Origin of the sequence: Pseudomonas sp. efr-133-TYG-5, assembly GCF_030209175.1 — a bacterium.
Classification (GTDB): domain Bacteria; phylum Pseudomonadota; class Gammaproteobacteria; order Pseudomonadales; family Pseudomonadaceae; genus Aquipseudomonas.
In genome coordinates this window covers 1,770,217-1,998,047 of the sequence record NZ_JARVSM010000001.1, presented here as the reverse complement: position 1 = coordinate 1,998,047, position 227,831 = coordinate 1,770,217, and the positions used below count along the sequence as shown (strand labels likewise).

202 protein-coding genes, 2 tRNA genes, 1 pseudogene and 1 riboswitch (2 of these 206 only partly in view) are annotated in these 227,831 nt (G+C 60.1%); of the genes and pseudogenes, 97 read left to right on the top strand and 108 right to left on the bottom strand.

Annotated features, from left to right (window positions below; translation table 11 throughout):
- The 6 genes from QRN70_RS09040 to QRN70_RS09015 form a co-directional block, all read left to right on the top strand.
- Window positions 1-458, top strand: partial view of a PA3715 family protein gene (locus tag QRN70_RS09040; protein ID WP_285417135.1) — the 3' portion only. Its footprint begins 259 nt before the window's first position; only the last 458 of its 717 coding nucleotides appear in the window; its start codon lies beyond the left edge, outside the window; it ends in the stop codon at window positions 456-458.
- 3 nt (window positions 459-461) lie between these two features.
- Entirely contained in the window at window positions 462-878 is a 417-nt protein-coding gene (fos, locus tag QRN70_RS09035; protein WP_285417133.1) for a fosfomycin resistance glutathione transferase, read from the top strand.
- 60 nt (window positions 879-938) lie between these two features.
- Window positions 939-1,577 (top strand): LysE family translocator, encoded by a 639-nt coding sequence (locus QRN70_RS09030; protein WP_285417131.1) that lies wholly within the window; start codon window positions 939-941, stop codon window positions 1,575-1,577.
- Window positions 1,578-1,656: 79 nt separating this feature from the next.
- Window positions 1,657-3,006 (top strand): sensor domain-containing diguanylate cyclase, encoded by a 1,350-nt coding sequence (locus QRN70_RS09025; protein WP_285417129.1) that lies wholly within the window; start codon window positions 1,657-1,659, stop codon window positions 3,004-3,006.
- Between the two features lie 117 nt (window positions 3,007-3,123).
- Entirely contained in the window at window positions 3,124-3,282 is a 159-nt protein-coding gene (locus QRN70_RS09020) for a KGG domain-containing protein (RefSeq protein ID WP_003222499.1), read from the top strand.
- Between the two features lie 74 nt (window positions 3,283-3,356).
- Window positions 3,357-3,860, top strand: coding sequence for a DUF4142 domain-containing protein (locus QRN70_RS09015; RefSeq protein WP_285417127.1), 504 nt, complete (start codon window positions 3,357-3,359; stop codon window positions 3,858-3,860).
- A 49-nt stretch (window positions 3,861-3,909) separates the two neighbouring features.
- Here the strand turns inward: QRN70_RS09015 and QRN70_RS09010 are convergent, their stop codons facing one another.
- The gene (locus tag QRN70_RS09010; protein WP_285417126.1) at window positions 3,910-4,320 is read right to left on the bottom strand and encodes a low affinity iron permease family protein; all 411 of its coding nucleotides are present in this window, start codon (window positions 4,318-4,320) and stop codon (window positions 3,910-3,912) included.
- 214 nt (window positions 4,321-4,534) lie between these two features.
- Here QRN70_RS09010 and tam point away from each other — a divergent pair, with 214 nt between their 5' ends.
- The gene (gene tam / locus QRN70_RS09005; protein WP_285417124.1) at window positions 4,535-5,305 is read left to right on the top strand and encodes a trans-aconitate 2-methyltransferase; all 771 of its coding nucleotides are present in this window, start codon (window positions 4,535-4,537) and stop codon (window positions 5,303-5,305) included.
- A 63-nt stretch (window positions 5,306-5,368) separates the two neighbouring features.
- Here tam and QRN70_RS09000 read toward each other — a convergent pair whose 3' ends face one another.
- Window positions 5,369-6,097, bottom strand: coding sequence for a class I SAM-dependent methyltransferase (locus QRN70_RS09000; protein ID WP_285417123.1), 729 nt, complete (start codon window positions 6,095-6,097; stop codon window positions 5,369-5,371).
- A gap of 190 nt (window positions 6,098-6,287) precedes the next feature.
- Here QRN70_RS09000 and QRN70_RS08995 point away from each other — a divergent pair.
- Window positions 6,288-6,506 (top strand): annotated as a pseudogene (locus QRN70_RS08995) (DUF6124 family protein); the annotation flags it as partial.
- Between the two features lie 58 nt (window positions 6,507-6,564).
- Here QRN70_RS08995 and QRN70_RS08990 read toward each other — a convergent pair.
- The 5 genes from QRN70_RS08990 to QRN70_RS08970 form a co-directional block, all read right to left on the bottom strand.
- Window positions 6,565-6,972: a type II toxin-antitoxin system HicB family antitoxin gene (locus QRN70_RS08990; protein ID WP_285417121.1), complete on the bottom strand. Its 408-nt coding sequence runs from the start codon at window positions 6,970-6,972 to the stop codon at window positions 6,565-6,567.
- A gap of 31 nt (window positions 6,973-7,003) precedes the next feature.
- Complete coding sequence (locus tag QRN70_RS08985; protein ID WP_285417120.1) at window positions 7,004-7,183, bottom strand: type II toxin-antitoxin system HicA family toxin; 180 nt, start codon at window positions 7,181-7,183, stop codon at window positions 7,004-7,006.
- 155 nt (window positions 7,184-7,338) lie between these two features.
- Window positions 7,339-7,752 (bottom strand): PaaI family thioesterase, encoded by a 414-nt coding sequence (locus tag QRN70_RS08980; protein WP_285417119.1) that lies wholly within the window; start codon window positions 7,750-7,752, stop codon window positions 7,339-7,341.
- 337 nt (window positions 7,753-8,089) lie between these two features.
- Window positions 8,090-8,248: a hypothetical protein gene (locus QRN70_RS08975; protein WP_285417117.1), complete on the bottom strand. Its 159-nt coding sequence runs from the start codon at window positions 8,246-8,248 to the stop codon at window positions 8,090-8,092.
- Window positions 8,245-8,970 (bottom strand): zeta toxin family protein, encoded by a 726-nt coding sequence (locus QRN70_RS08970; RefSeq protein ID WP_285418061.1) that lies wholly within the window; start codon window positions 8,968-8,970, stop codon window positions 8,245-8,247. Before QRN70_RS08970 ends, QRN70_RS08975 begins: the two co-directional genes overlap by 4 nt.
- Before the next feature lie 782 nt (window positions 8,971-9,752).
- On the opposite strand from QRN70_RS08970, the gene QRN70_RS08965 reads away from it, so the two are divergent.
- Window positions 9,753-11,237 (top strand): SIR2 family protein, encoded by a 1,485-nt coding sequence (locus tag QRN70_RS08965; protein ID WP_285417115.1) that lies wholly within the window; start codon window positions 9,753-9,755, stop codon window positions 11,235-11,237.
- Window positions 11,238-11,386: 149 nt separating this feature from the next.
- Here QRN70_RS08965 and QRN70_RS08960 read toward each other — a convergent pair whose 3' ends face one another.
- A complete protein-coding gene (locus tag QRN70_RS08960) occupies window positions 11,387-12,889 on the bottom strand; it encodes an HNH endonuclease (protein ID WP_285417114.1) in 1,503 nt (500 codons plus the stop codon).
- Between the two features lie 723 nt (window positions 12,890-13,612).
- On the opposite strand from QRN70_RS08960, the gene QRN70_RS08955 reads away from it, so the two are divergent.
- Complete coding sequence (locus tag QRN70_RS08955) at window positions 13,613-14,590, top strand: phospholipase D-like domain-containing protein (protein WP_285417113.1); 978 nt, start codon at window positions 13,613-13,615, stop codon at window positions 14,588-14,590.
- Between the two features lie 726 nt (window positions 14,591-15,316).
- Entirely contained in the window at window positions 15,317-17,452 is a 2,136-nt protein-coding gene (locus QRN70_RS08950) for a KAP family P-loop NTPase fold protein (protein WP_285417111.1), read from the top strand.
- Between the two features lie 195 nt (window positions 17,453-17,647).
- Here the strand turns inward: QRN70_RS08950 and QRN70_RS08945 are convergent, their stop codons facing one another.
- A complete protein-coding gene (locus QRN70_RS08945) occupies window positions 17,648-21,613 on the bottom strand; it encodes a DUF4365 domain-containing protein (RefSeq protein ID WP_285417109.1) in 3,966 nt (1,321 codons plus the stop codon).
- 277 nt (window positions 21,614-21,890) lie between these two features.
- Here QRN70_RS08945 and QRN70_RS08940 point away from each other — a divergent pair, with 277 nt between their 5' ends.
- Window positions 21,891-24,743 (top strand): AAA family ATPase, encoded by a 2,853-nt coding sequence (locus QRN70_RS08940; protein WP_285417108.1) that lies wholly within the window; start codon window positions 21,891-21,893, stop codon window positions 24,741-24,743.
- 743 nt (window positions 24,744-25,486) lie between these two features.
- Here the strand turns inward: QRN70_RS08940 and QRN70_RS08935 are convergent.
- The 5 genes from QRN70_RS08935 to QRN70_RS08915 form a co-directional block, all read right to left on the bottom strand.
- Window positions 25,487-27,457, bottom strand: a complete 1,971-nt coding sequence (locus QRN70_RS08935) for a hypothetical protein (RefSeq protein ID WP_285417107.1) — start codon at window positions 27,455-27,457, stop codon at window positions 25,487-25,489.
- 92 nt (window positions 27,458-27,549) lie between these two features.
- Window positions 27,550-27,921, bottom strand: a complete 372-nt coding sequence (locus tag QRN70_RS08930) for a hypothetical protein (RefSeq protein ID WP_285417105.1) — start codon at window positions 27,919-27,921, stop codon at window positions 27,550-27,552.
- 148 nt (window positions 27,922-28,069) lie between these two features.
- On the bottom strand, window positions 28,070-28,687 hold the full coding sequence (locus QRN70_RS08925; RefSeq protein ID WP_285417104.1) for a hypothetical protein: 618 nt from the start codon (window positions 28,685-28,687) through the stop codon (window positions 28,070-28,072).
- Window positions 28,688-28,689: 2 nt separating this feature from the next.
- Window positions 28,690-32,139 carry a site-specific integrase gene (locus tag QRN70_RS08920; protein ID WP_285417102.1) on the bottom strand — a complete coding sequence of 1,150 codons (3,450 nt, stop codon included), beginning with the start codon at window positions 32,137-32,139 and terminating at the stop codon, window positions 28,690-28,692.
- Window positions 32,136-33,590: a tyrosine-type recombinase/integrase gene (locus QRN70_RS08915; RefSeq protein ID WP_285417101.1), complete on the bottom strand. Its 1,455-nt coding sequence runs from the start codon at window positions 33,588-33,590 to the stop codon at window positions 32,136-32,138. Before QRN70_RS08915 ends, QRN70_RS08920 begins: the two co-directional genes overlap by 4 nt.
- A gap of 352 nt (window positions 33,591-33,942) precedes the next feature.
- Between QRN70_RS08915 and QRN70_RS08910 the strand changes: the two genes are divergently transcribed.
- The 5 genes from QRN70_RS08910 to QRN70_RS08890 all read left to right on the top strand — a co-directional run bounded on the left by QRN70_RS08910 (window position 33,943) and on the right by QRN70_RS08890 (window position 39,834).
- Window positions 33,943-35,130, top strand: coding sequence for a PD-(D/E)XK nuclease domain-containing protein (locus QRN70_RS08910; protein WP_285417099.1), 1,188 nt, complete (start codon window positions 33,943-33,945; stop codon window positions 35,128-35,130).
- Window position 35,131: 1 nt separating this feature from the next.
- Complete coding sequence (locus tag QRN70_RS08905) at window positions 35,132-36,310, top strand: hypothetical protein (protein ID WP_285417098.1); 1,179 nt, start codon at window positions 35,132-35,134, stop codon at window positions 36,308-36,310.
- A complete protein-coding gene (locus tag QRN70_RS08900) occupies window positions 36,307-36,993 on the top strand; it encodes a hypothetical protein (protein WP_285417097.1) in 687 nt (228 codons plus the stop codon). The genes QRN70_RS08905 and QRN70_RS08900 overlap by 4 nt, the downstream gene beginning before the upstream one ends.
- A gap of 373 nt (window positions 36,994-37,366) precedes the next feature.
- Entirely contained in the window at window positions 37,367-38,497 is a 1,131-nt protein-coding gene (locus QRN70_RS08895; RefSeq protein WP_285417096.1) for a hypothetical protein, read from the top strand.
- Window positions 38,498-38,742: 245 nt separating this feature from the next.
- Window positions 38,743-39,834, top strand: a complete 1,092-nt coding sequence (locus QRN70_RS08890; protein ID WP_285417095.1) for a putative endonuclease domain-containing protein — start codon at window positions 38,743-38,745, stop codon at window positions 39,832-39,834.
- Window positions 39,835-40,000: 166 nt separating this feature from the next.
- On the opposite strand, the gene QRN70_RS08885 is transcribed toward QRN70_RS08890, so the two are convergent.
- Together QRN70_RS08885 and QRN70_RS08880 are read right to left on the bottom strand one after the other, a co-directional pair.
- Entirely contained in the window at window positions 40,001-40,849 is an 849-nt protein-coding gene (locus tag QRN70_RS08885) for a hypothetical protein (protein ID WP_285417094.1), read from the bottom strand.
- Window positions 40,850-40,957: 108 nt separating this feature from the next.
- Window positions 40,958-41,413: a helix-turn-helix domain-containing protein gene (locus tag QRN70_RS08880; protein WP_126869853.1), complete on the bottom strand. Its 456-nt coding sequence runs from the start codon at window positions 41,411-41,413 to the stop codon at window positions 40,958-40,960.
- A gap of 288 nt (window positions 41,414-41,701) precedes the next feature.
- On the opposite strand from QRN70_RS08880, the gene QRN70_RS08875 reads away from it, so the two are divergent.
- Together QRN70_RS08875 and QRN70_RS08865 are read left to right on the top strand one after the other, a co-directional pair.
- A complete protein-coding gene (locus QRN70_RS08875; RefSeq protein ID WP_285417093.1) occupies window positions 41,702-42,433 on the top strand; it encodes a metallophosphoesterase family protein in 732 nt (243 codons plus the stop codon).
- Between the two features lie 473 nt (window positions 42,434-42,906).
- The gene (locus QRN70_RS08865) at window positions 42,907-43,404 is read left to right on the top strand and encodes a hypothetical protein (protein ID WP_285417091.1); all 498 of its coding nucleotides are present in this window, start codon (window positions 42,907-42,909) and stop codon (window positions 43,402-43,404) included.
- 176 nt (window positions 43,405-43,580) lie between these two features.
- On the opposite strand, the gene QRN70_RS08860 is transcribed toward QRN70_RS08865, so the two are convergent.
- Both QRN70_RS08860 and QRN70_RS08855 read right to left on the bottom strand, forming a co-directional pair.
- On the bottom strand, window positions 43,581-44,657 hold the full coding sequence (locus QRN70_RS08860) for a hypothetical protein (RefSeq protein WP_285417089.1): 1,077 nt from the start codon (window positions 44,655-44,657) through the stop codon (window positions 43,581-43,583).
- Between the two features lie 342 nt (window positions 44,658-44,999).
- Window positions 45,000-45,671 (bottom strand): HAD family hydrolase, encoded by a 672-nt coding sequence (locus QRN70_RS08855; RefSeq protein ID WP_285417087.1) that lies wholly within the window; start codon window positions 45,669-45,671, stop codon window positions 45,000-45,002.
- Window positions 45,672-46,028: 357 nt separating this feature from the next.
- Between QRN70_RS08855 and QRN70_RS08850 the strand changes: the two genes are divergently transcribed.
- Together QRN70_RS08850 and QRN70_RS08845 are read left to right on the top strand one after the other, a co-directional pair.
- Window positions 46,029-48,176: an AAA family ATPase gene (locus QRN70_RS08850; protein ID WP_285417085.1), complete on the top strand. Its 2,148-nt coding sequence runs from the start codon at window positions 46,029-46,031 to the stop codon at window positions 48,174-48,176.
- A 119-nt stretch (window positions 48,177-48,295) separates the two neighbouring features.
- Window positions 48,296-49,594: an FRG domain-containing protein gene (locus tag QRN70_RS08845; protein WP_123487358.1), complete on the top strand. Its 1,299-nt coding sequence runs from the start codon at window positions 48,296-48,298 to the stop codon at window positions 49,592-49,594.
- Window positions 49,595-49,917: 323 nt separating this feature from the next.
- Here the strand turns inward: QRN70_RS08845 and QRN70_RS08840 are convergent, their stop codons facing one another.
- Window positions 49,918-50,985: a tyrosine-type recombinase/integrase gene (locus tag QRN70_RS08840; protein ID WP_285417084.1), complete on the bottom strand. Its 1,068-nt coding sequence runs from the start codon at window positions 50,983-50,985 to the stop codon at window positions 49,918-49,920.
- Window positions 50,986-51,415: 430 nt separating this feature from the next.
- Between QRN70_RS08840 and QRN70_RS08835 the strand changes: the two genes are divergently transcribed.
- Window positions 51,416-52,207, top strand: a complete 792-nt coding sequence (locus QRN70_RS08835) for a hypothetical protein (protein WP_285417083.1) — start codon at window positions 51,416-51,418, stop codon at window positions 52,205-52,207.
- 83 nt (window positions 52,208-52,290) lie between these two features.
- Here the strand turns inward: QRN70_RS08835 and QRN70_RS08830 are convergent, their stop codons facing one another.
- Together QRN70_RS08830 and QRN70_RS08825 are read right to left on the bottom strand one after the other, a co-directional pair.
- Entirely contained in the window at window positions 52,291-53,193 is a 903-nt protein-coding gene (locus QRN70_RS08830) for a ribonuclease H1 domain-containing protein (protein ID WP_285417081.1), read from the bottom strand.
- Between the two features lie 64 nt (window positions 53,194-53,257).
- On the bottom strand, window positions 53,258-53,614 hold the full coding sequence (locus QRN70_RS08825) for an MbcA/ParS/Xre antitoxin family protein (RefSeq protein ID WP_285417080.1): 357 nt from the start codon (window positions 53,612-53,614) through the stop codon (window positions 53,258-53,260).
- Between the two features lie 207 nt (window positions 53,615-53,821).
- Between QRN70_RS08825 and QRN70_RS08820 the strand changes: the two genes are divergently transcribed.
- Together QRN70_RS08820 and QRN70_RS08815 are read left to right on the top strand one after the other, a co-directional pair.
- A complete protein-coding gene (locus tag QRN70_RS08820; RefSeq protein ID WP_285417079.1) occupies window positions 53,822-55,111 on the top strand; it encodes an RES family NAD+ phosphorylase in 1,290 nt (429 codons plus the stop codon).
- 117 nt (window positions 55,112-55,228) lie between these two features.
- Window positions 55,229-55,459: a DUF2188 domain-containing protein gene (locus QRN70_RS08815; RefSeq protein WP_123487351.1), complete on the top strand. Its 231-nt coding sequence runs from the start codon at window positions 55,229-55,231 to the stop codon at window positions 55,457-55,459.
- Between the two features lie 173 nt (window positions 55,460-55,632).
- Here QRN70_RS08815 and QRN70_RS08810 read toward each other — a convergent pair whose 3' ends face one another.
- Window positions 55,633-56,280 carry a TetR/AcrR family transcriptional regulator gene (locus QRN70_RS08810; RefSeq protein WP_285417077.1) on the bottom strand — a complete coding sequence of 216 codons (648 nt, stop codon included), beginning with the start codon at window positions 56,278-56,280 and terminating at the stop codon, window positions 55,633-55,635.
- Window positions 56,281-56,615: 335 nt separating this feature from the next.
- Between QRN70_RS08810 and QRN70_RS08805 the strand changes: the two genes are divergently transcribed.
- Complete coding sequence (locus QRN70_RS08805) at window positions 56,616-57,422, top strand: hypothetical protein (RefSeq protein WP_285417075.1); 807 nt, start codon at window positions 56,616-56,618, stop codon at window positions 57,420-57,422.
- A 443-nt stretch (window positions 57,423-57,865) separates the two neighbouring features.
- Here the strand turns inward: QRN70_RS08805 and QRN70_RS08800 are convergent.
- The 12 genes from QRN70_RS08800 to QRN70_RS08745 form a co-directional block, all read right to left on the bottom strand.
- Window positions 57,866-57,939, bottom strand: a tRNA-Gly gene (locus QRN70_RS08800).
- 265 nt (window positions 57,940-58,204) lie between these two features.
- Entirely contained in the window at window positions 58,205-59,089 is an 885-nt protein-coding gene (locus QRN70_RS08795) for an alpha/beta fold hydrolase (RefSeq protein ID WP_285417074.1), read from the bottom strand.
- Between the two features lie 317 nt (window positions 59,090-59,406).
- Window positions 59,407-60,099, bottom strand: a complete 693-nt coding sequence (locus QRN70_RS08790; protein WP_285417073.1) for a pseudouridine synthase — start codon at window positions 60,097-60,099, stop codon at window positions 59,407-59,409.
- Window positions 60,100-60,132: 33 nt separating this feature from the next.
- On the bottom strand, window positions 60,133-60,351 hold the full coding sequence (locus QRN70_RS08785; protein WP_285417072.1) for a cysteine-rich CWC family protein: 219 nt from the start codon (window positions 60,349-60,351) through the stop codon (window positions 60,133-60,135).
- Window positions 60,352-60,355: 4 nt separating this feature from the next.
- Window positions 60,356-61,843, bottom strand: a complete 1,488-nt coding sequence (locus tag QRN70_RS08780; RefSeq protein WP_285417070.1) for a sensor domain-containing diguanylate cyclase — start codon at window positions 61,841-61,843, stop codon at window positions 60,356-60,358.
- Window positions 61,844-62,009: 166 nt separating this feature from the next.
- The gene (gene atzF / locus QRN70_RS08775; protein ID WP_285417068.1) at window positions 62,010-63,782 is read right to left on the bottom strand and encodes an allophanate hydrolase; all 1,773 of its coding nucleotides are present in this window, start codon (window positions 63,780-63,782) and stop codon (window positions 62,010-62,012) included.
- 24 nt (window positions 63,783-63,806) lie between these two features.
- The gene (gene uca / locus QRN70_RS08770; protein WP_285417066.1) at window positions 63,807-67,439 is read right to left on the bottom strand and encodes an urea carboxylase; all 3,633 of its coding nucleotides are present in this window, start codon (window positions 67,437-67,439) and stop codon (window positions 63,807-63,809) included.
- Window positions 67,440-67,720: 281 nt separating this feature from the next.
- On the bottom strand, window positions 67,721-68,374 hold the full coding sequence (locus QRN70_RS08765) for an urea amidolyase associated protein UAAP2 (protein ID WP_285417064.1): 654 nt from the start codon (window positions 68,372-68,374) through the stop codon (window positions 67,721-67,723).
- An 11-nt stretch (window positions 68,375-68,385) separates the two neighbouring features.
- A complete protein-coding gene (locus QRN70_RS08760; RefSeq protein ID WP_285417062.1) occupies window positions 68,386-69,111 on the bottom strand; it encodes an urea amidolyase associated protein UAAP1 in 726 nt (241 codons plus the stop codon).
- Window positions 69,112-69,123: 12 nt separating this feature from the next.
- On the bottom strand, window positions 69,124-69,912 hold the full coding sequence (locus tag QRN70_RS08755) for an ABC transporter ATP-binding protein (protein ID WP_285417060.1): 789 nt from the start codon (window positions 69,910-69,912) through the stop codon (window positions 69,124-69,126).
- Window positions 69,909-70,724: an ABC transporter permease gene (locus QRN70_RS08750; RefSeq protein WP_285417059.1), complete on the bottom strand. Its 816-nt coding sequence runs from the start codon at window positions 70,722-70,724 to the stop codon at window positions 69,909-69,911. The genes QRN70_RS08755 and QRN70_RS08750 overlap by 4 nt, the downstream gene beginning before the upstream one ends.
- Before the next feature lie 18 nt (window positions 70,725-70,742).
- Window positions 70,743-71,810: a putative urea ABC transporter substrate-binding protein gene (locus tag QRN70_RS08745; RefSeq protein WP_285417058.1), complete on the bottom strand. Its 1,068-nt coding sequence runs from the start codon at window positions 71,808-71,810 to the stop codon at window positions 70,743-70,745.
- 61 nt (window positions 71,811-71,871) lie between these two features.
- A riboswitch (guanidine-I (ykkC/yxkD leader) is annotated at window positions 71,872-71,972 on the bottom strand.
- Window positions 71,973-72,255: 283 nt separating this feature from the next.
- Between QRN70_RS08745 and QRN70_RS08740 the strand changes: the two genes are divergently transcribed.
- Complete coding sequence (locus QRN70_RS08740; RefSeq protein WP_285417057.1) at window positions 72,256-72,522, top strand: hypothetical protein; 267 nt, start codon at window positions 72,256-72,258, stop codon at window positions 72,520-72,522.
- 178 nt (window positions 72,523-72,700) lie between these two features.
- Window positions 72,701-73,102, top strand: coding sequence for a hypothetical protein (locus QRN70_RS08735; protein ID WP_285417056.1), 402 nt, complete (start codon window positions 72,701-72,703; stop codon window positions 73,100-73,102).
- A gap of 51 nt (window positions 73,103-73,153) precedes the next feature.
- Here the strand turns inward: QRN70_RS08735 and dspII are convergent, their stop codons facing one another.
- A complete protein-coding gene (gene dspII / locus QRN70_RS08730) occupies window positions 73,154-74,266 on the bottom strand; it encodes an enoyl-CoA hydratase/isomerase DspII (RefSeq protein WP_285417055.1) in 1,113 nt (370 codons plus the stop codon).
- 132 nt (window positions 74,267-74,398) lie between these two features.
- On the opposite strand from dspII, the gene ung reads away from it, so the two are divergent.
- Window positions 74,399-75,094, top strand: a complete 696-nt coding sequence (gene ung / locus QRN70_RS08725; RefSeq protein ID WP_285417054.1) for a uracil-DNA glycosylase — start codon at window positions 74,399-74,401, stop codon at window positions 75,092-75,094.
- A 171-nt stretch (window positions 75,095-75,265) separates the two neighbouring features.
- The gene (locus QRN70_RS08720) at window positions 75,266-75,715 is read left to right on the top strand and encodes a hypothetical protein (RefSeq protein ID WP_285417052.1); all 450 of its coding nucleotides are present in this window, start codon (window positions 75,266-75,268) and stop codon (window positions 75,713-75,715) included.
- A gap of 182 nt (window positions 75,716-75,897) precedes the next feature.
- Here the strand turns inward: QRN70_RS08720 and QRN70_RS08715 are convergent, their stop codons facing one another.
- The 5 genes from QRN70_RS08715 to QRN70_RS08695 form a co-directional block, all read right to left on the bottom strand.
- Window positions 75,898-76,932 (bottom strand): AbrB family transcriptional regulator, encoded by a 1,035-nt coding sequence (locus QRN70_RS08715; RefSeq protein ID WP_285417051.1) that lies wholly within the window; start codon window positions 76,930-76,932, stop codon window positions 75,898-75,900.
- A complete protein-coding gene (locus QRN70_RS08710; protein WP_285417050.1) occupies window positions 76,925-78,439 on the bottom strand; it encodes a tripartite tricarboxylate transporter permease in 1,515 nt (504 codons plus the stop codon). The genes QRN70_RS08715 and QRN70_RS08710 overlap by 8 nt, the downstream gene beginning before the upstream one ends.
- Before the next feature lies 1 nt (window position 78,440).
- Entirely contained in the window at window positions 78,441-78,899 is a 459-nt protein-coding gene (locus QRN70_RS08705; protein WP_285417048.1) for a tripartite tricarboxylate transporter TctB family protein, read from the bottom strand.
- A 56-nt stretch (window positions 78,900-78,955) separates the two neighbouring features.
- Window positions 78,956-79,933 (bottom strand): Bug family tripartite tricarboxylate transporter substrate binding protein, encoded by a 978-nt coding sequence (locus QRN70_RS08700; protein WP_285417046.1) that lies wholly within the window; start codon window positions 79,931-79,933, stop codon window positions 78,956-78,958.
- Window positions 79,934-80,027: 94 nt separating this feature from the next.
- Window positions 80,028-81,320 carry an OprD family porin gene (locus QRN70_RS08695; RefSeq protein WP_285417045.1) on the bottom strand — a complete coding sequence of 431 codons (1,293 nt, stop codon included), beginning with the start codon at window positions 81,318-81,320 and terminating at the stop codon, window positions 80,028-80,030.
- Window positions 81,321-81,557: 237 nt separating this feature from the next.
- Between QRN70_RS08695 and tctD the strand changes: the two genes are divergently transcribed.
- Together tctD and tctE are read left to right on the top strand one after the other, a co-directional pair.
- Entirely contained in the window at window positions 81,558-82,229 is a 672-nt protein-coding gene (gene tctD / locus QRN70_RS08690) for a two-component system response regulator TctD (protein ID WP_285417044.1), read from the top strand.
- Window positions 82,222-83,607 (top strand): two-component system sensor histidine kinase TctE, encoded by a 1,386-nt coding sequence (gene tctE, locus QRN70_RS08685; RefSeq protein ID WP_285417042.1) that lies wholly within the window; start codon window positions 82,222-82,224, stop codon window positions 83,605-83,607. The genes tctD and tctE overlap by 8 nt, the downstream gene beginning before the upstream one ends.
- A 115-nt stretch (window positions 83,608-83,722) precedes the next feature.
- On the opposite strand, the gene QRN70_RS08680 is transcribed toward tctE, so the two are convergent.
- Window positions 83,723-84,544, bottom strand: coding sequence for an HDOD domain-containing protein (locus QRN70_RS08680; protein WP_285417041.1), 822 nt, complete (start codon window positions 84,542-84,544; stop codon window positions 83,723-83,725).
- A 35-nt stretch (window positions 84,545-84,579) separates the two neighbouring features.
- Window positions 84,580-85,521 (bottom strand): CAF17-like 4Fe-4S cluster assembly/insertion protein YgfZ, encoded by a 942-nt coding sequence (ygfZ, locus tag QRN70_RS08675; RefSeq protein ID WP_285417039.1) that lies wholly within the window; start codon window positions 85,519-85,521, stop codon window positions 84,580-84,582.
- Window positions 85,522-85,670: 149 nt separating this feature from the next.
- On the opposite strand from ygfZ, the gene QRN70_RS08670 reads away from it, so the two are divergent.
- Together QRN70_RS08670 and QRN70_RS08665 are read left to right on the top strand one after the other, a co-directional pair.
- Complete coding sequence (locus QRN70_RS08670) at window positions 85,671-85,925, top strand: FAD assembly factor SdhE (RefSeq protein ID WP_007957989.1); 255 nt, start codon at window positions 85,671-85,673, stop codon at window positions 85,923-85,925.
- Entirely contained in the window at window positions 85,909-86,361 is a 453-nt protein-coding gene (locus QRN70_RS08665) for a protein YgfX (protein ID WP_285417038.1), read from the top strand. The genes QRN70_RS08670 and QRN70_RS08665 overlap by 17 nt, the downstream gene beginning before the upstream one ends.
- Here the strand turns inward: QRN70_RS08665 and nadB are convergent.
- A complete protein-coding gene (gene nadB, locus QRN70_RS08660; protein ID WP_285417036.1) occupies window positions 86,330-87,946 on the bottom strand; it encodes an L-aspartate oxidase in 1,617 nt (538 codons plus the stop codon). The genes QRN70_RS08665 and nadB overlap by 32 nt on opposite strands.
- Before the next feature lie 558 nt (window positions 87,947-88,504).
- On the opposite strand from nadB, the gene rpoE reads away from it, so the two are divergent.
- From rpoE to QRN70_RS08640, 4 genes are all read left to right on the top strand, one after another.
- Window positions 88,505-89,086 carry an RNA polymerase sigma factor RpoE/AlgU gene (rpoE, locus tag QRN70_RS08655; protein ID WP_003172477.1) on the top strand — a complete coding sequence of 194 codons (582 nt, stop codon included), beginning with the start codon at window positions 88,505-88,507 and terminating at the stop codon, window positions 89,084-89,086.
- A 31-nt stretch (window positions 89,087-89,117) separates the two neighbouring features.
- On the top strand, window positions 89,118-89,705 hold the full coding sequence (locus QRN70_RS08650; protein ID WP_285417035.1) for a sigma-E factor negative regulatory protein: 588 nt from the start codon (window positions 89,118-89,120) through the stop codon (window positions 89,703-89,705).
- 8 nt (window positions 89,706-89,713) lie between these two features.
- Window positions 89,714-90,676: a MucB/RseB C-terminal domain-containing protein gene (locus QRN70_RS08645; RefSeq protein WP_285417034.1), complete on the top strand. Its 963-nt coding sequence runs from the start codon at window positions 89,714-89,716 to the stop codon at window positions 90,674-90,676.
- A gap of 207 nt (window positions 90,677-90,883) precedes the next feature.
- Window positions 90,884-92,314: a DegQ family serine endoprotease gene (locus QRN70_RS08640; protein WP_285417032.1), complete on the top strand. Its 1,431-nt coding sequence runs from the start codon at window positions 90,884-90,886 to the stop codon at window positions 92,312-92,314.
- Window positions 92,315-92,390: 76 nt separating this feature from the next.
- Here QRN70_RS08640 and QRN70_RS08635 read toward each other — a convergent pair whose 3' ends face one another.
- Window positions 92,391-93,824, bottom strand: coding sequence for a M48 family metalloprotease (locus QRN70_RS08635; RefSeq protein WP_285417031.1), 1,434 nt, complete (start codon window positions 93,822-93,824; stop codon window positions 92,391-92,393).
- A gap of 97 nt (window positions 93,825-93,921) precedes the next feature.
- Here QRN70_RS08635 and QRN70_RS08630 point away from each other — a divergent pair, with 97 nt between their 5' ends.
- Complete coding sequence (locus tag QRN70_RS08630) at window positions 93,922-94,161, top strand: sulfurtransferase TusA family protein (RefSeq protein ID WP_007963279.1); 240 nt, start codon at window positions 93,922-93,924, stop codon at window positions 94,159-94,161.
- A gap of 33 nt (window positions 94,162-94,194) precedes the next feature.
- Complete coding sequence (locus QRN70_RS08625; RefSeq protein WP_285417030.1) at window positions 94,195-95,265, top strand: AI-2E family transporter; 1,071 nt, start codon at window positions 94,195-94,197, stop codon at window positions 95,263-95,265.
- A gap of 121 nt (window positions 95,266-95,386) precedes the next feature.
- On the opposite strand, the gene QRN70_RS08620 is transcribed toward QRN70_RS08625, so the two are convergent.
- Window positions 95,387-95,860 carry a peroxiredoxin gene (locus QRN70_RS08620; RefSeq protein ID WP_285417029.1) on the bottom strand — a complete coding sequence of 158 codons (474 nt, stop codon included), beginning with the start codon at window positions 95,858-95,860 and terminating at the stop codon, window positions 95,387-95,389.
- 10 nt (window positions 95,861-95,870) lie between these two features.
- Window positions 95,871-96,431 (bottom strand): glycine cleavage system transcriptional repressor, encoded by a 561-nt coding sequence (locus QRN70_RS08615; protein WP_047292291.1) that lies wholly within the window; start codon window positions 96,429-96,431, stop codon window positions 95,871-95,873.
- A gap of 327 nt (window positions 96,432-96,758) precedes the next feature.
- On the opposite strand from QRN70_RS08615, the gene dapA reads away from it, so the two are divergent.
- From dapA to QRN70_RS08590, 5 genes are all read left to right on the top strand, one after another.
- Window positions 96,759-97,637 (top strand): 4-hydroxy-tetrahydrodipicolinate synthase, encoded by an 879-nt coding sequence (gene dapA / locus QRN70_RS08610; protein ID WP_285417027.1) that lies wholly within the window; start codon window positions 96,759-96,761, stop codon window positions 97,635-97,637.
- A 17-nt stretch (window positions 97,638-97,654) separates the two neighbouring features.
- On the top strand, window positions 97,655-98,770 hold the full coding sequence (bamC, locus tag QRN70_RS08605; RefSeq protein WP_285417026.1) for an NlpB/DapX family lipoprotein: 1,116 nt from the start codon (window positions 97,655-97,657) through the stop codon (window positions 98,768-98,770).
- Window positions 98,771-98,774: 4 nt separating this feature from the next.
- Window positions 98,775-99,533 carry an MBL fold metallo-hydrolase gene (locus tag QRN70_RS08600; protein WP_285417024.1) on the top strand — a complete coding sequence of 253 codons (759 nt, stop codon included), beginning with the start codon at window positions 98,775-98,777 and terminating at the stop codon, window positions 99,531-99,533.
- A gap of 28 nt (window positions 99,534-99,561) precedes the next feature.
- Window positions 99,562-100,275 (top strand): phosphoribosylaminoimidazolesuccinocarboxamide synthase, encoded by a 714-nt coding sequence (purC, locus tag QRN70_RS08595; protein ID WP_285417023.1) that lies wholly within the window; start codon window positions 99,562-99,564, stop codon window positions 100,273-100,275.
- Between the two features lie 84 nt (window positions 100,276-100,359).
- Window positions 100,360-100,449 (top strand) — tRNA-Ser (locus QRN70_RS08590).
- Between the two features lie 142 nt (window positions 100,450-100,591).
- On the opposite strand, the gene QRN70_RS08585 is transcribed toward QRN70_RS08590, so the two are convergent.
- The gene (locus QRN70_RS08585; protein ID WP_285417021.1) at window positions 100,592-100,783 is read right to left on the bottom strand and encodes a YegP family protein; all 192 of its coding nucleotides are present in this window, start codon (window positions 100,781-100,783) and stop codon (window positions 100,592-100,594) included.
- A 278-nt stretch (window positions 100,784-101,061) separates the two neighbouring features.
- On the opposite strand from QRN70_RS08585, the gene QRN70_RS08580 reads away from it, so the two are divergent.
- From QRN70_RS08580 to QRN70_RS08555, 6 genes are all read left to right on the top strand, one after another.
- Window positions 101,062-102,030 carry a glycosyltransferase family 2 protein gene (locus tag QRN70_RS08580; RefSeq protein WP_285417020.1) on the top strand — a complete coding sequence of 323 codons (969 nt, stop codon included), beginning with the start codon at window positions 101,062-101,064 and terminating at the stop codon, window positions 102,028-102,030.
- A 3-nt stretch (window positions 102,031-102,033) separates the two neighbouring features.
- Window positions 102,034-102,744 (top strand): class I SAM-dependent methyltransferase, encoded by a 711-nt coding sequence (locus QRN70_RS08575; RefSeq protein ID WP_285417019.1) that lies wholly within the window; start codon window positions 102,034-102,036, stop codon window positions 102,742-102,744.
- Window positions 102,741-103,127: a GtrA family protein gene (locus tag QRN70_RS08570; protein WP_285417018.1), complete on the top strand. Its 387-nt coding sequence runs from the start codon at window positions 102,741-102,743 to the stop codon at window positions 103,125-103,127. Before QRN70_RS08575 ends, QRN70_RS08570 begins: the two co-directional genes overlap by 4 nt.
- Window positions 103,124-105,226, top strand: coding sequence for a DUF6311 domain-containing protein (locus QRN70_RS08565; RefSeq protein ID WP_285417017.1), 2,103 nt, complete (start codon window positions 103,124-103,126; stop codon window positions 105,224-105,226). Before QRN70_RS08570 ends, QRN70_RS08565 begins: the two co-directional genes overlap by 4 nt.
- Window positions 105,227-105,331: 105 nt before the next feature.
- Window positions 105,332-106,252 (top strand): LysR substrate-binding domain-containing protein, encoded by a 921-nt coding sequence (locus QRN70_RS08560; protein WP_285417016.1) that lies wholly within the window; start codon window positions 105,332-105,334, stop codon window positions 106,250-106,252.
- Window positions 106,253-106,356: 104 nt separating this feature from the next.
- Entirely contained in the window at window positions 106,357-106,722 is a 366-nt protein-coding gene (locus QRN70_RS08555; RefSeq protein ID WP_285417014.1) for a 5-carboxymethyl-2-hydroxymuconate Delta-isomerase, read from the top strand.
- Between the two features lie 3 nt (window positions 106,723-106,725).
- Here QRN70_RS08555 and QRN70_RS08550 read toward each other — a convergent pair whose 3' ends face one another.
- Together QRN70_RS08550 and QRN70_RS08545 are read right to left on the bottom strand one after the other, a co-directional pair.
- A complete protein-coding gene (locus tag QRN70_RS08550) occupies window positions 106,726-107,661 on the bottom strand; it encodes a LysR family transcriptional regulator (protein WP_285417012.1) in 936 nt (311 codons plus the stop codon).
- Window positions 107,662-107,867: 206 nt separating this feature from the next.
- The gene (locus QRN70_RS08545; protein ID WP_285417010.1) at window positions 107,868-109,052 is read right to left on the bottom strand and encodes a cyanate transporter; all 1,185 of its coding nucleotides are present in this window, start codon (window positions 109,050-109,052) and stop codon (window positions 107,868-107,870) included.
- Here QRN70_RS08545 and QRN70_RS08540 point away from each other — a divergent pair.
- Window positions 109,042-109,284, top strand: coding sequence for a hypothetical protein (locus tag QRN70_RS08540; RefSeq protein WP_285417008.1), 243 nt, complete (start codon window positions 109,042-109,044; stop codon window positions 109,282-109,284). The two genes, QRN70_RS08545 and QRN70_RS08540, sit on opposite strands and share 11 nt — an antisense overlap.
- On the opposite strand, the gene QRN70_RS08535 is transcribed toward QRN70_RS08540, so the two are convergent.
- Window positions 109,271-109,507 (bottom strand): hypothetical protein, encoded by a 237-nt coding sequence (locus tag QRN70_RS08535; protein WP_285418094.1) that lies wholly within the window; start codon window positions 109,505-109,507, stop codon window positions 109,271-109,273. The two genes, QRN70_RS08540 and QRN70_RS08535, sit on opposite strands and share 14 nt — an antisense overlap.
- On the opposite strand from QRN70_RS08535, the gene QRN70_RS08530 reads away from it, so the two are divergent.
- The 4 genes from QRN70_RS08530 to QRN70_RS08515 all read left to right on the top strand — a co-directional run bounded on the left by QRN70_RS08530 (window position 109,392) and on the right by QRN70_RS08515 (window position 113,615).
- Complete coding sequence (locus QRN70_RS08530; RefSeq protein ID WP_285418059.1) at window positions 109,392-111,023, top strand: phosphoethanolamine transferase; 1,632 nt, start codon at window positions 109,392-109,394, stop codon at window positions 111,021-111,023. The two genes, QRN70_RS08535 and QRN70_RS08530, sit on opposite strands and share 116 nt — an antisense overlap.
- Window positions 111,024-111,153: 130 nt before the next feature.
- Window positions 111,154-112,287 (top strand): ribonuclease D, encoded by a 1,134-nt coding sequence (gene rnd / locus QRN70_RS08525; protein WP_285417007.1) that lies wholly within the window; start codon window positions 111,154-111,156, stop codon window positions 112,285-112,287.
- Window positions 112,284-112,577 (top strand): YcgL domain-containing protein, encoded by a 294-nt coding sequence (locus tag QRN70_RS08520; protein WP_285417005.1) that lies wholly within the window; start codon window positions 112,284-112,286, stop codon window positions 112,575-112,577. Before rnd ends, QRN70_RS08520 begins: the two co-directional genes overlap by 4 nt.
- A 105-nt stretch (window positions 112,578-112,682) precedes the next feature.
- The gene (locus QRN70_RS08515; RefSeq protein ID WP_285417003.1) at window positions 112,683-113,615 is read left to right on the top strand and encodes a D-2-hydroxyacid dehydrogenase; all 933 of its coding nucleotides are present in this window, start codon (window positions 112,683-112,685) and stop codon (window positions 113,613-113,615) included.
- A 123-nt stretch (window positions 113,616-113,738) separates the two neighbouring features.
- Here the strand turns inward: QRN70_RS08515 and QRN70_RS08510 are convergent, their stop codons facing one another.
- A complete protein-coding gene (locus QRN70_RS08510; protein ID WP_285417002.1) occupies window positions 113,739-114,332 on the bottom strand; it encodes a nitroreductase family protein in 594 nt (197 codons plus the stop codon).
- A 279-nt stretch (window positions 114,333-114,611) separates the two neighbouring features.
- Between QRN70_RS08510 and QRN70_RS08505 the strand changes: the two genes are divergently transcribed.
- Complete coding sequence (locus QRN70_RS08505; RefSeq protein WP_285417000.1) at window positions 114,612-115,061, top strand: YcgN family cysteine cluster protein; 450 nt, start codon at window positions 114,612-114,614, stop codon at window positions 115,059-115,061.
- 40 nt (window positions 115,062-115,101) lie between these two features.
- On the top strand, window positions 115,102-116,331 hold the full coding sequence (locus QRN70_RS08500; protein ID WP_285416999.1) for a hypothetical protein: 1,230 nt from the start codon (window positions 115,102-115,104) through the stop codon (window positions 116,329-116,331).
- Between the two features lie 131 nt (window positions 116,332-116,462).
- Here the strand turns inward: QRN70_RS08500 and QRN70_RS08495 are convergent, their stop codons facing one another.
- From QRN70_RS08495 to QRN70_RS08480, 4 genes are all read right to left on the bottom strand, one after another.
- The gene (locus QRN70_RS08495; RefSeq protein ID WP_285416997.1) at window positions 116,463-116,840 is read right to left on the bottom strand and encodes a YgaP family membrane protein; all 378 of its coding nucleotides are present in this window, start codon (window positions 116,838-116,840) and stop codon (window positions 116,463-116,465) included.
- 82 nt (window positions 116,841-116,922) lie between these two features.
- A complete protein-coding gene (locus QRN70_RS08490; RefSeq protein WP_210700897.1) occupies window positions 116,923-117,393 on the bottom strand; it encodes an RNA methyltransferase in 471 nt (156 codons plus the stop codon).
- A 207-nt stretch (window positions 117,394-117,600) separates the two neighbouring features.
- Window positions 117,601-117,972, bottom strand: coding sequence for a YajD family HNH nuclease (locus tag QRN70_RS08485; protein WP_007944009.1), 372 nt, complete (start codon window positions 117,970-117,972; stop codon window positions 117,601-117,603).
- Window positions 117,973-118,021: 49 nt separating this feature from the next.
- Window positions 118,022-118,708 carry a spermidine synthase gene (locus QRN70_RS08480; protein WP_285416994.1) on the bottom strand — a complete coding sequence of 229 codons (687 nt, stop codon included), beginning with the start codon at window positions 118,706-118,708 and terminating at the stop codon, window positions 118,022-118,024.
- Between the two features lie 80 nt (window positions 118,709-118,788).
- Here QRN70_RS08480 and QRN70_RS08475 point away from each other — a divergent pair, with 80 nt between their 5' ends.
- Entirely contained in the window at window positions 118,789-119,073 is a 285-nt protein-coding gene (locus QRN70_RS08475; protein ID WP_285416992.1) for a hypothetical protein, read from the top strand.
- Here the strand turns inward: QRN70_RS08475 and QRN70_RS08470 are convergent.
- Window positions 119,070-119,543, bottom strand: a complete 474-nt coding sequence (locus QRN70_RS08470) for a cyclic nucleotide-binding domain-containing protein (RefSeq protein WP_285416991.1) — start codon at window positions 119,541-119,543, stop codon at window positions 119,070-119,072. The genes QRN70_RS08475 and QRN70_RS08470 overlap by 4 nt on opposite strands.
- Before the next feature lie 228 nt (window positions 119,544-119,771).
- Window positions 119,772-121,826 (bottom strand): S9 family peptidase, encoded by a 2,055-nt coding sequence (locus tag QRN70_RS08465; RefSeq protein WP_285416989.1) that lies wholly within the window; start codon window positions 121,824-121,826, stop codon window positions 119,772-119,774.
- 134 nt (window positions 121,827-121,960) lie between these two features.
- Between QRN70_RS08465 and QRN70_RS08460 the strand changes: the two genes are divergently transcribed.
- The 3 genes from QRN70_RS08460 to QRN70_RS08450 are packed head-to-tail and all read left to right on the top strand — an operon-like array spanning window position 121,961 to window position 123,810.
- Entirely contained in the window at window positions 121,961-122,461 is a 501-nt protein-coding gene (locus QRN70_RS08460) for an MFS transporter (RefSeq protein ID WP_285416988.1), read from the top strand.
- Window positions 122,462-122,477: 16 nt separating this feature from the next.
- A complete protein-coding gene (locus QRN70_RS08455; protein ID WP_285416986.1) occupies window positions 122,478-123,254 on the top strand; it encodes a class II glutamine amidotransferase in 777 nt (258 codons plus the stop codon).
- A gap of 13 nt (window positions 123,255-123,267) precedes the next feature.
- Window positions 123,268-123,810 carry a DUF2937 family protein gene (locus QRN70_RS08450; protein ID WP_285416984.1) on the top strand — a complete coding sequence of 181 codons (543 nt, stop codon included), beginning with the start codon at window positions 123,268-123,270 and terminating at the stop codon, window positions 123,808-123,810.
- Between the two features lie 55 nt (window positions 123,811-123,865).
- On the opposite strand, the gene QRN70_RS08445 is transcribed toward QRN70_RS08450, so the two are convergent.
- The gene (locus QRN70_RS08445) at window positions 123,866-124,777 is read right to left on the bottom strand and encodes a LysR family transcriptional regulator (RefSeq protein ID WP_285416982.1); all 912 of its coding nucleotides are present in this window, start codon (window positions 124,775-124,777) and stop codon (window positions 123,866-123,868) included.
- Between the two features lie 158 nt (window positions 124,778-124,935).
- On the opposite strand from QRN70_RS08445, the gene QRN70_RS08440 reads away from it, so the two are divergent.
- The 4 genes from QRN70_RS08440 (at window position 124,936) to QRN70_RS08425 (ending at window position 128,671) form a co-directional block, all read left to right on the top strand.
- Window positions 124,936-126,222, top strand: a complete 1,287-nt coding sequence (locus QRN70_RS08440) for an MFS transporter (RefSeq protein ID WP_285416981.1) — start codon at window positions 124,936-124,938, stop codon at window positions 126,220-126,222.
- A 75-nt stretch (window positions 126,223-126,297) separates the two neighbouring features.
- Window positions 126,298-127,050 (top strand): 5-oxoprolinase subunit PxpA, encoded by a 753-nt coding sequence (locus QRN70_RS08435; RefSeq protein WP_285416979.1) that lies wholly within the window; start codon window positions 126,298-126,300, stop codon window positions 127,048-127,050.
- Complete coding sequence (locus tag QRN70_RS08430) at window positions 127,047-127,751, top strand: 5-oxoprolinase subunit B family protein (protein ID WP_285416977.1); 705 nt, start codon at window positions 127,047-127,049, stop codon at window positions 127,749-127,751. The genes QRN70_RS08435 and QRN70_RS08430 overlap by 4 nt, the downstream gene beginning before the upstream one ends.
- Window positions 127,748-128,671, top strand: coding sequence for a 5-oxoprolinase subunit C family protein (locus QRN70_RS08425; protein ID WP_285416975.1), 924 nt, complete (start codon window positions 127,748-127,750; stop codon window positions 128,669-128,671). Before QRN70_RS08430 ends, QRN70_RS08425 begins: the two co-directional genes overlap by 4 nt.
- Window positions 128,672-128,763: 92 nt before the next feature.
- On the opposite strand, the gene QRN70_RS08420 is transcribed toward QRN70_RS08425, so the two are convergent.
- From QRN70_RS08420 to QRN70_RS08410, 3 genes are all read right to left on the bottom strand, one after another.
- Window positions 128,764-129,942: a vWA domain-containing protein gene (locus QRN70_RS08420; RefSeq protein ID WP_093103720.1), complete on the bottom strand. Its 1,179-nt coding sequence runs from the start codon at window positions 129,940-129,942 to the stop codon at window positions 128,764-128,766.
- A gap of 12 nt (window positions 129,943-129,954) precedes the next feature.
- Complete coding sequence (locus tag QRN70_RS08415) at window positions 129,955-130,800, bottom strand: AAA family ATPase (RefSeq protein WP_007911294.1); 846 nt, start codon at window positions 130,798-130,800, stop codon at window positions 129,955-129,957.
- Between the two features lie 228 nt (window positions 130,801-131,028).
- Window positions 131,029-132,105, bottom strand: a complete 1,077-nt coding sequence (locus tag QRN70_RS08410; protein ID WP_285416973.1) for a DUF748 domain-containing protein — start codon at window positions 132,103-132,105, stop codon at window positions 131,029-131,031.
- Between the two features lie 127 nt (window positions 132,106-132,232).
- Here QRN70_RS08410 and cysK point away from each other — a divergent pair, with 127 nt between their 5' ends.
- Window positions 132,233-133,207, top strand: a complete 975-nt coding sequence (cysK, locus tag QRN70_RS08405) for a cysteine synthase A (protein WP_285416972.1) — start codon at window positions 132,233-132,235, stop codon at window positions 133,205-133,207.
- 236 nt (window positions 133,208-133,443) lie between these two features.
- The gene (locus tag QRN70_RS08400; RefSeq protein WP_285416971.1) at window positions 133,444-134,382 is read left to right on the top strand and encodes an aspartyl/asparaginyl beta-hydroxylase domain-containing protein; all 939 of its coding nucleotides are present in this window, start codon (window positions 133,444-133,446) and stop codon (window positions 134,380-134,382) included.
- Window positions 134,383-134,438: 56 nt separating this feature from the next.
- Here the strand turns inward: QRN70_RS08400 and QRN70_RS08395 are convergent, their stop codons facing one another.
- Together QRN70_RS08395 and QRN70_RS08390 are read right to left on the bottom strand one after the other, a co-directional pair.
- Window positions 134,439-134,597 carry a hypothetical protein gene (locus QRN70_RS08395; protein ID WP_285416970.1) on the bottom strand — a complete coding sequence of 53 codons (159 nt, stop codon included), beginning with the start codon at window positions 134,595-134,597 and terminating at the stop codon, window positions 134,439-134,441.
- 35 nt (window positions 134,598-134,632) lie between these two features.
- Window positions 134,633-135,160 carry a hypothetical protein gene (locus QRN70_RS08390; RefSeq protein ID WP_285416968.1) on the bottom strand — a complete coding sequence of 176 codons (528 nt, stop codon included), beginning with the start codon at window positions 135,158-135,160 and terminating at the stop codon, window positions 134,633-134,635.
- A 443-nt stretch (window positions 135,161-135,603) separates the two neighbouring features.
- On the opposite strand from QRN70_RS08390, the gene QRN70_RS08385 reads away from it, so the two are divergent.
- A complete protein-coding gene (locus tag QRN70_RS08385; protein ID WP_285416967.1) occupies window positions 135,604-136,467 on the top strand; it encodes a DMT family transporter in 864 nt (287 codons plus the stop codon).
- 107 nt (window positions 136,468-136,574) lie between these two features.
- Here the strand turns inward: QRN70_RS08385 and QRN70_RS08380 are convergent, their stop codons facing one another.
- Window positions 136,575-137,483, bottom strand: a complete 909-nt coding sequence (locus QRN70_RS08380) for a DMT family transporter (protein ID WP_285416965.1) — start codon at window positions 137,481-137,483, stop codon at window positions 136,575-136,577.
- Window positions 137,484-137,568: 85 nt separating this feature from the next.
- Window positions 137,569-139,194 (bottom strand): methyl-accepting chemotaxis protein, encoded by a 1,626-nt coding sequence (locus QRN70_RS08375; RefSeq protein WP_285416964.1) that lies wholly within the window; start codon window positions 139,192-139,194, stop codon window positions 137,569-137,571.
- A 398-nt stretch (window positions 139,195-139,592) separates the two neighbouring features.
- Between QRN70_RS08375 and aceK the strand changes: the two genes are divergently transcribed.
- From aceK to QRN70_RS08350, 5 genes are all read left to right on the top strand, one after another.
- Entirely contained in the window at window positions 139,593-141,314 is a 1,722-nt protein-coding gene (gene aceK / locus QRN70_RS08370) for a bifunctional isocitrate dehydrogenase kinase/phosphatase (RefSeq protein WP_285418057.1), read from the top strand.
- Between the two features lie 135 nt (window positions 141,315-141,449).
- The gene (hrpA, locus tag QRN70_RS08365) at window positions 141,450-145,361 is read left to right on the top strand and encodes an ATP-dependent RNA helicase HrpA (RefSeq protein WP_285416963.1); all 3,912 of its coding nucleotides are present in this window, start codon (window positions 141,450-141,452) and stop codon (window positions 145,359-145,361) included.
- 331 nt (window positions 145,362-145,692) lie between these two features.
- Window positions 145,693-146,814, top strand: a complete 1,122-nt coding sequence (locus tag QRN70_RS08360; protein WP_285416961.1) for a beta-ketoacyl-ACP synthase III — start codon at window positions 145,693-145,695, stop codon at window positions 146,812-146,814.
- 137 nt (window positions 146,815-146,951) lie between these two features.
- Window positions 146,952-147,563: an RNA polymerase sigma factor gene (locus QRN70_RS08355; protein ID WP_285416959.1), complete on the top strand. Its 612-nt coding sequence runs from the start codon at window positions 146,952-146,954 to the stop codon at window positions 147,561-147,563.
- Entirely contained in the window at window positions 147,557-147,796 is a 240-nt protein-coding gene (locus tag QRN70_RS08350; protein WP_285416957.1) for an anti-sigma factor family protein, read from the top strand. The genes QRN70_RS08355 and QRN70_RS08350 overlap by 7 nt, the downstream gene beginning before the upstream one ends.
- 161 nt (window positions 147,797-147,957) lie before the next feature.
- On the opposite strand, the gene QRN70_RS08345 is transcribed toward QRN70_RS08350, so the two are convergent.
- On the bottom strand, window positions 147,958-149,280 hold the full coding sequence (locus tag QRN70_RS08345; protein ID WP_285416955.1) for a putative porin: 1,323 nt from the start codon (window positions 149,278-149,280) through the stop codon (window positions 147,958-147,960).
- A 281-nt stretch (window positions 149,281-149,561) separates the two neighbouring features.
- On the opposite strand from QRN70_RS08345, the gene QRN70_RS08340 reads away from it, so the two are divergent.
- A complete protein-coding gene (locus tag QRN70_RS08340; RefSeq protein ID WP_285416954.1) occupies window positions 149,562-150,686 on the top strand; it encodes a GNAT family N-acetyltransferase in 1,125 nt (374 codons plus the stop codon).
- A 44-nt stretch (window positions 150,687-150,730) separates the two neighbouring features.
- On the opposite strand, the gene aqpZ is transcribed toward QRN70_RS08340, so the two are convergent.
- The 5 genes from aqpZ to QRN70_RS08315 all read right to left on the bottom strand — a co-directional run bounded on the left by aqpZ (window position 150,731) and on the right by QRN70_RS08315 (window position 155,859).
- Window positions 150,731-151,426, bottom strand: a complete 696-nt coding sequence (gene aqpZ / locus QRN70_RS08335) for an aquaporin Z (RefSeq protein ID WP_285416951.1) — start codon at window positions 151,424-151,426, stop codon at window positions 150,731-150,733.
- A gap of 204 nt (window positions 151,427-151,630) precedes the next feature.
- Window positions 151,631-153,463 (bottom strand): ABC transporter ATP-binding protein, encoded by a 1,833-nt coding sequence (locus QRN70_RS08330; protein ID WP_285416950.1) that lies wholly within the window; start codon window positions 153,461-153,463, stop codon window positions 151,631-151,633.
- 87 nt (window positions 153,464-153,550) lie between these two features.
- The gene (locus QRN70_RS08325) at window positions 153,551-154,114 is read right to left on the bottom strand and encodes a peptidylprolyl isomerase (protein WP_285416948.1); all 564 of its coding nucleotides are present in this window, start codon (window positions 154,112-154,114) and stop codon (window positions 153,551-153,553) included.
- Window positions 154,115-154,117: 3 nt separating this feature from the next.
- On the bottom strand, window positions 154,118-154,921 hold the full coding sequence (locus QRN70_RS08320) for an alpha/beta fold hydrolase (RefSeq protein WP_285416947.1): 804 nt from the start codon (window positions 154,919-154,921) through the stop codon (window positions 154,118-154,120).
- A gap of 14 nt (window positions 154,922-154,935) precedes the next feature.
- Window positions 154,936-155,859 carry a PA3225 family LysR-type transcriptional regulator gene (locus QRN70_RS08315; RefSeq protein WP_285416946.1) on the bottom strand — a complete coding sequence of 308 codons (924 nt, stop codon included), beginning with the start codon at window positions 155,857-155,859 and terminating at the stop codon, window positions 154,936-154,938.
- Between the two features lie 49 nt (window positions 155,860-155,908).
- On the opposite strand from QRN70_RS08315, the gene QRN70_RS08310 reads away from it, so the two are divergent.
- From QRN70_RS08310 to QRN70_RS08300, 3 genes are all read left to right on the top strand, one after another.
- Window positions 155,909-156,223: a 3-phosphoglycerate kinase gene (locus tag QRN70_RS08310; protein ID WP_285416944.1), complete on the top strand. Its 315-nt coding sequence runs from the start codon at window positions 155,909-155,911 to the stop codon at window positions 156,221-156,223.
- A 160-nt stretch (window positions 156,224-156,383) separates the two neighbouring features.
- A complete protein-coding gene (locus QRN70_RS08305) occupies window positions 156,384-156,983 on the top strand; it encodes an FMN-dependent NADH-azoreductase (RefSeq protein WP_285416942.1) in 600 nt (199 codons plus the stop codon).
- A 333-nt stretch (window positions 156,984-157,316) separates the two neighbouring features.
- Window positions 157,317-158,189, top strand: coding sequence for a carboxylate/amino acid/amine transporter (locus QRN70_RS08300; RefSeq protein ID WP_285416940.1), 873 nt, complete (start codon window positions 157,317-157,319; stop codon window positions 158,187-158,189).
- On the opposite strand, the gene QRN70_RS08295 is transcribed toward QRN70_RS08300, so the two are convergent.
- A complete protein-coding gene (locus tag QRN70_RS08295) occupies window positions 158,143-159,039 on the bottom strand; it encodes a LysR family transcriptional regulator (protein WP_285416938.1) in 897 nt (298 codons plus the stop codon). The two genes, QRN70_RS08300 and QRN70_RS08295, sit on opposite strands and share 47 nt — an antisense overlap.
- Window positions 159,040-159,209: 170 nt before the next feature.
- On the opposite strand from QRN70_RS08295, the gene QRN70_RS08290 reads away from it, so the two are divergent.
- Entirely contained in the window at window positions 159,210-159,854 is a 645-nt protein-coding gene (locus QRN70_RS08290) for a hydrolase (RefSeq protein ID WP_285416937.1), read from the top strand.
- A 130-nt stretch (window positions 159,855-159,984) separates the two neighbouring features.
- On the opposite strand, the gene QRN70_RS08285 is transcribed toward QRN70_RS08290, so the two are convergent.
- The gene (locus QRN70_RS08285) at window positions 159,985-161,283 is read right to left on the bottom strand and encodes a mechanosensitive ion channel family protein (RefSeq protein WP_285416935.1); all 1,299 of its coding nucleotides are present in this window, start codon (window positions 161,281-161,283) and stop codon (window positions 159,985-159,987) included.
- 191 nt (window positions 161,284-161,474) lie between these two features.
- Here QRN70_RS08285 and QRN70_RS08280 point away from each other — a divergent pair, with 191 nt between their 5' ends.
- Window positions 161,475-162,815: a DEAD/DEAH box helicase gene (locus QRN70_RS08280; protein WP_285416934.1), complete on the top strand. Its 1,341-nt coding sequence runs from the start codon at window positions 161,475-161,477 to the stop codon at window positions 162,813-162,815.
- Window positions 162,816-162,877: 62 nt separating this feature from the next.
- Here the strand turns inward: QRN70_RS08280 and QRN70_RS08275 are convergent, their stop codons facing one another.
- From QRN70_RS08275 to QRN70_RS08250, 6 genes are all read right to left on the bottom strand, one after another.
- Entirely contained in the window at window positions 162,878-163,477 is a 600-nt protein-coding gene (locus tag QRN70_RS08275; RefSeq protein ID WP_285416932.1) for a hypothetical protein, read from the bottom strand.
- 12 nt (window positions 163,478-163,489) lie between these two features.
- Window positions 163,490-164,071, bottom strand: a complete 582-nt coding sequence (locus tag QRN70_RS08270; protein ID WP_285416931.1) for a papain-like cysteine protease family protein — start codon at window positions 164,069-164,071, stop codon at window positions 163,490-163,492.
- A gap of 260 nt (window positions 164,072-164,331) precedes the next feature.
- Complete coding sequence (locus QRN70_RS08265) at window positions 164,332-164,607, bottom strand: hypothetical protein (RefSeq protein ID WP_285416930.1); 276 nt, start codon at window positions 164,605-164,607, stop codon at window positions 164,332-164,334.
- An 88-nt stretch (window positions 164,608-164,695) separates the two neighbouring features.
- Window positions 164,696-165,307, bottom strand: a complete 612-nt coding sequence (locus QRN70_RS08260; RefSeq protein ID WP_285416928.1) for a Fic/DOC family protein — start codon at window positions 165,305-165,307, stop codon at window positions 164,696-164,698.
- Window positions 165,304-165,474, bottom strand: a complete 171-nt coding sequence (locus tag QRN70_RS08255) for a YhfG family protein (protein WP_285416926.1) — start codon at window positions 165,472-165,474, stop codon at window positions 165,304-165,306. The genes QRN70_RS08260 and QRN70_RS08255 overlap by 4 nt, the downstream gene beginning before the upstream one ends.
- A gap of 159 nt (window positions 165,475-165,633) precedes the next feature.
- Complete coding sequence (locus tag QRN70_RS08250; RefSeq protein WP_285416924.1) at window positions 165,634-166,371, bottom strand: DUF899 domain-containing protein; 738 nt, start codon at window positions 166,369-166,371, stop codon at window positions 165,634-165,636.
- A 174-nt stretch (window positions 166,372-166,545) separates the two neighbouring features.
- Between QRN70_RS08250 and QRN70_RS08245 the strand changes: the two genes are divergently transcribed.
- Window positions 166,546-166,938 carry a transcriptional regulator gene (locus tag QRN70_RS08245; protein WP_285416922.1) on the top strand — a complete coding sequence of 131 codons (393 nt, stop codon included), beginning with the start codon at window positions 166,546-166,548 and terminating at the stop codon, window positions 166,936-166,938.
- Window positions 166,939-167,028: 90 nt separating this feature from the next.
- Here QRN70_RS08245 and QRN70_RS08240 read toward each other — a convergent pair whose 3' ends face one another.
- From QRN70_RS08240 to QRN70_RS08230, 3 genes are all read right to left on the bottom strand, one after another.
- A complete protein-coding gene (locus QRN70_RS08240) occupies window positions 167,029-167,898 on the bottom strand; it encodes a DUF6279 family lipoprotein (RefSeq protein ID WP_285416920.1) in 870 nt (289 codons plus the stop codon).
- A 77-nt stretch (window positions 167,899-167,975) separates the two neighbouring features.
- The gene (locus tag QRN70_RS08235) at window positions 167,976-168,692 is read right to left on the bottom strand and encodes a TorF family putative porin (RefSeq protein WP_285416918.1); all 717 of its coding nucleotides are present in this window, start codon (window positions 168,690-168,692) and stop codon (window positions 167,976-167,978) included.
- A gap of 206 nt (window positions 168,693-168,898) precedes the next feature.
- The gene (locus tag QRN70_RS08230) at window positions 168,899-169,087 is read right to left on the bottom strand and encodes a PFL_1563 family small protein (protein WP_016985943.1); all 189 of its coding nucleotides are present in this window, start codon (window positions 169,085-169,087) and stop codon (window positions 168,899-168,901) included.
- A gap of 348 nt (window positions 169,088-169,435) precedes the next feature.
- On the opposite strand from QRN70_RS08230, the gene QRN70_RS08225 reads away from it, so the two are divergent.
- The 4 genes from QRN70_RS08225 (at window position 169,436) to QRN70_RS08210 (ending at window position 173,486) form a co-directional block, all read left to right on the top strand.
- Window positions 169,436-170,272, top strand: coding sequence for a CvfB family protein (locus QRN70_RS08225; RefSeq protein WP_285416916.1), 837 nt, complete (start codon window positions 169,436-169,438; stop codon window positions 170,270-170,272).
- Window positions 170,273-170,317: 45 nt separating this feature from the next.
- Complete coding sequence (locus QRN70_RS08220; RefSeq protein ID WP_285416914.1) at window positions 170,318-170,722, top strand: DUF2177 family protein; 405 nt, start codon at window positions 170,318-170,320, stop codon at window positions 170,720-170,722.
- A gap of 232 nt (window positions 170,723-170,954) precedes the next feature.
- Complete coding sequence (locus QRN70_RS08215; RefSeq protein ID WP_285416912.1) at window positions 170,955-172,400, top strand: NCS1 family nucleobase:cation symporter-1; 1,446 nt, start codon at window positions 170,955-170,957, stop codon at window positions 172,398-172,400.
- Window positions 172,401-172,553: 153 nt separating this feature from the next.
- Window positions 172,554-173,486, top strand: a complete 933-nt coding sequence (locus tag QRN70_RS08210; RefSeq protein ID WP_285416910.1) for a DMT family transporter — start codon at window positions 172,554-172,556, stop codon at window positions 173,484-173,486.
- Here QRN70_RS08210 and QRN70_RS08205 read toward each other — a convergent pair.
- Window positions 173,431-174,612, bottom strand: a complete 1,182-nt coding sequence (locus QRN70_RS08205) for an MFS transporter (protein WP_285416908.1) — start codon at window positions 174,610-174,612, stop codon at window positions 173,431-173,433. The genes QRN70_RS08210 and QRN70_RS08205 overlap by 56 nt on opposite strands.
- Before the next feature lie 104 nt (window positions 174,613-174,716).
- Between QRN70_RS08205 and ptrR the strand changes: the two genes are divergently transcribed.
- Together ptrR and QRN70_RS08195 are read left to right on the top strand one after the other, a co-directional pair.
- Window positions 174,717-175,610: a putrescine utilization regulator PtrR gene (gene ptrR / locus QRN70_RS08200; protein WP_285416906.1), complete on the top strand. Its 894-nt coding sequence runs from the start codon at window positions 174,717-174,719 to the stop codon at window positions 175,608-175,610.
- A 142-nt stretch (window positions 175,611-175,752) separates the two neighbouring features.
- Window positions 175,753-175,881: a PA1414 family protein gene (locus QRN70_RS08195; RefSeq protein ID WP_003184145.1), complete on the top strand. Its 129-nt coding sequence runs from the start codon at window positions 175,753-175,755 to the stop codon at window positions 175,879-175,881.
- Window positions 175,882-176,003: 122 nt separating this feature from the next.
- Here QRN70_RS08195 and QRN70_RS08190 read toward each other — a convergent pair whose 3' ends face one another.
- The 6 genes from QRN70_RS08190 to speB form a co-directional block, all read right to left on the bottom strand.
- The gene (locus QRN70_RS08190; protein WP_285416904.1) at window positions 176,004-176,252 is read right to left on the bottom strand and encodes an acyl carrier protein; all 249 of its coding nucleotides are present in this window, start codon (window positions 176,250-176,252) and stop codon (window positions 176,004-176,006) included.
- A 41-nt stretch (window positions 176,253-176,293) separates the two neighbouring features.
- Window positions 176,294-177,019, bottom strand: coding sequence for an MBL fold metallo-hydrolase (locus tag QRN70_RS08185; RefSeq protein WP_285416902.1), 726 nt, complete (start codon window positions 177,017-177,019; stop codon window positions 176,294-176,296).
- A gap of 84 nt (window positions 177,020-177,103) precedes the next feature.
- On the bottom strand, window positions 177,104-178,483 hold the full coding sequence (locus QRN70_RS08180; RefSeq protein ID WP_285416887.1) for a sodium:solute symporter family protein: 1,380 nt from the start codon (window positions 178,481-178,483) through the stop codon (window positions 177,104-177,106).
- Between the two features lie 154 nt (window positions 178,484-178,637).
- On the bottom strand, window positions 178,638-180,140 hold the full coding sequence (locus QRN70_RS08175) for a purine-cytosine permease family protein (protein WP_285416886.1): 1,503 nt from the start codon (window positions 180,138-180,140) through the stop codon (window positions 178,638-178,640).
- A 55-nt stretch (window positions 180,141-180,195) separates the two neighbouring features.
- Window positions 180,196-180,618 carry a YybH family protein gene (locus tag QRN70_RS08170; RefSeq protein WP_285416885.1) on the bottom strand — a complete coding sequence of 141 codons (423 nt, stop codon included), beginning with the start codon at window positions 180,616-180,618 and terminating at the stop codon, window positions 180,196-180,198.
- A 10-nt stretch (window positions 180,619-180,628) separates the two neighbouring features.
- The gene (speB, locus tag QRN70_RS08165; protein ID WP_003222717.1) at window positions 180,629-181,579 is read right to left on the bottom strand and encodes an agmatinase; all 951 of its coding nucleotides are present in this window, start codon (window positions 181,577-181,579) and stop codon (window positions 180,629-180,631) included.
- Window positions 181,580-181,918: 339 nt separating this feature from the next.
- Here speB and QRN70_RS08160 point away from each other — a divergent pair, with 339 nt between their 5' ends.
- Both QRN70_RS08160 and QRN70_RS08155 read left to right on the top strand, forming a co-directional pair.
- Window positions 181,919-182,812 carry a LysR family transcriptional regulator gene (locus tag QRN70_RS08160; protein WP_007956593.1) on the top strand — a complete coding sequence of 298 codons (894 nt, stop codon included), beginning with the start codon at window positions 181,919-181,921 and terminating at the stop codon, window positions 182,810-182,812.
- A gap of 4 nt (window positions 182,813-182,816) precedes the next feature.
- A complete protein-coding gene (locus QRN70_RS08155; RefSeq protein WP_285416883.1) occupies window positions 182,817-183,413 on the top strand; it encodes a tRNA-uridine aminocarboxypropyltransferase in 597 nt (198 codons plus the stop codon).
- 146 nt (window positions 183,414-183,559) lie between these two features.
- On the opposite strand, the gene QRN70_RS08150 is transcribed toward QRN70_RS08155, so the two are convergent.
- The 3 genes from QRN70_RS08150 to QRN70_RS08140 all read right to left on the bottom strand — a co-directional run bounded on the left by QRN70_RS08150 (window position 183,560) and on the right by QRN70_RS08140 (window position 188,621).
- Window positions 183,560-184,921, bottom strand: a complete 1,362-nt coding sequence (locus QRN70_RS08150) for an HlyD family type I secretion periplasmic adaptor subunit (protein WP_285416882.1) — start codon at window positions 184,919-184,921, stop codon at window positions 183,560-183,562.
- Window positions 184,922-184,930: 9 nt separating this feature from the next.
- The gene (locus tag QRN70_RS08145) at window positions 184,931-187,093 is read right to left on the bottom strand and encodes a type I secretion system permease/ATPase (RefSeq protein WP_285416880.1); all 2,163 of its coding nucleotides are present in this window, start codon (window positions 187,091-187,093) and stop codon (window positions 184,931-184,933) included.
- A 169-nt stretch (window positions 187,094-187,262) separates the two neighbouring features.
- Window positions 187,263-188,621, bottom strand: a complete 1,359-nt coding sequence (locus QRN70_RS08140; protein WP_285416879.1) for a TolC family outer membrane protein — start codon at window positions 188,619-188,621, stop codon at window positions 187,263-187,265.
- Window positions 188,622-189,153: 532 nt separating this feature from the next.
- On the opposite strand from QRN70_RS08140, the gene QRN70_RS08135 reads away from it, so the two are divergent.
- Complete coding sequence (locus QRN70_RS08135; protein WP_285416878.1) at window positions 189,154-198,564, top strand: retention module-containing protein; 9,411 nt, start codon at window positions 189,154-189,156, stop codon at window positions 198,562-198,564.
- A gap of 553 nt (window positions 198,565-199,117) precedes the next feature.
- Here QRN70_RS08135 and QRN70_RS08130 read toward each other — a convergent pair.
- From QRN70_RS08130 to QRN70_RS08115, 4 genes are all read right to left on the bottom strand, one after another.
- Window positions 199,118-203,122, bottom strand: coding sequence for an RCC1 domain-containing protein (locus tag QRN70_RS08130; RefSeq protein WP_285416876.1), 4,005 nt, complete (start codon window positions 203,120-203,122; stop codon window positions 199,118-199,120).
- A gap of 219 nt (window positions 203,123-203,341) precedes the next feature.
- Complete coding sequence (locus QRN70_RS08125; protein ID WP_285416874.1) at window positions 203,342-207,286, bottom strand: Ig-like domain-containing protein; 3,945 nt, start codon at window positions 207,284-207,286, stop codon at window positions 203,342-203,344.
- Between the two features lie 240 nt (window positions 207,287-207,526).
- Window positions 207,527-207,922, bottom strand: a complete 396-nt coding sequence (locus tag QRN70_RS08120) for a YbaN family protein (protein WP_285416872.1) — start codon at window positions 207,920-207,922, stop codon at window positions 207,527-207,529.
- Window positions 207,923-207,932: 10 nt separating this feature from the next.
- Window positions 207,933-208,520 carry a UPF0149 family protein gene (locus QRN70_RS08115; RefSeq protein ID WP_285416871.1) on the bottom strand — a complete coding sequence of 196 codons (588 nt, stop codon included), beginning with the start codon at window positions 208,518-208,520 and terminating at the stop codon, window positions 207,933-207,935.
- 391 nt (window positions 208,521-208,911) lie between these two features.
- Between QRN70_RS08115 and recQ the strand changes: the two genes are divergently transcribed.
- From recQ to QRN70_RS08100, 3 genes are all read left to right on the top strand, one after another.
- The gene (gene recQ, locus QRN70_RS08110) at window positions 208,912-211,041 is read left to right on the top strand and encodes a DNA helicase RecQ (RefSeq protein WP_285416869.1); all 2,130 of its coding nucleotides are present in this window, start codon (window positions 208,912-208,914) and stop codon (window positions 211,039-211,041) included.
- 134 nt (window positions 211,042-211,175) lie between these two features.
- Entirely contained in the window at window positions 211,176-211,610 is a 435-nt protein-coding gene (locus tag QRN70_RS08105; protein ID WP_285416868.1) for a MarR family transcriptional regulator, read from the top strand.
- A gap of 127 nt (window positions 211,611-211,737) precedes the next feature.
- On the top strand, window positions 211,738-213,534 hold the full coding sequence (locus QRN70_RS08100; RefSeq protein ID WP_285416866.1) for a motility hub landmark protein FimV: 1,797 nt from the start codon (window positions 211,738-211,740) through the stop codon (window positions 213,532-213,534).
- Window positions 213,535-213,617: 83 nt separating this feature from the next.
- Here the strand turns inward: QRN70_RS08100 and QRN70_RS08095 are convergent, their stop codons facing one another.
- Window positions 213,618-215,807 carry a patatin-like phospholipase family protein gene (locus QRN70_RS08095; protein ID WP_285416864.1) on the bottom strand — a complete coding sequence of 730 codons (2,190 nt, stop codon included), beginning with the start codon at window positions 215,805-215,807 and terminating at the stop codon, window positions 213,618-213,620.
- A 70-nt stretch (window positions 215,808-215,877) separates the two neighbouring features.
- Between QRN70_RS08095 and QRN70_RS08090 the strand changes: the two genes are divergently transcribed.
- On the top strand, window positions 215,878-216,165 hold the full coding sequence (locus tag QRN70_RS08090; RefSeq protein ID WP_285416862.1) for an Rdx family protein: 288 nt from the start codon (window positions 215,878-215,880) through the stop codon (window positions 216,163-216,165).
- On the opposite strand, the gene QRN70_RS08085 is transcribed toward QRN70_RS08090, so the two are convergent.
- Entirely contained in the window at window positions 216,159-217,052 is an 894-nt protein-coding gene (locus QRN70_RS08085; protein ID WP_285416860.1) for a DMT family transporter, read from the bottom strand. The two genes, QRN70_RS08090 and QRN70_RS08085, sit on opposite strands and share 7 nt — an antisense overlap.
- A 170-nt stretch (window positions 217,053-217,222) precedes the next feature.
- Window positions 217,223-217,987, bottom strand: a complete 765-nt coding sequence (locus QRN70_RS08080; protein ID WP_285416858.1) for a helix-turn-helix transcriptional regulator — start codon at window positions 217,985-217,987, stop codon at window positions 217,223-217,225.
- Window positions 217,988-218,122: 135 nt separating this feature from the next.
- Here QRN70_RS08080 and QRN70_RS08075 point away from each other — a divergent pair, with 135 nt between their 5' ends.
- Entirely contained in the window at window positions 218,123-218,938 is an 816-nt protein-coding gene (locus tag QRN70_RS08075) for a UDP-2,3-diacylglucosamine diphosphatase (RefSeq protein WP_285416856.1), read from the top strand.
- Between the two features lie 61 nt (window positions 218,939-218,999).
- Here the strand turns inward: QRN70_RS08075 and QRN70_RS08070 are convergent, their stop codons facing one another.
- Window positions 219,000-219,590: an HD domain-containing protein gene (locus QRN70_RS08070; RefSeq protein WP_285416854.1), complete on the bottom strand. Its 591-nt coding sequence runs from the start codon at window positions 219,588-219,590 to the stop codon at window positions 219,000-219,002.
- A gap of 24 nt (window positions 219,591-219,614) precedes the next feature.
- Window positions 219,615-219,926 (bottom strand): Mpo1-like protein, encoded by a 312-nt coding sequence (locus QRN70_RS08065; RefSeq protein ID WP_285416853.1) that lies wholly within the window; start codon window positions 219,924-219,926, stop codon window positions 219,615-219,617.
- Window positions 219,927-220,090: 164 nt separating this feature from the next.
- On the opposite strand from QRN70_RS08065, the gene QRN70_RS08060 reads away from it, so the two are divergent.
- Window positions 220,091-221,152 carry an AraC family transcriptional regulator gene (locus QRN70_RS08060; RefSeq protein WP_285416851.1) on the top strand — a complete coding sequence of 354 codons (1,062 nt, stop codon included), beginning with the start codon at window positions 220,091-220,093 and terminating at the stop codon, window positions 221,150-221,152.
- On the opposite strand, the gene QRN70_RS08055 is transcribed toward QRN70_RS08060, so the two are convergent.
- Window positions 221,109-222,563, bottom strand: a complete 1,455-nt coding sequence (locus QRN70_RS08055) for a TrkH family potassium uptake protein (RefSeq protein ID WP_285416850.1) — start codon at window positions 222,561-222,563, stop codon at window positions 221,109-221,111. The genes QRN70_RS08060 and QRN70_RS08055 overlap by 44 nt on opposite strands.
- 120 nt (window positions 222,564-222,683) lie before the next feature.
- On the opposite strand from QRN70_RS08055, the gene QRN70_RS08050 reads away from it, so the two are divergent.
- A complete protein-coding gene (locus tag QRN70_RS08050) occupies window positions 222,684-223,250 on the top strand; it encodes a nitroreductase family protein (RefSeq protein WP_285416848.1) in 567 nt (188 codons plus the stop codon).
- A 53-nt stretch (window positions 223,251-223,303) separates the two neighbouring features.
- Here the strand turns inward: QRN70_RS08050 and QRN70_RS08045 are convergent, their stop codons facing one another.
- The 6 genes from QRN70_RS08045 to QRN70_RS08020 form a co-directional block, all read right to left on the bottom strand.
- Window positions 223,304-224,644 carry a sensor histidine kinase gene (locus QRN70_RS08045; RefSeq protein WP_285416846.1) on the bottom strand — a complete coding sequence of 447 codons (1,341 nt, stop codon included), beginning with the start codon at window positions 224,642-224,644 and terminating at the stop codon, window positions 223,304-223,306.
- 181 nt (window positions 224,645-224,825) lie between these two features.
- Window positions 224,826-225,275, bottom strand: a complete 450-nt coding sequence (locus QRN70_RS08040) for a Spy/CpxP family protein refolding chaperone (protein ID WP_285416844.1) — start codon at window positions 225,273-225,275, stop codon at window positions 224,826-224,828.
- A gap of 217 nt (window positions 225,276-225,492) precedes the next feature.
- Entirely contained in the window at window positions 225,493-226,170 is a 678-nt protein-coding gene (locus tag QRN70_RS08035) for a response regulator transcription factor (protein ID WP_285416843.1), read from the bottom strand.
- A gap of 7 nt (window positions 226,171-226,177) precedes the next feature.
- Entirely contained in the window at window positions 226,178-226,588 is a 411-nt protein-coding gene (locus QRN70_RS08030; protein WP_285416842.1) for an SH3 domain-containing protein, read from the bottom strand.
- A gap of 111 nt (window positions 226,589-226,699) precedes the next feature.
- Complete coding sequence (locus tag QRN70_RS08025; RefSeq protein WP_285416840.1) at window positions 226,700-226,999, bottom strand: YciI family protein; 300 nt, start codon at window positions 226,997-226,999, stop codon at window positions 226,700-226,702.
- A 1-nt stretch (window position 227,000) separates the two neighbouring features.
- On the bottom strand, window positions 227,001-227,597 hold the full coding sequence (locus tag QRN70_RS08020; protein ID WP_285416839.1) for a septation protein A: 597 nt from the start codon (window positions 227,595-227,597) through the stop codon (window positions 227,001-227,003).
- Between the two features lie 87 nt (window positions 227,598-227,684).
- Between QRN70_RS08020 and QRN70_RS08015 the strand changes: the two genes are divergently transcribed.
- Window positions 227,685-227,831, top strand: partial view of a PHP domain-containing protein gene (locus tag QRN70_RS08015; protein WP_285416837.1) — the beginning only. Its footprint extends 717 nt past the window's final position; only the first 147 of its 864 coding nucleotides appear in the window; it begins with the start codon at window positions 227,685-227,687; the stop codon falls past the right edge of the window.

Here is a 227,831-nt window from a genome sequence, read left to right as displayed (position 1 = left end):
CCGGGGCGTACAACTCCGATGCCATCCGCTTCGACGACCTGGTAATCGATACGGCCCGTTACCGGCTGGCTCCGGATGTTCGCGCCTTCGGTCTGCGTTCGAAGTTCGGGCACAGTTCAAGTGCCATGCCCTACGAAAAAACCGACCTGACCCTGTATGTGCGCGAGGGCAATAAGCTGCGCCCGGTACTGGATGGCCTGGTGGTCTTCAAGAATAACGGTGAGTGGCTGGAAGACTGTGCGGGTGAAGGTCGACAAATTCGCCGAACCGTGGAAATCGGCCCGACCAGCCACAACGGTTATGCCGACTTGATCATTACTTCCAGCGGCACAGCGATGAAAACCGTCAAGTCCGGCAAGAAATGCGTTGCCCAGGATACCCCGCTGAAGAAAAGCCAGATCACCCTGACCTACGACGGCAGGCAATACACCATTCCTGAAGATTTCAGAGGTTACTGACCGATGCTCACCGGCCTCAATCACCTGACTCTCGCGGTCAGCGACCTGAACCGCAGCCTGGCGTTCTATCGCGATGTGCTGCACTTGCGTGTCGAAGCCACGTGGGACGCCGGTGCCTATCTATCGCTGCCGGGGCTGTGGTTGTGCCTGTCGCTCGATGCGCAACGCCAGACCGGACCGGGCGCCGACTACACGCATTACGCGTTCAGCCTGAACGCCGAGGACTTCCCGGCATTCGTGCAGCAGCTGCGTGCGGCGAACGTGCAGCCCTGGCGCGACAACCGCAGCGAAGGCGCGTCGTACTACTTTCTCGATCCGGACGGCCACAAGCTCGAGGCGCATGTCGGCAATCTGGCCTCGCGCCTGGCCGCGTGTCGGCAACAGCCCTATGCAGGCATGCGTTTTTTCCACGAGTCGTGAATATTCACAGAGCGCTGGGATAGACTGGCGGCCACGTTTTCCGGCGCTTGCAGGTGTTCCATGACTCCATCGTTGCTAATGGCCGTGCTGGCCTCGGGTTTCATCTACGGCATCACGCCGGGGCCGGGTGTGCTGGCGGTGTTCGGCATCGGTGCCGCGCATGGCCGACGGGCCGGAGCGGGGTTCCTGTGCGGGCATCTGCTCGGCGATGTGGTGTGGTGCAGCACGGCGCTGATCGCGATTGTCGGCGCGCGGGAAATCGGCAGCACGGCGTTCGATGTACTCGGCGTACTCAGCGGCCTGTACCTGTTCTGGCTGGGCTGGCGCGCGGTGCGAGCGCGGCGCAGCCATGGCGAGCAGCCGCAGGGTGCGGCGCGCCAGCCGTTCTGGCACGGCATCCTGTTCGGCCTGACCAACCCCAAGGCTTACCCGGTGGCGGTGGCGACTTTCACCGCGCTGCTGTCGAGCCGCGCCGAACTGCTCAACTGGTCGATGCTGCCGATGCTGATCGCCCTGAGTTTCCTGGGAGGATTGCTCGCCTACGCTATTCTCATTGGCATCGTCGGGGCCCGTCGGGTGCGCACCTTGTACCAGCGTCACGAACTGGCGATCACTCGCTTGTGCGGGGTGATGTTCATCGGTTTTGCCATCAACGCGCTGGTGCATGCACTGCCGGGGTTGATGCCGAACAAGGCTTGAGCGAGGTCGCACGGATGCGCGGTTGCAGGGGCAGGGATGATTGAACAGTGCTGCATTGACCGGACATCCCAGCTGAACCATGGAAAAGCGAAATTCCGCGCCGTCGGCGAGTTACCTCGATCTGCTGCTGGACGCCGTGTGTGCGGTGGACAGGCAGGGCCGTTTCGTTTTTGTCAGTGCCGCCTGCGAACGTATTTTCGGCTATACGCCTGACGAACTGATCGGCCAGTCGATGATCGACTACGTTCACCCCGGCGACCGCGCGCGGACCCTGGCCGCGGCCAGCGACATCATGGGCGGCGAGCCCAAGCACAACTTCGAGAACCGCTACCTGCGCAAGGACGGCAGCGTCGTGCACATCCTCTGGTCGGCGCGCTGGTCGGAGGTCGATCAGCTGCGCATCGCCGTGGCCCGCGATATCACCGAGCGCAAACTGGCTGAATCGCGACAGGCTGCGCTGTATGCGATTTCCGAAGCGGCGCATGCGGCGGAAGACCTGCTGGCGTTGTTCAAGCGCATCCACCTGATCATTGGCGAATGGCTGCCGGCGCTGAATTTTTCCGTGGCGCTGTACGACGAGCACTGCGCGCAGCTGAATTTTCCCTATCACGTCGACGACCACGAGTTGCAGCCCGAGCAGCCTGGCACCGTCACCGGCCGCTTGTGCGCGGAAGTCATCCGCAGCGGCCAGCCGATTCTGCTCACCCCGGAGTGCCCCGACGCCCCGGCCGATTTCGCCGCGCTGGTGGCGGACCAGCACTCGCCGTGCTGGCTCGGTGTGCCGCTGAACTCGAAAAACGGCACCATCGGCGCGCTGATCGTCAAGAGCCTGGCCGGTGGCGAGCGCTACACCGAGCAGGACAAGGAGTTGCTGCAATACGTCTGCGCCCAGGTTGCCACGGCCATCGAGCGCCAGCAGTTGCACGCACGCCTGCGCCGCATGGCGCAATACGATCAACTGACTCAGCTGCCCAACCGCGAACTGCTGCGCGACCGGCTCAAGGCGGCACTGGCCGGCGCCAGGCAGGCGTCGGGGCACATGGCGCTGTTGTATGTCGACCTGGATCGCTTCAAACAGGTCAACGACACCTTTGGCCACGCCGTCGGCGACATGCTCCTGCAAACGGTGGCCAACCGCCTCAAGGGCTGCGTGCGCGAGACTGACACGGTCGCGCGGATCGGCGGCGACGAATTCGTCGTGCTGCTGCACAGTGTGCATGCCACCGACGATGCCGAGGCGGTGGCGGACAAGATTCGCCAGGTCCTGGCGCAACCGATGCGCCTCGACGGACATAACCTGCACATCGAACCGAGCATCGGCGTGGCTCGCTACCCCGAGCATGGTCGGCATGAGCAACAGTTGTTTCGTCATGCCGACCAGGCCATGTATGCCGCCAAGCGTCTCAATCATCGCGCGCTGGATTTCTGAAAAAAACGGCGCCGTTCGTCGCAGCGTCGGCAATTTTTCTAAACCTTTGTCGACGAGAAAATTCTCAATCTAGGCGGGCACCTGCTCGCCACGATCAATACCAAGAGGTAGAGAATCATGCCTAATTCAAGAAACTCGAACTCGGGAAACTTCGCCAACGATCGAACGAAGGCCTCTGAAGCCGGTCGCAAGGGTGGCAAGACCACCACCACGACGGTCGATAAAGAGCCTGCGAAAACCGAAATGGGCCGCAAGCCTGCGCAAAAATCGAAATAGTCGGTGAAGTTGTTTTGATTGAGAGGCGGGGGCGCAAGCTCCCGCTTGAATCTGTTCAGAAGGAGGGCGCGACCATGAGCCGGATGGCCACCCGAGTACGCAATGCCAGTTTTGTCACCCTGTTGGGACTGTTCGCTAGCAGTGCTTTCGCCCAGTCGCCCGCCGAATTCATCAACGAAGCCTCGGCCAAAGGCATGGCCGACATCGAGGCCAGTCGCCTGGCGCACCAGAAGTCCGAGTCCAAAGAGGTCAAGGACTACACCATCGTCGTCATCAACGATCGCACCACCGCCAACCAGCACCTGGCGAAAATCGCCAAGAAGCTCGACCTGCCCGTGGCCCCGCGCGAGGAAGTCGCGGACAAGGCCAAGGCGCTGATGCCGCAAGTGAAGGATGGTGCGACGTTCGACCAGGCTTACGCCGCCAGTCAGGTCAAGGCCACTGAAGAAGCGATCCAGCAGATCCAGCAGGAGGCACAGACCACCGATGTGCCGGAGATCAAGGCGTTCGCCGATGAAACCCTGCCGAAACTGCAGAGCCACCTTGAGATGGCCCGGGCGCTGCAAGCCAGCCGCTGAATGCGAGGGATTAAAAAACGGCGCTTTTTAGCGCCGTTTTTTTTGCCCGTCAGCAATCGTTCAGATCCTGTTTCGTTTTGCTCTTGGCACCCAGCCCTTCCAGATCGAAGACCTCGTTTTCGCCCAGCGAGCGATAGTGCCTGCGCAGCGCCTCCAGTTGTTTGAGGTCCAGCGATTCCAGCCCGAGCATGGCGTTCTGCGCTTCCTTGTTGACCCGCAGCAACTCGTCGAGCTTGAGGTGCAGGATGTCGGTGTCGCGGTTCTGCGTGTTCTGGATCAGGAACACCATCAGGAAGGTGATGATGGTGGTCGAGGTATTGATAATCAGCTGCCAGGTGTCATTGAACTGGAAAATCGGCCCGCTCAGTCCCCACAACCCGATCAGAATCAATGCCCCCATGAACGTCTTGGGACTACCGGCCCAGAGCGCCAGCTTTTGAGAGATCTTCGCGAATTTCATTGCCGTATTCCTTATTGGGGAGAGCCTGAAATTCAGACAGCGGTGGTGCTGTGAAAATTCTACTTACAAATGCATGTCCTCGCTGGAGGCCTTGAAAGCTGCGGGTTTGCAAGCATCTCGGACATTGGTAGGGAGGGCGTTGCGTATCAATCCCTGTATTGTGACGGCCAGCCGCTTTTCCCGTTTCGCTGAAACGACCCGACAGGAGAACGCAATGCCCTGGTCCGCCAAGCAATACGTCGCTTTCGAAGATGAACGCACCCGCCCGGCCCGCGATCTGCTGGCGGCGATTCCCACGGCTGACGCGCGCACGGTGGTCGACATCGGCTGCGGCCCGGGCAACTCCACCGAATTGTTGCTGGAGCGTTTTCCGCAGGCCCGGGTGCAGGGGCTGGACAGTTCGCCGGACATGATCGATGCGGCGCGCAAACGCTTGCCGCAGTTGCAATTCGATGTTGCCGACATCGATACCTGGGCCGACACCGGCCCGTTCGATGTGATCTTCGCCAACGCGGTGTTGCAATGGCTGCCGGATCACCCGACGTTGCTGCCGGCGCTGGCGGGCAAACTGGCGGCCGGCGGTAGCCTGGCGATCCAGATGCCGGACAACCTCAACGAGCCGTCCCATCGGCTGATGCGCGAAGTTGCCGCCCAAGGCCCGTGGGCCGGCAAATTGGCTGGCGCGGCGGGGCAGCGTACGCAAATGGCGGCGGCCGATGGCTACTTCTCGATGCTGCGTCCGCACTGTGCACGGGTCGACGTGTGGCGCACCACCTATCACCATCCGCTGGCGGACGGTGCCGCCGGGGTGGTGGAGTGGTTCAAGGGCAGTGGCCTGATTCCGTTTCTCAGTCCGTTGAACGCAACCGAGCGCGAGCAGTATCTGCGCGAGTATCTGGCGGCGGTGACCGAGGCGTACCCGGCGTTGGCGGATGGCTCGGTGCTGTTGCCGTTTCCGCGGTTGTTCATTGTCGCGACGCGCTGACGGGCAAGCCCCAAGGGCTGATCGCGCTCAGCCCTTGGGTTCGTTCTCACGCTGTAGACCGGCTCAGCGTTGCACCGCCACCAACATCATCATCGGTCGCTCCCGCTCTTCAGCCAACGCCGGTTGCGCCGCCACTTGAGCATCGCTCGGGCCCCATTCGTTGACTTGGCGGAGGCTGAAGCCGGCGTCAATCAAGGCGTTGAGCAGTGTGCCCATGGTGCGGTGCTGCTTGATCACGCCTTCGGCCAGCCAGTCGGTGACCCGCTCGCCTTCCATCTGATAACTGTCCAACGGCCAGCGCTTGCGGCCTTCGTGGTCGATAAGCCAACCCGGATTGCGTGGCGCCATGAAGATCGGGTGCTCGATGGAAAACACAAAATGCGCGCCGGGTTTCAGTGCGGCATGCAGCGTAGCGAACAGCCCGGCAAGATCCTTGATGTAATGCAGTGCCAGCGAGCTGTAGGCCAGGTCGTAAGTGCAGGTAGGCAGGTCCAGCTGTTCGAGGTCGGCGCGTTCATAGTGAATGTTGCCTGCCGACGTAGTGTCTCGCGCCCGTTGCAGCATTTTCTCCGAAACGTCCAGCCCGAGTACGTCAAGCGCCCCTTGTTCACTGGCCCAGCGGCAGAACCAGCCGTAGCCGCAGCCCAGGTCCACCACCTGCAAGTCGTGCATGGACGGCAGCATGGCCTTCAGCGCTGGCCACTCCGGCGCAGCATCGAGGCCGCCGATGGAACGGTTCAGCTGGCTGTAGCCCTGGAAAAATCCGGGATCGTCGTAAATGTTTTGAGTCATGCCTGAATGCTCTTTGCCGTTCGTTCGTCAGCGGCGCATTGGCCGCGCTCTGGATTCCCTCGAAAGTGATGACGCGTATTCGTCGATGGCCGCGCAGGGGGAGGGTGGTGGGTGAGGGAGAAATGCTAGCGGTTCGGGAATCCGAAGAGTACCGCTGGAGTGTTGGTGATCTGTAATCGCGACACGCCCTGAACCCACACCCATGTACCTCGCCAACCCGGCCTGCAATACCGAGTCGCTGCTGGTCAATGCCGGCGAAACCCTGGGCTGCGCCACCACCATGCTCAACAACTCCGCCGCGCAGTTGGACCCGGCCCAGCGCAAGACCGCACTGGGCATTTCGCCCATTGGCATGCTCGGCGAGCTGGCGGTGAACCAGGCGCTGGATCACGTTGCAGCGAAACCTTGAGCAACAATGCAGGCACAAAAAAACCGGTCATCAGCGCCGGTTTTTTTGCGTTCCGGATTCAACGCTGCTGCAAGACCTTGAGCGCCGCCGAAGCGAGAAATCCGGAGCGGCTTTTCTCCTCGGGGTGGTGCAACACGTATTCATCAATACGCTTGAGCAGATAGCCCGGCAGCGTGATATTGAGCTTCTGCGCCTTGCCCAGGTACTGGGTCACGTCGATATCCACCACGGCCCAGGTGCAGCCGGCGTATTTTGGATTGGCGGCATGCAGCGTGACCTTGTTGGCTGGCGGAATCGGCGCACCGTCCTCGGCGAGAATCTCGAAATGGCCCTCGATGGCTTCGCGAGCCATGGCCATCGCGTCGTCGAGGTCGTCGCCGGCGGAAAAACAGCCGGGAATATCCGGTACTTCCACTCCCCAGGCGTGTTCGCCATCGCCCACGGAAATCGCAATCGGGTAAAGCATGGGTTGTCCTCCTGGCGGCTGACCGAGCAGGTCAAAGCAGCGCCTGTTGCAAAATACTGATTGCCGTTTTCTTCAGCAGGTCCTTCTTCGGATGGGGCACGGTGACCAGACCGGGTTTGGTCGGATGCCTGAAATGATGATGGCTGCCCCTGATCCGCACGAGATACCAACCGTCCGCGACGAGTTGGCCGATTAAAAAACGGCTGTTCACAACACCTCCTTGTGGTGTGATTGGTGGTTACTATACCCACGATTTTTTATCGTTCAACACAATAAAGCCGCGAGCGCTCATCGTTGCGATGAAGTCGGCTGAACCACAGTTTAGAAGGGCAAACGCCGCACGGCCGCGGCGTATGTTGCGAGGCTTTACCGCTGCGGCACGGCGAACACGGCGCTGGCCCGGGCGACCATTCGATCAGCCACATGCAGGCCTACCGTGGCAAACGCCAGTTGCCGTCCTTTTTTCGAATGCTCGAGACGCACCTCGAGCCATTCATCGATTTGCACCGCGCCGAGATAATCCACCGTCATGCTCGCGGTTACCAGAGGCAGGGGAGGATCGCTGGCAAACGCCATGACGTAACCCATGCCGACATCCGCCAATGTCGCCAAGACACCACCATGCAGAGTCCCGCGCCCATTGGCATGGCGTAGGTCGGTCCAAAGGCCGATCTGCAACTGCAATCCGCTGCCTCGGCTGTAGATCGGGCCGAGCAGATCAAGCAGCGGACTGCTGCGGGTGAGCGGGGTAAAACCCTCGGGAATCGCTTTGCTGTTCATGGCCCATCCTCGCGCCGGCCTGCGACCGGCAGTGGTGAACACGGAGCGTGCCCTCCAAGGTATAAGCCACGGTGACTGATTGGAGAATGATCATGCCGTCAGGGAATTTGCGGCGATAAGCGGATCGACTGGGAAACCAGTCTGGGCCAGGGCCAGTGTGACGGTGAGCAGATGCTCAAAATCCAGACACAAAAAAACCAGCCACAAGGACCGGTTTTTTCTTTGGGTGCATCCCCCGTCGAAGCCTGACGTGAGACAGGGTATTTCCCCAGCAGATTAACCTCAGAATGATAAAGCCCGGCACCTGGCCGGGCTTTATTGAAATTCCGTAACGCAATCAGGCCTGCTTTTCGCGCGCCGCCAACATCACCTCATTCTGCTTTTTGGTGGCTTCGGTCAACACTTCGCTGTAGACGCGCTTTTTTTCTTCGGATTTCGCATTCCGAATGAAGTCTGCGAATGGACTCGTGGATTCCTTTGTGGATCCGAGTTTCATAGGGTTGCTCCGTCATTGATCCCAAGCAGGGTCATCAGGTCGTGTCTCGTATGCTTCTCGGGGATATGGTAGTCGATCTTGTCGATACCAGCCTTGTACAGGCGTCCCGAATTATCAATGTGCTTCACAAGCAGATCGACATGAAGAACCTTGCCAAACTCTAGCTTAAGGGTATTTACCACGTCACGTGCTGCGAAGTATTGGTCGACGAAATGCTCCGGCCTAATTCTGCGTCCTTCAGCTTCCTCGCGAGCCTGGACAAAGGACCAGGCAAGGCTAGGGTCTTGATAGACGTAGAGAATCTGTACAAATCTTTGTTTATCGAGGCAACGCTGCACATTTTTCCTTGCGATCTGGATGTTCGAGAGGGTGCCATCCAGCAGGAAGGATTGCTTCCGATCCAAGGCAAGGTCAATTAGTTTGCCCACTAGAATTGAAACTGCTCCTTGGAACAGCCAGGCATTGCCACCTTGATAGGCTTCAAATTCGTTTCTCAACTCGTCCGGATCGATTCTCAGGATGGGGGTATCAGAGAACAGGTTCAGCAGGGCCAATGATGCCTCTGTTTTGCCAGCGCCCGGTGAGCCTGCCATGAATACCGAGACAGGTTCTTTTTCGGCAGGATACTTGGTCTGATCGGTAAGCCGCTTGCCGATAGCTTTCTTGTTTGATCGAGCAAACTTGATCGCATCCTCCCAGATGGCTTGCTCTTCTCTTGTCATGCCTGGCTTTCTGTCGTCATGCACTGGATTCACCTCTCTTCGAGTGAGTGGTGTTTTTCCGTGTTTGTCTCGATTACCGAGGCACAGAGTCTCAGTGCGGCATTGCGCAGCTCGATGGGCTAGCCCGTGCGTGTGGATCATTTTCTGAAGGACCGCTTCCAGTCGTAAAAGAAACCGTAGCGTAGTGAGGGCTGGCGAATCAGCAATCAACGTTGTGTTTCCCGATTGTTCTACGCTGGCCAAGTGACCAGGCTCAAATCCGGGACACAAAAAAACCGGTCACAAGGACCGGTTTTTTCTGTGGCTGCATCCCCCGTCGAAGCCTGACGTGAGACAAAATTCGATTGGAGCGGGTGAAGGGAATCGAACCTTTATTGGATATTTCCGGCTTAAAGCGTGTATCCGTGTAGTGATCTCTCGTCCCCAAGCCCCCTCTTCATGGGGGGATAGCCGTTTTCTCCACCGTGCACCACGGTGCACCGTCATACCACAGTATCCCCGGAGCCAATTGCAGCGCAACACTCGCCTAGGGTCGTCCGATCCGGAGCTCATGTCGCGTTTTTGGTCGGCGGCTCCGACCTGTGAACTCGACGTAAATTGTCCCTCCAATCAGAGGTGCCAGAGGCACCAAAAGCAGCGCGACGAGGAGATGGCTAATGGCTATAAATGGCGTCTGAATCTGTGGTAGCGTGGGCCCCTCCCGGCGGCTTTGGTATGGCGGCTAGTCCGTGTCTTTGCCTTCAACGTAGTCGAATCGATGTCATGAACTAGGATTTGAGTCAATGGATTTCAACACTCTGGAAGAGCGCCTGGCGGACTATGGATCGGGCGGATATCTTTTCTTAGAAGCATTCATTATCAAACTCCTTCAGGTCGAAGGACAGCAGTTAGGGCAGAAGGTTGAGGGTCAAGACAGCCATGTTTCAGCTTTTGACGCCATTGCTCCAAGTGGTATCGGTGAAATTTCTTCACCGCTGGTTGTGGAAATAGTATTTTCTGTTTCCCGGTCAAAGCTCGATGCTACCGTTGAAAAATTTAGAGGGCATTCTAGTCGCGGTTACAGTTTGCTGATCATTGCTCCAAAAATATCAGATCTGAAGAAAAGTATTTATATCAATGAAGAAAACCCACAAGTGGACAATCTTGTCTACCTATGGGGTGGGAAGGAAGTCAACGAGCTGATGCAGAAGCATAAGGAGGCTGTAGAAACGCTCACCTCTAATTTGTTTTCTCTGCGTTTAAAAATGGCTGCGGAGCGTACTGTCAGGTCGTGGAAGGAAGATCGTGATCAGTTAGTAAAAGCAGTTGCTGAAAAATACCGAGCAGGCAGGTTTTCTTTAATTCTTGGCGCTGGAGTATCCAGTAGCGCTGGATTGCCTGATTGGAATACTCTGCTGAATTCCTTATTAGTTTCTATGCTATCGCAGGAAAATTTCGGCGGCCCCCACGGCGATCCGGTTAAGGTATCTGAAATCGTCGCCAGGCTAATGGAAGTAGATGGGCCGTCCACATTGATGTTAGCAAGGTATATCCGAAAAGGGCTTGCTGTGGGATCACCTGTAGAACAGCAAGGGTTTGTTGATGCGATCACCCATCAGCTTTATTCTTTGCGTGACAAAAAATTCCCAGTCGAATCAGAGCTGATTTCTTCTATCGCGAAGCTATGTACCCCGACTCGAACCGGTGCCAACGTAAAATCTATTTTGACCTATAACTTTGATGATTTCATTGAGAGGGCGCTGCTCTCGCGCTCGTTGGTACATAAAAGCGTGTTCGAAGAGTTTGAGACACCAAGCGCTGAAGAACTGCCTGTATACCATGTGCATGGTTTTTTACCGGAGGATAGGCAGCGCTACTCCAATCTGGATCGATGCACCTTAGTTTTCTCTGAGGAAGGCTATCATCAGATTTACCGTGACGCCTATCACTGGTCAAACTTGGTTCAGTTGAACAGCTTCAAGGAAAGCTCGTGTCTTATGATCGGTCTTTCACTGACCGATCCGAATCTGCGCCGGCTATTGGAGATCGCGTCCAAATCGATCGAGGAGCCCAAACACTTCGCTTTCATGCGGCGTTTGACTTCCAAGAAATTCATGGCAGGGGCGAGTGGCAAGCCTCTCAAAATCTCAAATGCTGTTGTTGAGCGCTTCCTTGAAAGACACCATTCCACCAACGAAGAGCTTATGCGTGAGCTAGGGGTGAGCGTCATCTGGTACGAGGAGTATGGCGACATCCCGGAAATTTTGAGCAAGATCCATGCTGGATGAGCGGTCTATGTTTGTCCAAGGCGAGGCCACCCAACAGCTAGCAGGTAGGGTTGATCGCCAGGTAATCAAGCTTTCCCTCAAATGCCGACCACTTATCCCCCAGGAGTTTCCAAAAAACCCTTTTCATGAGTGGCTTGATTTGGGAGTTGCTAGCTGTACTTTTCGACGTAATACTTCAGTAGCTCGCCTTCGCTGTTACAAGTCTGGCATTCTTCATGGTTAATCCTGCACTGCCCTTTGCAATGAGGACAAGTGACCATCCTATACAGGGACACGTCCAGTTCAGATGCTAGGCCAGCAGTCATGTAACCCTCTGAGTTGCAGGCAATGCAATCTTCACCATACAGCTTCCTCTTCCCCTTGCAGGCTGGGCATTTTACGTTTTCATACAGCGAAAGGTCGACCATATCAGCATACCGCCGAAGTAGTACTCTTTCACCGTAGCAAAGCTGACATGTGTCTCCGTCATGCCTGCCACTTCCTTTGCACAGAAGGCAGTCTATGTAGTCATAAACGGCTACATCTATATTTTGGGCGTGTCCACGCATCATTCGCTTCTCGCCGTCGCAGGCTAAGCAGCGTTCTCCATGCAGGCGACCAGTACCCTTGCAAACAGGGCAATCTACAAAGTCATATTGAGAGTAATCGATTCGCTCCTCAATCCTGCGCTCAAACTCTCCTTCACCATCGCATGCGATACAAGTTTCACCGTTGAAAGATCTATTTCCCTTGCATAGCTTGCATGTGACCAAATCAAAATCTCTAAGGTCAACGGATATGTTTTCATCAATCGTGCCATCTCCCTGGCAAACTGGGCAGTCAAAGCTATGTGTGGATCCCCGGTGTTCGCACAGCGGACACCTGACTAGACCGCTTTCCTCAAGAAACCTTTCTTCAAATGACGAAACTTCTACAAGTTTTGATCTGGTAGTAGAGACTTGATTCGCGCTTACATCTGAAATTTCAGCTAACAGCTTTTCTAAAGAGGGGCTGATGGTTGATTTCTCTGACTTTTTGGTCAGCGTTGGAACCAGGGCAATTGCTTGATTCGCTAAGTTTTCAAACGCGGTATGCGATACTCCTACCGGTTGTGCAAGTCTGGTGTTGAGCTGGCTGCAGATTTTTAGCAACAAGGCAAGGCGCTGCATTACTTCAGCTTGTCCCTCCCACACAAAGCGTCTGAATGTTCGGAGGTATTGCTTTATACTTAAAATATCCTGATTGTCGGTTCCTTTTTTGCCAAGCTTGCCATAGTCATATTTTGCATGATGGGTGGGACAAAGCCAGATTAGGTTATGAGGGTGGTTGCATTTCCCTTTATGACTCGGCTCTAAGTGAGCTGCCTCGCAGGATTCGGCATGTTTGTAGCATACGGCGCACTCTAAGCTGGCTTCTAGCTTTATCTCATCTCTAATAGCTTTGGGCAAATTGGGACGATTGGAGTTGGCAGGGGTTGGCCAAGGATCCCTAAGCCAGGAATCATAACTTTTCAGTTCCGCCTCGTCGAAAAGATGCCTTTCCCCGTCTTTAGAAAACTTGAGCTTTTTGGTATCTCCGGTTTTCACGGTGTTTTTTGTGAAATAGACAAGAAGTTCTGGAGATATCTCAAGGAAAACAGCCGCTTGATACAGATCTAAGAGTTTGGTTTCCATGCCGTCTAGCCGATAATTATAAAATCTACGTGTGACCGTTAAGCTGCCATGACAGACGCCGGCTGATTTCGAACTCCACGCACTGTGGTGCTTCCTTCCCCCTTTATACCGGAATCTCATCACGGGATGGAAAACTTTCACGGTCATTGCGTCTGTGGGAGCATCCCATATATCTAAGGGGCATTGCGGCTCCTTCAGATGGTTACGATACCAAGGTGTGATGGCCTGAGCGATGGATGATCACTGGAAGGCGAAGATCAGATGCGATCACGGAGCGTCACCGTTGCCGCTCTGCATCGTGGTAGTCGTGGCTTCCTACCGCAAGGTCGCTTGACTTGGAGCCAGGTCTCGACGGTCGGTTGGCTAACGGTAATAGATGGGACGCGCCTGCTTGCTTCGGGCTTCTCGCTCCCAAGAAATTTTGCTAATTGGTCAAAATGGCCGAGCCTTTCGTACCTGATTCGCATGTCAGGATTGTGCGACGGATGATCAGCTTGAGGCCCTCCCAGCTCACAGCGTGGTCTAAGATTATGGCTGCACGAACTCAGATGCGGAGTAGGCGCGGGCGGGCATAAATGAACCGAAAGCATATCTAGTATCTAATCAGTTGACTGTGATCAAGCCTAGGGTGTCTTGAGAGCAGCGTTTCACGTATCCTTCAACGTACGAAGTCGACCATTCTCGGCAATATAAAATTTTCGATATGTACATGGAAAAGTCATCGTGAATTCCAACTATTTTGATAAGCCGGAAACTATCACCACTGAGGCTTACTTTGAAGATATTCAGGAAAAAATAAAAGAAGAGCTCCGGAAGGCGCGTGAGTCTGTAAGAGTATGCGTTGCTTGGTTAAGTAGTGAGGTCTTTGAGTCGACTCTACAGCAATTGGTTAATAATGGGGTTCAGGTTGATATAGTATTTAACGATGATGTGATTAATAAGAAAAATTTATCTACAGAGATAGGTGGTGTTAATTTTTACCCTATTAAAACAAAGTGCTATACTAATTTGATGCATAATAAGTTTTGTGTTATTGACGATTGTACTGTTATAACAGGTAGTTACAATTGGTCTAGAAGAGCAGGGCAGCATTTTGAAAATATAGTGATTGTGCGCAACGATTACGCGCTCGTGGAAAAGTTTAAGCACGAGTTTTATGATCTAATCAATCACTTCAGCGATGCGCATGACATGATCAAGGTTGCCTGCAAAGAGCCAAAGTGCAAATCGGAATCCTATAACGTAGGAGTGCTTGGTAGTGAGAGCGGTCTATATGATGAGTCAATACTTGGTGTATGGAATATTTGCTCTAATCACGGGCACATTACCTTTTTGAAAGAGGCGCATGCGATCCATCTTAGGATGATGCTTGGCTTAAAAGACACTGGCGACACCTATGACTCTGATGACCAGCTATATCCGCTAGATAAGCAGGATATGCTGAGGCGGTTTAGCAGAGAGCGGAGTGAAATGAAAGCCATGCAAGATGTATTCACCAAAAATTTCGGAGTGGTGACCCATGCGGTGGGCTACGTCTATGTCACGAACGACAACGAGCATCTTGAATGGGGCGAGCCTCAGGAGTTTGCTATTGGTATGTTGTGGAGGCACATGTATTACCGGAAGCTTATTCCGAATGTTATTAAAGATGATTGCGAGGGTTTTGATATCAGGCCAATAGTTGATAGGCATTATTTTTGATAAGGGATTTTTAATGGCGGCCTCTTGTTGAATGTGTGGAGGCCTGAATTGAGGAAGGGTATTATGGTTTATTATGACAGCGACCGCTTGTTTCGGGTCGCCCCCTGATTTTCAACATTACAAGTTCATCTCAGGATGCAATGAATGTAACCTTTCGCTCAGAGCATCACTCAACTAACGGCACAATTCGCTGCAACGTCCCAGCCCCCGCAACCCTCGGAAATCCCTCGATCTCATACACGCAGTGTTCAATCACGCGAACCCCTTGCGCCTGCAGGTTTCTGACTAAGGCCATCCCCTTCATATCCCCGCCAGAGCCGTGTCCACCGGAGCCGCATACACCAGAGCCGAATTCATCAAGCTTCATTCAGCGTCTAAGTGAGCATGAGCTTGCTCCGTCACCCGAGCGTCCCGGTAGATTACGGATTGAGCGCAGCTTACGCCATCTGGAACGGCATCAGCGTCATTCGCAAATCATTTGCCTACTTATCTCGATACGGCCCGCCCGTCACCGCATCCGGGCACTGCGCTTGCGTCAGGTGTTGGCTTTGCAGCTAGCTGCTATGGCATAGGCGTACTTTTTCCGGCAAGCCTCGTGTTCTAAATCCAGCTCATGCGATGGGTCAGTGTTTTTATTAGTATGAGACGCATCGGGATCGTCTGAAATCGGACAGCGTTTTCATCTCTGACTTTCCTCATCCCACCCACACGAAGTAGGAGCAGTCCATGCAAGATGGCGACCCACCGAATCGCCCAGGTGAACTTGCCCAGAGCGACCTCGACGCAGATCGGGCCGTCCTGGCGCCTGACGATGATGCCTTTGGGTATTACCCATTTGCACGATCACTTGCCAAGGCGATTCGCAAGACACCTAGCCCAACCGGTGTCGTGATGGCGTTGAATGGCCCATGGGGTAGCGGGAAGTCGAGCCTGCTCAATTTGATCCGGTATGAGCTAACGCAAAGTTCGGATGCACCGCCTCTCATCGTTGAGTTCAACCCGTGGTGGTTCAATGGCAGAGATCAGCTGGCTGGGCAGTTGCTTACTCAGTTTCACAAGACACTGATCGGTGAATCCGGTGTGTTGCGCGATGCCGGCGACATGCTCGCTAAATACGCGGGCGCAATCTCCAAGGTGGTTACCTACTCAACCGGTATTTCCTGGCTGGATAAGGTGCTCACCCCCTTCCTAAAGATGCTAGGTCGCAAGCCCATGGATGTGCCGAAGGCCAAGGCGAAGATCAGCAAAGCCCTGGCGAAGGCTGACCGGCGTGTTCTGATCGTCATCGACGACATCGACCGGTTGACGCCACCAGAAATGCTGGAGGTTTTCAAGGTCGTCAAAGCCTTGGGCGACTTCCCGAATGTCTTGTACCTGCTGTCCTTTGACCGAGAGGTAGTGGCCGAGGCGATAGGTAATGCGGTCAATGCGAGCGGGGTGGCCTATCTGGAGAAAATCGTGCAGGCAGCGTTTGAGCTCCCGATCATTTCGCAGGCTCAGCTCAATACTCACTTCTCCCAAGAGTTGAACAACCTGCTTTCAGCCGTACGTGCGCCCGATGCTGCCCCCAGGTACTTCCAGAACATCTTCTTCGATGGCCTGGAGCAATACCTGCAGAAGCCTCGTGACATCGTACGCATCATGAACGTTCTGCGCGTGACCTTTCCAGCCGTTGTCGGGGAGGTCAACTGGGTGGATTTTGTGGCCTTGGAATTTTTGCGAACCTTCGAGCCCATCGCCTACCAGCGAATCCGGCAACATCGCCAGATGTTTACCGGCTCACCCCAGATCGGAGACGATCTGCAGAGCGTAGTGGCTTTTCATAATGCATGGCTTGAGCAGGTTCCCGAGAACAGAAGGGCAGCGGTGCGTGCGCTGATGTGCCGCATGTTTCCTAAGATCGATGCTGCGCTGAATCGGCAGTACTATGGAGGGTATGACGGGTACCGCCGCATGAACCTGAGCTGCGATGATTTTCATCCCGTGTACTTTGGCTTCGGGGTGCCGGAGTCGATACTCAGCAGAGCGGAGGCTGATCAGCTGATTGAGCTTTCGGCTGATCCGGAGCAATTCTCGGACGCATGGGCTGGTCTCAAAAGCACCCGCCGGCAGGATGGTCATTCCAAGGCCCGTGAGTTGCTGGATTTCATCTCCCGCATGGCACGTGACCTTGGCGGCGACCGGGCAGCCCAGCTACTGATCGCCATCTTGAGTGTATCGGAGAGCCTGCTTGTGGCGGCAGACGAGGCCGGCTTCCTGTCAATGCCGAACCACTGGCGGGTTTCATCGACGCTGCAGCGGCTCCTTGAGACGATCGCACCGCCTGATAGAGAGGTGGCGTTGAGATCAGCCGTCATGGAGGCGCGGGGTGTTCCTACGGCGCTGCATCTGCTGCGCTGGATTCGGGGTGACCTGCCTCACGGAACGCATATGGAGGGGCTTGAGCCTTCCGTGATAGCGGAGCTGCAGAGCGAAGTCGCTGAGCAGGCAATGCTGATGAGCTTGTCTGACCTGCTCGACTTTGACGAGCAGCAGTTATTGATCCGTCCCCTCATCGACATCGTGGGCGAGCAGCGTGTGCGTGTGCTGTATCAACCCATTTTGAGTGACCCCGCCATGCTGCTTAGGTACCTGGAGGCTTCAGCGTCTCGTGGAATGGCGCACGCCGACAGCGACAGGGTGTCGAGCAGTACGATCAATGTTTCCTCACGGGTGTTAGACCCCATCGTCGAGCGTGAGCGGGCAACAGCCTTGGTTGACGCTTTGCGGCAGCTACCGGATATTTCCCGTGAGCAGGTAGGCATCATTGATGCCTATTTCCAAGAAGACGACTGGCACAGCAGTGATTCTGATGACGAGTGAATAGGGGCCGACTCACCGAATGTCTTGAGTTACTTGAATGGCTGAATGACAGATGGAGGCGGCGCAATTGAGGCCCACAGTCCGCAATACTTTCTTGTGATCGTGTCGCAGGCCCGTCGACGAGATATGGCGCCGCTAGCCTTGACTACAGCGAAGCCGCATCGGGGCATGCCTCCAGCCCTTGCGGCCCCGCAGTTATCGTCTGAATTGGGGACGTTGTGCCGCTATTCGTGCTGTGGTGTAAGCGTTGGCGAACTCGGACTGGTCAATCGTATCCCTCGTTAGGCTCTCATTGAGCGCGTTAAAGATTCGTATTCCTTCTCCGGCCTCTACGGATTCCAACTGAGCACATCTCGTACCTAGCAACCGGATAGCCACTTTCTCAAGACCTTCATCCATTTGATCGCCATGGTGAGACTCCACCAACAGCATGTAGACCGCCCAGAGTTGTTTGGCGCACGCCTTCGGCAAATGACTCATGAGTGCGGCGGTGATGATCAAAATGACGATGGTCTCAAGGGCCTGGCTGGGGGCATCGTTTTTCATGGCTGCTTTGACATGCCAGTGTCGCATCAACGCCGCTAGCAAAATCTCAGGAAGCAAAGCCTGATCTACCAGTATGCGTAACACCGATGCTGCATGACGCAGCGCGCTCTCAAAGGGTGCGCGGTAATCCCAGAGCGCCGAGATCACTGAAATGAGCCTAGGTTCAGCGTCGAGGATTTCTACGGCTTGACGTACGTTTCGTGCAGTAAAGGCAGCCGGGGGGAGCAGCCGCACAAGTTCGGATAGCTGTACGATTACCCCGACCCGCCATTCGCACAGCTGCGCAATTTTGCCGGCTTTTTCAATAGGGGAGAGCAGCCCAACCTCTGTCAGTGCGGCCAGGACATCAAGCGTGCAGAAACCATCGACCTCGGAACCTGCGGCACAAAATATCCGCAGCGACTCGTCATCAGAATAGAGCCGGTACCGTTCCGGCTCTTTGCCGAGTATCTCCACGATTTCACTGTTGCTGCGCCCAATGACCCTGGCGGGCGATGCTTCGCTTGCCTCCTCTGGAGGGGAGGGCTGGAGGATCGAGGCTAGATGGGGTTTCAAAGCGTTCTGTAGCTCCAAGCATTTGCTTCGCTTTGGGCTTCCAAATACGGGGTTCGTGAACTCGGCAAGCTCCTCCATCGTGGCCCTGGCAACCGCAATTTGACCGAAGAAAGTGATGACGGCGTCGATCAGCCCCAAGTCGTTAAGGACTAACAGCGCTGTCCAATCCAGCAAAGGCACTCGCTTGCGCAGGGCATCGGCACCGATCGGTTGCCACCCCGTACCGTTGACCATCACCAAGTGATACTGGCGATCATCCCGGCTGGACACCTTGGCAACTTCCCACAGGTGTACAATATCGGAAATGTAAGACAGCACCAGTCGCGGGCGCCACGAGAAAGGGACGGTGTTTAATCCCTGCTGTAGGGATCGCTCCATCCGTTTCTGGAACGCTTCTCTGTCAGGCGTCATTCCAGCCAGTGCTTTCAGGCTTTCCACCAACTCCGTGCCAGAGGCGCCCTCTCGAATTTCGCCTCTCCAGAGCATCCGGGAATTCGGGAAATTCCTGAAAAATGCTTCAGCGCGTGTTCGGAACTGCTCTCTATCCCTGGCAAGGTCGATGTCACTGCGTCCCCCCAGAGTGCCGCTCAGGTGCATCATCAAGTAGGTGCCTTCCTGGCTCTCTACACTCTGATCTACCAATTCGCCTGCTCGTAGGGCTAGCTCCAGTAGCCGGTCGCTCGTTGGGTCGGAAAACTGGATGAGAAAGAACAGTAATTTCACGAACTCCAATTGTTCCCCTTTGGATCTCGCAGTTTCGAGCGCTCTTTCTGCTGCCTCCACGGCGTCATCGACGTATCCGCAACGTGTGGCAATCGTCGCATAGGTGTTCAGTGCCAGTGGATCGTCAGATCCTGTGGCTACAATTTTCAACAACCGATCGCGGGCCTTTTCCGTTTCGCCCAGGTGATCAAGTGCCAATGCCTCGAAGGCTCCCATTCGATCACCAGGCTCAACGCGGACTCGATTGCTTTGACACAGCTCTACGATGCCTTGCCAATCTCTCAAGGTCACCAAGGCCAACCCAAGCCGCGCAGCCACCGCAGGCGAGAGGACATAGTGCTCAGTGATCCTTTCGGAGAGTCGAACACACGCCTGCGCGCTCTGCGGGTCGGTAGGGTCAAGCTCGTGGATGAGGGTGAGTGCAATACTGACGGGCCGATCCAGTTCTTCATACCTGGCCTGCAGCGTCCTCAACGCCTCATCCTTGGCCAACCTGCTCATCTCCAACTGGAGATAAAATTGTGCGAGGGCGGCTTCGGGGGCCAGAGCAGGATCAGCTTCGAGCATCCCCATCCACTGGGTCACGAGGCCGGTCTGAACTGATTTGTGCGCCGAAATAGACGCTGCGGTGACAGCCGACCCAAACAGGGGGTGGCTGCGATCCACGTCACCGACGTATGCGCCAAAGCTTTGATAGCACGCCCGAAATTTACGGGTTTCATAGAGTAGAAGCGTGCCCCAGAGCTGCTTGTCAGGTGAGTCGGGCAACTGATCATTTGTCGACAATGCGAGGGGGAAGTCCGCCAATTGACCCGCAATGCCCCGCAAGACCTCATGGATATGGGGCAATTCCGGGCGCTTCTGCGCTGCATCCTTCAGGTCTGCAAGTATCGACTCTGCCTTGCCAAGGGCTGACGCTGTGGCCCCCCAGATGTCGACGAGCTGCTCTATGTTAGAGCCCCAGCCAGATGCCTTTATGGACAGGACAGCATCGTTAATCGCAACCCAAGCTTCCTCAAGCTTTTGAAGGTCTACACCCGGAAGACCTGCGGGTGGGATAGATTCACGTCGCGGCGTAGTGGCGGTGGCCAGTGCGAGGGAAAATTTGGCTCGGGCCCTAAGCAACAGCAACAGTTCACGAATGTCATCGGACGCGTCACAGGCTTCAAGGCCCGCCTCGCAGTCCGTCAGGGCATTTGCCGGTTCTTCAGACAGCCAATGTGCAAACGCTCTGGCGAAAGACCGTTGAGGTTCCGCAAGCAAATTCGCCTGCTCAACGGCCAACTCGTAATGCCCTTGCACGGCATGCAGCCGGGAGCGAATGGCAATGATGGCTGGATCTTCACCCTCCAGTAAATCATGTAGCTCTGCAAGTGAGTCGCTATCGTTCTCGAATCGGATGCGGATCTCCGCTTCCACCTGGGCTGCTCGGAACTTGGGGAGCGGCGTTACCTCGTAAGCGTTCTGGTAGGAAGAGACTGCCGCTTTGTTATCTCCCGTTTGAACCTGCCACTTGCCACGTAGGCGCCAATATTCTGCGCGCTCAAGGGTGGCCGACCCTTCGAGTTTTGGCTCTGCCTCATCGAGCTGGATCTTCGCTCGATCCAGCGCGGTGACCTGTAGATCTGCCTTGGCCTGAGTCAAGTTCCAGGCAAGCGTGCCGCGAGCTGGGTTGACCCAGTAGTCTTCCGTTGGGCCTGCCAAGGCGTTCATCAGTGCGGAGCCTCGTGCAGCCACGCCTTTTACCACGCCCTGAACCAGGGTTAAGCGGTCATCTGCTTGCATCCCTGGGTGTGTTTGCTCTGCGCGCTCACTCAGGATATGCCCCATGCGAGACAGTTCGTTCTGGTGGCGAATGTCCTCCGAGAGATCCGTAGCTATTTTTAGTACGTTCTTTGTGGGCGCACGAAGGGTGACGGATTTGCGTTCAGCGGACAGATCGTCGACCGAGATGCGATTCAGCTCATCCCTGAGCCAAACATAGTAAAGGGGGCAGTCGACAGGATCTTCGTTCACCGATAGGTCGCAGATCACCAGAAGTACCGGTTCTACGGCTCGGGCGTAATAGCGGACAGTGGTGGCTTTCAGAGACACCGAAATGTATTCGCCATCCGCCGTCAGGTTCGGAGAGCGGGTGCCCTTAAGCTGGATACGGAAAATATCCGTCGCTTGTTGATTCGGCGTGGTCTGCACTTGGAAGTCATAGCCATAGTCGTCAGTCCCTTCCAGGCTTTGCACTCGCCAATTATTGGGATGTCGAGCCATCAGGCAACGTGTTGCATCGGCATTGATGTCGTGCTGATCACCCGTCCCAGGTAGAGGCCCGTCAACTGGCATGGTGCTTCCTCGGTATTATCAAAAATGGGTGCTGGAGGCTTGAACGGCGTTTTGATGCAGCACTATTTGTCCTGAGTATACCGGGCGTCAAACCGGGTTTGGGATCAGACTATGGGATCAATATCTCTGTAACTGGGGCTGCGAGTCAGGTTGGGTGCATCCCCCATGTTGTACGAGACTGCCCAAGTTTTTACGAACTGCGGCCCATTCACAACGCTCGGTAATGGCTTCCTGATGCCAGTCCGGTTACGCTGATGCGTATCAGGGAGGAGGCGCAATGAGTCAGTACCTTTTAAGTTTTGCCAGGCAGAACCTTGAGGGGCGTACTGATGCGTACCTGGTGCTTCTTTGGTGTATGTACCAAGCCAACCAAAGCAAGGGCCGCTACTCCGACCACATCAAGTCACACATCACCACGGCGTCGGATCAATTGCTGGGTCGCAACTACCAGCGTGTCGCTGCTCGCTTCAAGAAAGTGCTCGATAAAAGGCCTGAACTGGATCGGATACCACCCTCGGGCTTGGGGGCGTTGGATTACCTGCGCGTCAGGAATTTCCGGGGCTTTGGCGAGTTTGGTGCTGACGACAAAGGCACGTTCATTCGATTCAGTAAGCTGAAAAACATTTTCTACGCGCCCAATGGCGGCGGCAAATCATCGCTCTGTGAAGCCATCGAAATTTGCACCACTGGGGACATCAAGGAAGCCGCCAGGCGCAAGACCAAGGTCAAGCAGTACATTGCGCGAGGAGAAACCAAGCCTCAGCTCGCTCTCCTGGGAGCGAATAAGCTCAAAATTGCGCCCAGTATCAGTTGGTCAAGCTGCTTTATTGATCGCAATCGCCTTCAGGAGTTTTCGCTCCTGGGCTCCAAGGACACTGGCAGTGGCGAAAGTGATGTCTTGGCGACCCTGTTCGGCCTGGAAGAGCTTCAGGACGTCATTTCCCGATTCGTGCGCCCTGACAGTTTTACGCTCAAGGCATTCATGCGTGCCGACCAGGCCGAGGCCCTGACGAACCTTGAACGCGCTCGAACAGAGCTTTGCCAAGTGCGGAGCAAGCACAGGGCAGATCTGTACGCTGCGATTTCGCAAACCTGTCAGCTCTTGGGGCTGCGGGCCGATCAGGATTTCGAAATTCGTCCAAAGGCAAAGCGGCTGCGCAAGACGATAGACATGCACATCCGTGGGGCCGAGCGACTGCGAGCCGCCAAAGCACCGGTGGTCATTCCCATCAAGCATGTTGCGCGTACGTCTGCCATCGCCAAGCGGTTGCTCAGCCGCAAAACGCAGATCGAGACACTGTTTCTGAAAAGGGCCAGTGACGTTAATTATCGCGCTGTTTTTGAAGCCTTGGAGGCTTTGGAAGCCACCGAACAGCCGTCTGAGAAGACCTGTCCCGCCTGTTTGACGCCCCTTGACCAAGTCACGGTGAACCCGTTTGAAAGGGCTCGTGATCAGATCAAGGCGCTCGGGGCTCTGGAGGCTCTGAAGCAATCCAAACAGAAAAATGATGCTCAAGTTGTCCTCTGGGCTTCAAGGATCGCGACCGGGATCAGTTCCGTGAAGGCCAATGCCTATGCCGATGTACCCTGCCCACTGGCGATGGACGCATTGGAAGCGGTGCTCATTGAGTTCCATACGGCGACTGACCGCTCGACAGTGGCGGGGTCTGTCCTCAATGCTTTCATCGCACTCTGCGCTGACAGTGCAGTCCAGATCGAGGCCTATCTGCGTGCCTGCGAGCGCAAGCAACGGGAGGTTGATCAGGCGGAGGTTCAAGCGGCTCGTCTGGATGCGCTCATCGAACACCTCAAGCAGGTCGATGAGTTGCTGAAACGACAGTTTGACCTCAAAACCCAGGCGCTAACCGGGTTCACAGACGCCAATGATAGGATGCTTGCGCTGATAGGGCAGAGAACGGCTTTGCTCAATGACTCGGTAGATAACAGCCATTTCAACCAGTTGCTCAAGGATCTTGAGGCTGAATACCGAACGCTCTACAGCGACCTGTTGGACTACAAGCTGGAGCTTGAAAAGGCGCGCATTACAGGGATCGAAGCCAAGGCTGCCGAGTACTACCGAGCGATCAATAACCACGACGATGACCATGAGCAGATAGAGACGCTGGCCTTTGAAAAGCTTACGGAGAGCTACCGGATCAAGATCACCAACGTGGACGGATCCCTGCTGGATGCGTTTGCTGTGCTCAGCGAAGGGCATCTGAGGGCGCTGGGCTTGTCGATTCTCTTGGCGATGGCTGAGAAAAACAATTTTCCGCTCATCGTTTTTGATGACGTCGTCAACGCGATCGATACGGATCACCGATCCAATATCATCGACTTGTTTTTCAATGATGACTACCTGCGCCGGATCCAGATGGTGGTGACGACCCACGATCGCCTCTTCTGGGAGCGCTTCTGCATCATCGCTGATCGCCATCCTCAATCCGCCCAGCATGCAAACCATGTGCTCAGCTATACGAACAAAGGCATCGTGGTCATTGATCATGCAGGCGGTTTTCAGAGAAAGGTGCACGTGGCGCTGTCTGTTTTCGACGTTCGACAGGCGTTGCTGTATTGCCGGATCTGGTTCGAGTCCATGGTGCTGGAGTTCTGCATTGAGAACGGCGTACAGGTCACTGCCAATTTCAACAAGTCCCAGCTCAAGAAGAGCATGTACCTCCAGATAAGCCTGGAGCACACCTTCAAGCTGGTGGAGCCGTTCATCGACTACGACCTGTCGCACTTCAATTTCATCAAGAACGACCTGGTCAACTGGGGCGGCCAAAACCAGGAGCACCACGCCTTTGATGAAGGCAGCCTGAACTTCGTGCACTCCAAGACCAGTGGTGAAGTCTTGAAAATATACGATGCCATCCGTTTCCTGGAATGCCAGCTTTTCACGGACAAAAAGAAGGAGTCCGGTGAGAGATACCTTGCTGAGGTCAACGAAAAAATCGAGAAGGGCCGCAGGAAGCTGGCAGGCCTCGCCAGAGCGCCGGAAGAGGTGCAAAAAGACCACCAGGCCGTGTTGAAGGCGCTGGAAAAGCGCGCCATTGAACTCACCCAGGAGCTTGAGTTCATCGAGCGCTGCGTAGTGAGCGTGGCGCATCGTGAGGGGGTAGGGGAGTAGCCCGCTGAGTTGCCACCTGCTTAGTGCCTCATACAGCGAGAGGTGCCAAGCAAATGAACGCGGCGCCAGAACAGGGTTCTGACATGGTTACTTTCAATCGCCCATTGCCAACCCCGCCGTATAGGCCGGATCTCACTCTGGTGAGTGCGGGTCAAGTAGGCTCTTGAGCCGGTAAGCAACTGACTCCCATTCGTGAATACACAGGCTTTGAGGAGTCCCTGCAATTAAAAAGCTTGGATGGCTGATTTCCTGTGCCTGGATAATCCGTTCTTCGCTGAAAGTAACGGCGATCAATCAGATACGCTTCGGGCGGGTACGCCGTCGCTCCTGCACTTGAGCCGTCAGCGCTAACGAATGGCTTTGGTTGGACTCGCCTGCAGCCTCGCGTGTGCCAAGGTACTCAAGGGAGGCGGTCTATCACGGAGCCGTAGTCAAAGTCGACGGTACTCCCTGACGGTTGTTTTCGCGCTGTCGCCCACGCCGATCAGGCAACAAATGGACTGTCCCATCAGCTTCCATTCGAGATGCTTGATGCCCCTGAAATTTTTACAGTCAACTGCGCAACGCGCATCCATCACCCGAGAAGTCGCCAATTGCGATCAAGGGTAGCTGAGCTCGAACATAACTCAATTTCTTGCCTTGTTGTTTTCAGAGTCGTATCGGCAATCCGCAGCCAAGGCGAGTGGATAGATCGAGTCTCGTCGGACTCCGCGAAGACCGGCTAGAGACGGCGCAATCAAGCATCACTCAACCAGCGGCACAATCCGCTGCAAAGTCCCAGGACTCGCAAGCCTCGGATAGCCCTCAATCTCATACACGCAGTGCTCAATCACGCGAACCCCTTGCGCCTGCAGGTTCCGGACGAACGCAGCCCCCGCCCTTTCCCCACCAGCACCGCCTTGAGCGGAGGTAAACACCAATACTGGAGGGAGCTCGACCCCCAGTGCTTCGTTAGGACTCAATGCAAACCCAGCATCCCATGAGTACCCCGCGAACTCGTCCGCTTTGATGATCCGATACGTCTGTGACTGAGACACGAAAAGCTCATTCGACTTGACGTTCACGATGCGAATCAGGGAGTCATCCTTACGTCGAAGACCACGGGGAGAAAGCCGAATCAAATCGCCCTTTTTAGGCACTTTCGTATCTGCTGGAACTGAGCTGTACCGCCGGTTCAGCAGGTGGGCAATCTCAGGGCAATCACAGATCACCGCGATGCGCTGAACGTCCTCTGCATTGATCCGTGACTCGATCTCGGGGAGTTTCCGAAGGCATCGCTGGATCGGCAAAGCACCTTGCTGGCGAATGCGGACATCCACGGTGGGGAAGTAGCGAGACATCTGGTCAACAGCTGCATTGGCCGGCAGGGTGGCATCGACCAGCGCAACCAAATTCACCACATTCTCCAGCTCTGCCAGCAGCTGAAAAATCTCGAACAAGGGCAACTGATTGAACTGATGTACGACGATTGCCTTGGCATGCGCGCCATCTGTAATTTCGTAGAACGGAACAGGGGCATGACCTAACTCATTTTCATAGGCCGCGCACCCGGCCTTCGCGATCGTCACCGAGGTCGGAACGGTATTCGTCAAAAGCTCCGAGACCGCACAGTACTGCTGGGTGAATTCGACGGCTGCTTTGACATCGTCATATCGAACGAGCAGTACGCGTGAATTCAGTGCCAAGGTCACTTCGTCGAGCATGTCGAAAGCGAACATGTCCGGGGTGAACGCGCTCAAGCGGCTGAAGGCGTGTTCAATCTCACGCTCGCTATAGGTTGGGTGAAAGGGCGTGCAGATCCTGGTCAGATGATGGCGTACTGCGCTCTGCAGAATATGGTTCGACTTGAGCTGAACGTGGCCCTCCGTCGCCACAACCCAGCCGTGGCCCTCACACTCGCGAATCGCCTCAAGCACATCATCCGAGCCTGCGATGACGCTGCCGTTAGCATCGCCACCGCCATCTACCTCAACCGCATTTACCCCAACCACGTCAGCCCCACACCCATAAACAAAAGCGACCTCAACAAGGGTGTTCCCCGCCGTTGACTGGGCTTCCAGATGCCTTAGCAGTGCCCAGGCCTTCCTCAACCCAGGCGTCTGATCGAAGCCTGGATGATCCAGAACTGAGTCGTCATTGGTCTCAAGAAACGGCAGTGCCAGTGGGGGATGAATAAGGAGGAAGCAGGCGTTTAGTGGCAGACAAATCACCATCTGCTCCGCACTGGCTTGATCGAATCCCTGGATCATGAGTCCAGACACCGACTCCTGGAAGGCCTGGTACTCCTGCCATGCGAACTGCAACTGGGCCGTCTGAGCATCGCCCAGGTGCTTCCCAAGAATGAACCGACTCTCATGGTCAAGCAGCTGCCGCACACTGCGCTGTTCCAGCAAAGCAGCTTGTTCCAAAACGCTCGCGAGACCGGACGGCGGTGAGTATTGGGGGAGCGCTTTCTGTGTACTAACGAAGCCCGCCAGTGCCCTGCATTCGTCATATTCCACGCAAAGAGCGGGGTACAGGTAGGTAATGACCAGCCCCCTCCCACGCTTAGCGATGGACGCGCGATAGGTCATGCCGGGGAATATGGGTTTCGACACTAGCTCCGGATCGAGTCGCGCCTTGAAGGATGTCCCGGTGGCCAGCGATAGGAGATGGAGTTGTCGCTCGCCACCCAGGGTGAGCGTGAATTTCCGGACGAAGTAGTACTTTGCCATTGGCCTGATGCACCGTTGGGTAGGAAGACAGGGAAATGATGCTGGACGGAAGCTGCTGTAGAGCCGCGAAGCGGGGCCTGCCAAGGGCCCAGTCAGAACGTGAGGATCTTCCCTGACCGAATGATCTCTTCCCGGAAAGCCGCACGCTGCAAGCCACACTCGGCATCTCGCAGCTGGGTTCTGAGCAGTTGGATCTCGGTTCGTAAGCTGGCCAGTGATTTGTCGTACTGCGAATGGGCTTTGGTGGAGGGTTGAGATCGCACATGCTCCAGCAGCAGCTCAGCAATCTGGGACAGCTCTGGCCCGCCACGCCCCTCGTAGAAGACCTGCCTGGTAAGCCCCACCGTCCCGGCCAGCCATGCAAGGTTTATCTTGCCGGCCCGCATCGGCACGCTCTTACCTGACTCGATGATCTCCAGGGCTACCTGGCGCAGCCTCTTCGCCGACTCCAGTTCAGGTTTCATGGCGCGTAGCACCTCATGCGGCGAACCGCCTCCAGAACCGCCACCAGAAGCACCTGCAGAAGCATCTACACCAGAAGCACTCCCGGCTGACCTAGCCCCAGCTCCCAACCCAACTTCAGCCTCAGCATTGGAGATACGATCATTCAGTTCACGCACGGGCATTCTTCCATTCGACATAGGGGGCAATGAGTGTTGAGTCGGCTATCGGTTTCGGGATGCCGCTGACATCTGAGAGGTCGGTCAGGGTGTCGTTTATGATCCGAATGGCCCGCTTGTGATCGAGGATCCTGTCCACCAACTGGCAGGTCACTTCATACTCGCGCTGGTACTTAGCCACTCCGCTGGTCTTGGTCGCAGCGTCCTGAGACCGGGCAGCCTGCACGGGGCGTTTCGACAAATCGTCCACGATGTTGCGAAGCTTGGCGTTCTCCTCCTCCAACTGGGTGTTTCGGATCATGACCGGATGCAGTGGATCTATGTCCGTGTTGTATGGGGTGGGTGGGGTACTTCCATCGCCAAGGAGCCCTGGGTAAGCGTCGAGGCACTTCCTGTATGACTTTCCACGCTTCAAGAGCAGGCTGCGGTCGACGCCGCAGATACGAGCGACTTCATCTGCCAACTGACTGATGTTTTTGAAGGGCTCAGCCTGTTGTTGAAGCACCTGCAAGGCGGAATAGATTCGAGCAATCGTTGCCTTGAGTTGTGCTTCACCTCGTCGCTCTTTAGGTGTTCGAGCAGTCGGAGCTTTAGTGGGTGTTCTTTTCATGGTCAGTCTCGCGCAGTCCTGCAAGCTCGCCTGGCCAATTCACCTAACTTGGACACACGAGCTCGCCTGGTCATCCCAATTGCCCCTGCCATTGAGTCTTGATGGTTGAGGAGGAGGGCGGAAGGCTTGCTCAGCGCATACGCGGAGATTTCCTCAAATGTAAGGCCTGTACCGCCCATGATCGACAAGATCTGCCCGATGTAGATTTCCCTTTCCTCGAATGGTTGGTTGGCAACCTGGAGGAATTCGGGATTACGTGCCAACTCATCAAGAATCAGGGGGTAATGTTCTGAAGCGAAGGCTGGGAACTGGGAGGCGTCTATCAGCATCGAAATAACGCGCTGCTTGGGATCTGCCATATCGACACTGTGACGAACAGCATTCGCAAGATCGCGATGACGAGCGATGTAGCCTTTGGGAAATTTTTCTTCTCGCCATTTTTTTTCGAGAATTTGGATGACTTGACGATAGCCAGCCAGCTCCAGGGTGCACAGCGAAAGTTCGTCGTAAATTATCTCGGCGTTGGATGAGTTGGGCTGGTGCTTTAGTGTCTGCTGTAGCCTAGGTTTGAGGTTCTCAGCACGGTTAGCAAGGTCGCGGACTTTTGCGTTAAGGCCAGGCAGGTGGTCGACACCGAAGACAGCGTAAGGGCAGATACCACAGGTACGAGCCTTCCGGGTGAAAGCCATCAGTTTTTTGGGGCACTCGCCATCAAGTGCGCACATGCAACACTCTAGAAATTTGATGCGCTGAGTTTTTGTGCTGGCAATCAAATCCAGGCCAGTTTCCTCGGCGTCCAAAATATCAGGGATTACAGAGACAAGATGCTGGTCGCGCGCGGTCTCTTCACGATGCTGTGTCCAGCCTTTGACTAGGGCTGAGTCGGGCGATGACGGGGCGGGAGGCCGCCCGGTCAGAGCCGCGAATGCGTGCGCCGAAACCGCTTTGTTGGCGGAATCAATCAGTGCCAGCGTTTCTTGCTTAGTCGGAACTACGTAATGAGCGGACGTGTACTGCTGTGCGTGGCCGACTTGTCCTCCGATAATGGCGTAGTCGAGGTAGGCATAAATGCGGCGATGAGTAATCCACGTCGCACGCAACGCATGGGGAGTGTGTACTGCTGACCAATTCCCACTGGCTGTTTGCTCCACGAACTCATGGCGATTTTCAGGGGGTACGAAGCTGTTGTACACCTCCTGAAAGCCCCGAAGTATCAACGTCCACTTGAGGGCGTATGATGCATCGGAAAACGGTGCGCCGTTTTCGAGCCACGGACTCCTGAAAAGGGGGTGGATTTTTTTATATTTATTAGTGCTATTGGGGTCTTTTTCGTAATAAACGCCCTTGTATTTTTTGCCGTATTCTTTTGTCTGGAAATGGCGCTCTTGAAGCAGCACGTCCATGACTTTGTAAGGCAAAGTCACAGGACGGCTATTGCCGTTTTTGTCCGTGTTGACATAGAGAATACAGCTGCTCAGACTCCCCCTCAGGGAATGATCATAATATTTATCGAAGCTGCGAACATCTAGCCATTGGCAATTTTGCAAGCGTAGGCCAGAAAACAGGGCCACCGTGAGCATCCTCACCTGAGACAACCATGGTACGTATACTTCCCCGTTACTGGATTTGAACTTTTCATTCTTCCAAGAGTAGGCGTTGATGACTTTTTTGAGGGGGATCTCCATGGCTTCAGAACTGCCATCAGGGTTCCACAGTTTGATGGAGTACGAAATTCCGTATTTCTCAATGTCAATCCAGACGCTGTTTTTCAGATCCAAGGTGTCTTGGAAACTCAGTAAGCCTTTGATGCATTTGTGCTGGAGTTCGACTCCGACCGCATCGAGTGCCAACATGTAGGCTTCAACCATCATCATGGAGTTAATGGGCAAGGGAACCTTGTCACTTTTTCCCGACGGGCCACTTCCGGGTGAGTCCAACTCTGGATGGACTGGGTTTTTGTATGGCCCGCTGATCAGTACTTTGCCGTTTGGCAGTAAGTCGCTACTGTTCGCTATCGCGATCTCAAAAAATCGCCATACAGAAAAGATGAAGTGTGCTTTGGTTTTAATGCTCCGCTTGAGGTCATAGAACTGCATCAGCGTGAGGGGAAGATCGACCTCGGAGTTATCTTTGTTGTTAGTGAGCTTGGTGTTTTTGCTCGTGCGATGCCAAAATATGGAGCGATGGAACTCCTCAATATTGGTCGGGAATTCGATACCGCTTTCTGGATGTTTGCTCAGCCATGCGGGCAGATACCTGCCCAGGTAGTCCATCAAGATATGAATATAGCCAATCTCTTGCCGGCGAGTGGTCTTCGCGAGTTCTTCGATATGGCCAAAATGCAGATTTCCTGCTTTGATCCATGAGAGTAAATTTTTCTCAATGTGCGGGTTTTGTGGGGTGTTGTAATAACCCTCAATCCATTCGTATGTACCGTTGGTGGGTCGCCTGCGACCAGGCAGAACCGCGTACTCTTCGGGAGAGAGTACACTCTGCGCTTCCCAGCTTTTTGTATTGCGGGCAAGTTTTTCCTCAGATTTTTTTTGGTTCCTCTTCTTGCGGCCATCCAGCCCTGAGTTATAGCGTGCCCTTCTCCATTTGAGGTTTTCGCTTTTTGATTGATTAAGGTCGATCGAACCCCAGTGTTTTGCAAACTCCGCATAAGATTTTCTGATTTCGGCGCTCGATTCTTCAATCCTTGTCGTGCTTAAGTGAGTATGATAGCCCTCAAGCAGTCGCGCTTGATCAGGACTTACAATCGCCGGATATTTTTGGGCGAATAGGAGAAGCCAAGACAAATAAGAAAAGTGAAGGCATATACTGCCCTTCTTAGCTTTGCTTTTTATTTGGCGTTGTTTGTCAACAACTGCGGGAGCTGCCTCCCATAACTCTTCGAATACCACATCTTCAGGTTTTTTCCAGTTAACGCGATACTGAAATGTTCGACTGCAGCGCTTCTGATGCGACTCCTTAAGTCCAGTGATCTCGTGAATGAAACCCTCAGATCTGTCAATCATCTCGGGATACTTGGGCCATACACCACTCAGGTTGAAGCTATAGGGTAGGGTGGCGTTTCCCTTCGACCATAAGAGTACGAACATCGCCCGGATGGGGATGCGAAGTCCGCTTACATCTTTGGGAGGTGGCGTATGCTCGCCCGTAAGCTGCACGTACAAGGGCATTGCAAGATCGAGCTGTTTGTCCGGTACGAGGCAGAGCCTGTAGAGGGTCGTGAGTTCCAGATAGGTCAAAGCTCGACCTTTCCGATGCCTCAGGAAGATGGTTAAGGCCAGGCGATGTCTGGCTTGCATATCCTTCAGAAGCTCGGGATTGGCTTTCCCCGCAACCTTCTCGGCCTCCATGGCTTTCTGAGCCAGCTCTTCCAGGATTGCCGCAGCGCTCTCAAGGACATCATCGCCGTGCAGGGTGATACTGTCGGTGGTGTTGATCACGCTTCTGGGCCCCGCTCAAGCAGTTCTTCGCTCAAACGCGCGTAGGCCAGTCCACGGTAGTGGTCAATGCTTTCGCCCTTGCCTTGGTGGTACACGAGTTCGTTGGCAGCATCGACGTCCACAAGGGTGTTGATGCCCAGATCTGCGGCATAGATCTCGGTACTCCGGAGGTCGGCGTGCCCCATCAGCAACTGGATTTCAGGTAGATCGAGGCCCGGCTTAGGTCGGCCCGGCACCATTACGTAGTTGCGCGCCCACACGCCGAAGAGGTGCCGGAAGTCGTGGGACGAGTAGTTTCCCTGGGGCGCGACGAACTTCAGTTTCTTCTGGGTGGCTTGAATGCGGCGGTTGATCGCCTTGTTGACGGTGTTCGAATTGAGCCCGCAGAGAGGTACACCGTAAGTGTCTTCATCAAGCGATAGCAGTAGCCATGGGCTGTCGGAGCAGGGGCGCACTGCCATGTAATCAGCCAGCTTCTGCCAGAAAATGGATTTGAACGGCTCGAACATCGTCACGACAGCAGTCTTGCGACCTTTGAACCCAAAGCTTTCCTTGTTCGTCGTATCGCGCAGGCCATCAGGGTCTTCTACGCGAATGATCCTCTTGCGAACATCAACGTCCTCCAGGCGAACCCCAACCGCCTCGGAGAGCCTCAGGCTGCCAAGCCCCAAGCTCCAGATCAAACCGTCCAATGGCGTTGGGGCGTTCTCAAGCATGGGTAGAATATGTGGGAGGCCAATGTGTTTGGCCTTCCGATCTTTCTTGACCTTAGGGGCGCGCAGGCCGCCTCGGGCTACCTTTGCGCCGGCACCAAGGGTGGGTTTGACCTGCAGCGTGTTGGCATGGATTTGAGCTAATTCCTGAGGGCTGCGCAGCCTGGGATTGAGTTCCGGCAGCGCATTGGTTTGAGTCTGGGGAGGCAGGCCGGTCAGCACGGAGGTCAGTTCTGCCTGCTCAAAGGTGATTGTGCTGCAGACCTTCAGCATGCGATTGGCGCCTGCGATGTACTGCCCGGCAGACTTGGGGGAGATCTTTTTGCGGCCCGTTCGGATGAATGCTTGGCGGACGATCGGGTCTTTGGCCTGCGCACCGTCGATGAGATATGACGGGAAAAGGTGCATGGTTTTCGATGCAGTCGCAGGGTCGAGTCGGCCAGAGAGGGCGCCGGTTTCGTAGAGAAACTCGGTGAAGACCCGCCCACCTCTCTCCATCGCAATCGCCGCGTTGCGCGAGCAACTGATGCCAATCTCGCCCCAAAGGTGCTCGGTGAACTCATTGTAGAAATCCAATGGTGCACCTGTAGCTGTCTCGTAGAGCCTGGGTGGTTCGCACTTGATTCGCGTTAGGCTATGCATCGCCTCGATGCTATTACCGGCGGTTGGCTGCTTTTTCGGGGCCTCGGGGGGTGGATTCGAGCTCTGGCCAACCAAGGCAATCTTCGATTTACGCATATATTGACAACACTCCTTAGTCGTGATGTAATCTAGGAAGCGAAATGGTATTGACTGCAAAGTACAATTTGAAATGACAAAAAGTTCTTATTTTTAAGATTTTTATGTCTTTGTTTGTATTTTTATCGCCTTATTGTGCTACTCAGCACGGCCTTGAACCCGTCCCTTGCTCCCGCGAAGCCGCGTACTTAAGGGCTCACAGCCTCCTTCGCCCCGGTAACCCGCCAAGCCCAGGTCGTTGAGTAGCCAGTGCGCTCTCAACATCAATTTCATGACTTTTTGTCCATTTTCTCGATGCGCCAAGGGTGAATCAGGTGCTGCCAACCCGACGAACAGCCTATCGGGGGGGGTGATGTCACGATGGTCGGCTTCAGCGTTTTGCGGTAATTTGTACTGGCATGAAGCCATACCCACCGCAGGACGCACCTTTCCGGCAAGGGATTTTAATCCTTGGTCGCTTCCGTTCCTGCGCACTTATTTCGTGACAGGAACGACCATGTCAGGCGGCGAAACCGAAAAAATTGCGAGGCTCGCGGAGCTCGTTTCCAACGAGATCTTCAGCTTCTTCCGCTGGAAGAAAGAGGGGCCGGCGAACCTCAACTTCGGCTGTGTGAAGAAGGAAACACACGCGCCCTTGAAGAAGTCTGAGCACACGCATCCCACTGACGTGGTGTTCAAGTACGCAGACCCTTATTTGAACAAAGCCGTCTACCTTCATACCGATTTGAAGAGCTACGCGGTGGGCTCAATCACGCTGGACTCGATCAAGAAGGCCTTGAAATCCCTGGGCAAGACCATCGACTGTGCGCGTGCCTCGACGGAGTGGCAGACGCGCTACCACTTGGCCAAGCGTGAGAGGTATGAGGTTCGTGGGATGCTGTTCGTGTACAACCACGACGACGAGTACGACAAGAATTTCTACGATCACTTCAAGGACTACAAGGGCGAGAACCTGCACATCAAGGATTCTCAGCAGATTCATATCGTCGAGCCTTCACTGATCAATTACCTGAAGACGCTGCAGGTCGATGTGAATGCCCTCAGGGCAGCAGGGACATTTCCGAAGGACAACTACACCTTCTATTACCCTGATCTCGTTTTGCACAAGGCTAGTGGCGAGTACTGGGAGCGTGCAGCCACTGCTGAGCTCATCGCTTCGCCGTACATGATCATCCACCACAAGGAGGTGATCTCGTACTGCGAAAAGGCCATGAAGCTGACTGAAACGTATAGCGAAGGCTACCTGATCTACTATCGCCGCGATGGCAGCAGCGAGATCGAATTCCGGTACCTCTTTGACGCCCTGTCCAGATTCCAGATCCTCAACGCCAACAAAGACTTAAAGATCCGGATCCGGGTTGCCAATCGCTACCATCACAGCAGCATCCTCAGCAATTTCAACGCTGCCATTAACAGCTACGTCACTGAGTGGGGCGAAGACGAGAATCGCAAGCGGAAACTGCAGGCGATCGAACTGGACATCGTGAATCACGCGATTCCGAACTATAAGCCCGAAGCGATCGGCTGGGAGCGAGACTGACATGAGAATGGGTAGCCTGTACTTCGCGTCCGACAAAGCGATCTATGACGCGCTCACGCAGCGAAGTCTGACGAGTGCTGAGCTCCGGAAGGTCTTCCTGTCCAGGGGAATCGTGATCTCCAACGAGTCAGACAAAAAATTCCTGGCCAATCGGTTCAGTGCCCTGTTCCATGACTACTACGACTATCGGAACCTGTCGCTCCTGGTAGGTGGTCGTGACAGTCGAGAGAAAACCACGAATGTAGTCGTTACCACGGCGGTTACAAAAGATCAGCTGACCGACGCGTTGACCTCCGTCAAAGAGTGGCTTGTGGATGACCAGCACGAGCAGGCTGAAGTAGCCATCCATGGCGATCAGCTCAAGCTCACCGTCAAATACCAGAAGCTTGATCTGAGCCAGGCTGAGTTCCGCCAGGTCGTCGAGAAGACGGCGGAGGTCATCCTTGAGAAGCAGGGCAGCGGCTGGAAAATCACTGGCCCAATGAACGAGAAATTCAAGGACATCACCGATCAATTGTATTCCCAGATCGAGATTGTCACTGACAAGGATGTGTCGACCCGCACCATCTCCCTTGAGGCAATCCCGGACGCCGGCATCAGGACAAGTTTCCTTCGCAGCTTGATCCGCAACCTCAAGGACATGGAGGTGGTCGATGTTGTCGACGTCTCCACATTCAACCCTAAAGATCGCGATGATGATGACCTGGATCTCAGTGATGAGGCGTTGGTGATCGAGGATGCAGTTGAGTTTGACTCAGGCGATGAGGACGAGGAAGGGGATGGTGGCGATCCGGAAGCCGAGCTGGCAAGGCCGCAGCCAGAAGCCAGGGTTCATAAGATTATCCGAATTGACAAGGCATCGCTGAAGGGCAAGGGTGTATTGGAGTCCAAGCAGCTCATGGAGCTGGAGGGCCACGGCTTCTACATGTGGAAGATTCGATGGACAGCCCGCGAAAAGCCCTTAGGTTCAGAGATCGTTCAGTTCGAGGCTCAATTTGGCAATCAGGCCAAGTACTGCGATTTTTCCTACATCGTCAAAGGTGTCTACAACTACAACAACGGAAAATACGCCAAGAACCCCGTACGCGCTGAGCCGGTGCTTGAGCAGAAGCTCAAGATCCGCTTGGAGGAAGCGGCGCAGAAGACCCTGGACGACATCGAAAGGAGCTTGACGGCATGAAGTCAAAGCGGCTGAAACTCTGGGTTCTGACCGCTCGTATTGACTTTCAGACCCTTGTTCATGGCCTTCGGCAGCAGCCGTTCAACGACGAGAATCGGCTCGGCGTCGAGATTCTTGCAATCCTGGATGGCAAGGCCACCTTTCGGTATCACGAGCAGCGGGATATCACGCAGTCGTTCACGAACCCTCTTGGTGAGACGGTTGAGTCGAGTTACTCAACGTTCATCAGTTTTGACATGGTATTCGAATCGCTGGGGTCGGATCGTTTTTCGATCTGCATGAGTTCGCCGCCCAAGGATCTGAAGCCGTTCGTTGAGCTTATCCGGGTCGCAGCCGGGACAACATTCGCCCTGGAGATCGTGAAGCCAGATATTTCGTCGGTCTACCAGCAGTTGAAGGCCGACAAGCGCCTCACGAGGGTCATGGCCAAGCGTATCGTGTCCGGCGCGGTCACCTTTGATATCGAAAGTAGCTACCGAGTGGATATCGCCTCGACCGGTAATGCGATGACGAAATTGCTGGAGATCACAGGTGGGCGCCCCGCGCCGATCGACAAGATCAAAATCGTCTACACATACGACTCAACGCCTGTGCAGATCGAGTTGTCGCGATCGGGGGCGGTTGCGATTTCGGTGGATGATGATGAACACCTGCAACTGCTGACGAGCCTCTTGATTCGCTAACCAGGCTGGGAGCGATTGAGGCGGGGAGGGTGGGCTGGTTCGCCTTGGAAACCTTCCTTGATCGCGCACGTAACTACATCTGCGGAGGATGGTAATACCTTCGCGATCACGTAGGACTCTACAAGCGTGTCCCGCATTCAGTTGATTCTGAATACGCCTAACGTCCCTGGGTTGTAAACCATTTTTTTGACCTGTAAGCCTTCTCAGTTAACGCATCAAAAAAATGGTTAACAAGCTTTGAGGTGTCGGCTTCCCAGCCACATGTCCACATGCCTGCGCGCCGGGTGCACGACGTCCGCTCAACCTTTTTGTTCTGATGGCCGGAGGCCACTGGTAGGATTGCCAGTACTCATCAAAACATGGTGTTAGAGTAGTGGCCAAGAGCGAAGGCAGGTGGTGGATCTGGGGTGCCTGGTTGACGATTGGGGTTGGTGTGGTCGGCTTCGGGATCGTGCTGTTTACGCTCTATGGCATCAACCTCGGGCCGATTTCACATGAGCACGCAGCTTGGTCAAGCTTCGGGTCATTGTTGAGTGGTTTCTTCATGGTGGCCTCTACGGGAGCTACGGTGGCCACGCTTCTCTTCCTAGCTCATCAGAACAAGCAGATCCAGAAGACAAATATTGAGCAGCAAAGGGTCACTAACGCGCAGCTTGCGGCGATGAATTTTGAGCAATATGTCAATCATCGGCGCTTCTTCATGGAGCGATTGAATGAGTTGCAGTCGATGTTCGGCAATACATTTGTATTTGAAAATAGAGACGCTCTATATAATAAAGTTTTCCCGAAAAATACACCGACCAATTTGGAGTTTAAAGCTGAGGTTTTGACAGATCCAGAATCCCAAAATTACCTCGGTGCATTGAATCTTCATTTATCCGTGTTAAGAGACTATGCCAAAAGTCCAGGAGGAACCGATGAAGATGGCCGGTGGCTAATGGGAAAGCTCATCAACCTGAGTGAAGCCTTAGACCTTCGTATGGTAAACGAGGTCGCAGAGGGAGATCTTGAATTTAAAGGGAAAAGAACGCCAGTAAATATCTATGGGGCTGACGAATTTTTTATGGTTGCCACAGCTATTTACGATTCGTTCATGTTTTACACCGGGAATGATAAAGCGGAGAGGCTGCTTTTTCCGATGGGGCGATCTGCAAATGACTCTCTGATGGAATATTTTTTGGGACGAGAAGAATTTCCAGAGATTGTTAAGGTTTTGAAACCTTTGCCCGGCTTGGAAATGTTGGAGCGAATTTATTTTGATCTCTGTGGAATCGAAACTGAACATTTCGGCTACCTAGAACCCCTTTATGCGCAGTTGATGGAAATATTTAGTAGTCCAACAGGTGTGCAAAAACTACGGAATAACGTCTACTTTGCCGATTTGCTCGAAACAGGCCGTAGATGCACCGCTAAAGCATTGGCTAGGTCGGAGAAGGGTGCAGATGATTATGATAAGCTCAAAGTGATATCTGAAGACCTTGATATTCTGATTGCACTGAAATAAAGAGTTAGTAGGGGTGATGCAAATTCGCCCCGCTTTTATGATTTTTGTATCTATGTCAAGCGCTGTCGCGTGAAAGGGGCAGCCAAAAATTTTCAAATTTATCAGGTGGCGCTGGTTGTGGGTAGTGTGTAAAGGTCTGGTAGATTTCTATTTCGATTGGGTTTAATGTTTCTGGCTATGTATAAAACGCGAGCCTTCATACTCATGATGCTCAGCTATCTTGGTTATTAGAATTCGGAGCTCACGTGCCTAACATCCAAGGTGATATTGAGAATCGGCCAAAAGAACTGTGGACACTGCCCAACTACAATCATTTGCCTGATGAGTCTTTTCAAATTGATTTGGCCAGCGCTGCTGGGAAATTTCTGGCTAATGATATCTTTGACTTAGACGGAGTTCAGCCCCTTGAATCGGTTATTTTCGACCTGTCGAAGCGGTTTTTCGAAGGTGCACCAGTGGTCGGTGTAAACCCATCGAAAGAGGCCATTGAGTATTACAGAAAGCGTGGTGACACATTCCAGATGGTTAATGTGGTCGTCTGCTGTCACTCATTCGAAAGACGTGATGGTAAGCTATTCGCACTGCCTTACCATGTTTCCCTTCGTCCAGCTATGAAAAAGGGTTCGCCACAGACAGTGGGTATTGACTGGATCGAAAATTTTGATTTAGAGAAGGTCTTGGACGGCAAGCCACACTACATGGGGTTTAATCCATTCTCGGATGCTTTTGGCCTCTACGCTATTGGGGCAGTCCCTGTTAACGAAACCATATGCTCCGATGTTATCGGCTTCGTTTACAATACCTATTTTGTCGCCTCCAAACATGTTCCGAGAGATGCAACAGATCCTGGTCTGTGCACTGAGTTGCTGGGAGAGACCAAAGGAGTTCTTGGAGACTACCAAAAGTACAGGTGCAAGAACTACTTCAAGAAGTTTACTGATTCAAAACCCTTTAAAATTTGGGGGTGCGATTCCCCCATTGAGCTTTTCCTTTTGCAGGCCATGAGTCAAATTGGTTTGCACCCGAAAATCCAGATGCATATCTATCCCGATGGAACGATTTTTCCATCTTTGCAGTCGATGTGGGAGGGTGGTGTTCGCACGAAGAAACTGGCGCAGACAATCACTGAAGCAGATTTTTTCTTTGAAAAGGAGGGGGTCGCAGTATTTTGTGACTCCAAAGCTCATCACACAACTCCTGCCCAGGTAGCAAAAGACAAAGCCGTGGACGAAAAGCTGGCAGCGGTTGGGATACGCTCATACAGGGTGGCAGGTACGGACATCGTAGACTCGCCATTCCGCTGCGCTGAGCTGCTCAAAGAGTTCTTGACTGCATGATACTCTGAGGCTGGGCAGTCCACCACAACACCCGTCATGTGACGGGTGTTTGAGAGAGAACTGCCATACCCCCTCGGCGGGCTGGACTGGCCTTCACCTACCATCAAGGCTGCAGCAGCCCATCGGCTTGCCCGGTAGGTTGGAGTCTACCTACTTCGACAGCACGCTACAGGTACTGCAGCGCAAGCAGGCGCAACCGCTCACGCCGCATGTACGTGTTGAAGAAATATTCGCTGTTGAACTCTATGGCCTTCGAGCAAACGATCGTCGACGTGCGAGTGGGGTTATGTATTTCTGCAACGACGAGATCGATTGAGTCATCCCCTACAGACGACTCCCCTAGTCGATGGTTATTGAAGTAGAAGCGCAGACTTGTGCCCTTGGTGTCTTTCTTGCGCACCACTTTACGATACTGCCCGACCTCGAATCCGACTGAGTTCTCAGTGATCTGCTCGGCAAGATAATTATCCACCTTCAATCCGTACATGTCCTGAGCTTCCGTCATGTAGGCAAAGCCGAATGGCAGGTTATACAGGTTGATCGCTTTGTACTGATGCCCCTGGTTAGCGCCGAAGTCTTTTAGCATGGCCTCCACCAGACCATCGCTATATGCAATACCTGTGGCCGTTTCCAAGATCTTGATCACCAGGTGAATATGGTTGATCAGGGCTTCTCGGATTTCGTCGTTGCCCACCTTGTTGGTGCGGCGAGTTTTACTGTCAAAGCGTTCCGGATTGTGGAATGGACAGCTTTCATAGGCTTGTGGATCGTGGTCGGCTAAGCCAGGAATAGAGCGTCCTGCATGCTTGGCATAGAGAATCTTGGCATCGGTCTTCGCGACATGACGATTTACCAAGAGAACTGGATTTACGCAGGCTGGGCAGAGAGCGTACGACTTAACCTCTTGCCCATTGTTCCACACATAGGGCTTGGTGCGGCTCGTTTTCTTATTGTAATTACTCTCAGTTAGCGCAATTGGCACCCTCGGTTTTTCCAAAATGCTAAAAACGTTCAAGTTCTTCCCTTACTTAGAATCTGAAGATTGATTGCCAGCTGGCCTTCTCTGTGACCAGCACCCTACCCCGGCGCCGAAGGGGTGGGCTAGAGCCTTGAGCACATTCAGCTAGTTTTCTGTGGTGGGCGAGCGATCCCACAGAAAACCGACCGTCGAGCGACTCATCCCAAGCTGCCTGGCAGTTTCAGCTTTGGTCAGCCCAGCATTTTTGCTCTCAAGCACTTGCTGGAGCTTCACAGGATCGGCTGGGCGCGCGGCGGGGCGCTTAACAATCTCTTTACCGGTCAACTGTGCTGCGATATCGCTCGGGCTGATCTTCGCTTCCAGCGCCTTCAGCTGGTCTGCTGCTTCTGTCAGCACGGTTGAGGTGGGCACGTTGTCTCGTGTCGCAATGACAAGGGAGAGCAAAGCAACCGGGCTCAGATTGAGGGCGGCGGCGAGCTCTGTGAACTTGTCGAGGGTAGGGGAGCTGACCGCGCTCTCGATCTTTGCGGCATAGGTGCGCGAGATGGCATGGCCTAGACCTTCCTGGGTCAGACCCAAGCTCCCTCGGACTGTCCGTATAACTGCTGCAAGCGCCGGCCTTATCAACGCAGATCCCCTTAAAACTGAGGATGTAGCCACGGCGCGCTGTACAGTTACACAGCATATAGTGTATAAAACCGATCATGCGCGTCGCTGTTGATTCCGTGTGGCGTCCAAGTCATGTATGGCTTGCGAGAGGTGTCATTAGCTTGGCCCCCATCCAAGCCTGTGCTTCCTTGGAAGACCGCGTGGGAGCGCCGTTCAATAAACCGTTAAATCGTCAGTTGCTTACGCTATGTCGTCGCAAACCCTATGGAGGGTGAAGGTTTGAAAGTCAGGATCTACTCAGACCTGCACCGTGAATTTCACCCCTGGAATCCCCCCGATCATTCAGGCGTTGACCTGGTGATACTGGCTGGAGACGTCGACAAGAAGACTCGCGGTGTCCAGTGGGCCAATGAGGCATTCGAATGCACCGTTGCATACATCCTGGGCAACCATGAGCTCTACGGCGGTCATCTCGATCGCACCCTGCAAAAAATGCGGGATGTGGCTGGGCCCAATGTGCATGTGTTGGAAAACGAGGTGCTAGAACTCGCCGGCGTCAGGGTTCTCGGCACGATGAGCTGGACAGATTTTTCGAGTACGGGCGACCAGGTTGCCGCTAGCAGCATGGCGAGAGAGTGGATGACAGATTTCAAACAGATCAGGACTGATAGTAACTATCGTCGCATCCGCCCCGATGATCTGGTCAGCCGAAATCAGCTGGCCAAGGCGTGGCTGACTGAACAATTGAATCAGTCCTATGAAGGCAAGACGGTGGTCGTGACCCACCATTGCCCGTCCTCGGTTGTGGCCGGAAATCAACATGAGGGGCATCTCAATGCCGCTTATACCAACGAGTGGGCAAGCCTGATCGAGAAAAGTGATGTATGGGTCTTCGGCCACACCCACCATGCTGTCGATGTAACACTTGCCGGCTGCCGATTGATTTCAAATCCGCGCGGTTATCCAAATGAGCCTACGGGTTTCGATCCGTTTTTTGAGATTGAGATCTGATGTCGAGTTCAGTGTTGAAGTATGAATTCAGGGCCAAAGAAGGTGCCTGGGCTCCTAATCAAACCGTTCCCACCGAGGTCGTACAGGCGCGAAATTTGGATTGGGGTGTGACTGTGGATGCCTACTTGGTCGGGGCGGCCAGGGTAGGAGATCGCTTTGCGGCAAGTGTTTTTCACGATTTGTCGGGCGTTAATGAAAATGCCATGACTGTAGTAACTCCCCCTCTGCAGGAGGTTGAGCGCAGGTGCGGATTCAAATTAATGCGAAGTGTAAGTGGTGCGGACTACTTTGTTATTGCCAGTGAACTGAGTGGCTCAATGCCTTAAGAGCAATCTATATGTGCGTGCTTGAGTTCGGCAAGCGCTGTTGACATTCTAGCAACTGCACAATGATCAGTTTTGAGAGTGTTTCCTTTTCCTGCTAAAAAGATGGTGGGGTAGGTGGCCTGTGTTCAAGTGAATTAAGGACGTTCCATGTCTGACCTCAAGAAAATCAAAATAGTAGTGAAGAACTATGATGTGCAGGGCTCGGGTGACCTGGATGCACTCTATAGCCGCGTTAGGCTAGAGGATGCGCAAGGTAATACGTTTTACTTCAAGCAGGTAGTAATGCCGAAATACTTGAGGCAACATGGCGCGATGGCAATGAATGTGCCACGTACTTGGTTTTACAAGCATGTTTCCAAGAAGTCAATTGTGGTTATCGCATTTGAGAATGCTAGCGGGAAGGTTGAATATGACCTTAGTGATCTGCAGTTGATCGCCAGGTCAACAGTTATTAAAGGTATTTTAATGACGATTGCAGCGATCCCAATGGGCGTTATCGCTGCGACGGCAACTTATGGGTTGGGGCTAATACTCATTCCTATGGGATTCTGGATCGGGTATCGTAATATCTTCAAGCTGCCTGCGATGCTTAGCCGGAAAAGAATTCTCAGTGACTTTTCTGTCCATGGTATTACAGTTCGCTAGTTTGTTTGGCTACAGGCTGATACCGCCACCTAGTAACGTGTGTCATGACTTTGTGAGTGGGTGTTCGTCGAACACCGCCCCCCGAGCCTTTATTTACGGCGCTTTTTCTGAAAGAAAATCTTAATAGAACGTGCCGAAGGAACGCCCGATTTACTCGGGCGTTCCTGTTTTGGCGCTTAGGCTTTTCCGCTAAGCAGTCTTGTAAGTTCCGCGCGAAGCACGGGATCCTTATTTTCAATGAGATCATCAGGAAGGCTTGTGGTGATATTTAAGATGCCATTCTCTGATTTTCCGTACGTCAATGAACTTAAAATACCACCAAAGCGAGCAAGAGGTGCATCTTTGGTAATGATTGCATAGCGCCCTGCAGGGTCTTTTTTCTGTAGGTTCAAAAACACTTCCATGATGGCGATGTCTAGACAGGCGTTGTAAGCTGACTTTTCCAAATACGGATCAGTGATCTTGAGTACGCCTAGGCCTGGTGAGTCCTTCTTCGGGGCAGATACGCCAATCAGCGCTAGAATTGTCACGATATCCGTTTTCAAATCATACTTTTCTGCTATCGCTGCAATGTTCTTCCAGCGCTCTAACACCTTGTCAGTAGCGATGCAGGGTTTTACGTGAGGCGCTACCTCGATGAGAAAGGCCATCCGGTTTTCAATGCTTGGTCGCATGTGATCCATCAGCCGCCAAGCGTAATCCTCGACGGGTTCGTGATACTGCGTAATACGAACACCAGGCGCCGCCTGCTTAAGCTTTTCTCTGGCCTCTTTAACCTGGCTTGCAATTTCTTCTTTTGAAGGAAATTGCTGCGTGTTAGCTTCCATCGCATATGGAAGTAGATCGATGCTAAGATTGAAGTGCCTTAAATCATCGAACCATCCAGCGAGGCTTTTTTTCTTCGCTAGATTATTTTCGAAGTAATTGCCTATCCGGCTTATGAAGTTTCGATCGGCAAATATAAAGCTATTCAGCATTCCGAAACTAGGTGGTAACCACCCTCCCTTCACCAAGCAGTATGACTGAAGCAGGTCGGGAATCTGGCTGGTTACTTTGATTTCAGTAATGTGGCCGTCTTCCAAAACGCTAAGATCTGTGAATAGGATCTCGATAGATTGGTTATTTCTGTAACGATTTAAGTCATCAAGGCTAAGCGGCTGGATCGTCCAGCGAGTGAGCGTAACAGGCCCATGATCACTTGAGTTTATTCGAAGGTTTCCATTTTCCAGAACACCCATCTCACCAATAGACATGATTCCATCCTTAGTATGCACATCGAAAATTATTGATATCGCAAATTGCTTCCCTGGGGAAAGGTCATCGCGGCGCCAATCATGCCTCAATCAGAGCACGATGAATCAATACCACACAGGTTGGCGTGTTTTCTACCTGAAAGGTCACCGACTCCCCATTCGGTGAAATGAGCTTTGGGGTAGGACTGGCACAGCTTGCCGATGCGCACGTTCAGGAACATACCGAGAGTGGCGCGCTTGAAGAGGTACTGAGGGAATGGTCGGAAACCTTTCCTGGCTTGCACGTGTATTACCCAAAAGTTCGGCAGCAGACCGCCGTTTTTAAGGTGGTTCTGAATGCGCTCAGGAGCGATGAAGTGCCGGTCTGACAGGGGAAACGATGGGGCAGGACGCCTTCAAAACTGCGTCGGCAAACTCATCGAGGTTGGCGAAATCTTTACCCCCATTGCGGTTCAGCAGAAATCCTCGAATGCCCACGGCCATAGGGCCGTCACGGTCACACTTTTCTGAATCGCCAATCATCAGTACATCGCTTTCTCCACACGCATCGCTTGTCTTTGTTCCCAAGAGTTCGCAGGTAGCTCGATACAGGAATGGCTGGGGTTTCAGGGCTCCAACAGCGAAGCTGAAACCATAGGCATCCATCGTTGGGTACAAGCGCCGGACAGGCGCTGCATATGGGGCTGCTAGATTGGAGGCGATGGCGATCTTGATGCCCGCAGCCTGTAATCTCTCGACTGCTCGAATCCCATCTTCGAAGGCTTCGATACTGTCCAGTTCTGCTTCAAGAGCACCTTGAATCTCGGCCATGCGATCTGCAGGGATCTTGATCCCGAATTGCTTTGCCGCATCGGTCAGGCTCAGAGCACGAGCCATGATGTGGTGAAGGTCATCTGGTCGCGGCTTGCGGCCCTGGCGGATGCCCTCCTTGAGAATTTGACGATAAGGGTGAGTGGCTTTGGGGATGCAGACAAGCGTGCCGAACGCATCGAAGAGGACAAATTTGACGGTCATCTGAGCGCCTTGATCAACGTGGGGCGACTGCCCGTGAGGTCAGAAATGATATCTTGGATCAGGATTGTATGGGCTTGGCTGAGCCGTTTCGTTGAAGCCATGCTGGGGCTGCTAGTTGTCCCCTCAGCCCTTCAGGTAGCTGCCTGGTCAAAGGCAAACTGTTGAAAGCCATGCGCCTGGCTGGCATCAGCGGAGACGTCGGCAAACTGTGGGTTGAACAGGTCAGGATCGACGTGTCGTCGAGGCGAAGGTTGACTGGGGGCAAACGCCTAAACAGGCCTCGAAAGCAGTCTTTCCTCTTAGGCACGACGGTAATAGGATACCGAGTAGTGGCCTTCAGCAGCTAAGGACAGCATCGTGATCAAGAATTTGATATTGCGCGGCGTTTCGAGCTACTCCCCAGAGCAAAACTCCCATATCGGCCCACTCACGAAAGTGAACATGTTTTATGGGCACAATGGAACGGGTAAGACCACGATCGGCAATTATCTTCAAGATCCTTCTGACCTGCTGTACCACCAGTGCAAGACCCAGCCTGTCTCGGCGGAACGTGAAGTGATGGTCTACAACCACACGTTCATGGAGACCAATTTTCACGCGAGCTCACAGCCCGGCATCTTCACGCTCAATGAAGGAAATATTGAGGCCGAGAAAAAGCTGCTCGCGGCTGAAGAAGCACTCAAAAAGCTAATGGTCGAACACCAGGCCGAGGTGGCAGCGGGCAATGGATTCGGAGAGTCCCAAAAATCCAATAAAGCGGATTTGCTTGATCAGCTATGGGCCCTCAAAAGACCGTTCGATACCGGGCCTCTGCGGTACTGCTTCACTTCTCTCAACACAAAGGAACGGCTTGGGGAAAAGCTACGCACCCTGTCTCTTGTGCCGTCGCCGGATGATTTCTCAGCGTTGGCGGCGGAGGCGGAACAGCTGCAATCAGCCAGTGATGCTGAGCTGCCTGGTATACCCATAATCCGGTTTGCGGAAGCGGACGTTGAAGCCAGCTCTCTGCTATCGGAGGCCATTGCCGGCTCCGGTGACTCCTATCTTTCCGCCTTGATCACCGACCTGGGGAACTCCGATTGGGTAAAGCGAGGGTTGCAGTACCCGCAGCGGGAAGAGTGCCCGTTTTGTCAGCAAACTCTACCTTCTGGATTTTACGAAGAAATCCAGAAGGTGTTCGACAAGACGTATGAACAGCGCATCACCCAATTGAAAGCCCTGAAAACGCGGTACGAAGGCGGGGTCACTCGCTTGAGAACCCAGCTCAAGCGTCCCGAATACGACGCGTCTGAGTATCAACTGCTGATTACGAAACTCGATGCTCTGCTTTCGCAGAATACGCAAAAGCTGGATGCCAAAGTGGCCAGTCCTTCAATGGTAGTGGCACTAGAGCCTACCGGGTTGATCATTGATGATCTCACCGACTTGATTGCGGAAGGTCAAAGGAAAATCGATGCTTTCAATCTCAAGGTGAAAGACAAGAAAAACCACTTGGAAAAAATCAAGACACGCTTCTGGATCTGCTTTAGATCCAGTTGCGATGGTGCAATCGCATCGGCCAAGAAGGTGCACGAAGAGCTTGGGTTCAAGAAGGAAGCGAAACGCAAGCTGGCGGATGAGATCCGTCTCAAATCACAAGCTCACCAAGATGTCATCGCCGAGAGTAAAGCCAAGATCACGAATATTGACCAATCCATTGGCAGCATTAACTCGTCACTTACTGCATTGGGCCTGAACGGCTTTGTAGTGGTCAGGGAGGAGGGGGAGTTGCCGCGCTACCGTCTGCAGCGGCCTGATCAGCAGGCTGGGGTATTCAAGACGCTCAGCGAGGGTGAGAAGACCCTGATTTCATTCCTGTACTTCCTTGAAGTGTGTAATGGCGAGCTCGACGATAAAGGTGGCAAGCTCAAAAGTGAGCGGATCATTGTCATTGACGATCCTATCTCAAGCCTCTCTCACAACTATATTTACGACATCGCCACAATGATCCATAGGCGAGTGCTGAGCCCCAAGGAACGCTTCAAGCAAGTATTTATCCTGACGCATAATTTGTTCTTCTTTCATGAAATGCTGAAGCACCTCCGGAAATCCGACGAATACTCGTTGTTCCGGATCACCAAGGCAGCTCACAGCATGATCACACCGATGAAGGCCAGTGACGTACAGAATGACTATCAATCATTTTGGCAGGCCATTAAGGATGCTCAAGCAGGTCGCACTTCTCCTAGCGTTATTCCAAACATGATGCGAAACATTCTGGAGTACTACTTCAACTTCGTACATCGGCAGGATGAGCTCCAGGAAGCACTTATGGCACTGTCTGACGAGGATGCAGAATTCAAAGCCCTCTATCGATACGTGAACCGCGAGTCTCATTCCGATGCAGTCAATTTGACTGATTTTGGTGAGGTTGTGCCATCGCATTACGTGGATCGATTCAGGGAGGTTTTTGTTAGGACTGGTTTTGAAGAGCACTATGAAAAGATGATGGGGGAGCATGCTTGAATCGGCTGGTGATGTGAATTCCGGTCGTAATAGTGAAGGCTCAGTATTGGCGATTGCAAGCAGGTTTATTCCGTAGCCTGTTATATTGGCATTAACCAAGGAAGGAGGGGGTAAGGGTTATGTATAATTTTCTAGTGACGTCTCGTGAGGGGGCATGGGAAAGCGGCTATGAGTATGATAAGAGCCGCTTTCTGGAGTACACGAACGATGATATTGCTGCAAGTTTCAAAGAGCTCAAAGAGCCACAGCTTAAAGCACTGATGGAGCTCCCTTGCCTGTTTGCTTACGAGGGCACGCATCACGCTATGAGAGTGGGGAAGCTTGAGATAAAGCTTCGTAGCAACGGTAGAGTTTTGTTTGCTCGACCAATCATGGATGATCAAATTGCACCCATTGAGTTTGAGCAGATCAAACCTCTTCAAGCCGCTCTTGATATTCGCGATTGGGAGATCAATCGTACGCACTGGGCAGTCAAGGACGAAGACCTTTTTGCCATTCTTCATCACGCAGGTCTTTTGCCGGAAGGGACGGTTGGCTCGAAAGTCACCAAGGAAGATCTTCCTGCCGCCTCGCCACCAGAAACTCAAGCTGACAGCGTCGGTGCCTTCATTGAACATGTTTTTCGACTAAACCATGGCCGTCGCGAGGTCTTTTATCGAGGGCACTCGAACAGCAAAAAGTATCGCTTGGAGCCCTCGATTTTTCGCAGGGATCAAGATGGCAACTTCGTATACCGAGATGCTGAAGATAGGATGTATCGGGAACTTCTGGTTTCCAACTCCCTGGATTTCAGTGGCGATATCTATACCTTGGATCGCCTGGTACGGATGCAGCATTATTCGCTGCCGACACGATTACTCGATATTACATCGAACCCATTGATCGGGTTATACTTTTGCTGTAAGAGCCACTTAGATGATGCTGGAGAGGTCATCGTGCTCTCCATGGATCCTGGTTATATAAAATACTTCGATTCTGATACGGCTAGTTGTATTGCTAACCTGTCTCGTTTGTCGAAAGGTGTTAGGGACTCAATCACATTCGATTCTGAAGACGTAGATGGTTTTAACGATCAGCGGGCATTGAAGCAGTTACTTCATTTTATCAAGGAAGAAAAGCCATTTTTTGAACCCCGCTTAGAACCTGGGCATCTTCGCTCTGTGTTGTGCGTCAAAGGAAAGCACACCAATAGCAGAATCTCATTTCAGTCGGGAGCTTTCCTTCTGTTCGGTGATGAAGCGGTGCTGGATGAGGAAGGTACTTCCGATATCACGCTTCACCGCATAGCGGTAACGAACAAGAGAAGTATTTTGAAAGAACTAGATCGGTTGAATATAAATGAAAGTACCGTGTTTCCCTATATAGAGAGCTCGGCGAAGTACATTGCTCAGAAATTTGCCTTTCAAGCCAGTGAGTGACTGCTCGCCACCATATGCTCGGTCAGGAATATAAGGTAACTCAAGACGGTGTGATTCACCTTTGATCGCTAGTGTTTTGTCTCTTAAATACGTTCTCTTTTGGCGAGTGGCTTTGGTGTTCGGCCAAGGCGCCGCGACAAGTCATAGCAGGGCTATGGCGAGGAGTGGCAACGCTGGCCGGGCAGCAAAGACGCCGCCAAGAGTGAACCGCTTATTTCCGAGGCCGGACACTAGGTCTCTACCTTGCGAGTTAAGGCGGAGAGCCTGTGTAGAAGGCCACGGGAAAGGCTTGGCTACCTACCGTTGCACGTAGCCAGCCTTATTTAGGTACGACGCTTCTTGGTTTTCAAGGCCGCATGAGCGCCTGTCGTAGTGAGTGAAACGTAGTGTTCGGCCATGGAACTGGAGGAGTGACCCAACTGATCGGCGATTCGCTTGGCAAGCTGTTGCGGTGGGGTGGACGCTACTAGCTGTGCCATAGCTGCCCGTCTCAAGGTGCTTGGCGTGAGTGTTGAGCGGGGGAGTTGAGCTTCTCGTTCCCACGACTGAAAAATCCGAAGCAGTTGCGATGTCGACATGAGTTGCTTTCGGTCATCACTCGGGAAGAGATAGTCATCGGCAGAGAGATTTTCCTCCCTGATGTACTTCTCGATTACTGCTGTGTTTGCAAGAGGTAGCGGTGGTTTAGCTTTCGTGATCTCAATGGATATCCCTTTGCTCGAAGACATTTGGGTTTCCAAGCTGACAACCTGGGAAACCTTGGCACCAAGGATGACGTGCCCCCGAAGCCCTGTCTCCAGCAATGTAAAAAGGCTCCGGTCGCGAAGGCTTCCTGAGTTTTCGACGATCCGCTTGATCGAATCACTGTGAGTGAAGACATCCAGTCCCAACGAAATGGCCTGGAGCTTCGATGGCTTGTGCGTTATAGGTGGACACGTGTAGCGCGGGACTTCTGACTCTGGGGCGGAGGTGTTCACGGGACAGATTTTAGTCTGGTCTAAATCAGGCATTGGGATCTTGGTCACCACCTCGCCTCGTGAGGAAGCCCCCTTGAACGTGCTAAGCGCTTTCAACGCGAGCCTCTCGACAAAAGGGTCAAGCACACTGCGCGGTACTGACGTGTCGTTGGCCAAGGCCAATACCGAAAACATCTCAGCCGCGAGCTGGGTGTGTGTAGCACTCAGGGCAGGCGTTTCTGCATCCCGAGGCCAGATGACGGACTCTTTCATGAGATCGTGGTAATTGGCATACCCTAGTCCCTTGGACAAGGTCTCTCGGGCAAAAGAGAGCTGGACGGGTGATTGGCCTGGCCATCGTTTCTGGATGAGTTTGGCGAGTCTTTTGAAGGCGGCTTGGGGGAGCAGATCTTCGGGATAGACCGGAACGCGCATGGCAATTCTCCAATGTCACGGTGTCGGCTGCCCGCTGACAATTGTCGAAGTGCGTGCGAAAGAAGTGGAGAAACACCTGAGGCGCAAAGGCTCTGCATGCCGACCGCTCGATCCAGGAAGACCGTGGTCAATACGGTAGCATCGCTCCTGCTGCTGATCAACACTCAGGGACTTGCCAGTTGGACAGGCTTGACCATGAGGCGGATTTTTCGACTGCCCTGATGGAAGTCATCGTACAGGGAGCAACGGGGAAACTGTCCTGGGTCACGAGCTATGCTTCACAGGGCGGGTACTGCTGATATTGATCGCGGAATTATATTCCTATTGACTTCAGCATCTCTATTGCTTGAGCCGGTTCGCTTAGATGGATTGGCAGATTAAAGGTATCAGCGTCGCAGGTTGAAGACTCTTAACGAACAAGGAATGATCTATGTGGGAAAAGCATCCTGATACTTGTGCAGTGGTTGTTGATCCAGCTAATGAGAAGTTATACGAATTTCGTAAGTCAATGCTCATTAATCAGATAACTCGCGATGCTGATAGAATTGCTAAAAGTTTTGATGCGCTACACAGTGCCGACCTTGAGAAAATGAGTGCACTTTTTGCCCACTGCTCCGCTATCTGGGCTTCGGGAATGTTCAGGGCCGAACGCGACGAAGACAAGCTTCGCATGGCGTGCGCGGAGCTCCTCTCCAACGCCCTGAACTCCATGGTTGGCGCGGCCTACATGCTTCGAGGTGGCTTCGTTTTGCAGCCTGGGCCGGTCGTGCGCTCAGCCATTGAAACCATGGCTGTAGCCCTCCATCTTATGCAGTTTCCGGAAGACTTTAAGAAATACCAAGAGCACAAATTCGAGTCTCCGCGCGCCGTTTCTAGTGCCAAACGCGTCTTCCCTCCATTCGGCCATATCTACGGTTTATTGAGTCGAGAATTCACCCATATCGGAACTTTGCATAAGCAATTCACACCCATTCGTGAATATGTCGGTACTGAGGAATCGTTGCAGTTAAATATTCAACTCCTGACTGGAGGTTTATGGTTGTGCTACGTATCCTGCGAACTAGTGTTTTTGGACTGCGTAGCTCAACCAAGATATTGGCGTGAACTGCCTGAACAAGTTGAAGGTAAGACTGCTTATTCTTACGAGCCCAGCGACGAGGAGCGAACTTGGATGGCGGACTTCCTGGGCTTGGATAATCCGGTCTTCAGAGGAGATGCCTGAGACGCATCAGGTGCGCTTCTTCACATGCGCTCGGATGCCGGTGCTACCGGGGGCGGTGGATCTCGCCGCTTGGTTGCACTCGGTTAGGGGAGGCGGTCGATCGCGGCGCCGTAGTCAAAATCCACGGTTGATCCCGACATGAGGACTGCTTCGAGCTGATACTTGGATTCGTCCTTGACGATGCGAAATTCGCTCACTTCCCCTGCCTGGCGGGTGAGTTTCCAGATCAACCTGAGCTTCTCAGTGGCCATGCGCAGCTGTATCGCGCCTTGGGAAGACTTGGCCAGGAAGGCATTGAGCTTGCTCTTTAGCTCAAACCTGGAGTCGTATTGGTAAGGGCCGAGGGTGAAGGGGCCGTCTCCGATGATTCGATCAAGCTCGACTCTGGGCTTCATGTGCGGTGCCTGGATTTGGCGATGCTCCCTCGTGCGGTTCCAAACCGTGATACCCCTGGCGGTACAGTGCTCGATCCAGCGTGTCTCGGCCTCCAATGAGGCCTCTTTGGATTCGCAGGTTTCCACGACTTTGAATGCCGGGGTCATCCCGTCATCGAGTATCTGGGCGATCTTCGCTGCCGCGCGCTTGCAGTCGTGATTGGCTTTCCTAAGATGGCCTCGTTGCCGGCCTTCGAAGTCGCCTGTCTGCCCCACGTAGAAGGGCTCCTCCGTCACGGGATCAATGATCAGATAGACGACATAGTCCTTGGCAACCACGCCGTCCAAGGGCGGCTGTTGAGGCTGTTGCGGAGTGACGGTCGGCTGTTGCGCGGACGCTTGCGTGTTGAAGTGGAGAACCGGTGAGTGGTTCGAGCCTGGCGTGGGGGTGTTCTGGCGGTACCACTCTTCAGCGAGCTCAAGCGTTGCGAACGACTGGTGTTTCGCTTCCGGAAAGCGGTCAATGGACAAGCGAGCCCCACCTTCCCAGCTATTGAAAATCCCTAGTTTCCGTCCGTGGACGACAGCGTAGAATTTGGGTTTCTTGGCCATCCCGTGCAACCTCCCTGAATGGCTTAATTGGCCTGCGGCTTGATCTGCCTATCTCGTAATGCTTTCAGGCACCGAACCCATGCTCAATGCGCGCAAGAAGCGTCAAGGCGTCGTCGACGGGGACATCCCTCGGCCGTTTCGCTCCCAACGCTCGCGAGGGCTTCGATAGCCAGTCCACCGCACTCTTTTCGTCGCCGAACAACGCCATGGCTGCATCAAGCACACGCGGGTCAATCGCTTCCGACGACTCAGTGCTGTCCTTGCTTGGGTTCATCGCGTCACTGATCGCCTCTGCGAGCGTTTCCAAGGCCTCTCTGAGGCGAGCATTTTCTCGGAAATCATCAGAGCCTGGCTGGTGCTCTTCGCAATGGTGCAACAGGGCTTGCGCGTCATTATGGTTGAGGTCGAACTTGATCAGCATGTCCATTCCTTGAGTGGGCTCAATGTCCGGGTATGGCAGCGTCCGGATTGGGTATCCGACAGCGCACTAGAGGCACACATCTCCGATGTGGAGGCCAGCGTTATTCCAAAGCAATTTGGGCCCTGAGCCGTCTGGGATGGTATGCCAATCGCGGCGCTTCAGCCATCATGCTCTTCTTGATGAACAGGCTCAGGTACTGCCAGCACCATGCGAAAGGAAAATGTGAAGGACGGCGAGGCTCTCAAGATGGTGTGTTATCAATGCGTGCACGACCCCTTTCTAGGGCGGCAGATCCAGCGCACTGGGGCTTCCTCTCAGTGCAGCCTTTGCGACTCGAAACGCAAGTGCGTGCCACTCGCTGAGATCGTCTCTCGTGTCACCGAAATCCTTGGTACCTACATCACAGAAGGTGATCATGTTTGGCGTTGGAGCGGTGGTCGGATTGATCATCAAGAAGGCGAGAGCATCGAACATTGGGTGAGCGAAATCTTTGGCTGCGACAACATCGAGCCGATCGTGGCTGCAGTGTGCCGGCGCCTGACTTCATACAGTGACGACATTCAGTACACCAGGCAACGTTTCAGCTTGGATGACATCGGCCACCAATGGTGCGAGTTCCAGGAAGGCATGAAGCATGGAATCCGCTTCTTCAACGACAGCGCCAAGACGTTTCTGGACTGGATCTTCAAAGATCTGGACAAGTACTCAGCCTCATCTGATGAGCATGCTGTGGTGCGATTGCTCACACCTGAAGGTTCTCCAGCGATCTACCGCGCCCGAACCTGCATGAGTTCAGAAAGCGTCTCCGAGATCACATCTGATCCTGCACGTAATCTCGGTGCGCCTCCCAAGGAGCGAGCAGGTGAAGGCAGGATGAACCCGGCAGGTGTCCCTACCTTCTACGGAGCCTTCGAGCGCAAGACCTGTGTCGCCGAGCTCCGGCCCCCGGTCGGCGGCACTGTGGTCAGTGGAGAGTTCAGGTTGGTCAGGGAGGTCAAGGTGTTGGATTTCGGACGCTTCGAAAAAGCTGACCTCGGGCCTATGCCAAGCTTCTTTGACTCCAAATACCATTCAAAGGTGGGCCGTCGAGATTTCCTGAGGTACCTGCATGACGCAATCACGGTGCATGTGCTTCCTGGAGCAGAGCGCGACTATCTGACCACTCAAGTCATCGCTGAGTACCTCGCGACCCACTGCAAGCCCCGAATTGACGGTGTGATCTTCAAGTCGGTGCAGGAAAGCGACGGTAGCAACATCGTCTTGTTCTCGCACGTTGCCTGCGCTGCCACCGCATTGATTGGAAGGATTCAGAACGGCTTTATGATCAGAGGCCCCAAGGCATCCGAGGGGCCTTGTATCGAGTATGTCAGTGACAGCCTCGTCCACCACGGGATTCAGCAGGTGAAGTACTACACGGATGATCAGGCGCTGCCAGTGCAACCCGCGCATCCGTTGCCCATGAGAAACGAAGGGCTGCTGGTGAACGAAGACTTCTGAACATTTTTTGGGGTTTTGTCATATATAGTGTGCGTCGCCGGTCATTAAGCGCTACATGTTGTGTTTTTGAGTCAAGCTGCTAACTTCACAGATACCCCTAATTGAGCGAGGTGTCTCATGGCAGGCAAAGGCAAGAACCAACACGTGGTGAAGCGTGACGATGGCTGGGCAGTCCGGGGCGAAGGCAACTCCAAGGACACATCTCACCATCGGACTCAACAGGAAGCCGCCGATGCGGCGCGGGCGATCGCGCAGAACCAAAAGAGCGAAGTGCTGATTCACGGAAGGGATAACAAGATCAGGGAGCGGGACTCGTACGGTAATGATCCGCATCCGCCTAAGGGGTAACTTAACCTTCGGTCTGTGGTTTCGGTTGGAAAAGCTGCGGGGCAGGGCTCTAGGAGGAGCCTTCTCACGCCATCCCTAGAGAAGCAATCAGATCCGATACGGTCGTTCTAACGCTCGTGGCATGGTGTTTTTCCTGCAGGCAGGGAATGATCTTCTGCCTGGCCTGCAGGATCTCAGCGCCGGAGCGATCGCAGGAAGGCGTCGACGGTGCGTTCTACGATCTGCTCGATCTCCTCTCGGGCGAGCGGGTCGCTGTTGGCTTTGATCTGTTTCAGGAGAACCCCGCCATCGAGCATCTCCATAAAGTAGCGGGCGTCAGTCTCAGGCACTTGAACTGACAGAATGCCTCGTCGTGCCAGTTCGGCGAGATAGTCGCTGATGACAGCCATAGCTGGCCCTTGAATAACCTCGTCAAAGCGGTGGGCAAGCAAGGGGAACCGTCGACTTTCCATGAAGACCATGCGCAGGAAGTCGGCGGCAGTAGGCCCAGACCAGAAGCACGCAAACTCGATAGCAATCTGCATCAGTCCATTCCTGGGGTCTGCCAGTGCGCGATCATCGGTCGGCACGTGCATAACCGGGAACGCCTTCCACATCCGTTCCGCCACCGCCACGAACAGTGACTCCTTGCCCTCGGGGAAGCGGTTGTACAGCGTCTGGCGGGTCACAGCTGCAGCTTTGGCAATCTCCTCCATGCTGGCCCCTTCGTACCCATGCTCGATGAACATTCTGCCCGCAGCCGCAAGAATTCTGACAGGGCGTGATGCGCTTTCGCCTGGATTGAGCAAGTCGTCGACGGGGGAGGAAGTGGCCACATTCATTTCGGATACCTGTGCAGAATAGGTTAAGTGTTACTGAAAGAGATGCGATTCGCCACCCATGTTTGGTGTTGTTATCTTTACTGGGTTGTAAAGTAAAGCTCATTTAGCAGCGGGGGGCGGTGAGTGGGATTAGCGGTTGCCGAATTATTTGGACAGGGGCGCTGGTTGATCATCTGTCACTTCGGGTTAGGTTTCGGCTTGATACTCTGGCCGGCCATGATGGTGGATGGATCGCGCTGAGGGTATCCATAACGATGAAGTTTTGTTTCGGATAGGTACCGACACCTTATGGCGGAACCCTTATCATCGGATTATCAATTAATTGAGGTTTTGAAATGGATATTAAAGTTCGTACCACTGCAATCGAGGTGTGTGAAAACATATTGCGTGAAGACTTCAAATATAATGAGGAGCACGGTACCTGGCGCAGTATCAATCCAATCATCGAGAGTCTGCTGGGACGCACCACTGAGCTTGCTGATGCCTACGTCGAGCTGCATGCCGCGCTGGCTGAGCAACCCAGGGCGCTGAAGTCATTCTTCGATGTTTTCACCGCCACGGTGTACTCCTGGAATCCAGGAAAGATCAAAGAAGCTCGTGAGGATAGGGAGAGGCTGACTGAATTGAATGCGCGAATAGCAAAAGTTTCAGAGCTGCTTTCGGAGTTGCGGTCGCGGCGCACCGAGGTTAAAGAGATGTCCAGTTTTAGTAGTGATACCTACTACCACATTATGGATGTCGTTGAGGATGCTTCTGAGGATAATGGGCTTTTCAGGTCTTACCTGAAGAAGAAGTTGGATAACTTGACCTATCAATATGATCTCAAATACTGGCCGTCCATAACTAAGGTGGTGGCGCAGATTGGTGTGAATGCAGCCAATGCAGCAACAGTCTCAAGTGACTCCGCTGCAAGTGCAGCAACTGAAGCTCGCCGCCCTGGCTTGGCTGACTTCTTGAAAGCGTTTGAAGAGGAACTTAATAAGAACAGGGAGGAGAATATCGGCCTTATTCCCAACGATTTTTCGCTGACCGATAGTTCTATGGCTTCGTTGGTAAACTGCGGGCTTGGGCTAAAAATTGAAGAATTGATCGAATCCACGTTTGTAAAGCGCTACCGCCAACGTGAGCGTGAGCGTGGTTAGGAGCCAGATCTTGATCATGGTCGGATGCGCGACTGAGAGTTGAAAACGACTGAACGTTGGAATAGATGCTGGTGATCGTTTGGAGCTCTGTCGATGTCCAGGTGTTTTTTGAGGGGGAGGGCTTGCCATTCCGTTCACTCCCTTTCGAAAATTCTGGGTCGACTTTCAAGACGGCATTCAGCGGGCATTCTGGGACGCACGATGATGGGCTGGTTGGCGATCCAGGCTTGGTACGGAAATGAGCTTTTTGGGGTTTATTGGGTGACCCGAGGAGGGCTATGGTCTGTCGATGCGCCATTCTGGACGGCGCCGACGGTGCACCAAATTTTGGTGACTCTAGGGGGGGGCTGGGGAGCTTGAATCTAGGGACTGCTACGAGGCTTCCTAAGACTTTCTGATTGAGGGGGAATCCCCTGGAAGGCCCGGAAACACTGGCTCGAAGGTGGAGCGGGTAGAGGGAATCGAACCCTCACCGATTGCTTGGGAAGCAATAGTTGTACCATTCAACTATACCCGCTTTTCTTGCCTCGACGGTGCACTAAAGTGGCGTGTCCAATAAGAACCCTCGTTATCAGCTTGGGAAGCTGGAGTAATGCCATTATACGACACCCGCTCTGAGCGGCTGACTTTGTACCAGACTCGGCCACGGATTTGAAGTTTTCTTTTCCGGGCGATGGCGGTGCGGCGTTGATACGGGCGCGGACGCGGTCAGTCGCGGGCAGGCCGGGCGGGGCGCAGACGATGAATCTCAGCGGCGCCGGCCTGCTCGCGATGACACTGTTTCAAATGGCCAGTGCATGGTGCTCCTGAACAAACTGATAACGCGTTCGGCTGGTCTCCGGCGCCGGTTTCAGGAAGCCGAGCAGGGCGTTCTGGCTGTCGCGGCAGGCGGCCTTGTGTTCCATGTCGAGAAAGTGCCCGGTCGCCTGCAGCGTGGTGAACGTGCTCTGTGCCACATGGTTGCCAAACAGGCGCGCGTCTTCGGCGGCGGTGTATTCGTCCCATTCGCCGTTGAGAAACAGCACCGGTACGTTGATTTTCTTCGCCGCATTCAGGTAGCACTGGCGGTCGCTGTGCAGCACGTCGTTGATGTGAAAGTGCATCTGCCCGTACTCGTGCTCGGCCAGGCTGCTGACGTGGCGATAGTTGAAGCGTTTGAACAGCGACGGCAAGTGCTTGCCGATGGTGCTGTTGACCAGGTGCCCGACGCGGTCGCCATCGCGGCTGCCGAGGTAGTCGACGCCGCGCTCGAGGTAATCGAGCATGTGCGCGTTGATCACCGGCGAGAACGAGCTGATCACGGCTTTTTCGATACGCCGTGGCTGGTGCGCGAGGGCGACCAGGGTCGCGGCGCCGCCCCAGGAGAACGACAGCACGTGTTCGGCGGCGAAGTGGTCGATCAGCTCCAGGAGGATCTGCCCTTCGATTTCCTTGGTCAGTGGTTTCTCGTGGCGGTTGTGCGCCTTCGACTTGCCCGCGTAGGGCTGGTCGTAGCAGACCACGTTGAATTGCGGGTGCAGATTCTTCACGGTTTGAGCAAACGACGCAGTCGTGGCCAGCGAGCCGTTGACCAGGATGATGGTCTTTTCTGCGGCGTCTGCGCGATAGAACTCCGTGTAAACCCGATACTGACCCTGTATATCCAGCACAGCGATTTCTGGCCTCATGTCATAAGACTCCTGGCAAGCAAGCGGGTATGCGCGCAACCAGAGATTGCACGAGCTTTGTGACAGGTAGGCATACGCCTGGAATGTGCAGGCCCATGTCGATCCGTTACGGCAGGTCGACGGGTATTGTTATTGGCGGGCAGTCTGCCGGCTGAGGCGCAGCCCTGAAGGGCTGTCTACCGGCAAAAAGTTTCTTAGAAGTTATGTGTGACTCATCGGTCACAATCTGGCCGACGTCCTGATTCAAGCAGGGGCAGGGGGATCGCGCAAGTGCCTTTGGCAAATTGTTCGACAACTTCTGCTGAGCGGTCGCCGGCTTAGAACAAATGAATCTCTTCGGTGCGCAAAGCGCGGTACTCGCCCGGTTTTAGCGCGTTATCCAGGTGCAGCGGACCCATGGATTCGCGGTGCAGGCGCAGCACTTTGTTGTTGAAGTGGCCGAACATGCGCTTGACCTGATGGTAGCGGCCCTCGACGATGCTCAGCCGCGCCGTGCGCGGGCCGAGCACTTGCAGCTGTGCCGGTTGCGTGGTCAGGTCTTCGAACGCGAAGTACAGGCCCGCGGCGAAGGTGCGCGCATAGTCCGCGCCGATGTCCTGTTCGGTTTCGACGTAGTAGACCTTCGGCAGTTTGGTCTGCGGCTGGGTCAGGCGCCGCGACCAGGCCCCATCGTTGGTGATGAGCATCAGCCCGGTGGTGTTGAAATCCAAGCGCCCGGCGATGTGCAGGTCGTCCTTGTGCGGTTCGTCGAGCAGGTCGAGCACGGTGGGGTGCTGCGGATCGCGAGTGGCGCTGACGCAGCCCGGTGGCTTGTGCAGCATGAAGTAGCGCGCCGGTTTGCCGGCCTGCAGCAGCAGGTCGTCGACCTCGACGCGGCTGAATTCCAGCACAGCGCTGTGAGGGTCGGTGACGACTTTTCCGTCAATGCGCACGCGCTTTTCCACCAGCAACAGGCGAACCTGCTGACGGTTGTAGCGGGGCAGGTTACTCAGGAAGCGGTCGACACGCATGGTCAGCCATCGGCAGGCAAAGGGCCGCGCATCTTACGCGATCGGCCGTTTTGCTGCTTGCAGCTGTGCCTCGACCTGGGCGCAGCGCGGGCACAGACAGGCCTTGTTGCGCAGTTGCACCGGCAGCGCTTCGAGGACCGCCGGGTCGATGCTCACGCCGTAGCACCAGCAGGCGCGGTCGGCGGTGCGCGGGTCGGCCAGGGTGCAGTCGTTGCGGGCGCCACAGGCCGGGCAGAGGTCAGGTCGGTTCATCGCTTCAGGCATAGCTCGATTGGGGCATTTCCACGCAGGTGCGGTTGCGGCCGGTGTGTTTGGCCCGGTACATCGCATGATCGGCCCGGGACAGCAGGCTGTGCAAGGTGTCATCGCGTTGCAGGGTGGTGGCGCCGATGCTGACGGTCAGATTCAGGCTGTCACCGTTGTAGGCATAGCGTTGCTGTTCGATGTGGTGACGGATCTTCTCGGCAATTTTCTGACCGGTCTGGCCGTCGGTGTCCTTCAACAGAACGATAAATTCCTCACCGCCCCAGCGACAGACAATGTCGGAATGACGCAGACAGCTTTGCAGGTCGCGGGCGAAGCCGATCAGCACCTGGTCGCCGGCCATGTGCCCGTAGGTATCGTTGAGGGCCTTGAAGTGATCCAGGTCCAGCAGCAGCGCCGTCAGCGGTTTCGGTTCGCGCTGCGCTTCATGCAGGGCCTGCGCGGCAAGCAGATCGAAGCCGCGGCGGTTGGGCAGTTCGGTGAGGCTGTCGAGGGTGGCCTGGGTGTGGAGCTTTTCCTGATAGCGGCGGATCACCCGGTTGAGCAGGGCCAGCACGATCAGTGTCACCAGCAGGCAGATCAGCAGGTTGAGGTACAGCGACTGGCGGATGTCGCTCAGCGCGCCGTCCTCGCGTTTGTCGACGAACAGGTACCAGTTCAGTTCCGGAATGAAGCGCACGTTGAGGAAATGGCCCTGGCCGTGGGCGGAATATTCGTAGCTGCCGGTGTGCGGCTTGGGCAACTGGCTGACCAGGCTTTTCATGCTGTCGAGGTCATTCAGGCTTTTTCCGGGGCGGGCACCTTCCGGGCCGCCCTCCGCACCGGTCAGCACCAGGCGACCGAAGGTGTCGACGAAGTACACGCTGCGCTGGTAGCGCTGCTGGTATTTGTCGATCAACTTGATCACCGCATCCACCGTCAGCCCCACGCCGGCGGCGCCGATGAAGCGGTCGTGGTAGTCGAAGACCTTGTAGTTGATGAAGAAGGTCATGTTGTCCTGGTTGGCCAGGTCCGGATCGACGTTGATCTCGTACGGGTCTTTCATGTCACGTACGCGGAAGTACCAGGCGTCGCGCGGCTCGTCGATTTTCACCCGCTTGAGCACACCCTTGGCGTGGTAGTAGGTGAGGGTGCTGTTGGAGACGAAGAACGCGGTGTAGGCGCCGTAATGGGTCATGACTTCGTCGAGGTAGCGGGTCATCTGCACCGGGTCCTGCTCGCCGTTCACCACCCAGTCGCGCATGAAAGTGTCGCGGGACATCATCGAGGAAATCAGGATCGGTCTGACCAGGTCTTTCTGGATTTCCGAGTACACCGTGTCGGAGGTCAGCGGCAGTTCGGTGTTGACGATGCTGTCGCGGATCGACGCCCGCGAGGCGTAGTAGCTGAGCAGCGAAGTGGCGAGGAAACCGGCGCCGAGCAGGGCGACGAGGGTCAGGACCAGCGAGCGTTGCGAGTACAGCGCAGATCTGAGCGGCATTGGCGGTTCCGTTGGCAGTGACCCGATTGGCAGCATTCTAGTGGCACGGCGCGGAAAAGACTGCGGGATTTGTGCCTGAAATGCGGGGGGATTTGCCTGGGAAGGGGCGCCGCGGCCATGACCGCGTCAACAGCCCCCGCGCGCAACGAGGGGGCTGGATCGCCGATCAACCGCGGCTGTGCAGGTACGCCCGCCACCCGCCCAGATGGCTGATGTCGAGCGCACCCTCGAGGCCATAGGGTTCGCAGATGAAGCCGCTCTCCCAACGGCCATCCGCCAGTTGCACCTTGCCCAGGCCCAGCGGCGCGGGAATGCCGCTGAGGAACGAGCCGAGTTCGCTGCTCGGCAACTCCCAGACCTCCAGCGCAATCGCCACGCCGCCGTCCGCCACGCGCAGCATGCCCGGGCGCAACGGCGGGCCACCGGCCAGGGCGTAGAGTTTGTAGTCCCTGGAACTGTGGGTGGCCTCGATCAGGCGCGCGCCACGCTGGCGCAGCTGCCAGTTCAACGCCAGGCCGTCCAGGTGCGCACCGCATACCACCAGCCGCGCACGGTCGTTGCGCGCCACGGTGGTCGGCGGCGCCAGCGTAGGATCCTGCTGGCGCTGCAAGGCATCCGCCACTCCGAGCAAATACTGATCGGTGAACGCCCGGCCGAACAGCGTCACGCCCCACGGCAAACCGTTGGCCATGAACCCGCTCGGCACGGCGACGGCGGCGTAATCCAGCAGGTTCATGAAGTTGGTGTAATAGCCCAGTTCGGCATTGCGCAGCAGCGGTTCGGCGTCGAGCTCCGCCAGCGTCACCGGGCGGCCGATGGTCGGCGTGAGGACGCAGTCGAGTCCTTCCAGGGCTTGATCGCAAACGGCTTTCAGCGCTTGCAGGCGATACTGCGCGCGGAACGTCTGCACGCCACTGACCGCCGGCGCTTTTGCCAGCACCGCGCGGATCACCGGCAGTACCGCTGCGGGATGTTCCTCGATTAATTCGCCGGCCACGCTGTAACGCTCCGCGACCCACGGTCCTTCATACAGGAGTCGCGCGGCTTCGAGGAACGGCGACAGGTCCAGCTCGACCGCTTCACCCCCCGCAGCCTTGAGCCGGGCGATGGCCTCGCCGAACAGCAGCGGGCCTTCCTCACAACCGAAGAATTCCAGGTCCTGCGCGCGCGGCACGCCGAAGCGCAACGGCCGTGGCGCACCGAACGCGGAGCCGTCGTTCCATGATGGATTGGCGCGGCTGTACTCGTCCCGTGGGTCGAGGCGCGCGGTCAGCGCCAGCAACTGACTGGCTTCGCGCGCGGTCGCGGTGAACGTGGTGACGCAATCCAGCGTACGACAGGCCGGCAGCACCCCCGCGGTGGAAATCAGGCCTTTGCTGGCCTTCAGCCCGACCAGGTTGTTCAGCGCCGCCGGCACCCGGCCGGAGCCGGCGGTGTCGGTGCCGAGGGCAAAACTGGCGACGCCGAGCGCCACCGCCAGTGACGAACCGGCGCTCGAACCGCCGGACGGATATTCCGCCAGCACGCTGTTCGGGCAAGCGCCGTACGGCGAGCGGCTGCCGTTGAGGCCGGTAGCGAACTGATCGAGGTTGGTCTTGCCCAGCGGAATCGCCCCCAGCGCCAACAGTTGCTCGACGATGGTCGCCGAGCGCTGCGGCACATAGGCGAACGCCGGGCACGCGGCGGTGGTCGGGATGCCGGCGAGGTCGATGTTGTCCTTGATCGCGAACGGCACGCCGTACAGCGGCAGACTGTCGAGATCTCGACCGTCGAGTGCGGCCAGGTAAGGCTCGAGTTCCTCGACGCTGAGCAGGTGGATGAACAGGTGATAGTCCGGGTTCAGTGCGGCGGCCTTGGCGCGCAGCGCCAGCAGCAACTGGCGCGGGGTGGTGTCGCCATTGCGGTAAGCCTGGCGCAGGGTATCGAGTTGCAGATTCATGGATTGATCCTTTGGCAAATGGCTTCAGTCGAGTTGCAGCACCACGACTCGTTGTCCGGCACGCACCGCCGAACCCGGCTGCACGCGAATCTCTTGCACCACCCCGGCCATCGGTGCGAGCACGGGGATTTCCATCTTCATCGACTCCAGGATCACCAGCACATCGCCGGCCGCCACCCGGCTGCCGACCTCGACCTGCACCTGCCAGAGGTTGCCGGCAAGGTGGCTGTCGACGCTCTGTTGATCGCTGGCCAGCGCTGCCTCTGCGCCGCTGTCCGGCACGGCTTCTTCGCTGGCGAAATGCGCCTGGCCACTGGCGATCCAGCGTTCGCGCTCGGCCTGGAAGGCGCCTTGCTGCTGTGCGCGGAAGGCGCCGATGCTCTCGGCTTCCCGCTGGAGAAAGGCCTGGTAATCGGCGAGGTTGAGCTGGCTGTGCTCGATGTTCAGGTCAAAGCGGCCGAGGGGGAAATCGCGGCGGATGCGCAGCAGTTCTGCGGCGCTGACCGGGTAGAAACGGATCTGGTCGAAAAACCGCAGCAGCCACGGTTTGCCTTCGAATGCCGCGACCTCGCGATAGCGGTTCCACATCTGCAAGGTACGCCCGACAAACTGATAACCACCGGGCCCTTCCATGCCGTAGACACACAGGTAGGCACCGCCGATGCCCACCGAGTTTTCCGCGGTCCAGGTGCGCGCCGGGTTGTACTTGGTGGTCACCAGGCGATGACGCGGATCGAGCGGCGTGGCCACCGGCGCGCCGAGGTAGACGTCACCGAGGCCCATCACCAGATAGCTGGCAGCGAACACCGTGCGCTGCACTTCGTCGAGGTTCGGCAGGTCGTTGATGCGGCGGATGAACTCCAGGTTGCTCGGGCACCACGGCGCGTCCTTGCGCACGGTGGTCATGTATTTCTCGATCGCCAACTGACAGGCCGGATCGTCCCAGGACAGCGGCAGGTGAACGATGCGCGACGGCACTTGCAGGTCCTGGGCGGCGCACACGGCGTCCCACTCGCCGGCGACGATGCCGAGCAGGTCGGCCAGCGGCAGTTGTTCGGGCTGGTAGTGGATCTGCAGCGAGCGGATGCCCGGCGTCAGGTCGATGACACCTGGCAGGGTCTTGGCCTCCAGGGCCTGCATCAGCGCATGGGCGCGAAAGCGCAGGACCAGATCCAGTTCCGGCGCGCCGATTTCCAGCAGCAGGTGGGTATCGCCGGACACTCGCGCGACCAGGCGCCTGTCACCCTGACCCAACTGCAGAACCACCGGCGAAACCAGACCCTGTGGCAGCCGACCCGCCAGCGATGCAGTTGCTGCGCTGGCTGGCTGGGCCTCATCGCTGGCGAGCCAGCTGTCACCGGTATCCCATTTCCGGGCGAGTTGGCGCGCCGTGTCGAGTTCGACGGCGACGAACTGGATCCTGTCGCCAGCCTTCAGCTGCCCAAGCTGCCAGAGGTCCGCCTCGATGACGGTCACCGGGCAGACGAAGCCGCCGAGACTGGGGCCGTCCGGGCCGAGGATCACCGGCATGTCACCGGTGAAATCCACCGCGCCGATGGCGTAGGGGTTGTCGTGGATGTTCGACGGGTGCAGCCCGGCCTCGCCGCCATCGGCGCGCACCCATTGCGGCTTCGGTCCGATCAGGCGTATGCCGGTGCGGCTGGAGTTGAAGTGCACTTCCCAGTGGGTGGCGAAGAAGGTGTCGATGTAGTTTTCGCTGAAGTATTCGGGGGCGCCGTGCGGGCCGTAGATCACCCGGATCCGGCGCAACGCCGGCAGCTCGCGGGTGTGCTCCGGGGCCAGGGTCTGGCCCGCGCTGCGCTCGGTCAGCGCCGCGATGTGCAGCACATCACCGGCACGCAGGGCACGCCCGCCATGGCCGCCGAACTGACCGAGGGTGAAGGTGCTCTTGCTGCCCAGATAGTCCGGCACCTGCACGCCGCCGCGCAGGCACAGGTAGCTGCGAGCACCGGCGCCGTTGAGGCTGCCCAGATGCAACTGGCCGCCAGCCGGGATCAGCAGCGCGGTGTTCATCGGCTGGGTAGCGCCGTCGAGGGTGAGGGCGATGGGCGCGCCGGTCACCGCCACCACGGCTTCGCAATTGAAGCGCAGCAGCGGCCCGGTCATGGTGATTTCCAGGGCCGCGGCGCCTTCGGCGTTGCCCAGCAGGCGATTACCCAGGCGCAGCGCGCGACTGTCCATCGGCCCCGAGGGGGGCACGCCGACCGCCCAGTAGCCGAGACGGCCGGGGTAGTCCTGGACGCTGGTCTGCGTGCCGGCACTCAGCACTTCGCAAGTATTGGCGCGGTACACCAGGCCTTCCAGGCAGCGAGTCCACGGCGCACCGCTGGCGAACGGCGCGTCGAGCAGAATCTGCCGCAGGTAATCGCGATTGGTCTCCACGCCGTACAGCACGCTGGCGCCGAGAGCCTGATGCAGGTCGGCGCGCGCCTCCTCGCGGGTCGGCGCCCAGGTGATGACTTTGGCGATCAACGGATCGAAGTACGGTGGGATCTCGCATCCGGCCTCGACCCAGGTGTCGATGCGCAACTGCATGCCGTCGGCCGGTGGAAACTGCACCGCCGTCAACAGGCCCGGGCTGGGCTGGAAATCGCGACCAGGATCCTCCGCATACACCCGCGCCTGAATTGCGTGGCCTTCGGGGTGCAGGCCCTGGCGCAGTTCGCTCAGCGGCGGCAGGTCGCCGGCCGCCAGTTCGATCATCCAGCGCACCAGGTCGACGCCCCAGACCTGCTCGGTGACGCCGTGCTCGACCTGCAGGCGCGTGTTCACCTCGAGAAAATAGAAGCGTCCGGCGTCGCTGTCGAAGACGAATTCGACGGTGCCGGCGCTGCGGTAGTCCACCGCTTTCGCCAGTTTGATCGCCGCCGCGCACAGGGCCTCGGCCATGCCGTCGGGCAGGTTGGGCGCCGGGGTTTCCTCAAGGACTTTCTGGTTGCGCCGTTGCACCGAGCAGTCGCGCACGCCAAGGGCGATAACCTCGCCGTGACCGTCGCCGAACACCTGCACTTCCAGGTGCCGGGCGCGCTCGATGTACTTCTCGATGAACACACCGGCGTCGCTGAAATTGTTCTGGCCGAGGCGCTGCACCGCGTCGAAGGACTCGCCCAGCTGCGCCGCGTCGCGGCACACCCGCATGCCGATGCCGCCACCGCCGGCAGTGCTCTTGAGCATCACCGGGTAACCGATCTGTTCAGCGGCCTTCAGCGCGGCGTCGAGGCTGTCGAGCAGTTCGGTGCCTTCGAGCATCGGCACGCCGTGTTGTCTGGCCAGGGCCCGAGCGGTGTGCTTGAGGCCAAACACGCGCAGTTGCTCCGGCGTCGGGCCGATGAACGCGATGTCGGCGGCTTCGCAGGCTTCGGCGAACGCGGCGTTTTCCGAGAGGAAGCCGTAGCCGGGATGGATCGCCGTGGCGCCAGTGGTTTTGGCGATGGCGAGGATTTTCTCGACCGCGAGATACGTACCGGCCGCCGCGCCTTCACCGAGGCTGTGGGCTTCATCCGCTTGCAGGATGTGCAGGCTGGCGGCGTCGGCTTCGGAGTACACCGCCACGCCGTTGACGTGCAGGTCGCGCAGGGTGCGCAGAATGCGGCAGGCAATGGCGCCACGGTTGGCAATCAGGACTTTTTCGAACATGGCATAACCCCTGGAGGGGATGCGGGCCGTCCCGCAGTTTTTCGATCAGCGCCGGGGTCGTCCCTGGCGGGAAACGCTCTTCAAACCATCGTTGGCTCCTTGTGGGAGCGAGCCCGCTCGCGATGGCGTCGGCACATCCCGCCGTGAGGTCGCCTGATACGCCGCTATCGCGAGCAGGCTCGCTCCCACAGGGGAAAAACCGTAGGGGTCTTATTTTTTCAGGCACTGCCCCGAACGCGCCTGGCACAGGGCGAACAACCAGCGACGCAAGCGCACCATTTTCAGTTCCATACCAGCAGCTCCGCAGGGGTCGGGTTGTAGGCGTTGCACGGGTTGTTCAGTTGCGGGCAGTTGGAGATCAGCACGATCACGTCCATCTCGGCACGCAGGTCGACGTACTTGCCCGGCGCGGAAATGCCGTCGGCGAACGTCAGCCCGCCGTCGGCGGTCACCGGCACGTTCATGAAGAAATTGATGTTCGGGCCGATGTCGCCTTTGCCCAGGCGCCCGTCGTGCACGCAGGCGCGCAGGTAGTTGTCGCGGCAGCTGTGCATGTAGCGTTTTTCCAGGGCGTAGCGCACGGTGTTGCTTTCCTGGGCGCAGGCGCCGCCGAGGGTGTCGTGACGGCCGCAGGTGTCGGCGATGAGGGTCAGCATCGGTCGGCCGAGGTTGGAATACAGCACGCTGCCGCTGCTCAGGTACACGCTGTTCTGCCGGCGCAACGTGCGCTGCACGTCGTAGCGCTCGCGGGGATTGGCGACGCTGTAGAACAGGGTGTCGACGGCCTGGTTGCCTTCCAGGTCGAGGATGCGCAGGGTCTGGCCGGCCTTGACCTCCATCAGCCAGGGTTCGCCGGCAGGGATGGTGGCGCGGTAGACGGCGGATTCTGGTTGACGGTCGACGGCAGCAGCGGGGGTAGCGATGGCGAGTGACATGGCAGCGATCCTCAGGCGAACAGACGGTCGGTGTTGATGAAGCCGCGCTCGTTCTCCGGGCGCGAGGTGCGGCAGTGCTCGGCGACGCTCGGGTCGGCGTGCATCCAGCTCAGCTTCAGCGGTTTTGGCGCGTACGTCGGCGCCGGGTCCATGGGGTGTTGCAGGGCGGTGAGGACGACGAGGGTGTCCATCGGTGCGTACAACTCGATGTAGTCGCCGGCCCTGGAATGGCCTTCGACGAAGTGCAAGCGACCGCTTTCGTCGACGTTGACGCGGCTGAACAGGTTGAGGGTCATCAGCAGCTCGGACAGGCCCAGCCCCCACTTGCCGAGTTCCACCAGCAGGTTGTCGGTGCCGTTGCGGAAGAAGCCGTTGCGCAGCTCCTGATAGCGGCCCTGGCCGTATTTTTGCGCGACTTCTTCGGCACACAGCACACCGCCGAGGCTGTCGCTCCAGCCGCAGGTGTCGGCGGTGATTGCCGCCAGCACCCGGCCCATGTCGGAGTACAGGCAGTGGCCGGCGGTGAGCTTGGCGGTGTGTTGGCACTTGAGGCTGTCGGGCAGGTTCAGGCGCTCGGTTTTCTCGTTGGCGTTGAGCAGGGTCAGGCTGACGTTGGCGCCGCCGCGCAGGTCGGTCAGGCGCAGCAACTGGCCGCGCTTGAGCACGAACGAACGGTGGCCGCCGCCGGGCAGGGTTTCTTCGGCGAAGGGCGCAAACACAAGGGTCGAATCGGTCATTGGAGCGTCCTCTCAGGCAATGCGTAGGGTGCCGGCCAGTGCGGCGGGCAGGGCGTCGACGACGGCGCGGCGGGTACGGCGGTCGCTGTTCAAAGGGATGTCGTAGGTGATGCGGGCGCCATAGGCGCCGGGGGCGTGCGGGTCGAGACGGACCTTGTCGAACACCAGCAGACGGGTGCCGAGGCTGAAGCCTTCGGCCAGGTCATGGGTGACCATGAACACCGTCAGTTGCGTCTCGCGCCACAGCTCCAGGAGCAAGGCGTGCATGTCCTTGCGGATACCCGGATCGAGGGCGCCGAACGGTTCGTCGAGCAGCAGCACGCGCGGTTTCATGATCAGCGCCTGGGCAATCGCCAGGCGCTGTTGCATGCCGCCGGAGAGCTGCGCCGGGTACTTGTCCAGCGCATGGCCGAGGCCGACCTTGTGCAGCAGCGCCGCAGCCTGCTCGCGGGCCTCGCGTCTGGCGCTGCCGAACAGGCGCCCGAGCAGCGGCGCGTGCGGCAATTCGAGGCCGATGGCGACGTTGTCGAGCACGCTCAGGTGCGGGAACACCGAGTAGCGCTGAAACACCACGCCACGGCTGGCGTCCGGTTCGCTGGCCAGGGGCTGGCCGTCGAGCAGAATCGTCCCGCGGCTGGCGCTTTCCTGGCCCAGCAGCAGGCGCAGGAAGGTCGACTTGCCACAACCGGAGGCGCCGACCAGGGTGCAGAACTCACCTTCGTCGACGCTCAGGTTCAGGCCCTCGAGCACGACTTGCCCGGCGTATTGCTGCCAGACGTTGCTCACCGTGATAAAGCTCATTTGGCCGCCCCCGCATACCAGGGAAACGCGCGCCGGGTCAGGTGCTTGAGGCCCCAATCCATCAGCCAGGCGAGCAGGGTGATCCACACCACGTAGGGCAGGATCACGTCCATTGCCAGGTAACGGCGCACGAGGAAAATCCGGTAGCCGAGCCCGTCGGTGGAGGCGATCGCTTCGGCGGCAATGAGGAACAGCCACGCCGAACCGAGCATCAGCCGCAACGCGATCAGCAAGCGTGGCAGCAATTGCGGCAACACCACGCGCAGCATCAGCGTCCAGGTCGAGGCGCCGAGGGTCTGCGCCTTGATCAGCAGTTCGACGGGAATTTCCCGCGCGCGCTGTTCCAGGTCGCGGGCCAGCGCCGGGGTGATGCCGATGACGATCAGCATGATTTTCGACAATTCCCCCAGGCCGAAAACGATGAACAGAATCGGCAGGATTGCCAGTGGCGGTACCATCGATAGCACCGTCAGCAATGGCGACAGCGGTGCGCCGAACAGCGGCAGCGTCCCGGCGGCGATGCCCAGGCACAGCCCGGCCAGCGCCGCGATGCCGAGGCCGATGGCCAGGCGCTGCAGGCTCGCCGCGGTGTCCTGCCACAGCAGGTATTCACCGGTGCGGCTGTCGGTATTGAAGGCCAGGCGTTTCACCGCGTCGCTCATCTGCACCGCGCTGGGCAGCAGTTTGTCGTTGGGGTTGTCCGCCAGGCGCTCGGCCGAGCCCAGGAAGTAGGCGAACAGCAGCAGGGCGAATGGCAGGATCACCAGCAGCAGGCGACTCGGCCGATCCGGGTAGCGATTGATCAGGCGCATGGCCAAATCCTCCGTGGCTTACAGCTTGGCGTCGGCGGCCATCTGCACGTAGGTCGGATCGAAACGCAGCTTGAGGTTGCCGGTGTCGCCGCTGGTCACGCCGTTGGCGAAGGCCATGCCCACCGCGCTGGTGTCCTTGGCGCCTTCGCCGAGCAAACCGTGCTGGAAGGAGAACTCGGCGACCTTGCGCATGGTTTCCGGCAATTGCTGGCTGGTGGCGAAGGCCAGGGCCTGCTGCGGCGTGGCAAAAAGTTTGGTCGTGTCCAGTTGCGCGTGGAAGCCGCCCAGGTCGGTGCCCGAGGCCTTGGCCATGTGCTCCAGCGCGGCTTTGCTCGCGGCGTTGTTGGCGTTCATCAGCGCGACCACTTCGAACCAGGCGCCGGTCAGCGCTTTGCCCAGGGCCGGGTTGTCTTTGAGGGTGGCGCTGTTGACCACCATCATGTCCATGATTTCGCCGGGGATCTGGCTGGAGTTGAACACTTCGGTCACGCCCGGTTTGGCCTTGATGTCGGAGAGCATCGGGTTCCAGGTCGTGACGGCGTTGACCTGTTCGGTGTTGAAGGCCGCCGAGATGTCGGCGTCGGAAGTGTTGACCACTTTCAGGTCTTTCTCGGTCAGGTCCACCGAATCCAGCGCGCGGGCCAGCAGGTAGTGCGACACCGACAGCTCGACCAGATTGACGTCCATGCCCTTGAGATCGGCGACGGTCTTGCCTTGACCCTTGAGGACGATGCCGTCGTTGCCGTTGGAGAAATCGCTGACGATCAGCGCGGTGCTGTCGACGCCGCCGGCGGCGGGAATGGTCAGGGCATCCATGTTGGTCATGGTGCAGCCGTCGAACTGGCCGGCGGTGTATTGGTTGATCGATTCGACGTAGTCATTGAGCTGGACCACGTCGATCCTGATACCGTACTTCTTCGCCCATTTGTCGACGATGCCCTGGCTGCCGGCATACTCCCACGGCATCCAGCCGGCGTAGATCGTCCAGCAGACGCTGAAATGGTCTTTCTGCGCAGCCTGGGATTGCGTGCTGAGCAACGCGGCGAAAGCGGCGGCGAGGAGGGTGGGCAAACGTAGTCGGGACATGGCGGATTCTCCAGTTGATCGAGGGCGGACAGGACGGCAGCGGCACCGTGAACGGTGGCTTGTCTCCCGGGCTTTTGTCCCGCCGTGTAACCTCAACTGGAGGTCGCCAACTCTCGGACCAGTCACTCGCGCATGCGAGCCGGAACCCTAGTCAGCCATTGCAAATTGTGGTGCCGCGAACCTGTGATGACTCCTGCACGGGGTTGCTAAAGCGAGAGCCGTGCCAAGTCTCGTCGAGCCCTCTGGGCCGCGCTTTGCTGGCGTCGTGCAAGGCGCGCAGGTGCAGGCGGCGCTTTGTGTTGGTGCGCGGTTGCACCGTCATGCAGCGCCACACGCCGCTGATCCGAAGGCCGGGCGGAATTGGCACTCGGCCTGGTTTTGCCAGTCAAATCTTTTGTCAGCCGGTCTGTGCCGACTGCTGTCGCAGGTCTTTCAGGAGGCCGTCATGCGTATTGCAAACATGCTGCGTCGGGTGCTGCTGGGAGCAGTGCTCGGTCTGGGGCTGTCCGGTTGTTACTACTACGGCGCCAGTTACGATGCCTATCCCGCCACCTATTACTATCCCGGTTACTACTCGCCTTATTACTACGGCGGCTATTACGGCCCGCGCTACTACGGGGGTGCTCGTTATTACTACTACGGCGGGCACGGCTATCGTGGCGGCTACGGACGCGGTTATCACGGCGGCGGATATCACGGTGGTCACCACTAATCAGCGGCTGAATGACGGCGTGGACGGATGAACAAGGTTTCATTAATCACTTGTTTCAACTTGTTGCAGAAACGCACCAGATTCCGAAAACGCTGTCAGATATTTCGTCAGTCGCCGAATAAAAGACTGACGCCTGCCAGCGTCGCTGGTGTGGCTACCCGCGGTCCAGGAGGCCGCCATGTATCGCCGAATTCTTCTGTTTACCGTGATGCTTTTTTCCCTTGGCGGATGCGTCCCTTATTCCTACGGAGATGGCTACTACAGCTCAGAGGTCTACACATCGCAGGCACCTTCGTATTACAGCGGTGGCACCTACTACACCGGCGGCAGCAGCTACTATTCAGCGCCGCGCTACTACCAGCCAGCACCGCGCTATTACCAACCGGCACCGCGTTACTATTCGGCGCCTCGTTACTACCAACCGGCGCCGCGCTACTACGAGAGCCGTCGCTGGCACGGCAATGACCGCGGCCGCTGGGACGGCCACCGCGGCGGTGGTTGGGATGACCACCGGGGCCGTGGCAACTATGACCGCCACAGCGGTCGTGGCGACCACAACGGTCGCGGCAATCGCTGGTAACCGCCTACAGAAAAGCGGCGCATCGAGCGCCGCTTTTTTTTGCCTGCGATTTCAGTAGGCCGACAGATCCGCCAGCGGATGTCGCCCTTCCCAGACCTTGTGAAAGTGCGCCTCGACCACCGCGTCCGGCACCCGGGCGATGTCCGGCCAGTGCCAGTGCGGCTTCTGGTCCTTGTCGATCAAGCGCGCGCGTACCCCTTCGCTGAACTCCGGATGGCGGCAGCAGTTGAGGCTCAGGGTGTATTCCATCTGGAACACCTCGGCCAGCGACAGGTGTCGCGCGCGATGGATCTGTTCCCAGACCAGGTGCGCGGTCAGCGGTGAACCTTCGCTCATGGTTCGTGCCGCGCGGGCAAGCAGCGCATCGCTGCTGTCGCGTTGCAGGCTGATGGCTTTCCAGGCACAGGTCACGTCGCTGACATCGAGCAGTTCGTCGATCTGCGCACGCCGCGGCAACCATTGCGCTGCCGGCATTTGGGCCACTGCTTCCTGCTGGAGGGCCTTGAGCAGGCTGTTGAGCTGCATCGCGGTCTGTTCCTGCCAGTTCAATTGCAGCAGACCGTCGATCAGTTCCTGCTGCTGTTCGTCGAGCAGGAAACGGTCGGCCAGATCGAGGTCGAGTGCGTCGCGCCCGTTCAGGTGCGCGCCGGTCAGGCCGAGAAACAAGCCGAGCTTGCCGGGCAGGCGCGCGAGGAACCAGCTGGCGCCGACGTCCGGGTACAGACCGATACTGATTTCCGGCATCGCCAGGCGGCTGCTCGGCGTGACGATCCGCGTGCTCGCGCCTTGCAACAGGCCCATGCCACCGCCGAGCACGTAGCCGTGCCCCCAGCAGATCAGCGGTTTCGGGTAGTTATGCAGGCTGTAGTCGAGACGGTATTCAGCGTTGAAAAATTGCGCGGCGAGCGGCGGCACTTCGCCCGGATGGGCGCGACAGGCCTCGACCAGGCTGCGCACTTCGCCGCCGGCGCAGAACGCCTTGGCGCCGTTGCCACGCAGCAGCACGCAGACGATTTGCGGATCTTTCGCCCAGGCATCCAGTTTGTCGCGCAGGGCGTGGATCATCGGCAGCGACAGGGCGTTCAGCGACTTTTCAGCATCCAGGCTGGCCACGCCGAGACGCGCGCCGTCGGTGCCGGTGAGTTCTTCGAAGTGCAGATTCATCGTGACCTCGAGTGGGAATTTGAACGATCAGTATGATCGCTATGTGGGAAAGTGCCGGATCTGTGTCAGATCAATTGACAAGCCGGAGCGGGTTTCCTAGGGTTCGCCCCACTGTTTTTGCCGGGTATGACCATGACTGCTGACGACCGTATCAAACTCGAACCGAGCTGGAAGGAGGCACTGCGTGCTGAGTTCGACCAGCCCTACATGGCAGAGTTGCGCAATTTTCTCCAGCAGGAACGGGCGGCCGGCAAGGAGATCTATCCGCCGGGCCCGCTGATTTTCAATGCGCTGAATTCCACGCCGCTGGACAAGGTGAAAGTGGTCATCCTCGGCCAGGATCCTTACCACGGCCCGGGCCAGGCCCATGGCCTGTGCTTCTCGGTGCAACCGGGCGTGCCGACGCCGCCGTCGCTGGTCAACATCTATAAAGAGCTCAAACGCGACCTCAATATCGATATCCCCAATCACGGCTACCTGCAGAGCTGGGCCGATCAGGGCGTGTTGATGCTCAATACCACCATGACCGTCGAACGCGCCAACGCCAATGCGCACAAGGACAAGGGCTGGCAGTTCTTCACCGACCGCATCATCGAAGTGGTCAGCCGCCATCAACCGCACCTGGTGTTCATGCTGTGGGGCGCCCATGCGCAGAGCAAACAGAAGCTGATCGACGCCACCAAGCACCTGGTGCTGACCTCGGTGCACCCCTCGCCGCTGTCGGCCTACCGCGGGTTTCTCGGGTGCGGGCACTTCAGCCGCACCAACAAGTTCCTTGAGCAGAATGGCGAGACGCCGATCGAGTGGCGCTTGCCGCCGGTCGTGTAAACGTCCACGGCAATCCTGTTCGACAAGTAGGCCACGGGACGATCTGCCGTTCGTCTGAAGGTGGCGGCAACCTGTTATTTCTGACAGTAGACAGCCTGGCGACGCCCTCGCTTAATCAAATGCCCGCACGCACCCACGCGTGCCGGGTCATCAGAGAAAGGGAGACTCGTCATGCCAGAGCTGACACTGGAGCAAATCAAGGCCCTGCCCAAAGGCGCCGGCCACCTCTTCGCGAAAACCCGCCGCTTTCCTCCGGAGGATCCGCGCAGCACCTTCGACGCCTGGCAAGTGGGGGTCTATTCCGATGATCCGGAAACCTACAGTGTGCACGCTGTCGTGCAAGAACCCGGCTACTACAGCGGGATCACCTTCGAGATCAAGGCGGGCACCGCCAATGGCACCTATCCGCTCGGTCCATCGGGTATTGCCGTGCGCTATTACGTCGATGCGGGGGAGGGGATCGAGTTCTACTACGCCATTCGGGGCGAAATAAAACTCACCACGAACTTCGCGACAGCCACGTTCGAGGCCTCGGAATTCCGTTTCGTGGCTGAAAGCGAAGGCTTGGGAAAACAGGTGGAAGTGTTCCTGGGCAATTTCAAAATCTCGGCTTTTGGTTAAAAACGCACGCCTCGACCCGATTCGACGCCTCGGACTTTCGCTTCGTGGCGCGCCGGGAAAGCACCGGCGAATTGGTAGAAGTCTATCTGGGCAACTTCAAGATCTCGCCGATCGGTCAATAAAAGAAAGGCCCCGTTGCATGATCTGCGCCGGGGCCTTTTTTTCAGATTGACGATGACGTGTTAACGCTCGGCGGTCCTGTCCCAATACTTGAACAACGGTTCCGCCAGAAACAGCACGAACAGCAAGCGCATCACCTGCATTGCGGTCACCAGCGGCACCGACAGTTGCAGGGTTTCCGCCGTCAGGCTCATTTCGGCGATGCCGCCGGGCATCATGCCCAGGGTCAGCGAGCGCAGATCGAGGTGGGTCAGCGCGCTCAGGCCCAGCGCCGCCAGGCTGGCGATCAGCATGGTCAGCGCCGTGCCGATCAAAGTCCGGCCCATGAACGACGGCGCACGGCGGAAGAACTGGCGATTGAAGTGGCAACCCAGACCGCTGCCGATCAGCCACTGGCCGATCTGGCTGCCGCCGTTGGGCAGGCCGATGTGCAAGTCATAGCCGATGCTCACCGCCGCGCTCACCAGCAGCGGCCCGAACAGCCACGGGTTGGGCTGACGCAAACGCTGCCAGATCCAGGCGAGGAGGGCGCCCGCCGGGAACAGAATGGCCAGCCAGCGCCAGTCGACGCTGCCGGCGTGGGCGATCGGCGTGCCGTCGCCGAGCAGATACTTGAACGCCGCCGGCACACACAGCACCACCACCAGCACCCGCAGGCTTTGCCCGGCAGCGACGTGGCTGAGCTGTGCACCGTTGCGCGCGCCGAGATTGACCATCTCCCCTGAACCGCCGGGCATGCTCGAAAAAAACGCCGTGGCGCGATCTTCGCCGGTGCGGCGCATCAGCCATACGCCGACCACCGCCGACAGGCTGGTGACCAGCGCGCCGAAGAAAATCAGCCCGAAGTGGCTCAGCACCTGCTCCATCACCAGCGGGGTGAAGTGCAGGCCGATGCCGATGCCGACGATCCACTGGCCGCACTTGCGCCCGCCAGGAATCTCGGTCAACTGCCACGGGGTCAGGCAACGCACCAGGATGATCGCCAGCAACGAGCCGACCATCCACGGCAGCGGCCAGCCGATCTGGCTGGCGACGAAGCCGCCAAGCAGACCGACCAGCGGGGTTCCCCACCAAGTTCCGAACGAGCGATCAGACATCGGCAATGGCGCGCCGGGCGACCGAGCGTTTGCGCCAGATGCGCAGCAGCGGCATCAGCAGCATGATCGCGGTCAGCACCCAGACGCCGAAGGTGATCGGGCTCGACCAGAGGATGTCCAGCGCACCGTTGGAGATCGACAGCGCGCGGCGCAGGTTCTGCTCCATCAGGCCACCGAGGATGAACCCCAGCAGCACCGGCGACAGCGGGAAATCCAGCTTGCGCAGGATGTAGCCGAAGATACCGATGCCGACCATCAGGAACAGGTCGAACGTGGTCGCGTGCACGGCGTAGACGCCGATCCCGGTGATGATCGCGATCACCGGCACCAGCGCCCAGTTCGGCACGGCGAGGATGCGGGTGAAGATACGGATCATCGGGATGTTCAGGATCACCAGCATGATGTTGGCGATGAACAGCGAGGCGATCAGGCCCCAGACGATGTCCGGTTGCTGCTGGAACAGCAGCGGCCCCGGGGTGATGTTGTACAGCGACAGGGCACCGATCATCACCGCTGTCGTCCCCGAGCCGGGAACGCCGAGGGTCAGCATCGGCACCAGGGCACCACAGGCCGACGCGCCGATGGCGGTCTCTGGAGCGGCGAGGCCACGGGCGTCACCCTGACCGAATTTGCCGCCGGCACCGGCGAGGCGTTTTTCGGTCATGTAGGCCACGGCACTGGCCAGCGTCGCACCGGCACCCGGCAGCACGCCCATGATGAAGCCGAGCAGGCCGCAACGGATGTTCACCACGAACACCGACGCCGCTTCCTTGACGTTGAACATCATCCGCCCGGTGGCTTTTACCGCCTCCTGGCCGCGATGGGTTTTCTCCAGCAGCAGGAGGATTTCACTGATCGAGAACAGGCCCAGCACCAGCACCACGAACTGAATGCCGTCGGTGAGGTGAATGTTGTCGCCCGTGAAGCGGTATACGCCGCTGTTGGCGTCGATGCCGACGCTCGACAGGAACAGGCCGATCAGCGCCGCAATAAACGTCTTCAGTGGACGGTCGCCGGCCATGCCGCCGAGGCAGACAATCGCGAACACCATCAGCACGAAGTATTCCGCCGGGCCGAAGGCAATCGCCCATTTCGCCAGCAGCGGGGCGAACAGCACCATGCCGCAGGTGGCGATGAACGCACCGATGAACGAACTCCACGCCGACAGCGACAACGCCACGCCGGCAAGCCCCTGGCGCGCCATCGGGTAGCCGTCGAGGGTGGTCATCACGGTCGAGGCTTCGCCCGGGATGTTGAGCAGGATCGAGCTGATCCGCCCGCCGTATTCGCAGCCCAGGTACACCGCTGCCAGCAGGATCAGCGCCGATTCCGGCGGCAGGCCGAGGGCGAAGGCGATCGGAATCAGCAGTGCCACGCCGTTGATCGGGCCGAGGCCCGGCAGCAGGCCGACGACGGTGCCGATCAGCGTGCCGGTCAGCGCCGTGACCAGGTTGTACGGGCTCAGCGCGACGCCGAAGCCCTGGCCCAAATAACCGAGGGTATCCATATCAGTTCTCCAGTACGTCGAGCAGGCCCAGGGGCAGCGGCACATCCATCAAACGGTCGAACAGCAGGTACAGACCGATGGCCATCAGCGTCGTCACCACGATGCTCGGCAGCCAGCGACCGCCGTACAGGCGTGCCATCGGAATGCCGATGAGAATGCTGCTGAGAATGAAGCCCAGCGGCTCGAACAGCCCGGCGAACACCAGCAGCAACAGCACGCAGATGCCGATCTTGGTCAGGGTTTCGCGGTCCAGCGGCGGTTCGTCTTCGCTGTGCTTGATGGGCGCCGGGCGGAACACCATGTACAGCAGCGCCAGCCCCATCAGGCCGAGCATCAGCAAGGGAAACGCGCGCGGGCCGACCGGTTCGTAGGAAAAGGCCGCCTGGTACGGCCACGCCATCAGCGCCAGGCCGGCGCAGGCCAGCAACAGCACAGCGGCAAAAATGCGTTGTAAGAGCATGAGGAACTCCTCGGCCGCTGCCCCGCGAAGGAGGCAGCGCCGCTAGTCAGAGACGATCACTGAATCAGGCCGAACTCTTTGGCCAGCACTTTGTAATCCGCCACTTGTTTCTTCACGTAGGTGTCCAGTTCCGGGCCGGTCATGGCGAACGGGAACAGTTCACGCTGGTCGCGCAGCTTGGCGAACTCAGGCGACGCCAGCAGTTTGTCGAAGGCCTCTTTCCACCAGGCGTAGTCTTCATCGCTGACCTTCGGCCCGAGGTAGAAGCCGCGCACCACCGGCCAGACGATGTCGTAACCCTGTTCGCGGGCGGTCGGGATGTCCTTCATTTCCGGCTCGTCGAGACGTTGCTCGGAGAACACCGCCAGCAGGCGCATGTCGCCGCTCTGGATGTGCGGCATGGAGTCGGAGATGTCGGTACTGCCGACCTGGATGTGGCCGCCGAGCAGCGCGGTGGCGATTTCGCCGCCGCCTTCGAGGGCGACGTAACGCAGGTCGCGCGGGTTGATCCCGGCCGCCTTGGCGATCAGCGCGGTCTGCATCCAGTCCTGGCTGCCGACAGTGCCGCCGGACCCGATGACCACGGCGCTCGGATCTTTCTTCAAGGCCTTTACCAGATCGTCGAGGGTCTTGTAGGGCGAGTCGCTTTTCACCGCGATGGCGCCGTAACTGGTGCCGACCGCCGCCAGCCAGCGCACGTTGCTTTCATCGAAACGGCCGAACTTGCCCTGGGCCAGGTTCAGCAGCGAACCGCTGGACCACGCCACCAGCGTGCCGGCGTCGGCCGGGCGCTGCGCCACCACCGCGTTGTACGCCACCGCGCCGACACCGCCGGGCATGTAGGTCACGCGCATCGGTTTGCTCAGCAGCTTTTCGTTGACCAGCGCGCTCTGCGCCAGTTTGCAGGTCAGGTCGAAACCGCCGCCGGGGGAGGCCGGCGCGATGCATTCCGGGCGTTTCGGTTCGGCCATCAGTTGGCCGGCAAACAGCATGGCGCCAGCGGCCAGAGCAACTTTACGCAGTGACAAATTCATTGGTTTCTCCACGGTTTCTTGTTGTAGGGGCTTTTTGCAGGAGCTGCCGAAGGCTGCGATCTTTCGATCTCCAGCGCTGCGGCGTTTCAATCAATTACCAAAGGGCAACGCTGTAGCTCACCAGCAGCCGCACTTCGTCGGCATCGCGGGCGGAGTAGTTGGAACGGTAGGTGGCATTGCGCAGGCGTACGGCGACATCCTTCAGGGCGCCGCTTTGTACTACATATTTGATCTCGGTGTTGCGCTCCCACTCTTTGCCTTCTTCGCCATTCTTGAGCTTGATGTTGTCACCGCTCAGGTAACGGCTCATGAAGCTCAGGCCGGGAATGCCGAGCCGGGCGAAATCGTAGTCGTAACGCGCCTGCCAGGAGCGTTCTTCGGCACCGGCAAAGTCGTTGATCTGGACGAAGTTGACCAGGTACGGATCGCTGCCATCGACATACGGAAACGCGCTGTCGCCGGCCATGTGCTGGTAACCGGCGCTGAACTTGTGGCCGCTCAGCGCATAGCTGAACAGACCGTTGAGCGAGCGGTTGTCGATCTTGCCGCCACGGGCCGCACCCTGATCGTCGCTCACCGCGAATCGCAGGTCGGTGGCGAACGTGCCGGGGCCCATCGGCCGCGAGGCGACCAGGCCGAAGAAATGCTGGTTGTAGACTTCGTCGAGTTGGGCGAAGTGGTAGCTGCCGGTGATCTTGTCGGTGAACTTGTAGTCCACGCCGCCGAAGTCGAAATGCTTGCCGGCAGCGGTGCCGGCGAAACGGCTGTTCTTGTTGTTGAGGGCGATGTCCTCGAAATCGGTGCTGTCGCGATCCTTGGCTTTCTCCAGACGGCCGCCGGTGAAGGTCAGGTTCTTGATCTCCTTGGAGGTCAGCAGACCGCCTTCGAATGTCTGCGGCAGGATGCGCCCGTCGTTCGGCTTGAGAATCGGCAGCTCGGGAATCAGGCTGCCGATTTTCAGTTCGGTGGCGGAAATCTTGACCTTGCCGGTCAGCCCGAGCTTGGAATATTCGTCGGCGGCGCGGCCGTCATCGTGGGTCGGCAGCAGGCCGGTGCCCGTGCGATCCGGGCTCGAATCGAGCTTGACCCCGAGCATGCCCAGGGCATCGACACCGAACCCCACGGTGCCGTCGGTGTAACCCGATTGCAGGTTGAGCATGAAGCCCTGGGCCCATTCATCCCGCTTGCTTTGCTGGGCGCTGGTGCCGTCGCGGAAATCACGGTTGAAATACATGTTGCGGGTTTCGAATGTGGCGCTGCTGTCTTCGATGAAGTCGGCAAAACTCAGCGGTGAAAAACCGGCGAGGGCGGCGGCACTGGCGAGGGCGGTGTGGCTGAAACGGGACGGACGAACAGGCGTGAAAGCCTTGGTCGGCAAGGACGGCATGCGGGGGTACTCCGTTTATTGTTCTTATTGGTCGAAAACGCTTCGAGGCGTTTTGCGGATCGCTGGGTGGCAGCAGCGACGGCAGTCGGAACTGTCCGTGGGCCGACTTTAACCAGCTAACCTTTCGCTAACCTTTCAGCTGACTTTCACGGTTTTCGGGCTTCACAGCGGCGGTTGCGGCTGTAAACTCCGCGCCAAAGAATGGCGTCGGCCATCCCCTGAATGAGGTAACGATCCATGCGTGTTCTGCTCGTCGAAGACCATTTGCCGCTCGCCGAAAGCGTGGCCCAGGCGCTCAAGAGCAGCGGTCTGACCGTGGACGTGCTGCACGATGGCGTGGCCGCCGACCTGGCGCTGGGCAGCGAGGAATACGCGGCGGCAATCCTTGATGTCGGCCTGCCGCGCATGGACGGTTTCGAGGTGCTGGCGCGCCTGCGTGCGCGCGGCAAGAACCTGCCGGTGTTGATGCTGACCGCGCGCAGTGACGTCAAGGATCGCGTCCACGGCCTCAATCTGGGCGCCGACGATTACCTGGCCAAGCCGTTCGAACTGACCGAGCTGGAGGCGCGGGTCAAGGCGCTGTTGCGCCGCAGTGTGCTCGGTGGCGAGCGCCAGCAGCGCTGTGGTGTGCTGGCCTACGATCTCGACACCCGGCGCTTCACCCTCGGTGAAGAACTGCTGACGCTGACCTCCCGCGAGCAAGCGGTGCTCGAGGCGTTGATCGCCCGCCCGGGCCGGGTGATGAGCAAGGAGCAGCTGGCTGCGCAGGTGTTCGGCCTCGACGAGGAAGCCAGCCCCGATGCCATCGAGATCTACGTCCATCGTCTGCGCAAGAAACTCGACGGCCAACCGGTGGCCATCGTGACTTTCCGCGGCCTCGGTTATCTGCTGGAAAGCCGCGATGCATAAACCGAGCAGTCTGCGCTGGCGGTTGCTGTGGAACCTGGCGCTGCTGCTGGTGGTGCTGATGCTGGCCAGCGGCTTGAGCGCCTACTGGAACGGCCGCGAGGCCGCCGACACCGCTTACGACCGCACCTTGCTGGCCTCCGCGCGGACCATCGCCGCCGGCCTGTCCCAGCGCGACGGCAGCCTCAGCGCCGATGTGCCCTACGTGGCCCTCGACACCTTCGCCTACGACAGCGCCGGGCGTATCTACTACCAGGTCAACGACATTCATCAGAAGCTGATTTCCGGCTACGAGAACCTGCCGGGGCCGCCGCCGGGAACGCCGCGTACCGACAGTTATCCGGCGCTCGCGCGCTTTTACAACGCTACCTATCAGGGGCAGAACGTGCGCGTGGTCAGCCTGCTCAAAGCGGTGACCGAGCCGAACATGAACGGCATGGCGGAAATCCGCGTCGCGGAAACCGACGAGGCGCGGGTCAGCATGGCGCGCAGCCTGGCCGCCGACACGTTGCTGCGCCTGGGCATGCTGGCGATTGGTGCGCTGTTGCTGGTGTGGTTTGCGGTGAGTGCGGCGTTGCGCCCGCTGGAGCGCTTGCGCACGGCGGTCGAGGAGCGTCAGCCCGACGACCTGCGACCATTGCCGTTGGTGGAAGTGCAGCATGAACTGTGGCCGCTGGTGCGTGCGCTCAACCATTTCACCGAGCGCTTGCGCGGCCAGTTCGAACGGCAGGCGCAGTTCATCGCCGACGCGGCGCACGAATTGCGCACACCGCTGGCGGCGCTCAAGGCGCGGCTGGAACTGGGCCTGCGGGCGAATGAGCCGCACACCTGGCGCGAAACCCTGGAGTCTTCCGCGCAGAGCACCGATCGCCTGACCCACCTGGCCAATCAGTTGCTGTCGCTGGCCCGGGTCGAAAACGGCGCGCGGGCAATCGCCGAGGGCGGCGCACAGTTGCTCGACCTCAGCCAGTTGGCCCGCGAGCTGGGCATGGCCATGGCCCCGTTGGCCCATGCACGCGGCGTGGCGCTGGCGCTCGAGGCGGATGAACCGGTATGGCTGCGCGGAGAGCCGACGCTGCTCAACGAGCTGCTGAGCAATCTGGTGGACAACGCCCTGGCGCATACGCCACCGGGCGGCAACGTGATTCTGCGCGTCACGGCGCCGGCCGTGCTGGAAGTCGAAGACGATGGCCCGGGGATTCCGCTGGAGGACCGTGATCGAGTGTTCGAGCGCTTCTATCGGCGTAATCAGCAGGTCGCGGGCTCGGGGTTGGGGTTGGCGATTGTCGGCGAAATCTGCCGGGCGCATCTGGCGCAGATCACCCTGCATGATGGCGAGCAGGCGGGTTTGAAGGTTCGGGTGAGTTTTATTGCCGGATAATTGTGGTGTCGGTGGGCCTCGTCGCGAGCGAGCCCGCTCCCACAGGGGGTTGGTGTACGACGCAGATCTCCTGTGGGAGCGGGCTTGCTCGCGAAGGCCGCGCCGCGGTTCCGGATCAGTAAAACATCGTCCGCGATTCTTGCAGATCCGCGCACAATTCTTTGTTATCGGGATCGATCCCAAGCTTCTTGAACGCCGGCACGCTGAGCGGGTCAATCCGCGCAATCGGATGATCGCTGTCCTTGTGGCAATACAGGCTCGCAACCTGCACCAGATCGACGTAATCGAGGTGCGCCGAGTCGCGTTTGAAGTCCAGGTACAGCCCCGGCAACGCCACCAGCCGCTCCGGAAACTCCCAGACCCGCAGCAGTTTGTCGCCCAGCAGCGGATGAATGCGGTCGATGACATGGTTGAGGCTCACCGGATCGGAGAGCAGTTCGTAGTGATCTTCAGCGTAGGTCAGGATCGGCAGCACGCCGATCTGATGCACCAGGCCGCCCAGGGCCGCCTGATCGGGCTTGAGCTGCGTGTGTCGGCGGCACAGCGCATAACTGACGCCGGCGATCTCCAGGCTCTTGCGCCAGACTTCGCGCATCTTCTGTTCGACCACCTCGGAACGGGCGTGAAAGATCTGCTCCATCACCAGGCCGATCGCCAGGTTGCTGCTGTAATTGACGCCCAGCCGGGTGATGGCCGTGTGCAGGTCGGTGACTTCCTGGGTGGCACGCAGCAGCGGGCTGTTGACCACTTTGATCAGTCGCGCCGACAGCGCGGTATCCCGGCCAATGACTTTGCTCAGCTCGCTGACACTGATTTCCGGGTCTTCGGCAGCCTTGCGAATCTGCAGGGCCACTTCCGGTAACGTTGGCAGAACCAGGTCATCGTTATCGATGGCCTCAACCAAATCCTGTTGGACCTTTTCCGCCAGCTCACTCATGTCGTTTCTCTAGGGTGTTGCAACAAATGCTGCGATCAGCGCTGGATTTCGCGGTCGCGATCCAGTTCGTAAGGCAGGTCGAGCACCTGCAGCGCCGGACCTTCGAGGGCGCCCAGGTGCACGTCGCCTTCTTCGGCAGCTTCGGCCTGCAACACCGCCAGCAGTTCAATCTTTTCTTCGCCACGGGCGGCCAGCACCACTTCACCGATCGAGCTGTTGTGGCTCGGAGCGAACAGCGCGGTGCCCGGTTCCGGCAATTCGCCGCCATCCAGTTGCACGCGATACAGACGGCGCTTGAGTTTGCCCAGGTACTGCATGCGCGCGACGATTTCCTGGCCGGTGTAGCAGCCTTTCTTGAAACTCACGCCGCCGACGGCTTGCAGGTTGAGCATCTGCGGGATGAACAGCTCGCGGGTAGCCGGCATGACCTGGCCGATACCGGCGCGGATCTGCCCGAGCAGCCACTGGTTCAGTTCGCCTTCGCGCAACTGCGCGGCCAGTTGGGCCTTGACGCCGTCGGCCTGCGCGGCAGGCGCCCAGAGTTCGGCGCGATCGGCCGACACGCGAATGGCGATCAGACCTTCGTGGCGCACCAGGCTGTCGGTTTCGGCCGGCAAGTCCAGGCCGAGACTGGCCAATGCGGCGTCAGCGTGCTCCAGACCAAAACGCACCCAGGCGGCGCTTTCGTCGGTCAGTTTGGATTTGGAGAACACCGCGTATTTTTTCAGGTCGGCCAGTTGCGGCTCCAGCAGCTCGCTGGCCATCGCCAGCAGCACGCCGTCGCCTTCGAACAGGATGCGGAAGCTCGACTGCATGCGGCCTTTCTGCGTGCAGCGGGCGCCGAGGCTGGCCCGGGTGTCGCTCAGGTAATTGATATTGCAGGTCAACTGGCCTTGCAGGAATTTTCCGGCATCCGCGCCGCGAACCGCGAGAACGCCTTCATGTGACAGGGTGCAGAAAAAAGCAGAATCGGCCATGGGACATCGCAGGGTAAATAGACTGGGGCACATCATAAGGGCGCGTTGTTGAAATGGGTAGTTCATAAAGGATCGGTGGCGCCCGACCAAAGCCGACTGTTCGCTCCGCGCCGGGCCTGTATACTTGCGGCCTATTTGAGGAGCGCTCCATGGTCGAACAAGTTGAACTCAATCGCCTCTTTTGGCACAGCCGGCGCGGCATGCTCGAGCTTGACGTGCTGCTAGTGCCATTCGTGAAAGAGGTCTATGCCAACCTGAACGAGGTGGATCGCGCGCTGTACGTCCGCCTGCTCGAGTGCGAGGATCAGGACATGTTCGGCTGGTTCATGGAGCGCAGCGAGTCCGAAGATCCGGAGCTGCAACGCATGGTCCGGATGATTCTGGATCGTGTCCAGCCCAAGTAACGCCTTCGAATGCCGCTGGCAGGCCTCAGGGCAACTGCTGGCGGCCTATCTGCTGGCCCAGGCCTTCGCGCTGGGCAGTCTGCTGGTACTTTCCATTTCGCTGTGGGCCAGTCTGGCCGCGGCTTGTGTGTGCCTGTTGCACGCAGCCTGGGTGCTGCCGCGACAGATTCTGCTGACTCACCCGCAGGCCTTCTGCGGCTTGCGCCGCGATGGCGATGGCTGGCAGTTGTGGAATCGGGCCGAGGGCTGGCAGGCGGTGCAATTGCGTCCCGACAGCCTGGCGCTGCCGCTGATCGTGGTGCTGCGCTTTCGCTTGCGCGGTGAGTGGCGAGTCAGGTCGATCTGCGTGCCGCGGGATGCGCAGGCGGCGGACTTGCACCGACGCCTGCGGGTACGCCTCAAGTTCAGCCGGCGTAGGTGGGCGGCACCAGAATAGTGTCGAGCGCTTCGGGCAACAGCTGCGGATAGTCGAGGGTGTAATGCAGGCCGCGGCTTTCCTTGCGCTCCATGGCCGAGCGAATCATCAGCTCGGCGACTTGCGCCAGGTTACGCAACTCGATCAGGTCGCGGCTGACCTTGTAGTTGCTGTAGAACTCGTCGATCTCGTCCAGCAACAGGCGTACGCGGTGCTGCGCCCGTTGCAGGCGCTTGTTGGTGCGCACGATGCCGACGTAGTCCCACATGAAGCGCCGTAGTTCGTCCCAGTTGTGCGCGATGATCACGTCTTCGTCGGAGTCGGTCACCTGGCTGGCGTCCCACGCGGGCAGGGCGCTGGGAATCGCTACATCGGCCAGCTGGCCGAGAATGTCCGCCGCCGCCGAACGGGCATAGACGAAGCATTCGAGCAACGAGTTGCTGGCCATGCGGTTGGCCCCGTGCAGGCCGGTGAAACTGGTCTCGCCGATGGCATACAGGCCCGGCACATCGGTGCGCCCGTGTTGGTCGACCATCACGCCGCCACAGGTGTAATGCGCGGCGGGCACCACCGGGATCGGTTGGCGGGTGATGTCGATGCCAAAGCCGAGGCAGCGCTCATAAACCGTAGGGAAGTGCGACTTGATAAAGTCTTCCGGCTTGTGACTGATGTCGAGGTAGACGCAGTCGATACCCAGGCGCTTCATTTCATGGTCGATGGCGCGGGCAACGATGTCACGCGGGGCCAGTTCGGCGCGCGGGTCGAAGCGCGGCATGAAACGCTCACCGTTCGGCAGCTTGAGGTGCGCGCCTTCGCCACGCAGGGCTTCGGTAATCAGGAAACTCTTGGCCTGCGGGTGATACAGGCAGGTAGGGTGGAACTGGTTGAACTCCAGGTTCGCTACCCGGCAACCCGAACGCCAGGCCATGGCGATGCCATCGCCGCAGGCGCCATCGGGGTTGCTGGTATACAGATAGACCTTGGCGGCACCGCCAGACGCGAGGATGACGAATCGCGCACCATAGGTGTCGACTTCGCCGGTGGCACGGTTCAGCACGTAGGCGCCGAGGCAACGGTCACCGTCCATGCCCAGGCGGCGTTCGGTGATCAGGTCGACGGCGACCCGTTGCTCCAGCAGTTCGATGTTCGAACGTTCTCTGGCCTGGGCCAGCAAGGTCTTGAAGATCGCCGCGCCGGTGGCATCGGCGGCGTGGATGATGCGCCGATGGCTATGACCGCCTTCGCGGGTCAAGTGGAATTCGAAGCCGCCGTCTTCCGTGCCCGACTGTTCGTCGCGGGTGAAGGGCACGCCTTGATCGATCAGCCACTGGATTGCCTCGCGGCTGTGCTCGACGGTGAAGCGCACGGCGTCTTCGTGGCACAGACCGCCACCGGCGTTCAGGGTGTCGTCGACGTGGGATTCGACGGTGTCGGTGTCATCCAGGACGGCGGCGACGCCGCCCTGGGCCCAATAGGTCGAACCGTTGGCCAGGTCGCCCTTGCTCAATACCGCAATGCGCAAGTGGCCCGGCAGGGTCAGCGCGAGACTCAAACCGGCAGCGCCGCTGCCAATCACCAGAACATCGTGTTGAAACTGTTGGCTCATTTCAGGATTCCGCTCAAAGCGACCCGGGACGGGGTTGGCGCAAGACCGCTGGATTGCCGCGTCGAGACAGCCACACAGCCCACTAGTATATAGAGGGGTGGGGCGGCACAATAGCCGGGCAAATATGGCATTGTGAAACTACGGTAACGGAAAAAGCTGCACGCTTCGTCGGAAGGATTTTCCCTAGGTTTTGGGAAAAGACGACTGTATCGGGGATGAAACACGCTTTTTCAGCCCATGGTCGCCCAATGTCGGCTTTGCACGGCTATAAATATTTGGAACTTTTGCCAGAGGGCCAAGATCAATAGACCGTTGCCTGAAACACGGGACAGTGTCGGCTTCAGCGCGGAACCTGCGTTTGGGTTCTTGCCGGCGAGCCGATGACAAGATTATTCGCGCAGCCGGTTCATCCCGCGCTGCGTTTTTCGTGCGTGCCAAATCAGAGCCCGCAGGAAACTTGCTTGGAGGGGGAGAACTTTTGCGAAAAGCCCGAGTCTATGTTTGCAAGTCTGGTCGTTTAGTTATGCAAGCCTCCTCCGAGCTTATCGAGGAGTGTTCATGCTAACCCAGGAAGAGGATCAGCAGCTGGTCGAGCGCGTGCAGCGTGGCGACAAGCGAGCTTTCGATCTGCTGGTGCTGAAGTATCAGCACAAAATTCTCGGGTTGATCGTGCGTTTTGTGCACGACACCCATGAAGCCCAGGATGTTGCTCAAGAAGCCTTTATCAAGGCTTACCGGGCGCTTGGAAATTTTCGCGGAGACAGCGCGTTTTATACGTGGCTTTACCGCATCGCCATTAACACGGCGAAGAACTATCTGGTTTCACGCGGCCGCCGGCCGCCGGATAGCGATGTAAGTTCCGAAGATGCAGAGTTCTATGACGGCGATCACGGCCTCAAGGATCTTGAATCTCCAGAACGCGCATTGCTGCGGGATGAGATCGAAGGCACCGTCCATCGAACCATCCAGCAACTGCCAGAGGATTTGCGCACGGCTCTAACTTTGCGTGAATTCGATGGTCTGAGTTACGAGGACATCGCGAGCGTCATGCAATGTCCGGTTGGTACCGTGCGCTCCCGGATTTTCCGCGCTCGGGAGGCCATCGATAAAGCCCTGCAGCCGTTGTTGCAGGAAAACTAAAGACAGCGGCGATAGCCAAGAGAGGAACGCCATGAGTCGTGAAGCCCTGCAGGAATCGCTGTCCGCAGTGATGGATAACGAAGCGGACGAACTGGAATTGCGTCGGGTGCTCAATGCCCTGGACGATGTAGAAACCCGTGAGACCTGGGCTCGTTACCAGATCGCTCGGGCAGCCATGCACAAGGATCTGCTGCTTCCGCGTCTGGATCTCGCTGCGGCAGTATCGGCTGCGCTGGAAGACGAAGCGACTCCGGCCAAAGCCTCTCGCGGACCATGGCGCAGCCTCGGCCGTCTGGCGGTAGCCGCCTCGGTCACTGTCGCTGTATTGGCAGGTGTACGCCTGTACAACCAGGACGAAATTGCCGGTGTCGAGTTGGCCCAGCAATCGAATCAGCCTGCGCTGGCCGTTCCTCAGGTCAAGGGTCCGGCTGTTCTGGCAGGCTACAATGAGAGCTCGGAAGCTACTGGCCCGATGGCCAACGGCGTCCTGCAAGGCCAGCCAGGCTGGCACGATCAGCGTCTGCCAGGGTATCTGCGTCAACACGCTCAACAGGCGGCTCTGAAAGGCACTGAAAGCGCCTTGCCGTATGCGCGTGCAGCGAGCCTGGAAAACCGTTAAGGAGGATCATGCGCTCCATACCTTTACTTTCGCTTCTGCTCAGTGGCTGGTTCATTGTTCCAGCCCATGCCGACGAGGCCCAGGACTGGCTGACCCGCCTGGGCCAGGCCGAGCAGCAGCAAAGCTTCCACGGTACTTTCGTCTACGAGCGTAACGGTAGTTTTTCTACCCATAACATCTGGCATCGCGTCCAGAATGGCCAGGTTCGCGAGCGTTTGCTTCAGCTCGACGGTTCGGCACAGGAAGTCGTGCGCATTGATGGACATACTCAATGCGTCAGCGGCACCCTGATTGCGGGACTGGGGGATTCTCCCAACTCTGCCGCTCGTCCTCTCGATCCGCAAAAGCTCAAGAATTGGTATGACCTTGCCGTCGTCGGCAAGTCGCGCGTGGCCGGGCGTGATGCGGTGATCGTATCGCTGACGCCGCGGGATCAGCATCGCTACGGATTCGAACTGCATCTGGACAAACAGACGGGCCTGCCGCTCAAGTCGTTGCTGTTGAACGACAAAGGGCAGTTGCTTGAGCGCTTCCAGTTCACGCGTCTGGAGACCGATCAGGTCCCGTCCGACAAAGACCTGCAGGCCGATGCCGACTGCAAGCCGGTCAACCTCGACAGCGACAAGGCCTCGGCCGTCAAGACCGCTCAGAACTGGCGTTCGGACTGGCTGCCTCCAGGCTTCGAGCTGACCAGCAGTTCTTCGCACAAAGACCCGGAAACCAAATCCCAGGTCAACAGCCTGATGTATGACGATGGGCTGGCGCGTTTCTCCGTGTTCCTCGAGCCGCTGAATGGTGCGACCGTCACGGACACCCGCACTCAGCTCGGCCCTACCGTCGCTGTATCGCGTCGCCTGACCACGCCGCAGGGCGAAATGATGGTGACCGTGGTCGGCGAGATTCCAATCGGCACTGCCGAACGGATCGCTTTGTCGATACGCAATGATGGCGCTGCAACCAGCAAGCAGTGAGCTGATTCCAGCAGTTTCCGGATCGTCGCCGAGACGTAGAAATGTTTGCTGAGCATTTTCATTTGCAAATAACCCAAAAATTTTTTATAGGTCAGAGCCTCACGGCTCTGGCCTTGTTTGTTGTTCCCGGAACAAAAATGCCGGCCTGTGGTTTCCGGTGTTCCTTGCTCCATATCGCTTAACCCTGCTCGTCGTAACGGGAGCTGTATGTCGATACCAAGCTTGAAATCCTGTCTCTCCATTATCGCCACCGTGCTGGTGCTCGGTCAGGCTGTCCCTGCGGCTCAGGCGGCCGATCTGCCTGACTTCACCCAACTGGTCGAACAAGCCTCGCCGGCGGTGGTGAACATCAGTACCACGCAGAAACTGCCTGATCGCAAAGTGAACCAGCAGATGCCTGACCTGGAAGGCTTGCCGCCGATGCTGCGCGAGTTCTTCGAACGCGGCATGCCGCCACAGCAGCGTTCCCCGCGTGGTGATCGCCAGCGTGAAGCGCAGTCGCTGGGTTCGGGATTTATCATCTCGGCGGATGGCTACATCCTGACCAACAACCATGTGATTGCCGACGCCGACGAGATCCTCGTGCGCCTGGCTGATCGCAGCGAAATGAAAGCCAAGCTGGTCGGTACCGACCCGCGTTCCGACGTCGCCCTGCTGAAAATCGATGGCAAGGATTTGCCGGTGCTCAAGCTCGGCAAGTCGCAGGATCTGAAGGCTGGCCAGTGGGTCGTGGCGATCGGCTCGCCGTTCGGCTTTGACCACACCGTGACCCAGGGCATCGTCAGTGCCGTCGGTCGCAGCCTGCCGAACGAAAACTACGTGCCGTTCATCCAGACCGACGTGCCGATCAACCCGGGTAACTCCGGTGGCCCGCTGTTCAACCTGAATGGCGAAGTGGTCGGGATCAACTCGCAGATCTACACCCGCTCCGGCGGTTTCATGGGCGTGTCGTTCGCGATTCCGATCGATGTGGCGATGGATGTGTCCAATCAGCTGAAGAGCGGCGGCAAAGTCAGCCGCGGCTGGCTGGGTGTGGTGATCCAGGAAGTGAACAAGGATCTGGCCGAGTCGTTCGGCCTGGAAAAACCGGCCGGTGCGCTGGTGGCACAGATCCAGGATGACGGCCCGGCGGCCAAGGGTGGCCTGCAGGTGGGCGACGTGATCCTCAGCATGAACGGGCAACAGATCATTATGTCCGCTGATCTGCCGCATCTGGTCGGGGCGCTGAAAGCCGGGGCCAAGGCCAATCTCGAAGTGATTCGTGAAGGCAAGCGCAAGAACATCGAGTTGACCGTCGGCGCCATTCCGGACGAAGACAAGGAGCTCGACGCCCTGCCGAAATCCGCTGCCGAAACCAGCAGCAACCGCCTCGGTGTGTCGGTGGCCGAGCTGAGCGCCGAGCAGAAGAAAACCTACGACCTCAAGGGCGGCGTGGTGATCAAGGAAGTGCAGGACGGTCCGGCAGCCCTGATCGGTCTGCAGCCGGGTGACATCATCACTCACCTGAACAACCAGGCCATTGGTTCTTCCAAGGAGTTCGCGGAAATCGCCAAGGCGCTGCCGAAGAACCGCTCGGTATCGATGCGGGTGCTGCGTCAGGGACGTGCCAGCTTCATCACCTTCAAACTGGCTGAATAAACGCTTGTTGGTGCAATAAAAAAACCGCCTCGCAAGAGGCGGTTTTTTTGTGTCCGCAGTTTTTCTGGCGAGCGGTTCAGCCCATCATGTCCTTGACCATGCGCTCCTGTTCCATCAGTTCGCGCTGGCGGGCGTCGATGCGCGAGGACAGCGGGAAGTTGCTGCCGGCCTTGCGCTTGGCGAAGTCCAGTTGCTGGATGGCCTGGCGATAGTCGCCGACCAGCGCGAAGTATTCTGCGCGCGCCTGGTGCAGGCCGATGATGTTGCCTGACAGGCCACGGGTTTCCGCGACCTGGTACCACACGTCCGGATCGTCGGGACGTGATTTGAGCAGACCGTCCAGGGCCTTTTCTGCATCGGCAGTGCGATTCTGCTTGAGCAGCAGGTCGACGCGAACCTGATTCAGCGGGTAGTTCCCCGGATACTGCGTGAGTATCCGGTCAACCCGCGACTGCGCATCGGGCAGGCGATTGTTGGTGATGTCCAGATCGATCTGCGCCAGGTTGTAGATAATCTCGTTCGGCGATTTCGCCAGCAGCTGCTTGAGATTCTCCCGGGCTTCGTTCAATTGGCCGCCCTTGATCTGCGCAATTGCCAGGCCGTAGCGAGCGACATCGTTCTTCGGATTTTCATCCAGTTGAGCGCGGAAGCGCTTGGCGCCCAGGCCTGGGGTTTCCTCGTAGACCAGTTGCACCCGGGCACGGATCAGTTGATAGCGCATGCTGTCTTCGATGCCGCCGGGCTTGGCCTGTTCGGCACGGTTGCGGGTGTCGGCGATCCGCGATTCGGTAACCGGGTGAGTCAGGAGGAATTCCGGCGGCTTGGCGTCATAGCGGTACTGACGCATCAACCGCTCGAACATGGTTGGCATCGAGCGCGGGTCGTATCCGGCCTTCTCCAGGTTGAGGATGCCGATACGGTCGGCTTCCTGCTCGTTCTGCCGCGAGAAGGTGCGTTGCGACTGGATCGCTGCTGCCTGCGTGCCGGCAATGGTCGCGATCCCGGCATCACCGCCCCCGGCGGCCGCGATGACGATCCCGGCCAGCAGCGCCGCCATCATCGGCACCTGCATGCGCTGCGAGGCTTCAACACCGCGGGCAAAGTGGCGTTGGGACAAGTGCGCCAGTTCGTGGGCCAGTACCGATGCGTATTCGCCTTCGGTCTGCGCATTGAGAAACAGGCCGCCGTTGACCCCGACAATCCCGCCTGGCGCGGCGAAGGCGTTGAGCTGCGGGCTGTTGATGAGGATGAACTCAAGGCGTCGGTCCGTGACCTGGCTGGTTTCCACCAGCTTGTAGACGCTGGATTCGACGTAGTCCTTGAGCTGCGGATCGTTGAGTTGCGAAACCTGGCTGCGCAACATGGCCAGCCAGGCGCGGCCGAGCTGGTATTCCTGTTGCGGCGAGACAATGGCAGAGCTGGCGTCACCAAGTGACGGCAGGTCGTCAGCGAAGCCCGGTGAGGCGAGCAGGCAAGCGAGCGTCAGCAGGGTAGGGCGCAAAAATGTCATGCACAAAGCCTTAGTCGACAAAGACCTTACTGTAGCCGGACACCGGGCTTGCGACCAGATATTCTAGGCAGCTCGACCATCTGCCCGGAGTGACGCAATGACTGACGCTGTAGCCCATGACTGTGAGTTGGACGCCAGTGGCCTGAATTGTCCGTTGCCGTTGCTCAAGGCCAAGATGGAGCTGAACAAGCTGCCCAGCGGCGCCGTACTCAAGGTGATCGCCACGGATGCCGGGTCGCAGCGGGACTTCCGCACCTTTGCCCGTCTGGCCGGTCATACGCTGCTGCGCGAGGAAGACGAAGCGGGCGTCTACCGTTACTGGTTGAAGAAAGCCTGAACCCAAGCGCGTGAAACGACTTAAGGAATATTAATGTTCAAAGTGTTACGCGACTGGTTCCAGCGCTACTTCTCCGACGAGGAAGCAGTGGTGCTGGCGGTGCTGCTGTTTCTCGCCTTCACCGCCGTCCTGACGCTGGGCGGCATGCTCGCGCCGGTGCTGGCTGGGATGGTGCTGGCTTATCTGATGCAGGGCCTGGTGGTCACCCTGGAGCGTCTGCGCATGCCTGGCGGGGCGGCGGTCGGTCTGGTGTTCGCGCTGTTCATGGGCGTGCTGTTGCTGTTCATTGTCGTGGTGCTGCCGCTGCTCTGGCATCAGCTGATTACCCTGTTCAACGAATTGCCGGGCATGCTCGCCAAATGGCAATCGCTGCTGTTGCTGCTGCCGGAGCGTTATCCGCACCTGGTGTCCGACGAGCAGGTGTTGCAGGCCATCGAGGCGGCGCGTGGCGAGATCGGCAAGTTCGGCCAGTGGGCGCTGACGTTTTCGTTGTCCAGCCTGCCGTTGCTGGTGAACATCATGATCTACCTGGTGCTGGTGCCGATCCTGGTGTTTTTCTTCCTCAAGGACCGGGCGATGATCGGTGAGTGGGTGCGCGGTTATCTGCCGCGCGAGCGTGCGCTGATCACCCGGGTCGCGCAGGAAATGAACCGGCAGATCGCCAACTACATTCGCGGCAAAGTCATTGAGATCGTGATCTGTGGCGGCGTGACCTACGTCGCTTTCGTCGCGCTCGGCCTGAACTATGCCGCGTTGCTGGCATTGCTGGTGGGCGTGTCGGTGGTGGTGCCGTATGTCGGCGCCGTGGTGGTGACCGTGCCGGTGATGCTGATTGCGCTGTTCCAGTGGGGCTGGAGCGATCAGTTCATCTATCTGATGGCGGTCTACGGGATTATCCAGACCCTGGATGGCAACGTGCTGGTACCGCTGCTGTTTGCCGAGGCGGTCAATCTGCATCCGGTGGCAATCATCTGCGCGGTGCTGTTGTTTGGCGGGTTGTGGGGCTTCTGGGGGGTGTTCTTTGCGATTCCCCTGGCGACGCTGTTCAAGGCTGTGCTCGATGCCTGGCCGCGCAAGGAGCCGGTGGTGGCTCCGCTGTTGTAGAACCGAATCATTCGTTGAGGCTTATGGGCCATTCGCGAGCAAGCCCGCTCCCACACCGACCGATGCCTGGTGTGGGAGCGGGCTTGCTCGCGAAAGCGTCAGTGAAAATGACGCAGAAATATCAGGCCTTGTTCAAAGCCTGAGCCGCAGCCAGCACGGCATCAACGTGGCCTGGCACTTTCACCCCGCGCCATTCCTGACGCAGCACACCGTCCTTGTCGATCAGGAACGTGCTGCGATCAACGCCGAGGTATTCCTTGCCGTAGAGCTTTTTCAGCTTGATCACGTCGAACAGCTGGCAGACCGCTTCGTCCTTGTCGCTGATCAGTTCGAACGGGAACGCCTGCTTGCCCTTGAAGTTCTCGTGGGACTTCAGGCTGTCGCGGGAGATGCCGAAGATTTCCGTGTTGGCTGCCTGGAACGCCGCGTACTGGTCACGAAAGCCCTGGCCTTCGGTGGTGCAGCCCGGGGTGCTGTCCTTCGGATAGAAGTAGATCACCACTTGCTTGCCCTTCAAGGCAGACAGGCTGACGGTCTGCCCGCTGGTGGCAGGCGCTTCGAAGTCGGCAACCGGTTGGTCGATGGCTACGGCCATGAAAGCTTCCTTACATTGGGTTCTGTGGGCGCCACGGTTCGATCAGGGCGTCGAGGTTCATCGCATCGGCGAAATCCAGGAACTGATCGCGCAGCCAGCTGATCTGGGTGCCGGCCGGCAGGGTCACGGTGAACGTGGCATTGAGCATGGTGCCGCCGGTTTGCGGGGCCTGATAGGTGTCACAGGTCAGGTTTTCCAGCTCGACGTTGTGATCCATGAAGAACTGGCACAGCTCATTGATGATGTCGGGGCGGTAGGCCGAGCTGACGTAAGCCACGTAGGGCAGGGCCTGCGGACGGTTTTCCAGGGCCGCGCTGCGCACCACGTTGACGGTGAAGGCATGACGCTTGGCCAGGGTCGGCAGGCTGCCTTCGAGGCGGGCCAGGGCGTCCCAGCTGCCGGAGACTTCCAGCACCAGCGCGCTGCACTCGCCGTGACGGGTCAGGCGGGAGGTGACCACGGCGCAGCGATTTTCATGGCTGGCGCGGCACAGGACGTTGGTCAGCTCCATGGGGTTGGCGCCGAGGGCACTGATGACAAGGAATTGTTCGCGAACTGTGGGGGTGGACATGCAGCATTCCTAAAGCGATGAGCGGTCGGTAGGTTGACGGGCGTTGGCCGCCGGATGTGCCTGCGCGAGCCCATTCAGAAAACCCCGGGCCGCGGCTCGCGACTCGCTCCAATCATGGCGGAGCGTGCAGCAGCGACGCTGGAACGGGGCCTGGGAGGCCGAAAAGGGAGGCTGGAACCCGGCGTACAAGCTGATCAGTACCGATCAAAGTCTGAAGGGTAGCGAAAAGCGGCGCCAAGGGGAATGGCGGCGGCGCAGTACTTCGCTTGTGCAAGCATCTTGGCGCCAGTACCATTACCGCTCTCTTTTTCCGGCAGGAGCGGTTTCATGATTGCGGGCAGTATGGTGGCACTGGTCACTCCCATGGATGCACAAGGGCGTCTTGACTGGGACAGCCTCAGCAAACTCGTGGACTTCCATCTCAAGAACGGCACCCATGCCATTGTCGCGGTCGGTACTACCGGCGAGTCGGCGACCCTTGATGTAGAAGAACACATTGCCGTCATCAAAGCCGTGGTCAAACAGGTTGCCGGCCGCATTCCGGTGATCGCCGGTACTGGCGCCAACTCGACCCGCGAAGCCGTCGAGCTGACCCGCAACGCCAAGGAAGCCGGCGCCGATGCCTGCCTGCTGGTGGTGCCGTACTACAACAAGCCGACCCAGGAAGGCCTGTACCAGCACTTCAAGCACATCGCCGAAGCCGTCGACATTCCGCAGATTCTCTACAACGTGCCTGGCCGCACGTCCTGCGACATGCAGGCCGAGACCGTGATCCGCCTGTCCACCGTGCCGAACATCATCGGCATCAAGGAAGCCACTGGCGACCTGAAACGCGCCAAGGCCATCCTCGACGGCGTGAGCAAGGATTTCATCGTGCTGTCCGGCGATGATCCGACCGCGGTCGAGCTGATCCTGCTGGGCGGCAAGGGCAACATCTCCGTCACCGCCAACGTCGCCCCGCGCGAAATGGCCGACCTGTGCGAGGCTGCGCTCAAGGGCGACGCCGACACCGCACGGGCCATCAACGAAAAACTGATGCCGCTGCACAAGGACCTGTTCATCGAAGCCAACCCGATTCCGGTGAAGTGGGCTTTGGTCGAAATGGGCCTGATGCACGAAGGCATCCGCCTGCCGCTGACCTGGCTGAGCGCTCCTTGTCATGAAACGTTGCGCTCGGCCCTGCGCCAGTGCAGCGTCCTGGTTTAATTGAGGAAGTACAACGCATGAAGCGAATGGCCGGACTTTCCGCACTTGCCTTGATTATCTCCAGCACCAGTGGCTGCGGATGGATCTGGGGCCCGGAAGGTTATTTCCGTGACCGTGGTAGCGATTACCTGGAAGCGCAACAGACCGCACCGATGCAACTGCCACCGGAGGTCAGCACCTCCAAGCGCCTGGATCCGCTGCTGCCGATCCCGCGCAACGTGGCCGATGACACCGTCAAGGGCGAGTACGTGGTTCCGCGTCCTCAGCCGCTGTCGACCGTCGCCGACGCCAACGATTACTCGCTGCAGAAGAGCGGTGACTCGCGTTGGGTCATGGCCCAGCACCCGCCGGCCGAAGTCTGGCCAGTGGCCGTGCAGTTCTTCCAGGACAACGGTTTCCGCCTGGATGAACAGCGCCCGCAAACCGGCGAATTCACCACCACCTGGCAGCATTCCGACGAACTGTCCGCCGCCATGGCCAAGCGCCTGAGCGCCGCCGGTGTCGGCAGCGACAGCGAGACCCGCGTACGGGTGCGCATCGAGCCGGGCGTGCAGCGCAATACCAGTGAAGTCTACGTGGTCAGCGCCGAGCGTCCTGCCGGCAGCACCGCCGATGTCGATTTCACCAACCGTTCGGTCAACACCGGCCTGGATGCAGCGCTGGTCGACGACATGCTCGCGAGCATGAGCCGCAACGCCGAGAAGGGCGGTTCGGTGTCGATGCTGGCCTCGCGTGATTTCGATACCCCGAGCCGCGTCAGCCTCAGCGAAGACGGCAGCGGCAACCCGGTGCTGAACGTCGGCTCCGACCTCGACCGTGCCTGGTCGAGCGTGGGTCGTGCGCTGGAGCAGGGCGAATGGCGCGTAGAAGACATCAACCGCAGCCTGGGCCTGTACTACATCAACTTGTCCGAAAAGGCCGAGAAGAAAGACGACAAGCCGGGGTTCTTCAGCAGCCTGTTCGGCAGCGCGCCGAGCAAGGAAGAAGTTGAAGCCCGTGCCGAGCGTTATCAGGTTCGCCTGAGCAAGGTGGGCGAGAACGTTCAGGTGACCGTCGAGAAGAACATCAATACCGTGGCGCCGGCCGATGTGGCCCGCAAGGTGTTGAGCGTGATTCAGGACAACCTGGGCTGATCCGATGCGTTTTGCCGTTCTCGGCAGCGGTAGCCAAGGGAACGGCACGCTGATCGCCAGTGCTGATACGTATGTCCTGGTGGATTGTGGTTTTTCCCTGCGGGAAACCGAAAAACGCCTGTTGCGCCTGGGGGTCAACCCGGCGCAACTGAGCGCGATACTCGTGACCCACGAACATGCCGACCACGTGCATGGCGTGGGTTTGCTGTCTCGGCGCTACAATCTGCCTGTCTACCTCAGTCGCGGTACCCTGCGCGGGATGCGCAAACCGATTGAACCTGCCGGTTTTCTCGCCGGCGGCGAGCAACTGCGGATCGGCGCGCTGAATGTCGGGGTCATTGCCGTGGCCCACGATGCGCAGGAGCCGACCCAGTATGTGTTCAGCGACGGTGAGCGGCGTTTCGGCCTGCTCACCGACCTGGGTTCCTACTGCGAGCGGGTGCTGGACGGCTATCGGGATCTCGATGCGTTGATGATCGAGTCCAACCATTGCCGCGACATGCTGGCGCGCGGTCACTACCCGTACTTTCTCAAGCAGCGGGTGGGCGGCGAGCTGGGGCATTTGAACAACCATCAGGCGGCATTCCTGGTGGCCGAGTTGGGCTGGCAAGGCCTGCAACACCTGGTCCTGGCCCATCTGAGCAGCAAGAACAACCTGCCGCAGCTGGCCCGGCAATGTTTCGTCGACACCCTCGGGTGCGACCCGGACTGGCTGCAACTGGCCGATCAAGATTCAGGGCTCGACTGGCGCCACATCGCCTAGCCCATCTACTTAGCAAGCGGAGCCCATCATGGAAAAACGTGAAGAACTCTACCGCGGCAAAGCCAAATCGGTTTACAAGACCGACGACGCTGACCGCTTGATCCTGCTGTTTCGCAACGACACCTCGGCGTTCGACGGCAAGCGCATCGAGCAGCTCGACCGCAAAGGCATGGTGAACAACAAGTTCAACGCCTTCATCATGCAGAAACTCGAAGCGGCCGGCATCCCGACGCAATTCGACAAGCTGCTGGGCGACAACGAGTGCCTGGTGAAGAAGCTCGACATGATCCCGGTCGAGTGCGTCGTGCGTAACTATGCCGCCGGCAGCCTGGTCAAGCGCCTGGGCGTTGAAGAGGGCATGAAGCTCAACCCGTACACCTTCGAGCTGTTCCTCAAGGATGACGCCAAGGGCGACCCGTTCATCAATGAATCCCACGTCGTGGCGTTCGGTTGGGGCACCGCCGAGCAACTGGCGCGCATGAAGGAACTGTCGCTCAAGGTCAACGACGTCCTGAGCAAACTGTTCGACGACGCCGGCCTGCTGCTGGTCGACTTCAAGCTTGAATTCGGTGTGTTCAGTGACGGCTCGATCGTCCTCGGCGACGAGTTCAGCCCGGACGGCTGCCGCCTCTGGGACAAGGACACCAAGAAGAAGATGGACAAGGACCGCTTCCGCCAGGGCCTCGGTGACGTCATCGAAGCCTACGAAGAAGTCGCCAACCGTCTGGGCGTACCGCTTTAATCGACGCAAGCATCTGATAGCACGGAAAAAATTTCGCTTGGGGGGTTCGCATCCGGCGAAAGTGTTGTTATCATGCGCGCCGTTGGAGAGATGCCAGAGTGGCCGAATGGGACGGATTCGAAATCCGTTGTACCTTCACCGGTACCTAGGGTTCGAATCCCTATCTCTCCGCCATACATAGAAAAAGCCCCGTAGCTGTGAAGCTGCGGGGCTTTTTTGTTTGTCTGCAAAATCGCGATTTCCAAGGCGAAAACAGTAAAGCCCCGTCGATGACCATCAACGGGGCTTTTTCTTTGTGCGGGGTCTTTACCTCCCTTTAAATCTCCTTCACCGGCGTCTCCCCCTGCACGCCCTTGATCAACTCGATCACGTGCAGGCAGTCCGCCTTGTTCACATACGACTCGCCGCTGGCGATTGTCTCGTGATTGCCTGCGCGCAGCCTCCAGCGCCATTGGCCTTTGCCGGTGCTCAGGGTGCCTTTGGATTGCCTGTAAATCTCGAAATACATTCAGTTCGCTCCATGCGATTGGGATATTGCGACAGCCGCTGTGACGCATCGTCGCAAGCCTAGCGGAGCAGGGCTTTTTGGCTATCGGGGATTTGTTTCCAATCGTTGGTGGATGTTTCTGCGGGGCTCGGACTAGAGCGTGCGGAACGGCCTGCTGATTGGCAAAAACACCCTCGTTTGACCCTTGCACGACATTCTGTGGTGCTGCTTAATACGGTGCGGCTCATGGCGTCGAATTCGATTCGACGACCGACAATCACTATAAAAAGAGCAAGCCCTTGACTCATCCGCACGGAACGCACAATGCGGGGCAGGTGACGTTGTCGCTGGTGATTCCCGTATTCAACGAAGAGGACAGCCTCGACGGCTTCCTCGCGCGCATCCAGCAGGTTTTCCAGCACGAAGTGCTGATTGACCTGGAGCTGGTGTTCGTCAACGACGGCAGCAGCGATGCCACGCTGGAGCGCCTGTTGCAGCGTCAGCAGTCGGACGCGCGCCTGCGCATCGTCGACCTCAGCCGCAATTTCGGCAAGGAAGCGGCGCTGTCCGCCGGTTTGCAGATCGCCACCGGGCAGATTGTCGTGCCGATCGATGTCGACCTGCAGGATCCCCCCGAAGTCATCCTGGCGATGATCGCGCGCTGGCGCGAAGGTTACGAAGTGGTACTCGGTCACCGCGTCAGTCGCCGCAGTGACACCTGGGCCAAGCAGACTTCCGCGCACTGGTTCTATCGCCTGCACAACAAGATCGCCGAACAGCCATTACCCGAGAACGTCGGCGATTTTCGCCTGATGGATCGCTGCGTGGTCGATGCCTTGCTGACGCTGCCCGAATCCCGGCGCTTCATGAAGGGCCTGTTCGCCTGGGTCGGTTTCCGCACCACCCACGTTGATTACGAGCGCCCGGAACGACTGACCGGGCAGAGCAAGTTCAACGGCTGGCGGCTGTGGAATTTCGCGCTGGAGGGCATCACCAGTTTCAGCACCGAACCCTTGCGCGTGTGGACCTACCTGGGCGCCTGCGTATCGCTGGTCTCGTTCGCGTTTGCCATGTTCATTGTCGTGCGCACCCTGATCCACGGCGTCGACATGCCTGGTTACGCTTCGCTGATGGTGGCCGTGACCTTTCTCGGCGGCCTGCAATTGATCGGCATCGGCGTACTCGGCGAGTACCTGGGCCGCACTTATATCGAATCCAAACGCCGTCCGGTTTTTCTGGTGCGTCGCGTCTACGACCCCAAGGACTGATCCATGGATCTCAAGGAAACCGACATTCTCGGCGACAGCATCGGCGAGCATTGGTATTACTGCTCCAAAGCCGCGGCCACCCGGCGTCTGTTGGGTGATGCGCCGATCGGGCGCATTCTCGACGTGGGCGCCGGTTCCGGTTTTTTCTCGCATCACTTGCTGACCCACACTGACGCCCGTGAAGCGTGGTGCGTGGATATCAGTTACCCCGCCGACTCCAGTGCATCCACGGCCGGCAAGCCGGTGCATTACCGCCGCTCGATCGATACGGTGGATGCCGACCTGGTGTTGCTCATGGACGTGCTCGAGCACGTCGATGACGACCTCGGTCTGCTGCAGTCCTACGTCGACAAAGTGCCGTCCGGCAGCCGCTTCCTGATGACCGTGCCAGCATTCCGCTTCCTGTGGAGCGGGCACGATGACTTCCTCGAACACAAACGCCGCTACACCTTGGCGCAGTTCGAACGCCTGGCGCGCGATGCCGGTTTGACGGTACAGCGTGGTGCCTACTATTTCGGCGCGGTGTTCCCGATTGCCGCGGCGTTGCGCCTGCTGCCCGGCGGTACGACGGACGCTGCCCCGCGTTCGCAACTCAAGCGCCATCATCCCTGGGTCAACGGCGTGCTCAAGACGCTGTGCCAGCTGGAACTGCCGCTGATGAGCAGCAACCGACTGGCCGGTTTGAGTGTTTTCGTCCTGGCGCAAAAACCGTGACGCCAGGCGAAAAGTCAGCGTTGATCCAGCGCGGCCTGCGTTTTGCCGTGACCGGTGTGTTCGTCACCGCGCTGCATGCGCTGGTCGCGGTGCTGTTCATCCACTTCGTGGCGCCGCTGCCGCCCATCGCCAACGGTGTGGCATTCGCGGTGGCGACCGTGGTGTCTTACCTGATCAATACCACCTGGAGTTTCTCTGCACGCCTGCAGGGCAGAACGCTGCTGCGTTTTCTGCTGGTCTCGGCGGGTGGGCTGCTGTTGGCAATGGTTGTCGCCTGGGCGGCGCAGATGGCCGGTCTGCACTATCTGTTGGGCATCGTCGCAGTGGCGTTGACGGTCCCGGCATTCACGTTTGTCTTGCACAATTTCTGGACCTATCGATGAAGTCTTCCGTAACACGCCGGGCGACAGTCCTGCTGCCGATCCTGTTAGGCATCTGCGCTTTTCTGATCGTGGTTGGTCCACGGGCACTGAACCCGCTGAACATCGCCTGGCTGGGCCAGGGCGATCCGGCCACGCACTACCTGGGCTGGGCGTTTTTCCGCCATTCGCCGTGGGCGTTTCCCCTGGGGCTCAATCCGACTTACGGGCTGGAGTTGAGCAATGCGGTGATCTTCTCGGATTCCAATCCGCTGTTCGCGCTGATCTTCAAGCCATTTTCGAGTGTCCTGCCGGAGCCGTTCCAGTACCTCGGGCTGTGGCTTCTGACCTGTTTCATCCTGCAAAGCTGGTTTGCCTGGAAGTTGATGGGCCTGGTCAGCCGCAGCGTGGCGTTGCGCCTGCTCGGGGCCGGGTTGTTTCTGTTCGTCCCGGCAATGATTATCCGGATGGGCGTGCATTTGTCCCTCGGCGGGCATTTTCTGTTGCTGGCCGCGCTTTATCTGGCGCTGCGCCCGTTTACCGAAAAACGCCGCCTGGCGTGGGGCGTGCTCCTGGCCGCGACCGCGCTGGTGCATGCCTATCTGCTGGCGATGGTCGCCTTGATCTGGATCGCCGATCTCGCTGCCAAAGCCTGCCGACGCCTGGCACCCGCGCAGGTGCTGGGCGAATTCATCGGCCTGTTCCTGCTGGTCAGTCTGTGCTGCTGGCAAGCGGGGTACTTCAGTGTCGGTGACAGCGGCCTGGCGCTGCAGGGCTATGGCTTGTACCGGGCGAACGTCCTGAGCTTTTTCGATGCCGGGACCTGGTCCTACACCTTGCAGGACATGCCCGGTGTGGTGGGCGACGGCGACGGGTTCGCTTTCCCGGGGCTGGGCGTGATGTTCCTGCTCATCTGCGCCCTGGTGATCCTGCTGCAAGGCACCGGTGACCTCGGTTCGCGGATTCGCCGATATCCGTTGCTGCTGCTGGCGCTGATCGGTCTGGCGATCTTCGCGGTCTCCAACAACATCGGCATCGGTTCGTTCGAACTGCAGATTCCCCTGCCGGATGCGGTGGTGGCGGTGGCGACGATTTTCCGTGGCGCGGGGCGGATGATCTGGCCGGTCATGTACATGGCGATGTTCGTCATCCTGTTTCTGGTGGTGCGTGGACATCGCCCGCGCACGGCGCTGATGCTGCTGAGCCTCGCGCTGGTCATCCAGGTGGCGGATACGCGTGTCGGCTGGGCCGTCTCGCGTGATTTCTTCATGACCCCGCCGGCACCCAAATGGAAGACGCCGCTGGTCGATCCATTCTGGGCGCAGGCGGCCAGGCACTATCAGAACGTACGCTGGCTGCGCCCGCAGAATTATTCCGAGCACTGGATGGCGCTTGCCGATTACGCGCAGACCCATCACCTGGCGACCAACGCGATTTATCTGGGACGGGTCAGCACCTTGGCCACCGACGCGGCGCAGGTTCAGATGCAGGGCATGCTCGATTCGGGGCACTACACGCCGGACACCCTCTACGTGCTGGACAATCGCACGCTGCTGCAGGCCGCGCAGACGTTGAACCGTGAGACCGATGTGCTCGCCAGAATCGACGGTTTCAACGTACTGGCGCCGGGCTGGAAGCAGTGCGGCGATTGTCCACACTTGACGGCAATCGATCCGCTGCAGCTGATTCCGCAACTGCAGCAAGGCGAGCGCGTGGTGTTCAGCGCCGCGAGCCCGGCAGTGGATTACCTGGGCAAGGGTTGGTCGTACAACGAGCCGTGGGGAACCTGGTCGGAGGGCAACGAGTCGCAAATCGTCTTGCGGCCGGCGGCAGGCTTGCATTCAGTGTCGCTGGAAACCACGGCCATGCTCGCGCCGGCGCACCCCGAGCAGGCCCTGGAAGTGTTCGTCAACGATGTGCGCGTACTGTCCACGCGGTTGCTCAAGCCTGATCCGAGCCGGCTCGACATCGCGCTGCCGGCCGAGGTACGGCAACTGATCGCGCGCGAGGGGCTGCTGCGCATACAGCTGAAGTACCCCAATGCGATCAGCCCGGGAGAGCTTGGCGTGAGCAAAGACCCACGCAAACTGGCCGTCGGATTAATCGCGCTGACCGTCCATTGAACGGCGGCGCCGTCGGTAATCGTGCCGGTCGGGGGCGGCGGCACGTAGACGCTCTCTACAGACATTTCTACACTGCGCTTCAGTCTGGGGACCGGGGGGCAATGGATGAACCGCAATGAACTTCGCAAGGCCGACATCAACCTGATGGTGGTGTTTGAAACCTTGATGCTCGAACGCAACGTGACGCGGGCCGCCGAGAAGCTGTTTCTCGGCCAGCCGACCATCAGTTCGGCGCTCAATCGCTTGCGCACCATGCTCAACGATCCGTTGTTCATCCGCGTCGGCCACCGCATGGAGCCGACGGCCCGCGCCGAAGACATCTTCCGCCATCTCAAGCCTGCACTGGATTCGCTGTCGGTCGCGCTGAGCCTGACCCGCGACTTCGATCCGGCGGTCAGCACCATGACCTTCCGCATCGGCCTGTCCGACGACGTCGAATTCGGCCTGCTGCCGCCACTGTTGCGTGCCTTGCGTCAGGAAGCACCGAGCGTGGTGTTTGTGGTGCAGCACGTCGATTACTGGCGGATTCCCGACTTGCTGGCCGCCGGCGATATCACCGTCGGCATCAGCCAGACCCGCGGTCTGCCGGCCAATGCCAAGCGCAAGCTGCTGCGGCACATCCAGCCGAGCATCCTGCGCGCCGATGCCTCCGACAAGCCGCTGACCCTCGACGAATATTGCGCCCGTCCGCATGTACTGGTGTCGCACACCGCCAACGTCAGCGGCTACGCCGATGAATGGCTGGCGGAGCTCGGTCGTACCCGCCAGGTGGTGCTGTCGGTGCCGCAGTACAGCTCGCTGCCGGCGCTCCTGGCCGGCACCGACCTGATTGCCAGTCTGCCGGACTACACCGCCGAAGCCATGGCGGCCTCGGGGCTGCTGTTCAAGGAGCCGTTCCCGTTCAAGACCCCGACACTGGACCTGTCGATGGTCTGGCTCAGTCACGTCGACAGCGACCCGGCCGAACGCTGGCTGCGTTCGCGGCTGGAGGCATTCATGAGTGAACGGGCGCATTCGCCGGTCTAGACGCGCCGCCATATAAAGGCGCCTCTGTGCAGCGCCAGCGCATGGGCGCGTGGCGCTGCTGTGTTATATGTACGCTCTTTCTGCCGCCTGACTGGAGCATCCCGATGCCACACCTGCACATGGAATACACCGCCAACCTGCCGCAATTGAACGCCGATGTCGCGTTGATCCGGCTCAACAACATCCTGGTGGGCTCTGGTCAGTTCGCGGCGGAGTTCGATATCAAGAGCCGCGCGGTCAAGGTGGAAACCTTCAAGGTCGGCACTTCCATGGGCGAGCGGGCCTTTGTCCATGTGAAGCTGGCGCTGCTCAGCGGCCGTTCGCCGCAGATCAAGAAACAGCTCTCGGAAAGCCTGCTGGCGGTGTTGCAGGAACTGTGCGAATGGCCGGCCGGGGTGGAAGTGCAGCTGTGCGTCGAACTGCTCGACATCGATCGCGACGCCTACAGCAAAACCGCGATTGGCGTGTAGCAATCAGGCCGCTTCCAGCTCCGCGCAGGTCTTGATGATCTGTTCGCGCAGCCAGACGTTGGCGCTGTCCTGCTCGGCGTTGTGGCTCCATTGCATGTCGAGGGTGAAGCCCGGCAGGCCATTCGGCGCCTCGCAATGATTGAACACGGCCTCGTTGGTCAGCAGACGCTGAATCCGGCGCGGCAGCGTGAGGATGAAGTCCGTGCCGGTGATCATCTTCAACGCTGCGCTGTAGCTGTTGGAGCGCGCGACGATCTGGCGCTTCTGTGCCTGGCGTGCGAGCCAGCCGTCGACCATGTTGGTGGTCGACATCCAGGGCGTCGGGAACACGTGGCGGCGTTCGGTGAAGGCTTGCAGGCTCAGGCGCGGCTCCAGCGGCGTGGCGCGTTTGTCGAAGACGCAGACCAGGTCATCTTCGAGCAGCTTGCGTGATTTCAGGTCGCTGTGCTGACGGTGGAAGTGCGGGCCGAAACAGATCACCAGGTCGAGGCTGCCGTCGCGCAGTTCGTCGGCGGGGACGTCGGTCTCGAACTTGTGCATGTTGACCATCACCGGCAGGTCGTCGAAGTCGAAACGCTTGAGCAGGCGCGGCAGGATCAGTTGTTCGAAGTATTCCGGGGCGCAGATATTGAAGGTCACCGGTTGAGCGGTGGGGTCGAAGGCGGCGGCGCCGGCGTGGCAGAGATTGATGCTTTCGAGGATTTTCTGCACATGGCCGTACATGCTGCTGGCCTTGTAGGTCGGACGCATGCCGGTGCGGGTATTGATGAACAACTCGTCTTCGAAACTGGTGCGCAATTTTTTCAGGCAGTAACTGACAGTCGACTGACTGACGAACAGCGTTTCCGAAACATCGGTGACGCTGCTTTGCTCATACACGGCGATAAACACCATGAGGTCCTGCATATCGAGCTTTCTTAGCAAGTTACTGTTCAGCATCCGTTCCGTCCTGCTTTGCTCCTTGCGCCGAATCCGCGCAAACGTGTGCGAACGATCCTAACGGAACGATGGTGCCAGGAGAAAGCCTTGTAGGACATTTCACGGTCAGTTGTGGGACAGAAACTTTTAACAACACGACGTCGCCCGATAAAGCGCGAAAAGCTGGCCAGAAGCCTTTATCTCGGCGGCTGCAGGCGTCAGGGGCCTCAGCGAATATGCCGGGCGTAATGCCGTGGATCGAAGCGCTGCGCAATCAGCAGCATCACCCCGACCACCGCCGCCAGCGACCACCAGGCCCCTTCGAAACTGCCCAGTCGATCGCGAATGATCCCGGCCAGCAGCGGCGACAGGCCGGCGATCAGATAGCCGATGCCTTGCACGAACGCGACCAGGCTGCCGGCGCGTTGCGGGCTGTCGAGATGGTCGAGGGCGACGATCAGACTCAGCGGAAACAGGCCGCCGATTCCCAACCCCAGCAGGCACGGCCAGAGCAGGCTGTACTGCTGCGGGCTGAGGATCAACCCGCAGAAACCAACGATGATCAGCCCGAGCAGCGCTGTCAGGATCGGGCGGCGGTCACGGCTGCGATTGGCAATGGCCGGAACCACCAGGCCGGAAATCACCTCCATGGCCGTCAGAAAACCTAACAACAGGCCGGCATCCTGTTCGCTCCAGCCCTGCTCGACGTAATACGGGGCGAGCCAGGCCAGGACGCAGGTGTAGGACGCCGTGCCGAGGCCGAAGAAGATCGCCAGCAGCCAGGCGCGGGAATTGTTCCAGAAAGTCGCTTTTGCGAGGGGGGCTGACGGCTCGGCCACGGTGCCCGGCCGTTGCGTGCACCAGCACAGCAAGGCCAGCAATGCCAATGCTGCCCAGATCGCCAGGCCGCTGCGCCAATCGCCGGTCTGTGCCATCACCCGTGGCGCAAACGAAGCGGCAAGCGCCGCCCCGCCCATGATCGAGGTGATGTACAGGCCCATGCACAGCGCCACGTTGTCGGCAAAGCGCGACTTGATCAGTGCCGGCATCAGCGCCTGAATCATGGCAATGCCGATCCCGGCGAGCACCGCGCTGGCAATCAACTGCGCCGCCGAATCGAGCATCAGCCGCGACAGCGTCGCCAGGCCGATGATCAGCAGCGACAGCAGGACCGTGCGTTGCTCGCCCAGGCGCTGGCTGATGGCGATCCCGAAAAACATCGCCAGACCCATGGCCATGACCGGCAACAGGGTCAACAGCGCTGCCAGGCTGAAGCTCAGCGGTATGTCGCCGCGAATCGCCGACAGCAGCGGGCCGACCGCCGCCATCGACGGGCGCAGGTTGAGGCCGACGAGGATGATGCCGAACATCAGCCACACGGCAGGGCGAGAGGCGGTGCGAGTGAGTTCCATCAGCAGACCTTTGAACCGGAGACCGCGATTAGGCGGGCAGCAGGGCTGGCAGGGCAAACCAGAAAATCGGCATCGGTATTTAAAAAGCCGATACGCCCTGCGCGCACTGCTGGCGATGGGCAATGCGCAGACTTCTGCAAAACCGGATTTGAATCATTCTCAAATACCTGACAAGTTTTCGCGTAATGCCATGAGCCAACTAATCGTTGGCTTCTTTTTCACAAAAAATTGATGGGCGACTGCTTAAAGTTTTTGCCGTCTGAGTCAATGAAATTTTCACAATTGACGCTGGCGCTTCTTTTCAGGAAATAGCCCCTCATTATGTTGAAGTTAAAAGCCGTGCGCCCGGAATGGGTGACGTTGTTGGCCAGCGCCTTTCTTTTGCTCGGATTCAACTTTGTTCTTTGGCAACACCTTTTCCAGATCACTGCCAGCGACGGCAGGGGCATTGCCATGCGCGCTGCATTCGCGGTGATGATCGTCGCCGCGTTCAATCTGGTGCTGACTCTGCTGGCATTCCGTGCGGTGCTGAAGCCGTTGCTGACGCTGATGTTTCTGATCAGTGCCGGCGTGGCTTATTTCATGAGTCAGTACGGCGTGATGATCGATGCCGGAATGTTGCGCAACTTTGCCGAAACCAATGCCACGGAAGTGCGTGATCTGCTCTCGTTGAAGTTGTTCGCTTATATATTGGTGCTGGGTATCTTGCCGTCCTGGTTATTGTGGAAGTTACCGGTCAATTATCGGCGCTGGCACCGCGAGTTACTCAGCAAAGTTATTGTCAGTGTCGCTTCGGTAGCGGTCATCGGCGGGGTTGCGCTGGCCAACTATCAGGGCTTGTCTTCACTGTTTCGCAATCACCATGAATTGCGTTTGATGCTGGTGCCGAGCAACTACATCGGCGCCTCTGCCGGATACCTGCGTGAACAACTGGTGTCGGCCCGCCAGCCGTTTCTGAAAATCGGCGAGGACGCCCAGCGTGACCCGGCGTTGCTGCACCAGCCACGCAAGTCGCTGACCGTATTGGTGGTGGGCGAAAGTGCCCGGGCGGAGAACTTCGGCATCCTCGGCTACCCGCGCGACACCACGCCGGAACTGGACAAGGAAGCCGGGCTGATCGCCTTTACCGATGTGCATTCGTGCGGCACCGAAACGGCGGTGTCGGTGCCGTGCATGTTCTCCAACATGGGCCGGCAGAACTACGACGCGAGCAAGGCGAAGAACGAAGAAGGCTTGCTCGATGTGCTCAAGCGCGCCGGGCTCGAGGTGATCTGGCGCGACAACCAGTCGGGCTGCAAGGGCACCTGCGACCGTGTCACCCTGCAGGACGTGAGCAACCTCAAGGACCCGACCCTGTGCGCCGACAGCGAATGCCGTGACGAAATCCTCCTGCAGGGCCTGCAGGATTTCATCGAGCATCTGGACAAGGACACGGTGCTGGTGCTGCACCAGATGGGCAGCCACGGCCCGGAGTATTTCAAGCGCTATCCCAAGCAGTACGAGCACTTCACCCCGGTGTGCGAAAGCAATGCGCTGAACAACTGCAGCCGCGAAAGCATCGTCAACGGCTACGACAACACCCTGGTGTACACCGATCATGTGCTGTCGAGCCTGATCGATGTGCTGCGCAGCAATCAGGACAAGGTCGATACCGCCATGCTGTACCTGTCGGACCACGGCGAGTCGCTGGGCGAATACAACCTGTTCCTGCATGGCACGCCGTACATGCTGGCGCCGGAGCAGCAAAAGCATGTGGCGATGCTGGCATGGTTCTCCGACAGTTATCAGAAGGCCTACTCGGTCGACACCCATTGCCTGCAACTGAGCCGCGACAAGCCACTGAGCCAGGACAACCTATTCCATTCCATGCTCGGCCTGCTGGAAGTGCACAGCTCGGTGTACCGTCATGATCTGGATCTGTTTGCCGGCTGCCGGGGCGCAGTGATCGACGGCGTATTGGCCAAGGACTGAGTCTGCGGAATCTTTCTGTAAGACTATTCTTGCTCTCAAGCAGGAGATTTCATAAAGCTCTTGCCCTGTAGAGGCGCGGAAAGCGCCGGTGGCGATATATACTGCGCGCCATTCTTCAAGGGAGAGCCGTGTGGCCATCGATATTCACTGGATTCGCGACAACGATAGCCTCGCGCAGTTTTGCGCCGAGTGGCAGCAGTTGCCTTTCGTTGCCCTCGACACCGAATTCATGCGGGTCGACACCTTTTACCCGATTGCCGGCCTGTTGCAGGTGGGCGACGGCAAGCGCGCCTACCTGATTGATCCGCTGACCATCGACGCCTGGCAACCGCTGGCGGCGTTGCTGGAAAACCCGGCGGTGCTCAAAGTCCTGCATGCGTGCAGCGAAGACCTCGAAGTCCTGCTGCGCCTGACCGGCAGCCTGCCGGCGCCCTTGTTCGATACGCAGCTGGCTGCGGCCTACCTCAATCTCGGGTTCTCCATGGGCTACTCGCGGCTGGTGCAGGAAGTGCTCGGCATCGAGCTGCCGAAAGGCGAGACCCGTTCCGACTGGTTGCAGCGTCCGCTGTCGGACACGCAAATCAGCTACGCCGCCGAAGATGCCGTGCATCTGGCGGAGGTTTTCGTACAGCTGCGGCCGAAACTGTCCGACGACAAGTTCGCCTGGGTGCTCGAGGATGGCGCCGAACTGGTTGCCAACCTGCGCCGCGAAACCGATCCGTACGAGGTGTATCGCGAGGCCAAGCTGGCGTGGAAACTGTCCCGCGCGCAACTGGCGGTCCTGCGTGAGCTGTGCGCCTGGCGCGAGCGCGAGGCGCGGGCCCGCGACCTGCCACGCAACCGCATCATCCGTGAACATTCGCTGTGGCCGCTGGCTCGCACGCAACCGGACAACCTCGGCGCGCTGGCGAAAATCGAAGACATGCACCCGCGTACCGTGCGTCAGGACGGCGAATTTCTGCTTGATCTGATCAAGCGCTCTGGCAGTGTGGGGCCAGACCAATGGCCGCCCGCCGTACCGGAGCCATTGCCGATCGAAGCCGCTGCGCTGATCAAGCAACTGCGCGCGCTCGGTCAGGCCGAAGCCGAACGCCTGGGCATTGCCCCGGAACTGATGCTGCGCAAGAAAACCCTCGAAGCGCTGGTCAAGAGCGGCTTCCCCGAGGGCCCTTACCAATTGCCTGACTCGCTGCGTGGCTGGCGCCGCGAGTTGATGGGCCAGGCGCTGCTCGACAGCCTGGCCACCGCCGGAGAACAGCCTTGAAACGTATTTGCTCCATCTACCAAAGCTCGAAGAAACCCGGGATGTATCTGTACGTGCTCAAGAGCGATGCTCTGGAGCGTGTGCCGGAAGCCCTGATGACCGCGTTCGGCAAAGCGAAGCATTCCTTCGACCTGGTGCTGACCCCGGAGCGCAAACTGGCGCGCGAGGACATCGCCGTGGTCCTGGAAAACCTCGAGAAGCAGGGCTATCACCTGCAGATGCCGCCGGCCGAGGACGAGTACATCGAACACCTGCCCGAAGAATTGCTGCGACGCAACGATCCGGTCTGATCCGCGAGGCCCTGTCCTGGGCCTCTTATAACCCTGGAACGATTTTTACCGCGACGACCGCCCCGATGCCGGTGGCCGTCTGCACGGTTTGCGAAAGGTTTGAAGATGCGCGTTCTGATTGCTGAACACGACCACGCGGTGTACGCCCGGCTGCTGCGCCAGGCGGCCCCGGAGCTTGAAGTGCTGACCAGCGGCGACTCCGCCGAACTGGCCCGCCAGGCCGTCGATTGCCCGGTGTGGCTGGGCCAGCCGGATCTGCTGGCGACCCTGCTGCGTCAGGGCCACCAGCCGCAATGGCTGCAATCGACCTGGGCCGGGATCACGCCGCTGCTGGCCGACGGCTTGCGCCGTGACTATCGGCTGACCCGTGCGGTGGGGATCTTCGGTCAGGTGATGGCCGAATACGTCCTGACCTACATGCTCGGGCACGAGCGCGAAGTGCTGGCGCGCCTGGTCAGCCAGGTCGAACGCAAGTGGGACAACCGCACCGGCCAGAGTCTGGTCGGGCGCAAGGTGCTGATCGTCGGTACCGGTGACATCGGCCAGAGCGTGGCGCAGTTCCTGTTGCCCTTCGGCGTCGAGCTGTATGGCATTGCCAGCAGCGCCCGCGAGCAGGCACCGTTTGTCGAAGTCGGCGCGCTGGCGGATTTGCCGCGGCTGGTCGGCGTGGCCGATTACGTGGTCAATCTGCTGCCCAATACCGAGCACACCCACGATATCTACGACGCGGCGCTGTTCAAGCAATTCAAGCCGACCGGCCTGTTCATCAACGCCGGGCGCGGCGTGGCGGTGGTCGATGCCGACCTGGTCGAGGCCTTGAAAGAGGGGCACCTGGCCGGTGCGGTGATCGACGTCTGCCGTCAGGAACCGCTGCCACAGCGCCATCCGTTCTGGACGGCCTGGGGCCTGTTGCTGACCGGACACAGTTCGGCGCCGACCTCGCCGCCGCTGATGGTGCAGTTGTTTCTGGATAACTTGCGGGCGTATCAGGCGGGAGAGGCGTTGCGCGGCGAAGTGGATTTCGCCCGCGGTTACTGACTACAGAGATCGTTCCCACGCTCTGCGTGGGAATGCAGCCCGGGACGCTCTGCGTCCCAGAGCGTCTATCGAGGCATTCCCACGCGGAGCGTAGGAACGATCAGCAGCGATCACGGGTGTGGCTCAGAGGGTGAAGTCGCCTTCAGCCGCCAGTTCGCTCAATGGCCGCCGCGGGCTCGGCTCCTCGCGCGCTTGCAGGTAATCCGCCAGGGTGGCCTTGTCGCCCAGCTTGCCCACCGCGACTGCCGCGTGCAGCGCGTAACCTTCGGGAATGTTCAGCTCCTTGCGGGTCAGTTCCTGGTCGAAACCGGCCATGCCGTGGGTGTGCCAGCCGCTGATGCTCGCTTGCAGGGCGAGGTGGCCCCAGGCCGAACCGGTGTCGAAGGTGCTCCACAGTGCCGGCGTTTCTTCGCTGGCGCCCGGCACGGCAAACGTCGTTTTCGAGATCACGATGACCAGCGCCGAAGCATGCTGCGCCCAGCTGCGGTTGAATTCGTTGAGCAGGCCCAGGTAACGCTGCCAGTTCGGCGTGTCGCGGCGCGCGTAGAGGAAGCGCCACGGCTGCGAGTTGTACGCCGACGGCGCCCAGCGTGCGGCTTCGAAGAAGCTCAGCAGGGTTTCCTCGGGGATCGCTTCGCCGGTGAAGGCGCGGGGCGACCAGCGATCGGTGAACTGCGGGTGAATGGCGTAATCGGCGACGCGAGGGTTGGCACTCATCAAGAGATTCCTGGCTACGTTGGGTAAAGGTTTGAAGCGACTCCCGGCGGGATCAGTTGGGCTGAACGATGGGGCGCCGCTGAAGCCGTGCAGTTCACCGGAGTGCAACGCGGTCGAGCGTTGATGGCAGCCGGTCGGGGCTTCGGATGAACGGCAAAGCTACTTCGCCGCGCGGCAACTGACAAGTCCCGGCCAACCGGCAGTCGCCAGCGCTTGGCCCGCGGGGCCCGGGGCACTAGACTGGCGGCCTTTTCACCACCTGATGTTGATGCTTGAGCCATGGCCGCCAAAGTCGAACCGTTCTGGAAACGCAAAACCCTCGATCAACTCGATCACGAGGAATGGGAATCGCTGTGCGACGGCTGTGGCCTGTGCTGCCTGCAGAAACTCGAGGATGAAGAGGACAACAGCGTCTATTACACGCGAATCGCCTGCAAACTGCTGGATCTGAAGACCTGTCAGTGCAGCGATTACCCCAACCGTCGCGCGTTTGTCCCCGACTGCATCCAGCTCACACCGGGGCAGGCCGAAGCGTTCAAGTGGCTGCCGCCGACCTGCGGTTATCGCCTGGTCAGCGAGGGCAAGGACCTGCCGTTGTGGCATCACCTGGTCTGCGGTGACCGCGACGCCGTGCACCACGAACGCATTTCCCAGTCCGGGCGCATGCTCGCCGAGGGCAGCGTGCCGGAGGACGACTGGGAAGATCACCTGATTTTCCGCGCCGGTTGAACGCGCGGGCGCGGTTTCACTGTTCGGACAAGGAGTGTGTATGGCTGGGGGATTGCGCCGGGCGCTGGGTGTCGGCCTGCTGGTGCTGAGCGCGCCGGTGTGGGCGGCGAAGAAAGTCGATCTGGATTATCACGTGCGCCTGTTGCCGCAAAGCGACCAGGCGCAAGTGCGACTGACCCTGGCCAATGGCGCAGCGGTGCGCAGCCTCGACTTCGATCTCGGCGACGGCAGCCGCTACAGCGACTTCAAGGCCGATGGCCAGTGGCTGCTGACACCGGGCCAGCAGGCGCGCGGTGTGTGGCGTCCGGCAAGCGATAGCGCCAGCCTGACCTACCGCGTGCGCATCAGCCATGCGCGCAGGAATGGCAGCTTCGACACGCGCATGACGCCCACCTGGGCCTTGCTGCGCGGCGATGAGCTGGTGCCACCCGCCAGGCTCGATCAGCAGGACGGCGTCGAGCTGGTCGCGCGTCTGCAATTCGAATTGCCCGACGGCTGGAAAAGCGTAGAAACCGCCTGGCCACGCATCGGCAAGAACAAATTCCGCATCGACAATCCGTCGCGTCTGTTCGACCGTCCGACAGGCTGGATGCTCGCCGGCCATCTCGGCACTCGGCGTACGCGCCTGGGCGAAACCGAAGTCAGCGTGGTGTCGCCGCAAGGGCAGGGCATGCGCCGGATGGACGTGCTGACCCTGCTGACCTTCGTCTGGCCGCAGGTGCAAGCGGTGTATGCGCGGCATCCGGGCAAGCTGCTGATCGTCGGCGCCAACGACCCGATGTGGCGCGGCAGCCTGGCGGCGCGGGAGTCGATTTACCTCAATACGCGGTTGCCGCTGGTCAGCGAAAGCGGCAGCAGTGCGCTGGTGCGTGAGCTGGCCCAGGTGTTCGGTCGAATCAATGACAAGCAGCGCAGTGAATGGATCAGCGAAGGTTTGGCCGAGTACTACGCCATCGAACTGGTGCGCCGTGCCGGTGGCATCAGTGATGAGCGCTATCAGGCGTTGCAGGCGAAGCTGGCCAAGGACAGCCAGAAGGTCACGACCCTGCGCGGCGAGCAGATCAGCCCGGCGCAGGTGTCGAAAGCGGTGCTGCTGTTACAGGAGCTGGACGGCGAGATTCGTCTGAAGACCCGCAACAAGCGCTCGCTGGACGACGCGCTGCGTGGGGCAATGCATCTGGGAACGGTGAGCACCAAGGACTTTGTGCAACTCGCCGAAAGCATTCTCGGCGAGTCGTCCAAAGTCCTTGATACCGCGTTACTGCAGTAAAACCCCCTTCGCAAGGCCCGCTCCCACTCTTGATCGCATTACTGCTGACGGAGCGCGGTTGAATGTGGGAGCGGGCTTGCTCCGGGCGGCGATCCGACGAAAAGGCCAGAAGCTTCACCGCAGGTTCAGGATCAAACCCCGGCTTTCGGCGATTTCACCGAGTCATTGCCGGTCACGGTGGCGGTTGTGGTCGCCGCCTCGGCATTGGCCTTGAGCTGGCTCAGTTCTTCACCGGCGCGCTCGATCTTGGCCCGTACGTTGTTCATGTCCTGACGGCTTTTCTCCAGCAGGCTTTTCACCGAGCTGTGCCCGGTGATGCCGCGGGCCATGGCCACGCCGCCAATCGCCACCTGGATCAGACCGAACACGCCGCCACGGCGCAGGCCCTTGCCGACCATGATCACGCCACCGGCCAGTGAGCCGATGCGCTCCCAGCCCTGGACGTTCTGCTCGGAATGGCTCTGGAACGGGGTGGATTCGATACGTTGGACGCGTTTGAGTTCGGTCATGATCTGTCTCCCAGGCAATGTGCAATAGATAGATAAGCTGACTGCCCGGGCGGCCAGCTCGTTCCATCGGATGTGCAACGTTTCAGCGGAATTTTGGCCCGGAGCGGGTGTTCAGGCCCTTGGCCATGCGGTCGTAGAGCACGACATTGACCGTCGCGGCGAGGTTCATGCAGCCGCTGGTGGGGATGTACACGACGTCTTCGCACCAGTCGCGGATCTCTTTGTCCAGCGAGCCGTCTTCCGGGCCGAAGATGTACAGCGCACGGTCCGGATGGGTGTATTCCGGCAGCGGCCGGGCGCCCTCGACCAGCTCCACGGCCACCGGGACGCAGTTGAGCGGGAGGATCTTTTTCAGGTCATCGATGCCGATCAGCGGGATGTCGTAGTGCACGCGCTTGGTGTCGGTAACGAAATCGGCCGCGCGTTCATAACGCTTGCCGGTATAGAACACGGACGCTACGCCGTAACAGCCGGCGGCGCGCATGACCGAACCGACGTTCTCCGGAGATTTGGGGTTATACAAACCAATGCAGCTGTACCGTTTGTCTGCCACGAGCGGGGTGCCTTCGGGAAAAAGAGGGCGATTATACGGGGATTGGGAGAGGGCGGGCAGATTCAGGACTTGCGGTGTCTGGCCTGGCTTCTTCGCGGGCAAGCCAGCTCCCATAGTGATCTCGGTCGCTCCAAATTCTGAGGACACCAGAGAAGCCTGCGGGAGCGGGCTTGCCCGCGAAGAGGCCGGTGTGGCCAAGGAAGATCTTCAGTCTTCTTTCTTCATCAGGCCGGCCAGCGCCGCAAACGGGTTGTGCGTGGCCTTGGCAATCTTCGGCGTGCTCAGCGAGCCTTCTCCGAAGTACTGCTGGTCGGTGTAGCGCGAGTGCTCGTTGTCGTGGCAGTACAGGCACAACAGCTCCCAGTTCGAGCCGTCCTGCGGATTGTTGTCGTGGTTGTGGTCACGGTGGTGCACGGTCAGTTCGCTCAGGCGTTTGCCGGAAAACTCGCGGGCGCAGCGGCCGCAGACGTGCGGGTACATCTTCAGGGCCTTGTCGCGGTAGCCCATTTCCTTGTCGCGCTGGTTGTCGGCGAGGATGCGATCCAGCTTCGAGGTGTTGGTCGGGGTGGACGAACTCATGGGTTCACCTTTGTAGAAAGACTGATGACGGTTATGCGCCAAGTTTAGCTCAGCCCTTGAGCTTCTCGGCAATCCAGATGGTGTGGCGGGTGCCCTTGTTGCCGTGGGCGAACACCTGCACTTCCTCGGCCTTGAATCCGGCCTTCTTCAATTTGTCGGAAAACTGCCGGTCAGCACTGGCCGACCACACCGCCAGCACGCCTTTGGCACGCAGGGCCTTGGCGCAGGCGTTGAGGCCGGCGGCGGAGTACAGCCAGCTGTTGGCTTTCTGTGTCAGGCCTTCGGGGCCGTTGTCGACGTCGAGCATGATCGCATCGAAGCCGTTCGGCTCGCTTTGCAGCACCTTGGCCACATCGTCCTGGCGGATCACGGTGCGCGGGTCGAGCAGCGGCCGCCCGGATTTTTCTCCGAGCGGGCCACGGTTCCATTCGACGACGCCGGGCACCAGTTCGGCGACCACCACTTCGGCGCTCTTGCCCAGATGCTTGAGCGCGGAGGCGAGGGTGAAGCCCATGCCCAGGCCGCCGATCAGCACGCGGGAATTCGGCCGGCCGGCAACCTTGCGGCAGGGGATTTCGGCCAGCGCGTCTTCGGAACCGTGCATGCGCGTGTTCATCAATTGCCCGCCGTCGCCGCCCTGGATCTTGATGACGAAATCCTCGCCATACTCGAACAGGCACAGGGCTCCGCCGTTTTCAGGGATCGGCGTGGTGTCGAGCAGAACGAAACGTTTCATGAAAATCTCGGTAAGAGGGGGGAGGCAAGCCGGCGCCGTTGGGAGTAGCCTGAGCGCAAATAAGGCCAATGGAGTCCTTGATGAAGCGCACCATTCTAACGGTCATTGCCCTGGCCGCGCTCTCGATAAGTGCGGTGCAGGCGCAACAGACCATTCCGGTCACTCCCGCGCCGCAACCCGGTTCGCCCGGAACCGCGACGCCGACCCCGTATCCGCAGATCAGCCCGATGCCCATTCCCAAGACCGGCCCGGGCAGTGGCGGGCCGCCGCTGGTGCCGATCGAAATGCCCAGCCCGCCGGGCAAGGATCAGCCATTGCCGGGCCTTGAGCAGAGCGACAGCAAGAGCAAGTCCCCCGGCGGCTAGATCTGTTGCGCCGCCAGTTGGCCGTCGGCCATGCGCAGGCGTCTGGACAGGGAGACGGCGAGGGCGCGGATGATTTTCGCGGCGATCTTCGGCGCATCGTTGAGCATTTTTTCCAGCGAGTCCTTGCCCAGGTTGAGCAACTGACAGTGGCTCGCCGCAATGCAGGTGGCCGAGCGGCGCTCGCCGTCGAGCACGGCCATTTCGCCGAAGGCGCGGCCGCTGCGCAGGGTGGCCATGGTTACCACCTGGCCGTCACCGTTGGTTTTCTGCACGGCCACCTGGCCGCTGTGGATGATGCACATGAAGCTGCCGGCATCGCCCTCGCGAAAGATCGCCTCGCCTTCGGCCACCGTGCTGATGCTGAAATAGCCCGAGGCCGCGGCGAAGTCGGCCAGTTGCAATTGATCGAACAGGCCACAGTCCATCAGCCAGCCGCGGATTTCGTTGTTCAGTAAGGTCGGTTCGGACATGTCGTCACAGTCTTGTTGTTTTCACGGTTTCCGCGCGTTGCACATTCCTTGTGGGAGCGGGCTGGGTCCGGGCGGCGATCCGACGAAGACCTAGTGTCAGTCAGCAAAAATGTTGAAGCTGATGGCCTCTTCGTCGGATCGCCGCCCGGACCCAGCCCGCTCCCACAGGGTTTATGTGTATCGGCGCTTAATGTCTGGAATTAAGACCCAAGTGACCGACGGAGTTCCTCAGGCGATGCCCAGAACCTTGAATACAAATGCATATTCGAGCGCTACGTCACGTAATCCCTGGTAACGCCCGCTCATCCCGCCATGGCCGGCACCGAGTTCGGTCTTGAGCAGCAACGGGTTGTCGTCGGTTTTGCTCGCGCGCAGTTTCGCCACCCACTTGGCGGCTTCCCAGTACTGCACGCGGCTGTCGTTGTAGCCGGCGATCACCAGCGTCGCGGGATAGTCCTGGGCGCTGACGTTTTCGTACGGTGCGTAAGCCTTGATGCGCTCGTAGACCTCCGGCTCTTCGGGGTTGCCCCATTCGTCGTATTCGGTGACGGTCAGCGGCAGGTCCGGGTCGAGCATGGTGTTGAGCACGTCGACGAACGGCACTTCGGCAATCGCCACGCCGAACAGGTCCGGACGCTGGTTGAGTACCGCGCCGATCAGCAGGCCGCCGGCGCTGCCACCGCTGATCGCCAGCTGCGGTGCGGTGGTGATGCCGTTGAGGATGAGGAATTCGGCGCAGGCAATGAAATCGCTGAAGGTGTTGTGCTTGTGCTCCTGCTTGCCGGCGCGGTACCAGGCTTCACCCAGTTCACCGCCACCGCGTACGTGAGCGATGGCGAAGGCCATGCCGCGATCGAGCAGGCTCAGGCGCGCGTGGGAGAACCACGGGTCGAGGCTTGAGCCATAGGCACCGTAACCGTACAGGTACAGCGGCACCGGTTTGCCGAGCATTTCGCGCTTGATGACCAGGCTGATCGGCACCTGCGTGCCATCCGGCGCGGTTGCCCACAGACGCTGGCTGACGTAGGCATCGGCGTCGAACGGGCCGAGCACCGGGGTTTCTTTCAACACGCACTGTTCGCCGCTGGCCAGGAGCAACTGGCGCACCTGCGCTGGACGGTTCAGCGCCTCGTAGCGCAGGCGAATTCGATCGCTGGCGAATTCCAGGCTGTTCTGTACATAGAGGCTGTAGGCCGCGTCCGGCAATTGCACGCGATACGGCGGCAGGCCCTGGGGGCGCACTTCGATGACCGGCAGGCCGCCTTCGCGCAGGCTCAGGGTCATGGCTTCGGCATTCAGGCTGAGGCCGTCGAGCATCACCGTGTCACTGTGCGGGATCAGGTTCTGCCAGTCGGCTTCGCTCGGCACGCTGCCGTGATCCGCCGCCTGATACAAGGCGAAGTTGATGCCATCGCGATTGGTGCGGATGAACCACGTCCACTGACCATCGAGCAGGCCGTGGTCGACGTCATATTCGTGGTCCTCGACGCGCGGGGCCAGGCAGGTAAACGGCAGGTGCGGCTGCGCGGCGTCGAGGGCCCAGACTTCGCTGGTGGTCTTGCTGCCCAGCGACAGCAGCAGTTGCCGCTCGGAACTGGAGCGGTAGCAATGCAGGAAGAAACGCCCGTCCGGCTCGTGGAAGACTTCTTCGGCGGCGGTGCCATCGAGGCGGTAGCGCAACAGTTTGTGCGGGCGATGGGTATCGTCGAGGACGCCGAAGAACAGGGTCAGGCTGTCGTTGGCCCAGGTCATGCTGCCGTCGCAGTCCTGGAATTCCAGTTCGCTGACTTTGTCGTTGGACAGCTCTTTGACGAACAGCGTGTAGATCTCGTCGCCAGAGGCATCGACGCTGTAGGCCAGGCGCTGGTGGTCCGGGCTGATGCTGAACGCGCCGAGGGAGAAGAAGCCGCCGTTGGCCAGGGCGTTGGGGTCGAGCAGCAATTGTTCGCGGCTCTCGTCGAGTGTCAGGCTGTCATCCGCCGGGCGCGGGCAGCGGTAGTGGCGGGCGTACTCGTCACCGGCGGTGGTGCGGGTGTAATAGAGGTACGGGCCCCACGGCGACGGCAGGGACAGGTCGGTCTCGAGAATGCGCCCCTTGATCTCTTCGAACAGGGTTTCGCGCAGTTCGGCCTGATCGGCGGTTTGCGCCTGCTGGTAGGCGTTTTCGGCCTTGAGGTAATCGAGCACCGCAGCGGTGTCGCGTTCCTGCAGCCAGGCATACGGGTCGGCTCCGGCGGCCTTGTGGGCAATCGGTGCGCTGATGACAGTGGCGGATTCGGGCATGGCGGGCTCTCGGACAGGGACGGAAGAGGGGAGGCGCGCGGGTCGCGCTGGCGCTCCCACAGGCAGCGTGTCTATTGGGACAAGCCTGGCGGGCGAAAAGTCGTTACTATAAGCGCCTATTTGCCTGCCTTGCCATGGACACCATGACCGAGAACGACTATCTGATCGCCTGGGGCCTTTACGCCTTTGCCGCTTTGGGCTGCCTGCTGGTATGGATGCGCATGACCCGCTGGATGTGGCGCTGGCTGCGCGAGCCGCTGCGTGTGCTGATGGCGGTGTTGCTGCTGAGCCCGACCATCATCGATCCGGTGAAGGAAAAGGTCGCGCCGGCCATCGCCATCACGGCGCTCGACCTGGCCTTCAAGGTCGGCAACAACGCCTGGCGGGCGATTTCCGACCTGTTCATGTACGGCATGATTGCCTTCGGCGTGTATCTGCTCTTCGTGCTCATCCGCTTCCCGATCGAACGCGCCTCCCGCGCTCGCCAGGCACAGGCCGAAGCGGCCCGCGCCGCCGCCCGTGCCGACGACGAGCGGGACAACGACCAGCCCTTCGGCGGTGCCGGCGATGACCGCTACGGCCGTCCGCCGCTGCCGAGCAACCCGCAACGCATGCGGGTCGAGCCACGTCTGTAATCACGAGAGTCCGCACATGTGTGAACTACTGGGCATGAGTGCCAACGTGCCGACCGATATCGTGTTCAGCTTTACCGGGCTGATGCAGCGCGGCGGCCGCACCGGGCCGCACCGTGATGGCTGGGGCATTGCCTTCTACGAGGGGCGCGGCTTGCGTCTGTTCCAGGATCCGGCGGCCAGCAGCGAATCGGAAGTGGCCAACCTGGTGCAGCGCTATCCGATCAAGAGCGAAGTGGTCATCGGCCACATCCGTCAGGCCAACGTCGGCAAGGTCTGCCTGTCCAACACTCACCCGTTCGTCCGCGAGCTGTGGGGGCGCAACTGGTGCTTCGCGCACAACGGCCAGCTCGCCGATTTCACCCCGATCAAGAGTTTCTACCGCCCGGTCGGCGACACCGACAGCGAGGCGGCGTTCTGCGACCTGCTCAACCGGGTGCGGGCGGCGTTCCCGGAACCGGTTGATATCGAAGCGCTGCTGCCGGACCTGGTCGCCGCCTGCGCCGAATACCGCAGCAAAGGCGTGTTCAACTGTCTGCTCAGTGATGGCGACTGGCTGTTCTGCTATTGCTCGACCAAACTGGCGCAGATTACCCGGCGTGCACCGTTCGGCCCGGCGCGGCTCAAGGACGTCGACGTGATCGTCGATTTCCAGGCCGAAACCACGCCCAACGATGTGGTGACGGTCATCGCCACCGAACCCTTGACCGAAAACGAAACCTGGACCCGCTACGAACCGGGCCAATGGAGCCTGTGGCGGCGCGGCGAATGCGTCAGCCAGGGCACGACCGAATAAAGGATTTCCCCGAATGTTGCTCAGTTATCTACGGCTGGTGTTGTTTGCGGCGGGCCTGTTGATCGGTGTCCAGGTGCCAGGCTTCATCAACGATTACGCCAAGCGTGTCGAGGCCCATCTGATCGAAGCGCAGACCGGTCTGCGCGGCTTCCAGGGCACCGCCGAGCAGTTCTTCAAGGGCGACCTGCAGGCGCTGGTCGCGCATTATCGCGCCAGCGAGGACCCGGTGTTTCGCAGCGATGCCGACAGCCTGAGCACCTTGCTCAACCGCCAGCTGGCGCTGGACAAGCAGTTCCAGGCGATGCAGGGGCCGTGGTACATCCGCTTCCTGCAAGTGGTGCTGGCCGCCGATCCGGACATCCGCAAGGAAACCTGGAACGGCTACAGCTACCAGATCCTGCTGACCCCGGAAGCGATGATCTGGGGCATGAGCGGCGCATTGCTGCTGTCGTTCGGCATCGAGTGCCTGTTCCGCCTGATCGACTGGGTGGTGCTCGGCGGCAAGCGCCTGCGCCAGAGCCGGCCGATCGAAGACCGCGACGTGCGCGGGCTCTGAGTCTCCAGCGCTTCGCCCAGGGATCGTTCCCACGTCTCGACACGGGAACGATCAATCACGACAGGACGATATAGTTCTCGCCGACTTTCTGCGCATACGCCTCCAGCACCTGCTGACACAGCGTGACGATCTCTTCGACCCATTCCACGCCGACGCGCCACGACACCACCACCTGCAGGTTCGGCGGGCGCTGTTCGATGTCGAGCAGGGTCAGTTCGCCGCGCGCCAGTTCCTCGGCGACCAACACCGGCGGCAACGCGCCAATGCCGAAGCCATCGCGCAACAGCCGCGTGATCGCCGACACCGAATTCACACAGTTCAACCGTGGCGCCAGCACGCCCTGGGCCTGCATCAATGCCAGGATGTCCTGGTGCGGCCGGGAGTTTTTCGAGTAGGTGATGATCCGTTCCTGCGCCAGGTCGGCGAGGCCCTGGTAGTCGCGGTTGTAGATCGAGTTGCTGGCGACGATCCAGCCGAGGGGATGGCTGGCCAGGTCCAGGCTGCGCACGCTTTCCTGACGCACCAGGTCGGTTTGCAGGATCAGGTCGAGAAAGCCTTTTTGCAGCTGATCGCAGAGGTTCAGCGACGTATCCGCCACCAGTTCGATTTCTACCCGCGGGTACAGATCAGTCATCTGCGCCACCAGCGGGCTGAGCCAGGTGTGAATCACTGTGTCCATCACCCCGATCCGTACCCGGCCAACCTTGCTCGATCGGGTCTCGATCGACTGCTTCAGCGCCTGCATCGTGTCGAGCATCTGCTCGGCGTATTCGAGCACTTTCAAACCTTCGGGCGTCAGGCTGACCCCGCGTGAATCACGCAGGAACAGCTTCACCCCAAGCTCACCTTCGAGCACCGCGATGCGGCTGGAAATCGATGCCTGGGTGGTGAACAGCTTGTCGGCGGTCAGGCGAAAACTCTTCAGCCGGGCGACCCAGACAAAGGTCTCGAGAAACTTCAGGTTCATGGGCAAGGCTCGGGTGACAAATTTTTCTTATGCCTAAGGCGGGTTTTTATTCGTTGGACGACTTGCGCCCGCGCGCCCAAGAATCGGCGCATCCGGTTCCCACGATAGGCGTCGTCGGGACGACGAACAAGACCAATAAAAGCCTGCGGAGACTTGCCATGAGTGCGCCCGACACCCTCCAACTCGCCAAGACCACGGCCCGCCCCGGCCCGTTCGACTGGTACCGCAACATCAATCAACAGGAACGCCGCACCTTCTGGAGTTGCAAGATCGGCTATGGCCTGGACGGCATGGACACGCAGATGCTCAGCTTTGTCGTGCCGACCCTGATTGCGATGTGGGGCATCACCACCGGCCAGGCCGGGCTGATCCACACCAGCACCCTGATCGCTTCGGCCATAGGTGGCTGGGTGGCGGGGATTCTCTCCGACCGCATCGGCCGTGTGCGCACCCTACAACTGACGGTGCTGTGGTTCGCGTTCTTCACCTTTCTTTGCGGCTTTGCCCAGAACTACGAACAGCTGCTGATCGCCCGCACCCTGATGGGTTTCGGTTTTGGCGGCGAATGGACGGCGGGCGCGGTATTGATAGGCGAAGTGATCCGCGCCAGGGATCGCGGCAAGGCGGTGGGCATGGTGCAGAGTGGCTGGGCCTTGGGCTGGGGGCTGACGGCCATTCTGTATGCGCTGCTGTTCTCGGTGCTGCCGGCGGAAGACGCCTGGCGCGCACTGTTCATCCTCGGCATCGTGCCGGCGATTTTCGTGATCTTCGTCCGCCGTCTGGTCAAGGACCCGGAGATCTACCGCGCCGCCAAGGCCCGGCAAACCCCGGACAATCCGGCGAAGTTCTACGAGATCTTCGCCCCCGGCATGCTCTTCACCACGTTTCGCGCCTCGTTGCTGACCACCGGTGCCCTGGGCGGCTACTACGCCATCACCTCGTGGCTGCCGACGTTTCTGAAAAACGAACGTGGCCTGAGCGTACTCGGCACTGGCGGGTATCTGGCGATGGTCATCGTCGGTTCCTATGTCGGCTATGTGATCAGTGCGTATCTGACGGATCTGCTGGGGCGCAAGAAGAACTTCATCCTGTTCGCGGTCGGCTCGTTCACCATCGTCCTGCTCTATACGCAACTGCCGGTCAGCAACGGGGTGATGCTGTGGCTGGGTTTCCCGCTGGGCTTCTTCGCCTCGGGGATTTTCAGTGGCATGGGCGCGTTTCTCACCGAGCTGTTTCCGACGCGGATTCGCGGCTCCGGCCAAGGCTTCTGCTACAACATCGGCCGGGCACTGGCGGCATTGTTTCCGCTGCTGATCGGCCTGCTCAGCCAGAAAGTGCCGCTGAGCGTGGGTATCGGTTCATTCGCGGCGGTGTCCTACGGCGTGGTGATTCTGGCGGCGCTGAGCTTGCCGGAAACCCGCGGCAAGCAACTCGATGCGCAGTAACTGATAATCTGCGGGGCATGTGCAACGAGCAGTGTCCTACAGCACAACAAGACAAGAACTACAGGAGTGTTCACCGTGAGCCGCCTGCTACTCAATTGCGACATCGGCGAGAGCTTCGGCAGCTGGACCATGGGTCTGGACGCGGAGGTCATGCCCTTCATCGATTGCGCCAACATCGCCTGCGGTTTCCACGCCGGCGACCCGGGAATCATGCGCAAGACCGTCAGCCTGGCCCTCAGCCACGGCGTACAGATCGGCGCGCACCCGGCCTATCAGGATCTGGTCGGTTTCGGCCGCCGCTCCATGGCGTATTCCGCACAGGAACTGCAAGACATCCTGCATTACCAGATCGGCGCCCTCGACGGCATCTGCAAAGCCCAGGGCGGGCGCGTCAGTTACGTCAAACCCCATGGCGCGATGTACAACGACATGATGGCCAACCCGGCGCAGCTGCGTGCGGTGATTCAAGCGGTGGCCGCCTACGACCGCACGTTGCCACTGATGCTGATGGCAACCCGCGATAACAGTGCGGCGCAGCAACTGGGTGACGAATATGGCGTCACCCTGTGGTTCGAAGCCTTCGCCGACCGCGCCTACGACAGCGCCGGCCGGCTGGTCTCGCGGCAACTGCCCGGCGCGGTGCATCACGACGCCGACACCATCATCGGCCAAGCGCTGACCATCGCCCGTGGCGACCACCTCATCGCCAGCGACGGCAGCGCGCTGCACCTGCAGGCCAACACCCTGTGCGTCCACGGTGACAACGCCAGTTCCGTGGCAGCCGTGCAACGCATTCGCCAGGCCTTGAACGAGCAGAGCGCGCCATGAATCCGCGGGTGGAAGTGGTGGCGCTGGACTGCCTGATGCTGCGCCTGTTCGACGACATCGCCGAGGCCAACATGCCGTGGATGCTCGCCGCCAGCGAGCGCTTGCGCGCAGTGTTCGGCACACGGCTGATTGACCTGGTGCCGTCCTATACCACGCTGATGGTGCACTACGACTTGCGCGCATTAACGCCGGGGCAGGCCCGGGAATTGATCGCGCAAGCGTTGCTTGACCTCTCGCCGAACACGCGCACCGGTGGCCGCTGCCATGTGCTGCCGGTCTGGTATGACCTCAGCGTGGGCCCGGAATTGAGCCTGCTGGCCCAACGCAGCGGCCTGTCGGTGGCGGAGGTGATTCGCCGCCACAGTGCCCGCGAATACCAGGTGTTCGCCCTCGGTTTCGCGCCAGGCTTTGCCTTCATGGGGCTGGTCGAGGAAGTCCTCGCCGCGCCGCGCCTGAATACCCCGCGCAAGAAAGTCGCCGCCGGCAGCGTCGGCATCGCCGAGCGGCAGACGGCTGCCTATCCGGCGGTATCGCCCGGTGGCTGGAACCTGATCGGACGCACACCGGCAAAACTGTTCGACCGTGAACGCGATGGCTACAGCCTCATGCAGCCCGGCGATACCGTGCGTTTTGAAGCGGTGAGCCATGCCGAATTCATCCGCCTCGGCGGTGACGACACACCTCTGGAGGCGCTGGCATGAGCCGATTGACGATTCAGGCGAGCACGCCGCTGTGCCTGTTGCAGGACGCCGGGCGGTTTGGCGTGCGTCACCTCGGCGTGACCCAGGGTGGCGCGGCGGACTGGCGCTCGCTGGCCTGGGCCAACTGGTTGCTGGGCAACGCACTGGATCTGCCGGCGGTGGAAATCACCCTTGGCGGCTTCACCGTGTACGCCGAAGAAGACTGCCTGTTGGCGCTGGCCGGGGCCGATCTCGGCGCGCGGATTGACGGCGAGGCACTGGCGCCCTGGCGCAGTTTCAAATTGCGCCAGGGCCAGACCTTGCAGTTCAGCCAGCCATCGCTCGGGGCGCGCGCCTACCTGGCCGCCCCGGGCGGTTTTATCGCGCCGTCGGTGCTCGGCAGCAGTGCCACGGTGGTACGCGAAGAACTCGGCGGCCTCGATGGCAGGGGCCTGCCGTTGGCCAAAGGCGCGACTTTGCGTTACTCGGGCGACACCCTGCTGCTGCGCGAAGTACCGGCGCAACAACGGCCGGACCTGCGCCTGGATGCACCGCTGGACCTGGTGCTCGGTGCGCAGATCGGCGAGTTCAGCGGGCAGAGCCTGTTCGATGCATTCAACAGTGCCTGGACCTTGGACAGTCGCGCCGATCGCATGGGCATTCGGCTGCTGGGTACGGCGTTGCAGTACCAGGGTCGGCCGATGATTTCCGAAGGTATTCCATTGGGGGCGGTGCAGGTGCCACCGGACGGGCAGCCGATCGTGCTGCTCAATGACCGCCAGACGATTGGTGGTTACCCGCGATTGGGAGCGTTGACGCCGTTGGCGCTGGCCCGATTGGCACAGTGCCTGCCGGGCGAAAAGGTCAGGTTGAGGCCGGTGGTACAGGACGTCGCGCACCAGGAGCATGTCGCGTATTTGCAGCGCTTTCGAAATAGCTGAGAGCTTCGCGAGCAAGCCCGCTCCCACAGGAAAATGCATTCCAAATGGGGGAGCGGGCTTGCTCGCGAGGAGGCCATCACTGACAACGCCGACTATTTGGACAAGAAGCGCATCCCTTCTTCCAGCCCACGCAGGGTCAGCGGATACATCTGGTCGTCAATCAGGTCGCGGACAATATTGGTCGACGAGGTGTAGCCCCAGGTGTCTTTCGGGTACGGGTTGATCCAGATGAGCTTCTTGTACTTCTCCATGAACCGCTGCATCCACACGTAGCCCGGCTCTTCGTTCCAGTGCTCGACGCTGCCGCCGGCCTGGGTGATTTCATACGGTGCCATGGCGGCGTCACCGATGAAGATCACTTTGTAGTCGGCACCGTACTTGTGCAGCAGGTCCTGGGTCGACGTGCGCTCGGAGGTGCGGCGCATGTTGTTCTTCCACACCGATTCATAAATGAAGTTGTGGAAGTAGAAGTACTCCAGGTGCTTGAACTCGGTCTTGCAGGCCGAGAACAACTCCTCGCAGATCTTCACGTGGGCGTCCATCGAGCCGCCGATGTCGAACAGCAACAACAGCTTCACCGTGTTGCGCCGTTCCGGACGCATCTGGATGTTGAGCAGGCCGGCGTCCTTGGCGGTGTGGTCGATGGTGCCATCGATGTCCAGCTCTTCGGCAGCGCCCTGGCGGGCGAACTTGCGCAGCCGGCGCAGGGCGACCTTGATGTTGCGGGTGCCCAGTTCCACGGAGTCGTCGAGGTTCTTGTACTCGCGCTGATCCCAGACTTTCACCGCTTTGCCCTGGCGCTTGCCGGCATCGCCGACCCGAATGCCTTCCGGGTTGAAGCCACCGGAACCGAACGGGCTGGTGCCGCCGGTGCCGATCCACTTGTTACCGCCGGCGTGGCGTTCCTTCTGTTCTTCGAGGCGTTTCTTGAACTCTTCGATCAGCTTGTCGAGGCCGCCCAGGGACTGGATCTGCGCGCGTTCCTCGTCGGTCAGCGAACGCTCGAATTCCTTGCGCAGCCAGTCTTCGGGAATCAGCGCCTGCAAATGGTCGTCGAGCTTTTCCAGGCCATTGAAGTAGGCGCCGAACGCGCGGTCGAACTTGTCGAAATGCCGTTCGTCCTTGACCAGAATCGCCCGCGACAGGTAGTAGAACTCGTCCATGTCGGCGAAGGTCACGCGCTGTTTCAGCGCGTTGATCAGGTCGAGCAGCTCGCGCACCGACACCGGCACCTTGGCTGCACGCATTTCATTGAACAGGTTGAGCAACATGGCATCAGCCTCTTAGCGGGTGCCGCGACGGCTCATGAACGCCAGGCGCTCAAGCAGTTGCACGTCCTGTTCGTTCTTCACCAGGGCGCCGGCCAGCGGCGGAATGGCCTTGGTCGGATCGCGCTCGCGCAGCACCGCTTCACCGATGTTGTCGGCCATCAGCAGCTTCAACCAGTCGACCAGTTCCGAGGTCGACGGCTTTTTCTTCAGGCCTGGCACCTTGCGCACGTCGAAGAACACATCCAGCGCTTCGCTGACCAGATCCTTCTTGATGTCCGGGTAGTGCACGTCGACGATTTTCTGCAGCGTGGTACGGTCGGGGAAGGCGATGTAATGGAAGAAGCAGCGGCGCAGGAAGGCGTCCGGCAGCTCTTTCTCGTTGTTCGAGGTAATGATGATGATCGGGCGCTTCTTGGCCTTGATGGTCTCGTCGATCTCGTAAACGTAGAACTCCATCTTGTCGAGTTCTTGCAGCAGGTCGTTGGGGAACTCGATGTCGGCCTTGTCGATTTCGTCGATCAGCAGAATGACCCGCTCTTCGGACTCGAAAGCCTCCCACAGCTTGCCTTTCTTCAGGTAGTTGCGCACGTCGTGGACTTTTTCGTTGCCCAGTTGCGAGTCGCGCAGACGGCTGACCGCATCGTACTCGTAAAGGCCCTGATGGGCCTTGGTGGTGGACTTGATGTGCCAGGTAATCAGCTTGGCGCCGAACGATTCGGCCAGTTGCTCGGCGAGCATTGTCTTGCCGGTGCCCGGTTCGCCCTTGACCAGCAGCGGCCGTTCCAGGGTGATGGCGGCGTTGACCGCCAGCTTCAGGTCATCGGTGGCGACGTAGGCCTGGGTGCCTTCGAACTTCATCTGCTAATCCTCGAACGGTAACGCCGACCTGCTCGGGCAGGGCGGGGGCGAAATAATCGGATGTCCCGACTATAACGCGCAGCCCGGTCGACTGTGAACGCAGACGGCTTATTCAGTCTCTGAATGGAGCGTCACATGTTGACTCGGTTTCGGCCTGACGCCAGACAACGGCGCTGTCGCGAGGGGATTGATCCCCGATAGCTGCGAAGCAGCGCGGACCTTCAAGAACTAGCCCGCATCCGGCTTCGGCCGCTCATACCGCGCATTGAAAGCCTGAATGAAGCCATTGCGCAGAATCTGCAGAAACGCTTCGAATGCGCTGATATTTTGCTGATGCACGTTGCCACTGAGTTCGACCTTGGTTGCGAACTGATTCTTGGCCTGGTTCTTCAGCACGGTTTCCGTGCCGCCGACGATGGCCTCCCAGACTGAGCGGAAGATGCTCTTGTCCTTGTTTTCGACGTCCTGCTGCCAGTTGAACACTTCGACGTCGCGCAACAGCGGCTTGATGTAGCCAGTGACCTGGGCTTTTTTCGCCTGGGCTTCGATGACCACGTCGCCGTGGCCGGCGTTGAAATCGAACTTGCCGTAGGCCGAGGCGAAGTCGTTCATGCGCTTGAGTTCGATGTCGCGGGCGCGCAGGCGGAACTGGAAGTCCTCGAAGTTGCTCAGCGGATCGAACGTGGCCGTGGTTTCCAGGGGAGCATGCCCGAGCAGCAGCGCTTTGCCTTCGAAGCGGGCATCGCGCTTGCCCTGTTTGTCGACCACGTTGGTCAGGTTGTAGATGCTCGCTTCGACGCTGCTGGCGCTCATGTTGACCGGCGGCTTGGAGTTGAAATTGCGGAAAGTGATCTTGCCGTCATGAATCTGTACTTCATCGAGGGTGATCGGCAGCAACTTGCCCAGTTGCGCCCGCCAGTCGGTGCCTTTACCGGTCTGCGAGTTCTGCTTGTTGGGGCCGCCATCGACGAAGTTGACCTCGGGATTGAAGAACTGCACCTGCGCCACCACGGCATGGTCGTACCACAGCGAATGCCAGCTGACCGCCAGATCGATCACGGGCGCGTTGACGAACGGCACCGGCACCTTGCCGTCGACCTTGACGATTTTCAGGCCGTTGATCCGGTAGGCACCGCGCCACAGGGCCAGATCGACGTCGGTGACCTGGCCGCGGTAATCACCCATGTCGGCCAGTTTGTCGTTCAGGTAGTCGCGCACCAGATAGGGCAGGGCGATGTGCAGGGCGACCAGCAATACGACGACGGTGACGAAAGTCCATAACGGCCAGCTGTAGCGACGCTTCATGACGATAATTTCCGGGCGGTGTAAGCGATTGACTGTCGGTGGCCGCAGACGTTCGACCCGACTGGACTGCCAGGGGCAACAGGCTTACCTTGGAGCGCTGAATTCAATGCTGCATAAGGACCCAGCCATGAGCCGTATTTTTGCTGACAACGCGCACTCCATCGGCAACACGCCATTGGTGCAGATCAACCGCATCGCGCCGCGTGGCGTGACCATCCTGGCCAAGATCGAAGGGCGCAACCCCGGTTATTCGGTGAAGTGCCGGATCGGCGCGAACATGATCTGGGACGCCGAAAGCAGCGGCAAACTCAAGCCGGGCATGACCATCGTCGAGCCGACCTCGGGCAATACCGGCATCGGCCTGGCCTTCGTTGCCGCCGCCCGCGGTTACAAATTGATGCTGACCATGCCGGCGTCGATGAGTATCGAGCGGCGCAAGGTGCTCAAGGCCCTGGGGGCTGAACTGGTTCTGACCGAGCCGGCCAAGGGCATGAAAGGCGCCATCGAGAAGGCGGCCGAGCTGGTGGCCAGCGATCCGGACAAATTCTTCATGCCGGCCCAGTTCGAGAACCCGGCCAACCCGGCCATTCACGAAAAGACCACCGGCCCGGAAATCTGGAACGACACCGACGGCGCTATCGATGTGCTGGTGGCGGGCGTCGGCACCGGCGGAACCATCACCGGCGTCTCGCGGTATATCAAGAATACCCAGGGCAAACCGATCATCTCGATTGCGGTGGAGCCGCTGGCATCACCGGTGATCACCCAGGCGCTGGCCGGGGAAGAGATCAAGCCGAGCCCGCACAAGATCCAGGGCATCGGCGCCGGTTTTGTGCCGAAAAACCTCGATCTGTCGATGGTCGACCGGGTCGAGCGGGTCACGGACGAAGAGTCCAAGGCCATGGCGCTGCGGCTGATGCAGGAAGAAGGCATCTTGTGCGGGATTTCCTGCGGGGCCGCCATGGCGGTTGCCGTTCGTCTGGCGGAGACCCCGGAGATGCAAGGCAAGACCCTGGTCGTGATCCTGCCGGATTCCGGTGAGCGTTATCTGTCGAGCATGTTGTTCAGCGATCTGTTCACCGAGCAGGAGAACCAGCAATAACGGCATGATTCAGCCATTGCGGCGGACGACTGCGCCGGCTGCGGTCTGTTGATATTGCTGATCCAGGTCAGCCAGGGTTCAGGAACCTTATGTTAATAAGTGCTTTGTTGCGCAATCCTTAACACTGAATCTTGGCTTGGGCGGGTTTTTCCCGGCGCCGGTAGTGTTTATCATGGCCGGCTGCCATGTCGGGTAAATGGCACTGCGCAGCGTTGTCTTTTTCCAAGGAGTTGTTGATGACCTTTCCGTTTGCCGCCAAGGCGTTGGTGCTGTTGCTGTTTCTGGGCAGCACTCTCTATGTGCATCTGCGCGGCAAGGCGCGTCTGCCGGTACTGCGTCAGTTCGTCAACCACTCGGCGCTGTTCGCCCCGTACAACGCCCTGATGTACCTGTTCTCCGGCGTGCCGTCCAAGCCGTATCTGGACCGCAGCAAATTTCCCGAACTGGATGTGCTGCGCGACAACTGGGAAACCATCCGCGACGAAGCCATGCACCTGTTCGATGAGGGTTACATCCGCGCCGCCGAGAAGAACAACGACGCCGGGTTCGGCTCGTTCTTCAAGAAGGGCTGGAAGCGTTTCTACCTCAAGTGGTATGACAAACCGCTGCCATCGGCCGAAACCCTGTGCCCGAAGACCGTGGCGCTGGTCAGTGCGATTCCCAATGTCAAAGGTGCGATGTTCGCGCTGCTGCCGGGTGGCAGCCACCTCAACCCGCACCGCGATCCGTTTGCCGGCTCGCTGCGTTATCACCTCGGGTTGTCGACGCCGAACTCCGACGACTGCCGGATTTTCGTCGACGGTCAGGTCTACGCCTGGCGCGATGGCGAGGATGTGATGTTCGACGAGACCTACGTGCACTGGGTCAAGAATGAAACCGACAAGACCCGGGTGATTCTGTTCTGCGACATCGAGCGGCCGCTGAGCAACCGTCTGATGACCCGCATCAACCGTTTCATCAGTGGCTGGCTGGGCCGCGCCACCGCACCGCAGAACCTAGACGACGAACGCGTCGGCGGGATCAACCAGGCCTACGCCTGGAGCAAGAACTTCAGTGACAAATTCAGCGGCGTGGTCAAACAGTGGAAGCGCCGCCACCCCAAGGCCTACCGCATCATGCGTCCGGTGTTGGCAGTTGTTGTGCTGACGTTGCTGGGGTATTGGCTGTTTGGTTGAGGCTGGATGCAGACGGAAAAAACCGCTCCTTGTGAGCGGTTTTTTTTGCCTGCGAATCAGCGCCGTCCGGCGAGAACGTTGGGTTCGTCTTCAATGCCTGTAATAAGTAGCTGCAGAAAGCGCCGCTGATTGGCTGATAGCTCTGAGGAGACAATCTTTTCATCAGTTTTGATTGATCCTTTCTTAGCGGAGGATTTCTTGACTGATTTGCGCATGCTCCCTCCCTCATCGATCATTATTTGAACTGTTTTCACGATACTTTACTCTCCACTGCGAGGACAAGACGACCTTCCAAATCAAATTTGAAACCGAGCTTTTTATAAACGGGAAGTGCTCCTTGCATCGGCTCCTGGACTTCAATGAAGTGGCTGCCGATTATCCGAGCGAACTCATCGATGACCATCATCGCCAAGGTCCCGATGCGATTTTTCAGCGGGTGAGAATCTCCGGGGCGGCCCTCCAATCGCACGATTCGAATACGTTGGCGGCTTTTGTTCGGATTGACGAAACACAGTCCGCATAGCTGATGTTCAAACCAGATCGCGATATCCAGGGACAGAGGTTCTCGTGACTTCCATGCGGCGACCTCTCGCCAGCAAAAAAGTGGATTATCCCAGAGCTCGAACGCGCCCAGTGCAATGGCATCGATGGGTTCGAAGCGTACCTTCGACAAGTCTTGTCCCGCTGGTAGCTGTAATAAGGCTTTGGCGATGCTTGCCTGTTTCCTGGCCTGCGACCTGTACAGTTGATAGCGTAGATAACTCCGTTCCTTTGGCATGTGATCTCGAGCATTCCCTGTCTCCCCCTCACTGGGCATATCCGTTGTTCATCAGCCTATGCGCCTGCCATCGAACTGTCCCTGCTGGCCCTTTGTCCAAGTCGTTGCAATCCATGTCGCAGGCTGGTTATAGTCAGGGCCCGTGAGCGAACGACTCACGTTCATCCCTCGAAAAGATCAGCCCCAATGCCTGCATCCCTCATCAACGCGGTAGTCGATTCAGCGGTCAACGCTGGCGTCGTGCCGTGCGGGAAGCAGCAGCCAGGGCAGATCAGTCATTACCCTCCACCTGTCAGTAGCACGCCGGTGTGCGCAGTCGTATCACCGCCGGGCGTTGGCGTTTCGGGCTGATCGGCATTCTCTGCTGACCCCGCGCCCGCCAGAAAACTACTGAATTTCAGCTTCGGCTGAGTTGGCTTTTTGCCTGACTACAGGTGGTATTCATGTTTGTCCTTTCGAAAGAGTCCGCGCTCGCGGCGATGTCCACGAGCCTGTTCGTTCTGCTGTGGAGCAGTGGCGCGATTTTCTCCAAATGGGGGCTGGCCCACGCTTCGCCCTTTGCCTTTCTGCTGATTCGCTTTGCCATTGCTCTGTGCGGGCTGCTGCTGTTGGTGCCGCTGCTCAAATTGAAGTTGCCCAAGGGCGGCAGGCCGATGTTGTCGGCGATTGCCACCGGGTTGGTGCTGTTGGGGGCTTATCAGATTTTCTATCTGCTGGCGCTCAATACCAGAATCACTCCCGGCGTGATGGCGACCATCATGGGCGTCCAGCCGATCCTCACCGTGGTGCTGATGGAGCGGCAGCGTTCGGCGAGCCGGCTGTTCGGTCTGGCGCTGGGCCTGGCCGGGCTGATCATGGTGGTGTATCAGGGCATCGGCCTGGCCGGCGTGTCCTGGGCGGGCATGCTGTTTGGCCTGTTGGCGCTGGCGAGCATGACCCTGGGTTCGATCATGCAGAAGCGCATCACCGACAACCCGCTCGGCACGCTGCCGGTGCAGTACCTGGCCGGTCTGTTGCTGTGCGGGATTTTCGCGCCGTTCCAGCCGTTTCACTTCGAGCACAGCGCCGGTTTTATCGTGCCGGTGTTGTGGATGGGCCTGGTGGTGTCAGTGCTGGCGACGCTGTTGCTGTACCGGCTGATCGCCCGGGGCAATCTGGTGAATGTCACCAGTCTGTTCTATCTGGTGCCGGCGGTGACGGCGGTGATGGACTATCTGATCTTCGGCAATCGTCTCGCTGCCTTGAGCGTGCTGGGGATGCTGCTGATCATCGTTGGCCTGGGGTTCGTGTTCCGTAAAACCGCGTAACGCAACAGCCAGAGGCAAAGACCCGGAGCCATGCTCCGGGTCTTTCTTGTCCGCTCGCGCACTTCTGGCGCGGCTGCGCTGCCCGGCGCGCAAAGGGGGGGGCCGTGTCAGCGCGCCGTCACCTGTGCCGGTTTCACCACGGCAGGCTTGAGCACCAGCCATAACGCCAGGGCAATCAGCACCCCGCCATACACATGCGCCATCGACAGTGGTTCATCGAGAAACAGCGCTCCCCACAACACGCCGAACGGCGGAATCATGAAGGTCACGGTCATCGATTTGACCGGGCCGATGGCGCTCAGCAGGCGGAAGTAAATGATGTAGGCAAATGCGGTGCAACCCAGGCCCAGACCGAGCAGCGACAGCCACACGTTCCAGCCGCCCCAGCTCGCCGGCGGCTGGGTCAGCACGCTGTAACCGAACAGCGGCAGCAGGAACAGCGTCGCGCCGAGCATGCTGCCCAGCGCCGACAGTCGGCTATCGAGACCGCCGGCCTGATCCAGCCAGCGCCGCGCCAGAAACCCGGCAAAGCCGTAGCAGGTCGTGGCGAGCAGGCAGGCGAGGGCGCCCATCAGCAGTTGCAGATCGAACGCCACGGGACCGGCGCGGGTCAGCACACCAACCCCGAGCAGGCCGAGAAACACGCCAGACAGTTTCGCCACGGTCAGTTTTTCACTGAAGAACAGGCCGCCGATCAACACGCCCATCAGTGGCGTGGTGGCGTTGAAGATCGCCGAGTAACCGGCTGGCAACACTTGGGCGGCGACCGAATACAGCGTGGCCGGGAGCCCCGAGTTGATCACCCCCAGGAGCATCACCGTTTTCAGTTTGCCCTTGAAATCCCAACTGATGCGCATCAGCCCGAGAATCACCAGCAGGCCGACGGCGGCAATCGACACGCGGAAAAATCCTGTGGGAAGCGTGCCGATGGCCGGAGCGATGATGCGCATGAACAGGAAGCTTGCGCCCCAGATTGCTGCCAGTAACAGCATGCGGAAAATATCGACAGGGCTCACCACGGCACTCCTTCCTTTATCGGGACGAGAGTGTTGCCGAGCGCCCTGGCGATGGCAACCGCTATTCGGGCAATTAATTTTCCGCTCAGATCACAAAGCGCGTGACCAGCGCGTTGAGGTCGACCGCCAGGCGTGACAGCTCCTGGCTGGCGGCGGAGGTCTGGGTCGCGCCTGCCGCGGTTTGCGTGGAGAGGTCGCGGATGGTCACCAGATTCTGATCGACTTCGCGGGCCACCAGCGCCTGCTGCTCGGCGGCACTGGCGATGACCAGGTTGCGCTGGTTGATCTGCGCAATCGAGGCGGTGATTTTCTCCAGCGCCTGACCGGCACCGTTGGCCCGGCGCAGCGTCTGCCTGGCTTGCTCGGCACTGCTTTGCAGGGCTCCGACCGTGGCCCCGGTGCCGTGCTGGATGCTGCTGATCATCAGCTCGATTTCTTCGGTGGAATTCTGCGTACGCTGCGCCAGCGAACGGACTTCGTCGGCGACCACGGCAAAGCCGCGCCCGGCCTCGCCGGCGCGCGCTGCTTCGATGGCGGCGTTGAGGGCCAGCAGGTTGGTCTGCCCGGCAATTCCGCGGATCACCTCCAGCACCTTGCTGATGTCCTGGGCCTGGGTGGCGAGGCCTTCGGCCTGGTCCGACGCACCGAGCACCGCGCTGACCAGTTGCTGGATCGAGTCGATGGTCTCGCTGACCTGCACATGGCCGTGCTTGCTGTCCTCGTTCGACGCTTCGGAGGCTTCGGCGCTGGACACCGCGTTGGCCGCGACTTCATCGACCGCCGTGCTCATTTCGGTGACCGCCGTGGCAGCCTGCTCGATCTGGTCGTTCTGCTGTTGCAGGCCACGGGTGCTTTGTTCCATCACCGAACTCATCTCTTCGGCGGCGGAGGCCAGTTGCTGCGCCGACTCGCTGATGCCGCGGATGGTCGAGCGCAGGTTGCCCTGCATCTGCGCCAGGGCGTCGAGCAACTGCGCGGCCTCATCGCGACCGCTGCTGACGATCTCGCCGCTGAGGTCGCCAACAGCGATGCGCTGCGCCACTTGCAGCGCCTGATTGATTGGCGTGGTGATACTGCGAGTCAGCTGCCAGGCCAGCAACAGCGTGGCGATCAGGGCGACGACGATGATGCCGGCGACGATCCACAAGGCCCGTTGATACATCTCGGCGGCGGCATCGGCGGCGCCGTCCGCACCCTGCTGGTTGAAGCTGATCATTTGTTCCAGGGTCGTGTCGAGCACTCTGCCCTGCGGGGCCAGGTCATTGTTCAGACGGGCGTAGGCCTGTTCACTCTGCCCTGCGTCGATCAGACCGATGATCTGTTCGAGGATGCTCATGTACTTGCCGGTGTCGGCCTTCAGGCCGTCAAGCATTGCGCGTTCCTGATCGCTGCTGAGCAAGGCTTCATGGTCTTTGAGGCGTTTGAGCAATTCTTCGCGCTGCGCCTTGATCAGGCCTTTGCTCCTGTCGCGCACCGCCGGCTGGGTGCTGGTGATCAGGCGCAGGGATTCGAGACGGATGCTGGCGATATTCGCCGCCGCATCGTGAATGCTTTCGATGCTGGGCATCCACGACTCTTCGATCACCGTGGCGCTTTCGCGCAGGGTTTTCATCTGACCGAGGCCGAACAGACCGACCACCACCAGCAGACCGGCCAACACGGCAAAACTCAGACTGGCTCGCAAACCTATGCGCAGATTCCGGATAGACATCAATGTGCTCCTTGGGCTTTGAGGGAGAGGTCGTCCTCGTGGACCGAGGATCTTGTTGTCGGGCGGGTAATGGCGGGCTGTATATCAAAGTGCCACTATTTTGGTAAGACCAATCGAAGGCAGGGCGCAGGCGTTCGACACTTGTGGGCAAAGTCGCGAGCTAGAGAGGTCGCCGCCTGATTGGATCCGAAGCCCTGCAAATTCGCGGGCTGGCGGCACAGGGGCAGAGGAACTGGCCAGGTGCTTTTTTGACCGAACGGTCGACTTAAAAAACTTTGCTAAAAACTGTGTCGTTGTACAACCCGCAGGCGCATTTGGCCGAAATTGCACTTCTCCTGCGGTGGTTTCCGTGGCTAAGCTCTGGCACGGAGTTCCCCATGCACGCAGAGGTCTCATCTATGCCGCAGCAATGGCCAGCCACCGACATCGCCCGCATGATCCTCGATGGCTTCGACGATTACCGCGAGCATTTCCGGCGGATCACCGACGGCGCCCGCGAGCGTTTCGAGCAGGCACGCTGGCAGGAAATCCAGATCGCTTCGGCGGCGCGGATCAACCTCTACGAAGAAAAGGTCGGCGAAACGGTGGCGCGCCTGCGCGAGCATTTCGCCGCCGACACGCTGATGGACGTCAGTTGCTGGCCGCTGGTGAAGAGCGCCTACATCAGCGTGATCGACCTGCGTTTCGACGATGAGTTGTCCGAGACCTGGTACAACTCGATTTTCTGCGGGCTGTTCAGCCACGACCTGATCAGCGATGGCTGCATGTTCATCCACACCACGCGGCCGAGCCTGCGCCGCGCCCGTGCCGCGCAAACCCGCACCTACAAGCCTCAGGGCCAGTTGTCGGCGATGCTCGCGAGCATCTTTGCCGACTACCGTTTCAGCGAGGACTACGCTGACCTGCCGGGCGATGTGCGCCGGCTCGAAGCGCAACTGCGCGAGAACCTGCCGGACTGGGTGTGCAAGGACCCGGAGCTGAGCGTCGAGTTGTTTTCTTCGGTGCTGTACCGCAACAAGGGCGCCTATCTGGTCGGACGCATCTACACCCGCGACGAACAGTGGCCGCTGGTGATTCCGCTGCTGCACCGCGAAGGCCGCGGCATTCAGATCGATGCGTTGATTACCGACGAAGCCGATGTGTCGATCATCTTTTCCTTCACCCGCTCCTACTTCATGGTCGATGTACCGGTGCCGGCGGAGTTCATCGGCTTCCTGCGGCGGATCCTGCCGGGCAAGCACATCGCCGAACTGTACACCTCGATCGGCTTCTACAAACACGGCAAGTCGGAGTTCTACCGCGCGCTGATCAACCACCTGGCCAACACCGACGACCAGTTCATCATGGCCCCCGGTGTGCGCGGCATGGTCATGAGCGTGTTCACCCTGCCGGGCTTCAACACCGTGTTCAAGATCATCAAGGACCGCTTCTCGCCGTCGAAAAACGTCGACCGCGCAACGGTGATCGAGAAGTATCGGCTGGTGAAGAGCGTCGACCGCGTCGGGCGTATGGCCGACACCCAGGAGTTCGCCGATTTCCGCTTTCCGCTGAGCAAGTTCGATCCGGCGTGCCTGGCGGAACTGCTCGAGGTCGCACCGTCGACGGTGAGCGTGGAAGGCGAAACCGTGCTGATCCGCCACTGCTGGACCGAACGGCGGATGACCCCGCTCAACCTCTACCTGGACAACGCCAACGAAGCCCAGGTGCGCGAGGCCCTGGAGGATTACGGGCTGGCGATCAAGCAACTGGCGGCGGCGAACATCTTTCCCGGTGACATGCTGCTGAAGAACTTTGGCGTCACCCGCCACGGCCGGGTGGTTTTCTACGATTACGACGAAATCTGCTTCCTCACCGAAGCCAACTTCCGCCACATCCCGGCGCCGCGTACGCCGGAAGATGAAATGGCCTCCGAACCCTGGTACTCGATCGGGCCGCTGGATGTGTTCCCCGAGGAGTTTCCGCCGTTTCTGTTCGCCGATGCCGGACAGCGCAAATTGTTCGACCAGTTGCACGGCGAGTTGTACAACGCCGACTACTGGAAGGGTTTGCAGGAGGCGATTCGGGCGGGGAAGGTGATCGACGTGTTCCCGTATCGGCGCAAGGGCCTCGACAACGAATAGAAGCAGCGACGCGCGGCAAGTTACAAGCTTCAAGCCGCAGCCCGAGTCAACTTGCGGCTTGTGGTTTGCCGCTTGCAGCTGCTTTTCTGCGACAATCGGCCCCCTGCATAAAAAGACGACCGAATTGCGTACCCGATGACTGACGAATCGCCCTCCATCGACAAACTGCTGAAAAACCTCGATCACGCCATGCTCGCCGACCGTCACCGGCTGCGGCGGCAGTTGCTTGAGCTGCGCAAGAAACCCGACGAGGCCAAGCTGGCCCAGTGGGTGGCGCGTATGCAGGCGTCCTGCGATCAGGTGCTGGCGCGCAAGGCCAGCCTGCCCGTGATCCGTTACGACGACAGCCTGCCGATCGCGGCCAAGCGTGACGAGATCAAGAAGGCCCTGGAACAGCATCAGGTGCTGATCATCGCCGGCGAAACCGGCTCGGGCAAAACCACCCAGTTGCCGAAAATCTGCCTGGAGATCGGCCGCGGCCAGCACGGTCTGATCGGTCACACCCAGCCACGCCGGATCGCCGCACGCAGCGTGGCCAGCCGCGTCGCCGAAGAACTCGGCACGCCATTGGGGGCGCTGGTTGGCTATCAGGTGCGATTCGAAGATCAGAGCGATGCCAACACCCTGATCAAACTGATGACCGACGGCATACTGCTGGCGGAAACCCAGAACGACCGTTATCTGGAACGCTACGACACGATCATCGTCGACGAAGCCCACGAACGCAGCCTGAACATCGACTTCCTGCTCGGTTACCTGAAAACCCTGCTGCCGCGTCGTCCCGACCTGAAGGTCATCATCACTTCGGCGACCATTGATCTGGAGCGCTTCTCCAAGCACTTCGACGATGCGCCGATCGTCGAGGTCTCCGGACGCACGTTCCCGGTGGAAACCTGGTACCGGCCGCTGACCCTGGAACAGGACGAAGAGGGCAATCGCGTCGAAGATGACCTGACCGTGGACCAGGCCATCCTCGCCACCCTCGACGAAATCGCCGCCTACGAGCGCAGCGAACGCCGCAGTCCGGGGGACGTGCTGGTGTTTCTGCCGGGCGAGCGCGAGATTCGCGACGCCGCGGAAATGCTGCGCAAGGCGCAACTCAAACACACCGAAATCCTGCCGCTGTACGCGCGCCTGTCGCCGGCCGAGCAGCAGCGGATTTTCCAGTCGCATCCAGGCCGCCGCGTGGTGCTGGCAACCAACGTGGCCGAGACCTCGCTGACGGTGCCGGGCATCCGCTACGTGATCGACAGCGGCACCGCACGCATCAGCCGCTACAGTTACCGCGCCAAGGTCCAGCGCCTGCCGATCGAAGCGATTTCCCAGGCCAGCGCCAATCAGCGTAAAGGTCGTTGCGGCCGGGTCGAACCCGGCATTTGCGTGCGTCTGTACAGCGAGGAGGATTTTCTCGGCCGGCCGGAATTCACCGATCCGGAAATCCTGCGGACCAACCTCGCTGCCGTAATCTTGCAGATGCTGCATCTGCGCCTCGGCGAAATCACTGCGTTCCCGTTTATCGAGCCGCCGGACGGCAAGGCGATCAGCGACGGGTTCAACCTGCTGCAAGAACTCTCGGCGGTGGACCGCAACAGCCAACTGACCCCGCTCGGCCGCCAGTTGGCGCGCCTGCCGGTGGACCCGCGCATGGGCCGCATGCTGCTCGAAGCCGCCAAGCTCGGCAGCTTGCAGGAAGTGCTGATCGTCGCCAGCGCCATGTCGATCCAGGACCCGCGCGAGCGCCCGCCGGAGCGTCAGCAAGCGGCGGATCAGGCCCACGCGCAGTGGAAGGACGCCGATTCCGACTTTGCCGCACTGGTCAACCTGTGGCGCGGTTTCGAAGAACAGCGTCAGGCGCTGACGGCCAGTCCGTTGCGCAACTGGTGCCGCAAGAACTTCCTCAACTACCTGCGCCTGCGCGAGTGGCGCGATTCCCATCGGCAGTTGAGCCTGATCTGTCGCGACCTGCAGTTGAGCGTGAATAAAGATCCGGCGGATTATCCCAAGCTGCACAAAGCGGTGCTGGTCGGCCTGCTCAGCCAGATCGGCCAGAAAACCGAAGACGGCGACTACCTCGGTGCCCGCCAGCGGCGCTTCTGGATTCACCCGTCGTCGGGCATTGGCAAGAAGCGTCCGCAGTGGGTGATGACCGCCGAACTGGTGGAAACCACCAAGCTGTATGCGCGCATGGTGGCGAAGATCGACGCCGACTGGATCGAACCGCTCGCCGGGCACCTGATCAAGAAAAACCACTTCGAGCCGCATTGGGAGAAGAAACGTGGCCAGGTCGTCGCGTTCGAACAGATCACCCTGTTCGGCCTGATCGTGGTCGGGCGGCGGCCGGTGCATTACGGCCCGGTGGACCCGGTGGTGTCGCGCGAGCTGTTCATCCGCGAAGGCCTGGTGCGTGGCGAAATTCAATCCCGGGCCAAGTGCCTGAGCGCCAACCAGCGCCTGCTCGAACAGCTCGACGAACTGGAAGCCAAGGCCCGTCGCCGCGACATCCTCGCCGACGAAGAAACCCTCTACGCGTTCTACGACGCGCGGCTGCCGGCGGAGATCCACCAGACCGCCACGTTCGACAGCTGGTACCGGGTCAACAGCCAGAAAGATCCGCAGCTGCTGATCATGCGCGAGGAAGACGTGCTGGCCCGGGAAGCCAGTGAAGTCACCGCGCGCGACTACCCGGACACCTTGCACATCGGCGATCTGGAGCTGGCGCTCACTTACCATTTCGAGCCCAACCACCCGCGCGACGGCGTGACCCTGCGCGTGCCGGCACCGTTGTTGCCGATGCTGCCGCCGGAGCGCCTGGAGTGGCTGGTACCGGGCTTGATCGAAGCCAAGTGCATTGCCCTCGTGCGCAACCTGCCCAAGGCCCTGCGCAAAAACTTCGTGCCGGTGCCGGACTTCGTCAGAGCCGCCTTGCAGCGCATGCCGTTTGCCGAGGGTTCGCTGCCGCAGGCACTGGGCCGCGAACTGCTGCGCATGACCGGTGCACGGGTCAGCGACGAGGCCTGGGCGGAAGCCGCGCAGCAGGTCGAGGGGCATTTGCGGATGAACCTGGAAATCGTCGACGGCCAGGGCAAGTTCCTCGGCGAAGGGCGTGACCTGGCCGAACTGACCGCGCGCTTCGCCGAAGCCAGTCAGGCGGCGCTGGCCGTGCCGCAGAGCGCGAAGAGCCAGCAACCGGTGGAAGCCAAGGTGTTCGCCCCGGTGGCGGAAAAAACCCAACAGAAGATCGCCGGGTTGTCGATGACGGTGTATCCGGCGCTGGTGGAGGAGAGCGGCACGGTCAAGGAGGGGCGATTCTCGACCCCGGCCGAAGCCGAGTTCCAGCACCGCCGCGCCTTGCAACGCCTGTTGCTGCAGCAACTGGCCGAGCCGGCCAAGTTCCTGCGCAGCAAATTGCCGGGCATCACCGAACTGGGCTTGCTCTACCGCGAACTGGGTCGCGTCGACGCGCTGGTCGAAGACATTCTGCTGGCCAGCCTCGACAGCTGCATCCTCGACGGCGAAGACCCGTTGCCGCGTGACGGCGCCGGGCTGGCGGCCCTCGCCGAGCGCAAGCGCGGCAGCTGGACCGAGCACGCCGAGCGCGTGGCGCGCCTGACCCTGGAGATCCTCAAGCTGTGGCACGGTCTGCAGAAGCGCTTCAAGGGCAAGATCGACCTGGCGCAGGCCGTGGCGCTCAATGACATCAAGCAGCAGCTCAGCCACCTGGTCTACCCGGGCTTCGTCCGGGAAACGCCGATGCTCTGGCTCAAGGAGCTGCCGCGTTACCTGAAAGCGGTCGAGCAACGCTTCGAGAAGCTCGGCGCGCAGGTGCAGAAGGATCGTGTATGGAGCGGCGAACTCGCCGGCCTCTGGACGCAATACCAGATCCGCGCGGCCAAACACGCCCAGGAAGGCAAGCGTGATCCGCAGCTCGAGTTGTATCGCTGGTGGCTGGAGGAATACCGCGTGTCGCTGTTCGCCCAGCAGTTGGGGACGAAGGTGCCGATCTCCGACAAACGGCTGAACAAGCAGTGGAGCCAGGTCGAAGCCTGATTCTGAGGCTGTACAGCTACCCTGTGGGAGCGAGCCTGCTCGCGAAAGCGGCGGGTCAGGCAAGCAATAGGTTGACTGATGTACCGCCTTCGCGAGCAAGCTCGCTCCCACAAGGAATGTTCTGTTGCTCCCGGGAATGGGGCCAAAACCTTGGGTTTATGGCAAACTTCGCGACCATAAATGCCGTTTTCGCGTCCCAGAGCCTTTGCCGGGCCGTGCAGCGGAATAAAGCGATGCCCGGTTTTTGCGTCCCTTGATACGGGAATAGACCCTTTGTGTGTTGGTACGTCGGTGCCAGCGCTTTCTGCCTGAACAGATTAGAGAAACGACCATGCATAACGTCGTCATCAGCGGCACCGGCCTGTACACCCCGGCCAACAGCATCTCCAACGAAGAGCTGGTGCAGTCTTTCAATACCTACGTCGCGCAGTTCAATGCCGACAACGCCGACGCCATCGCCCGTGGCGAAATCGAGGCCCTGACCGAATCCAGCGCCGCGTTCATCGAAAAAGCTTCCGGGATCAAGAGCCGCTTTGTCATGGACAAGGATGGCATCCTCGATCCGCAACGCATGGCGCCGCGCCTGCCGGAGCGTTCCAACGACGAATGGTCGGTGCTCTGCCAGATGGCCATCGGCGCTGCCGAACAGGCCCTGCAGCGGGCCGGCAAGACCGCCGCGGACATCGACGGCGTGATCGTCGCCTGCTCCAACCTGCAGCGTGCCTACCCGGCCATCGCCATCGAAGTCCAGGAGGCACTGGGTATCCAGGGCTTCGGTTTCGACATGAACGTCGCCTGCTCGTCGGCGACCTTCGGCATCCAGGCGGCGGCCAACAGCGTGCAACTGGGCCAGGCCCGGGCGATCCTGATGGTCAACCCGGAAGTCTGCACCGGTCACCTGAACTTCCGTGACCGCGACAGCCACTTCATCTTCGGCGACGCCGCCACGGCCGTGGTCATCGAGCGCGCCGACCTCGCCACCTCCGCGTACCAGTTCGATGTGGTCAGCACCAAGCTGCTGACCAAGTTCTCCAACAACATCCGCAACAACTTCGGCTTCCTCAACCGCGCGGCGGAAGAGGGCATCGGCGCCCGCGACAAACTGTTCGTGCAGGAAGGCCGCAAGGTGTTCAAGGACGTCTGCCCGATGGTCGCCGAGCTGATCGGCGAGCATCTGCAAGAAAACCAGCTCAATGTCGGCGATGTGAAACGCTTCTGGCTGCACCAGGCCAACCTGAGCATGAACCACCTGATCGTGCGCAAGCTGCTCGGTCGCGAGGCCACCGAAGAAGAAGCCCCGGTGATCCTCGACACCTACGCCAACACCAGCTCCGCCGGCTCGGTGATCGCGTTCCACAAGTATCAGGACGATTTGTCCGCCGGTTCGCTGGCGGTGCTGAGTTCGTTCGGTGCCGGTTACTCGATCGGCAGCGTGATCCTGCGCAAGCGTTAAACGAGAGGGTTCATTTCCTCTTAATCGCGCTGATCTTTCCTACATCCGGATCAGCGCGAACGCTGTAATTTTCGGAGATGACGGCAGGCGAGACCCTGCCGTTCTCATTTTCGAAGTCGGGACAAGGGGATTGCTGGATGGCGGCTGACGACACTCAACTGCTTGCACGCTTGCTGGCCGGGGAGCAACAGGCTTTCAAGGAACTGGTCGGCACTTATCAGAGCGCCATGCGCGCCGTGGCGTATGCCATTGTCGGCCAGCGCCATGTCGAGGAAGTGGTGCAGGATGCCTGGCTGTCGGTGGTGCGGCACATTGGCAGTTTCGAAGGGCGCTCGAGCCTCAAGACCTGGCTGCTGACCATTACCGCCAATTCGGCCAAGAGCCGTTACAAACTCAATCGCCGTGAAGTGCTGCTCGATGACTTGCCATCACCGCACGGGACCATTGACGACGATCGCTTCTCGCCCGGCGACGGCCATTGGCTGGTCGCACCGTTTGCCTGGCACCAGGACACCCCCGAGGCATTGCTCACCGAAGGCGAATTGCGCGAGTGCCTGGAGCACACGCTGCTGAGCCTGTCGGAGCTGCAAATCAGCGTGCTGCTGCTGCGCGAACGCCAGGGTCTGGAACTGGAAGAGATCTGTAACCTTCTGCAGATCTCGCTCTCCAATGTCCGCGTGCTGCTGCATCGGGCACGTTTGAAGGTCTTCGCGACCGTGGAACATTTTGAGGAGACAGGGGAATGTTGACCTGCAAGGAGCAAGTGGCACGATCCAGCGATTATCTCGATGGCCAATTGAGCTTTCGCGAGCGGCTGATGGTGCGTCATCACCTGATGTTCTGTCGCAATTGCCGACGGTTCATTCGGCAGATGCGTCTGATGCAGGCGACGCTGCGGGCGCTGCCGGAGCCGCCGGTGGAGGGTGTCGAGGCCTTGGCCGAGCGCCTGGCCGAGCAGCGCCGCAAGGACAGTCCGCCGTAGGCACCGCGTGAAAACAAGGCTGCGATCTTTTGCTCCTGTCGGTTCAGACAGGAGCAAAAGATCGCAGCCTTCGTCACTTCTGGAGGGCATAACCCGGCGCGGCTGCAAACGAACGGATGATGGGGATCGTCCCGCCGGCGCCAGGCTATGTATTGCGCTGTTTAAAACTTGGCTTCGGCGTCCAGCTGCAGGGTGTTGGTGTCGGCATCACGCTGCGTGCGGCTGGAGAAGTCAGCCTTGGTCAGGAAGTAAGTGGCGCCGATGGCGAAGTTCTTGTCGATGTCGTAGCCGACCTTGAACTTGTGACCACGCGAACCGGTGGTGCCGTTGGCGAAGTCGGAATCGGTGAAGGCACCGACCACGGCGTCGCGCTGTACGTCACGATAGTTGTAGTCCAGGTTCAGGCCGAAGACTTTCGACTTGGCGCCAACCAGCCATGCGGTGTCGGCATCGGTCACCGCGTCGTTGTTCTTCACGTATTGGCCGTAGAACGACAGCGGCATTGGCAGGCCGCCGATATCGATCTGGCTGAAGCCCTCGTACAGACGGAATTCGTTGTTCGCCGAGTTGCCGTTGACCGACAGGGCGCACGGTGTCGACGTCCCGGTGCAACGGCTGTCTTCGTCGTTCTGGTAGGCGTAGACGCTGCCGCCCAGGGTCAGTTTCAGGTTGTCGGTGATGGCGAAGCGGCTACCCAGCTGGCCGGCGGTCAGGCGCAGGTCGTGACGGAACTGCACGCCTTCGCCGTCGACGTTGTCCTTGAGGGTGTAGTTGCCCAGGCTGCCGAACAGTTCGGCGCTGCTGCCCAGTGGGTACTTGTAAGTGACGGCCAGACCTTCCGGGTTGATGTCGCTATCCCAGATCACGTCGCCCATGCTCACCCACGGCTGCAGCATCTTGCCGCCGATCACGTGCAGGTTCTTGATGGCGTCCGGGTGGTAGTCGATGTAGCCCAGGTCGAGCCAGATCTGCTTCTTGTCGAAGTAGTTGTCCATGTCTTGGTTGGTCGAGCGGGCGTCGTCGCCGCCGCCGGTGGCGATGCGGATGCCGGTGTCGACCTGCGGGTTGATCTCGGTGTAGGCACCCAGGCGCGCACGGATGCGCTGCCGGTCCTTGTCACGGCCGCCGTTGTTGGACTCGCCGTCGATCTTCACGGTTTCCTGACGGATGCGTACATCGCCCTTGAACTGGGTCTTGGCGGCCCAGGCCAGTTTCTGGTCGAAGGCGCTTTGTTCGTTGGTTTTTTTCGCGACGGCAGCGACCTGTTCGTTGGTCTCTTGCTGAGCCTGCTGAGCGATTTGCTGAGCCTTCTGATCCTTGGCCAATTCAGCTTGCAGCTCGACGTACTGAGCCTGGGAAATCGAACCGTTAGCCTTGAGCATGTCGAGCAGTTTGGCGTCGACTGCAGCGCTGGCCGGAACGCTCATGGCCAGCAACAGGCCACCGCACAGGGCCGCCGCAGTTTTCGTGGAAGCAAGACGCATAGCAATCTCCGAAGATGAGAGGGATGGCTTGACCATCCTGGGCACAACCGACGGTTTGGACGTCGGAAAACAGTGTCCGGGTAGAACCCGGCGCTCTAAAAACAGGCGCCAGTATCGCGATGGTTTATGACAGACCGGTGGCACAGTGATGGCAGGTTCGTGACGATGCGCATCGGCGCTGAACTATTGATCTAGAGCGCTGTCGCCCGATTGCGGGTGTGTAATGGCTGGCGATAGGCGATACTCGCCAGGCTTGGAACCAAGATGTGGAGAGCTCGTTGATGCCGTTGCAGCGCCTGCAGAATCTGTCGGAAATTGCCCCGGCCACCTGGGATGCCCTGGTGCCGGAAAACCAGCCATTTCTGCGCCACGCCTTTCTCGGCGCACTGGAAGACAGCGGCAGTGTCGGTGCGCACACCGGCTGGCACGCGGAGCATTTGCTGCACATCGAAGGCGAGCGCCTGATCGCCGCGCTGCCGGCCTATCGCAAATGGCACTCCTACGGGGAGTACGTGTTCGACCACGGCTGGGCCGATGCCTGCGCCCGCGCCGGTATCGATTACTACCCCAAGCTGCTGGTCGCCGTGCCCTTCAGTCCGGTCAGCGGGCCGCGCTTGCTGGCGGCGAATGTCGAGGATGGCTTCGAGCTGCTCAAGAGCCTGCCGGGTTACCTCGAGGTCGAAGAACTCTCCAGCGCCCACATCAACTTCACCGATGCCTTTACCGACGCAGCCATGGCTGAACAGCCAGGCTGGCTGCAGCGCATCGGCTGTCAGTATCACTGGCACAATCGCGGCTACCGCGACTTCCAGGATTTCCTCGACGTGCTCAGTTCGCGCAAGCGCAAGCAGATGCGCAAGGAGCGCGAGCAAGTGGCGGGGCAGGGGTTCGAATTCGAATGGCTGGAGGGGCACGCGCTCAGCGAGGCGCAGTGGGATTTTGTCTACGCCTGCTACGCCAACACCTACGCGGTACGGCGCCAGGCACCCTACCTGACCCGAGCCTTCTTCAGCCTGCTGGCCGAGCGCATGCCGCAAGCGATTCGTGTGGTGCTGGCCAAACAGGGTTCACGGCCGGTGGCGATGGCCTTCAGCCTGGTCGGTGGCGACAGCTTCTACGGACGCTACTGGGGGTGCCTGGCAGAGTTCGACCGGCTGCATTTCGAAACCTGTTTCTACCAGGGCATGGAATACGCGATTGCCCAGGGACTACAGCGTTTCGATGCCGGCGCCCAGGGCGAGCACAAGCTGATTCGCGGCTTCGAACCGGTGATCACGCATTCCTGGCATTACCTGCGCCATCCGGGCCTGAAAGCGGCGGTCAAAGACTTCCTGCACCAGGAACGCGCCGGTGTGCTGGCCTACGCCGAAGAGGCGCGCAGTGCCTTGCCGTATCGGCAAACCTGAGGGCGCGGGCGGGCCCGCACCCTCAGCGGGAGGCGCCGGCTTCGTCAGCGGTCGTCGCTGCCCAGCCAGCGATAAATCACCCCGCCAACTACCGCGCCCAACAGCGGCGCGACCCAGAACATCCACAATTGCGCGATGGCCCAGCCACCGACCATCAGCGCCGGGCCGGTACTGCGCGCCGGATTGACCGAGGTGTTGGTGACGGGAATCGAGATCAAGTGGATCAGCGTCAGGCCCAGGCCGATGGCGATCGGCGCCAGCCCCGGCGGTGCGCGTTTGTCGGTGGCGCCGAGGATGATCACCACGAACATGGCAGTCATCACCAGCTCCGTGACAAACCCGCTGGCCATCGAATACTTGCCGGGGGAATGCTCGCCATAGCCGTTGGAGGCCAGGCCCGCGGCAATATCGAAGCCCTCTCGACCACTGGCGATGGCGTACAGCAGGGCCGCCGCGAGAATCCCGCCGATCACCTGGGCGATGATGTAGGCGGGCAGTTCCTTGGCCGGGAATCGGCCGCCGACGCACAGACCGACCGAGACGGCCGGGTTGAGATGACATCCGCTGATGTGGCCGATGGCGAATGCCATGGTCAGCACCGTCAGACCAAACGCCAGGGCGACCCCCAGCACCCCGATACCCAAGGGCGAAGACGCTGCGATTACTGCACTGCCGCAACCACCCAGAACCAGCCAGAACGTGCCCAGTGACTCCGTCACCGAGCGTTTGAACAGAGACATGCAAGTCTCCTTGATAGGCATGCTATCGAGACTGAATCGAGTTGTGCTTCCCTGCAGACTTACGACAGGCCCCACTTCCGGAACCTTGGCTGAGTACAGCAGGGTTTGCGCCGATTTCCAGCGGCCACGAAAAAACCGCCAGGCCCCGTGGTTGGCGGGCTCTGGCGGTTTCCGGGGTGGCGGATCGTGGCGCTTGGGTTGCGTTCAGTCGATCCCGACAAATCCGCCGGTCTGGTGCTGCCACAGGCGCGCATACAAGCCGCGCTGGGCCAGCAGTTCGGCATGGGTGCCGCTTTCGGCGATCCTGCCTTGCTCCAGCACCACCAGGCGATCCATGCGGGCGATGGTCGAGAGGCGGTGGGCGATGGCGATCACGGTCTTGCCCTGCATCAGGGTTTCCAGGCTTTCCTGGATCGCCGCCTCGACTTCCGAGTCCAGCGCCGAAGTCGCTTCGTCCATGATCAGAATCGGCGCGTCCTTGAGCAGCACGCGCGCGATGGCGATGCGCTGGCGCTGACCACCGGACAGCTTCACGCCACGCTCGCCGACATGCGCGTCGAACCCGGTGCGGCCCTCGGCGTCCGAGAGCAGCGGGATGAACTCGTCGGCGCGGGCCTTGTGCACCGCGTCCCAGAGTTCGGCGTCGCTCGCGTCGGGCTTGCCGTACAGCAGGTTGTCGCGGATCGAACGGTGCAGCAGCGAGGTATCCTGGGTAATCATGCCGATCCGCGCGCGCAGGCTTTCCTGGCCGACTTCGGCGATGTTCTGGCCATCGATCAGGATCCGGCCACCCTCGACGTCATACAGACGCAGCAACAGGTTGACCAGCGTCGACTTGCCGGCGCCGGACGGGCCGATCAGACCGATTTTCTCGCCCGGTTTGATCGTCAGGTTGAGGTCGCCGATGATGCCTTTCTGCTTGCCGTAGTGAAAATCCACGTGCTCGAAGCGCACTTCGCCACGGGCCACCGCCAGCGGTTTGGCCTGCTCGTGATCGGTGACGCTGACGGGCTGCGAGATAGTCTGCAGGCCGTCCTGGACCATGCCGATGTTTTCGAAAATCCCGGTGACCACCCACATGATCCAGCCGGACATGTTGACGATACGAATGACCAGACCGGTCGCCAGGGCAATCGCCCCGACCGAGATCAGCGACTGCGTCCACAGCCACAGCGCCAGCGCCGTGGTGCTGACGATCAGCAGGCCGTTCATGGTGGTGATGGCGACGTCCATGCTGGTGACCACGCGGCCGGCCAGTTGCGCTTTTTCGGTCTGCTCCTGAATCGCCTCGCGGGCGTAATGCTGTTCGAAATTGGTGTGGGCGAACAGCTTCAGGGTGGCGATGTTGGTGTAGCCGTCGACGATCCGTCCCATCAGTTTCGAGCGGGCGTCGGAGGCTGCCACCGAGCGGTCCTTGACCCGTGGCACGAAGTAGTAAAGCGCGCCGATGTAGGCGCCGATCCACATCAGCAGCGGGATGATCAGGCGCCAGTCGGCTTCGGCGAACAGCACCAGCGAACTGATCGCATAGATCAGCACGTGCCACAGCGCATCCACGGCCTGCACGGCCGAATCGCGCAGCGAGTTGCCGGTCTGCATGATGCGCTGGGCGATGCGCCCGGCGAAGTCGTTCTGGAAGAAATTCAGGCTCTGCTTGAGCACGTAGCTGTGGTTCTGCCAGCGAATCAGGCTGGTCATGCCGGGGCTGAGGGTCTGGTGCACGAGCAGGTCGTGCAGGGCAAAAAAGATCGGCCGCAGCACCAGCGCGACCACGACCATCCAGGTCAGTTCGAGGGCGTGCTCACGGAAGAAATTCGGGTTTGGCGTGCCTTGGGCCAGATCGATGATGCGGCTCAGGTAGCTGAACAGCGCCACTTCAATCAGCGCGGCGAACAGGCCGACCACCAGCAGGGCGGCGAAACTCGGCCAGACCTGCTTCAGGTAATAGGTGTAGAAGGGCAGCACACGATTCGGCGGCGCCGCGGTCGGGGCGTCGCGAAAGATGTCGATCAGTTGTTCAAAACGGCGATAGAGCATCAGATAACCGCCCGCAACCGGGCGCTCCTTTTATCGATGTGAGCGGTGCGGGGATGGCCCGCGACCGCTCGGAACGCCCTGTACAGCTTAGTCGATGCGCTTGGCCGACTTGATGATCACAGGGTCGACAGGCACGTTTTGCATGCCCTGTTTGGTCGTGGTTTGCGAATTGACGATGATGTCGACCACATCCATGCCCTTGACCACTTTGGCGAATACGGCGTAACCGGCGTCACGGCCTGGATCGAGGAAGGCGTTGTCGGCGACGTTGATGAAGAACTGGCTGGTGGCCGAGTTCGGATCGGACGTGCGCGCCATCGACAGCGTGCCACGCACGTTATGCAGGCCGTTGCTGGCTTCGTTCTTGATCGGCGCGTCAGTCGGCTTCTGCACCATCTGCTGGGTAAAACCGCCGCCCTGGGCCATGAAGCCCGGGATCACGCGGTGGAAAATGGTGTTGGTGTAGAAACCCTTGTCGACGTAGGCGAGGAAGTTCTTGGTACTGATCGGTGCCTTGACCGGGTCCAGTTCGATTTCGATCTGGCCGTTGGTGGTGTCCAGCAGCACGTGCGGCGCTGCGGCCGGCGTGGCAGCCATCAGGTTGGCGGCGAACAGCACGGAGCCGGCGGCGAGGGCGAGTTTTTTCAGCATGGGTCAGTGATCCTGAGGGTGAATATCGGCTGTGGCGAGAAACTCCAGCAGCGTTTGATTGAAGCGTTCGGGTTGATCGAGCGGGGTGGCGTGGCGCGAATCGGCGATCACCACCAGCCGCGCATCGGGCAACAGTCTGGCATAGCTTTCTTTCAGCGCGACCGGCGTGTAGTCACGGTCGGCGCTGACGATGAGGGTTGGACAGGTGACCCTGGAAAGTCGTTCCTGAACCCCCCAGCCAACAATCGCATCGAAGCTGGCGAGATAAGCACGTTTGTCGTTTTTTGCCCAGCGCTCGGTCATTTTGCGCCGCAGATCGGCCTGTTCAGGCTTGGGAAAAAGTTTGCCGCCCAGCGCCTTGCCGATGGTGGCCAGGCTCAGCACGCGCATCAGGCCCCAGCGCTTGAACCACTGCCAGTAGTCGTCGCGGCTGCGGATTTTCACTTCGGGCGCGCTGTTAACGATGGTCAGGCTTTTCAGCCTCTGCGGTTGATCGACGGCGAACTGGAAGCCGATCATGCCGCCCATGGACAGCCCGACGTAATGCACCGGGCCAAGGTTCAAGTGATCGAGCAGGGCCAGCATGTCGGCGCTGAATCCGGCGATGCTGTAGCGCTCGCGCGGCTTGTCCGAGCGGCCGTGGCCGCGCACGTCCGGGACAATTACCCGGTAATGCGCGGCCAGCGTCGGGATCTGCATTTCCCAGTCCAGGGTGCTCGAGCCGAGCCCGTGGACCAGCAACAACGGCGAACCGTGGCCATATTCCTCGTAGTGCAGGTTGCAACCTTCATGTTCGAAATACGCCATCGGTGGACTCCGTGTCAGGCTTGTTCAGGAGCGGCGAACGGGGCGTCCAGCGGCAACGTGTCGAAGGTACGCAGCAGTTCGATGAGGATCTGTGTCGCCGGGCCCAGCGGTTTGTCCTTGTTCGAATACAGATAGAAGCTCGGGTTGCGGCTGCCACCCTGATCCAACGGTAGCAGCTTGAGCGTGCCTTCCTTCAATTCGCGTTCGATCATGTGCCGCGGCAGCCAGGCGAAACCCAGGCCGCTGCTGACGAACGTGGCGGCCGTGGCCAGGCTGCCGACCGTCCAGCGCTGTTCGGCGCCGAGCCAGCCGACGTCGCGCGGCTGCTGACGCCCGGAGTCGCGGATCACCACCTGCATCTGGGTTTCCAGGTCCTGGAAGCTCAGTTCACGATTGAGTCGGTGCAACGGATGCTCCGGGTTGGCGACGGCGACGAACTCGACATCGCTCAGTTCCGTGCCGAGGTAGCCGGGAATGCTCAGGCCGGTGATCGCCAGATCGGCGACGCCTTCGAGCAGCACTTCCTCGACCCCCGACAACACTTCCTCGCGCAGGCGCACGCGGCAGCCACGGCTCTGCGGCATGAACGCCGTCAGCGCGCGGACCAGGCGCGCGCTCGGGTAAGCGGCATCGACCACCAGACGGACCTCGGCCTCCCAGCCTTGTTCCATGTGATGGGCGAGGTCCTCCAGTTGGCTGGCCTGTTTCACCAGTTGCCGCGAACGGCGCAGCAGCACGCCGCCGGCCTCGGTCAGCACGGCCTTGCGGCCGTCGATGCGCAGCAACGGCACGCCGAGCTGATCCTGCATGCGCGCCACGGTGTAACTCACCGACGATTGCGAGCGATGCAGGGCCTCGGCAGCCTGGGCGAAGCCGCCATGGTCGACCACGGCCTGCAATGTCCGCCATTGATCCAGGGTCACGCGGGGCGCTTTCATCAATAGCTCCTCTTGTCCTAAGCTGGCTGTCCCTCATGGAGACTGCCGAATGAAAAAAATCTGTTGTGTGTTGCTGGCGCTGCTGCCGCTGACGGCGTTCGCCTATCCGATCGATGTGGAAAAGGATCTCAACGGTCTGAAGATCGACTACAACGCCTATGACACCGATAAAGACATCGGTTCGATCCAGGTGAACAACTACGGCGATGTCGATGCGCTCTGCAAAGTGGTGTTCAACAACGGCCCGGAGGCGCCACGCACGCGCAATATCGAAGTGCCGGCGGGCAAGCACAAGAACGCCACCGCCAAGTTCACTCGCACCATCATCAAGCTGCGCGTCAATCTGAGCTGCACCGCGAAATAACGTTACACCCCGGTGGACGCTCGCGCTCACCGGGGTGTGTTCAGCTTATAAACGAATTTATCGATGCTTTATAGCAGTTATTTGCGCTTTTTCATCGATATGACTCTGTTTAATCTTCACTCCATCGACTTACAACATTCTCGGATGGAGGCTACACAACATGTCCCGCGTTCTGATCATCGAAAGCAGCGCCCGCCAGCAAGACTCGGTGTCCCGTCAGCTGACCCAGACCTTCATCAAGCAGTGGCAAGCGGCGCACCCGGCCGATCAGATCAGCGTGCGCGACCTCGCCGTGAACCCGGTGCCGCACCTGGACAGCCATTTGCTGGGCGGCTGGATGAAACCCGCCGAACAGCGCAACGCCAGCGAACAGGCCTCGCTCGAACGCTCCAATGAACTGACCGATGAATTGCTCGCCGCCGATGTGCTGGTGATGGCCGCGCCGATGTACAACTTCGCCATCCCGAGCACCCTCAAGGCCTGGCTTGACCATGTGCTGCGTGCCGGCGTGACCTTCAAGTACACCGAGAACGGCCCGCAAGGCCTGCTCAGCGGCAAGCGTGCCTACGTGCTCACGGCTCGCGGCGGCATCTATGCCGGCGGCCCGGCCGACCACCAGGAACCGTACCTGCGCCAGGTGATGGGCTTCATCGGCATCCACGATGTGACCTTCATCCACGCCGAAGGCATGAACCTGGGTGGCGACTTCCAGGAGAAGGGCCTGAACCAGGCCAACGCCAAACTGGCCCAGGTCGCCTGATATGTTAATCGTCAGATAATCGCCGCTTGTTCTAGTGACCTGGCGCAACCCCTTCAAGGCTCTACGCGCATCGAACCTCCCTTTGCACTTGTTGCTCCTGAGTGCTGTAGCCCGATTGAACGCATTAGCGAGATCGGGCTTTTTTTTGCCCGCGATTTCACCGATCCACGTTGATCCCTTGTAGGCGTCGCCGCCCGCGGCGATCTTTCGCGTGCAAGAAGATCGCCGTCGGCTGTCCCTCGACAGTACCCGCGCAGGGTTTCGGGGTGTCCGAGGGTTCGCGGTCCGGAGCAAAAACCGCTATCGTCGCCGCCATTCGAATTCGAGGCGACCATGGGCTATCTACTTTTTGTCACGCTGATCCAGGCGTTTTCCTTCAGTCTGATCGGCGAATACCTGGCCGGGCACGTCGACAGCTACTTCGCCGTGCTGGTGCGCGTGGTGCTGGCCGGGCTGGTGTTCATTCCGCTGACGCGCTGGCGTTCGGTCGAGCCGGGCTTCATGCGCGGCATGCTGCTGATTGGTGCGTTGCAGTTCGGCGTGACCTACGTCTGCCTGTACCTGAGCTTCCGCGTGCTGACGGTGCCGGAAGTGCTGCTGTTCACCATCCTTACGCCGTTGCACGTGACCCTGATCGAAGATGCACTGAACCGCCGCTTCAACCCGTGGGCGCTGATTGCAGCGCTGGTGGCGGTGGCAGGCGCGGCGGTGATTCGCTATGACCGGATCAACCCGGACTTCTTCATGGGCTTCTTGCTGCTGCAACTGGCCAACTTCACCTACGCCGCCGGGCAGGTGCTGTACAAGCATCTGGTGGCGAAGTACCCGAGCAATCTGCCGCATTATCGGCGCTTCGGCTTCTTCTATCTCGGCGCACTGGCGGTGGCGCTGCCGGCATTCCTGCTGTTCGGCAAATCCAATTTCCTGCCCGAAGCGCCATTGCAATGGGGCGTGCTGCTGTTTCTCGGCCTGGTTTCCACCGCACTCGGCCTGTACTGGTGGAACAAAGGCGCGTGCCTGGTCAACGGCGGCACCCTGGCGGTGATGAACAACCTGCATGTGCCGGTGGGCCTGTTGCTCAACCTGTTGATCTGGAACCAGCACGAGGAACTGGGCCGGCTGTTGCTCGGCGGCAGTGTGATTCTGGCGGCGGTGTGGATCAGTCGCTTGGGGATCCGGCCAGTTGCGTCACCAGAAACTCGATAAACGCCCGGGTCTTCTGCGGCACCCGCCGCGCTGACGAATACACGGCGTTGATGCTGATCGCCGGTGCCTGCCATTCGCACAGCACCGGCACCAGGCGACCGGCCGCCAGTGCCTCCTCGACGATGAAATCCGGCAGCAGCGCAATGCCCATGCCGGCCTCCGCCGCTTGCGCGAGCAGATCGCCGTTGTTGGCGTGCAGCGGGCCGGTGACGTTGACCCGTTGCGTCTCCTTGCCATTGCACAGTTGCAGGCTGACGCCACTCTGCAGATAGCCGTAGTTCAGGCACTGGTGGCTGCGCAGATCCTGCGGGGTCTGCGGCGTGCCTGCGCGTTCGAGGTAAGCCGGGGAGGCGACCATGATCCGCGGCGCCGGTGCCAGTTGCCGGGCGATCATGGTCGAGTCGGGCAGGCTGGCGATGCGGATGGTCACGTCGAAACCGCCGCGTACCGGATCGACCTGCTGATCGCTGAGCACCAGTTGCAGCTCGATATTCGGGTGCTGTTCATGGAACAGCGGAATCAGTTTGCCCAGCCGCCGCAGGCCGAATGACATCGGCGCATTGACGCGCAACACACCACGCAACTCGCCGATACCGTCGCGGGCCCGCTGCTCGGCTTCGTCCAGCGCGGCGATGACTTCGCGCGCCGCTTCGAAATACTCGGCACCGGCCTCGGTCAGGTGCAGGCTGCGGGTGGTGCGTTGCAGCAGCTGCACGCCGATGGCTTCTTCCAGTGCCTGAATCTGTTTACTGACCTTCGAGCGTGGCACATCCATGGCCCGCGCCGCAGCGGCGAAACCGTTCTCGCCGACCGTTACGACGAAGGCGCGCATGCATTCGATGCGATCCATGATTGTCCCTTTTTTAGAATCAATGATTCTCGATTTTAGGTAATTGTCCCTTTATCCGCCAGCCCCTAAAGTGACATCCAAGCCGAGACAACAACGCCGAAGACGGCAAGCCACTCGACTCACCCATGACCCAATCGAAATTTCTGAATCGACATCAAAAGGAACGCGCCATGTCTATCCGTGAACTGCTCAACCCAACCAACTCCGCCCTGATCCTGATCGACCACCAGCCGCAAATGGCGTTCGGCGTGCAGTCGATCGATCGTCAGACCTTGAAGAACAACACCGTCGGCCTGACCAAGGCAGCGAAAATCTTCAACGTGCCGACCATCTATACCTCGGTCGAAACCGAAAGCTTCAGCGGCTACATCTGGCCGGAGTTGCTGGCGGTACACCCTGAGCAGAAGCCGATCGAGCGCACCTCGATGAACTCCTGGGAAGACAAGGCACTGGTTGACGCGGTGAAGGCTACCGGGCGCAAGAAACTGATCATCGCCGCGCTGTGGACCGAGGTCTGCCTGACCTTCCCGGCGCTGGAAGCCCTGGCCGAAGGCTACGAGGTGTACATCGTCACCGACGCCTCGGGCGGTACCAGCAAGGAAGCCCACGACATGTCGGTACAACGGATGATTCAGGCGGGCGCCGTACCGGTGACCTGGCAGCAGGTGCTGCTCGAGTTCCAGCGTGACTGGGCACACAAAGACACGTACGAGGCGGTCATGGAACTGGTGCTGGAACACAGCGGCGCGTACGGCATGGGCGTCGATTACGCCTACACCATGGTGCACAAGGCCCCTCAGCGGCAGGTCAAATAGCCCGTTACTTCTGAACTGAATGCCACCCCTGTGGGAGCGGGCTTGCCCGCGATGGCGGAGTGTCAGTCAACGAATTTGTTGCTGACAATCCCTCATCGCGGGCAAGCCCGCTCCCACAGGTTTTGTGGCTTTACATAAGATGTTTTTCGGCTTCCGGAATATGGCTCGCACCGAGGACTGCCGGCAGTATCCCGGAACGCAAATCCCCGCCGCTCGGCTGCTGATACAGGCTCAACCCGAACTCCGGCAGCACCGCCAGCAGGTAATCGAAAATATCGCCCTGAATGCGCTCGTAATCGGCCCACGCCGTGGTGCGGGTGAAGCAGTAGATCTCCAGCGGAATTCCCTGGGCCGTGGTCTGCATCTGGCGGACCATGCAGGTCATGTTCGGCTGGATCTCCGGGTGGCTCTTCAGATAGGCCAGGGCATAGGCGCGGAACGTGCCGATGTTGGTCATGCGCCGGCGGTTGGCCGACATCGCCGCGACGTTGCCCTGGGCCTCGTTCCACGCCTTGAGTTCGGCTTTCTTGCGGCTCATGTAGTCGGTCAGCAGGTGCACCTGGGACAGCTTTTGCTCCTCGTCGTCGCGAATGAAGCGCACGCCGCTGGCGTCTATGAACAGGCTGCGCTTGATCCGGCGCCCGCCGGACTGCTGCATGCCGCGCCAGTTCTTGAACGACTCGGACATCAGCCGCCAGGTGGGGATCGAGACGATGGTCTTGTCGAAGTTCTGCACCTTGACCGTGTGCAGAGTGATGTCGACCACGTCGCCATCGGCGCCGACCTGGGGCATTTCGATCCAGTCGCCGACCCGCAGCATGTCGTTGCTGGTCAGTTGCACGCTGGCCACGAACGACAGCAGGGTGTCCTTGTAGACCAACAGGATCACCGCCGACATCGCACCCAGACCGGACAGCAGCAACAGCGGCGAACGGTCGATCAGGGTGGCGACGATGATGATCGCGCCGAACACGTACAGGACCATTTTCGTCAGTTGCACGTAGCCCTTGATCGAGCGGGTGCGGGCGTGTTCGGTGCGCGCGTAGATGTCCAGCAGGGCGTTGAGCAGGGCGCTGACCGAGAGCAGCAGAAACAGAATGGTGAACGCCAGGGCGACATTGCTGAGGAACAGCATCGCGGTCTTGCTCAGCTCCGGCACCAGGTGCAGGCCGAACTGGATCACCAGTGACGGCGTCATCTGCGCCAGGCGCTGGAACACCTTGTTGTGACGAAAGTCGTTGATCCAGTGCAGCGCCGGTTGGCGGCCGAGCATGCGACTGGCATGCAGGATCAGGTAGCGCGCCACTCGTCCGAGGACCAGGGCGATCACCAGCAGCAGGATCAGCGCCAGGCCGGATTGCAGGAGGGGATGCTGTTCAAGGGTGCCCCAGAGGTCCTGGGCGTTGAGCCAGAGCTGTTTGAAATCCATAAGAGCAACGATTCTTCTGTAAGACGCAATGGGCGATTAGAGCATTTAAGACGCTGTGTATTACCGTTGGAGACAAATCGCGCAACAAAAAAGCCACTGATTGCGTCCGTTTGTATAAAGAAACTCGGCCTGAGCGCGCGAAACCGGTAACCTATGCAGCTGTTTTTTTGCATATCTTCGAGGTAGCACCCGTGTTTTCCCAATTCGCCCTGCACGAACGCCTGCTCAAAGCCGTGGCCGAGCTGAAATTTGTCGAGCCAACGCCGGTGCAGGCAGCGGCCATTCCGCTGGCCCTCCAGGGGCGTGACCTGCGGGTGACGGCGCAAACCGGTAGCGGCAAGACCGCCGCTTTTGTCCTGCCGATCCTCAATCGCCTGATCGGCCCGGCGAAGATTCGCGTGAGCATCAAGACCCTGATCCTGCTGCCGACCCGCGAGCTGGCTCAGCAGACCCTGAAGGAAGTCGAGCGCTTCTCGCAGTTCACCTTCATCAAGTCCGGCCTGATCACCGGCGGCGAAGACTTCAAGGTGCAAGCGGCGATGCTGCGCAAGGTGCCGGACATCCTCATCGGCACCCCGGGGCGCATGATCGAGCAGCTCAATGCCGGCAACCTCGACCTCAAGGAAGTCGAAGTGCTGGTGCTCGACGAAGCCGACCGCATGCTCGACATGGGCTTCGCCGAAGACGTGCAGCGCCTGGTCGATGAATGCCCGAACCGCCAGCAGACCATGCTGTTCTCCGCCACCACCGGCGGTTCCGGCCTGCGCGAGATGGTCGCCAAGGTCCTGAACAACCCTGAGCACCTGCAGCTCAATGCGGTCAGCCAGCTGAACGACACCACCCGTCAGCAGATCATCACCGCCGACCACAACCAGCACAAAGAACAGATCGTCAACTGGCTGCTGGCCAACGAGACCTACCAGAAGGCCATCGTCTTCACCAACACCCGGGCCATGGCCGACCGCATCTACGGCCGCCTCGTGGCTCAGGAGTACAAGGCGTTCGTGCTGCACGGCGAGAAAGACCAGAAGGATCGCAAACTGGCGATCGATCGTCTGAAGCAGGGCGGCGTGAAGATCCTGGTGGCGACCGATGTCGCAGCCCGGGGTCTGGACGTAGATGGCCTGGATCTGGTGATCAACTTCGACATGCCGCGCAGCGGCGACGAATACGTGCACCGTATCGGTCGTACCGGCCGCGCTGGCAACGACGGTCTGGCGATCTCGCTGATCTGCCACGGCGACTGGAACCTGATGTCGAGCATCGAGCGCTACCTCAAGCAGAGCTTCGAGCGTCGCACCATCAAGGAAGTCAAAGGCACCTACAGCGGGCCGAAGAAGGTCAAGGCCTCGGGCAAAGCCGTCGGCGTGAAGAAGAAAAAGACCGACGCCAAGGGCGACAAGAAAAAAGCCGCCGCCAAGACCCCGACCAAGCGCAAGAGCGCCAACCGGCCCAAGCCTGACTCGCTGGTGAGCAGCGACGGCATGGCCCCGCTCAAGCGCCGCAAGCCGGCAGCCCCAGCGGCTGAGTAAGGCGTTTCAGGCAGGCAGAAAAAACCCGGACAGTGTCCGGGTTTTTTTATGCCTGGCGTGGCTCAGCTTCCCAGCAGGCCAGTGGTGTCGGCGTCGAAGCGCTGTCTGGCCGAGGCCGCCGCCGCTTGCAGCCGGCCCAGCAGTGCGGCCTCGCTGTACAACTGGGTGGGCGCGAGGGCCTGGGGCGTCGGCGCGATCGGGATCAGCACGTCCTCATCCGCCGCATGCAGCCAGATCGCCACGACGTGCAGTGCGGAAATGAACAGCACGCGCATTTCCACGGTTTTGCCGTGCAACTGCGCCGATTGTTCGGCCAGTTTCAGCGCATCGACGGTGGCGGCGGCCATCGTCCCGTGGTTCAACGAGGCGAATTCGACATGCCCACGGACGTTGGCCAGTTGCGCGTCGGCAATGCTCACGCCGTCGGCGAACACCAGGTAATGCCAGTCGCCCAGCCGCGCGGCTGACAGGCCATGGCCCTGGCTCAGGTCATCGAGGGTCAGCGAGTAGCCGCGATAGGCCGCGCTGAGGCTGATCTTGCTCGGTGCAAGGTTGGCGAACGGGCGAGTATTGGCCAAACCCTGGGTGTGCAGGGCGGCTTGCAGGGCCGGGCGCAGGGTCTGCACGCCATTGGCGGGCGCCTTCGGATAAGTCAGTTGCATGATGTCGCCCTCCTAGTTCCTGGCGGTGAAGTAAGTGTTGGTCCAGTTGCCGCCGCCGTTGTACGAACCGGGGAATGAATTCAGCGCGCGGGTCGAGTAGCCGTAGATCGAGTCGGCGACCAGCAGGTTATTGCCGTTGGTGCCATAGATCGTCAGGAAGTGCGCACCGCCGCCGTACCAGGCGCAGCGCAGGCCGACCGGGCGGCCCATGTTGATCTGATTCTGGATCGCCGACATCTGCAGCGAGCCCTGATTCATGCCGTTGAAACTGCGGGTGATGCGCAGCGCGGTGTCCAGATAGCCATAGACGTTGCACGGCCCTGCCTGATTGCAGCAGTTGCGATCCAGCGCGGCACTGGCGACACCGCACTGGGTCCAGGAACCGGTGCCGTAATAGTTGCCGACCGAAGCGGAAACCGCGGCCCAGCACCAGTTGCTCTGGGTCTGGCGCTGCATGCTGAAATTGAGGCTGGCGGCGGCCGGAGCAGGTGCCGCCGTGGCCTGGGTGTCGACCAGTTGCGGGTCGAGCAGATGATCGATCAGGCACGCTGGCAGCGTATGGTCGGCGGTAGGTGTAGCTTTTTGGGTCAACATTTTCAATCCTCCATGAGTGAAAACAAGCGTCCAGCTTGTGTGTGCGTTGCGGTGTTGCCGAGCGATCGGTGGTTAAGGGTTTTCATCTTCGATGAACGATGCCGATCTTCGTGCTCAACGTAACCTTAGTATGAATATGCATTTGTGCAATACAATAAATGCACTAGTGCATTTTTGTAGACAAAAGCTCGCAGCCTGCTGCAGCTCCTACACCGATCTCTGTAGGAGCTGCCGCAAGCTGCAATGTGCGATTGCGCTGACTAACCCTCGGTTTTCTTCTCCGCCGAATTCAGTTCTTTCAGGCGCTGATCAATCAACTGGCACTTGTCCGGCAAATCCGCGCTGGCCGTACCGAGGTCCATTTTTTGCAATTCGGCATTGATTTCCTTGGCCTTGGCCGGGTTCTGCTCGGTGAGTTTCGAGACTTCCTTGGCCAGTTGTTCACGCTTGGCGGTGGCTTCCTCAGGCGTACAGGCCCAGGCGGGCAGGGCACAGGCCAGGGTGACGGCGAGGGTGAGCTTGATCAGGGTTTTCATGGGATGGCCTCAGTTCCGGTTAAGGCGGGTTAACCGGTTGAGGGTTTCTCGGGGGGGAAAGTTCAGTGCGAGTCGCGATTGTGGGCGCTCAGAAATCCACTTCGGCGAGTGAGAAACCTATACAGCGATTGAAGATTTTAACCAAAGGCTCGTCATCGCCGTGATAGGAATGGATACAGGCATCGATCCACTCCTGGCGCTCGATCGAATCCCAGTCGACCAGATAGCCTGCGTTGAAGATGATGTATTCGAAGACGATGCGCTGGGTTCGGCCATTGCCCTCCCGGAAAGGGTGAGCGACATTGAGTGTTCCATAGGACTGAGCAATACATGAGGCCAGTTGCTCTCGAGGGTAGCCTTCGAACCAGTCGGCGGCAGCCATTTTCGAGAATTCTCGTTCGACTTCTCGCTCTATGAACTCGGGGCTGCAGAATCGGGTAGTGCCTTTGCTGATGGCCAGTGTTCGAATTTCACCGGCCCAAGGGTAAATATTCTCGAATAAACTGCGATGCACTTGTTTCAAGGTGGCGAGGCTGTACGGAGGCAGGATGAACTCCAGCCGTGTAGCTGCTACTTCGTTGATGTAGCGTTCTGCTTCCTCGAGATCTTCAGCATTGCGCAAGTTGAGCGAATTGATAAGAACATCAGTGCCGGGATAGCAATCCGGTGCCTGGTCGGCACCGTATTTATCGTCCCTCAAGCTTTTATGCGCCGTACAGCCCTCAAGGCTGCTTCTCTGCTGGGCAGCTTGATATCACCCTCGCAAGGAGAGGGCACGAAACCCTCCAGACGCAGACTCGCCGCGAAATTGGTTTTGCGGTAGCGGGCGAACCATGTCTTTTTGGCGGTTAAACTCAGCTTTTCCATCTCGGCACCTTGATGTCACTGTTCAGCCAGTATAGCGAGCCTGATACCGCCAGGCTGGCTTGATTGAGCATCGCACATTCGAATACCGCTATGAATCCGTTCGTCGGCAGAAGACTTTGTCCTCGGGGGGCGAAATGTTACCCGGCTCCAGACTAGGCGTTAGCGGTCACTGTGGCAGCAACTCGACTTCGTCTCTCCCTCATATCGGTCATGATGCCGTACCCATTCCATGATCTCGTCTTCATTGCGGCCCTTGGGGGTGAGATCGAGGTAGTTGTAAGCACCGACCAGCATGTCCAGGCCCCGGGCGTAGGTGGAGTAGGTGTGGAAAATCTCCCCGGCGGCATTGCGATAGAACACGCTGAGCCCCGGCATTTCTTCCTCGGCGCTGTCGGTCTTTTCATAGTTGTATGTAGCCTTTCCGGCCTCGGCATCATCGGCGCGGGCACAGACGGCAAAGTCGTAGTTGAACTCAGAGCCGTCTGACGACACCCAGTCGAATTTCCAGCCCATGCGGCGCTTGAATGCCTGGAATTCGGCGAACGGTGCATGGGACACCGCCACCACGGCGATGTCGTGGTGCGCCAGATGCTGGTTGGCACCGTCGATGTGGTCGGCAAGAAACGAACAACCCTGACAGCCTTCCTCCCAGCCTTTGGCAAACATGAAGTGGTAAACCACCAGTTGGCTGTGTCGGCCAAACAGGTCGGCCAGGGTCAGTTCGCCGTTCGGCACGTGGAAGCGGTAATCCTTGTCGACCTTGACCCAGGGCAGGGCGCGGCGCTTGGCACTGAGGCGATCGCGCTCGCGGGTGAAGGCTTTTTCCTCGGCCAGATGCTGTTTGCGCGCGGCGAGCCATTCTTCGCGCGATACCACCGGATGATTCTCAACGTTCATGATGATTTCTCCTGCGGGTTGAAACCGTCTTTCTCAGACTAGTCGTTCCAGCCTCGGCGAAATCGACAGACCGTCGGTCGGTCATTGGCGCACATGCGGCTGAACGGCGGCGAACCGCTTGGGTCACAACCTATGACAGCGCCATCACTCACGCGCACCGGAGGTTGAATCAGGATGACAACTTACAACTGGGATTTGATTGAGCGTTTGCTTCACGAGGTGCAGAACAGCGCCGGCCACAGCTTCGCTCCGCGCGCTTATGCCGAAGACTATGCGGCAGAAAAAGCCAGTTCAGGAGAGCCGATCGAGAACCTCGATCACCTGAAAACCGTGGCCTGCGATTATGAGAAGCTGCTGCTCGAACGCGGCTACATCGAGCCGCGCCCCGATGATCAGGGCAGTACCGGCAACAACTTTATTCTCACCCCGCGAGGCTCGAGCCTGCTCAGCCTGATCGACAGCAGCATTCCCGGCAACGACCATCCGCGTCAGGTGCTGGATGAACAAGCCGATGCACTGGACGAAGCGACATTCGACGAAGTGGCTTCGAAGGCACAGATTGCCTGATCGAGACTTGCTCAAACGCAACCCTCGCAGCCTCCGCCAACGCTTGTGCATCTGGATGCAAGCGCTGGCGAAGGCTGCGATTTTTCACGGTTAATTCTGCTTGGCAGCCTTGAGGCACTTCAGGTCGTTGAAGTCCTTGCGCACACCTTCGATCTTTTTCAACAACCGCTGGCGTTGCTGGGGCGTGCTTTCGGCCATCAGATCAACCGCCAGTGCACGCGCCTGCGCTTCGGTGTTGGCGTAGGCCTGGCGGTATTCAGCTGTCCACAAACTCTCGCGATTGACCAGAAGTGTCTCGATGCGCTGTGGGAATTCGGCACTGCGCCGTTGCGCCACCGCCGCACTGAACTGCTTCTGCCAATGTTCGCGGTTGGCAATCCACTGCGTGTTCTGGTCGCCGAGGGCCGTCGACCAGGCCATCACGCGCTGTTCCTGGGTGGCGCTCAACGGCCCGAGCCAGTCGTTCAGGCGTTTATCCATGCGTGCGCCGCGTTCGGCAATCTGCTGCGCCAGCGGCGGTTTGACGTATTCCTGCTGGCGTTTGCGCAGATCCTTGGCAAAAGCGTCGTTCATTTCCGCGACCTGTTTGTCATCCAGGCCCTGCAGCAGTTCGATGGCCGACGGGGTGATTTCCCGGGCGGTTTCGGCAATGGCCTGTTTCGCCTCGACGGTTCGCGCCTGCAGCGCCGCGTCGGTGACCTGATTGGTCTCGACCATGGTCTGCAGGCGATCGAGCCAATCGAGGTAGCCCGGCAGTTGCGTGCTGCAATGCCAGCTGAGGTGCTCCTTGAGGCGCTCGTTGAACCAGCTTTTCTGCTCGCCGTTCATGTCCAGATAGTCGCCGAGCGTCCACGGAATGATCACGTCGAGGTTGCGGTAGGCCAGGCCGACGCGGCTGCAGGCGCCGAGGGCGAGGGTCAGGAGGAGCAGGGCGGCAATCTGTTTCAACCAGCGAGACATGGGCGAATCCTTGCGTAAGCCTGGCTTCGGGAGCGGATTCTTATGTGAACGCACTAGGAGCCCGGCAGTTCAGCGGATCAATAGAATGCGCGCTCGGCCTTGAGCGTGACCAGCCCGTCGCACTCGCTGTTATGCCCGGAATAGGCCGAGCAGTCGCTGCCGCTGAGGCTGGAATTGCTGTAGATCAGATCGAGGTCGACTCCCATGAACGGCCGGGAAAATTTCACTGACCAGTCGGTGAAACTGCTGACATAACCGCCGTCCACCGACACCGGCGTGTTCAACTGGTGGGTGGTGTATTTCATGCTGATGCCGATGCCGAACGGCTGGTTGCCGCGAAGATCGGCGAACAGGGTGCTGTTCTGTTTGTCCGGGTCATCGCTGAACGCGACGCCGAAGCGGCTGCCGAGCAGGGTCAGGCCGCCGAACAGCTCCTGGCTGTCGAGGGTGTCGAGCTTGGGATAGCTGTAGTGGATCATCCCGACTTCGTAGCCGAGGGTCTGGTCGAAGGGGCGTTTGAAGCCGATGTAGGAATCGATCTCGAGGTTCTTGCCCGGCGTGAGGCCCATGCTTGGCGCGTACTGGCCGACATACAGGCCGCTGTCGTGGCTGAGGTCGAGGCCGCCGTGGAACGAGCCGATCGCCGCCGGTTTGACCAGGCCCTGGGCCATGCTGCGGCTGGGGGTGGTGCCGAGCTTGAGGTCGAAGTCGCCCAGCTCGCGCTGGAAAATCTGCGCGTGCACAGATGGACAGGCCAGCAGGCCGACGAGCAATAAACGGGAAGATAGGCGCATGCGTCGCTCCATGAACAGCGAGGGCAGGTGGACAAACCTGCTGAAACGCTTGATCCAGACGCGTGCAAGGATACCGGCGAATGATCGGCATTGAAGGCCGTTCGTCGATTTCTGGATGATTGGTTAAACAGGACAGGGTGTGGCGAGGGTGCCGGTGCAGGCGCTTCGAAGCTCAAAGCGCCTTCGCACTGGTGTGTTGCGCGGTGTTACTTCTTGCCCAGGCTGATCTGCTTGGACGGGCCGAACGTCTGGCCGCTGACGCCTTTGGCAATTTGCTGAATCTCGCCGCCGGACTTGAGGAACGCTGCAATCTGATCGTTGATCGATTCGCTGGTTTCAACGGCTGGAGCTGGCTTTGCTTTGCTGGTGGATGCTTTTACACGCATGGCGGCCATTAACCTGTAGAAAAGTAACTCGGCCACGCATCGTACAGGAATAACTTGACAATTGCTTGGTAAATATCCTCGGGAATAACCCGGTGTACATCCGGATCATGTGCGCTTAATTATTTGAAATATTCCGCTAACCTGCTGTTTTAAATAAGAACATTGTCCGTTGATCGGCTCGCTCAGGTCTGTGGGATGGGCGCATTCGCCTGTCGCCTGGCCTGACGAGCGGCGACCGACCCGCGGCCAACCTTGGAAAATCAGGCGTCCGGCAGATTTTCTGCAGTGCGCACGGCGGCCGGCGAACCACTCCGATAAAAACGGGTAGAATGCGCCCACGCAATGAGGGTATTGGAAATGGCTTTAGTCGGGCGTTACAACAGTTTGCAAGTGGTTAAACACACTAACTTCGGTTTATATCTGGACGGCGGTGCCGACGGCGAAATTCTTTTGCCCAACCGTTATATCCCTAAAGATATTCCCAGCGAAGATGAAGACTGGCTCAACGTATTTATTTATCTGGACAGCGAAGACAAACTTCTCGCTACCACGGAAAAACCCAAAGTTCAGGTCGGTGAATTCGCCAGCCTGAAAGTTGTTGAAGTCAACAGCATCGGCGTGTTCCTCGACTGGGGGCTGCCGAAGGACCTGCTGCTGCCGTACTCCGAAGAGAAGCGTCAGATGACGGCCGGCGAGTACTGCGTGGTGCACGTCTATCTCGACAAGCACACCCGCCGCATCACCGCCACGGCGCGTCTGGATCGCTACCTCGACAAGACCCCGGCCAATTACAGCCAGGGCCAGGAAGTCGATCTGCTGGTCGCCGAAGCCACCGACATGGGGTTCAAGGCGATCATCAACAACAAGCATTGGGGCCTGATCCACAAGAACGAAATCTTCAAGTTCATGCGTGCCGGCATGCGCGAGAAAGGTTTCATCAAGGAAATCCGTGCCGACGGCAAGATCGCCCTGAGCCTGCAACCGGTCGGCCAGGAAGCGGCGAGCAGCCTGAACTCGAAGATCCTCGCCAAGTTGCGCGACAACAACGGCACCCTGGCAGTCAGTGACAAGAGCGATCCGGCGTTGATCAGCAGTCTGTTCGGCGTCAGCAAGGGCAACTTCAAGAAGGCCATCGGTGCACTGTACAAGAGCGGCCAGATCGTCATTCACGCCGATCGCATTGAACTATCCTGAACCCTGCGTGGCCCATGTTGCATGGGCTCACTTGAGGTCGGGTAGATGAAAAAAGCGTTGATTGCCTACTTCGCCACACTGTTGGCGTTCCTGCTGCTCGATGGCCTCTGGCTCGGCGTGCTGATGGCGCCGACCTATCGCGAACTGCTCGGTTCGCTGATGCTCGAAAAACCGTTGCTGCTACCGGCAACGGTTTTTTATGGCCTGTACGTTTTCGGTTGTGTGGTGTTTGTGGTGTTGCCGGCACTGAACTGGCAGCGCGCCATGCGCCTGGGCGCTTTGCTCGGGCTGGTGGCGTATGGCACCTATGACCTGACCAACTGGGCGACCTTGCGTGGTTGGTCGGTGCAAGTGTCGATCCTGGATTGGGCGTGGGGGACGTTTGCCACCGCCGTGGCGTGCACGGTTGGCTATCTGGCTTCCAGCCGCCTGGCTCGATCCGCCGGTTAGCAGTCTGTATACAAAAGTTGTGCACCATTCTCAGGCCATCCTGCCCCGTTGATGGGCATGCGGGATGAGTTCTGCCGTCTGTAATTCTCTATAAACCGCAATTTAGAGCACTTTGAAGTGCATGGCACGCATTGCGCATAGCACCTCGTATACAAACCATGCCAGCTCCCGTACGCAGTGTGCTGCACGCATCATGCACGGGGGCCGCGCCTGTACCGACGAGGAGCCCGCAATGACCGAGCAAGTGCCCAACGGCTACAGTCCCCGCCTCTACAACGAGGATCTCGGGCCGCTGCCGCAGAAATGGAACTGGTACAACATCTTCGCCTTCTGGATGAGCGACGTGCACAGCGTTGGCGGCTATGTATTCGCCGCCAGTCTCTTCGCCCTGGGCCTGGCCAGTTGGCAGGTGCTGATCGCGCTGCTCGGCGGGATCTGCATCGTGCAATTGATTGCCAATCTGGTGGCCAGACCGAGTCAGCAGGCGGCAGTGCCCTATCCGGTGATCTGCCGGCTGGCGTTCGGGGTGTTCGGGGCGAATATTCCGGCGGTGATTCGCGGCTTGATCGCGGTGGCCTGGTACGGCATTCAGACCTACCTGGCCTCCAGTGCGCTGATTATCGTCGTGCTGCGTTTTTTCCCGTCGATGGCGGTTTATGCCGAACCGCACTTCGCCGGTCTGTCCTACCTCGGCTGGTTCGGTTTCCTCGCTTTGTGGCTGGTGCAGGCGCTGGTGTTCTGGGCCGGCATGGAGTCGATCCGACGCTTCATCGACTGGGCCGGACCGGTCGTCTATGGGGTGATGTTCCTCCTGGCCGGTTGGATCGTCTGGCAGGCTGGCTGGAGCAATATCAGTTTTACCCTGGCGGAAAAGTCGCTGTCGGGCTGGGAAGCGTTCGGTCAGGTGATCGTCGCGATGGCGCTGGTGGTGTCGTACTTTTCCGGGCCGACCCTGAATTTCGGCGATTTCAGTCGTTACTGCCGGAGCATGAAGGACGTGCGTCGCGGCAATTTCTGGGGTCTGCCGGTAAATTTTCTGGCGTTCTCCCTGGTGACGGTGGTGATCGTCTCCGGTACTTTGCCGGTGTTCGGGGAAATGCTCCATGACCCGATCGCCACCGTGGCGCGGATCGACAACAGCGTGGCGGTGCTGCTCGGTGCCTTTGCCTTCGTCACCGCGACCATCGGCATCAACATCGTCGCTAACTTCGTCTCGCCGGCGTTCGATTTCGCCAACGTCGCGCCGAGCAAAATCAGCTGGCGTGCCGGCGGGATGATTGCCGCCGTGGCGTCGATCTTCATCACCCCGTGGAACCTGTTCAACAACCCCGAAGTGATCCACTACACCCTCGATGTGCTCGCGGCGTTCATCGGCCCGCTGTTCGGGATACTGCTGGTGGATTTCTACCTGATCAAAAAACAGCAGATCGATGTCGACGCGCTGTTCAACGACGGCCCGAGCGGTCGCTACTACTACAGCGGCGGGGTGAACTGGACGGCGGTCAAGGCGTTGGTGCCGGCGACTCTGCTGGGTGTGGCGATCACGTTCACGTCGCTGTTGCAACCGATGGCCAACTTCGCCTGGTTCACCGGCTGCTTCCTCGGCGGGCTGCTGTTTTTCATGCTGGCGCGCCGCGAGCAGGCGCTGCGCCCGATGGCGCTGGCCACTGCCGGATGACGCTGGCGGAGATTTAAACGTCTCTGCCGGGCGGCTTTTTCTGCCCGACTGGTTGATAATCGATGGCCTGACAACTCGCCCCGGACCACGCCCCGGGGCTTTTTTTCCTGACCATTGGATGGCTGCCATGATGGGTGTTTTCGAGGTGTTGCGGTGAGTCTCAGTCGGCGCAATGCCGACCGTTTTGCCTTGCAGGTGATGATCGGCCTGTGCCTGATCTGGGGCGTGCAGCAGGTGCTGATCAAATGGGCGGCGACGGACATTGCGCCGGTGATGCAGGCGGCGGGGCGCTCGGGGATTTCCGCGCTGCTGGTCGGCTTGCTCATCTGCTGGAAGGGCGGCTGGGATCAGGTCGGTAGCACCTGGCGCGGCGGGCTGCTGGCCGGTGCGCTGTTCGGCCTGGAGTTCCTGTTCATCAGCGAAGGCCTGCAACTGACCACCGCGGCGCACATGTCGGTGTTTCTCTATACCGCGCCGATCTTCACGGCGCTGGGCGTGCATTTTCTGCTGCCGAGCGAGCGTCTGCGTCCGGTGCAATGGCTGGGGATTTTCCTCGCTTTCGTCGGGATCGCCATTGCGTTCGCCGGCGGCGTGTCCTGGGACAACCTCGACCGCCGCATGCTGCTGGGCGATGCCCTTGGCGTGCTGGCCGGCGCCAGTTGGGGTGCGACCACCGTGGTGGTGCGTGCCTCGCGGTTGTCGGAGGCGCCGGTGACCCTGACCCTGTTCTATCAGTTGATGGTCGGTTTCGTCGGCTTGCTGCTGATCGCGCTGTTCAGCGGCCAGATCGGCCATGTCAGCCTGACCACCGTGGCCGTGGCCAGCGTGCTGTTCCAGGGCCTGGTGGTGTCGTTCTTCAGTTACCTGACCTGGTTCTGGCTGTTGCGCCGTTACCTGGCGGCCAACCTCGCGGTGTTCTCGTTCATGACGCCGTTGTTCGGCGTCACGTTCGGTGTGGTGCTGCTCGGTGAAGCGCTGAGCCTGAACTTCATCATCGGTGCCGTGCTGGTATTGCTCGGCATTACCTTTGTCAGCGCGGAACAGTGGGTGCGTCGACGTTTGCGCAAGGCGCTCGGTCAGGCATGAGCGGCTTCCACGCCAGCCCGCCGGCAACCAGCAGGCCGCTGCCGGCGATCATCAGGGCCGGGTGCAGGCCGCCGCTGAAATGGCTGCTCAGCGCCGCCAGCAACGGCCCGCTGAGCTGGCCGACGGCAAAACACGCAGTCAGCAGGCCGGCGTTGCGCTGGGTGGCGTGAGGCGCCAGCTCCCGCGAGCGTTGCATCACCAGTTGCATGCAGGCGAGGAACGGCGTGCCGCACAGGATTACGCCCAGGGCCAGGCCGAGGCCGCTGCCCAACAGGCAGGCGAACACCCCGGCGGCCTGCAGCCACAAGGTCGCCATCAACCAGTGCCGCGTGCTGCGCGGATCATGCCGACGCAGGCTCACCAGCAGCACGCCGAGGGCAGCGCCGAGACCGAAGCATGGCCAGAACAGATCCGCCTGCCACTGCCCGTGGAACTGTGCGTTGGCCATTTGCGAGAGGAACGTCGCCGGGATGATGTACCCGACGCCATACAGCGCGTAGACCAGCGCCAGCCGCGGGATGCCACGATGCGCCGCGTCAGCGCTGACCGCCGCGGCCGGCACGCCGACGCCCGGCTGCGGCAGGATGCGCACGATCGCCAGCAACATCACCAGCGCCACGGCGGCATAGATCAGCCACAAGGTCGCGGACGTCTGTTGCAGCAGGTGTGAGAACAGCGCCAGCAACCCGGTCAGAAAAATCCCCAGCCCCGGCCCGGCAAACACCAGCGCGCCCAAGCGTGGACGGCCCGCCGCCGCAGCCAACGGCTGGCTCAGCGCGGTGATCATCACCAGCACCCAGGCGCTCGCCACCCCGGTGCCGAAACGCAGCAGCAGATGCGCCCAGAAACCGTTGGCCCAGAACGACGCCAGGGTCAGCAGCACACACAGCCACAGGCCACCGTGCAGGCGTCGCTGCACTTGCCCGGGGCGGCGGGAGAACATCGCGTCGACCGCACCGAGCAGGTAGCCGAGGTAGTTCGCCGCGGCGATCAGACCGGCGGCAGTCAGGTCGATCTGCCCCTCGCTGAGCAGGTGCGGCAGTTGTGGCGTAAGGGCGAAACGTCCGATGCCCATGGCCATCATCAAGGCAATGAAGCAGGCGGATAAGCGTATCAGCGGTGACATGGTCTGAATTCCGTTCAAGGTTCGATGACCGTCAGGCTAGGACTGATTGACTTTCTTTAAAATTGAATAATAGTGAGTAACTTGTTCTGTTCGGGAGAAAGGTTGTGGAGTTCAGCCAACTGCGGATTTTCCAGGCCGTGGCGCAGGAGGGCTCGATCACCCGCGCCGCCGAACGCCTGCACCGCGTGCCATCGAACCTGTCGACCCGGCTCAAACAGCTGGAAGAGCAACTCGGTGTCGAATTGTTCGTCCGTGAGCGTCAGCGTTTGCAATTGTCGCCTGCGGGAAAAGTCCTGCTGGATTACACCGGCAAGCTGTTCGCCCTGCGCGATCAGGCCAGTGCGGCCGTGATGGGCGGGCAACCGGCGGGGGATTTTGTCCTGGGCACGCTGTACAGCACGGCGGCAATCCATTTGCCGGCGTTGCTGGCGCGCTATCACAAGCGTTATCCGGCGGTGAACCTGCAGGTGCAGGCGGGGCCCAGTGGCGAACTGCTCGAAGGCCTGCTCACCGGCCGCCTGGACGCCGCGCTGGTCGACGGTCCGCCGCAGTTGGCCGGCATCGACGGCGTGCCGCTGTGCGACGAGCGCCTGGTGCTGATCACCGAGCCGGATCATCCGCCGGTGCGCAGTGCCAGGGACGTCGAGGGCCGTGCGGTGTTCACCTTTCGCCATGGCTGCGCGTATCGGGCGCGGCTCGAGGCGTGGTTCGCCCACTATCAGGCGGCCATGGGACGGGCGATGGAGATCGAGTCCTACCAGGGCATGCTCGCCTGCGTGATCGCCGGCAGCGGGGTGGCGCTGATGTCGGCGTCGATGCTGGCCAGCCTGCCGGGGCGCGAAAGCGTGGCGGTGCACCCGTTGGCCGAGCCTTTTGCCAGTGCCACCACCTGGCTGATGTGGCGACGGGGCATGGTCGGCGCCAACCTCAACGCCTGGATCGAACAGCAGCAAGCGCTCTATCCCGTGGCCCCGAACGAAAGCCGGGAAACAGCTTGAACGAACGGTCAGGGATTTGGATCAATTCAGTAACAGATCATTGCGGATTTCGCCGAGCATTGCGTAGGACTTCGGACTATTATCAGTGCGAAGCGACCTCAGAATTCCGGCCGCTCAGCACTACCCTGAAGGGGGCATGACGATGAAAGAGAAAATTCAAAACTGGCTGCACGATTTGGGTGTTGCCCTCGGCTTGATCGAGCCGCCTCTGCAACCGGTACCGATTCGCACGGACGACGAACAGCGTCGACGTCAGCCTCGCCGGCGGTAGTGCTCAAATAAAGATCAACAGATCGCAGCCTCCGGCAGCGCCTGCAAAGAACATGCAGGTGCTGCCGGAGGCTGCGATTTTTTGCTTTTGAGCCGAGGCGATCGCGGCGAATCGCACCGCCCTCAATGCCGCCCGATCTCCAGCAGAAACCGGCTCAAATCATTCGCCGTCCTGGCGGTCTTGAGCATGTGATCCTCTTCGGCAGTGAACGCCGTCAGGCCGAATTCATCTTCCAGGTGGAAGATCAGATCCTCGATATCGGCTTTCTCCAGCCCCAACTGCGCCAGGCTGGTGCGGTCATCGAATTCGCGGTTTTCCAGCAGGCGCTTGATGAACCGGTGCACGGCGGCCCGCACGGCAGCTCTTCTCATGGCAGATATTTCATTGTGGTGTTGACTGATTACAGCAGGCCTCAAGCGTGTCGGCGCAGCCATTCGTCAATCATCGAACGCAGCTGCCCGCCGGAAAAACTGCCGAAGTGCCCGCCATGCACCGTGCGTACCGGCAACGCCTGCAGGCGCCGCAGACTGGCGGCGTAATCGTCCAGGTTGGAATGGTAGGCGTCTTCGATCAGCGGCCCGTCATAGATGATGTCGCCGCTGAACAGGGTCTGGCTGGCGGCCTCGTACAGGCTGATCCCGCCCGGCGAGTGCCCCGGTGTGTGCAGCACCTGCAGGGTGCGATTGCCCAGATCCAGCACATCGCCGTCCTCGACAAACCCGGTGGCTGGCGCCGCCTTGACCCGATATTCGGCATAGCACAGCGGGCAGTCCGGGTGCGCTTCGAACATGTCATCGCCGACGAACGCGCGACTCAAGTCATTCTCGCCGTCCGGCGCCGCGAGAATGTCCGCTTCGGCCCGGTGGACCAGGCGTTCGGCAAACTCATGGTGGCCGGCGATATGGTCGAAGTGGCAATGACTGGCCACCGCCACCAGCGGTTTTTCCGTCAGCCACGGCAACTGCTCGCGCAGGCTGACCAGGCCGGAACCGCTGTCGAGCAGCAGATCCTTGTCGCGGCCCTGCACGTGCCACAGGTTGCAGCGATAGAACGGGCGGATGTAGGGCTCGTGGATCAGGCGGATGCCGTCACTCAGGGTTTGCACGTCGAACCATTGATCGCGGGAAACAATCTTCATCGGCACTTTTCTCCAGACGAAAAAAACGGGTGTGGCAACCGACGCCACACCCGTCGAAGAAAGCAGCAAGTCGTTATGCAGAGCTTAGATCGCGCTGGTCACCGGGGCAGGACGGCGGGACAGCAGGCTGACCACCACGAAGCTCACCAGGCCCACGGCCAGGCTGTAGTAGATCGGCGTGTTGGCGTCCAGACCGTCCTTGACCATGAACAGCAGCGCCGTGGCGAAGCCCAGGCCCATGCTGGCGATGGCGCCGGCGGTGGTGGCGCGTTTCCAGAAGATCGCCCCGATCAGCGGGATCAGCATGCCGCCCACCAGCAGGTTGTAGGCCAGCGTCAGGGCGCTGATCACGTCGTTGACCACCAGCGCGATGCCCAGCACCACGACGCCGGTCAGCAGGGTGAACAGACGGTTGATGCCCAGGCTCGACTGTTTGCCGCCGCGCAGCTTCGGCAGCAGGTCTTCGGTCAGGGTGGTGGCCGCGGCGAGCAGGCCGGCACTGGCGGTGGACATCATCGCGGCCAGCGCGGCAGCGATCACCAGGCCACGGATACCATCGGGCAGCGACAGTTTGACGATAGCGGCGAAGGCGTTGTTGACGTTGTCCAGGTCCGGAATCAGCACGTGTGCGGCCATGCCGATCAGCGCACAGGCCAGACCGTAGAGAATGCAGTAGATCCCGGCGAAGCTGCCCGCATATTGAGCGACTTTTTCATTCTTGACGGTGAACACCCGTTGCCAGATGTCCTGACCGATCAGGATGCCGAAGAAGTAGATCATGAAGTAGGTGATGATCGTGTCCCAGCCGATGGTGGTGAAATTGAATGCAGTAGCAGGCAGTTTCAGCACCAGTTCGTCCCAGCCGCCGACGCGGTACAGACAGATCGGCAGCAGGATGAACATCAGGCCGACGGTCTTGATGATGAACTGGACGATGTCGGTCAGGGTCAGCGACCACATGCCGCCGATGGCCGAGTAGACCACCACCACGCCGCCACCCAGCAGCACCGAGATCCAGAACGGCAGGCCGAACAGCACTTGCAGCACGGTGCCGATGGCGAGGATCGAGGTCACGCCGATCATCAGCGCGTAGGCCAGCATGATCGCCGCGCTCGCCGAGCGGGCCATCGGGTTGTAGCGTTTTTCCAGGACCTGGGTAACGGTGTAGATCTTCAGCTTCAGCAGCGGTTTGGCGAGGAACAGGTTCAGCGCGACGATGCCGCAGCCCAGGGCCGCACACAGCCAGAAACCCGAGATGCCATGCACGTAACCCAGGCGCACGGTGCCGACGGTGGACGCGCCACCGAGTACGGTCGCGGCCATGGTGCCCATGTACAGGCTTGGACCGAGGTTACGCCCGGCCACCAGAAAATCTTCGTTGGTCTTGGCCTTGCGCATGCCGAAATAGCCGAGCAAGAGCATGCCGGCCGCGTAGATGAGGACGACGAATAAATCCAAAGCCATGATGGCGTGTCTCCGATTGTCTTTTTTATGTGAGGCGGAATTCTGTTCCCTGTGGGAGCGAGCTTGCTCGCGAAGGCGGTCTGTCAGTCACTTCAATGTTGAATGTGCTGAAGTCTTCGCGAGCAAGCTCGCTCCCACAGGGTTTTGTGTTTAATCAGGCGGCTTGGCGCAGTTGAGGTTTTTCCACGGCTTGGCTACGAACATCCGTGGGCCCGAACACTTCGCGCGGTTCCGGGAACAGGCTGAGCAGCATCAGGTACACCAGCGACGCCAGGCCGAGGGTCACCAGCAGGCTGATGTCGATACCGCCGGCCAGCTCACCCAGCGGCCCGACAAACTGCCCCGGCAGGTTGACGAAGCACAGGCCGACCGCCGCGCTCGGAATCCACGCGCCCAGGCCACGCCAGTTCCAGCCGTGGTTGAACCAGTAGCGCCCGCCCTGTTCGCCACGGGTGAACACTTGCAGGTCGTCCGGGCAATAGAAGCCGCGACGCACCAGCAGGCCGATGATCATGATGACCATCCACGGGGTGGTGCAGGTGATGATCAGCACGGCGAAGGTCGACACGCTCTGCACCAGGTTCGCCGCGAAGCGTCCGATGAAGATGAAGGCAATCGACAGTACGCCGATCAGCAAGGTCGCCTTGACCCGCGACAGCACCCGGGGGAACACGCTGGACATGTCCAGCCCGGTGCCATACAGCGAGGTGGTGCCGGTGGACATACCGCCGATCACCGCAATCAGGCACACCGGCAGGAAGAACCAGCTCGGCGATACCGCCAGCAGGCCGCCCACATAGTTGTTCGCCGCGATGTAGTCCGGTGCCTTGATCGCCACGATGGTCGCGGTGCTCAGGCCGAACAGGAACGGGATGAACGTGGCGATCTGCGACAGCACCACGGCGGCCATGATTCGCTGTTTGGAAGTGTTACGCGGGATGTAGCGAGACCAGTCGCCGAGGAACGCGCCGAAGGAAATCGGGTTGCTCATCGATACCAGCGCCGCGCCGATGAACGCCGCCCAGAAGCCCGGTTGACCGAAGTTCACCGTGCCCGCGTAGTTGACGTCGAACGGACCGGCGAAGGCGAAGATGCCCAGCAGGAACAACAGGCTGGCGCTCCATACGGCGATCTTGTTGACCCACAGCAGGAAGCGGAAGCCGTAGATGCACACGGTCAGCACCAGGATCGCAAACAGACCGTAGGCCAGGCCCAGGGTCAGATCGGTTTCCGGCAGACCGACCAGGCGCTTGGCCCCGCCGATCAGCGCATCCCCCGAACTCCACACCGAGAGCGAGAAGAAGGCAATGGCGGTCAACAGCGACAGGAACGAACCGACGATTCGCCCGTGCACGCCGAAGTGCGCACCGGACGACACGGCATTATTGGTGCCGTTGAGCGGGCCGAACAGGCCCATCGGTGCGAGGATCAGCGAGCCGAGCAGCACGCCCAGCACAATCGCCCAGACGCCGGCCTGGAAGGACAGGCCGAACAGCACCGGGAAACTGCCGAGCACGGCGGTGGCAAAGGTATTCGAACCGCCGAAGATCATCCGGAACAAGTCCGTCGGGCCTGCGGTGCGTTCGTGGTCCGGGATCTGTTCGACCCCGTGGGTTTCAATCTGCGTAAGGCTTTGGTCGTTGTTGTTGTTATTCATGATCTGCTCCGATCATAAAGGCGCGCTCATCGTGCGTGAGCGTCACCTGTTTTGGCTAAGGGGGTGGCAGCCCTTCCGGCATTGCGGACAAATGTTCGTGGCAGGCCAGCCAATGGCCTTGTTGTGCTAGGCTCGACGCTTGTTTTCGGAAAACAATCGTCTCGCGCTCCTGGCTGAAGTGTTGCTCCCCTTGCATGCGCAGCTCGGTGGCCACGTCATGGATGAAAATCGCCACGTCACCCTGCAGGCTGACGAAGGCGTTGCTCGAAGTGCACGACAGCACTTCGAAGCCATCCTCGGCGCGCCATCTGTCCCACAACGCCTGATAGGCATCGCGCGACAGCAGCGGCTGTTCGAGGGTGTAGAACACGAAGCTGGCATCGGCGCTGAACGCGCCGAAGTAAGCCTCGCGATCATTACGGGCGAAGGCGGCCACCAGCGCGGCAGCCGCTTGCAAGACCTGATCACGTTCGTTCATGGCCGAACCCTCAGCGGTGGACCACGCCAGGCAGTACGCAGAGCATTTCGTACAGCAGGTTGGCGGCCAGCAGCGAGGTGTTGCCGGTGGTGTCATAAGCCGGCGAGACTTCTACCAGATCGCAGCCGATCAGGTCGAGGCCCTGGCAGCCGCGAACGATTTCAATCGCCTGAATGGTCGTCAGACCACCGATTTCCGGGGTGCCGGTGCCTGGCGCCCAGGCCGGGTCGATACCGTCGATGTCGAAGCTCAGGTACACCGGGCCGCCGCCGACTTTCTCGCGCACTTCGGCCATCAGCGGCGCCAGCGACTTGTGCCAGCACTCTTCGGCCTGCACCACGCGGAAGCCCTGATCGCGGCTCCAGTTGAAGTCGTCAGCGGTGTAGCCCTGCGCACGCAGACCGATCTGCACCACGCGGTCGCAGTCCAGCAGGCCTTCTTCGACGGCGCGACGGAAGGTCGTACCGTGGGCGATCTTCTCGCCGAACATGTGATCGTTGACGTCAGCGTGAGCGTCGATGTGCACCAGACCGACCTTGCCGTGCTTTTTATGGATGGCACGCAGGATGGGCAGGGTGATTGTGTGGTCGCCACCCAGGGTCATCGGGATCACGTTGTGCTCGAGGATGTTGTCGTAGGCTTCTTCGATGATGCGCACGGCGTCGAGCAGGTTGAAGGTGTTGATCGCCACATCACCGATGTCGGCGACCGACAGCGAGTCGAACGGCGCAGCGCCGGTCGCCATGTTGTAGGGGCGGATCATCACCGATTCTGTGCGGATGTCGCGTGGCCCGAAGCGGGTGCCGGGGCGCAGCGAGGTGCCGATGTCCAGTGGCACGCCGACGAAGGCAGCGTCCAGACCGGCAGCCGTCGGTACATGGGGGAGTCGGAGCATGGTGGCGATGCCGCCGAAGCGCGGCATTTCGTTGCCGCCCAGTGGTTGGTGAAGAATCTTGTCCACGGGTAGGGCCTCATCGTCTTTGTTTTATTTATGTCGGCGCGCCGCATTCGCAAGGTCACGGGCACCGCTGTGGGCCGATTCTGCGAAATGTAGTGCAGCGGAAGAATCGCTACGGACAAAAACTTAGTTCAGAATTTTCTAAACTAATGCAGGCGCTGGAGATAGACTCCGCACTGTGCACCGGGGTGAACATGACGCCTCTGTGAGAGCGGGCTTGCCCGCGAACGCGCTGCGTCAGCAACTTGGAAAGCAACTGATACGACGTCTTCGCGAGCAAACCCGCTCCCACACGGAGGCGTATGTCTCAGACGCACCGAGTGTTCTTGTGATGGAGTGGACATGGCCAACGCTTTACCCGACCTGAAACTGTTGCGCATCTTCGTCAGCGTGGTGCGTCATCAGGGTTTTGCCAATGCGCAGCAGGAACTCAACCTGTCGACCTCGGCGATCAGCACCTACATGAGCCAGCTCGAGGCTGCGCTCGGCCTGGTGCTGTGCCATCGCGGCCGGGGCGGGTTCAGCCTGACCAGCAAGGGCGAGCTGTTCCACCAGGAAACCCTGCGCCTGCTCGCCGAACTCGAAGGCTTCGAGCAATACGCCGCCGCGCTCAAGGGCGAACTGCGTGGCACGCTCAACCTCGGGGTGATCGATTCGACGGTCAGCGACAAGGCCCTGCCGTTCGCCGAGGCCATCGGCGCCTACAGCCAGGAACACCCGGCGGTGCATCTGCACCTGTCGGTGATGAGCCCGTACGAGTTGCAGCTCGGCGTGCAGGACAATCGCCTCGACCTCGCCATCGGCGCGTTTTCCACGCGCATGAGCGGGCTGGTGTACATGCCGCTGTACCGCGAGCAGCACTGGTTGTATTGCAGCAGCCGCCACCCGTTGTTCAACGAACGGCGGATTCCCGAGCAGGTCATCACCCAGCAGCGCATGGTCGGCCGCGGCTACTGGAGCCAGGCGGAACTCGCCCGCCACGGTTTCAAGCACAGCGCGGCGACCGTGGAAAGCATGGAGGCGCAGCTGATTCTGGTGCTGTCCGGCGCCTACATCGGTTACCTGCCCGAGCACTATGCCCAGGCCTGGGCCGACAAGGGCGATTTGCGCGTGCTGCTGCCGGCGACCTTCGGTTACCAGGCGCCGTTTTCGATGATCATGCGCCGTGGCCGCAGCCGCGAACCGTTGATCCAGACTTTCCGAGACCTGCTCAAGGCCCAGCTCAATCAGGCATAAGAAAATGTCCAGACCCCAATGCCCGCGCTGCCTGCGCCCCCACACCCACTGCCTGTGCGCGCTGATCCCGAGTCTCGACAGCCGCACCCGAGTGCTGCTGTTGCAGCACTCGAGCGAGGTCAATCACGCGCTCAACACCGCACGGCTGGCAGCGCTCGGTTTGAACAATGCCGAACTGATCGTCGGCGAAGTGTTCGAGAATCTGCCTGCGCTGTTGAACCGGCCGGGGTATCGCGCGCGGTTGTTGTTTCCGGCGGACGATGCGCAGCCGATGCAGGCTTACCGCGAATCCGATGAACCGTTGTTGCTGGTGGTGCCGGACGGCACGTGGCGCAAGGCGCGCAAGATGCTGCACCTCAATCCGCTGCTGGCGGCGTTGCCCCGGGTGACGCTGGCGCAGGGCGGGGTTTCCCGCTATCGGCTGCGCAAGGCACCGGGGCCGGGGGCGTTGTCGACCATCGAGGCGATTGTGCAGGCGCTGGAAACTCTCGAAGCGCCGACGACGTTTGAGCCGTTGCTCACGCCGTTCGAGGCGCTGATCGAAGGGCAGATTGCGGCGATGGGGGCGGAGGTCTACCAGCGCAATCATTCTGGAAAGTAAGCGGTGTTGTCACTGGCCTCCATCGCGGGCAAGCCCGCTCCCACAGGTATGGCGTCGTACTCAGGTTTTGTGTTCGACAGGTACATTGTGGGAGCGGGCTTGCCCGCGAAGGGGCCAGATCATTCACCGCAAAGTCCGGATCATCACTACCGCTCGCGCATCGCCTCGGTCCGGGCCTTGAGCACCGGTTTGAGCAGGTAATCCAGCACGCTTTTCTCGCCGGTGATGATGTCCACCGTAGCGACCATCCCGGGAATGATCAGCAGCGGCTTCACGTCCCCACCGAGGTGGTTTTTGTCGGTGCGCACCTGAATCAGGTAGAAGCTGTTGCCCTTGTCATCGGTAATCGTGTCCGCGCCGATCAACTCAAGCTTGGCACTCAGCCCGCCGTAGATCGTGTAGTCGTAAGCACTGAACTTGACCATCGCCTTCTGCCCCGGATGCAGGAACGCCACGTCCTGCGGGCGCACTTTGGCTTCGATCAACAGGTTGTCTTCCAGCGGCACGATTTCGACCATGTCGCTGCCGGGCTGCACCACGCCGCCGATGGTGTTGACCTTCAATTGCTTGATCACCCCGTGCACCGGCGACGTCACCGTGGTGCGGCTGACGCGGTCGTCGATGGCGATGCTCGAGGCGGTGATTTTCGACAGGTCGGTGCGTTTCTCATTCAATTCCTTGGCGGCTTCGGAGCGGAAGGTCTGCTCCGATTCGTCGATCTTGCTCTTGATCTCGTTGATCGCCGATTCGGCGCGAGGAATCGCCAGGGTGGTGGCATTCAGCGAGCCACGAATTTCCACCGCACTGCGCTTGAGCCGCAGGATCTCCACCGGCGATACCGCGCCGGTCTTGATCAACGGTTCGGACATGTTCATCTCTTGCTGCAGCAGCGCCAGGCTGGAACTGAACTGGCCTTGCTTGGAGCGGAACTCCGCCAGCTCCTGGGTCTTCTGCCGCAGTTGTTCGCTGAGGGTGCGCTGCTCGCTGGCCAGACGACGCTGGCGTTGTTCGTACAGCGCGCGTTCATCCTCGGCCACTTGCGGCGCCTTGCTGATGACTTCTTCGGAGAGCTTGAACGGCCGTCCCTCGGCTTCGGCGGACAGGCGTTCGACCTGCGCGGTCAAGGCGTAGCGATCGGCCTCGCTCTCGCCCTTGTTCGACAGGAATCGCGTGTCATCCAGGCGCAGCAGGGTATCGCCCTTGTTCACCATTTGCCCTTCACGGACGAAGATCTCGGTGACGATCCCGCCCTCGAGGTTCTGGATCACCTGGACCTTGCTCGACGGAATCGCCTTGCCTTCGCCCATGGTCACCTCCTGGAGCACGGCGAACTTGGCCCATACCAGCGCACTGATCAGCAGCGCCGCCGCCAGCCACACGGTGATCCGCGACCAGCGTGGCGAGTCCTGCAGGGACGCGCCAGCGGTTTCCGGCATGTACTCGGCCTCGGCGCTTTTGCCGAAGCTCTCGAAGTAGCCGCGCGACTTGCCATCGGATGCAGCAGACATGGCTAACTCCTAGACCGCCGCCGAGCCGACCCGGCCCTTGCGCAGCGCGTCGATGACCGCTTCTTTCGGACCGTCGGCGACGACCCGGCCGTTGTCCAGCACCAGCAACCGGTCCACCAGGCTCAGCATCGAGGTGCGGTGGGTGACCAGTAAAAGCGTCTTGCCCTGCACCCAGCCGTGCAGTTTCTGCCGCAGCTGATCTTCGCTGCTGTTGTCCATGGCGCTGGTGGGTTCGTCGAGCAGCATGATCGGCGGGTCGAGCAACAACGCCCGTGCCAGCAGTACCGCCTGGCGCTGGCCGCCGGAAAGCAGTTGGCCGCGTTCGCCGACCGGTCGGTCGAAGCCCTGCGGATGCTGGCGCGCGAGTTCGGTGACGCCGGTCAGTTCAGCCACTTCGAGCATGCGCGAGTCGCTGATGTAGCGTGCGCCGAGGGTCAGGTTGTCGCGCAGGCTGCCGGCCAGCAGCGGCAGGTCGTGAGCGACATAGCCGATCTGCTGGCGCAGGTCGGCGACATCCAGTTGTCGCAGATCGAGGCCGTCGAGCAGCAACTGGCCTTCTTCCGGTTCGTAGAACCCCATCAGCAGCCGCGCCAGGGTGCTCTTGCCCGAGCCGCTGCGGCCGATGATGCCGATCCGTTCGCCGGGCCTGACGCTGAAACTGACGTTGCTCAGGGCCGGAGCGTTTTGCCCGTTGTAGTGGAACGTCACGGCATTGGCGTCGATGGCGCCCTGCAATTGCGTGCGCTCCAGCGGCCGTTGCTTGCCGTCGCGCTCCTGCGGCAGGGCCATCAGCGCGTCGGTGCTTTTCATGGTCAACTGCGCTTGCTGGTAGCGGGTAATCAACCCGGCAATCTGCCCGAGCGGTGCGAGCACGCGGCTGCCGAGCATATAGGTCGCCACCAGCGCGCCGACACTCAGGTTGCCGGCGATGATGCTGTAGACCCCGGCCACAATCGTCGCCATCCCGGAAAACTGCTGGATGAACAGCGTGCCGTTGGTGGCCAGCGCCGACAGATTGCGCGCATGGCTGTCGAGGCGGGTGAGGGCGCCGTGGGTGCTTTCCCATTTGTGCTGGCGCTCGCTTTCGGCGCTGCAGGCCTTGAGGGTTTCCAGGCCGCCGAGGGTTTCGATCAGCAGCGCCTGGCGCTCGGCGCCGAGGCTCAGGCTTTTCTGCACGGTGTCGCGCAGGCGAACCTGGATAATCAGCGCGAAGATAATCGTCAGCGGAAACGCCAGCAGCGGAATCGCCACCAGCCAGCCACCGAGCAGGCCGATCACCACCAGCATCAACACCACGAACGGCAGGTCGATCAGGCTGGTCAGGGTCACGGCGGTGAGGAATTCGCGCAGGCCCTGGAAGTCATGAATGCTCTGCGCGAAACCGCCGATGGTTGCCGGGCGTGCCTTCATTGCCATGCCGGTGATGCGTTCGAACAATGTCGCGGAAAGGATCACATCGGTTTTCTTCCCGGCGGTGTCCAGCAGGTGCGCACGCACCACCCGCAGCACCAGTTCGAAACCGGTGCCGATCAGCAGGCCGATGGCCAGCACCCACAGGGTCGACGTGGCCTGGTTCGGCACCACGCGGTCGTAGGTCTGCATGACGAACAGCGGCACCATCAGGCCTAAAAGGTTGATCAGGAAACTGGCGAGGATCGCGTCGCTGTACAGCCATTTCGACAGCTTCAGGGTGTCGCGAAACCACGCATGCACCCTGGGCACCAGCGGTGAACGCAGGTCTTCCAGTTCGTGCCGCGGACGGGCGAACAGGGCCTGGCCGCTGTAATGTTCGGCGAGTTCTTCGCGGCTGAGCCATTGTTCGCCGCCATCGGCTTCGCTGGGCAGGATCAGCGCCTTGCCGTCATCGCTCAAGCGTCGCAGCACCGCCGTGCGGCCGTCGTTGAGCAGCAGCAGGATCGGCAGGTTGAGCGGCGAGATGTCTTTCAGTTCACGGCGCAACAACCGCGCCTGCAACCCGGCACGGGCCGCCGCGCGCGGCAGCAGGTCGAGGCTCAGGCGTTGTTTATTGAGGGGCAGGCCGGCGCTCAGGCTGGCGCGACTGACGATTGCGCCGTGCAGCTTGCAGAGAATCAACAGACCGTCGAGTAACGGATCATCGAAGCTCAGCCGCGGATCGATCCCGGCGTTACCGCCTTCGGCCATGCTGGTCATATTGAGCGCTCCCGTTGAACTGACTCGGCTATTGATCGTTCTCACGCTCCGCGTTGATCGTTGCCACGCTCTGCGTCGGAATGCAGCCCATGACGCTGCGCGTCACTGGACGCGGAGCGTCCCCAGAGGCATTCCCACGCGGAGCGTGACAACGATCAGATCATCGGGACTACTTCAGCTCGGGCAGGCGTGCCTCGCTTTTCACTTCGGAGGCGGCGATCGCATCGGCCGGCAGCACCACCCGTTGCTTGCTCAGCAATTGCCCCATGTTGGCCAGTACGCGGTACATCGAATATTCCTCGGTGTAGCGGATTTCGGTGTAGCGGCGGTTGGCGTTGTACAACTCGTTCTCGCTGTCGAGCAGGTCGAGCAAGGTGCGCTGGCCGAGGCCGAACTGATCCTGATAGGCGGCGCGCACGCGTTTGGTGGTCTCGGCGTATTCGCGGGCGGTCGGGGTCTGCTTCTTGGCGTTTTCCATGGCGTTCCACGCCAGGCGAATGTTTTCGTTGAGCTGGCGCAGGGCGTTGTTGCGGATGTCCATGGCCTGATTGATCTGGTGCGCATCGGACGCCAGGCGCGCCTTGTCGCTGCCGCCACGGAACAGGTTGTAGTTCATGATCACGCCGACGCGCCATTCGTTGTCGTGGCCTTCGTCGCCCTGCACGTTGTTGTTGGCGCCCACCGCCGCTTCCGCGTCGAAGCGTGGATAGAACGGCGACTTGGCGACTTCGTACTGGCTCTCGGCCGATTGCACGTCGGCCTGGGCGGATTTCAGATACGGATTGTTGTCGACCATGCTCTGCTGGGCTTCGCGCAGGTCGGCGGGGACTTCGCCGCGGGTCGAGGCCGGGGCTTCCAGCTCATCAGGCATGCGCCCGACCACACTGTAGAAGTTGGCCTCGGCGTCGGCCAGGTCGACTTCGGCCGTGTCGAGGTTGTTCTGCGCCAGCGCCTTGCGCGCTACCGACTGGTCGGAGTCGGCGGTGCTGCCGACGCCGCGCTCGGTGCGCAGGCCGATCTGGTCGTTGACCCGCAGGTGCGCCTGCAGGTTGTTCTTGGCCAGGGTCACCAGTTCGCGGCGCTTGAGCACTTCGAGGTAGACCTCGATGGTGCGCAGGGCCAGGTCCTGTGCGGTGCCTTGCGCGTAGTACGCGCGCGAATTGGAAACGCCCTTGGTGCGCTCGACCTCATTGGCGGTGTTGAACCCGTCGAACAGCATCTGCCGCAACCGCAGCTCGGACTGGGTGTAATTGAGGATTGCCGTGTGGTGATTGCCCAGGGCCCGGGTGTTGGTGTTGTCGCTGTAGCCACGGCCGTAAGCGGCATTCAAGTCGACGGACGGATAGAAGCCGCCCTTGGCGACTTTCACCTGTTCATCGGCCGACAGCTTGGCATCCACGCGCGAAGCCAGGTCGGGGTGGCTGGCGATGGTGCTTTGAATGGCTTCGGTAAGGTTCATGGCCTGCGCTTGGGAAGTGCAAGCCATGGCCAGCAAAACCGCGCTGCAGAGGGGGGTTAGAACGCGCATGGGTGCATCTCCCTGAGTCCTGATGGTGTATCGCTGTCGCCAATTTATTGACGATATTTTTAGTCAAAAGCGTTTCATGCCTGTAACAACAGAGCTAAGAACATCCTGAAGCGTAGCTAAGAAAAATTTTTCATATGGGTTATGCCAAAAAAAACTTATGCGCCTGGCCAAAAGCAGCACATTGTTCGTCTCGAAAGCCTTTGTTTTATGCGCTTTAGGGAGCACAGAAAGGCTTGAGGAAAGTTCCACTCACTTTGCGACATACGGCGAAGTACTGCTAAAGGGGAGGGACGCGTAGCGGTTGATGGGCGACAGATTTTTGTCACTCGGGTGATTCACCACCGTTACGTAGCGCTAGTGGGCATGTGGCATCGATCAGGGGTCCGAAGTGCTTGATAGCACTGGGATTCCTGGATGTGCGCAACCTGCGAAACGAACTGCCGCGGCGCGAGCGTCGCCCCGGCAACCCGCTTGAGCCATGGGCTGCTTCGCGAACCAGTGCCGACGGTGGTCGGCAGCGGAGGAAATGCACATGGCAACGCTCATCGGGATCGTCACTAAAGTCATTGGTCAGGTTTTCGCGCAAGGCAGCGATGGTCATCGTCGCGCGCTGGTCGAGGGCGATCGGCTGTTTGCTGGCGATCAATTGATCACCGGCGCGGAAGGCGCCGTCGCCGTTCATCTGCAAAATGGCCAGGAACTGACCCTGGGCCGTGACAGCAGCCTGACCATGACCGGCCAGTTGCTGGCCAATCACGCGCCCCATGTGGATGCCCCGGAAGCGTTGACCCCGACCGATGCGCAACTGAGCGACGTCGAGCAGATCCAGAAAGCGATTGCCGCGGGTGATGACCCGAGCAAATCTGCCGAAGCCACGGCCGCCGGGCCGGACGCGCCGTCCGATCCCAACGGTGGCAAGGGCGGTGGCCACACCTTCGTGTTGCTCACCGAAGTGGGCGGGCGGGTCGATCCGGTGATCGGTTTCCCCACCGCCGGGTTCAACGGCATTCCCGAATTCCCCGAAGAACGGCACAACGCCGTGATCGATAATGGCGATGACACGCCGGCCCCTGTGGTGCCGCCGGTCAACAACCCTGTGACGCTTACGGGCCTGGCTGTGGCGGGCGGCGAACTCAGCGTCAACGAGGCCAATCTGCCGGACGGCTCGGCCAGCAACAGCGGTGCGCTGACCCAGAGCGGCAGTTTCACCGTCACGGCCCCCGACGGCCTGACCAGCCTGAGCATCGGCGGCATCAATGTCATCGTCGGCGGCGTGCCGATCAGCTTCCCGCAGTCGCTCACCACACAACTGGGCAATACCCTGACCATCAACGGCTACAACCCGGCCACCGGCACGGTCAGCTACAGCTACACCCTCAATGGCAACGAAACCCACGCGGCGGGTGACGGCGCCAACAGCCTCAGCGAACAATTCACCGTGATTGCCGGCGACAGCAATGGCGACAGCGCCACCGGTACGCTCGACGTCAACATCACCGACGATGTGCCAAAAGCCATCGACGACAGCAATCCCGACAGCGCTTCGGAAACCCTGCTGACCCTCACTGGCAATGTGTTGCCCAACGACATCCAGGGTGCCGACCGCATTCCCGTTGGCCCCAACAGCGGCCCGGTGATTGCCGGCACCTTCGTCGGTACCTACGGCACCCTGGTGCTCAACGCCAACGGCACTTACACCTACACCCTCAACACCAGCGATGCCGACTTCAAGGCCTTGCACGGCGGCGGCAATGGCACCGAAACCTTCACCTACACCCTTACCGATTCGGACGGCGACACCAGCACCGCCAACCTCGTGCTGCAGATTCACAACAACGACGACCCGGTGATCATCAACGGCCTCGATGTGAATGGCGGCGAACTCACCGTCTACGAAAAAAACCTCAGCGACGGCAGCGCTCCGGACACCACCGCGCTGACGCAAAACGGCACCTTCACCATTACCGCGCTGGACGGCGTGACCACGCTGACCGTCGGCGGCATTGCCGTGGTGACCAATGGTGTGGCCGCCGGTTTCCCGCAATCGGTGACAACGCCGCTGGGCAGCACCCTGACCATCACCGGCTTCAACGCCGCCACCGGAGTTGTCAGCTACAGCTACACCCTGGTCGACAACGAAGCGCACCCAACCGCCAACGGCGCCAACACGCTGAGCGAACAGTTCGCCGTGACCGTGGTCGATGACAACGGCACCACCGCCAACGCTTCGCTGGATGTAAATATCGTCGACGATCTGCCCAAAGCCATCGACGACAGCAACACCGGCACGGCAGCGGAAACCAACCTGACCCTGACCGGCAACGTCCTGACCAACGACGTGCAAGGCGCCGACCGCGTACCGACCGGCGAAAACGCCGGGCCGATCACTGCCGGCACTTTCGTCGGTACCTACGGTACCCTGGTGCTCAACGCCAACGGCACCTACACCTACACGCTCAACACCAGCGACGCCGATTTCAAAGCGCTGCACGGCGGCGGCAATGGCACCGAAACCTTCACCTATACCCTTACCGATTCGGACGGCGATACCAGCACCGCGAATCTGGTTTTGCAGATCCACAACAACGACGATCCGGTGATCATCAACGGGCTGAACGTCGCGGGTGGCGAGCTGACGGTTTTCGAGAAAAACCTCAGCGATGGCAGCGCTCCGGACTCAACCGCGCTGACGCAAAACGGCACCTTCACCATCACTGCGCTGGACGGCGTGACCACGCTGACCGTCGGCGGTATTGCCGTGGTGACCAACGGCGTGGCCGCAGGCTTCCCGCAATCGGTGACGACGCCTTTGGGTAGCACGCTGACCATTACCGGTTTCAATGCTGCGACCGGAGTTGTCAGCTACAGCTACACCCTGGTCGACAACGAAGCACACCCAACCGCCAACGGCGCCAATACGCTGAGCGAACAGTTTGCCGTGACGGTCGTTGACGACAACGGCACAACCGCCAACGCAAACCTCGACGTCAACATCGTCGACGATCTGCCCAAAGCCATCGACGACAGCAACACCGGCACGGCGGCGGAAACCAACCTGACCCTGACCGGCAACGTCCTGACCAACGACGTGCAAGGCGCCGACCGCGTACCGAACGGCGAAAACGCCGGGCCGATCACTGCCGGCACTTTCGTCGGTACTTACGGCACCCTGGTGCTCAACGCCAACGGCACCTACACCTACACCCTCAACACCAGCGATGCCGATTTCAAAGCGCTGCACGGCGGCGGCAATGGCACCGAAACCTTCACCTACACCCTTACCGATTCGGACGGCGACACCAGCACCGCCAACCTCGTGCTGCAGATTCACAATAACGACGATCCGGTGATCATCAACGGGCTGAACGTCGCGGGTGGCGAGCTGACGGTTTTCGAGAAAAACCTCAATGACGGCAGCGCTCCGGACTCAACCGCACTAACGCAAAACGGCACCTTCACCATTACCGCGCTGGACGGCGTGACCACGCTGACCGTCGGCGGTATTGCCGTGGTGACCAACGGCGTGGCCGCAGGCTTCCCGCAATCGGTGACGACGCCTTTGGGTAGCACGCTGACCATCAGCGGTTTCAATGCTGCGACCGGTGTCGTGAGCTACAGCTACACCCTGGTCGACAACGAAGCGCACCCAACCGCCAACGGCGCCAACACGCTGAGCGAGCAGTTCGCCGTGACGGTCGTTGACGACAACGGCACCACCGCGAATGCAAACCTCGATGTGAACATCGTCGACGATCTGCCCAAGGCCATCGACGACAGCAACACCGGCACGGCAGCGGAAACCAACCTGACCCTGACCGGCAACGTCCTGACCAATGACGTGCAAGGCGCCGACCGCGTACCGACCGGCGAAAACGCCGGGCCGATCACTGCCGGCACCTTCGTCGGTACCTACGGGACCCTGGTGCTCAACGCCAACGGCACGTACACCTACACGCTCAACACCAGCGATGCCGATTTCAAAGCGCTGCACGGCGGCGGCAATGGCACCGAGACCTTCACCTACACCCTGACCGATTCGGACGGCGACACCAGCACCGCCAACCTCGTGTTGCAGATCCACAACAACGACGACCCGGTGATCATCAACGGCCTCGATGTGAATGGCGGTGAGTTGACGGTCTACGAGAAAAACCTCAGTGACGGCAGCGCTCCGGACACCACCGCGCTGACGCAAAACGGCACCTTCACGATCACCGCGCTGGACGGCGTAACCACGTTGACCGTCGGTGGTATTGCCGTGGTGACCAATGGCGTAGCCGCAGGCTTTCCGCAATCGGTGACGACGCCGCTGGGCAGCACCCTGACCATTACCGGTTTCAACGCCGCGACCGGAGTTGTGAGCTACAGCTACACCCTGGTCGACAACGAAGCGCATCCAACCGCCAACGGCGCCAATACGCTGAGCGAGCAGTTTGCCGTGACGGTCGTTGACGACAACGGCACCACCGCCAATGCTTCGCTGGATGTGAACATCGTCGACGATCTGCCCAAAGCCATCGACGACAGCAACACCGGCACGGCAGCGGAAACCAACCTGACCCTGACCGGCAACGTCCTGACCAATGACGTGCAAGGCGCCGACCGTGTGCCGACCGGCGAAAACGCCGGGCCGATCACTGCCGGCACTTTCGTCGGCACCTACGGCACCCTGGTCCTCAACGCCAACGGCACCTACACCTACACCCTCAACACCAGCGATGCCGATTTCAAAGCGCTGCACGGCGGCGGTAACGGCACCGAAACTTTCACCTACACCCTTACCGATTCGGACGGCGATACCAGCACCGCGAATCTGGTGCTGCAGATCCATAACAACGACGACCCGGTCTATCTCAACGGCCTCGACGTCAACGGTGGCGAACTCACTGTCTACGAGAAGAATCTCAGCGACGGCACCAGCCCCGACGCCACGGCGCTGACCCAGAGCGGCACCTTCACCGTCACGGCCCTCGATGGTCTGCAAACCCTCACGGTCGGTGGCATCGCTGTGGTGACCAATGGCGTGGCCGCCGGTTTCCCGCAGTCGATCACCACGCCGCTGGGCAGCACCCTGACCATCACCGGCTATAACCCGGCGACCGGCGTGGTCAGCTACAGCTACACCCTGGTCGACAATGAGGCGCATCCCACCGGCAACGGTGCCAACAGCCTCACCGAGAACTTCAACGTGGTGGCGACCGATACCGACGGCAGCAGCGCCAGCGGCCAGATCAACGTCAACATCATCGATGACCTGCCCAGTGCCCATCCGGACGCTGCGTCGGTGGTGGAGGGCGGTACCGTCAGCGGCAACGTGCTGGACAACGACATCGGCGGCGCCGACGGCCCGGCCGTCACCGGCGCAGTCGTCGGTGTCCGTGCCGGCGCGGACACCTCGACGTCGGCCATCGGCGGGCTCAACAGCAACATCAACGGCACATACGGCTACCTGACCCTGGACGCCAACGGCAACGCGGTCTATCACAGCAACCCGAACGCCGTCAGCGGCCCCGGCGCGGTGGATGTGTTCACCTACACCGTGCGTGATTCCGATGGCGATGAAAGCACCACGACCATCACCATCGACGTCTCCAACAGTTGCCTGAAAGCCACCAGCGACAGTGACGTCACCGTCTACGAGAAAGCCCTCGACCTGAACAAGGATGGCCAGGACCTGGCGGCCGGCACCGTGGTCGGCAGCGATCCGAGCAGCACCGGCGAGACCGCGTCCGGCACCCTCGTCGGTTCGGTCACCGGCGCGGTCGGCGCGATCACCTATGCACTGGTCGGCAGCGCCACCGGCAACTACGGGCAGATCGTCCTCAACCCCAACGGCACCTACACCTACACCCTGACCTCACCGGCCAGCACCACGCCGCTTGCCGACGACGGCGCCAACACCCTGCACGAGACCTTCACCTATCAGGCCACCGATTCGCTGGGCAACGTCGTCACCAGCACCATCGATGTCAGCATCGTCGACGACGTACCGAAAGCACTCAACGACAGCAACGCCGTGACCGCGTCGGAAACCCAGTTGACCCTCAGCGGCAACGTGCTGAGCAATGACGTGCAAGGCGCGGACGTGGTGGCGACCGGGCCGAATGCCGGTCCGATCACCCCCGGCACGTTCGTCGGCACCTACGGCACCCTGGTGCTCAACGCCAACGGCACGTACACCTACACCCTCAACACCAGCGATGCCGACTTCAAGGCGCTGCACGGCGGCGGTAACGGCACCGAAACCTTCAGCTACACCTTGACCGATGCCGACGGCGACACCAGCACCGCCAACCTGGTGCTCAACGTGCACAACAATGACGACCCGGTGCTGCTCAACGGCCTCGACGTCTATGGCGGCGAACTCACCGTCTACGAGAAGAATCTCAGCGACGGCACCAGCCCCAATACCCCGGCGCTGACCCAGAGCGGCACCTTCACCGTCACCGCCCTCGACGGCTTGCAAACGCTCACGGTCGGCGGCATCGCCGTGGTCACCAATGGCGTGGCCGCCGGTTTCCCGCAGTCGATCACCACACCGCTGGGCAGCACCTTCGTCGTCACCGGCTACAACCCGGCGACCGGCGTGGTCAGCTACAGCTACACCCTGGTCGACAACGAAAACCACCCGAGCGGCAACGGCGCCAACAGCCTCAGCGAAAACCTCAATGTGGTGGCGACCGATACCGACGGCAGCAGCGCCAGCGGCCAGATCAACGTCAATATCATCGACGACCTGCCAACCGCCAAGGCCGATACCGGCTCGGTGGCGGAGGGCGGTACCGTCAACGTCAGTGTGCTCGGCAACGACGTCACCGGCGCCGATGGCGCTGCGGCGGGCGGTGCAGTGGTCGGCGTGCGTGCCGGTGCGGACACCTCGTCCTCGGCGATTGGCGGGCTCAACAGCAACATCAACGGCAGCTACGGCTACCTGACCCTGGATGCGGCCGGCAACGCGGTCTATCACAGCAATCCGAACTCGGTGAGCCCACCGGGTGCCACCGACACGTTCACCTACACCATTCGCGACGGTGACGGCGACGAAAGCACCACGACCATCACCATCAACGTCGCCGACAGCAAACTCGTCGCCTCGGTCGACCAGGACGTGACGGTCTACGAAAAAGCCCTCGATCTGACCAAGGATGGCCAGGACCTAGCCGCCGGTACGGTCACCGGCAGCGACCCTGGCAACACCGGCGAAACGGCCAGCGGTACGCTGGTCGGCGCGGTCACCGGTGGCAGCGGTGCGCTGACCTACAGCCTGGTCGGCAGCACCACCGGCGCCTACGGGCAGATCCAGCTCAACGCCGATGGCACCTACACCTACACGTTGACCTCGGCGCCGAAAACCACGCCGAACGCCAACGACGGCGCCAATACCCTGAGCGAAAGTTTCACCTACAAGGCCACCGACGCACTGGGCAACAGCACCACCAGCACCCTCGTGGTCAACATCGTCGACGACGTGCCGAAAGCGGTGGCCTCGGATCGCTCGGTGGCGGCGGTGGAAATCGATTCCAACGTGCTCATCGTCCTCGACATCTCCGGCAGCATGGCCGACGCCTCCGGCGTACCGGGCCTGTCGCGGCTGGACCTGGCCAAGCAGGCGATCAGCGCCTTGCTCGACAAGTACGACGATCTCGGCGATGTGAAAGTGCAGCTCGTCACCTTCAGCAGCAACGCTGCCGACCGCACCTCGGTGTGGGTCGACGTGGCGACGGCCAAGACCCTGCTCGCCGGTCTCAGCGCCGGTGGCGGCACCAACTACGACGCCGCTGTGGCGACGATGTACAACGCGTTCAACACCGCGGGCAAACTCACCGGGGCGCAGAACGTCGGCTACTTCTTCTCCGACGGCAAACCCAACGAGGGTGATATCGGCACCGCCGACGAAGCGACGCTGAAAAGCTTCCTCGATGCCAACAACATCCGCAACTACGCGATCGGCCTCGGCAGCGGCGTGAGCAATGCCAACCTCGATCCGCTGGCCTATGACGGCATCAGCCACACCAACACCAACGCGGTGGTGGTGACTGATCTCAACCAGCTCAACTCGGTACTGTCCGGTACCGTGATGGGCGCGCCGGTCACCGGTTCGCTGCTGGGCGAGGGCGGCACGTTCGGTGCCGATGGCGGCTTCATCAAATCCATCGTCATTGACGGCACCACGTACACCTACGATCCGAAAGCCCTCAGCGGCCAAGGCTCGCTGACCGCCACAGGTGGCGCCAACCACGGTACGTTCAACACGGCAAACAACACGTTGAGCATCGCCACCAACAACAGCGGCACCCTGGTCATCAATCTCGACAGCGGTGACTACAGCTACACCTCGCAGAAAACCACTGCCGTGGTGATCACCGAGAATATCGGTTTCACCGTCAGCGATAACGATGGCGACCTCGCCAGCTCGACGCTGACCGTGAAAGTGATCCCCAACGCGCCACCGGTGGCGGTCGACGACCATGTCATCACCAACGTGCTGTCGGGCAACATCGTGGTGCCGGGCGAGCTGCTGCTGGCCAACGACAGCGACCCCAACGGCGACACGCTCAACGCTTCGCCGACCACCTTCAATACCGGCTGGGTGGCCAAGGGGGCGGATTTCACCGGAACCGGCGCGATCAACTTCAGCGGCACCAACGTCAACAACGCCGCCAACCAGAACCTGCCGGACGTGCGCAGTGCGTTTGCTGCCAACGCGGCCGCCATGACCGCCGTCCTGGTGATCAGCGGCTACCTCGGTTCGGTGACCAACGCCAATGCCAACGATGAAGACCTGATCACCGTCAAACTGAAACAGGGCGAAACCCTCAACCTGGATCACAACCTGGCGGCCGGGCACATCACCATGGAGTACTCGGTCAACGGCGGCGCATTCGTCAGCATCGCCGACGGCGGCACCATCACCGCCGGCGCCGATGGCACGTATCAGATTCACCTGACCAACGTCAGCAACAGCAGCGGCAGCAACCCCAACGCTGCGGAAAACTATCAACTGACCATGACGGTCAACTACGCCGGGGCGCACGACCTCACCCCGGATTACCATGGCACCTACACCGCCAACGACAACCATGGCGGCAGCGATTCCGCCGCGGTGACCATCAGCTACCAGGACGGTCACACCCTCACCGGCACCTCGGGGGACGACGTGTTGGTGGCCGGCAATGGCGACAACATCCTCAACGGTGGCGATGGCAACGACGTGCTCACCGCCGGCTCGGGCAACAACGAGCTGCATGGCGGCGCCGGCAATGACCTGCTCTACAGCGGCCCGGGCAACGACCTGCTCGACGGCGGCGCCGGCAACGACACGGCCAGCTACGCCCATGCCACCGCCGGGGTGACGGTCAACCTGGGCCTGCTCGGTGCGCAGAACACCGTCGGTGCCGGGACCGACACCCTGACCGGCATCGAAAACCTGGTCGGCTCGAACTTCAACGACACCCTCACCGGCGACAACAATAACAACGTGATCACCGGTGGCCTGGGCAACGACATCCTCAATGGCGGCGGCGGTGACGACCTGCTGATCGGCGGGATGGGCAACAACACCCTGACCGGCGGATCGGGGGCCGACACCTTCCAGTGGCTCAAGGGCAACAGCGGCCACGATGTCATCACCGACTTCACCCCCGGCACCGACAAGCTCGACCTGTCGCAACTGCTGCAAGGTGAAAACGGCACGGCGGCGTCGCTGGACGACTACCTGCACTTCACCGTCAGTGGCAGTGGCGCGTCACTGGTCACCAGCATCGACGTCAGCGCCATGGCCGGCGCCACGCCGAACCAGACCATCGACCTGGCCGGTGTCAACCTCGCCAGCCACTACGGCGTGACCCCGGGGGCGGGCGGGGTGATTGCCGGTGGCCACGACACGGCGACGATCATCAACGGCATGTTGAATGACCATTCGCTGAAGGTCGATACCGTGTGACCGACGCCTGAAACGACAAAACCCGCCACCGCGTTTGCGCGCGATGGCGGGTTTTCTCCATTTTGATCGTTCCAAAGTCTGCACCTGATCGTTTCCACGCTCAGTATCTGATCGTTCCCACGCTCTGCGTGGGAATGCCGCCCGGGACGCTCCGCGTTCCTCGCGATCCAGCGCCGAACACTGGCGTGGCAGCATGGCCACACCAAGCCTGGGAACGCCCACTATCGAATGCTCATCGCGACGCCTGATCGTTCCCACGCTCTGCGTGGGAACGCCGCCCGGGACGCTCCGCGTTCCAAGCGATCCAGCGCCGAACACCTTGCATGGCCGCTGGCCACGCCAAGCGTAGGAGCGACCAGTGCCGAAGGCTCAGTCCCATTCGCAGAAGGTAGAGCCAAAAATCCGGCCTCCCGGTTGAAAGGGAGCGTGGCTTTCCCGGATTGGAGCAGGCCAGTAAACATGGTCACTTTCCGTATCGGCGCTTTTCCTTATGTGGTGAGAATTGAGCGACACTCTCGAAAGAGTGCCGCTCGACCAGACCGAGGAGGTCGGTTCAGACCGACGTTTTTGAGTTGCTCGAACGGCTGGCCATGAGCGCGTGTCCGCGTGAAGCCGGTGTTGCGAGGTAAGAAACCGTACCGTTGAGTGGAGGCTGTACGGTGCTGCTGTCTCCACCTCCTATGGCTTGTCCCCAGGTTACGACTCGACCGTCAGCAGTTAGCGCTGTGAAACCATGGGTATTGGCGTAGATCGCTACGACGTCGGTCAATTGCGCCGCGACCGGTGTTGTATCCCCGCCCACCGTTGCGTTACCCCATGCTGCCACCGTTCCATCCTTGTACAGCACGGCAAATGCGAAGGCTGTTGCGGCGATTTGAACGACGTCATCCCGGGCCGCGATGGCTGCGGGCACCTTGCCGGCGAGATCGACCTCGGGCCATGCAACCACATGACCGTTTTCTCGCAGCGCTGCGAAGGCGCTCCAGGTTCCGACAACAGAAAAGATATCCGTCAAGGAGGCAATCATCGTAGGGACGCTCCCTCCCTGTGCCGCAGGCCCCCAGGCGACGACCTGTTTGGTGTCGAGCAGGGCACAGAATGAATAGTTGGTGGCACAGGCAAGTCGCGTGATATTGGTCAGGCCGGCAATGGCGGCCGGTACTGTGCCGCCAAGGGTTGCGTTGCCCCAAGCGACTACCGTGCCGTTGGCTCTGTGGGCCGCGAAGGCATATAAATTGCCGATGACATCGTTGATATCGTTGAGCGTGTTTATCGGTGAAGGCACTGTTCCGCCACTATCGGCTACGCCCCAGGCCTTGACGTGGCCCGTGGCCAGTAATACTGCAAAGGCAGATCCCGCAGGGGTTATCTTCACAGCATCAGTAATGGCCTTGACCTCGGCACTTGTCGTTCCCCCGTTTACTGCTGCGCCCCAGGCATGGACGGTTCCATCACCCTTGATTCCTGCGAAAGCAGTGATGTTACCGACGACCCGAGTGAAACCCGTTGGATTGACTGTACTCATGTCGCTACCTTCACCTGCGGTGGCACTCCAGGCGACGGTGGTGTTGTTGCTGCGTCGGGCTGCATACGAACTGCGTGTGCAGCTCACCTCCACAATGTCGTTCATGGTGATGATAGTGGTCGGGATGGCACCGCCATTGGCAGCCAAACCCCAACCCGCCATATTGTTCTCGTCCCGAAGCGCGACGAACGCCGCCTGGCCGTTGATGTTGGTATCGATGCCATTGCCGAAGATGTTCGCTTCGCCAAGCGTGAGCTGGTCGTCGGCCGTACGTACCTGAAGAGGTTCCTGTGGGGAGGCATCGAGCCAGATCTCGCCCTTGGTCCAAGTGCTGTCATTGGCGTATTTCCAATCGGCCTGGATCGGCTTACCGGTCGTGGCATCAAATGCCATCAACCAGCGGCTGGCCCGCGACGCCCAATAAACGCTACGGTTGTAGCGAGCACCCATGACCTTGAGTTTGCCCGCCGCGATCATCCTGCGGACGTCGTAAACCGCCGGGACGGAAAGGTCATCAATACCACCTGCCTTGCGTTTGACGGAATAAGTCAGCGCTATAGTTTTGCCATCTTCAGCAAGGATCACGCTGTGAGGCACTTTGATCGACGACAGCTCTTGATCCGCCTCTGTGGGCTTGACTGGGTAGGCGGGAAGGGTGGTTGGAGGCTGCCCGGTCACGGTAACGATGACTTCGTCATCTGCCTTCAGTTGAGCAGAGGCGTCGATGATGACTGTTGCACCGGTCGTCACCTTGTCAGGGTTCAACTGGTCACCTGTTGCTTCCTTGAATTTGGCGGCGGGTAGCGTGAATGCAATTTTCAGTGAGTAATCCGTGCCCGGGATATCGGTGCCCGTGGATGGCTTGACTCGATAACTGACTACGACTCTCTGGTTCGCACTGGCCCGCAGAATGCTGGAGGCAATCGGAAACTCGATGACTTTGCCTTTGTCGCCTGCGCTGACGGTTTTATTGGCTTCATGCAGCGTTACACCGTTCGTCGTCGCCCATTTCATGAAGACTTGATCGTCAGTATTGTCGGCGACACGAGCGGCAATTTCGACGGCAGTACCGTTCGGTACGGTGCCAATGTCTAGCTCATCGTTGACGGTTCCCTGTACCTTGGCCGGGCTCAGTGGCTGTTGTTGTGCGGTCCCGATCGTTAGCTCCAGCGGATTCGAATAACTGGGCTTGCCCGTCGCATATCGAACGATGTAGTAACTGACACTCAATTGCTCACCGCGATGGGCTTCAAAATACTGCTGCACAAACGCCGCGTTGAGCGGAAATTTCACGGGTTTGCCGGCGCTCAGGGAGTTGAGGATTTTGTGGTCCTTAAACAGCAGCGCACCTTTGGCATCATGCAATTGCCAGTGCACTTCGTCCTCGGCCAGACTCGGTTTTTTTGTCGGAGCCGGACAGGTGACTTCACTCGTGCCGTTGGGCAGGTCGACAGGGTCCAGAGCTCCATTTTTTTCACCCGCAACGGTGGGCGGATCCAGCTCCAGCTGGGGTTCGCCTATGTTCAATTGCGAGGCTGGCGGCGAAGGCCTGCGAACGATTTCGCCGTTCTCGCCTTCGCTGAGCACGTTGTACGACACCACCAAGGTGCCACCTTCGCCAGGTTTAAGATACTCGGGACCTGAAATGCTGACCATGACGCCCTCGGGGTCATCAGCCTCCTGTTGGGTCGGAAAGATCCAGTCCAGCTCGGGCTCGAATACGCTGCCGTCCGGAAGGGTGATGCTCCAGATAATTTCGATGGCATTGTCCGGGGTGATCAACGGATCGTAGGGGATGCGGACGATCACGCTCGCCAAGTCGGGATCCAGCGCACCGCTCACGGCGCTTTCGACACGGGGGGCTGCCAGGCGTTTGGGCTCGCCGATGATGTTGATGAAGCGACCTCTGGATCGCTGAATGATGCTGCCGCCACGTTCCAGCTCGAAGAAAAACACCCCCTGGGTTTTTGCCAGCGCCCGGGCACCGTCGTTGTCCATCAACACCTCGACCACCAGAGGTGGTTTTTTGTTGATGGTCTGGCGAGCATCGACCTGGACGCTTTCGCCGTCGAGGGTGGTGCCCTGCAAGTGCATGACGATGACATCGTTCAAGTTGAAGTCGACAGACGAGGCTGCAAAGACCTGGAGCAACAACTGCTCATTACCCAACTGGTCGAGGTCGAGGTCGTTGCCGTCAGCCTGTTCAAGTATTGGCGCATCCAGTCGCGAGTTGCCGGTGTCGACGATAATGCGCATTTCCTTGCACCAGTCCTCGGAGTCGTTGTCTGCAAAGTCTCGGACGAAGAATGACACCGCCAGCCCTTCGCTTCCGGAGTCACCCACCGCGAGGATGACGTCCTTGCTGATGTGGATGACGATAGGGTTATCCAGCGGGTCGTCGATCTGTGCCTGGATGACCGGATCCGACGGCACCATGTTGCCGCCCCAGCTTACCCAGATCACATCGCCCACGGCGATGTCGGGGTACGGCAGGTTTGAGCCGCTCCCGGGTTTGGCCACGACCAAAATGTCTACGCCGTTTTCAGCGGTGTCCTTGTCGACACCGTCCTGGACAATTTCCGGTGGACTGAACGTCATGTGCAGGTGGGAGTGCCCCTGTCCGGGATCGGTGTCCTGGCCGGCAGGGATTTCCAGTTTGACCGAGAGTTTGAGCGGTGGAGCAAAAGGCTCTGGCGCCTGGGCGATGCGTGTCACCCGATAGTCCAGTTCCCAGGTGCCACTCTGAAAGCGGCCAGGTGCAACGAACAGGGTGGTGCGCTGGGTCAGCTCGGCGTTCTGGGAGACGGTGTGCTGGTCGACCACCTGATTATTGAGCCGCAGCTCAACCTTGTCGGCCAGGCTTTTGTCGGACCAGACAGGGATCTGCACCTTGAGGCCCTGAGTGGGAAAGTTGAGCAGCGCGGCGGCGCGGTTGATGGCCCATTCTCCGTTCGGCAGCAGCTTGGCGCCGGGGAGGTCGGGGTCGAGCAGGGCGAGGGTGCCGATGGGTTTTTTTGGGGGTTGGACGAGCATGGTGGAAACTCCTGCCGAATGGTATTGGCGGTGGAGTGATTGAGCGACTAAATGGGCGGGTTGACTACTGTCAGATCTGACAGGTAAGTCGTTGTTTCTGATGATCGGTTGTTCGTGGATAAGTATGCCTGCCGACCCCCTCCGGTATGGAACCGGAGGAGGCAAGGCGACGAGAAAATGTTTGGTGTGTCTATCGGAGAAGCTCTGAACAGGGGCGGTTTATCGAAGCGCCACAATGAGTGAGTAATCGAAGGGGATTTTTATTGCCCATTGCTCTCCGTTGACCAGATTCTTGCAGGTTCGGGCCTGAGCCCATGGCCACCAGAAGTTGCTGGGATCGGTTGACCAGTAATGGTGATTGCCCATTGGCCATCGCTCTCCGTAGGCTGCCTGTATTTCATGAAGCTCAGCGAGGCTGGGAAGCCGCGCTCCATTGGCGGCAGCATGTGAGTTGGCTGTAGACCAGACTCCGGAACCCAGTCCGATGCAGTGGATGACCCCTGTCACTGTCACGTTGTAACTCTTGGATTGACCGGCTGAATCAGAGGCGGTAATCGTCGCTGTTCCCCGGCCGCGGGCGGTAACCAGACCGGCTCCGTCAACATGGGCAACACCGGCGTTGCTCGATCGGTAGGAATACTCCCGGCTGCCACCACTGGCCTGGTGCCGTACCGAATTGCCCGTGTTGAAAGCAGGTAAAACTGCAGAGCCCGGAATGATGTAGGTCTTGCCACCCAACGTGACCGGGTTGGTATTGAAGTTCAATGGCGCCAGCGGTGTCTCCCGGATAAAGCTGCGAGATACCGTCTGTTGATTGTTGGCAACCGATCGCGCGTAGACCATGTTAGAGCCCAGATGAATACCGAGACTGAGCGACCAGACACCGCTTCCGTTGGCTGGCACGGTTTGGCCACCCACGTTGTTGAGAAATATCTGCACGCTATAGAGCGGCGTTGCCATTCCGGTTACGACCACGGAAGTGTCTGTGGTTTTCCCGCCATTACCCAATTCCCCGCCGGAATGTCGGACCGAAGTGAGGGCGGTAGTGGGGTGGAACTTGACTGTAAATGAGTGGACCGGTGACTCGAGCTGGCTGCCGTAAAGCGCTCTGGCCTTGAGTGAGTAAACCTTCTGGCCAAGACTCGACAACGTGGTGCTGCCATTGCCGCCTCCGTCCAGATTAATCGGCTGTCCGATTGGCGATGTGTCGTCGTAGAGCTGAACTTTTTGGCCGGGATCGGCATTGACACTCACCTTCACCTGGTTGTCGTAGGTGGTGCCGTTGTTGCCCACGGCTCCCTTGCTGTCCATGACGCCGGTGATACTGGGTGACTTGGCCTCTTTGATGGTGAAAGATCTCGGATTACTGATTTTATCGTCGGCCGCATATTGAGCGATGGCAACGACGCGGTGCAGGCCTTCAATCAAGTCCACCGTGATTGTCCACTCGCTTTTGGCATCGACGGTACGCATACCCTTTGAGACATCATCGATTTGAACATCGACTTTCTCGGCCCGAGTAGCTGTCCCTCCAATCGTCAAACGCTTATCGTAGGTCTGACCTGCCTCGGGAATGACCGCACCGAGTGCCGTCTTCACCAAGGTGATGACAGGCGTGACGTACTCGTAGTGCTGGCGGATAACCAGCGGCAGTTTAGGGAAGACAATCGCGGCATCTTCATCCGTGCTGTTATCGAAAATAACCTTGCAGACCACGCTGGCGTTGGAGCCGTGAAGCAGTTTCAGCAATTCTGTTTTGAGCAGGGTTTCGTTCAGCCCTTGAGTCAGTTGCGTTGAGTTCACTTCGTGCGCGGTGAGCAGATCGATTCGATAGGTGCCCGTGCTGGCCTCACCTTCGATGTACAGCCAGACCAACTGCTTGAGGGCAATGAAAGGCCACGCCTTTACCAGAACGTTCGCGTTCCCGGCGAGCTCCATTACTGGCAACTCGCCTGCCTTCGCTTGTGGTACCTCGGGCCGCGGCAGTTCTGTTTCAGGGTTCTGGAAGTTGAGCACCTTCAGCGGCAAGATTTCCGAAGGGGTCCACAAGCCATAGCGCTGGACGTCGTAATTGACCGCTACTTCGCGGTCGATATTGGCCCCGACAAAAGAGGGTGGCAGGTGGAACCTTACGGTGCCTGTGGCCTCGGCAGGTTTCTCCAGGTCTTCCGACGTCCCGGCACCTGGCGTGCCCCGCCATTTCAATCCGAGCTTGTCGAGCACTTCGTCCATGGAGGCGTAGCTGCAATCGATATCCACGCCATTGCGGCCATCCATCGGGTTCAGAATGCCGTCAGGGGCCTGGACGACAGTTGGCGGCAACAGTCTGCCCAGAGGAATGCCGACCAGTACCTCAAGAGGGGCTGAATAGCTGTATTTCCCGGTGGCGGCGTGCAGCAACGTGTAGATGACGGTCACGTAGTAGCCGATATTGGCCGAGACATATTGTTTGTCCACCCGGAATCTTACCGGCTGGCCAATGGTAGCCAGTGTGATCGGCACACTGCCGGATGTGCTGCCGTAAAGGTTGATGCCGAGCCAGTGGTAGGTGAGCGTATCCCCCTTGACCCAGTTCACTGGCTTGACCAGCACGTGGACCAGTTTGTTTGTCTGCGAGGGATCGAGAATGTCATCCGGTGCTTCTTCAACCTTGGGTGCCGGCAGCGTCGCCTGCCATGATCCAACGTTGACTCTCAGGAACTCGGACTCGCTGGTCCCATACTGGCCTGTAGCATCATTGAATACCCGGTACTGCAATTTGAGGCTGCCGTTTTCCAAGGCTTTTACGTGTTCGCCCATGACGTAGATCGTCACTTCGCCGGCCTTCTGCTCCTCGCCCGATACGGTGTGTTCTTCTTCATGCAGATAGTCATCACCGCTGGATTTTTTACCCAGCCAGATCAGCGACAGGTAGTCACCACTGATGATGCCTGGATACTTGATCACAACCGATGCTGCCATTACCGTGGCGGGCAAAATGTTTCCGACCACTTCACTGATCGTCGGCGCCGGCAGCAGCGACGGATTGCCGATCACGGTGGCAAACGTGCGCCGGGAATAAAGCGTCGGGTTGCCATCCTGTTTGCGCAACGCATAGGAGGCGTCGAGGGTGCCCTGGGCGAAGAGTTTCACGAATGCGTAGTCAACCGGGATTTCATGAACATAAGGCGGGTTACGCACAATGGCTTCAACGGTGAACGTTTGAGGCGGTCTGCCGGGAATCGGTGTGCCGATCACGGTGATCAGGAGGGTGTCACCGGCCGTGAAGACGTCGTTGGGTTTGATCAGGATCTGCAGGGTGACCGGGTTGGCGTCCAGGTCTGCAAGAATGATTTTTCCATCATCTGCTTCCTTGATGATGAGCGCATCGAGGCGTGATACCCCGGCATCGACCTGTACGGAAGTGGCTTCCGACCATTTCTCGCTCCAGTTGTAAACGAGATCGCAAACGTCGAAATGGATCTTCATCGCGGCGCTGTCGCCGGCGGTGAGGATATCTTCGGGCCGGGCCATCACGACGATGTCTACGGTGCCATCCACTTCTGCTTGCGTCAGCACGTGTGGCAAAAGAAATACACTGCCCCACGTCGCAAGGATGGTGTCGCCCACCGCCATGTTCGGATAAGGAGTGATCGTCATTGGAACGCCCGTGTCGAGCCACGGCTTGGTCACACCGTTATCGATAACATCCTGCGGTAGTCCGACCTTTTTCAGCTCCGAGTGCCAGGGTTCGAAGGGGCGCTTGTCGGGGCCGGCCGGGTCGTCGATTTCCAGCAACAGCGTCAATTTGGCCGATGGATCGTCGGGTACGGTTTCTCCTGCCCGGGTCACAACGTAGTGGCAGGTGAAGAGACCCGGTTCAAGCCCGTCTTTGGGTACGAAGAAGAACCATCGCTGATTGAGGTGCTCATCCTTGACCTTGAGTTCGCCGACCTTTTTGTCATCCAGGAAGACTTCCAGCAGGTCATCGATTGCCATGTTCAGGTAAGGGTCGATAAGGGCAAACAGTCCTGCATCGAACGCTTCATACGCCTTTGCGTTAATCCCTCCGTCGGCACCCGGCACAGGGATGACCATGTCGGCAAAAAAGGGTGGGGCCAATCCCGACAACGGGGCGAGCCGTTCATGACGACTGGGGAACAACGAGCGACGGAAAGTGAACATGGTCAACTCCATCCGAAATGGCATGCCAGTGGCATCAAGGATTTCCGGCCTCGAGCGCGAAGGTCGGTGGATACGGGACTACCTGGCAGGAACGAGCACTGGGACGTTCGAGCTGTGGATCAAGGGCTGGAGTGATTTAAGGCGTTAAGCGAAGGGATTGGCTACTGTCAGAAATAACAGGTGGGCGGGTATTTCCGATGAGTGGTTCGTAGCCTGGGCGAGCTGGGGAGCAGGGCGAAGTCAGGGTTTTCGCAAGGTTTTCTGTCGCAGGATGTAGATCGTCACCAGCACCGCACTGGTCAGCATGAACCCGCGTGCCCATGGCAGTGGCACCAGGTAGCAGGAGAACAGGATGCTCGCCCACATCAGGCCGATGGCGTAGACCTTGCCCTTGAGCGGGATGCCGTTGCCGTCGAGGTAGTCGCGGATCCATGGCCCGAGCCGGGGATGCTCGACCAGCCAGCGATAGAAACGCGGCGAGCTGCGGGCGAAGCAGGCGGCGGCCAGCAACAGGAAGGGGGTGGTGGGCAGGACCGGCAGGAAGATCCCGATCACCCCCAATGCCACGCTCAGCCAGCCGATGGCCAGCAGCACGTAGCGCAACATCAGGGGGCGGTTGCCTATGGGGTTGTCCATAGGCGTGGACTTAGTGGTGACGTGGCTTGAGGATCGCCGGTTTCTCGTCCGGCGCCTGGCACAGCAGGTACAGCGCGGTCAGGGCTTCCGGGATCTGCACGATCATATCGTCCATCAGGTTGGCATCCTTGGCGATGTCTTCGAATTCCGGCTGCTCGTCGAACAGGCCGGAACCAACCATGATCGGCAGGAGCATTTCGCTGACTTCTTCTTCAGCGGTTTCGAACCAGGCCGCTTCACGCAGGAATACGCCTTCCATGAAGCCAATGCACCAGCCGCGCAGTTCCGAGTCGTCCGGGTCATCGCCCAGGTCCAGTTCGCATGGCAGTTCGAATTCTTCGTCGGACGCCAGTTGGCGGGCGATGTGGGCCTTGAGGCCGATCAGCGTGGCTTCGATTTCTTCGCGCTGGGCTTCGCTGCTGTAGTGCGGCTCTTCAGCGAACAGGGCGTCGATCCACTCGCGATCCGGCACGTTTTCCGAGCAGATCGACAGCGCGGTGAGGTAGCCGTGGGCGGCCACGTAGTCCAGCGCCTCGTCATGCAGTTCGTCGGCGTCGAGGAAGACTTGCAGGCGGGTTAGTTGCTCAGCGAAGGACATTAAAGGGCTACCTTGGGGGAATAAACAATGCGGGAATTCTAGGCCTTCTTGAGCGCTCAAGCCAGCCGCACGGCAGATTTGCCGCAATTGGCGGGTCACCCAGCCGACCCCGTGGGAGCGAGCCTGCTCGCGAAAGCGCCCTCGACTGAACCGGCGGATTCGCGAGCGGGCTCATTCCCACAGGGCTTCGAAGCCTGCAATGAGCGGAGTCTTCTCAGCGGCACCCTGCGCGGTGGAGCGCTCGGGTATACTGCCGCGCTTTGTAATTCCTGGCGGCTTCGTGACGGCTGTGCAAGGCGCCATGCAACGCGCCCTTACGTTTTGTTTAAGCAGCCCTGGCTGCCTTGAACCAGTCTGTGCAGGGATGTTTCGGTAGATTTTTGGAGTTTTTATGCTCGAACAGGCTCAACGCGTCCTCAAGGACATCTTCGGCTACGACAGTTTCCGTGGCCGCCAGGGTGCAATCATTGAGCGCGTGGCCAGTGGCGGCGATGCCCTTGTGCTGATGCCCACCGGCGGCGGCAAGTCGCTGTGCTTCCAGGTGCCAGCGCTGTTGCGCGAAGGCCTGGCGGTGGTGGTATCGCCGCTGATCGCGTTGATGGACGATCAGGTCGCCACCCTCGAAGAGCTGGGCGTGGCCGCCGCCGCGCTGAACTCCACGCTGAGCGCCGAACAGCAGCGCGAGCTCGCCGCCCGCATCAAGCGCGGCGAAGTGAAAATGCTCTACCTGGCCCCCGAGCGCCTGGTGCAGCCGCGCATGCTGTCGTTCCTGCAAGGGCTGAACATCGCTCTGTTCGCCATCGACGAAGCCCACTGCGTGTCGCAGTGGGGGCATGATTTCCGTCCGGAATACCTGCAACTGGGGCAGTTGGCGGAAATGTTCCCCGACGTGCCGCGTATCGCCCTGACCGCCACCGCCGACAAGCGCACCCGTGAAGAAATCGTCACCCGTCTGCACCTGCAGAATGCCGAGCGTTTCCTCTCGAGCTTCGACCGGCCGAACATCTTCTATCGCATCGTGCCCAAGGAGCAGCCGCGCAAGCAGTTGCTGGCGTTCCTTGCCGAACGCCGCAGCGATGCCGGCATCGTCTATTGCCTGTCGCGCAAGAAGGTCGAGGAAGTTGCCGCGTTCCTCAGCGAGCAGGGCTTCCCGGCGCTGCCGTACCACGCCGGGCTGCCCAATGACCTGCGCGCCTATCATCAGAAGCGCTTCCTCAACGAAGAAGGCCTGATCATGGTCGCCACCGTGGCGTTCGGCATGGGCATCGACAAGCCCAACGTGCGCTTCGTCGCCCACCTCGACCTGCCGAAATCCCTCGAGGCCTACTACCAGGAAACCGGCCGTGGCGGCCGCGACGGCCTGCCGGCGGATGCCTGGATGGCCTACGGCCTGCAAGACGTGGTGATGCTCAAGCAGATGCTGCAGAACTCCGAGGGTGACGAGCGCCACAAGCGTCTGGAGCAGCACAAGCTCGACGCCATGCTCTCCCTTTGCGAAGAAACCCGCTGCCGCCGCCAGGCGCTGCTGGCCTATTTCGACGAAGACCTGCCGCAGCCGTGCGGCCATTGCGACAACTGCGTCGACGGCGTGCAGACCTGGGATGCCACCGAACCGGCGCGCCAGGCGCTGTCGGCGATCTATCGCACCGGCCAGCGCTATGGCGTCGGTCATCTGGTCGACGTGCTGCTCGGCAAGGACAACGAAAAGGTGCGCAGCTTCGGCCATCAGCACCTGTCGGTGTTCGGCGTTGGTAAGGCGTTGGGGGAGAGCGAGTGGCGCTCGTTGTTCCGCCAGTTGGTCGCCCGTGGCCTGGCCGATGTCGACCACGAAGGTTACGGCGGCCTGCGCCTGAGCGACACTTGCCGGCCGCTGCTCAAGGGCGAGGTCAGCCTGGAGCTGCGCCGCGACCTCAAGCCGCAGATCACCGCCAAGAGCGGCAGCAAGAGCCAGGCCAGCCAACTGGTGCGCGGCGAAGAGCGCGAGCAGTGGGAAGCCTTGCGCGCCCTGCGGCGCAAACTGGCGGAAGAACACGGCGTGCCGCCGTACGTCATCTTCCCCGACTCGACCCTGCTGGAGATGCTCCGCAGCCAGCCGACCTCGCTGGCCGAGATGGCGCGGGTCAGCGGTGTCGGCGCACGCAAGCTGGAGCGCTATGGCGAGGCGTTCCTCGAAGTGCTCGGCGGCGAAGCGCCAACCCCGAAAGTGGTGGCCGACGTGCGCCACGAATTGATCACCCTGGCCCGCGCCGGCATGACCCCGTTGCAGATCGCCGGGCAGTTGCAGTGCTCGGAAAAGAACGTCTACAGCATGCTCGCCGAAGCCATCGGCAAGCAGCAGCTGTCGCTTGAGCAGGCGCTGGATCTGCCGGAGGACCTGATGGGCGAAGTCCAGGACGCGTTCCTTGACGGCGAGGGCGAGCTACCGTCGGTCGCCGAAGTGGCGGAGCTGTTCGCCGGCCGTGTTCCGGAAGGCGTGCTGTACTGCGTGCGGGCTGCGCTGCAATCGGAATTCGAAATGTGAGGCGGCGTAAGTGCCAACCACAAGACAGTTGTAACGATTCAGTATGGGGCGGCTCTTGCCTATAGCCAAATGTCATGCTTAGCTGACTAATAATTAGTTTTTCTCTATTTGTTCAGTCTAATCATGAGTGTTTTATGCCGTTAACCGATCAACACCGCTTTGGCATGCAACTGGCGCAGATGTCTCGTGGCTGGCGTGCCGAACTGGATCGCCGGCTGGCCGGCCTGGGCTTGTCCCAGGCCCGCTGGCTGGTGCTGCTGCACCTGGCGCGTTTCGAGCAAGCGCCCACCCAGCGTGAACTGGCGCAGAGCGTCGGCGTCGAAGGGCCGACCCTGGCGCGTTTGCTGGACAGCCTGGAAAGCCAGGGCCTGGTGCAACGCCAGTCCGTGATGGAAGACCGTCGGGCGAAAAAAATCGTCCTGTGTGCCGCGGCACTGCCGCTGATCGAGCAGATTGAAACCATTGCCACGCAATTGCGCCACGAATTGTTCGAGGGCGTCGATGAGGCGGATTTGAAGGTCTGCATGCGTGTGCACGGGCATATTCTGGCCAACCTGGAAAAATCCTGACGCATAACCTCGTGCCGGTTTTTTGAGAGATCGCGCTGAGCAGACTATAAGAACTACTGGGCAATATCGTGTTCGTACCGGATGTGCGAACGCATAGAAGTCGGTTTTGCTTATTTAAGGGATGCTCATGCTCGGAAGTCGGCACGTGGTACTGCGTTGCGCCCACTCGCTGCTGGTGGCCGGTGTTCTCGCCTGGTCCGGCGCCTCGCTGGCGCTGGGGCTCGGTGATATCACCGTGCACTCGGCGCTCAATCAGCCGCTCAAGGCTGACATTGCCCTGGAGGACGTCGGCGGCCTGCGCGAAAGCGAGCTGTCGGTCAGCCTGGCCACGGCTGACGAGTTCGCTCAGGCCGGGATCGAGCGGGTGTTCTTTCTCAACGACCTCAAGTTCACGCCGATCCTGCACGGTCGTCGCAACATGATCCGGGTGACCTCGGCCAAACCGGTCAAGGAACCGTTCCTCAATTTCCTCGTGCAGCTCAACCAGCCCAACGGCCGGTTGCTGCGCGAATACACGCTGCTGATCGATCCACCGGGCTCACCGGGCATCGTGCCGGCCACCGATGAGCCGGATGCCCGCGCGCAATCCTCCGAATTCCCCACGCCCGAAGCGCCGGCCCCGGTCGCGCAGGGCAAAGCCACCGTGCCTGCCGCCGCGCCTGCACCGGCTCCCGCCAAGGACAGCACAGCCGAACAGTTGGCGGCGAGTGTCCTGCAGAACCAGCAGTTGCAGAAAACCATCGACGAACTGACTGCGCGAGTGCAGGCGCAGGATGTCCTGATCGCCGATGGCAAGAAGCAGATCAACGAGATGCAGGCGCGGATCATCGAGTTGCAGCAGACACCGCCGCCCGCCGTCGCGACGCCAGCCCCCACACCCACACCCACCCCCGCGCCGGTGGCCGCACCGGTCGAGGCGCAGCAAGACGGGCCTGACTGGCTGCTGCTCGGTGGTCTGTTGGTGCTGCTGGGCGGGCTGGTTGCGTTGCTGTACGCACGTCGGCGCAGGCAGCCGCTGTCGGTAGCGCCAGTGCCGGTGCTGCCAGCGCGCAGTGAGCCAGAGGAACTGGATGAAGCACACGGCGGGCGTCCGTCAGCCGCACATGCCGCTGTCGAACATCGTGACGATCCTGTCGCCGGCGACGTGCTGGAAGCGGTGGGTATCTATCTCGCCTATGGCCGCCTCGGCGAGGCCATCGGCCTGCTGCGCGATGCCTTGCACAAGGAGCCGGAGCGCGTCGATCTCGGCGTGCAGCTGCTCGAGGTGTTGGGTCGCCAGGGCGATACGCCAGCCTATGACGAACAGGAGCAGCGCCTGCGTCAGCTCGGGGTGGCGGAGCAGACCCTGCACGACATTCGCGCGCGCTATCCGAAACTGGCCAGTGCCGCCTCGCTGGCAGCGGTGATCCCCGTCGCCGCCGTGGCGCCGCCGCTCGCGGCCGAGCCGCTTGCGCCAGCGCCAACGGCCGAAGACGACTTTGAATTGAACCTCGATGCGCTGTCGATGGACTCCACCTGGGATCTGGAAGACAGCCGCACGACGGCCGATCAACCCGAACCGGGCGAAACAGCTTTCGGCGCCGGTCTGCAAGTGCTGCCGCAGGATTTCGAGCTGCCCGCCAATGCGACCGATGAGGCGGATGCCGGCGAGCTGGAGTGGCTTGCCGAGCCGGATGCGCAGCCGCTCGACGATGACTTCCTCAATGAGTTCGGTGATCCCGAGCCCTCGCTGCAACTGCAACCGCTGGATCTGCAAGCGGCGGATCCGCCACCCTCGGCCAACGCCGGCAAGCTTGAGCAGGCCCAGACCTGCATCGACGACGGCGACCTCGACAGCGCCATCGCCTTGCTCAACGAATTACTCAAGGAAGACGACGAGCCACTGCGTCAGACCGCCCGCACGCTGTTGGCCGGCATTCGCTGAAGTGGCCGGTTCTCGCAGGCGCTGTCGACTGAAACGAGGCTGCGATCCGTGGATCGCAACCCGTAGATCGCGGTGGTGCAGGCCTAGAAGGTCTGCCCCAGGTTCAGATACACCGCCTGCTGGTCCGCATCGTTCAGGCCATAACTGAAATTCAGCGGTCCCAGCGGCGTATCGAAACCGATGAACACACTGGCTGCATTGATGTAGCCGCTGTCGAACTCGTTGTCGTTGTTCCACGCGCGGCCGCGCTCCAGCGACGCACCGGCATACAGCGGGAAGTCCAGTGGCAGGTAGGCGCGCGGCGTCAGGCGCCGGTAGTACACCGCCCGCAACAGGCTGACGTTCTGTCCGGAAATCGCATCCTCGCGGAACCCCGACAACTGTCGCGCGCCGCCGAGCAGGAAGCTCGAGGTGACGACATTGGTGTCATCCAGGGTGCGCCCGTAGCGACCGCCGAGGATCAGCGTGTCCGGGCCGTGGCTCATGGCCTTGTCGAGTTTGAATTCCCACTGCCGGTAACGGGTGTCCGAGCCCAGGCTCGGTTCGAATTGCAGCAGCGTCAGGCTGATGTCCTTGCCTTCGTGGGGGAAGTAGACGTTGTCCAGCGAGTCGAACGAATACTTCAGCGAATAGAAACCTTCGTTGAAACTCTCGCTGGGCAGATCCTGATCGCCGATGCGCACGTCGGCCTTGCCCCAGGCTTCGCCGACACCGAAACGCACCTCGCCGTTGTTGCCGATCTGCCGGCCGACGTTCAGCGCCAGGCCATAGCGTTCGACACGGTACTGGGCGATCGGGTCGTTATCGAGCACCGCATCGACGTTCTGTGCCTCGAACACCACCGACGGGGCGATGAAGTACCGCGAACCGACGTCCAGCGGCTGGTAGAACTCACTGTACAGCTCCTGTTTGTCGCCGATCTGCGCGCGGGTCAGCCATTCCGCACCGAGGCGGTTGATGCCGTTGACCCGATAACTGGCGCCGAGGTTGAAGGCGCTGTCGCCGCGCATGTCATCCGACAGATTGAGCCCGACCCGCAGGTAATCGGTGCCGCTGCGTTTGCCTCGGGCACTGATGACCAGCGTGTGATCCTGGCCCTTGTGCACCACGCGGTACTGCACCTGCTCAAAGTAGTCGAGGCCATACAGGGTGCCCATGTCCGAGTGCAGTCGGCCCAGGTCCAGCGGTTCGCCGATGTGCTGGCGGATGTAGTAGCGGATCACGTCGTCGTCGACTTTCGAATCATTCTCGACCCGGATCGCCGTGATGATCGGTGTGCGCTGGCCCGGCGCCCGCGCAGCAGCCAGCTCGGCATCCTGCGGCACCGCCGGTTTCAGGCGTGCCAGGCGCAGGTTGAGGGCCTGGGTCGCGCGATAGCCGGCGTCGATCATTTCCTCGGCGCGGCCGAAATCGGTGACGCCGAAACTCGCCAGCGGCGGCTGGATCAGCACGTCATCCTTGTGCAGCGCCGCCAGTTGTTCTTCGGAGTTGCGTCGGGTCATCAGGGTGATCGACTGATTGAGCACATCGACCACAGTCACCAGTTGCTTGCGGTTGCGCAGCGGGGTGCCGATGTCGACCACGATGGCCACGTCGACGCTCATTTCCCGGGCCACGTCGAGCGGAATATTGTCGGTCATGCCGCCGTCAACCAGCAGCCGGCCATCCAGTTCGACCGGTGCGAACACCGCCGGAATCGACATGCTGGCGCGGATCACCTGCGGCAGGTGGCCCTTGCGGAACACCACTTTCTCGCCGTTGGCGATATCGGTGGTGACGGCGCGGAACGGGATCGGCAGCTTGTCGAAATCCCGGGTGTCGCTGGTGTGCGCCAGCAGGCTTTCCAGCAGCAAGGACAGGTTCTGGCCCTGGATCACCCCCAGCGGCAGGCCGAGGCTGCCGTCATCGCGAAAGCTGAGTTTCTGTTTCACCAGGAAATCGCGGTCATCCTGCTTGCGCCGGAACGGCACGTCTTCGCGTGGCGGGGCATCGGACAGTGCCTGCTGCCAGTCGATATTCAGCGCGAGTTTTTCCAGTTCGTCGATCTTGTAGCCCGAGGCATACAGGCCGCCGACCACGGCGCCCATGCTGGTGCCGGCGATCGCATCGATCTTGATGCCTTGCTCTTCCAGGGCCTTGAGCACGCCGATGTGGGCCAGTCCGCGCGCGGCGCCACCGGACAGCACCAGGCCGACTTTCGGGCGGGGCGCTTCACTGGCATGGGCCCATATCGGGAGGAATCCAATCAACAGGCAGAACAGCAGACGGTGCATCGTGAGTCTCGGGGCGTGCGATAAAGCCGGCTATTATAGCGGCCCCCCTGTCTCAGGAGTTTCAGCGAACATGTCGGCCAGCAAAGCGGAAATCGTCATCACCTATTGCACCCAATGCCAGTGGCTGCTGCGCGCTGCCTGGCTGGCTCAGGAACTGCTCAGTACCTTCGCCGACGACCTCGGCAAAGTGTCGCTGGTGCCGGGGACCGGCGGGGTGTTTCACATCAGTTGCGACGGTGTGCAGATCTGGGAGCGCAAGGTCGATGGCGGCTTCCCCGAGGCCAAGGTGTTGAAGCAGCGGGTGCGTGACCGAATCGACCCGCAGCGCGACCTCGGCCACAACGATCGCACTCAGTGAGACGCCGCCTCGGCGGCCACGGTTTTTTTGCTGGAACCGCCTGACGCGCGGCTCGACACCACGATGGCGACGATGATCAGTGCACCGCCGATGAGCATGCGCAGGGTCGGGTTTTCATCGAACAGCAGCCAGGCGACGGTGATGCCGTAGACCGGTTCCATGGCGAACACCACCGCCGCGGTGCGCGCCTTGATGACCGCCAGGCTGGCGACGAACAGGCTGTGGGCGACGCCGGTGCAGAACACGCCGAGCAGAGCGATCCACAACCAGTCGAGGGCGCGCACCGCGCTCAGTTGCGGCGCGGCCACGGGCAGCAGGCACAACGCAACCACCACGTTCTGGCACAGCGCGGCCTGTACCGCCGGAATGCGCGCGGAACTGGCGCGGTTGGTCAGCGACAGCAGCGAGAACAGCAGCCCGGACAGAACCGCCCAGAGCAGACCGGCAGTGGCACCGCTGGCCAGGTCGAACGCCGGAGTCACCAGCACCAGGCCGACGCTGACCAGGACTACCAGGATGATTTCGTTGGCGCGGATGCGATCGCGGAAGATCAGCCCTTCGAGCATCACCGTGAACGCCGGAAAACTGGCGAAGCCCAGGGTGGCGATGGCCACGCCGGCGACTTTCACCGCGATGAAAAAACTCACCCAGTGCCCGGCCAGCAACAGGCCGCTGAGCAGGAGTCGGCGCCAATCCACTGCCTGCAGTCTGTACCAGCCGCTCTGGCTGGCGAAACGCGCGAAAACCGCCAGGGCGAGTACGGCAAACGCGGCCCGGCCGAAGACGATGACCGCCGGCGAGGCGGCGGCAAGCTTGCCGAAGACACCAGTCAGGCCGAACATCAATGCGCCGATATGCAAGGCGCCAAGGGCGGTACGGGGAGTCATTGCAATCCTTTTGTTCGTTTTGCGCGATCCGCTGATCGACGCGATCTCGATGCAGGCGCTGCCGCAGGCTCGATCTTCCGAGCTTGACCTTGAAACAAAATCAGAAGATCGCCAGCCGCGACAGCGTGTGCCTATTGAAACGTGTAACGGCGCCCCTGTCTGTCGGCAGACTAGCGTCTTTTGTCGTAGGAATCGCGCCGCAGTCGTCCGGGGGATGCGCCGAATTCGCGTAGGACGGCGGCAGAGAAGGCACTTTGCGAGCTGTAGCCGACGCGACTGGCGATTTCACCGATCGGCAGCACGCTGTCACGCAACATCTGCACCGCCAGGTGCAGGCGCCGACTGCGGATGTAATCCATCGGCGTCTGCCCGCATTCGGCGACGAAGCGTGCGTGCAGGCGCGCAGTCGATAGCCCGGCCACCCGCGCGAGGTCGGCGACTTGCAGCGGGTAGGCGGCGTATTGCTCGATGTGCGCATCCAGCGCCGCGTAGGGCAGGCGCCGCGTCGCGAGTTCGGCAGGTTTGCCGTGATTGAGGCTGGCCAGCAGCAACACCGCGCCTTGCTGGGCGATCAGCGGGTCAGTCACCGGACTGTTGGCCAGCCAGCTGACCAATTGGCTTTGCCGCGAATCCAGCGACAGCCGCGCTGGCAGGTCGAGCAGGCGCCGACTGGCGTCGGCATGCTCGCCCAGCGAGTCGCTCAGCCAGCGGCCGTCGGGCACATCCAGCACCAGGCAGCGGCTGCCATCGGGGCTGCCGCAGGCATGATGGGCACCGCCGGGAATGACCACGAAACTCTGCTGCCGAACCTGACTGCCTTGGCCCTCGACCTCGAAATCCAGCGCGCCGGACAGGCCGAACACCAGTTGCGCGTGGTCGTGGCTGTGAACAATCAGATCGTGGGTGTAGTCGCGCAGGGTCAGGATCGGTCGCATGGCAGGTCGTCTCCGCAGTGAGCGCCAGTCTACACCGACGTCGGCGCCGTGCGCTGTCACACGACTGACGCACAGCTGTCATGGTCGATTAACCGGCCGCGCGCAAGCTGGCGAAAACATCGCAGAGGGTCGCCCATGACCAGCGCCGAGCTCGCCAAACCCAGCCGCAAACAGCGGGTGCGCACCTTGTGGATCTCCGACGTGCACCTGGGCACGCGGGACTGCCAGGCCGAGCATCTGTCGCAGTTCCTCAAGGGCTACCACGCCGACAAGATCTATCTGGTCGGTGACATCATCGATGGCTGGAAGCTGCGCAGCGGCATGTACTGGCCGCAGGCGCACACCAATGTGATCCGTCGCCTGCTGACCATGAGTAAGCGCGGCACCGAGGTGATTTACGTCACCGGTAACCATGACGAATTTCTGCGCCGCTACTCCAGGCTGATCCTTGGCAATATCCAGCTGGTCGACGAAGCGGTGCACGTCACCGCCGATGGCCGCCACCTGCTGGTCATTCACGGCGACCAATTCGACGTGATCACTCGCTATCACCGCTGGCTGGCCTTTCTCGGCGACTCGGCCTACGAATTCACCCTGACCCTCAACCGCTGGCTCAACCACTGGCGGGCCAAGTACGGCTACGGCTACTGGTCGTTGTCGGCCTACCTCAAGCACAAGGTGAAGACGGCGGTGAGCTTCATCAGTGACTTCGAAGAAGCCATCGCCCACGAGTGCGTCAAACGCGAATTGCACGGGGTGGTCTGCGGGCACATTCACCATGCCGAGATCCGCAAGGTCGGCGAGGTGGATTACCTCAACTGCGGCGATTGGGTTGAGTCCTGCACGGCGTTGATCGAGCACTGGGACGGCACGATCGAGCTGTATCGTCTGGCCGATGCCCAGGCGCGCGAGGCGCAGCTCAAGGCGGCCAAGGTCGCCGAACTCGCCTGATTTCTCTGCTGTGCAAGAGGGCCGTAGCGCCGGTTTGTCAGCGCTACGGCTACAGAGAACATCAGGCCGGGCTGTGTTCTTCCATCGCCGCCTGGTAAATCGAGTGTTTGGGCTGGGCAAACAATCGCTCCAGCATCGGCTGGAAAAAACTCAACGGCAGGGTTTCGTACGCCGGATCAAACGCCGCCGCATCGTATCTTGCGCAGAATTCCGCCGTCGCCTGGTACTGCGGATGCGCGGCGAACTGCTCGCGCAGATGCCGATCCATGCCCAAGTGATGGAAGAAGTAGTAACCCTGGAAGATCCCGTGCTTCTCCACCATCCACAGGTTCTCGGCGCTGACGAACGGCTTGAGAATGGCCGCGGCGATATCCGGGTGGTTGTAGGAGCCAAGGGTGTCGCCGATGTCGTGGAGCAGGGCGCAGACCACGTATTCCTCGTCGCGGCCATCGCGAAAGGCGCGCGTGGCGGTCTGCAGCGAGTGGGTCAGGCGATCCACCGGGAAGCCGCCGAAATCACCTTCGAGCAACTTCAGGTGCGCAATGATGCGCGACGGCAACTGGCGGGCGTAGGCACTGAAGTCGGCGGCGATGATCGCCCAGTCTTCCTGCGTGCCGTCCTGCATGTGGGTGAAGCGGGCATTGGCGTTCATCGGCAGTTCTCTTCAGTGGTGGGCTCAGAACGCCACGCGACCCAGAATCATGTCGCGGTACATGACGAAATCACCCAACAGGCTGTACAGCGGGTGCTGAAACGTCGCCGGACGGTTCTTTTCGAAAAAGAAATGCCCGACCCAGGCGAAGCTGTAGCCCGCCAGCGGCAGGGCCAGCAGCAACAGCCAGGCGCCTTTGGCGATGGTCATGGCAAGAATGAAGATCACCAGCGAGGTGCCGATGAAATGCAGCCGCCGGCAGGCGCTGTTGCTGTGTTCGCTGAGGTAATAGGGGTAGAACTCAGCGAAGCTGTTGAACTGCTTGATGTTTTCCACGACCGCGATCTCTGTGGTTATTGTTCTGACGGCAAGTTGTTCGGCGGGTAGCTTATTTGAGTCTAGAGTGATCATTGGCGTCAGCCAGTGACAATCGGCGCCACTTTAGTATCCTTCGCAAATCGGGCCGTAGCATGCGGACCAACATGTAAAAGAAAAACGCCATGAGCGAACGAACGACTTCTGCAAGCTGGGCGATGGGGATTGTCAAGGCGCTGGAAATGGACGGCCTGGATTGCCGGGTGCTGTTCAAACAGCTGGGGCTCGACTATGCGGCACTGGATGATCCGGATGCGCGCTTCCCGCAGGACTCCATGACCCGGCTGTGGCAACGGGCGGTCGAGTTGTCCGGCAATCCGGCGATCGGCCTGAACATGGGCAAAGTGGTGCGGCCGGCATCGTTTCATGTTGCCGGCTATGCGCTGATGTCGAGCAACACCCTGGCCGAAGGCTTTCAGCGGCTGGTGCGCTATCAGCGCATCATCGCCGAGAGTGCCGACCTGAGTTTTCGCCTGCTCGACGAAGGTTATGCGCTGATCCTGACCGTGCACGGCGACCATCTGCCGCCCACCCGGCAAAGCGCCGAAGCGTCGCTGGCCTGCGCGCTGGGCCTGTGTGGCTGGCTGACCGGGCGCACCCTGCACCCGCGCAAGGTGCTGGTGCAGGGCGATGAACCGGATGATCTGGAACCCTACCGGCAAGCTTTCCATGCACCGCTGGTGTTCAACGCGCCGTATGACGCGCTGATCTTCGAGCGCGCCGACATGGAAGCACCGCTGCCGACCGCCAACGAGGCGATGGCGCTTTTGCATGATCGTTTTGCCGGGGAGTACCTGGCGCGGTTTTCCGAGAGCCGCGTGACCCACAAGGCGCGCCAGGTGCTGTGCCGCCTGTTGCCGCAGGGCGAGCCCAAGCGCGACACCGTGGCGCAGACCCTGCACCTGTCGCAGCGCACCCTGCAACGGCGCTTGCAGGAGGAGGGCACCAGTTTCCAGCAGTTGCTCGATGACACCCGGCGCGAGCTGGCCGAGCAATACCTGGCACAACCGAGCATGACCCTGCTGGAGATTGCCTACCTGCTGGGTTTCGCCGACCCGAGCAACTTCTTCCGCGCCTTCCGCCGCTGGTTCGACACCACCCCCGGCGATTACCGCGTGCGCCTGTTGCAGGCGCCGAATGCCGTCAGTGACGCCAAAACGCCGGAATACACAGCACAAACACCGTAATGATCTCCAGTCGGCCCAGCAGCATGCCGAACGACAGGATCCACTTGGCCGCATCCGGCAGGCTGGCGAAATTGCCGGCCGGGCCGATGGTTTCGCCCAGTCCCGGACCGACGCCGGACACGGTGCTGGCGGCGCCGGTCAGGGCGGTCATCCAGTCGACGCCCAGCAGAGAGAGCAGCAGGGCGATCACGCAGATGGTGATGGCGAAGAAAAACGAGAAGGTCAGGATCGAACGCACGATTTCTTCGTCGAGGCGGTGACCGTTGTACTTCTGCTTGATCACCGCGCGCGGGTGGATCAGCTGGTTGAGGTTGGCCTTGAGCAGGATGTAGGCGACCTGGAAACGGAAGATCTTGATGCCGCCGGCGGTCGAGCCGGAGCAACCGCCAACGAAACCCAGATAGAAAAACAGCATCAGCGAGAAGTTGCCCCACAGGCTGTAGTCGCCGAGGGCGAAACCGGTGGTGGTGACCACCGAGGTCACGTTCAAGGCCACATGGCGCAGGGCGTCCAGCCAGTGCAGGTTGGTGGTCCACCAGTACCAGGTGCCGAGTACCAGCCAGGTCACCAGCAACATGCCGAGCAGGCCCTGCACCTGCTGATCCTTGATCAGCGCCCGGCGGTTGCCGCGCAGGGTCGCCACGTACAGGGTGAACGGCAGGCTGCCGAGAATCATGATCACCACCGCCACCCAGTGCACCGCCGGTTGTGTCCACTTGGCCAGGGACTGGTCGGAGGTCGAAAAACCGCCGGTGGAAATCGCCGACATCGCGTGGTTGATCGCATCGAACGGGCTCATCCCGGCCCACCAGAAAGCCAGGCTGCCGAGGATGGTGATACCGACGTACGCCGCCACGATCAGCCGCGCCACCATGTGCGAGCGCGGCATGACCTTTTCCGAGCGATCCGAGGACTCGGTCTGGAACAGGCGCATGCCGCCGATGCGCAGCAGCGGCAGGATCGCCACCGCCATGCCGATGAAGCCGATGCCGCCGATCCAGTGCAGCAGCGAGCGCCACATCAGGATGCCCGGCGACATCGTGTCGAGGCCGTTGAGCACGGTAGAGCCCGTGGCGGTGATGCCCGACATGCTTTCGAAGAATGAGTCGGTGTAGCTGATGTGCTGGGTCAGCAGGAACGGCAGCGCAGCGAAAATGCACACCACCAGCCAGCTGCTGACGGTCAGCAGGTACATGTCGCGCGGGCGCAGGTGAATGTGTTCCGGGCGCCCGGGAATCACCAGCGCGAGGCCGGCAATGAAGGTGATCATGCTGGCCCAGAGGAACGACGGCAGATCGCCAGTGCGGTCGAAAATCACCAGGGTGGCCATGGGCACGACCATGGCGACGGCCAGGGTGATCAGGAAGATGCCGATGATGAAACCAATGATCCGTAAGGTCGGCAACGCCATGAAGTCCGCTCGGGCTGAAGTGGGAAGGGCGCCATTCTACCCATGGGGCAGGGCATGTAAACCGGCATCCCGGTGGAGATACCGCTAGAATAGCCGCACATTTTTTTCAGGAGGTGGCCGATGCAGGCTCTCGACGCTTTGCTCAACCGTGTTTCCGTTCCACGACTGGTCGAACCGGCCCCTACCGCCGAACAACGCGAGATCCTCTTTGCCGCCGCGACCCGTGCTCCGGATCACGGTCATCTGCAGCCGTACCGGTTCCTCACGGTGGAAGGCGCAGCGCGCGAGCAGATGGGCGAGTTGCTGGCCGAAGCCGCGCAGATGCAGGAAGGCGAAGTCACCGAGGCGATGATCGACAAGGCGCGCAACGGCCCGCTGCGGGCACCGTTGGTGGTCGTGGTGATTGCCCGGTTGCAGGATCACGTCAAATACCCGAAGGCCGAGCAACTGCTGGCGGCAGGCTGCGCGGCCCATGGGATTTTGCTGGCGGCCTACGCCCAGGGCATCGGCGCGGTATGGCGCACCGGGGACCTGGCCTATTCGGCGCACGTGGCCAAGGGGCTGGGCCTGGCGGCGGATGAAGAGGTGATCGCGTTCCTTTATCTCGGCACGCCGCAGAAAGAACCGCGTGTGGCCGAGAAGGTCGATCTGAGCCAGTTCGTCAGCGCCTGGCCCGGCAAGGCCTGAAGCAAAAGCCCCTGACCCTGTCCCGGAGGGAGAATGCTGGGGTTGGGTGCTTGTCAGGGCTGAACGACAGCCCCCGGCACCAGCGGCAACTCCAGGCTGGCGATAAACCCGCCCTGCGGATGATTGGCCAGCACCAGGCTGCCGCCGTGGCGCTCCGCCGCACGCCGGGCGATCGCCAGGCCCAGGCCATGGCCTGCCGCTGTCTGCCCCGGCGCACGGAAAAACGGCTCGCCCAATTGCCCCAGATGCTCGACCTGCACGCCCGGCCCGTGGTCGCGCACGCTGACCACGATCCGCTCGCCCTGGCGCGACGCCTGCATCTCGATCGCCTGCCCCAGCGGATTGAATCGCTGGGCATTGCGCAGCAGATTGTCCACGGCGCGTTCGATCATGGTCGGCCAGCCCTTGAGGTTGAGCTGCGGCTCGGCGTCCAGGCGCACGGTCTGTTCCGGCGAACCCAGTTGCGCATCCTTTTGCAGGCTGCCCAGCAACGCATTGAGATCGACCTCCTCGGCACTGGCATTGTCGGCATCGACGCGCGCCAGCACGAGGATTTCGCTGATCAGGGCTTCCAGGCGATCGCATTCGCGCGTCAGGCGCGGCCAGAGCTTCTCGCGTTCTTCGGGGTTGGCCCGTTCCGCCAGTGCCAAGGCAATTCGCAGGCGCGCCAACGGTGAGCGCAGTTCGTGAGAGACATCGCGCAGCAGCTGACGCTGGCTGCCGATCAGGCTTTGCAGGCGCGCGCCCATGCGGTTGAAGTCGTTGGCCAGCACACCGAACTCATCGCGACGGTTGGCCAGTTTCGCCAGGCTGTTCTGCTGATAGGTGGTCTGCCCCAGGTCATGCACCGCGCCGCGCAAACGGCTGAGCGGGCGGGTGATCGACAGGGTCACCAGCAGGCTGAACAGGGTCAGCACCACCAGCGCAATGCCCAGCGCGCTCAGCGGCCAGAGCAGGCTTTCGCGGTGCCAGGCGTCGAGTTCCGGGTGCGGGATGCGGTAGATGAACAGGTAGGTGTCACCGGTCTTGTCGCTGGTGAATTCGTCGGTCAGACGCCGCCAGGGCAGGCGGCGGTCGTCGTTGTTCTGCCGGGCTTCGAACGCGGCGGCGCGGCGCGGGAAGGTGCCGCGCACCACGGGATCGCCGCTCTCGTTGAGCACCTGGACGTCGATGTGATATTGGCGTTTGCGTTGTTCGAGGATGTCCTGCGCGGCGTCTTCGCCCTGGCTTTCGTAGGTTTGCGTCCACTGTTCGGCCAGGGTGTTGAGGCCCGGATGGCGGCTGAGGATCCACGCATCCTGGTTGAGCATGTGCCCCAGCAGAATGGAAAGCCCTGCAACCAGGGCGATGGCCAGCCAGAAGCTGGCGAGGATACGCCAGAACAATGAACGCACAGAAAATCCTCGATCAAACATAAAACTCAACAATGTGGCAGCGGGCTTGCTCGCGAATGCGGTGTGTCAGTCAACATAACTTTGTCTGATACACCGCATTCGCGAGCAAGCCCGCTCCCACATTTGGATTGAGTGACAACAGAACCGACGGCGTTTGGCCGTCGGATCCGAGGTTATCGCATTATTGCGCCTTTTGCGGCTGTTGCGCTTTCCAGGCTTTGAATTCAGCCCATTCGGCGCGGCGTTCGGCCTGTTTCTTCTGGATCTCGTCGAATTTCTTCTGTTGATCCGGTTTCAGCACGGCGCGCACGTCGGTTTCGGCTTTCTTGTGGTTGGCCGCCATCTCGTCCTTCATGGCTTTCTGGTCAGCCGGCGAGAGTTTTTCCAGGTACTTCTCGACCACTTGCTTACGCTCGTGCATCTGCTCGCCCATGATCTTGCGGATCTGTTCGCGCTGTTCGCGGGACAGGTCGAGCTCGCTGTACGGGCCTTTGCCGTGCATGCCGTGCATCTGGCCAGCGTGGCGCGGGCCGTCCAGCGGGCCACCCATCGGGCCGCCATCTTGTGGCATGGCCATGGCAACGGTCGGCAGGGCAGCGGCGAACATCAGAGCGATAAGAGTCTTGCGCATGGTGTATCTCCTTGTCTCGTTCCCGGTACGTTCCGGATGAGTACAGATTAAGGAGATCAAGGTCAGCGGCGGTCAGCGCTGGGTAAAGCTTGGGTAAAGACGCCTGGTGACCAGCCTGACATACGCACCCTGCAGGCGCTGTCGAAGCCGGCGATCTTTTGATCCTTGAACGCAAAGTTCGCCGCTGTCGCCAGCGCCTGCAGGGAACGGGGTGTTGTTACAGGCTGTAGTAGTAGCCACGGCTACGCAGGGCGACGATGCGTGGGCGGCCGTCGGGGTGCGGGCCGATCTTCTTGCGCAGGTTGCTGACGTGCATGTCGAGGCTGCGATCGTACAGGGTCAGTTTGCGCCCGAGGGCGATCTGCGCCAGTTCCTGCTTGTCCAGCGGCTCGCCAGGCTGCTTGAGCAAGGCTTCGAGCAAACGGCTTTCGGAGACGGTGAGGGTGAATTCCTTTTCGTCGATGCTGACCACGCCGCGCACCGGGCTGAAGCTCAGGTCGCCGAGTTCGAGCTGGGTCGACACGGCGGCCGGATGGCTGCGGCGCAACACGGCGCGCAGGCGAGCGGTGAGTTCACGCGGATCGCAGGGTTTGGCCAGGTAATCGTCGGCGCCCAGTTCCAGGCCGAGGATGCGGTCCAGCGGCTCGCCGCGTGCCGAAAGCATCAGCACCGGCAGGTCGGCGTGGTCGCTGCGCAATTGCTTGAGCAGCTCCAGGCCGCTGCCGTCGGGCAGCATCACGTCCAGCACCACCGCCGCAGGCGATGACTCGGCCAGCGCCTTGCGGGCGCTCTGGCCATCGTGGCAGGCGCGCACCTGGAAGCCTTCCTGGCTCAGCCAACTGCTCAGGAGCTCGCACAGCTCCTGATCATCATCAATTAGTAACAGCTCGCTCATGACTCACTCAATTTAGCCATTGCCGACGTTTTCGGCTTGCACCACTGGCAAAGATACCGCAGAGCAGGGCCAATAGCGCTACCCCGGCGCCGGTGACGAACCATTGCTGCTGCTCGGTCAACAAGCGCGGCAGCGGGCTGGCCTGGGCTTCCTTGAGTTGCAGCTTGAGGCGCTGGTTCTCCTGGCGCAACCGGGCGAGCTGGGCGCTTTCGCGGGTGTTGTCGGCATTCTGCAGTTGTTTGCTCAGTTCTTCCCGCTGCTGCTCGCTGGCTTTGAGGCGTTGCTGCAACTCGGTGATCTGGCTGCCGGCACTCAGTGACAACGGCGTGGAGCTGCTGCCCTCGGTGCTTTCCTCACCATGGGCAGGCGCCATGATCGACAACGTGACCAACATCAGACACAACGGACCCTTGCGCATCGCGACTCCTGTTTCCAAATGGATATTGGGCAGGTTGTCGGCCGGCAAACGAGAATAATGAGCGATTGAGAACGCGATGAACCGTCAAGGTTCACCGCGTGCAGGGAAGATTTACGGCAGGACTTGCTTGAACGGCTTGACCATCACGTTGGCGTAGACGCCGGCAGCGATGTACGGATCGGCGTCGGCCCAGGCTTGCGCGGCGCCGAGGGATTCGAATTCGGCGACGATCAGGCTGCCGGTGAAACCCGCCGCGCCCGGATCATTGCTGTCGACCGCCGGGTGCGGGCCGGCCAGTACGATGCGGCCTTCGCCCTTGAGCGCCTGCAGGCGTTCCAGGTGCGCGGGGCGGGCAGCCAGGCGGGCTTCCAGGGAATTGGCGACGTCGGTGGCAATGATTGCGTAGAGCATGTCAGTCCTCGGTTTTTGGCGTAGTGGTGTCGGCATCGTGCAGGTGGCGGGACAGGTAAATGCCCTGGCCGACCAGGAACAGTACGGTCATGCCCAGGCTGCCGAACACCTTGAAGTCGACCCAGATGCTCTGGAAGGTGAAGGCGACGAACAGGTTGGCCGCACCGCAGAACAGAAAGAAGGCGATCCAGGCGATGTTCAGGCGCGTCCACACCGGGTCCGGCAGGGTCAGCGCGTGGCCCATGATGCGTTTGATCAGCAGGCGGTCACCGATGAAGTGGCTGCCGATGAAGGCCAGGGCGAACAGCCAGTTGACCACCGGCGCTTTCCATTTGAGGAAGGTCTCGCTGTGGAAGGCCAGGGTCAGGCTGCCGAATACCAGGCAGGCGACGAGGGTCAACCACTGGCTCTTTTCCAGCTTGCGCTGCTTGATGAACAGGGCGCCGTAGACCACCAGGGAGCTGACGATCAGCATCGCGGTGGCGCTGTAGATACCGCCTACGGTCAACTCATGGCCGGCGATGTCGACGGTGCGTGGATCGAGTTTGTAGACGATGAAAAACAGCAGAAGCGGGATGAAATCGATGAATTGTTTCACAGTGAGAGCCAGAAGCTGGATGTGGCGGCATAATAACAAACATATGGGCGCGCGATAGCGCCAGCTGATTTGAGGTAACACATCCCCGTGAATGTTGATTTGCACTGCCACAGCACGGCCTCCGACGGCGCCCTGGCGCCTGCGGTTCTGGTTGCGCGTGCGTTCGAAAACGGCGTGCGAGTCCTGGCGTTGACCGATCACGACACCCTCGAAGGCCTCGCCGAAGCGCGCAGC

Excerpts from the sequence above, each read along its gene's own strand:
- fos (WP_285417133.1), top strand. The coding sequence starts at position 462 with ATGCTCACCGGCCTCAATCACCTGACTCTCGCGGTCAGCGACCTGAAC.
- QRN70_RS09030 (WP_285417131.1), top strand. The coding sequence starts at position 939 with ATGACTCCATCGTTGCTAATGGCCGTGCTGGCCTCGGGTTTCATCTAC.
- QRN70_RS09025 (WP_285417129.1), top strand. The coding sequence starts at position 1,657 with ATGGAAAAGCGAAATTCCGCGCCGTCGGCGAGTTACCTCGATCTGCTG.
- QRN70_RS09020 (WP_003222499.1), top strand. The coding sequence starts at position 3,124 with ATGCCTAATTCAAGAAACTCGAACTCGGGAAACTTCGCCAACGATCGA.
- QRN70_RS09015 (WP_285417127.1), top strand. The coding sequence starts at position 3,357 with ATGAGCCGGATGGCCACCCGAGTACGCAATGCCAGTTTTGTCACCCTG.
- QRN70_RS09010 (WP_285417126.1), bottom strand. The coding sequence starts at position 4,320 with ATGAAATTCGCGAAGATCTCTCAAAAGCTGGCGCTCTGGGCCGGTAGT.
- tam (WP_285417124.1), top strand. The coding sequence starts at position 4,535 with ATGCCCTGGTCCGCCAAGCAATACGTCGCTTTCGAAGATGAACGCACC.
- QRN70_RS09000 (WP_285417123.1), bottom strand. The coding sequence starts at position 6,097 with ATGACTCAAAACATTTACGACGATCCCGGATTTTTCCAGGGCTACAGC.
- QRN70_RS08990 (WP_285417121.1), bottom strand. The coding sequence starts at position 6,972 with ATGCTTTACCCGATTGCGATTTCCGTGGGCGATGGCGAACACGCCTGG.
- QRN70_RS08980 (WP_285417119.1), bottom strand. The coding sequence starts at position 7,752 with ATGAACAGCAAAGCGATTCCCGAGGGTTTTACCCCGCTCACCCGCAGC.
- QRN70_RS08975 (WP_285417117.1), bottom strand. The coding sequence starts at position 8,248 with ATGAAACTCGGATCCACAAAGGAATCCACGAGTCCATTCGCAGACTTC.
- QRN70_RS08970 (WP_285418061.1), bottom strand. The coding sequence starts at position 8,970 with ATGACAAGAGAAGAGCAAGCCATCTGGGAGGATGCGATCAAGTTTGCT.
- QRN70_RS08965 (WP_285417115.1), top strand. The coding sequence starts at position 9,753 with ATGGATTTCAACACTCTGGAAGAGCGCCTGGCGGACTATGGATCGGGC.
- QRN70_RS08960 (WP_285417114.1), bottom strand. The coding sequence starts at position 12,889 with ATGGAAACCAAACTCTTAGATCTGTATCAAGCGGCTGTTTTCCTTGAG.
- QRN70_RS08950 (WP_285417111.1), top strand. The coding sequence starts at position 15,317 with ATGCAAGATGGCGACCCACCGAATCGCCCAGGTGAACTTGCCCAGAGC.
- QRN70_RS08945 (WP_285417109.1), bottom strand. The coding sequence starts at position 21,613 with ATGCCAGTTGACGGGCCTCTACCTGGGACGGGTGATCAGCACGACATC.
- QRN70_RS08940 (WP_285417108.1), top strand. The coding sequence starts at position 21,891 with ATGAGTCAGTACCTTTTAAGTTTTGCCAGGCAGAACCTTGAGGGGCGT.
- QRN70_RS08935 (WP_285417107.1), bottom strand. The coding sequence starts at position 27,457 with ATGGCAAAGTACTACTTCGTCCGGAAATTCACGCTCACCCTGGGTGGC.
- QRN70_RS08930 (WP_285417105.1), bottom strand. The coding sequence starts at position 27,921 with ATGAAACCTGAACTGGAGTCGGCGAAGAGGCTGCGCCAGGTAGCCCTG.
- QRN70_RS08925 (WP_285417104.1), bottom strand. The coding sequence starts at position 28,687 with ATGAAAAGAACACCCACTAAAGCTCCGACTGCTCGAACACCTAAAGAG.
- QRN70_RS08915 (WP_285417101.1), bottom strand. The coding sequence starts at position 33,590 with ATGCGTAAATCGAAGATTGCCTTGGTTGGCCAGAGCTCGAATCCACCC.
- QRN70_RS08910 (WP_285417099.1), top strand. The coding sequence starts at position 33,943 with ATGTCACGATGGTCGGCTTCAGCGTTTTGCGGTAATTTGTACTGGCAT.
- QRN70_RS08905 (WP_285417098.1), top strand. The coding sequence starts at position 35,132 with ATGAGAATGGGTAGCCTGTACTTCGCGTCCGACAAAGCGATCTATGAC.
- QRN70_RS08900 (WP_285417097.1), top strand. The coding sequence starts at position 36,307 with ATGAAGTCAAAGCGGCTGAAACTCTGGGTTCTGACCGCTCGTATTGAC.
- QRN70_RS08865 (WP_285417091.1), top strand. The coding sequence starts at position 42,907 with ATGTCTGACCTCAAGAAAATCAAAATAGTAGTGAAGAACTATGATGTG.
- QRN70_RS08860 (WP_285417089.1), bottom strand. The coding sequence starts at position 44,657 with ATGTCTATTGGTGAGATGGGTGTTCTGGAAAATGGAAACCTTCGAATA.
- QRN70_RS08855 (WP_285417087.1), bottom strand. The coding sequence starts at position 45,671 with ATGACCGTCAAATTTGTCCTCTTCGATGCGTTCGGCACGCTTGTCTGC.
- QRN70_RS08845 (WP_123487358.1), top strand. The coding sequence starts at position 48,296 with ATGTATAATTTTCTAGTGACGTCTCGTGAGGGGGCATGGGAAAGCGGC.
- QRN70_RS08840 (WP_285417084.1), bottom strand. The coding sequence starts at position 50,985 with ATGCGCGTTCCGGTCTATCCCGAAGATCTGCTCCCCCAAGCCGCCTTC.
- QRN70_RS08835 (WP_285417083.1), top strand. The coding sequence starts at position 51,416 with ATGTGGGAAAAGCATCCTGATACTTGTGCAGTGGTTGTTGATCCAGCT.
- QRN70_RS08830 (WP_285417081.1), bottom strand. The coding sequence starts at position 53,193 with ATGGCCAAGAAACCCAAATTCTACGCTGTCGTCCACGGACGGAAACTA.
- QRN70_RS08825 (WP_285417080.1), bottom strand. The coding sequence starts at position 53,614 with ATGCTGATCAAGTTCGACCTCAACCATAATGACGCGCAAGCCCTGTTG.
- QRN70_RS08820 (WP_285417079.1), top strand. The coding sequence starts at position 53,822 with ATGCGAAAGGAAAATGTGAAGGACGGCGAGGCTCTCAAGATGGTGTGT.
- QRN70_RS08815 (WP_123487351.1), top strand. The coding sequence starts at position 55,229 with ATGGCAGGCAAAGGCAAGAACCAACACGTGGTGAAGCGTGACGATGGC.
- QRN70_RS08810 (WP_285417077.1), bottom strand. The coding sequence starts at position 56,280 with ATGAATGTGGCCACTTCCTCCCCCGTCGACGACTTGCTCAATCCAGGC.
- QRN70_RS08805 (WP_285417075.1), top strand. The coding sequence starts at position 56,616 with ATGGATATTAAAGTTCGTACCACTGCAATCGAGGTGTGTGAAAACATA.
- QRN70_RS08795 (WP_285417074.1), bottom strand. The coding sequence starts at position 59,089 with ATGAGGCCAGAAATCGCTGTGCTGGATATACAGGGTCAGTATCGGGTT.
- QRN70_RS08790 (WP_285417073.1), bottom strand. The coding sequence starts at position 60,099 with ATGCGTGTCGACCGCTTCCTGAGTAACCTGCCCCGCTACAACCGTCAG.
- QRN70_RS08785 (WP_285417072.1), bottom strand. The coding sequence starts at position 60,351 with ATGAACCGACCTGACCTCTGCCCGGCCTGTGGCGCCCGCAACGACTGC.
- QRN70_RS08780 (WP_285417070.1), bottom strand. The coding sequence starts at position 61,843 with ATGCCGCTCAGATCTGCGCTGTACTCGCAACGCTCGCTGGTCCTGACC.
- atzF (WP_285417068.1), bottom strand. The coding sequence starts at position 63,782 with ATGAATCTGCAACTCGATACCCTGCGCCAGGCTTACCGCAATGGCGAC.
- uca (WP_285417066.1), bottom strand. The coding sequence starts at position 67,439 with ATGTTCGAAAAAGTCCTGATTGCCAACCGTGGCGCCATTGCCTGCCGC.
- QRN70_RS08765 (WP_285417064.1), bottom strand. The coding sequence starts at position 68,374 with ATGTCACTCGCCATCGCTACCCCCGCTGCTGCCGTCGACCGTCAACCA.
- QRN70_RS08760 (WP_285417062.1), bottom strand. The coding sequence starts at position 69,111 with ATGACCGATTCGACCCTTGTGTTTGCGCCCTTCGCCGAAGAAACCCTG.
- QRN70_RS08755 (WP_285417060.1), bottom strand. The coding sequence starts at position 69,912 with ATGAGCTTTATCACGGTGAGCAACGTCTGGCAGCAATACGCCGGGCAA.
- QRN70_RS08750 (WP_285417059.1), bottom strand. The coding sequence starts at position 70,724 with ATGCGCCTGATCAATCGCTACCCGGATCGGCCGAGTCGCCTGCTGCTG.
- QRN70_RS08745 (WP_285417058.1), bottom strand. The coding sequence starts at position 71,810 with ATGTCCCGACTACGTTTGCCCACCCTCCTCGCCGCCGCTTTCGCCGCG.
- QRN70_RS08740 (WP_285417057.1), top strand. The coding sequence starts at position 72,256 with ATGCGTATTGCAAACATGCTGCGTCGGGTGCTGCTGGGAGCAGTGCTC.
- QRN70_RS08735 (WP_285417056.1), top strand. The coding sequence starts at position 72,701 with ATGTATCGCCGAATTCTTCTGTTTACCGTGATGCTTTTTTCCCTTGGC.
- dspII (WP_285417055.1), bottom strand. The coding sequence starts at position 74,266 with ATGAATCTGCACTTCGAAGAACTCACCGGCACCGACGGCGCGCGTCTC.
- ung (WP_285417054.1), top strand. The coding sequence starts at position 74,399 with ATGACTGCTGACGACCGTATCAAACTCGAACCGAGCTGGAAGGAGGCA.
- QRN70_RS08720 (WP_285417052.1), top strand. The coding sequence starts at position 75,266 with ATGCCAGAGCTGACACTGGAGCAAATCAAGGCCCTGCCCAAAGGCGCC.
- QRN70_RS08715 (WP_285417051.1), bottom strand. The coding sequence starts at position 76,932 with ATGTCTGATCGCTCGTTCGGAACTTGGTGGGGAACCCCGCTGGTCGGT.
- QRN70_RS08710 (WP_285417050.1), bottom strand. The coding sequence starts at position 78,439 with ATGGATACCCTCGGTTATTTGGGCCAGGGCTTCGGCGTCGCGCTGAGC.
- QRN70_RS08705 (WP_285417048.1), bottom strand. The coding sequence starts at position 78,899 with ATGCTCTTACAACGCATTTTTGCCGCTGTGCTGTTGCTGGCCTGCGCC.
- QRN70_RS08700 (WP_285417046.1), bottom strand. The coding sequence starts at position 79,933 with ATGAATTTGTCACTGCGTAAAGTTGCTCTGGCCGCTGGCGCCATGCTG.
- QRN70_RS08695 (WP_285417045.1), bottom strand. The coding sequence starts at position 81,320 with ATGCCGTCCTTGCCGACCAAGGCTTTCACGCCTGTTCGTCCGTCCCGT.
- tctD (WP_285417044.1), top strand. The coding sequence starts at position 81,558 with ATGCGTGTTCTGCTCGTCGAAGACCATTTGCCGCTCGCCGAAAGCGTG.
- tctE (WP_285417042.1), top strand. The coding sequence starts at position 82,222 with ATGCATAAACCGAGCAGTCTGCGCTGGCGGTTGCTGTGGAACCTGGCG.
- QRN70_RS08680 (WP_285417041.1), bottom strand. The coding sequence starts at position 84,544 with ATGAGTGAGCTGGCGGAAAAGGTCCAACAGGATTTGGTTGAGGCCATC.
- ygfZ (WP_285417039.1), bottom strand. The coding sequence starts at position 85,521 with ATGGCCGATTCTGCTTTTTTCTGCACCCTGTCACATGAAGGCGTTCTC.
- QRN70_RS08670 (WP_007957989.1), top strand. The coding sequence starts at position 85,671 with ATGGTCGAACAAGTTGAACTCAATCGCCTCTTTTGGCACAGCCGGCGC.
- nadB (WP_285417036.1), bottom strand. The coding sequence starts at position 87,946 with ATGAGCCAACAGTTTCAACACGATGTTCTGGTGATTGGCAGCGGCGCT.
- rpoE (WP_003172477.1), top strand. The coding sequence starts at position 88,505 with ATGCTAACCCAGGAAGAGGATCAGCAGCTGGTCGAGCGCGTGCAGCGT.
- QRN70_RS08650 (WP_285417035.1), top strand. The coding sequence starts at position 89,118 with ATGAGTCGTGAAGCCCTGCAGGAATCGCTGTCCGCAGTGATGGATAAC.
- QRN70_RS08645 (WP_285417034.1), top strand. The coding sequence starts at position 89,714 with ATGCGCTCCATACCTTTACTTTCGCTTCTGCTCAGTGGCTGGTTCATT.
- QRN70_RS08640 (WP_285417032.1), top strand. The coding sequence starts at position 90,884 with ATGTCGATACCAAGCTTGAAATCCTGTCTCTCCATTATCGCCACCGTG.
- QRN70_RS08635 (WP_285417031.1), bottom strand. The coding sequence starts at position 93,824 with ATGACATTTTTGCGCCCTACCCTGCTGACGCTCGCTTGCCTGCTCGCC.
- QRN70_RS08630 (WP_007963279.1), top strand. The coding sequence starts at position 93,922 with ATGACTGACGCTGTAGCCCATGACTGTGAGTTGGACGCCAGTGGCCTG.
- QRN70_RS08625 (WP_285417030.1), top strand. The coding sequence starts at position 94,195 with ATGTTCAAAGTGTTACGCGACTGGTTCCAGCGCTACTTCTCCGACGAG.
- QRN70_RS08620 (WP_285417029.1), bottom strand. The coding sequence starts at position 95,860 with ATGGCCGTAGCCATCGACCAACCGGTTGCCGACTTCGAAGCGCCTGCC.
- QRN70_RS08615 (WP_047292291.1), bottom strand. The coding sequence starts at position 96,431 with ATGTCCACCCCCACAGTTCGCGAACAATTCCTTGTCATCAGTGCCCTC.
- dapA (WP_285417027.1), top strand. The coding sequence starts at position 96,759 with ATGATTGCGGGCAGTATGGTGGCACTGGTCACTCCCATGGATGCACAA.
- bamC (WP_285417026.1), top strand. The coding sequence starts at position 97,655 with ATGAAGCGAATGGCCGGACTTTCCGCACTTGCCTTGATTATCTCCAGC.
- QRN70_RS08600 (WP_285417024.1), top strand. The coding sequence starts at position 98,775 with ATGCGTTTTGCCGTTCTCGGCAGCGGTAGCCAAGGGAACGGCACGCTG.
- purC (WP_285417023.1), top strand. The coding sequence starts at position 99,562 with ATGGAAAAACGTGAAGAACTCTACCGCGGCAAAGCCAAATCGGTTTAC.
- QRN70_RS08585 (WP_285417021.1), bottom strand. The coding sequence starts at position 100,783 with ATGTATTTCGAGATTTACAGGCAATCCAAAGGCACCCTGAGCACCGGC.
- QRN70_RS08575 (WP_285417019.1), top strand. The coding sequence starts at position 102,034 with ATGGATCTCAAGGAAACCGACATTCTCGGCGACAGCATCGGCGAGCAT.
- QRN70_RS08565 (WP_285417017.1), top strand. The coding sequence starts at position 103,124 with ATGAAGTCTTCCGTAACACGCCGGGCGACAGTCCTGCTGCCGATCCTG.
- QRN70_RS08560 (WP_285417016.1), top strand. The coding sequence starts at position 105,332 with ATGAACCGCAATGAACTTCGCAAGGCCGACATCAACCTGATGGTGGTG.
- QRN70_RS08555 (WP_285417014.1), top strand. The coding sequence starts at position 106,357 with ATGCCACACCTGCACATGGAATACACCGCCAACCTGCCGCAATTGAAC.
- QRN70_RS08550 (WP_285417012.1), bottom strand. The coding sequence starts at position 107,661 with ATGCTGAACAGTAACTTGCTAAGAAAGCTCGATATGCAGGACCTCATG.
- QRN70_RS08545 (WP_285417010.1), bottom strand. The coding sequence starts at position 109,052 with ATGGAACTCACTCGCACCGCCTCTCGCCCTGCCGTGTGGCTGATGTTC.
- QRN70_RS08535 (WP_285418094.1), bottom strand. The coding sequence starts at position 109,507 with ATGGCAATGCCCCTGCCGTCGCTGGCAGTGATCTGGAAAAGGTGTTGC.
- QRN70_RS08515 (WP_285417003.1), top strand. The coding sequence starts at position 112,683 with ATGCGCGTTCTGATTGCTGAACACGACCACGCGGTGTACGCCCGGCTG.
- QRN70_RS08510 (WP_285417002.1), bottom strand. The coding sequence starts at position 114,332 with ATGAGTGCCAACCCTCGCGTCGCCGATTACGCCATTCACCCGCAGTTC.
- QRN70_RS08505 (WP_285417000.1), top strand. The coding sequence starts at position 114,612 with ATGGCCGCCAAAGTCGAACCGTTCTGGAAACGCAAAACCCTCGATCAA.
- QRN70_RS08500 (WP_285416999.1), top strand. The coding sequence starts at position 115,102 with ATGGCTGGGGGATTGCGCCGGGCGCTGGGTGTCGGCCTGCTGGTGCTG.
- QRN70_RS08495 (WP_285416997.1), bottom strand. The coding sequence starts at position 116,840 with ATGACCGAACTCAAACGCGTCCAACGTATCGAATCCACCCCGTTCCAG.
- QRN70_RS08485 (WP_007944009.1), bottom strand. The coding sequence starts at position 117,972 with ATGAGTTCGTCCACCCCGACCAACACCTCGAAGCTGGATCGCATCCTC.
- QRN70_RS08480 (WP_285416994.1), bottom strand. The coding sequence starts at position 118,708 with ATGAAACGTTTCGTTCTGCTCGACACCACGCCGATCCCTGAAAACGGC.
- QRN70_RS08475 (WP_285416992.1), top strand. The coding sequence starts at position 118,789 with ATGAAGCGCACCATTCTAACGGTCATTGCCCTGGCCGCGCTCTCGATA.
- QRN70_RS08470 (WP_285416991.1), bottom strand. The coding sequence starts at position 119,543 with ATGTCCGAACCGACCTTACTGAACAACGAAATCCGCGGCTGGCTGATG.
- QRN70_RS08465 (WP_285416989.1), bottom strand. The coding sequence starts at position 121,826 with ATGCCCGAATCCGCCACTGTCATCAGCGCACCGATTGCCCACAAGGCC.
- QRN70_RS08460 (WP_285416988.1), top strand. The coding sequence starts at position 121,961 with ATGGACACCATGACCGAGAACGACTATCTGATCGCCTGGGGCCTTTAC.
- QRN70_RS08455 (WP_285416986.1), top strand. The coding sequence starts at position 122,478 with ATGTGTGAACTACTGGGCATGAGTGCCAACGTGCCGACCGATATCGTG.
- QRN70_RS08450 (WP_285416984.1), top strand. The coding sequence starts at position 123,268 with ATGTTGCTCAGTTATCTACGGCTGGTGTTGTTTGCGGCGGGCCTGTTG.
- QRN70_RS08445 (WP_285416982.1), bottom strand. The coding sequence starts at position 124,777 with ATGAACCTGAAGTTTCTCGAGACCTTTGTCTGGGTCGCCCGGCTGAAG.
- QRN70_RS08440 (WP_285416981.1), top strand. The coding sequence starts at position 124,936 with ATGAGTGCGCCCGACACCCTCCAACTCGCCAAGACCACGGCCCGCCCC.
- QRN70_RS08430 (WP_285416977.1), top strand. The coding sequence starts at position 127,047 with ATGAATCCGCGGGTGGAAGTGGTGGCGCTGGACTGCCTGATGCTGCGC.
- QRN70_RS08425 (WP_285416975.1), top strand. The coding sequence starts at position 127,748 with ATGAGCCGATTGACGATTCAGGCGAGCACGCCGCTGTGCCTGTTGCAG.
- QRN70_RS08420 (WP_093103720.1), bottom strand. The coding sequence starts at position 129,942 with ATGTTGCTCAACCTGTTCAATGAAATGCGTGCAGCCAAGGTGCCGGTG.
- QRN70_RS08415 (WP_007911294.1), bottom strand. The coding sequence starts at position 130,800 with ATGAAGTTCGAAGGCACCCAGGCCTACGTCGCCACCGATGACCTGAAG.
- QRN70_RS08410 (WP_285416973.1), bottom strand. The coding sequence starts at position 132,105 with ATGAAGCGTCGCTACAGCTGGCCGTTATGGACTTTCGTCACCGTCGTC.
- cysK (WP_285416972.1), top strand. The coding sequence starts at position 132,233 with ATGAGCCGTATTTTTGCTGACAACGCGCACTCCATCGGCAACACGCCA.
- QRN70_RS08400 (WP_285416971.1), top strand. The coding sequence starts at position 133,444 with ATGACCTTTCCGTTTGCCGCCAAGGCGTTGGTGCTGTTGCTGTTTCTG.
- QRN70_RS08395 (WP_285416970.1), bottom strand. The coding sequence starts at position 134,597 with ATGCGCAAATCAGTCAAGAAATCCTCCGCTAAGAAAGGATCAATCAAA.
- QRN70_RS08390 (WP_285416968.1), bottom strand. The coding sequence starts at position 135,160 with ATGCCAAAGGAACGGAGTTATCTACGCTATCAACTGTACAGGTCGCAG.
- QRN70_RS08385 (WP_285416967.1), top strand. The coding sequence starts at position 135,604 with ATGTTTGTCCTTTCGAAAGAGTCCGCGCTCGCGGCGATGTCCACGAGC.
- QRN70_RS08375 (WP_285416964.1), bottom strand. The coding sequence starts at position 139,194 with ATGTCTATCCGGAATCTGCGCATAGGTTTGCGAGCCAGTCTGAGTTTT.
- aceK (WP_285418057.1), top strand. The coding sequence starts at position 139,593 with ATGCCGCAGCAATGGCCAGCCACCGACATCGCCCGCATGATCCTCGAT.
- hrpA (WP_285416963.1), top strand. The coding sequence starts at position 141,450 with ATGACTGACGAATCGCCCTCCATCGACAAACTGCTGAAAAACCTCGAT.
- QRN70_RS08360 (WP_285416961.1), top strand. The coding sequence starts at position 145,693 with ATGCATAACGTCGTCATCAGCGGCACCGGCCTGTACACCCCGGCCAAC.
- QRN70_RS08355 (WP_285416959.1), top strand. The coding sequence starts at position 146,952 with ATGGCGGCTGACGACACTCAACTGCTTGCACGCTTGCTGGCCGGGGAG.
- QRN70_RS08350 (WP_285416957.1), top strand. The coding sequence starts at position 147,557 with ATGTTGACCTGCAAGGAGCAAGTGGCACGATCCAGCGATTATCTCGAT.
- QRN70_RS08345 (WP_285416955.1), bottom strand. The coding sequence starts at position 149,280 with ATGCGTCTTGCTTCCACGAAAACTGCGGCGGCCCTGTGCGGTGGCCTG.
- QRN70_RS08340 (WP_285416954.1), top strand. The coding sequence starts at position 149,562 with ATGCCGTTGCAGCGCCTGCAGAATCTGTCGGAAATTGCCCCGGCCACC.
- aqpZ (WP_285416951.1), bottom strand. The coding sequence starts at position 151,426 with ATGTCTCTGTTCAAACGCTCGGTGACGGAGTCACTGGGCACGTTCTGG.
- QRN70_RS08330 (WP_285416950.1), bottom strand. The coding sequence starts at position 153,463 with ATGCTCTATCGCCGTTTTGAACAACTGATCGACATCTTTCGCGACGCC.
- QRN70_RS08325 (WP_285416948.1), bottom strand. The coding sequence starts at position 154,114 with ATGCTGAAAAAACTCGCCCTCGCCGCCGGCTCCGTGCTGTTCGCCGCC.
- QRN70_RS08320 (WP_285416947.1), bottom strand. The coding sequence starts at position 154,921 with ATGGCGTATTTCGAACATGAAGGTTGCAACCTGCACTACGAGGAATAT.
- QRN70_RS08315 (WP_285416946.1), bottom strand. The coding sequence starts at position 155,859 with ATGAAAGCGCCCCGCGTGACCCTGGATCAATGGCGGACATTGCAGGCC.
- QRN70_RS08310 (WP_285416944.1), top strand. The coding sequence starts at position 155,909 with ATGAAAAAAATCTGTTGTGTGTTGCTGGCGCTGCTGCCGCTGACGGCG.
- QRN70_RS08305 (WP_285416942.1), top strand. The coding sequence starts at position 156,384 with ATGTCCCGCGTTCTGATCATCGAAAGCAGCGCCCGCCAGCAAGACTCG.
- QRN70_RS08300 (WP_285416940.1), top strand. The coding sequence starts at position 157,317 with ATGGGCTATCTACTTTTTGTCACGCTGATCCAGGCGTTTTCCTTCAGT.
- QRN70_RS08295 (WP_285416938.1), bottom strand. The coding sequence starts at position 159,039 with ATGGATCGCATCGAATGCATGCGCGCCTTCGTCGTAACGGTCGGCGAG.
- QRN70_RS08290 (WP_285416937.1), top strand. The coding sequence starts at position 159,210 with ATGTCTATCCGTGAACTGCTCAACCCAACCAACTCCGCCCTGATCCTG.
- QRN70_RS08285 (WP_285416935.1), bottom strand. The coding sequence starts at position 161,283 with ATGGATTTCAAACAGCTCTGGCTCAACGCCCAGGACCTCTGGGGCACC.
- QRN70_RS08275 (WP_285416932.1), bottom strand. The coding sequence starts at position 163,477 with ATGCAACTGACTTATCCGAAGGCGCCCGCCAATGGCGTGCAGACCCTG.
- QRN70_RS08270 (WP_285416931.1), bottom strand. The coding sequence starts at position 164,071 with ATGTTGACCCAAAAAGCTACACCTACCGCCGACCATACGCTGCCAGCG.
- QRN70_RS08265 (WP_285416930.1), bottom strand. The coding sequence starts at position 164,607 with ATGAAAACCCTGATCAAGCTCACCCTCGCCGTCACCCTGGCCTGTGCC.
- QRN70_RS08255 (WP_285416926.1), bottom strand. The coding sequence starts at position 165,474 with ATGGAAAAGCTGAGTTTAACCGCCAAAAAGACATGGTTCGCCCGCTAC.
- QRN70_RS08250 (WP_285416924.1), bottom strand. The coding sequence starts at position 166,371 with ATGAACGTTGAGAATCATCCGGTGGTATCGCGCGAAGAATGGCTCGCC.
- QRN70_RS08245 (WP_285416922.1), top strand. The coding sequence starts at position 166,546 with ATGACAACTTACAACTGGGATTTGATTGAGCGTTTGCTTCACGAGGTG.
- QRN70_RS08240 (WP_285416920.1), bottom strand. The coding sequence starts at position 167,898 with ATGTCTCGCTGGTTGAAACAGATTGCCGCCCTGCTCCTCCTGACCCTC.
- QRN70_RS08235 (WP_285416918.1), bottom strand. The coding sequence starts at position 168,692 with ATGCGCCTATCTTCCCGTTTATTGCTCGTCGGCCTGCTGGCCTGTCCA.
- QRN70_RS08230 (WP_016985943.1), bottom strand. The coding sequence starts at position 169,087 with ATGGCCGCCATGCGTGTAAAAGCATCCACCAGCAAAGCAAAGCCAGCT.
- QRN70_RS08225 (WP_285416916.1), top strand. The coding sequence starts at position 169,436 with ATGGCTTTAGTCGGGCGTTACAACAGTTTGCAAGTGGTTAAACACACT.
- QRN70_RS08220 (WP_285416914.1), top strand. The coding sequence starts at position 170,318 with ATGAAAAAAGCGTTGATTGCCTACTTCGCCACACTGTTGGCGTTCCTG.
- QRN70_RS08215 (WP_285416912.1), top strand. The coding sequence starts at position 170,955 with ATGACCGAGCAAGTGCCCAACGGCTACAGTCCCCGCCTCTACAACGAG.
- QRN70_RS08205 (WP_285416908.1), bottom strand. The coding sequence starts at position 174,612 with ATGTCACCGCTGATACGCTTATCCGCCTGCTTCATTGCCTTGATGATG.
- QRN70_RS08195 (WP_003184145.1), top strand. The coding sequence starts at position 175,753 with ATGAAAGAGAAAATTCAAAACTGGCTGCACGATTTGGGTGTTGCCCTC.
- QRN70_RS08190 (WP_285416904.1), bottom strand. The coding sequence starts at position 176,252 with ATGAGAAGAGCTGCCGTGCGGGCCGCCGTGCACCGGTTCATCAAGCGC.
- QRN70_RS08185 (WP_285416902.1), bottom strand. The coding sequence starts at position 177,019 with ATGAAGATTGTTTCCCGCGATCAATGGTTCGACGTGCAAACCCTGAGT.
- QRN70_RS08180 (WP_285416887.1), bottom strand. The coding sequence starts at position 178,483 with ATGGCTTTGGATTTATTCGTCGTCCTCATCTACGCGGCCGGCATGCTC.
- QRN70_RS08175 (WP_285416886.1), bottom strand. The coding sequence starts at position 180,140 with ATGAATAACAACAACAACGACCAAAGCCTTACGCAGATTGAAACCCAC.
- QRN70_RS08170 (WP_285416885.1), bottom strand. The coding sequence starts at position 180,618 with ATGAACGAACGTGATCAGGTCTTGCAAGCGGCTGCCGCGCTGGTGGCC.
- QRN70_RS08160 (WP_007956593.1), top strand. The coding sequence starts at position 181,919 with ATGGCCAACGCTTTACCCGACCTGAAACTGTTGCGCATCTTCGTCAGC.
- QRN70_RS08155 (WP_285416883.1), top strand. The coding sequence starts at position 182,817 with ATGTCCAGACCCCAATGCCCGCGCTGCCTGCGCCCCCACACCCACTGC.
- QRN70_RS08150 (WP_285416882.1), bottom strand. The coding sequence starts at position 184,921 with ATGTCTGCTGCATCCGATGGCAAGTCGCGCGGCTACTTCGAGAGCTTC.
- QRN70_RS08145 (WP_285416880.1), bottom strand. The coding sequence starts at position 187,093 with ATGACCAGCATGGCCGAAGGCGGTAACGCCGGGATCGATCCGCGGCTG.
- QRN70_RS08140 (WP_285416879.1), bottom strand. The coding sequence starts at position 188,621 with ATGCGCGTTCTAACCCCCCTCTGCAGCGCGGTTTTGCTGGCCATGGCT.
- QRN70_RS08135 (WP_285416878.1), top strand. The coding sequence starts at position 189,154 with ATGGCAACGCTCATCGGGATCGTCACTAAAGTCATTGGTCAGGTTTTC.
- QRN70_RS08130 (WP_285416876.1), bottom strand. The coding sequence starts at position 203,122 with ATGCTCGTCCAACCCCCAAAAAAACCCATCGGCACCCTCGCCCTGCTC.
- QRN70_RS08125 (WP_285416874.1), bottom strand. The coding sequence starts at position 207,286 with ATGTTCACTTTCCGTCGCTCGTTGTTCCCCAGTCGTCATGAACGGCTC.
- QRN70_RS08120 (WP_285416872.1), bottom strand. The coding sequence starts at position 207,922 with ATGGACAACCCCATAGGCAACCGCCCCCTGATGTTGCGCTACGTGCTG.
- QRN70_RS08115 (WP_285416871.1), bottom strand. The coding sequence starts at position 208,520 with ATGTCCTTCGCTGAGCAACTAACCCGCCTGCAAGTCTTCCTCGACGCC.
- recQ (WP_285416869.1), top strand. The coding sequence starts at position 208,912 with ATGCTCGAACAGGCTCAACGCGTCCTCAAGGACATCTTCGGCTACGAC.
- QRN70_RS08105 (WP_285416868.1), top strand. The coding sequence starts at position 211,176 with ATGCCGTTAACCGATCAACACCGCTTTGGCATGCAACTGGCGCAGATG.
- QRN70_RS08100 (WP_285416866.1), top strand. The coding sequence starts at position 211,738 with ATGCTCGGAAGTCGGCACGTGGTACTGCGTTGCGCCCACTCGCTGCTG.
- QRN70_RS08095 (WP_285416864.1), bottom strand. The coding sequence starts at position 215,807 with ATGCACCGTCTGCTGTTCTGCCTGTTGATTGGATTCCTCCCGATATGG.
- QRN70_RS08090 (WP_285416862.1), top strand. The coding sequence starts at position 215,878 with ATGTCGGCCAGCAAAGCGGAAATCGTCATCACCTATTGCACCCAATGC.
- QRN70_RS08085 (WP_285416860.1), bottom strand. The coding sequence starts at position 217,052 with ATGACTCCCCGTACCGCCCTTGGCGCCTTGCATATCGGCGCATTGATG.
- QRN70_RS08080 (WP_285416858.1), bottom strand. The coding sequence starts at position 217,987 with ATGCGACCGATCCTGACCCTGCGCGACTACACCCACGATCTGATTGTT.
- QRN70_RS08075 (WP_285416856.1), top strand. The coding sequence starts at position 218,123 with ATGACCAGCGCCGAGCTCGCCAAACCCAGCCGCAAACAGCGGGTGCGC.
- QRN70_RS08070 (WP_285416854.1), bottom strand. The coding sequence starts at position 219,590 with ATGAACGCCAATGCCCGCTTCACCCACATGCAGGACGGCACGCAGGAA.
- QRN70_RS08060 (WP_285416851.1), top strand. The coding sequence starts at position 220,091 with ATGAGCGAACGAACGACTTCTGCAAGCTGGGCGATGGGGATTGTCAAG.
- QRN70_RS08055 (WP_285416850.1), bottom strand. The coding sequence starts at position 222,563 with ATGGCGTTGCCGACCTTACGGATCATTGGTTTCATCATCGGCATCTTC.
- QRN70_RS08050 (WP_285416848.1), top strand. The coding sequence starts at position 222,684 with ATGCAGGCTCTCGACGCTTTGCTCAACCGTGTTTCCGTTCCACGACTG.
- QRN70_RS08040 (WP_285416844.1), bottom strand. The coding sequence starts at position 225,275 with ATGCGCAAGACTCTTATCGCTCTGATGTTCGCCGCTGCCCTGCCGACC.
- QRN70_RS08035 (WP_285416843.1), bottom strand. The coding sequence starts at position 226,170 with ATGAGCGAGCTGTTACTAATTGATGATGATCAGGAGCTGTGCGAGCTC.
- QRN70_RS08030 (WP_285416842.1), bottom strand. The coding sequence starts at position 226,588 with ATGCGCAAGGGTCCGTTGTGTCTGATGTTGGTCACGTTGTCGATCATG.
- QRN70_RS08025 (WP_285416840.1), bottom strand. The coding sequence starts at position 226,999 with ATGCTCTACGCAATCATTGCCACCGACGTCGCCAATTCCCTGGAAGCC.